The 187,320-nt window shown below is 36.4% G+C and carries 165 protein-coding genes, 4 pseudogenes and 1 riboswitch (1 of these 170 running past the window's edge); of the genes and pseudogenes, 101 read left to right on the forward strand and 68 right to left on the reverse strand.

Annotation, left to right across the window (positions count from 1 at the left end):
• The 3 genes from PFY09_RS19970 to PFY09_RS19980 form a co-directional block, all read left to right on the forward strand.
• A protein-coding gene (locus PFY09_RS19970) for a fibronectin type III domain-containing protein (protein ID WP_271160858.1) crosses the window boundary here: on the forward strand, nt 1-1,478 show its 3' portion. It extends 1,411 nt beyond the left edge of the window; 1,478 of the gene's 2,889 nt are visible here — the last part of the coding sequence; the start codon falls outside the window, past its left edge; its stop codon occupies nt 1,476-1,478.
• Nucleotides 1,479-1,802: 324 nt separating this feature from the next.
• Nucleotides 1,803-5,039: a fibronectin type III domain-containing protein gene (locus PFY09_RS19975; RefSeq protein ID WP_271160859.1), complete on the forward strand. Its 3,237-nt coding sequence runs from the start codon at nt 1,803-1,805 to the stop codon at nt 5,037-5,039.
• Between the two features lie 137 nt (nt 5,040-5,176).
• Nucleotides 5,177-7,144: a T9SS type A sorting domain-containing protein gene (locus PFY09_RS19980; RefSeq protein ID WP_271160860.1), complete on the forward strand. Its 1,968-nt coding sequence runs from the start codon at nt 5,177-5,179 to the stop codon at nt 7,142-7,144.
• Between the two features lie 270 nt (nt 7,145-7,414).
• Here the strand turns inward: PFY09_RS19980 and PFY09_RS19985 are convergent, their stop codons facing one another.
• Nucleotides 7,415-8,242 carry an ion transporter gene (locus tag PFY09_RS19985; protein ID WP_271160861.1) on the reverse strand — a complete coding sequence of 276 codons (828 nt, stop codon included), beginning with the start codon at nt 8,240-8,242 and terminating at the stop codon, nt 7,415-7,417.
• Nucleotides 8,243-8,305: 63 nt separating this feature from the next.
• Here PFY09_RS19985 and PFY09_RS19990 point away from each other — a divergent pair, with 63 nt between their 5' ends.
• On the forward strand, nt 8,306-9,403 hold the full coding sequence (locus PFY09_RS19990) for a Nif3-like dinuclear metal center hexameric protein (RefSeq protein ID WP_271160862.1): 1,098 nt from the start codon (nt 8,306-8,308) through the stop codon (nt 9,401-9,403).
• A 3-nt stretch (nt 9,404-9,406) separates the two neighbouring features.
• Nucleotides 9,407-10,183, forward strand: coding sequence for a zinc ribbon domain-containing protein (locus PFY09_RS19995; RefSeq protein ID WP_076392508.1), 777 nt, complete (start codon nt 9,407-9,409; stop codon nt 10,181-10,183).
• A 245-nt stretch (nt 10,184-10,428) separates the two neighbouring features.
• Here the strand turns inward: PFY09_RS19995 and PFY09_RS20000 are convergent, their stop codons facing one another.
• Nucleotides 10,429-11,130, reverse strand: a complete 702-nt coding sequence (locus PFY09_RS20000; protein ID WP_271160863.1) for a hypothetical protein — start codon at nt 11,128-11,130, stop codon at nt 10,429-10,431.
• Complete coding sequence (locus PFY09_RS20005; protein ID WP_271160864.1) at nt 11,114-12,892, reverse strand: AMP-dependent synthetase/ligase; 1,779 nt, start codon at nt 12,890-12,892, stop codon at nt 11,114-11,116. Before PFY09_RS20005 ends, PFY09_RS20000 begins: the two co-directional genes overlap by 17 nt.
• 242 nt (nt 12,893-13,134) lie before the next feature.
• On the opposite strand from PFY09_RS20005, the gene PFY09_RS20010 reads away from it, so the two are divergent.
• On the forward strand, nt 13,135-14,274 hold the full coding sequence (locus PFY09_RS20010; protein ID WP_076392514.1) for an acyl-CoA dehydrogenase family protein: 1,140 nt from the start codon (nt 13,135-13,137) through the stop codon (nt 14,272-14,274).
• Between the two features lie 266 nt (nt 14,275-14,540).
• Here PFY09_RS20010 and PFY09_RS20015 read toward each other — a convergent pair whose 3' ends face one another.
• The 3 genes from PFY09_RS20015 to PFY09_RS20025 all read right to left on the reverse strand — a co-directional run bounded on the left by PFY09_RS20015 (nt 14,541) and on the right by PFY09_RS20025 (nt 19,343).
• Nucleotides 14,541-15,491, reverse strand: a complete 951-nt coding sequence (locus PFY09_RS20015; protein WP_271160865.1) for a DUF4349 domain-containing protein — start codon at nt 15,489-15,491, stop codon at nt 14,541-14,543.
• Between the two features lie 342 nt (nt 15,492-15,833).
• Nucleotides 15,834-17,429, reverse strand: coding sequence for a peptide chain release factor 3 (locus PFY09_RS20020; protein ID WP_271160866.1), 1,596 nt, complete (start codon nt 17,427-17,429; stop codon nt 15,834-15,836).
• Between the two features lie 735 nt (nt 17,430-18,164).
• On the reverse strand, nt 18,165-19,343 hold the full coding sequence (locus tag PFY09_RS20025) for an MFS transporter (RefSeq protein WP_271160867.1): 1,179 nt from the start codon (nt 19,341-19,343) through the stop codon (nt 18,165-18,167).
• 375 nt (nt 19,344-19,718) lie between these two features.
• Here PFY09_RS20025 and PFY09_RS20030 point away from each other — a divergent pair, with 375 nt between their 5' ends.
• The 10 genes and pseudogenes from PFY09_RS20030 (at nt 19,719) to PFY09_RS20075 (ending at nt 32,468) form a co-directional block, all read left to right on the forward strand.
• A complete protein-coding gene (locus tag PFY09_RS20030) occupies nt 19,719-20,549 on the forward strand; it encodes a CPBP family intramembrane glutamic endopeptidase (protein ID WP_271160868.1) in 831 nt (276 codons plus the stop codon).
• 117 nt (nt 20,550-20,666) lie between these two features.
• Nucleotides 20,667-21,242: an RdgB/HAM1 family non-canonical purine NTP pyrophosphatase gene (gene rdgB / locus PFY09_RS20035; protein WP_372487808.1), complete on the forward strand. Its 576-nt coding sequence runs from the start codon at nt 20,667-20,669 to the stop codon at nt 21,240-21,242.
• A gap of 145 nt (nt 21,243-21,387) precedes the next feature.
• Entirely contained in the window at nt 21,388-22,302 is a 915-nt protein-coding gene (locus PFY09_RS20040; protein ID WP_271160869.1) for a ribonuclease Z, read from the forward strand.
• A 6-nt stretch (nt 22,303-22,308) separates the two neighbouring features.
• Nucleotides 22,309-23,079: a TIGR02757 family protein gene (locus PFY09_RS20045; protein ID WP_408640178.1), complete on the forward strand. Its 771-nt coding sequence runs from the start codon at nt 22,309-22,311 to the stop codon at nt 23,077-23,079.
• A gap of 13 nt (nt 23,080-23,092) precedes the next feature.
• Complete coding sequence (locus PFY09_RS20050) at nt 23,093-23,644, forward strand: DUF1003 domain-containing protein (protein WP_271160870.1); 552 nt, start codon at nt 23,093-23,095, stop codon at nt 23,642-23,644.
• 200 nt (nt 23,645-23,844) lie between these two features.
• Nucleotides 23,845-26,205, forward strand: coding sequence for a choice-of-anchor L domain-containing protein (locus PFY09_RS20055; protein WP_271160871.1), 2,361 nt, complete (start codon nt 23,845-23,847; stop codon nt 26,203-26,205).
• A gap of 293 nt (nt 26,206-26,498) precedes the next feature.
• Nucleotides 26,499-27,227 (forward strand): annotated as a pseudogene (locus PFY09_RS20060) (choice-of-anchor L domain-containing protein); the annotation flags it as partial.
• Between the two features lie 1,495 nt (nt 27,228-28,722).
• Nucleotides 28,723-28,995 (forward strand): annotated as a pseudogene (locus PFY09_RS20065) (hypothetical protein); the annotation flags it as partial.
• An 87-nt stretch (nt 28,996-29,082) separates the two neighbouring features.
• The gene (locus PFY09_RS20070; RefSeq protein WP_271162365.1) at nt 29,083-29,976 is read left to right on the forward strand and encodes a T9SS type B sorting domain-containing protein; all 894 of its coding nucleotides are present in this window, start codon (nt 29,083-29,085) and stop codon (nt 29,974-29,976) included.
• A 233-nt stretch (nt 29,977-30,209) separates the two neighbouring features.
• A complete protein-coding gene (locus tag PFY09_RS20075; RefSeq protein ID WP_271160872.1) occupies nt 30,210-32,468 on the forward strand; it encodes a choice-of-anchor L domain-containing protein in 2,259 nt (752 codons plus the stop codon).
• 94 nt (nt 32,469-32,562) lie between these two features.
• On the opposite strand, the gene rsmA is transcribed toward PFY09_RS20075, so the two are convergent.
• A complete protein-coding gene (rsmA, locus tag PFY09_RS20080) occupies nt 32,563-33,333 on the reverse strand; it encodes a 16S rRNA (adenine(1518)-N(6)/adenine(1519)-N(6))-dimethyltransferase RsmA (protein WP_271160873.1) in 771 nt (256 codons plus the stop codon).
• Nucleotides 33,334-33,425: 92 nt separating this feature from the next.
• Here rsmA and PFY09_RS20085 point away from each other — a divergent pair, with 92 nt between their 5' ends.
• The 7 genes from PFY09_RS20085 to PFY09_RS20115 all read left to right on the forward strand — a co-directional run bounded on the left by PFY09_RS20085 (nt 33,426) and on the right by PFY09_RS20115 (nt 38,606).
• Nucleotides 33,426-34,325 carry a cell division protein FtsX gene (locus PFY09_RS20085; RefSeq protein WP_271160874.1) on the forward strand — a complete coding sequence of 300 codons (900 nt, stop codon included), beginning with the start codon at nt 33,426-33,428 and terminating at the stop codon, nt 34,323-34,325.
• A 2-nt stretch (nt 34,326-34,327) separates the two neighbouring features.
• Nucleotides 34,328-34,627 (forward strand): DUF3098 domain-containing protein, encoded by a 300-nt coding sequence (locus PFY09_RS20090; RefSeq protein WP_076392542.1) that lies wholly within the window; start codon nt 34,328-34,330, stop codon nt 34,625-34,627.
• An 89-nt stretch (nt 34,628-34,716) separates the two neighbouring features.
• On the forward strand, nt 34,717-35,535 hold the full coding sequence (locus PFY09_RS20095) for an undecaprenyl-diphosphate phosphatase (RefSeq protein WP_076392544.1): 819 nt from the start codon (nt 34,717-34,719) through the stop codon (nt 35,533-35,535).
• A 69-nt stretch (nt 35,536-35,604) separates the two neighbouring features.
• Entirely contained in the window at nt 35,605-36,303 is a 699-nt protein-coding gene (truB, locus tag PFY09_RS20100) for a tRNA pseudouridine(55) synthase TruB (protein ID WP_271160875.1), read from the forward strand.
• The gene (locus tag PFY09_RS20105) at nt 36,300-36,893 is read left to right on the forward strand and encodes a hypothetical protein (protein ID WP_271160876.1); all 594 of its coding nucleotides are present in this window, start codon (nt 36,300-36,302) and stop codon (nt 36,891-36,893) included. Before truB ends, PFY09_RS20105 begins: the two co-directional genes overlap by 4 nt.
• The gene (gene rluF, locus PFY09_RS20110; RefSeq protein ID WP_271160877.1) at nt 36,893-37,615 is read left to right on the forward strand and encodes a 23S rRNA pseudouridine(2604) synthase RluF; all 723 of its coding nucleotides are present in this window, start codon (nt 36,893-36,895) and stop codon (nt 37,613-37,615) included. The genes PFY09_RS20105 and rluF overlap by 1 nt, the downstream gene beginning before the upstream one ends.
• A 184-nt stretch (nt 37,616-37,799) precedes the next feature.
• Complete coding sequence (locus PFY09_RS20115) at nt 37,800-38,606, forward strand: hypothetical protein (RefSeq protein ID WP_271160878.1); 807 nt, start codon at nt 37,800-37,802, stop codon at nt 38,604-38,606.
• Between the two features lie 135 nt (nt 38,607-38,741).
• Here PFY09_RS20115 and PFY09_RS20120 read toward each other — a convergent pair whose 3' ends face one another.
• Together PFY09_RS20120 and PFY09_RS20125 are read right to left on the reverse strand one after the other, a co-directional pair.
• On the reverse strand, nt 38,742-40,043 hold the full coding sequence (locus tag PFY09_RS20120) for a helix-hairpin-helix domain-containing protein (RefSeq protein ID WP_271160879.1): 1,302 nt from the start codon (nt 40,041-40,043) through the stop codon (nt 38,742-38,744).
• Nucleotides 40,044-40,173: 130 nt separating this feature from the next.
• The gene (locus PFY09_RS20125; protein ID WP_076392608.1) at nt 40,174-40,518 is read right to left on the reverse strand and encodes a MerR family transcriptional regulator; all 345 of its coding nucleotides are present in this window, start codon (nt 40,516-40,518) and stop codon (nt 40,174-40,176) included.
• Between the two features lie 167 nt (nt 40,519-40,685).
• Here PFY09_RS20125 and PFY09_RS20130 point away from each other — a divergent pair, with 167 nt between their 5' ends.
• Complete coding sequence (locus tag PFY09_RS20130; RefSeq protein ID WP_271160880.1) at nt 40,686-41,567, forward strand: AraC family transcriptional regulator; 882 nt, start codon at nt 40,686-40,688, stop codon at nt 41,565-41,567.
• Between the two features lie 70 nt (nt 41,568-41,637).
• On the opposite strand, the gene ccoG is transcribed toward PFY09_RS20130, so the two are convergent.
• Nucleotides 41,638-43,080, reverse strand: a complete 1,443-nt coding sequence (gene ccoG / locus PFY09_RS20135) for a cytochrome c oxidase accessory protein CcoG (protein WP_271160881.1) — start codon at nt 43,078-43,080, stop codon at nt 41,638-41,640.
• A 261-nt stretch (nt 43,081-43,341) separates the two neighbouring features.
• On the opposite strand from ccoG, the gene PFY09_RS20140 reads away from it, so the two are divergent.
• Nucleotides 43,342-44,235 (forward strand): SMP-30/gluconolactonase/LRE family protein, encoded by an 894-nt coding sequence (locus tag PFY09_RS20140; RefSeq protein WP_076392558.1) that lies wholly within the window; start codon nt 43,342-43,344, stop codon nt 44,233-44,235.
• Nucleotides 44,236-44,327: 92 nt separating this feature from the next.
• Here PFY09_RS20140 and PFY09_RS20145 read toward each other — a convergent pair whose 3' ends face one another.
• The gene (locus PFY09_RS20145) at nt 44,328-45,635 is read right to left on the reverse strand and encodes a DEAD/DEAH box helicase (RefSeq protein ID WP_271160882.1); all 1,308 of its coding nucleotides are present in this window, start codon (nt 45,633-45,635) and stop codon (nt 44,328-44,330) included.
• Between the two features lie 291 nt (nt 45,636-45,926).
• Nucleotides 45,927-46,805, reverse strand: coding sequence for an IS982 family transposase (locus PFY09_RS20150; RefSeq protein ID WP_271160883.1), 879 nt, complete (start codon nt 46,803-46,805; stop codon nt 45,927-45,929).
• 300 nt (nt 46,806-47,105) lie between these two features.
• Between PFY09_RS20150 and rpsA the strand changes: the two genes are divergently transcribed.
• The 4 genes from rpsA (at nt 47,106) to PFY09_RS20170 (ending at nt 53,894) form a co-directional block, all read left to right on the forward strand.
• The gene (rpsA, locus tag PFY09_RS20155; RefSeq protein ID WP_087711103.1) at nt 47,106-48,902 is read left to right on the forward strand and encodes a 30S ribosomal protein S1; all 1,797 of its coding nucleotides are present in this window, start codon (nt 47,106-47,108) and stop codon (nt 48,900-48,902) included.
• Between the two features lie 222 nt (nt 48,903-49,124).
• Nucleotides 49,125-51,725 carry a T9SS-dependent M36 family metallopeptidase gene (locus PFY09_RS20160; RefSeq protein ID WP_271160884.1) on the forward strand — a complete coding sequence of 867 codons (2,601 nt, stop codon included), beginning with the start codon at nt 49,125-49,127 and terminating at the stop codon, nt 51,723-51,725.
• A gap of 123 nt (nt 51,726-51,848) precedes the next feature.
• Nucleotides 51,849-52,826 (forward strand): EamA family transporter, encoded by a 978-nt coding sequence (locus tag PFY09_RS20165; protein WP_108411012.1) that lies wholly within the window; start codon nt 51,849-51,851, stop codon nt 52,824-52,826.
• A gap of 72 nt (nt 52,827-52,898) precedes the next feature.
• The gene (locus tag PFY09_RS20170; protein WP_271160885.1) at nt 52,899-53,894 is read left to right on the forward strand and encodes an alpha/beta fold hydrolase; all 996 of its coding nucleotides are present in this window, start codon (nt 52,899-52,901) and stop codon (nt 53,892-53,894) included.
• 290 nt (nt 53,895-54,184) lie between these two features.
• Here the strand turns inward: PFY09_RS20170 and rplS are convergent, their stop codons facing one another.
• Nucleotides 54,185-54,541: a 50S ribosomal protein L19 gene (gene rplS / locus PFY09_RS20175; protein WP_007846341.1), complete on the reverse strand. Its 357-nt coding sequence runs from the start codon at nt 54,539-54,541 to the stop codon at nt 54,185-54,187.
• Nucleotides 54,542-54,839: 298 nt separating this feature from the next.
• Between rplS and PFY09_RS20180 the strand changes: the two genes are divergently transcribed.
• Nucleotides 54,840-57,578 (forward strand): fibronectin type III domain-containing protein, encoded by a 2,739-nt coding sequence (locus PFY09_RS20180; RefSeq protein ID WP_271160886.1) that lies wholly within the window; start codon nt 54,840-54,842, stop codon nt 57,576-57,578.
• Between the two features lie 280 nt (nt 57,579-57,858).
• Here PFY09_RS20180 and PFY09_RS20185 read toward each other — a convergent pair whose 3' ends face one another.
• The gene (locus PFY09_RS20185) at nt 57,859-58,236 is read right to left on the reverse strand and encodes a DoxX family protein (protein WP_076393154.1); all 378 of its coding nucleotides are present in this window, start codon (nt 58,234-58,236) and stop codon (nt 57,859-57,861) included.
• 129 nt (nt 58,237-58,365) lie between these two features.
• Between PFY09_RS20185 and PFY09_RS20190 the strand changes: the two are divergent.
• Together PFY09_RS20190 and PFY09_RS20195 are read left to right on the forward strand one after the other, a co-directional pair.
• Nucleotides 58,366-59,067, forward strand: a pseudogene (locus PFY09_RS20190) (CoA transferase subunit A).
• A gap of 111 nt (nt 59,068-59,178) precedes the next feature.
• On the forward strand, nt 59,179-59,700 hold the full coding sequence (locus tag PFY09_RS20195; RefSeq protein WP_271160887.1) for a hypothetical protein: 522 nt from the start codon (nt 59,179-59,181) through the stop codon (nt 59,698-59,700).
• A gap of 163 nt (nt 59,701-59,863) precedes the next feature.
• Here PFY09_RS20195 and PFY09_RS20200 read toward each other — a convergent pair whose 3' ends face one another.
• Nucleotides 59,864-61,657, reverse strand: coding sequence for an ABC transporter ATP-binding protein (locus tag PFY09_RS20200; protein ID WP_271160888.1), 1,794 nt, complete (start codon nt 61,655-61,657; stop codon nt 59,864-59,866).
• Nucleotides 61,658-61,778: 121 nt separating this feature from the next.
• On the opposite strand from PFY09_RS20200, the gene PFY09_RS20205 reads away from it, so the two are divergent.
• Nucleotides 61,779-62,432, forward strand: a complete 654-nt coding sequence (locus PFY09_RS20205) for a CoA transferase subunit B (protein ID WP_271160889.1) — start codon at nt 61,779-61,781, stop codon at nt 62,430-62,432.
• 273 nt (nt 62,433-62,705) lie between these two features.
• On the opposite strand, the gene PFY09_RS20210 is transcribed toward PFY09_RS20205, so the two are convergent.
• On the reverse strand, nt 62,706-63,515 hold the full coding sequence (locus PFY09_RS20210) for a DUF4197 domain-containing protein (RefSeq protein ID WP_271160890.1): 810 nt from the start codon (nt 63,513-63,515) through the stop codon (nt 62,706-62,708).
• A gap of 103 nt (nt 63,516-63,618) precedes the next feature.
• Between PFY09_RS20210 and PFY09_RS20215 the strand changes: the two genes are divergently transcribed.
• The 14 genes from PFY09_RS20215 (at nt 63,619) to PFY09_RS20280 (ending at nt 83,984) form a co-directional block, all read left to right on the forward strand.
• Nucleotides 63,619-65,889, forward strand: coding sequence for a glycoside hydrolase family 20 protein (locus tag PFY09_RS20215; RefSeq protein ID WP_271160891.1), 2,271 nt, complete (start codon nt 63,619-63,621; stop codon nt 65,887-65,889).
• 16 nt (nt 65,890-65,905) lie between these two features.
• Nucleotides 65,906-66,535 (forward strand): Crp/Fnr family transcriptional regulator, encoded by a 630-nt coding sequence (locus tag PFY09_RS20220; RefSeq protein WP_271160892.1) that lies wholly within the window; start codon nt 65,906-65,908, stop codon nt 66,533-66,535.
• A gap of 231 nt (nt 66,536-66,766) precedes the next feature.
• The gene (locus PFY09_RS20225) at nt 66,767-67,561 is read left to right on the forward strand and encodes a sulfite exporter TauE/SafE family protein (RefSeq protein WP_271160893.1); all 795 of its coding nucleotides are present in this window, start codon (nt 66,767-66,769) and stop codon (nt 67,559-67,561) included.
• An 813-nt stretch (nt 67,562-68,374) separates the two neighbouring features.
• On the forward strand, nt 68,375-69,787 hold the full coding sequence (locus tag PFY09_RS20230; protein WP_271160894.1) for an MBL fold metallo-hydrolase: 1,413 nt from the start codon (nt 68,375-68,377) through the stop codon (nt 69,785-69,787).
• Between the two features lie 262 nt (nt 69,788-70,049).
• Entirely contained in the window at nt 70,050-70,613 is a 564-nt protein-coding gene (locus tag PFY09_RS20235) for a YeeE/YedE family protein (RefSeq protein ID WP_271160895.1), read from the forward strand.
• Nucleotides 70,614-70,622: 9 nt separating this feature from the next.
• A complete protein-coding gene (locus PFY09_RS20240; RefSeq protein WP_271160896.1) occupies nt 70,623-71,105 on the forward strand; it encodes a DUF6691 family protein in 483 nt (160 codons plus the stop codon).
• A 97-nt stretch (nt 71,106-71,202) separates the two neighbouring features.
• Complete coding sequence (locus PFY09_RS20245; RefSeq protein ID WP_271160897.1) at nt 71,203-72,198, forward strand: isoaspartyl peptidase/L-asparaginase family protein; 996 nt, start codon at nt 71,203-71,205, stop codon at nt 72,196-72,198.
• A gap of 84 nt (nt 72,199-72,282) precedes the next feature.
• Nucleotides 72,283-72,945, forward strand: coding sequence for a copper homeostasis protein CutC (locus tag PFY09_RS20250; RefSeq protein WP_271160898.1), 663 nt, complete (start codon nt 72,283-72,285; stop codon nt 72,943-72,945).
• 146 nt (nt 72,946-73,091) lie between these two features.
• Complete coding sequence (locus PFY09_RS20255; RefSeq protein ID WP_271160899.1) at nt 73,092-75,575, forward strand: beta-mannosidase; 2,484 nt, start codon at nt 73,092-73,094, stop codon at nt 75,573-75,575.
• A gap of 5 nt (nt 75,576-75,580) precedes the next feature.
• A complete protein-coding gene (locus tag PFY09_RS20260; protein WP_271160900.1) occupies nt 75,581-76,183 on the forward strand; it encodes an NHL repeat-containing protein in 603 nt (200 codons plus the stop codon).
• A 38-nt stretch (nt 76,184-76,221) separates the two neighbouring features.
• Nucleotides 76,222-77,136: an AEC family transporter gene (locus PFY09_RS20265; RefSeq protein WP_271160901.1), complete on the forward strand. Its 915-nt coding sequence runs from the start codon at nt 76,222-76,224 to the stop codon at nt 77,134-77,136.
• A gap of 758 nt (nt 77,137-77,894) precedes the next feature.
• A complete protein-coding gene (gene priA / locus PFY09_RS20270) occupies nt 77,895-80,342 on the forward strand; it encodes a replication restart helicase PriA (RefSeq protein WP_271160902.1) in 2,448 nt (815 codons plus the stop codon).
• A gap of 159 nt (nt 80,343-80,501) precedes the next feature.
• Entirely contained in the window at nt 80,502-81,974 is a 1,473-nt protein-coding gene (gene dacB, locus PFY09_RS20275) for a D-alanyl-D-alanine carboxypeptidase/D-alanyl-D-alanine endopeptidase (protein WP_271160903.1), read from the forward strand.
• Nucleotides 81,975-82,061: 87 nt separating this feature from the next.
• Entirely contained in the window at nt 82,062-83,984 is a 1,923-nt protein-coding gene (locus tag PFY09_RS20280; protein ID WP_271160904.1) for a M1 family aminopeptidase, read from the forward strand.
• A 154-nt stretch (nt 83,985-84,138) separates the two neighbouring features.
• Here PFY09_RS20280 and PFY09_RS20285 read toward each other — a convergent pair whose 3' ends face one another.
• On the reverse strand, nt 84,139-85,017 hold the full coding sequence (locus PFY09_RS20285; RefSeq protein ID WP_271160905.1) for a cupin-like domain-containing protein: 879 nt from the start codon (nt 85,015-85,017) through the stop codon (nt 84,139-84,141).
• Nucleotides 85,018-85,176: 159 nt separating this feature from the next.
• On the opposite strand from PFY09_RS20285, the gene kbl reads away from it, so the two are divergent.
• On the forward strand, nt 85,177-86,373 hold the full coding sequence (gene kbl / locus PFY09_RS20290) for a glycine C-acetyltransferase (RefSeq protein ID WP_059136536.1): 1,197 nt from the start codon (nt 85,177-85,179) through the stop codon (nt 86,371-86,373).
• A gap of 65 nt (nt 86,374-86,438) precedes the next feature.
• On the opposite strand, the gene PFY09_RS20295 is transcribed toward kbl, so the two are convergent.
• The 3 genes from PFY09_RS20295 to PFY09_RS20305 are packed head-to-tail and all read right to left on the reverse strand — an operon-like array spanning nt 86,439 to nt 88,033.
• The gene (locus PFY09_RS20295) at nt 86,439-86,861 is read right to left on the reverse strand and encodes a DUF1573 domain-containing protein (RefSeq protein ID WP_271160906.1); all 423 of its coding nucleotides are present in this window, start codon (nt 86,859-86,861) and stop codon (nt 86,439-86,441) included.
• 7 nt (nt 86,862-86,868) lie between these two features.
• The gene (locus PFY09_RS20300; protein WP_076393196.1) at nt 86,869-87,687 is read right to left on the reverse strand and encodes a hypothetical protein; all 819 of its coding nucleotides are present in this window, start codon (nt 87,685-87,687) and stop codon (nt 86,869-86,871) included.
• The gene (locus PFY09_RS20305) at nt 87,659-88,033 is read right to left on the reverse strand and encodes a hypothetical protein (protein WP_076393198.1); all 375 of its coding nucleotides are present in this window, start codon (nt 88,031-88,033) and stop codon (nt 87,659-87,661) included. The genes PFY09_RS20300 and PFY09_RS20305 overlap by 29 nt, the downstream gene beginning before the upstream one ends.
• Before the next feature lie 108 nt (nt 88,034-88,141).
• On the opposite strand from PFY09_RS20305, the gene PFY09_RS20310 reads away from it, so the two are divergent.
• The 6 genes from PFY09_RS20310 to PFY09_RS20335 all read left to right on the forward strand — a co-directional run bounded on the left by PFY09_RS20310 (nt 88,142) and on the right by PFY09_RS20335 (nt 93,351).
• The gene (locus tag PFY09_RS20310) at nt 88,142-88,513 is read left to right on the forward strand and encodes a helix-turn-helix domain-containing protein (protein ID WP_076393200.1); all 372 of its coding nucleotides are present in this window, start codon (nt 88,142-88,144) and stop codon (nt 88,511-88,513) included.
• A gap of 90 nt (nt 88,514-88,603) precedes the next feature.
• The gene (locus PFY09_RS20315) at nt 88,604-89,044 is read left to right on the forward strand and encodes a hypothetical protein (protein WP_084196428.1); all 441 of its coding nucleotides are present in this window, start codon (nt 88,604-88,606) and stop codon (nt 89,042-89,044) included.
• Nucleotides 89,045-89,167: 123 nt separating this feature from the next.
• Nucleotides 89,168-89,716: a CopD family protein gene (locus PFY09_RS20320; protein WP_076393202.1), complete on the forward strand. Its 549-nt coding sequence runs from the start codon at nt 89,168-89,170 to the stop codon at nt 89,714-89,716.
• Nucleotides 89,717-89,800: 84 nt separating this feature from the next.
• Nucleotides 89,801-90,529 (forward strand): ABC transporter permease, encoded by a 729-nt coding sequence (locus PFY09_RS20325; protein ID WP_087711056.1) that lies wholly within the window; start codon nt 89,801-89,803, stop codon nt 90,527-90,529.
• 4 nt (nt 90,530-90,533) lie between these two features.
• Complete coding sequence (gldG, locus tag PFY09_RS20330) at nt 90,534-92,204, forward strand: gliding motility-associated ABC transporter substrate-binding protein GldG (RefSeq protein WP_108409053.1); 1,671 nt, start codon at nt 90,534-90,536, stop codon at nt 92,202-92,204.
• A gap of 217 nt (nt 92,205-92,421) precedes the next feature.
• Nucleotides 92,422-93,351, forward strand: coding sequence for an IS256 family transposase, variant Zn-binding type (locus tag PFY09_RS20335; protein ID WP_271160456.1), 930 nt, complete (start codon nt 92,422-92,424; stop codon nt 93,349-93,351).
• Between the two features lie 367 nt (nt 93,352-93,718).
• Here the strand turns inward: PFY09_RS20335 and PFY09_RS20340 are convergent, their stop codons facing one another.
• The 6 genes from PFY09_RS20340 to PFY09_RS20365 form a co-directional block, all read right to left on the reverse strand.
• The gene (locus PFY09_RS20340) at nt 93,719-94,381 is read right to left on the reverse strand and encodes a hypothetical protein (RefSeq protein WP_108409052.1); all 663 of its coding nucleotides are present in this window, start codon (nt 94,379-94,381) and stop codon (nt 93,719-93,721) included.
• 603 nt (nt 94,382-94,984) lie between these two features.
• Nucleotides 94,985-95,899, reverse strand: a complete 915-nt coding sequence (locus PFY09_RS20345; RefSeq protein WP_108410198.1) for a helix-turn-helix domain-containing protein — start codon at nt 95,897-95,899, stop codon at nt 94,985-94,987.
• A gap of 268 nt (nt 95,900-96,167) precedes the next feature.
• A complete protein-coding gene (locus PFY09_RS20350) occupies nt 96,168-97,007 on the reverse strand; it encodes an SDR family oxidoreductase (RefSeq protein WP_271160907.1) in 840 nt (279 codons plus the stop codon).
• Nucleotides 97,008-97,446: 439 nt separating this feature from the next.
• Entirely contained in the window at nt 97,447-98,268 is an 822-nt protein-coding gene (locus tag PFY09_RS20355) for a DUF2314 domain-containing protein (RefSeq protein ID WP_076393210.1), read from the reverse strand.
• A 499-nt stretch (nt 98,269-98,767) separates the two neighbouring features.
• Complete coding sequence (locus PFY09_RS20360) at nt 98,768-99,082, reverse strand: hypothetical protein (RefSeq protein ID WP_271160908.1); 315 nt, start codon at nt 99,080-99,082, stop codon at nt 98,768-98,770.
• 32 nt (nt 99,083-99,114) lie between these two features.
• The gene (locus tag PFY09_RS20365; RefSeq protein WP_076393214.1) at nt 99,115-99,543 is read right to left on the reverse strand and encodes a DUF4268 domain-containing protein; all 429 of its coding nucleotides are present in this window, start codon (nt 99,541-99,543) and stop codon (nt 99,115-99,117) included.
• A 140-nt stretch (nt 99,544-99,683) separates the two neighbouring features.
• On the opposite strand from PFY09_RS20365, the gene PFY09_RS20370 reads away from it, so the two are divergent.
• The 6 genes from PFY09_RS20370 (at nt 99,684) to PFY09_RS20395 (ending at nt 104,662) form a co-directional block, all read left to right on the forward strand.
• A complete protein-coding gene (locus PFY09_RS20370) occupies nt 99,684-100,091 on the forward strand; it encodes an RrF2 family transcriptional regulator (protein ID WP_076393217.1) in 408 nt (135 codons plus the stop codon).
• A gap of 89 nt (nt 100,092-100,180) precedes the next feature.
• On the forward strand, nt 100,181-100,873 hold the full coding sequence (locus PFY09_RS20375) for a phosphoadenylyl-sulfate reductase (RefSeq protein WP_087711042.1): 693 nt from the start codon (nt 100,181-100,183) through the stop codon (nt 100,871-100,873).
• Between the two features lie 17 nt (nt 100,874-100,890).
• Nucleotides 100,891-101,799, forward strand: a complete 909-nt coding sequence (cysD, locus tag PFY09_RS20380) for a sulfate adenylyltransferase subunit CysD (protein ID WP_271160909.1) — start codon at nt 100,891-100,893, stop codon at nt 101,797-101,799.
• A 237-nt stretch (nt 101,800-102,036) separates the two neighbouring features.
• Nucleotides 102,037-103,278, forward strand: coding sequence for a sulfate adenylyltransferase subunit 1 (locus PFY09_RS20385; protein ID WP_271160910.1), 1,242 nt, complete (start codon nt 102,037-102,039; stop codon nt 103,276-103,278).
• Nucleotides 103,279-103,394: 116 nt separating this feature from the next.
• Nucleotides 103,395-104,279 carry a sulfite exporter TauE/SafE family protein gene (locus PFY09_RS20390; RefSeq protein WP_268053666.1) on the forward strand — a complete coding sequence of 295 codons (885 nt, stop codon included), beginning with the start codon at nt 103,395-103,397 and terminating at the stop codon, nt 104,277-104,279.
• Nucleotides 104,280-104,371: 92 nt separating this feature from the next.
• The gene (locus PFY09_RS20395; RefSeq protein ID WP_087711034.1) at nt 104,372-104,662 is read left to right on the forward strand and encodes a putative quinol monooxygenase; all 291 of its coding nucleotides are present in this window, start codon (nt 104,372-104,374) and stop codon (nt 104,660-104,662) included.
• Between the two features lie 159 nt (nt 104,663-104,821).
• On the opposite strand, the gene PFY09_RS20400 is transcribed toward PFY09_RS20395, so the two are convergent.
• Nucleotides 104,822-105,622, reverse strand: a complete 801-nt coding sequence (locus PFY09_RS20400) for a T9SS type A sorting domain-containing protein (protein ID WP_271160911.1) — start codon at nt 105,620-105,622, stop codon at nt 104,822-104,824.
• Between the two features lie 96 nt (nt 105,623-105,718).
• Between PFY09_RS20400 and PFY09_RS20405 the strand changes: the two genes are divergently transcribed.
• The 9 genes from PFY09_RS20405 (at nt 105,719) to PFY09_RS20445 (ending at nt 116,520) form a co-directional block, all read left to right on the forward strand.
• On the forward strand, nt 105,719-107,836 hold the full coding sequence (locus PFY09_RS20405) for a TonB-dependent receptor plug domain-containing protein (protein WP_271160912.1): 2,118 nt from the start codon (nt 105,719-105,721) through the stop codon (nt 107,834-107,836).
• A gap of 15 nt (nt 107,837-107,851) precedes the next feature.
• Nucleotides 107,852-108,940 carry an HmuY family protein gene (locus tag PFY09_RS20410; protein ID WP_271160913.1) on the forward strand — a complete coding sequence of 363 codons (1,089 nt, stop codon included), beginning with the start codon at nt 107,852-107,854 and terminating at the stop codon, nt 108,938-108,940.
• 27 nt (nt 108,941-108,967) lie between these two features.
• Nucleotides 108,968-109,843 carry a heme/hemin ABC transporter substrate-binding protein gene (locus PFY09_RS20415; protein WP_271160914.1) on the forward strand — a complete coding sequence of 292 codons (876 nt, stop codon included), beginning with the start codon at nt 108,968-108,970 and terminating at the stop codon, nt 109,841-109,843.
• Nucleotides 109,827-110,870 carry a FecCD family ABC transporter permease gene (locus PFY09_RS20420; protein WP_271160915.1) on the forward strand — a complete coding sequence of 348 codons (1,044 nt, stop codon included), beginning with the start codon at nt 109,827-109,829 and terminating at the stop codon, nt 110,868-110,870. Before PFY09_RS20415 ends, PFY09_RS20420 begins: the two co-directional genes overlap by 17 nt.
• The gene (locus PFY09_RS20425; RefSeq protein WP_108410348.1) at nt 110,867-111,637 is read left to right on the forward strand and encodes a heme ABC transporter ATP-binding protein; all 771 of its coding nucleotides are present in this window, start codon (nt 110,867-110,869) and stop codon (nt 111,635-111,637) included. Before PFY09_RS20420 ends, PFY09_RS20425 begins: the two co-directional genes overlap by 4 nt.
• Nucleotide 111,638: 1 nt before the next feature.
• Complete coding sequence (locus PFY09_RS20430; RefSeq protein ID WP_271160916.1) at nt 111,639-112,289, forward strand: class I SAM-dependent methyltransferase; 651 nt, start codon at nt 111,639-111,641, stop codon at nt 112,287-112,289.
• Nucleotides 112,290-112,293: 4 nt separating this feature from the next.
• Nucleotides 112,294-113,322, forward strand: coding sequence for a hemin-degrading factor (locus PFY09_RS20435; protein ID WP_271160917.1), 1,029 nt, complete (start codon nt 112,294-112,296; stop codon nt 113,320-113,322).
• A gap of 1,473 nt (nt 113,323-114,795) precedes the next feature.
• The gene (locus PFY09_RS20440; RefSeq protein ID WP_271160918.1) at nt 114,796-115,668 is read left to right on the forward strand and encodes a ChaN family lipoprotein; all 873 of its coding nucleotides are present in this window, start codon (nt 114,796-114,798) and stop codon (nt 115,666-115,668) included.
• A gap of 222 nt (nt 115,669-115,890) precedes the next feature.
• Nucleotides 115,891-116,520 carry a peptide deformylase gene (locus tag PFY09_RS20445; RefSeq protein WP_271160919.1) on the forward strand — a complete coding sequence of 210 codons (630 nt, stop codon included), beginning with the start codon at nt 115,891-115,893 and terminating at the stop codon, nt 116,518-116,520.
• An 11-nt stretch (nt 116,521-116,531) separates the two neighbouring features.
• Here the strand turns inward: PFY09_RS20445 and PFY09_RS20450 are convergent, their stop codons facing one another.
• The 6 genes from PFY09_RS20450 to PFY09_RS20475 form a co-directional block, all read right to left on the reverse strand.
• Nucleotides 116,532-116,747 (reverse strand): HNH endonuclease, encoded by a 216-nt coding sequence (locus PFY09_RS20450; protein ID WP_271160920.1) that lies wholly within the window; start codon nt 116,745-116,747, stop codon nt 116,532-116,534.
• Between the two features lie 65 nt (nt 116,748-116,812).
• Nucleotides 116,813-117,289: a hypothetical protein gene (locus tag PFY09_RS20455; protein ID WP_271160921.1), complete on the reverse strand. Its 477-nt coding sequence runs from the start codon at nt 117,287-117,289 to the stop codon at nt 116,813-116,815.
• A gap of 410 nt (nt 117,290-117,699) precedes the next feature.
• The gene (locus PFY09_RS20460; RefSeq protein WP_271160922.1) at nt 117,700-118,821 is read right to left on the reverse strand and encodes a lactonase family protein; all 1,122 of its coding nucleotides are present in this window, start codon (nt 118,819-118,821) and stop codon (nt 117,700-117,702) included.
• Nucleotides 118,822-119,166: 345 nt separating this feature from the next.
• Complete coding sequence (locus PFY09_RS20465) at nt 119,167-119,589, reverse strand: organic hydroperoxide resistance protein (RefSeq protein WP_116097987.1); 423 nt, start codon at nt 119,587-119,589, stop codon at nt 119,167-119,169.
• A complete protein-coding gene (locus tag PFY09_RS20470; protein WP_076393251.1) occupies nt 119,590-120,024 on the reverse strand; it encodes a MarR family winged helix-turn-helix transcriptional regulator in 435 nt (144 codons plus the stop codon).
• A 23-nt stretch (nt 120,025-120,047) separates the two neighbouring features.
• Nucleotides 120,048-120,680: an NAD(P)H-dependent oxidoreductase gene (locus PFY09_RS20475; protein WP_087711009.1), complete on the reverse strand. Its 633-nt coding sequence runs from the start codon at nt 120,678-120,680 to the stop codon at nt 120,048-120,050.
• Between the two features lie 182 nt (nt 120,681-120,862).
• Between PFY09_RS20475 and PFY09_RS20480 the strand changes: the two genes are divergently transcribed.
• Nucleotides 120,863-121,615 carry an SDR family oxidoreductase gene (locus PFY09_RS20480; RefSeq protein ID WP_271160923.1) on the forward strand — a complete coding sequence of 251 codons (753 nt, stop codon included), beginning with the start codon at nt 120,863-120,865 and terminating at the stop codon, nt 121,613-121,615.
• 16 nt (nt 121,616-121,631) lie between these two features.
• Here PFY09_RS20480 and PFY09_RS20485 read toward each other — a convergent pair whose 3' ends face one another.
• The 11 genes from PFY09_RS20485 to PFY09_RS20535 all read right to left on the reverse strand — a co-directional run bounded on the left by PFY09_RS20485 (nt 121,632) and on the right by PFY09_RS20535 (nt 131,810).
• On the reverse strand, nt 121,632-121,943 hold the full coding sequence (locus PFY09_RS20485) for a hypothetical protein (protein ID WP_271160924.1): 312 nt from the start codon (nt 121,941-121,943) through the stop codon (nt 121,632-121,634).
• A 66-nt stretch (nt 121,944-122,009) separates the two neighbouring features.
• Complete coding sequence (locus PFY09_RS20490; RefSeq protein ID WP_271160925.1) at nt 122,010-122,969, reverse strand: protein-glutamine glutaminase; 960 nt, start codon at nt 122,967-122,969, stop codon at nt 122,010-122,012.
• 536 nt (nt 122,970-123,505) lie between these two features.
• Nucleotides 123,506-124,234 carry a lipoyl(octanoyl) transferase LipB gene (gene lipB, locus PFY09_RS20495; protein ID WP_271160926.1) on the reverse strand — a complete coding sequence of 243 codons (729 nt, stop codon included), beginning with the start codon at nt 124,232-124,234 and terminating at the stop codon, nt 123,506-123,508.
• Nucleotides 124,235-124,266: 32 nt separating this feature from the next.
• Nucleotides 124,267-125,001, reverse strand: coding sequence for a tryptophan synthase subunit alpha (gene trpA, locus PFY09_RS20500; protein WP_256039119.1), 735 nt, complete (start codon nt 124,999-125,001; stop codon nt 124,267-124,269).
• A gap of 353 nt (nt 125,002-125,354) precedes the next feature.
• A complete protein-coding gene (trpB, locus tag PFY09_RS20505) occupies nt 125,355-126,533 on the reverse strand; it encodes a tryptophan synthase subunit beta (protein ID WP_271160927.1) in 1,179 nt (392 codons plus the stop codon).
• Nucleotides 126,523-127,086, reverse strand: a complete 564-nt coding sequence (locus PFY09_RS20510) for a hypothetical protein (protein ID WP_214589218.1) — start codon at nt 127,084-127,086, stop codon at nt 126,523-126,525. Before PFY09_RS20510 ends, trpB begins: the two co-directional genes overlap by 11 nt.
• A gap of 193 nt (nt 127,087-127,279) precedes the next feature.
• Entirely contained in the window at nt 127,280-127,954 is a 675-nt protein-coding gene (locus tag PFY09_RS20515) for a phosphoribosylanthranilate isomerase (protein WP_271160928.1), read from the reverse strand.
• A gap of 10 nt (nt 127,955-127,964) precedes the next feature.
• Nucleotides 127,965-128,744: an indole-3-glycerol phosphate synthase TrpC gene (gene trpC / locus PFY09_RS20520; protein ID WP_271160929.1), complete on the reverse strand. Its 780-nt coding sequence runs from the start codon at nt 128,742-128,744 to the stop codon at nt 127,965-127,967.
• Between the two features lie 11 nt (nt 128,745-128,755).
• Nucleotides 128,756-129,742: an anthranilate phosphoribosyltransferase gene (gene trpD, locus PFY09_RS20525; protein WP_271160930.1), complete on the reverse strand. Its 987-nt coding sequence runs from the start codon at nt 129,740-129,742 to the stop codon at nt 128,756-128,758.
• Nucleotides 129,743-129,780: 38 nt separating this feature from the next.
• Nucleotides 129,781-130,371 (reverse strand): anthranilate synthase component II, encoded by a 591-nt coding sequence (locus PFY09_RS20530; protein WP_271160931.1) that lies wholly within the window; start codon nt 130,369-130,371, stop codon nt 129,781-129,783.
• An 11-nt stretch (nt 130,372-130,382) separates the two neighbouring features.
• Nucleotides 130,383-131,810: an anthranilate synthase component I family protein gene (locus tag PFY09_RS20535; protein WP_271160932.1), complete on the reverse strand. Its 1,428-nt coding sequence runs from the start codon at nt 131,808-131,810 to the stop codon at nt 130,383-130,385.
• A gap of 539 nt (nt 131,811-132,349) precedes the next feature.
• Here PFY09_RS20535 and PFY09_RS20540 point away from each other — a divergent pair.
• From PFY09_RS20540 to PFY09_RS20580, 9 genes and pseudogenes are all read left to right on the forward strand, one after another.
• Nucleotides 132,350-132,571 carry a hypothetical protein gene (locus PFY09_RS20540; RefSeq protein ID WP_076393272.1) on the forward strand — a complete coding sequence of 74 codons (222 nt, stop codon included), beginning with the start codon at nt 132,350-132,352 and terminating at the stop codon, nt 132,569-132,571.
• Complete coding sequence (locus tag PFY09_RS20545) at nt 132,571-132,945, forward strand: c-type cytochrome (RefSeq protein ID WP_076393273.1); 375 nt, start codon at nt 132,571-132,573, stop codon at nt 132,943-132,945. The genes PFY09_RS20540 and PFY09_RS20545 overlap by 1 nt, the downstream gene beginning before the upstream one ends.
• A gap of 3 nt (nt 132,946-132,948) precedes the next feature.
• Nucleotides 132,949-133,878: a 23S rRNA (adenine(1618)-N(6))-methyltransferase RlmF gene (gene rlmF, locus PFY09_RS20550; protein ID WP_271160933.1), complete on the forward strand. Its 930-nt coding sequence runs from the start codon at nt 132,949-132,951 to the stop codon at nt 133,876-133,878.
• A gap of 277 nt (nt 133,879-134,155) precedes the next feature.
• Nucleotides 134,156-135,847 (forward strand): lysine--tRNA ligase, encoded by a 1,692-nt coding sequence (gene lysS, locus PFY09_RS20555; RefSeq protein ID WP_271160934.1) that lies wholly within the window; start codon nt 134,156-134,158, stop codon nt 135,845-135,847.
• 252 nt (nt 135,848-136,099) lie between these two features.
• The gene (locus PFY09_RS20560; protein ID WP_271160071.1) at nt 136,100-137,014 is read left to right on the forward strand and encodes an IS256 family transposase, variant Zn-binding type; all 915 of its coding nucleotides are present in this window, start codon (nt 136,100-136,102) and stop codon (nt 137,012-137,014) included.
• A gap of 297 nt (nt 137,015-137,311) precedes the next feature.
• Nucleotides 137,312-137,581, forward strand: coding sequence for a hypothetical protein (locus PFY09_RS20565; RefSeq protein WP_271160935.1), 270 nt, complete (start codon nt 137,312-137,314; stop codon nt 137,579-137,581).
• Nucleotides 137,582-137,738: 157 nt separating this feature from the next.
• Complete coding sequence (locus PFY09_RS20570; protein WP_271160936.1) at nt 137,739-138,083, forward strand: hypothetical protein; 345 nt, start codon at nt 137,739-137,741, stop codon at nt 138,081-138,083.
• A 114-nt stretch (nt 138,084-138,197) separates the two neighbouring features.
• Nucleotides 138,198-138,434: pseudogene (locus PFY09_RS20575) on the forward strand (lysine--tRNA ligase); the annotation flags it as partial.
• A 114-nt stretch (nt 138,435-138,548) separates the two neighbouring features.
• Nucleotides 138,549-139,367, forward strand: a complete 819-nt coding sequence (locus PFY09_RS20580) for an OmpA family protein (RefSeq protein ID WP_271160937.1) — start codon at nt 138,549-138,551, stop codon at nt 139,365-139,367.
• 53 nt (nt 139,368-139,420) lie between these two features.
• Here the strand turns inward: PFY09_RS20580 and PFY09_RS20585 are convergent, their stop codons facing one another.
• Both PFY09_RS20585 and PFY09_RS20590 read right to left on the reverse strand, forming a co-directional pair.
• The gene (locus PFY09_RS20585) at nt 139,421-140,425 is read right to left on the reverse strand and encodes a cytochrome d ubiquinol oxidase subunit II (protein WP_087710978.1); all 1,005 of its coding nucleotides are present in this window, start codon (nt 140,423-140,425) and stop codon (nt 139,421-139,423) included.
• Nucleotides 140,422-141,765 (reverse strand): cytochrome ubiquinol oxidase subunit I, encoded by a 1,344-nt coding sequence (locus PFY09_RS20590; RefSeq protein WP_271160938.1) that lies wholly within the window; start codon nt 141,763-141,765, stop codon nt 140,422-140,424. Before PFY09_RS20590 ends, PFY09_RS20585 begins: the two co-directional genes overlap by 4 nt.
• Nucleotides 141,766-141,997: 232 nt before the next feature.
• On the opposite strand from PFY09_RS20590, the gene gyrB reads away from it, so the two are divergent.
• The 5 genes from gyrB to PFY09_RS20615 all read left to right on the forward strand — a co-directional run bounded on the left by gyrB (nt 141,998) and on the right by PFY09_RS20615 (nt 149,692).
• Nucleotides 141,998-143,932: a DNA topoisomerase (ATP-hydrolyzing) subunit B gene (gene gyrB, locus PFY09_RS20595; RefSeq protein WP_271160939.1), complete on the forward strand. Its 1,935-nt coding sequence runs from the start codon at nt 141,998-142,000 to the stop codon at nt 143,930-143,932.
• Nucleotides 143,933-144,068: 136 nt separating this feature from the next.
• On the forward strand, nt 144,069-145,961 hold the full coding sequence (locus PFY09_RS20600; RefSeq protein ID WP_271160940.1) for a DUF3857 domain-containing protein: 1,893 nt from the start codon (nt 144,069-144,071) through the stop codon (nt 145,959-145,961).
• Nucleotide 145,962: 1 nt separating this feature from the next.
• Nucleotides 145,963-147,897, forward strand: a complete 1,935-nt coding sequence (locus tag PFY09_RS20605; protein WP_271160941.1) for a transglutaminase-like domain-containing protein — start codon at nt 145,963-145,965, stop codon at nt 147,895-147,897.
• A 78-nt stretch (nt 147,898-147,975) separates the two neighbouring features.
• Nucleotides 147,976-148,797, forward strand: a complete 822-nt coding sequence (locus tag PFY09_RS20610) for an RsiV family protein (RefSeq protein WP_271160942.1) — start codon at nt 147,976-147,978, stop codon at nt 148,795-148,797.
• A gap of 43 nt (nt 148,798-148,840) precedes the next feature.
• Nucleotides 148,841-149,692, forward strand: a complete 852-nt coding sequence (locus PFY09_RS20615; protein WP_271160943.1) for a diacylglycerol/lipid kinase family protein — start codon at nt 148,841-148,843, stop codon at nt 149,690-149,692.
• Between the two features lie 202 nt (nt 149,693-149,894).
• Here the strand turns inward: PFY09_RS20615 and PFY09_RS20620 are convergent, their stop codons facing one another.
• Nucleotides 149,895-151,175 (reverse strand): dicarboxylate/amino acid:cation symporter, encoded by a 1,281-nt coding sequence (locus PFY09_RS20620; protein ID WP_108411698.1) that lies wholly within the window; start codon nt 151,173-151,175, stop codon nt 149,895-149,897.
• 269 nt (nt 151,176-151,444) lie between these two features.
• Entirely contained in the window at nt 151,445-153,130 is a 1,686-nt protein-coding gene (gene ggt / locus PFY09_RS20625) for a gamma-glutamyltransferase (RefSeq protein WP_271160944.1), read from the reverse strand.
• Nucleotides 153,131-153,221: 91 nt separating this feature from the next.
• On the opposite strand from ggt, the gene PFY09_RS20630 reads away from it, so the two are divergent.
• The 3 genes from PFY09_RS20630 to PFY09_RS20640 all read left to right on the forward strand — a co-directional run bounded on the left by PFY09_RS20630 (nt 153,222) and on the right by PFY09_RS20640 (nt 155,651).
• Nucleotides 153,222-154,187 (forward strand): NAD-dependent epimerase/dehydratase family protein, encoded by a 966-nt coding sequence (locus tag PFY09_RS20630; protein WP_116547990.1) that lies wholly within the window; start codon nt 153,222-153,224, stop codon nt 154,185-154,187.
• 85 nt (nt 154,188-154,272) lie between these two features.
• Nucleotides 154,273-155,025 carry a polysaccharide deacetylase family protein gene (locus PFY09_RS20635; RefSeq protein ID WP_271160945.1) on the forward strand — a complete coding sequence of 251 codons (753 nt, stop codon included), beginning with the start codon at nt 154,273-154,275 and terminating at the stop codon, nt 155,023-155,025.
• 2 nt (nt 155,026-155,027) lie between these two features.
• Nucleotides 155,028-155,651: a hypothetical protein gene (locus tag PFY09_RS20640; RefSeq protein ID WP_116547988.1), complete on the forward strand. Its 624-nt coding sequence runs from the start codon at nt 155,028-155,030 to the stop codon at nt 155,649-155,651.
• A gap of 25 nt (nt 155,652-155,676) precedes the next feature.
• On the opposite strand, the gene PFY09_RS20645 is transcribed toward PFY09_RS20640, so the two are convergent.
• Together PFY09_RS20645 and PFY09_RS20650 are read right to left on the reverse strand one after the other, a co-directional pair.
• Nucleotides 155,677-156,882 carry a metallophosphoesterase gene (locus PFY09_RS20645; RefSeq protein ID WP_076393302.1) on the reverse strand — a complete coding sequence of 402 codons (1,206 nt, stop codon included), beginning with the start codon at nt 156,880-156,882 and terminating at the stop codon, nt 155,677-155,679.
• A 67-nt stretch (nt 156,883-156,949) separates the two neighbouring features.
• Complete coding sequence (locus PFY09_RS20650; protein WP_076393304.1) at nt 156,950-158,017, reverse strand: 3-oxoacyl-ACP synthase III family protein; 1,068 nt, start codon at nt 158,015-158,017, stop codon at nt 156,950-156,952.
• 103 nt (nt 158,018-158,120) lie between these two features.
• On the opposite strand from PFY09_RS20650, the gene PFY09_RS20655 reads away from it, so the two are divergent.
• The 8 genes from PFY09_RS20655 to PFY09_RS20690 all read left to right on the forward strand — a co-directional run bounded on the left by PFY09_RS20655 (nt 158,121) and on the right by PFY09_RS20690 (nt 164,644).
• Entirely contained in the window at nt 158,121-158,690 is a 570-nt protein-coding gene (locus tag PFY09_RS20655) for a hypothetical protein (protein WP_087710953.1), read from the forward strand.
• A 72-nt stretch (nt 158,691-158,762) separates the two neighbouring features.
• Complete coding sequence (ubiE, locus tag PFY09_RS20660) at nt 158,763-159,425, forward strand: bifunctional demethylmenaquinone methyltransferase/2-methoxy-6-polyprenyl-1,4-benzoquinol methylase UbiE (RefSeq protein ID WP_235131927.1); 663 nt, start codon at nt 158,763-158,765, stop codon at nt 159,423-159,425.
• A gap of 3 nt (nt 159,426-159,428) precedes the next feature.
• On the forward strand, nt 159,429-160,211 hold the full coding sequence (gene porT / locus PFY09_RS20665) for a type IX secretion/gliding motility protein PorT/SprT (protein WP_087710951.1): 783 nt from the start codon (nt 159,429-159,431) through the stop codon (nt 160,209-160,211).
• A 138-nt stretch (nt 160,212-160,349) separates the two neighbouring features.
• Nucleotides 160,350-160,652, forward strand: coding sequence for a hypothetical protein (locus PFY09_RS20670; protein WP_108409882.1), 303 nt, complete (start codon nt 160,350-160,352; stop codon nt 160,650-160,652).
• Complete coding sequence (locus PFY09_RS20675) at nt 160,652-160,942, forward strand: cell division protein ZapA (protein ID WP_076393322.1); 291 nt, start codon at nt 160,652-160,654, stop codon at nt 160,940-160,942. Before PFY09_RS20670 ends, PFY09_RS20675 begins: the two co-directional genes overlap by 1 nt.
• A 239-nt stretch (nt 160,943-161,181) precedes the next feature.
• Nucleotides 161,182-162,747, forward strand: a complete 1,566-nt coding sequence (rny, locus tag PFY09_RS20680; protein ID WP_076393324.1) for a ribonuclease Y — start codon at nt 161,182-161,184, stop codon at nt 162,745-162,747.
• Nucleotides 162,748-163,045: 298 nt separating this feature from the next.
• A complete protein-coding gene (locus PFY09_RS20685; RefSeq protein WP_271160946.1) occupies nt 163,046-164,287 on the forward strand; it encodes an MFS transporter in 1,242 nt (413 codons plus the stop codon).
• Nucleotides 164,288-164,455: 168 nt separating this feature from the next.
• The gene (locus PFY09_RS20690; protein WP_076393328.1) at nt 164,456-164,644 is read left to right on the forward strand and encodes a hypothetical protein; all 189 of its coding nucleotides are present in this window, start codon (nt 164,456-164,458) and stop codon (nt 164,642-164,644) included.
• Nucleotides 164,645-164,894: 250 nt separating this feature from the next.
• On the opposite strand, the gene PFY09_RS20695 is transcribed toward PFY09_RS20690, so the two are convergent.
• The 5 genes from PFY09_RS20695 to PFY09_RS20715 form a co-directional block, all read right to left on the reverse strand.
• The gene (locus tag PFY09_RS20695) at nt 164,895-165,836 is read right to left on the reverse strand and encodes a YeiH family protein (protein ID WP_271160947.1); all 942 of its coding nucleotides are present in this window, start codon (nt 165,834-165,836) and stop codon (nt 164,895-164,897) included.
• Between the two features lie 303 nt (nt 165,837-166,139).
• Entirely contained in the window at nt 166,140-167,021 is an 882-nt protein-coding gene (locus PFY09_RS20700) for a LysR family transcriptional regulator (RefSeq protein ID WP_271160948.1), read from the reverse strand.
• Between the two features lie 92 nt (nt 167,022-167,113).
• Entirely contained in the window at nt 167,114-168,418 is a 1,305-nt protein-coding gene (locus PFY09_RS20705; RefSeq protein ID WP_271160949.1) for a voltage-gated chloride channel family protein, read from the reverse strand.
• Between the two features lie 30 nt (nt 168,419-168,448).
• A riboswitch (Fluoride riboswitch) is annotated at nt 168,449-168,516 on the reverse strand.
• Between the two features lie 13 nt (nt 168,517-168,529).
• A complete protein-coding gene (locus tag PFY09_RS20710) occupies nt 168,530-169,402 on the reverse strand; it encodes a sugar phosphate isomerase/epimerase family protein (RefSeq protein ID WP_271160950.1) in 873 nt (290 codons plus the stop codon).
• Nucleotide 169,403: 1 nt separating this feature from the next.
• Nucleotides 169,404-169,871 carry an acyl-CoA thioesterase gene (locus tag PFY09_RS20715; RefSeq protein ID WP_256041204.1) on the reverse strand — a complete coding sequence of 156 codons (468 nt, stop codon included), beginning with the start codon at nt 169,869-169,871 and terminating at the stop codon, nt 169,404-169,406.
• A 120-nt stretch (nt 169,872-169,991) separates the two neighbouring features.
• Between PFY09_RS20715 and PFY09_RS20720 the strand changes: the two genes are divergently transcribed.
• Both PFY09_RS20720 and PFY09_RS20725 read left to right on the forward strand, forming a co-directional pair.
• On the forward strand, nt 169,992-170,339 hold the full coding sequence (locus tag PFY09_RS20720) for an arsenate reductase family protein (RefSeq protein ID WP_076393338.1): 348 nt from the start codon (nt 169,992-169,994) through the stop codon (nt 170,337-170,339).
• Between the two features lie 49 nt (nt 170,340-170,388).
• On the forward strand, nt 170,389-170,790 hold the full coding sequence (locus PFY09_RS20725) for a hypothetical protein (protein ID WP_271160951.1): 402 nt from the start codon (nt 170,389-170,391) through the stop codon (nt 170,788-170,790).
• A 110-nt stretch (nt 170,791-170,900) separates the two neighbouring features.
• Here PFY09_RS20725 and PFY09_RS20730 read toward each other — a convergent pair whose 3' ends face one another.
• From PFY09_RS20730 to PFY09_RS20750, 5 genes are all read right to left on the reverse strand, one after another.
• A complete protein-coding gene (locus PFY09_RS20730; protein WP_268053712.1) occupies nt 170,901-171,410 on the reverse strand; it encodes a hypothetical protein in 510 nt (169 codons plus the stop codon).
• A gap of 203 nt (nt 171,411-171,613) precedes the next feature.
• A complete protein-coding gene (gene gcvT / locus PFY09_RS20735; RefSeq protein ID WP_271160952.1) occupies nt 171,614-172,690 on the reverse strand; it encodes a glycine cleavage system aminomethyltransferase GcvT in 1,077 nt (358 codons plus the stop codon).
• Nucleotides 172,691-172,705: 15 nt separating this feature from the next.
• Entirely contained in the window at nt 172,706-173,182 is a 477-nt protein-coding gene (locus PFY09_RS20740) for a hypothetical protein (protein ID WP_271160953.1), read from the reverse strand.
• Nucleotides 173,179-173,694 (reverse strand): isopentenyl-diphosphate Delta-isomerase, encoded by a 516-nt coding sequence (gene idi / locus PFY09_RS20745; protein WP_271160954.1) that lies wholly within the window; start codon nt 173,692-173,694, stop codon nt 173,179-173,181. The genes PFY09_RS20740 and idi overlap by 4 nt, the downstream gene beginning before the upstream one ends.
• 179 nt (nt 173,695-173,873) lie before the next feature.
• On the reverse strand, nt 173,874-174,473 hold the full coding sequence (locus PFY09_RS20750; RefSeq protein WP_271160955.1) for a Pr6Pr family membrane protein: 600 nt from the start codon (nt 174,471-174,473) through the stop codon (nt 173,874-173,876).
• A 245-nt stretch (nt 174,474-174,718) separates the two neighbouring features.
• On the opposite strand from PFY09_RS20750, the gene PFY09_RS20755 reads away from it, so the two are divergent.
• Complete coding sequence (locus PFY09_RS20755; RefSeq protein ID WP_076393358.1) at nt 174,719-175,126, forward strand: LNS2 domain-containing protein; 408 nt, start codon at nt 174,719-174,721, stop codon at nt 175,124-175,126.
• Between the two features lie 92 nt (nt 175,127-175,218).
• On the forward strand, nt 175,219-176,178 hold the full coding sequence (locus tag PFY09_RS20760; protein WP_271160956.1) for a D-2-hydroxyacid dehydrogenase: 960 nt from the start codon (nt 175,219-175,221) through the stop codon (nt 176,176-176,178).
• A gap of 71 nt (nt 176,179-176,249) precedes the next feature.
• Here PFY09_RS20760 and mscL read toward each other — a convergent pair whose 3' ends face one another.
• Nucleotides 176,250-176,696, reverse strand: a complete 447-nt coding sequence (gene mscL / locus PFY09_RS20765; protein WP_076393362.1) for a large conductance mechanosensitive channel protein MscL — start codon at nt 176,694-176,696, stop codon at nt 176,250-176,252.
• 205 nt (nt 176,697-176,901) lie between these two features.
• Between mscL and PFY09_RS20770 the strand changes: the two genes are divergently transcribed.
• Complete coding sequence (locus PFY09_RS20770; protein WP_271160957.1) at nt 176,902-178,416, forward strand: NAD(P)H-hydrate dehydratase; 1,515 nt, start codon at nt 176,902-176,904, stop codon at nt 178,414-178,416.
• A gap of 283 nt (nt 178,417-178,699) precedes the next feature.
• Here PFY09_RS20770 and lgt read toward each other — a convergent pair whose 3' ends face one another.
• Together lgt and yidD are read right to left on the reverse strand one after the other, a co-directional pair.
• Nucleotides 178,700-179,488: a prolipoprotein diacylglyceryl transferase gene (gene lgt / locus PFY09_RS20775; protein WP_241277886.1), complete on the reverse strand. Its 789-nt coding sequence runs from the start codon at nt 179,486-179,488 to the stop codon at nt 178,700-178,702.
• 513 nt (nt 179,489-180,001) lie between these two features.
• Nucleotides 180,002-180,244: a membrane protein insertion efficiency factor YidD gene (yidD, locus tag PFY09_RS20780; protein ID WP_076393366.1), complete on the reverse strand. Its 243-nt coding sequence runs from the start codon at nt 180,242-180,244 to the stop codon at nt 180,002-180,004.
• Nucleotides 180,245-180,433: 189 nt separating this feature from the next.
• Between yidD and PFY09_RS20785 the strand changes: the two genes are divergently transcribed.
• Nucleotides 180,434-181,711, forward strand: coding sequence for a replication-associated recombination protein A (locus tag PFY09_RS20785; RefSeq protein ID WP_076393382.1), 1,278 nt, complete (start codon nt 180,434-180,436; stop codon nt 181,709-181,711).
• A 149-nt stretch (nt 181,712-181,860) separates the two neighbouring features.
• Here PFY09_RS20785 and PFY09_RS20790 read toward each other — a convergent pair whose 3' ends face one another.
• The 5 genes from PFY09_RS20790 to PFY09_RS20810 form a co-directional block, all read right to left on the reverse strand.
• Nucleotides 181,861-182,304 (reverse strand): hypothetical protein, encoded by a 444-nt coding sequence (locus PFY09_RS20790; protein WP_108411679.1) that lies wholly within the window; start codon nt 182,302-182,304, stop codon nt 181,861-181,863.
• A 117-nt stretch (nt 182,305-182,421) separates the two neighbouring features.
• The gene (locus tag PFY09_RS20795) at nt 182,422-184,635 is read right to left on the reverse strand and encodes a DUF2339 domain-containing protein (protein WP_271160958.1); all 2,214 of its coding nucleotides are present in this window, start codon (nt 184,633-184,635) and stop codon (nt 182,422-182,424) included.
• Between the two features lie 114 nt (nt 184,636-184,749).
• Nucleotides 184,750-185,484 (reverse strand): hypothetical protein, encoded by a 735-nt coding sequence (locus PFY09_RS20800; RefSeq protein ID WP_076393388.1) that lies wholly within the window; start codon nt 185,482-185,484, stop codon nt 184,750-184,752.
• A 326-nt stretch (nt 185,485-185,810) separates the two neighbouring features.
• Nucleotides 185,811-186,659: a prephenate dehydratase gene (gene pheA, locus PFY09_RS20805; RefSeq protein WP_271160959.1), complete on the reverse strand. Its 849-nt coding sequence runs from the start codon at nt 186,657-186,659 to the stop codon at nt 185,811-185,813.
• Between the two features lie 112 nt (nt 186,660-186,771).
• A complete protein-coding gene (locus PFY09_RS20810; RefSeq protein WP_076393392.1) occupies nt 186,772-187,182 on the reverse strand; it encodes an acyl-CoA thioesterase in 411 nt (136 codons plus the stop codon).
• Nucleotides 187,183-187,320: the final 138 nt, after the last annotated feature.

Consider the following 187,320-nt stretch of genomic DNA (forward strand, 5'->3'; position numbering starts at 1 on the left):
GAATAAATCTGTATTCAACTGCTAGAAATGGTTGGTTGATTTCTCCGGCGTTTAATTTGTCTGCAGGGGGGTATAGAGTTAAATTTGATTATGGTTTAACAGCATATGGTGTTACGACTTCAAGTGCTATGGGGTCTGACGATGTTATACAGTTTGTAGTATCAACTGACGGTGGAACTACATGGACGGTTCTTCAGACTTGGAATGCTTCTAATGCTCCTGGTAACACTTTAAATACATATACTCTTAATTTAACAGCCTATAATGGGAATAATGTAATTTTTGCAATGTATGGAAGTGATGGAACAGTAGATGATGCTCCTGATTATGATTTCTTTGTAGATAATTTTATCGTAGAATCTATTCCTACATGTGATGTTCCTACAGGTTTAAGTACATCTGCAATTACAAGTTCAGGAGCAACATTGGCATGGACTTCTCCTGCGACAGCACCAGCTAATGGATATGAAATATACTATAGTACGTCAAACACTGCTCCTACTGGTGCAACAGTTCCTACTATTACTGGGGTTATGACAACGTCTCAGAATTTAGGAAGTCTTTCTGCAGCTACAACCTACTATGTATGGGTAAGATCAAAATGTAGTGCTTCAGATTTAAGTCAGTGGTCAAGCTCTGCAGTATTCACAACTTTATGTAGCTCTTTCTCAGCACCGTTTACTGAAAACTTTAATTCAGGAGCTGCTCCGAATTGTTGGTCTACATCAAGCACAAATAACACAAGTTATGCACTTTGGCAATTTGGTAGTTCTACTCAGGACTATGGTACAACTTATAGTGCTGCGGGGCAGAATAATACTGCAGGACAGTTTGCTTATGTGGATGCGTCCAGCCCATACACAGGAGTTCATGATGTGACATTAATGACACCAATGGTTAATTTAACTGGATTAACAAATCCTGCGTTGGAGTTCAGATGGTTTAAGAATCATGGGACGGGAGTAAACCCTACCAGCCAGCCGGCTTATGACAATAATAAACTTACGGTTGATATCAAGGATGTTAATTCTTCTACTTGGGAAACTATTTTTGCAGACACGTCCAATGCACCGACTTGGAGAACAGTATCTTTAGTCTTGCCAGCTGCATATATTGGTAAGACTGTACAGGTAAGATTTGTGGTAGATAAAGATGTAGCGGGTAATGGATACTTCTATGATAATCTATTATTGGATGATATCAGCTTAAAAGAATCTACAATACTTGCAACAAATGAATTAAAAGATACCAAGAATTACATCAAAGTATATCCTAATCCATTTGCAGATGTATTAAACATTTCAAATATAGCGAATGTTAAAAATGTATTGGTTACAGATATCGCGGGAAGATTGGTGAAAACTATTGCAAATCCTATTTCAGAACTTCATTTGGGAGAGTTGAAACAAGGAATGTATTTAGTGACGCTTGAAATGAAGGATGGTTCTAAACAAACTATTAAAGCAATTAAAAAATAAATTTAATTATTTATAATTAATAGAGAATAATAGCGGCTAATTTATTAGTCGCTATTTTTTATTAAAAATTTATAAGTTATTCGAAAATAAATTATTATGTTAATTGTTGTAAATTAATTATTGTTACTAATTATTAACTTTTTGATAAACAGTTCATTATGTTTAGTTTTAAAATTATTATTTATTTAACTATTCAAATGATTGTTTAATAATTAGTTTGATAATGATTTGTTTTAGTATTAAATATGAATTATTTATAAAGTTTTGGTTAATTAAATTAAAATTTATTTTTACATTTACATCACCTAATTTTATTTTTTACGCATGAAAAAACTTTTACTGATGTGTTTGATGTTCCTCTATGCAGGCATCATGGCGCAAACCACAGTAACAATAGGTTCGGGAGCCAGTACAGCATCGGCTGGTACAAATGGCGATCCTATCTATCGTTCCAGTGGTACGAGTTCATTTCATCATTCAAAATCTATACAGTTGCTTACGGCAGCGGATTTGAGTGGTGCATCTGTTGTTCCCGGAGCAACCATTAACAGTATCGCCTATTATAAGAGTACGGCGTTTAATGTGTCGGGCAGTAATGCATGGACATTGAATGTCTATCTTAAAAATAGCTCTGCTACTGCTTTAGCCAGTGGTACTGCCTGGAGTACTATGGTTGGAGGGGCAACTTTATTTTATAGTGCTACGATAAATAGTACTACTAATTTTCCTGCAGCCGCAGGTTGGGTAACTTTCAATAATAATACATCAAACACTTTCAATTATTCAGGAGGTGCTATTGAAGTATATATTGACTGGGTTCCATCAGGTACTCCGGTAACTCCATTTACGGGAGGTGCCTTCCAATGGCTGTATGATACTACTACTTCTGCTCAGGCGATGGGAACGAGTGCTTCAACTGCAATTGCAGGAACGAATACTAGTTATACCACTCAAACCAGAAGATATCAGACACAGTTAACTTATACTGCTACAGCTTGCTCTGGTGCTCCTAATCCTGGGAATACATTAGCAACGGCAACAAGTACACCGTGTTCTTCCCCGTATTCTACGACGCTGAGTCTGCAGAATTCTACGGTTGGATCAGGGGTTAGTTATCAATGGTACGATAGTGCAGGAGCAATTGCAGGAGCAACAACATCTACATATACAACAACTGTAAGTGCAGCTAATTCCTTTTATTGTGCTGTTACATGTTCAGGTTCCGGAATAACGACCAATTCAACTCCTATTGCTGTATCTGCTCCTGCGGCAGCGATATCAACTTTCCCATGGACTGAAAATTTTGATAGCATGGCAGCAGTTGGAAACGGAATTACACCAAGCTGTTGGGCAACAAGTGGAGGTTTAAGTTCTTCTTATCTGTTTACGAGTCAAACGGCATCTGGAAATACTTATAATGATCCTAGATCTGCTCCTAACTATATGACTATTTATTATCCTACTACGGCAGCATATTTATGGACACCTTCATTTAATCTAACCGCTGGTCAATCATACGATTTTTCATTCTATTGGGTTGGAGATGGATTGACGGGATGGCAGAATGAGGTATTGGTAAATAATGCTCAATCTTCTACAGGAGCAACTAGTCTTAACACATTCCTTACTTCAACACAAACAGCAACGGGTGGTTCAAATAGTACCAATTATACCAAAGTAACCGTAACATATGTGCCAACTACTTCAGGCGTTTATACATTTGGTATCAAGGCATTTGTAACATCTACTGCACCATATTATATGGGGTTTGATGATTTTAAATTAGAATTAACTCCTGCATGTACTGAGCCAACAGTGCTTACTTCATCCGCAATTACAGCTTCAGGTGCTACCGTTTCATGGACAGCTCCAAATCCTGCTCCTGCAAACGGATATAACATTTATTACAGCACAACCAACACAGCGCCTACCGCTACTACTACGCCAACCGCTAATGTTGCAGCCGGAGTTACAACTTACAATTTGTCTGGTCTTACGGCTAACACAACTTATTATGTATGGGTTCGTTCTAATTGTGGTTCAGGTTCTACAAGTTCTTGGGCAGGTCCTGTAAGTTTCACAACGGCATGTACAGCTACAAACGTTCCTTATACTCAGGATTTTGAAAGTGTAACAACACCTGCATTACCTTCTTGTACTTCTTTAGAAAATGCGGGTACTGGTAATAACTGGACTACAAGTTCTCCTGGTGCTTATGGATTTACTACTAAAGCGCTTACTTATCTGTATAATTTTAGTAACGATGCAAATGCATGGTTCTATACTCAGGGGATCAACTTAACTGCGGGTGTTTCTTACAGAATTAAGTATACATATGGAAATAACAGTACAACTTATGCTGAAAAACTAAAGGTTGCGTATGGTACATCGGCAAATAATGCTAGTATGACAAATGCTTTGGCTGATCATCCAAATATTAATACCGCAACATCCGCAAGTAACTTTGTAGATTTTACTCCGACGGCTTCAGGTGTTTATTATTTTGGTTTCAATGCTTATTCGGCTGCTAACCAATATAACCTGTATGTAGATGATATTAGTATTGTGGTTACTCCTACATGTTCTGAACCTTCAGCTGTTACAGTGCCTTCAGCAACTTTAACTTACAATTCAGCAGTTGTCAATTGGACGGCACCAAATCCTGTACCTGCGAATGGTTATGATGTGTATTACAGTACAACCAATACAGCTCCAACCAGTTCTACAACTCCTACAGCTTCTGGTTTAACTGCTGCAACAACTACATTACCTAACTTAACACCTTCTACAACTTATTATTTCTGGGTAAGATCTAATTGTAGTGCTGCAGATCAGTCTATTTGGGTTCCTGTAACATTTACAACTTTAGCTGTACCTCCTGCAAATGATGACTGTTCTGGTGCAGTTGCTTTAACAGCTGGTGGTACTTTTGCACAGAATGCTTTAACAGCAACTAACGCTGGTGCTACAGAAACCTCTGATGCTACGGCTACGCATTCTTGCCAGACTACTGGTTACAGAGATGTGTGGTATTCTGTAGTAGTTCCTGCAAGTGGAAATATTACAATTGAAACTCAGTCTGTTTCTGGTTCTAATGTTACGGATACTGTTTTAGGAGTGTACAGTGGAAGCTGTGGAGCACTTACGCAAATTGGTTGTGATGATGACAGCTCAACAGACGGTAACTTCTCTTTAGTATCTCTTACAGGATTAACTCCGGGATCTACATTAAAGATTGGTATTTGGAATTATTCTTCATCAACAGTTGGTCAATTCAAGGTATCTGCTTATGATGCATCATTGGTTTTAGCAACAAATGAAGTGAAAGATGCTAAAAACAATATCAAAGTTTATCCTAATCCATTCTCAGATGTATTGAATATTTCCGATGTAGCGAATGTTAAAAATGTATTGGTTACAGATATCGCGGGAAGATTGGTAAAAACTATTGCAAATCCTACTTCAGAACTTCATTTAGGAGAATTGAAACAAGGAATGTATTTAGTTACTCTGGAAATGAAAGATGGTTCTAAGCAAACGATAAAAACGATTAAGAAATAATTTTTAATACGTTTCATAAATGATAATAGCGACTAATCTTTAGTCGCTATTTTTTTTGTTAATTAAATTTAAATTTAATATTAAAATTGAAATATTATTGTTAAATTAGTATCTAATCAACAAAATATAGATAGTTTATGACAAAATTTTTACTTTCATGCTTATTGTTTTTAAGTATGACTTTTTCCGCTCAGATTACTTTGGGTTCAGGAAGCACTGATGTTGGAGTAGCTCCAATCAGTACCTACTACGGTTATTCGTACGTGCAGCAGATTTTCACAAAGCAGGAAATTAACGCCAGCGCAGCAGGAAACATTACAGGACTGAAGTTCTACATAGATCCTGCAATGTCCATTTCAAGCTCTTCACAATGGGTGGTGTATTTGGGACTTACCAATAAAACATCCTTCAGTACAGACTCAGACTGGATTCCAGCAGCTCAGTTAACGCAGGTTTTTTCAGGAACAGTGAGTAATAACAATGGAGTGATCGAAATTGTTTTTCCAACGCCTTTCGCTTATAACAATACATCCAATCTGGTTATTGCAGCAGAGGAAAACTCTGCGGGTTACGATAATAATGACTATGATGAGGCAATGTATGTGTACAGCGGAGCACAAAATTCTACTCTTTATTATAAAAATGATTACACAGATCCGGATCCGGCTTCACCGCCTGCAGGAAATCTTGTAAATTATAAATCCGTTGTTACCATTCAGGGACTGGCTCCTAATCCTATTCCTGCGTGTCCGGTAGTTACCTATCCGGGAAATAATTCTACTTTTATCCCTTTAACTCCTACCATCACATGGAACAATACAGCAGGAGCAACAAGCTATAAAGTTTCGATCGGAACTTCTTCAGGAGGAACAAATGTGGCGAATCAGGTTTCTGTAGCAACCAATAGTTATACGCCTTCAGCTGCATTGGCTCCGAATACTACCCATTACGTTAAAATCGTGGCAGTAGGTTCGGGAGGAGAATCTTCAGGATGTACAGAGCAGATGTTTACTACCTCACCGCCGCCGCCGGCTAATGATGAATGTGTAACAGCGATTACATTGCCTGTAAACCCAGATTTGAACTGCGGAACAGTAACTGCAGGATATACAATAGGAGCAACAGATTCAGGAACTGCTCCAAGTCCATGCTATGGAGAAGCAGATGATGATGTTTGGTTTAAATTTGTAGCCACGGCGGCGACTCATAAAATTTCTCTTCTTAATATTGCCTCAGTAGGAAGTACGGCAGGAGACACGGATACTTATTTTCAGGTATTCAGCGGAGGTTGTGGAGCATTATCAAGCATTCTGTGTTCAGATCCGCCTTCAGGAGTTGTATCAGGTCTTACGGTAGGAGAAACATATCTGGTGAGAGTGTACAGTTATTATGGGGCAGGAAGCAACCAAAGCTTTAATATTTGTGTAGGAACTTTCCCTCCGCCACCGGCAAATGATGCTTGTTCTGGAGCATTATCTGCTGCTGCTTTCCCTTATACTTACGCGCAAAACGACGGAGCGGGAGCTACCAATAACTCGGGAATTGTAAGCGTATGTTCTAATGAAATGAATGATGGTACCTGGTTTACTTTTGTAGGAGACGGAAGTACATTTAATATTAATGTAACGATGCCTGCAGGAAGTGATTTTGATCCTCAGATCGGGGTGTATAGTGGAAATTGTTCTGCATTGAACTGTGAAAATACAGTGGATAATGGAGGACAGGGTGGTGCTGAAACAGTTTCTATTCCTACACTTTCAGGAAACACCTATTACGTAAATGTCGGTCATTACAGTGGATGGTCGGATGAGCCGGAAGGAGCATTTACCATTAATATTTCAAAAAACAGTTTAGGAACTTCCGAAGTGGCATCCAATAAAAATACCTTGAAAGTATTCCCAAATCCTTTCAGCGATGTTATTAATATTTCTGATGCTGCTCAGGTAAGATCGGTTTCTGTAACAGACGTTTCCGGAAGACTGATAAGAGTTATCGAAAATCCTAATTCAGAGATTCATTTGGGAGAACTGAAACAGGGAATGTATCTGCTGATGCTGGATATGAAAGACGGCTCTAAGCAGGTATTAAAAACAATTAAAAAATAAAGTGAATTTTTAAACATCATAAAAGGCGGTCTGTAAAGATCGCCTTTGTTATTTTAAATGAAAAAAACTTTATTTATTGGGAACAGGTTGAATTTCACCTGTGGTCATGCTATCAAAAATAGCAGGGAAAAACATGACAAGGATAAAGTAAATCACTATCATAAGTGCGATCATCGAGAAAAGGATAATAACTAAGCTGTTTGGTTTATTTTTCTTTTTAGGTTCCATGATTGTTGTGGTGTTTCGTTAATAGATTGAGTATGTATATTACTAAGCTAATTTCTTGCCACACTGTTTGCAGTATCTTGCATCATCATCAATATCTTCATTTCCGCATCTGTCGCATACTTTTTCCAGATTCTGTCTTTTGTTTCTCATTTCGGCAGTTACAATTCCGGTAGGAACAGCAATAATGGAATAATAAGCAAGCATTAAAACAACAGCAAAAAATTTTCCCATCGGAGTAATCGGGGAAACGTCGCCATAACCAACCGTTGTAACAGTAACAACCGCCCAGTAAATCGCCTGTGGAATAGTTTCAAACCCCTGTCTTCCGCCTTCCACCATAAACATCAGTGAGCCGACAATTACGGAGAAAATAATTAAAAATAAAAGGAAAATATAAATTTTTCTTGAGCTGTTTTTTAATGCCCTCACAATTACAGAACCGTCATTCATGAAGTCCATTAAATTGAAAACCCTGAAAACTCTCAGCATTCTCAGCATTCTGAAAATCAGGAAATATTTGGTGACAGGAAAAATAAAGCTCAGATAAAAAGGAATTAATGCCAGAAAATCGATAATTCCGAAAAAACTGAAAATATAATTTCGTTTATTTTTTATAACGGCAATCCTCGAAAAATATTCCGCAGAAAAGAATATGGAAATAATCCATTCCATAATAATGAACGTGTAATGAAACCTTTTATCGAGCTTCGGAACACTTTCCATCATAATAATAGCAGTACTGATGAGAATCAACGACAGCAGAATTATGTCAAAAAGCTTTCCGAGCTTTGTGTCAGAGCGGTATATGATGCGATAAAGGTGTCTTTTCCAGAGAGCATCTTCGGGAATAAGATTGTGCTCTTTTTCCATTTTTCGATGTTTTTTTAAAATTAACAAATTATCCCTATTTTCGTACCAAACATAGATCATAAAATGACAATAAGTAAGGTAATTGCCAAAATAGAAGAAAGAATTCCTTTGCAACAGGCAGAAGATTTTGATAATGTAGGTTTGCTGTGTGGTGTTCTCGACAGAAATGTCTCCGGAATTCTGGTATGCCATGACGCGCTGGAAAATATTGTGGATGAAGCCATTGAAAAAAACTGTAATTTGATTGTATGTTTTCATCCCATCATTTTTTCTGGACTGAAATCTTTAACAGGGAAAAACTATGTGGAAAGAGCCGTTTTAAAAGCTATTGAGAATAAAATTGCCATCTACGCCATTCATACCGCTTTCGATAATGATTTTTTTGGGGTAAACCGCGGAATCTGCGATCAGTTGGGATTAAAAAACATAAAAATTCTTCAGCCTAAAAAAAATAATCTGAAACAGCTTACGGTTTTCGTTCCGAAAGATTATTCTGAAAAAGTAAAGGAAGCTTTATTTTCGGCAGGTGCAGGAAATATCGGGTTTTATGACGAATGCAGTTTCAAAATCAACGGGAATGGAACGTTCCGGCCGATTGAGGGTTCAAATCCGTTTTCGGGACAGCAAAATATTCGTGAAAATGCAGACGAAGACATGATTTCTGTGATTTTTGAGGATTATAAGCAGGGACAGATCGTTAATGCAATGAAAACGGCACATCCGTATGAGGAAGTTGCCCACCAGATTTACAGCCTTGAAAATACCAACCATTATTCAGGATTGGGAATGTATGGTGATCTTGATGAGCCGATGGATGAAAAAGATTTTCTGAAATTTGTAAAGGATAAATTCAGTCTGGAGATGATCCGTCATTCGGATTTCAATAATAAAAAAATTAAAAGAGTAGGAGTTCTGGGTGGTTCCGGAGCAAGCGGCATCCGGTCTGCAATTTCCAAAAAATGTGATGCTTATCTTACGGGAGATGTAAAATATCACGATTTTTTCCTTGCCGATTCGAAAATGATGATTTGTGATATCGGGCATTTTGAATCAGAACAATTTGTAACTCAACAATTATTTGAAATATTGTCACAAAAATTTAGTACATTTGCAATCTCAAAATCTATTGAGAAAACAAACCCGGTAAATTATTTCATTTAAAATATGGCAAAAACCAACGATATTTCAGTTGAAGAGAAGTTAAGAGCTTTATACGATTTGCAGATCATTGATTCTAGATTGGACGAAATCCGAAATACAAGAGGAGAATTGCCAATCGAAGTAGAGGATCTTGAGATTGAAATCGAAGGTCTTGAAAAAAGAGCTGAAAAATTTCATGCAGAAATCAAAGATCAGGACGACCAGATCAAAACAAAGCATGAAGTAATAAACCATGCAAAAACTTTAATTGAAAAATACAAATCTCAGCAGGATAATGTAAGAAACAATAAAGAGTTTGAAGCATTAGGTAAGGAGATTGAATATCAGGAGCTTGAAATCCAGCTTGCAGAGAAGAGAATTAAAGAATTCGGTGCTAAAATAGGTCACAAAAACGAAACGTTAAGCGAATTGAACTCAAAAATTGATGAGCTTAAAAATCACCTGAAATTCAAGAAAGAAGAATTGGAAGGTCTTATCTCTGAAACTCAGAAAGAAGAAGAATATCTTATCGAGAAATCAAAAGAATTCTCTGAAAAAATTGATGAGAGATTATTGGCTTCATACAACAGAATCAGAACAAACTCTCCAAACGGTCTTGCTGTTGTAGGATTGGAAAGAGGCGCTCCAAAAGGATCATTCTTCACCATTCCGCCGCAAAAGCAGATGGAAATTGCTCAGAGAAAGAAAATTATCATCGATGAGCATTCAGGAAAAATCCTTGTTGACGACGAGTTGGTAATGGAAGAAAACGAAAGAATGAAATCTGTAATTAAATTTTAATTACTTACGATTTTAAAGATATAAAGCTGTTTCAAATTTGGAACAGCTTTTTTTTGGCTTTAAACACTAATTGCGCAAATGTTTCGCAGATAGCACAATTTTACTAATATATATTAATGTGTATTCAATATAAGAAAACCAGAAAATATTAATAGAAATAAACTTAATAATTAAGAAAATAATAGAGCCATTCGTGAAAATATTCGAGCAATTTGTGTTAAAAAATAAAATATAATTTTTCTGCCTTATTTTTTTGTCTCAGTATTTGTTTCAGATTTATAATAAAATTTAAGTTCCTTACAAAGCGCAATAATGGCTGCTTTTCCTTTGGGCGTAAAACCGGTAAAAGAATATTCGTCATCAGTTCCTTTGTTGAAAACCCTGTGACGTCGAGCCGGAATATCAATTTCTGAAATGGAGCCGTTGCAATCCAGACAAATACTCATCTGGTTGATTTTTTTATTGTCCTTAAAAAACACTAAGCCTAGATGCGGATTAAAACACGCTGCGGAAGCTTCTCCATAACTGGATTTTTTCGCTAAAGCCTTTAAAATTTTATCAGCCTGTTCCTGTGACAGAAATTGCTGTTTTTCTATGATGGGAATGAAGTTTCCCTGTTTATCAATCGGTGCATCGTACATTTCTTCATCACCTCTGAAATCGTATGCTATAATTTTGTCATAATCAAGCGTACTGAAAGGAATTCCGTTGTTCTGGTTTGGCTTGATGATTGGTGAAGATTTCACATAATCCATAAGTTCCGTTCCGCTGATTCCCTTAATTTTTGGTATATCAGAAACAATTTGAGCAGAATCTTTTTTGGAAGATATCTTTGTGTTGTCGGTATGTTTTTCACAGGATGAAAATAAAATTACCGATCCAAAAATAATGAATCGGTTAATTTTGTTTTTCTTTATTTTCGATGAGAATTTATTCCTTATGCTCATACATCTTATTGTAAAGATCGATGAATTTCTCTTTAATCGCTTTTCTTTTAAGCTTTAAAGTCGGCGTTAAAAGACCGGCATCAATGCTCCAGATTTCCGGGGTAAGCTCAATTTTTTTGATCTGTTCCCAGTTTCCTAAATGTTGGTTGATATCGTCAATCTCTTTTTTAATTCTTTCTTTTAATTCCGGACTTTTGGCAATTTCCTGTGGAGTGGAACCTACATTCAGATTGTTTCTGGATGCCCAGCTTTTTGCAAATTCAAAATCTGGCTGTACCAATGCGCAAGGCATTTTTTCGCCGTCTCCGACAACCATGATCTGCTCGATAAACTTTGAAGCTTTTGCTAAATTTTCTATGGTCTGCGGCGCAATATATTTTCCTCCCGAAGTCTTGAACATCTCCTTTTTACGGTCGGTGATCTGTAAAAATCCGTCACTGTCGATATGTCCGATGTCTCCTGTTCTGAAATATCCGTCTTCTGTGAAAACTTCTTTCGTCATTTCTTCATTTTTAAAATAGCCTTTAAAAATAGAAGGACCTTTTACCGTAATTTCTCCATCTGCCTGAATTTTAACACTCAGATTGTCAAGAGGTAAACCTACGGTTCCGATTTTCATTTTGCTGAAAGAATTTACCGAAATTACAGGCGAAGTTTCCGTTAATCCGTATCCTTCCAGAATAGGAATTCCTGCATTCTGGAACATTAAATTCAGTCTTGTAGATAAAGCTGCAGAACCGGAAACCAAGGTAATGATTTCACCGCCTAAACCTTCTCTCCACTTTTTAAACACCAGTTTGTCGGCAATAATTTCCTTTAATCCGGATGGTTTTGAAACACTTTTCTTTTTAGAAATCAGATCCAGTGCCCAGAAAAAGATTTTCTGTTTCAGTCCTCCCGCGGAAGAACCTGTGGCGTAGATTTTATCATACACTTTTTCCACAAGTCTCGGTACCACGCTCATGTAATGAGGTTTTACTTCTTTTACGTTTTCTCCCATCTTTTCGATGCTTTCCGCGAAATAAATCGAAAAACCGTTGTACTGGAAAAGATAGAAAAGCATTCTTTCAAAAATATGACAGATCGGAAGGAAACTCAGAACCCTTGTATCTTTATAATCCAGACTTTTCTTTTTAGGAATTCTCGGGATCGAACCCAACACGTTGGAAACGATATTATGATGAGTCAGCATTACTCCTTTCGGTTTTCCTGTTGTTCCCGAAGTGTAAATAATCGTTGCCAGATCTTCTGAATTAATGGCATTTGAAAGATCTTCCACTTCAATCTGCGTAGAATCATCTTCGCCAAGATCCAGAATTTCTTTCCAGTTGGCAGCGCCTGTAATATTATCGAAAGTAAAAACGCCCTGTAATGAAGGAATGTTATGTTTTACTTTTACTACCTTGTTCAAAAGATCCTTATCAGACACAAAACAGTACTTAATTTCTGCATTGGTAAAGATAAATTCATAATCTTCGGGAGAAATACTCGGATAAACGGGAACAGAAACCACCCCGATCTGCGAAAGTCCGAGATCCATAATCGCCCATTCTGTTCGGGAATTAGTGGTGATTAAAGCGATTTTGTCACCGGGTTTAATGCCAAGTTTTAAAAGTCCTCTTGATATCTTATTGGCTTCATTGATAAACTCTTGCGTGGAAGTTTTCTTCCATTCACCATGGTATTTGGTTACAAACATATCCGACTTCGGATACATTTTCAATGCATATTGAGGAATATCAAATAATCTTTTGATTGTCATGATTTTTTAAGTAATTGTTAAAGGATTTTAAATATAAGCATTTTTTTTAATTGTGGAAATTGGAAGTGATTATTTAGAAATTAATAAAATGTATGCCATAATATATTTAATAATTCAAACTTAATATATATATGATGAAAATTTAAAAATTGAGATATTTCGTTGTTTTTATCTAATTTATGATTCTATTTTCAGATTTGCCCAAAAAGTGTAAATTAGCGACCATCTAATTATTCAATGTTATGGACTTTAATTTATCAGAAGAACAGCTGATGATTCAGCAGGCAGCAAGAGATTTTGCGCAAAGCGAGCTTTTACCGGAAGTAATCGAAAGAGACCGCGACCAGAAGTTTCCTGCAGAACAGGTAAAGAAAATGGGGGAAATGGGACTTATGGGGATGATGGTGGATCCTAAATACGGCGGTGCCGGAATGGACAGCGTTTCTTACGTTCTTGCAATGGAAGAAATTGCAAAAATAGATGCTTCTGCGGCTGTGGTAATGTCTGTAAACAACTCATTGGTTTGTGCAGGTCTTGAGAAATTTGCTTCTGAAGAGCAGAAAGTAAAATATCTTACACCTTTGGCAAGCGGACAGGTAATCGGAGCTTTTGCTTTGTCTGAGCCTGAAGCAGGTTCTGATGCAACTTCCCAGAAAACAACTGCGGAAGATAAAGGAGATTATTACCTTTTAAACGGGATCAAAAACTGGATCACAAACGGTGGAACAGCATCTTACTATATTGTAATTGCACAGACAGATCCTGAGAAAAAACATAAAGGAATCAACGCTTTCATCGTAGAAAGAGGTTGGGAAGGTTTCGAGATCGGTCCGAAAGAAGATAAACTGGGAATCAGAGGAAGCGATACGCATTCTTTGATCTTCAATAACGTAAAAGTACCGAAGGAAAACAGAATCGGGGAAGACGGTTTCGGATTCAATTTCGCGATGGCTGTTCTGAACGGTGGTAGAATCGGGATTGCTTCTCAGGCTTTAGGAATTGCTTCCGGAGCGTACGAACTGGCTTTGAAATATGCCAAAACAAGAAAAGCGTTTAAAACAGAAATCATCAATCATCAGGCGATTGCATTTAAACTGGCAGATATGGCAACTCAGATCACAGCGGCAAGAATGCTTTGCTTCAAGGCGGCTGTAGAAAAAGATGCTGGAAAAGATATTTCTGAAAGCGGAGCAATGGCAAAATTATACGCTTCTCAGGTGGCAATGGATACTACGATTGAAGCTGTACAGATCCACGGTGGATACGGATATGTGAAAGAATATCACGTAGAAAGAATGATGAGAGATGCCAAAATCACTCAGATCTACGAAGGAACTTCTGAAATCCAGAAGATCGTTATTTCAAGAAGCATTGCAAAGTAATTGCTTAATTATACATGAAATAGTAAAAGGCTTCCGCATTTGGAAGCCTTTTTACATTCACACGAACCACAAAATATAATATATAAAATTTTTTGTCTGCTTTATTTATCTTTTTGATGGAAATTTGAGGCTAAAGTTAAATTTTACAAGCTTTTTTCCTTTCTTAAAGACTTATCAAAAATATCAATAACATCGGTTAAAAATCAATTTATCCCATTAAAATAATATTAAAATAAAAATCCATCACAAAGGATGGACTTTCGAAATTAATGGGCATCATGATTGGTTGTGTTTTTACCCCTCTTTTTATAAAAATAATATCCGATTCCGGCAATTAAAAGCAACGGCCAAAGCGGCAGAATAAACAGGAAAATAGAAGTAATGACACTCCATCCTGAGGAAACGGCGGCTAACGATTTCTCACCAAAAGTTTCCGGAGCTTTATGAGCGTTATCCAAAAGAGAGATCCTGATCTCACAAAGCGTATTGTTATAATAGTCATTTCCTTTTACTTCTATGTTTTTACTTTCAATATTGCCGATATTGCTGCTTAAATCATCCATCAGTTGATCAAAATTTTGCAGAGGAACTTTAATCTGAAGATAATATGCTTTTTGATCCGCCATTTCCGAAGATCTGTCATCGGAAGGTTCTGCTGCAACATAAGTGAGCTCTTCTTTTGTCACAGCACCGTTGTTTCTAACCGTTTCCTGTCTTATAACTTCCCTTACAGTTTCCGCATTGTCTGCATTCATGGTTAAATAACCCGATTTTACCATTTTATTTTTCAGAACATTCAGTTCGTAATTTTCATTCTTCGGTTTGTCTTTATAAACGATTTTGGTTTCTTTAATCACTTTCGGAGCCGGAACATTCACCACAATTTTTTCTTCTTTTTTAGCCGAATCCTTTTTCTCGTTTTTCGATTCCAGTTTTACGGAAGAAATTTTCTCAGATAAAGAATCTACCATTTTGGAAGTATTTTCAATTTTGTCTTTCACTTCATTTTTAGCATTTTCAAAATCTTTGATTTTTACATTGGCAGAATCCAGTGCAGCATTGGCTTTTTCGCTTACGTCATTAATTTTTTCAGAGGTCGCAGAAATCGTACTGTCTGCTGATTGCACTGCATCTTCAATTTTAGATGTTGCCGCTTCTCCTTTTTTACACATGATAAACGTGCTTGATACAGCAACGAGTAAGATGAACTTTTTCATAACATTAATTTTTTCGATGAGGTAAAATTAGGAGGGAAGTTTTTGTAAAGATTGTAAAGGAATTGTTTTGCTTATGTAAATTGATAAGGGGTTGAATTTTAGCATTTTGTAAAATAAAAAAAACCTGTTTTACAAAGTTTTTTTTAATCTTTGGTTTTTTTTTCTTAATTAAATCTTATCTGAATTTAATTTTCAGCACTGTCATTTTGAACGAAACAAAGTAAAGTCGAAAAATCTCAGATACCCTCAAGATACTTCACGTATAAAAGTTTCATTTAATTCCATAAAAAAATCCGCAGAAAAACTTCCGCGGATTATCTATTTAAAGCTGATTTATTTCAATTAAGCATTCTTAAACTCACTGATGAAATGCAGTTTCACATTCGGGAACTTCTCCTGCGTCATATGAATCGTGAAAGAAGAATCGGCAAGGAAAACCAACTGGTTGTATTTATCTCTCGCCAAAAATCTCTGTTTCAGTCTTGCAAATTCCTTGAATTCGTCTGACTTTTCATCCGCTTCCACCCAACACGCTTTGTGCATAGAAAGAGGTTCGTAAGTACATTTTGCCCCATATTCATGCTCCAGACGATACTGGATAACCTCATACTGAAGCGCACCCACTGTTCCGATGATCTTTCTGCCGTTCATTTCAAGGGTAAATAACTGTGCAACCCCTTCATCCATCAACTGATCGATCCCTTTTGCCAGTTGTTTTGCTTTCAACGGATCGTTGTTGTTAATATATCTGAAATGTTCAGGAGAGAAGCTCGGAATTCCTTTGAAATTCAGTTTTTCGCCGCCTGTTAAGGTATCTCCGATTCTGAAACTTCCCGTATCATGAAGACCTACAATATCTCCCGGGAAACTTTCATCAACCACCTCTTTTTTATCCGCGAAGAAAGCATTTGGTGAAGAGAACTTCATTTTTTTGCCCTCTCTTACCAAAAGATAATTTTCATTTCTCTTGAAAGTTCCCGAAACAATTTTCACGAAAGCCAGTCTGTCCCTGTGCTTCGGATCCATGTTCGCGTGGATCTTGAAAACGAATCCTGTAAAACCATTTTCTTCCGGCTTTACAATACGCGTATCACTTTCCTTCGGTTGTGGCATCGGTGCAATATCAATAAAAGCATCCAGCAACTCACGAACCCCGAAATTATTCAAAGCCGAACCAAAGAAAACAGGCTGCAAATCCCCCTTCATATAATCTTCACGGTTGAATTCAGGATAAACCGACTGAACCAGATCCAGTTCCTCTCTTAAAGTAGCGGCAGCTTTTTCGCCAATCACTTCATCAATTGAAGGATCATTAATATTGTCAAACTTTATCGCTTCACCCACCTTCTGTTTCTTCTCTTCCAAAAACAACTGGATATTGTTTTCCCAGATATTGTAAATTCCCTGAAAGTCAGCTCCCATCCCGATTGGCAAAGAAAGCGGACAAACCGTTAATCCTAACTTCTGTTCCACCTCATCCAGCAAATCGAAAGCATCCTTACCTTCACGGTCAAGCTTATTAATGAAAACCAGCATCGGAATATTTCTCATTCTACAAACCTGAACAAGCTTTTCCGTCTGTTCCTCAACCCCTTTTGCAACGTCGATTACTACGATTACAGAATCAACCGCCGTTAAAGTTCTGTACGTATCTTCTGCAAAATCCTTGTGACCGGGAGTATCCAGAATGTTGATTTTGTGGTTTCTGTATTCAAAAGCCAGTACCGAAGTTGCCACGGAGATTCCTCTCTGTCTTTCAATTTCCATGAAATCGGAGGTCGCTCCCTTTTTTATTTTGTTGGATTTTACCGCACCCGCTTCCTGAATTGCACCCCCGAAAAGCAAAAGCTTTTCCGTAAGAGTGGTTTTTCCGGCATCGGGGTGAGAGATAATTCCGAAGGTTTTTCTTTTTTCTATTTCTTTGATTAAGTATGACATATCGTATTTTGAAGTTGCAAAAATCGGGAATTTTGTCGAATCCTGAAAATTTTGTTTAAACACAAATTTTTACACGAAAAAGCATGAATTTTATTTAACCACAAAGTCACAAAAGATTATAACATATTCGCAGCTTAAGATTAAATTCTTTATACGTAAAAGAACCCATTAGTTTAAAAATCTTTGATTTTTTATTTTGAAGTTGTTTGAAGTAAGAGAGTTTGCTCCTTTAGGAGCAGAATCTGTGTAGAAATAATAATAAATCCGCAAATCAATCCGTAGGATTGATATCTATAAATATGATAAATTTTTTAAAGATAGCGTTCCTACGGAACGCAAAATGCATTGTGAATAAGGTGTCTACACAGATAAAACTCGATAGAGTTTTCTACCGTTTTACTTTAAACAACTTTTTTTGTTTGCTTTTGCCAAACTAAAAATAGGCTAAAAAAAAAAATCAAATTCGTGGAATTTGTGAAAGCCATTGGTGTTATTCGTGTTTAAAAGATGTACAATGAATTTAAATTTATTGGAAAAACGCTAAGGCGCAAGATTTAGATAAGAATTTTCCAGTCTTAAGACGCAAGGATAAAATCAAAGATTTTATTTTATAATTCTGATGATCAATTTTATCAGAGATAAAATCCTTGCGCCTTAAAAATTTTGAGAATAGTAAAAATCCTGCGTCTTTGCGAATACCAACCTGAGTCCTGTTAATTCTTGTAAAAATTAGTGCTATTTGTGTTTAAGCTTAAGTAAATACGCCAGTCCCAATCCCACAAAAACCATCGCCGCACTGAAAGGGAAAATATAGCTCATTCCGTAAAGATCGGCAATTCCGCCGATCAGCGGTCCTGCAACACCTAGAGAAAGATCAATAAAAAGACCATATCCCGCCAAAGCGGAACCCTGATTGGAAGAAGGCACACTTTTAATCGCAACCACACCCAAAGCCGGAAAAATTAATGAAAAACCAAGTCCTGTAACGCCGGCTCCTACAAGAGCCATTTGTGAATTCGTGGCAAATGAAATAATTAAAAGTCCAATGGTTTCTACCAAAAGACAGACAATGGCGACTTTAATTCCTCCGTAATTATTGATTACATTATTGAAAACGAGTCTTCCTGCAACAAACAGTCCACCGAAAACACTCAGACATAAAGCGCCGTTATTCCAGTGAAAATAGTTGTAATATAAAGTGATAAAAGTAGAAATACTCGCAAAACCAAGTCCTCCTAAAGCCAGGCAAACGCCGAAAGGAGCCACTTTTCCCAAAATTTTCCAGAACGGCTGTGATTCTTTTATATCCGTGTTGGTTTTATTGTCTTTGGTTTTTGCAAAAAGAAACCCTAAAATTCCAAGAATAATCGAAAGAATTCCGATTCCGTATAAGCTGAATTCATGCTCAATCGTTACGCCCAGAGAAGCTCCGATTGCTAAAGCGCCGTAACAGGCAACGCCGTTGTAGGAAATAATTTTTGCCGTATGTTTTTCTCCGACCGCCATAATTGCCCAGTTAATCGGACTTGCACCGATCATTCCTTCCGCACAGCCTGTAAGAAGACGCGTGATGACTAAAAATGTTAAACTTAACCAAGGAGAAAACTTGAAATAATAAGCAATGATCAGGAAAATTCCGGTCAGCGAAAAACTGATCATGCTGAATAAAACGGCTGGTTTCGGACCTTTTCCGTCAATGATTTTTCCGGAATAAGCTCTCAGAAAAAATGTAGAAACATACTGCAGACTGATGACCAAACCTGCAATCACCAGACTGAACCCAAGACTTTTATTAATGAAAATAGGAAGCACCGAAAGCGATAATCCAATAACGAAATACCCTATAAAGGTAAAACTTACATAACTGATTAAAGACAGATTAACATTCTCCGACTTTTTTACCAAACCCTGCATGTGAAAATATTAAGCTGCAAAGTTACTTCATTAAAACAGTCTGACAGAGAAATTTAACTTAAAATCTGTTTAACTTTTTTTATTTAACCGCAAAAGTTATAAAAGATAAGCTGAAATTTTATTCAAATTAAATAACGAAAAATGAAAAAGCAACAGCAGCTTTAAAAATCTTCGATTTTTAGTCTTTTGAGAACTTTGATTATTCTAATTATTGCGGAATAATGGTCTTTTGCAACTTTTGCGGTTAATTTTGAAATTAGTTTAAACATTTTAAAGAACATAAATGTAACAATGTATTTTAAGGTTAAACTTCTCTGCAATTCTCTTTTCTCATAATTTGAATTATCTTTGTTTCTCAATAAATTCTTAGATTCTATGGAAAAAAGTAAATATCCGAATTTCAAGTTTACATGGATTGGCGGTCTTGTTTTACTGGCAGGATTGTTTTTCGGAACAATGGTTGTTTCATCCTTTAATGTTTTCTGGGTGTTTACTTTCAAAGAAAATCTACAGTACAGAGACTGGTTTTTTATGATTACCAATGCCGCAGGATTTCTTACGGCGATTGCTTTCTTTGATTTTTTCATTGTGAGAAGAACAACAGGAATGAAGCTGAATTTCAATTTTTCTCCCACTAATTTTTCTACTTATCTCCTGATTTTTCCAATGATGATCGGGATGATGTTTATTGCAGAATTTATTACCGCCCAGATTCCTACAACGGGACCTTTTTTCGGAAAGTATTACGATTTTTTTACTCAGATGATGGAAAAACTTACCGATGATCCGGTTGTGATGATCATTACTGCCGTTATCTGTGCGCCTATTTTTGAAGAAATTATTTTCAGGGGAATTATCCAGAAAGGATTGATGAATAAAGGCGTTGAACCAAAAATGGCAATTGTTTTTGCTTCCGTAATCTTTGGAGCTATTCACGGAAATCCGTGGCAGTTTGTGGGAGCTGTTCTGTTAGGATGCGTTCTGGGATTGGTCTATTACAAAACAAAATCTCTGCTTTTACCGATGCTTTTGCATGGTTTTAATAATTTATGTTCCACCTTATTAATCACTTATGTAAAAACGGAAAGCTTCGCAGATGCTTTCAAAGTTTCAGAATGGATCATACTGACGATAGGAATGGCACTTTTCTCCTTGTTTTATTTTCTTTTTATGAAAAAATATAAAGTGCATTATTCTGAAATTTAAATCTAAACACGAATGACACTAAATTTTTAAACACGAATTTCACTAATATCATTGGTGTTATTTGTGATGATGATTTAAGGTTTAAACAAAATAGAAATTAAATAAATGAAATTGAATATGGAATTACTGGTAGCAACGCACAACATACATAAGAAAGAAGAAATTCAGCAGATTTTAGGCGATGAATTTGTCGTTAAAAGTCTTGCCGATTACGATCTTCATGAAGAAATTGTAGAAGACGGAGACTCTTTCAATGCCAATGCGTTAATTAAGGCGAAATACTGCTTCGAAAAAACAGGAATTCCAAGTTTGGGTGACGACAGCGGACTGGTTGTAGAATCTCTGGACGGAAGACCTGGAATTTTTTCCGCGCGTTATGCAGGAAATCATGATTTTGCCAAAAATATCGAAAAAGTTTTGGGCGAAATGGAAGGTATTGAAAACAGAAAAGCGTATTTCATTACTGTTTTATGCTATTATGACGAAAACGGAGCCAAATATTTCGACGGAAGGGTTCACGGAAATTTACTGAAGGAAAATAAAGGTTTCAAAGGGTTTGGCTACGATCCGATCTTTGTTCCGGAAGGGTACGAAATGACTTTTGCTGAAATGGAACCGCAGGATAAAAATAAAATCAGTCACAGAAAACAGGCTTTGGATCTATTTTTGGATTTCCTGAAAGGGAAAGAATAGTTTGAGGTTGAGGCTAAGATGTATGGTAAAAAAAGAAACCGGAATTTAGATATTTAAATTGGTTTCCACTACGTAATTTTAATCTCAGCCTAAATCTTAGTCTTAACCTAAATCCGTACATTTGTCACCTTAATAAACCATCGATTTGAGTACTTATTTAACGATATTAGGCTTTAATTCAGCAATTCCTACGGTGAATTCTTCTCCTACCGCGCAGTTTCTGGAGATGGAAGAACGGTCTTTCCTCATCGATTGCGGGGAAGGAACGCAGGTACAGTTGAGAAAAGCCAAAGCGAAATTTTCGAAGATCAATCATATTTTTATTTCTCATCTTCACGGAGATCACTGTTTTGGTTTACCGGGGCTTATTGCTTCCTTCAGGCTTTTGGGAAGAGAAATGCCGCTTCATGTTTACGGTCCGAAAGGAATTAAGAAAATGCTGGATACTATTTTCACGATTACAGAAACGCACCGTGGTTTTGAAGTGGTTTATCATGAACTGGATAAAGATTATTCAGAGAAAATTTACGAAGACAGCAGGGTAGAAGTGTACACCATTCCTCTGGATCACAGAATATACTGCAACGGTTATCTGTTTAAAGAAAAACCGAAAGACAGGCATCTGAACATGAAGGAAATCGCGAAATACAGCGAAATAGAAACCTGTGATTATCACAATATAAAAGCCGGAAAAGATTTTGTTTTAAGCGATGGATATGTTCTTAAAAATGAAATCCTTACGATAGAGCCTGCTCCTTCTGTTTCTTATGCATTTTGCAGCGATACGAGATATCTGGAAAGTGTGATCCCGATCATTAAAAATGTAACCGTGCTTTATCATGAATCTACATTTCTTCATGATTTGAAGGAAATGGCAGATTATACGGGACATACAACTGCTCTGGAAGCCGCAACGGTAGCCAGAAAAGCAGAAGTAGGAAAACTGATCTTAGGACATTTTTCCAACCGTTATGGAGATCTTACCGTATTTACCGATGAAGCAAGAACTGTTTTTCCCAATACTTTCTTACCGAAAGCACTGGAACCTGTAAAAATTTAAAAAATAATGTTGAAGTTTGAAGAACTGAAAATCTTCTTAGATGAAAAGGCAGACCAGTACAATGATCCTGAATTTATAGAAAATGATCCGATCCAGATTCCGCATCGTTTTTCTCTGAAACAGGATATTGAAATTGCAGGATTTCTGGCGGCGACAATTTCCTGGGGAAACAGAAAGGCGATCATTAAATCGGCAGAGAAAATGCTCGATATTATGGGAAATTCGCCTTATGATTTTGTTTTGAATCATTCGGAAAAGGATTTGAAATTGATGGAGGGCAAAAGTGTTCACAGAACGTTTAACGGAGAAGATTTTGCTTATTTTATTAAGCAGTTTAACAGAATTTATTTGGAAAATGAGAGTCTGGAGGATTTATTCAGGGTAAATGATTCTGAAATTAATTTTTCTCATGCCATTGAACGTTTCAGAGCACAGTTTCTGGGAACGGAAAAGCACAGAACGCACAAACACGTAAGTTCGCCGTATAAAAATTCTTCCACCAAAAGAATTATCATGTTTCTGCGCTGGATGGTGCGTAACGACAGGCGTGGCGTAGATTTTGGTCTTTGGGAAAATACAGATCCGAAATATCTTTCGATTCCGTTGGATGTACATACCGGAAATATTTCAAGGAAACTGGGGCTGATTACGAGAACGCAGAACGACTGGAAAACCGTGGAAGAACTGGATATTGTGATCCGGAAATTTGATGAAAAAGATCCTGCAAAATACGATTTTGCATTGTTTGGACTGGGAGTTACGAAAGAATTACTATAAAAATTGAAACGCAATGAAAAAGAACGAAGAAAAAATTGAAATGCTGGAAAAAATTGCCAACGGAATCACATGGTGGATCGGCTCTATTCCGTCGCTCATTGCACATACCCTGTTTTTTTTGATTTCTTTTCTTCTGCCGATTCTCCATCTTGTGGAATTTGATAAAATGCTGCTGATTCTTACAACGGTCGTTTCTTTGGAAGCAATTTATCTTGCCATTTTCATCCAGATGTCGGTGAATAAAAGCCATGAAAAAATTGAGGTTATTCAGGAAGATATTGAGGAAATTAGTGAGGATATTGAAGATATTCAGGAAGATATTGAAGAGATCAGCGAAGACATTGAAGAAATCAGCGAGGATATCGAAGAAATTAATGAAGATATTGAGGATATTCAGGAAGATATCGAAGAAATTAATGAGGAAGAAGATGAAGAAGATCACATTGAACGCGCCAAAAATGTGATGCTGAAAAGCAATGTAAGTTCCAATAAAAATGAAATTAAAGCACTGAAAGATAAGATCTCAGAATTGCAGAATATGATTGACGAACTGAAAAAAGATTAGTTAATCAACAGATAAAAGTGATGAAATAGTAAAAATTCATACAAAAAGGCTGATAATTTTATCAATCTTTTTTATTAATTCAGATAGAATATCTGTTATTTCTGTAATTTTAAAATATTTTAGGTTATTTGTAGCATAACGCTTATTTTTTGTTCTGATTTTAGCTAATAATTTAGTATTTTTGAACAAACAACAACAAAATGTTAAATTATAGATTAAAAAACTACTATTTCTTTTTAGTGTTGCTTCTGGTTTCGGGATCTATGTTTGCCCAAAAAACATCAAGAAAACCGATCAAAGAAAAGCATACTAATTCGAGTTTAAAGTCAGGTGCATTTATAGATGTTAATGTCGCTTCCTATGCGCCATCATCTTATAATATAGAACAGCTTGTTAAAAATATCCTTATTACAGGCGGTTCAAGTTGTGCTGTTGCCAATGTTACCAACGTCACTGTTTCTCCCAATCAGCCCGCAACAGACACCGAAAGAGCTTGGGGATATTTTCATAAAGGAACTACTGCCTTTCCGTTTACGGATGGTGTTGTATTGGTAACAGGGAAAGCCCGAAGAGCAGGAAATGTGTTGGAAAGCGGATTGAGCGATCCTGTTCCCGGATCTACCGTTAGTGATCCGGATCTTGTAACGGCAATTAATCCTTTGGCTCCGTTAAAAGATGCCGTTTTTATTGAGTTCGACTTTGTTCCTAACAGTACTCAGGTAAAATTTAATTATATTTTTGCTTCAGAAGAATATACCTCAGATTTCCCTTGTGGAGTTTATTCCGATGGTTTTGCTTTATTACTGAAAAAAGTAGGGGATCCTACTTATACCAATATGGCAATTTTACCGGGAACAGCGGGACCTGTAAGCGTTACCAATATCGTTCCTTCCGGTAACGGGTTCTCATGCGGACCTATTAACGAAGCTTATTTCGGAGGAATGAACACTTCAAATATCGAAACGAATTTCAATGGAAGAACAATTCCTTTAACGGCAACTGCAACGGTAATTCCGGGGCAGACGTATCATTTTAAAATGGTTTTGGCAGATGCTTCCGACAGCAGTTTTGACTCTGCGGTTTTCCTTCAGGGAGGATCTTTTGACATAGGAATGACCATTGTAGACGGCAGCGGAAATCCATTAACCAATGTTAACATGTGTGATAACACGCCGCAAACTCTAACAGCGCAAATTGCTTCTGTTCCGGGAATGACCTTCCAATGGTACAAAGACGGTGTTGCAATTGCAGGGGCAACCAATGCGACCTATATCGCTACATCACCCGGTGTGTATGTGGTAAGAACATTTGTGGGCGGAACCAACTGCCAGACAGCTACTGTTACCATTGTAGGCGGTACAACGCCACCTGCACAGAATGCTACTTTAAAACTTTGTACAACACCATCTTTGGCAACATTTAATTTAAATGATGCAACGCCGCAGATTACAACTTCCACTACGGCTATTGTTCGTTATTATGTGAATCAGGCAGATGCTGTTGCTCAAAATGCAAATTATCTTACGGCAGCGCAAATGGCAAGTTATAACGGAACAGACGGACAGGTTTTGTATGTCGTGGTTTCTAATGGAGCTTTCTGTAGCAAAACGGTAACTTTAACTTTAAGAAAAGAAGCAACGCCTGTTGCGCAGCTTACGGCAACAAAAGTAAGAATCTGCTTAGGCGAATCTACAACTTTAACAGCTTCGAACGGAGCAACCTATCAATGGACGAATTTATCGGGAACCGGAGCTACACAAACGGTTTCTCCAACCCAGACTACAACATATTCTGTTTATGCCATCGGAACACAGGGATGTAAATCTCTACAGCCTGCATCCGTTACTGTAGAAGTTGTTCCGGCTATTAAATCAACACTTTCCGGTGGTATGATCTGTCAGGGAGATGTTATTAATTTAGATGCAGGAGCAGGCCCGAACTACAGTTATCTTTGGAGTAATGGAGCAACATCTCAGACGATTTCTGTAGGAACGCCGGGAACATACAGTGTAACCATTACCAATGGAGTTTGTTCAAAAATTTTTACAACACAGGTTATCCAGGCGGTTATTCCGGAAGTTATTAATGTTAACTATAACGAAAACGGAACCATGATTATTACGGCAAGTAATCCAAGCAACGGTGTTTTGGAATATTCTGTTGATAATGGTTTAACATGGCAAAATTCAAATACATTCACCAATGTGCCGAGAAATACAGTTATTGCCATTAGAGTAAGAGTGAAGAATACAAGCTGTGTAGGCTTCCTTGAGTATTTTACATTCGTAATGCAGAATGTTATTACGCCAAACGGAGATAACATTAATGACATCATTGATTTCCGAATCGTGAATAAAAACAAAGACTTTAAAGCTTCTATTTTCGACCGTTACGGAAAAGAAGTCTACAGGGAAAGCAGCTTACAGCCTTATTGGGACGGATATTTCCAAGGTAAACGACTGAATACCTCATCATACTGGTATCAGGTAAGTTTTGAAGATCCTGCAAGTAAAAAGCCGGTCGTAAAGACAGGATGGATCTTATTGAAAAATTTTGAATAAATTTTGAATCACAATAGAAAAGACCAACAAATTGTTGGTCTTTTTTACGTTTTAGAGATAATTGAAATTACTCTTTTTATAATATCTTTAATTGTATTAGTGATAATGTAATTAGCATTGAATTGAAATTCAATTGAAAAAAATAGTATTTTTGTTTAAAATAATATAAAATGTTAAATAGGAGGACAAAAAATTTATTTTTGGCTTTGCTTTTGGTTTTTGTAGGGAGTTTCGTTAATGCACAGAAAGGCAGGGACGGAAAAGGTGTAACGAGCAGACAAACCCCTGAAAATATGAAAGCCGGAGCCTTTATAGATGTAAATACTGCGGCTTATCCGGAGTCTGCATACAGCATAACACAACTGGTAAAAGATGTGCTCATCAGTGGAGGGTCTACATGTTCCGCAGCTAATGTAACCAATGTATCTGTTTCTCCTAATTTAGCAGTGACAGACCAAAACAGAAGCTGGGGATATTTTAATAAAGCAACCACTAATTTTCCTTTTGCCAAAGGAATTGTCCTTACAACAGGATATGCGAGAAAAGCAGGAAATGATCTTCAGGGAACTTTAAGTGATGGTTTAGGCTCTGGAGGAGATGCAGATTTGGCGGCGGCTCTTGGAGTTCCTAACAATCAGCTGAATGATGCGACTTATATAGAATTCGATTTTGTTCCGGCTTCTACGAAAGTTACTTTCAGATATTTATTTGCTTCAAAAGAATATCAGACTAATTTCCCTTGTACCATCAGCGATGGTTTTGCACTTTTATTAAGAAAAGTAGGGGATCCTTATACCAATCTTGCCGTTTTACCGGGAGGAGCAGGTCCTGTAAGTGTTACCAATATTCACCCTTCCACACAATATCAGACGGGTGCTCCATTGGCTTGCGGAGCTGCAAACGTATCGTATTTCGGAGGATATAATATTCCTCAGATCGAAACGAACTTTAACGGACGTACTGTTCCGTTAACGGCAACAGCAACAGTAATTCCGGGTCAGACTTATCATTTCAAAATGGTTTTGGCAGATTATCAGGATGCTAATTTCGATTCTGCGGTATTTCTTGAAGCAGGATCTTTTGATATTGGTGTACAGTTATTGGATCCTGCAGGAGTTACACTTCCTTCCTCCATCAACGTCTGTGATAATACTCCGCAGACATTCACTGCGTCAGTTCAGGGAGGTGGAGCTACTTATCAATGGTATTTGGGAACAAACCCGATTCCGGGAGCAACTAATGCTTCTTATACAGCTACACAGCCGGGAGTATATTCAGTTCAGGTATTTTTACCCGGAAATACCTGTCCGGGAACGGCTTCCATCACTATTGTCGGGGGAACTTCGCCCACGGTTCAGAATGCAACACTCACATCCTGTTACACACAGGGTAATGCCACTTTTAACTTAACATCAGCACAACCTTCAATCAGTACAACACCGGGAGCAACATTTGCTTATTATGTGAATCAGGCAGATGCGGTTGCAGGAAACGGAAATACGATTGCGAATCCGACCGCCTTTTCAAGTCCGGGACAGACGGTGTATGTTTCAGTTAAAAACGGATTTTGTTCCAAAGTTGCTGAATTACAACTGATAAAAGCGCCTCAGATTACGGCAACTATTGCTACACCGGGAGTTTTAACATGTACAAATTCACAGGTTACTTTAAATGCTTCGTCTTCAGTATATCCTACAGGTTCTACCTTTAGCTGGACAACAACAAACGGAAATATTGTTTCAGGCGCCAATACTTTAAATCCGGTGGTAAATACAGCGGGAACTTATACTTTAACCATATCTAATGTTTATCAGCCGGGAAATCTTACCTGTACAGCAACAGCGAATGTAACCGTTACGGGAGACAGTGCACCGCCAACTACAGGATTAACGGCTTCAAAAGTTTTAATCTGTTCAGGAGAATCGGTAACTTTAACGGCTTCCGGCGGGGCTACTTACAATTGGGTTGGTCTTCCGGGAAATGGAGCGACACAAACTGTTTCTCCTACGACAACAACAACGTATACGGTTACTGCTGTGGGAGCGAACGGATGCGTTTCTGCTACTCCAGCAACGGTTACGATACAGGTGACTCAGCCTATTACCGTGCAGAATGCAACTTTACTGAAATGTTATCAGACCGGAGGAATTAATTATAATTTAACAGAGGCACAGCCTCAGATCACAACAGCACCAGGAGTTACTTTTGCCTATTATCTGAATATTGCGGATGCCAATACCGGAAATACGAATACAATTGCTAATCCGGCATCTTTCAACAGTGCGGGAGGACAGACGATATATGTTTTAGTAACAAACGGAGGATGTAAAAATGTGGTCACATTACAGCTTTTGTCTACTCCTCAAACAACTTTAACCATTAATCCGCCTCAGCAGATTACCTGTACCACTCCTCAGATTACATTGAATGCTTCTGCTTCTGTAATTCCTGCAGGATCTACCATTACATGGACCGCAAGGTGGAAATATTGTTTCTGGAGCCAATACATTAACTCCGGTGGTAAACGCGGGTGGAGTATATACTTTAACGGTAACCAATATCAACCAGCCCGGAAATTTAAACTGTACGTATACTTCAAACGTTACGGTAACACAAAATACAACTGCTCCGACAGCGACTGTAACTTCTACGGCATTACAGATATGTTCAGGAGAATCTGTTACTTTAACGGCTTCCGGAGGTGCAACCTACAATTGGACAGGTCTTACAGGAAATGGAAATACACAGGTAGTTTCGCCTACTTCTACAACTACTTACACCGTTTTTGCTGTGGGTGCCAATGGATGTGTTTCAGCGACTCCTGCTACCATTACAATAATCGTGGCTCCTCCTGTAGCAGTTTTAACTGCTTCTCAAATGAAAATATGTGCAGGTGAATCTGTAACTTTAACAGCAACCGGCGGAGTTACTTACGAATGGGTAGGTTTACCGGGCAACGGAAGTACACAGATTGTATCTCCAACATCCACGACTACTTATTCTGTTTTTGCTTTAGGTGGAAACGGATGTAAAGTGGCTAATCCTACTTCAATTACCATTCAGGTTGTCCCTGCAATTGTTTCTACTCTGAAAGATGTTAATGTTTGTGCGGGAGATTCAGGAATTTTAGATGCAGGTTCAGGAACAAATTATACGTATGTATGGAATACAGGAGCAACAACACAAACGATCTCTGTAAGTACACCGGGAACTTATACGGTAACGATAAGTAATGGAGTGTGCTCTAAAGTATTTTCTGCACAGCTTATCAATCCTACATTGCCTCAATTTACCAATATTTCGTACGAGAACCATATTTTAACACTGTCTACGACAAATCCGACAGGCGGAACTCTGGAATATTCTGCTGATAATGGTTTTAGCTGGCAGACGTCCAATGTATTTACTAATATTTTGGATAATACGAATTATAACCTTCAGGTAAGGGTGAAAGATGCGAAATGCAGCACTTCAATATCTTTCTTTACTTTCGTTGTTATCAATGCCATTACTCCGAATTCTGACGGTAAAAACGATATTGTAGATTTTACGGGAATCAGCAGTTACAACAATTTTGCAGCCTCTATTTTCGACAGATACGGACAGGAAGTATTTAAAGCTTCCAAAAACCAGACCTTCTGGAACGGAATGTTGAGAGGAAGTCTGGTGCTTCCGACTGCTACTTATTGGTACAGAGTACAATGGGAAAATCCTGCCAGTAAGAAACTTGAGCAGAGAAGCGGATGGATTTTACTGAAAAACAGAAATTAAAAGATATTAAAATTGAAAACCTTTCTTATGAAAGGTTTTTTTGCTTTTTTAGCATAAAAATGCCAAATAAATGTGTGGTATATTCAAAAAAAAATTAAATTTGTTAAAACAAAAATATTATGAAGAGATATCTACTATTGTTTTCTTTATTCGCGGTCTCCTCATCGAGTCTCTTTTATTCACAAAAAAATACAAATAGAAAGCCTCAGCAAGAAAAGGCTTCCTCTCTTACAATGAAAGCAGGTGCTTTTATTGATGTGAATGTGCCTACATATCCTGCATCAGCTTATGCCCCTTTGCAGCTGGTAAAAGATGTGTTGATTTCATCAGGAACCAATTCCTGTGTTACACCAAACGTATCCAACGTTCAGGTGAGCCCGAATCTTCCGGCAACAAATGCAAACAGATCCTGGGGATATTTCAACAGAGGAACAACCAGTTTTCCTTTCAAGGATGGGATTGTTCTTTCTACAGGATATGTTCAAAAAGCCGGAAACAGCTATATTAGCTCTACTTTAGGAGATGATTTGCCGACGGGTAGTGATCCGGATCTTGTTGCAGCAACGAATCCTTCTGCAACACTTAATGATGCCGTTATTTTAGAGTTTGACTTTGTACCTACTTCCAGTCAGGTAAAGTTTAATTACCTTTTTGCTTCCGAAGAATATACAGGGACTTTCCCTTGTAGTTTCTCAGATGCATTTGCTTTATTATTAAAACCTGTAGTAAGCGGACCTTATGTTAACATGGCTGTATTACCAGCTCCGGGAACAGGGCTTATGAGTGTAACCAATATTCACCCACAAAACAGTTTTGCGGGAACCAATATGGGGTGCGGCGCGCCAAACGTTGCATTTTTTGGAGGATATAACACGGCTAATATAGAAACTAACTTTAACGGAAGAACGGTTCCTTTACAGGCGACCGCTACAGTGGTTCCTGGACAGGCGTACCACTTTAAAATGGTTTTGGCAGATGCTATTGACAGCAGCTATGATTCTGCTGTATTTTTAGATGGTGGATCTTTCAACATTGGAGTAGAATTATTAGATCCTTCCGGAGCAACATTGCCGGAGGAAATTAATGTATGCGACAATGTTCCTCAGGTTATCACAGCATCGGTTAGTGATCCGAACATGACGTATCAGTGGTTCTTCAACGGAGTTGCTATTGCTGGAGCTACATCTCCTACCATTACAGCAACGCAGCCGGGTAATTACGAAATTCAGGTTTCATTCCCTGGAAGTCCTTGTCCGGGTAAAGCCAACATCAAAATAAACGGAGGAACAACACCAGCCGCAGTAGATGCGACATTGCTGCTCTGTACAACTCCGGATGTCACCTGGTTTGATCTTACCAACTCTATGGCATCAATCAGTACAACGCCAGGCGCGGTATTTCATTTTTATGTAAATCAGGCAGACGCAATTGCCCAGAACAATAATTACATTCAGGATATTCTTCACTACAATGGTAATGATGGACAAATTCTTTATGTTGTCGTATCGAATGGAGGTTTCTGTAGTAAAATGGTAAAATTAACATTATCAAAAGAAGCGACTCCTGTTGCAAGTGTAGTGGCATCCAAAATTAAAGTATGTCCGGGAACCGTAGTAGATCTTACTGCAACCGGCGGGGTAACTTATCAATGGGCAAACTTCTCAGGAACAGGCAATACCCAAAGTGCAACAGTTTACAATACAACAACTTTCTCTGTATACGCATTGGGAACAAAAGGATGTAAATCTTTACAGCCTGCAAAAATCACCGTTGAGGTAGTTCCGGAAATCACTTCGACATTAATGGATGTAGAAATGTGTCAGGGAGACAGAGTAACTTTGGACGCAGGAGCAGGACCTAATTATACTTACCTTTGGAGTACAGGTGCAACGACCAGAACGATAGAAGTAGATCAGTTGGGTATTTATTCCGTAACCATTAAGAATGGATTTTGCCAGGAAACTTTCACTGCAAAAGTGATGGCAGCAGCTTCTCCATTTGTTTCAAATATAGATTATAGCAACAATACGTTAACAATTACTGCTCAGGTTCCGATGATCAATAATATTCCTCAGACAGCAGAATATTCTGTGGACGGTGGTATTTCATGGCAGCAGTCTAATGTATTTACAGGACTTTCCAATAATACCCACTACGATATTCAGGTAAGAACTGTAGGAACACATTGTGTAGGAGCTTTAGAATTCTTCACACTGAATATTGCAAATATGATTACTCCAAATCAGGATGGTGTTAATGATACATTGGATCTTACAGCTCTTGGAAACTTTAATAACTTCACCGGTTCTGTTTATGACAGATATGGTTCAGAATTATTCAGATTCTCGAAAGAACGCCCAATCTGGAACGGAACTTTAGGAGGTAAAAAGCTGCCAACTGCAACATACTGGTATAAATTTAACTTCCAGTATCCGAAATCAAAAACAAGCATGAGCCAGTCTGGCTGGATTATGTTGAAAAACAGAGAATAAAAAAATCAATCGATAATGCAAAATGAAAGCCCTTCAAGAAATTGAGGGGCTTTTTTTAGGATAAATTAAGTTATAGCTCTTCTTAACTTTTTTACTAAACACTTTCTTTCCAGATCTGTGTAAATGAGATGAAATCTGCCACGCTGAGTTCTTCTGCTCTTTTATCCATAAATTCATGGGTTTTTAAGGCTTCCGGAATATTTAAAATTTTTAAGGCATTCGACAGCTTTTTTCTTCTCTGGTTAAAACCTGCCTTTACGATTTGTTTAAACAATACCTCATTTCCTGCCAAACCTTCTTTAGGATTTCTGATGATTCTGATAACGCCGGATTTTACTTTTGGCGGCGGATTGAAGACGTTTTCATGAACGGTAAACAAATACGAAGTATCATAATAAGCCTGAATCAGGACAGAGAGAATTCCGTAATCTTTCGTTCTTGGAACGGCGGCTGTTCTTTCCGCTACTTCTTTCTGAAACATTCCCACCATTTCCGGAATCAGCTCATAATGATCGATAATCTGGAACAAGATCTGGGAAGAAATGTTGTAAGGAAAATTTCCGATGATAGCAATCTGCTCTCCGTTGGTAAACTGAAAATCCTGTTTCAGAAAATCTCCCACAAAAGTTTCTTCGGTTACTTTAGAATAGTTTTCCTTTAAATATTCTATGGATTCTTTATCGATTTCTGCAAGGTAAATCTGCTGTTCTTTTTCCAGCAGATATTTGGTAAGAACTCCCATTCCGGGACCCACTTCCATTACCTTATTGTAGCCCTCAAAACTCAGACCTTCCACGATTTTTCTTGCGATGTTTTCATCCGTCAGAAAGTGCTGACCAAGATGCTTTTTTGCTTTTACACTCAATGTTTTTTATGATTTTATTAACAGTGATTTTCTCTTTTTCGTTCCCAAATTTCGGAAGATTTTTTCTATTTTAGCCAAAAATTTTAATATTAATGGCTAAATCTGTAGATGAATTTAATAAGAAAAGGCTTAGGTCTAGCAATATTACAGTAGTAATAAGTATTGCCTTAGTGTTATTTTTGTTGGGATTAATGGGACTTATTTTAATCAATGCCCAGAAATATTCTGACTATATCAAGGAGCAACTTGTGGTAAATGCTTACTTTGATGAAAACTATGAGGCAAAAGATTCTGTAAAGATTGCGAAAATGGAGGCTGAGGTTTTCAAAGAAATTCAGACACTGGCTCCGGTAAAGAAAGCAACGTATATTACCAGAGAAATGGCTTCCAAGGAAGCTAAAAAAGCAATGGGAATTGATACGGATGCGCTTTTCGAAGAAAATATTTTCCCTTCATCTGTAGAAATTGCCTTAAAACCGGAATATGTAGATCCGGCAAAGATCGATCAGGCCATTAAAGCCATTAAAGCTGTTCCCGGAATTATCGATGTAAAGAACGACAGTACTTTAATGGTCGATGTATACAACAACCTGAGCAGAATTCTGAAATGGATCTTAGGATTTTCCATTCTGTTTTTAATTCTGGCGGTTGTATTAATTAACAACTCCATCCGTCTGAAAATATTCTCCAAGAGATTTATTATTAAAACCATGCAGCTTGTAGGAGCGAAGAGAAGATTCATCCTGAAACCTTTCATCATCGAAGCGGTAGTTTTAGGGGCAATTGGTTCTGCAATCGGACTTCTGGTTCTTTTCGGAGCATGGTATTACTTTACAAGCCAGATCGGATCTGCCTTTGTACAGGACAACAACCAATACTTCTGGCTGGTTCTGCTGGTATTCGGAGTAGGGATTTTTATTACGGTTTTAAGTACGATTGTAGCTACCTGGAGATTCTTAAGATCAAACGTTGACGACTTATATTACTCTTAAAAATGAGCAAAAAAACAAATAAATTTTCCGCAGATAACTTCGGGAAAGAAACAACCGAAGTTCCAAAGGAGAACACTTTTTACTTCGGAAAAGAAAACTTTAAATGGATGTTGATCGGCTTGGCATTCATCGTAGTGGGGTTTCTTCTGATGATGGGAGCCGATGCCAATACCGTAGACGGAAAATACGATCCGAACTCATGGAATGAAGGTATTTTTTCTATCCGAAGAATCAGGATTGCGCCATTATTTGTGGTGATTGGTTTCGGAATCGAAGTTTACGCGATTTTAAAAAGAAAGTAGAAATAAATTTTATTTGAAGATTAAGAAATTCGGAAATTTAGATTAGTCTAAATCTCTTGGTTTCTTAATCTTTTAATTTTGGATAAATTATGGATTTAATCAAAGCAATTATTATTGCGATCATTGAAGGCTTAACAGAGTATCTGCCCATTTCGTCAACTGCACATATGGGCTTCACGGCAAATTTGCTGGGACTTGAAGAAACCGAATTTTTAAAAATGTTTCAGGTTTCCATACAGTTTGGGGCAATCCTTTCTGTGGTTGTGGCATACTGGAAAAAGTTTTTTGATCTTAAAAATTTGCAGTTTTACTTTAAACTGGCTTTTGCAGTGGTTCCGGCTTTGGTTTTAGGATATTTATTTGATGATAAAATTGAAGCGGTTTTAGGAAATCAGATCGCTATTTCTTCAGTTCTGGTTCTTGGAGGTGTTGTTTTACTGTTTGCCGATACATGGTTCAAAAATCCAAAGATTGATGATGAAAAAGGCATTACCATAAAAAAAGCAGTAACCATTGGTTTTTGGCAGTGTCTTGCAATGATGCCGGGAACGAGTAGGAGTGCAGCTTCCATCATCGGTGGAATGACACAGGGATTGACCAGAAAAGCAGCGGCAGAATTTTCATTCTTTTTGGCGGTTCCTACCATGTTGGCGGTAACGGTATATTCGGTTTTTGTAAAAACATGGGGGAAAGAAACGCCTAATCCGCAGAAAGGCTATGAAATGATTATGGAATCTCAGGATCACATCATGATTTTTATCGTAGGAAATGTGGTGGCATTTATCGTTGCGTTAATTGCCATTAAAGCATTCATCGGAGTTTTAAATAAATATGGTTTCAGACCTTGGGGTTGGTATCGTATTTTCGTAGGAATTGCCTTGCTGATATATTTTTATTTCTTTAAATAATTTAAGCTAAAAAATATAAACAGTAATACTAAAAAATTACTCATTACCAATTACTCATTACTCATATCCATGACTGCCGAAGATTTACAATCTGGACATATATTTTTATTAGACAAACCCTTGGACTGGACTTCTTTTCAGGCGGTCAATAAAATGAAATACAAACTCAAAAGAGAGTTTGATTTACCCAAAAAATTCAAAATTGGTCACGCGGGAACTTTAGATCCGCGTGCAACGGGATTATTGATTGTCTGCTGTGGTAAATTCACCAAGAAAATTCCTGAAATTCAGGATGCCCCAAAAGAATACTGGACCGAAATAAAAATCGGCGTTCAGACAGAATCATACGATACTGAGAAACCCGAAATTTTACATCAGGACATTTCGCAGATTACGGAGGAGCAGATAAAAACGGCATTGGAAAAATTTGTTGGAGAAATCGATCAGACTCCGCCTGTTTTTTCGGCAATAAAAATTGAGGGAAAAAGAGCGTATGATCTTGCCAGAGCAGGAGAGGAGGTGGAAATGAAATCCCGTAAAACCACGATTTTTTATATTGATGATGTAAAGATTGATCTTCCACTCGTAAGCTTTACGGTGGGTTGCTCGAAAGGGACTTACATTCGCAGTTTAGCTCACGATATCGGACAGGAGTTGGGTGTTGGAGCGTATTTAACGCAATTAAGACGGACAAAGATCGGAGAATACAAAATTGAAGATGCCACGTCAGACTTTTTGGAAAATGATTTTAGATTTAACGAATCATGAAGAAAATCTTATTCTTAGTACTTACGCTGTTTTCTTTTTACAAAGCTTTTTCTCAGGAAGCAAAACCCATGAAATCTACAATGGGATTTTATGTTAATCCTGCCCTTAATTTAGGATATAATTTAGGAAATAGTATTAAAGATAGTCAGAATAAAGATTCCCAATACTATCAGCAAAATATTTCTCCCTATTTACCGAATAAAATTACGTACGGAATTACGGCTGTCGCAGGATATCATTTTATTCCTAATCTGGCTTTAGGATCTGGTTTGAAATACAGTTTTATTGATGATAATTTTCATTTAATCTATTGGGTAATTCAGCCAAAAGTAATTTTTAATGTTGATGATGAGTCGGTATTTATTGATCTCAATTATGGAAAACAGATTAATCATTCCGCTGTTTCGGATTCAAAATTTTATGGTTTAAAGATTGGATTACAGGTTTCTTATTCCAAAAGATTAAGTCAGGAAGGAGGGATTATTTTAGAAAGTCATAAATTTGCAAACTCAAGTGCAGTTTTTGTTGGATTGAGTTATGGAATTACGATTTTCAGCAATAAAAATTATACAGGTTACGGAGAAGATTAATGGAAAAAACAAGAATTAATAAATATTTATCAGAAGTAGGGTACTGCTCGAGAAGAGCAGCAGACAAACTTTTGGAGGAAGGAAGAATCACCATTAACGGCAAAGTTCCGGAAATGGGAACAAAAGTTTCCGATGAGGACGTAATTGAAGTAGACGGAAAACCAATCCGCGAGCCGGAAGAAAACCATGTTTATATTGCCTTTAATAAACCTGTAGGAATCGTTTGTACCACTGATACAAAACGTGAGAAAAATAATATCATCGATTATATTAATCATCCCAAAAGAATTTTTCCAATCGGAAGACTCGATAAGCCGAGCGAAGGATTGATTCTTTTAACCAGCGATGGCGATATAGTAAATAAAATTCTAAGATCCCGAAACAACCACGGAAAAGAATATATTGTAAGAGTTGATAAACCAATTACGCCCAAATTTCTGGATAAAATGAGAAACGGAGTTCCGATTTTAGATACCGTCACTAAAAAATGTGAGGTCGAAAAGATTGATGAAATGAATTTCCGCATCGTTCTCACGCAGGGACTGAACCGACAGATCCGCAGAATGTGCGAATATTTAGGTTATGAAGTAAAGAAGCTGAAACGGATCAGGGTTTTAAATATCAAACTCGATCTTCCTATCGGGAAATGGAGAGATCTTACGGATGAGGAACTTTCTGCCTTACAAAAACTGGTTGAAGGTTCTAGTAAAACATACGATTAAAGATATTAGAGATGCCGGATTGGACATCTCTTTTTTTATAAAATACGGTATACTGTTTTGTCTTTGGTATTTTGTTTATTTACACACTTGTTTTTATTGTTGATAAGTATTTGATGAATTCTATTTACGCCTTTCCGTAAATTCCATATTAAAATAATCCTTTACTTTGTGGAAAATTAAAATCATGAAGAAATATTTCTTAATTGTGTTTTTATTAATACACAGTTTATTGCTATGTCAAAAAGATAATAAAGGATTTGATGAGCGTTATTTCGTTGGTGAAAAAATAGAAATTTTAAAAGGAAAGACTCTTATTGCATTACCTAAAAATGAAGAGGAGAAGGAGTTTGGTTATAGTGATTTTTATGAAGAAATAGAATTAAAAAATGTATATAAAAAGTCCCCTAAATACTATTCATCAAATTATGAAGATATTGCTAATAAGCAATTTTTATTAAGCGATTATAGAAAGGTAGAAAATTTAATTTCCCCAATTTATGTTCTTACTCTAATAGATGAAGAAGATGACTATGTATACTTCAAATATGATTATAAAAACCCAACAACTTTCCCTTTCAAAACCGAACAATTGATTGAAAATAAAATTGATTATTGTTCAAAGATTGATGTAAGAAAAGATAAATTCACAAATCATATTACAAAATATTCACCATTATTGGATCCTGTTTCGTTTGCAAAAGATGGAGGATATTATTTGTCTCTAAAAACATATGGATCTACATCTGTTTTTGATGGAACTGGTGCTATAATACTGCTATCTAATGGTAAAAAAATAATTAAAAATACCCAAATTGATGTTGAGATGGAAGATGGAAAATATGAGTATAGTGCATTTATACGTCTTAATAAAACAGATATAGATCTATTGACAAAATTTGCTATTGACGATTTTAAATTATATATTTTTGAAAATACTCAAAAATTAAGTGGAGAAATATACAAGGAATATTTAAAATGTTTAATTAAATAGATATTTTCATTATCTACTTAGCAATTTAAACTGTTATGCGTTTGATTACGTTGATTCTTGCATTTTATTTAACAAAAATACCTTAAAAATTTTTTCATTAGTGCAAATGATGGACGAACGTTAAAAATATTTATCCTACTTCAAATACCATTTCATTCTCAACTCATACTCTGGTTTCAGTTTCAGCATCTTCCAGATTTTCTTTTCATCTTTTTCGGAGATTCGGTAAAAAATAATTTTCTCTGCAGAATATTTAAAATAAGGATGGTTTTTCAGCCATTCTTCCGGAGCATCCTGCAACGTATATTTCTGAACATTCGAAGTTGTAAGCGATGCGGTTGAAAGTAATTTTTTCGTCAGTTCCGGATCAATATTGTACGTAGAAAGAATCTGTTCTTTATTCACGAATCCGCCCAGTTTATTTCTAAAACCGATCATCGAACCGGCTGCTTTTCCGTCAAATCCAAACTCTATAAGCTGTTTGAAGGTTATTGCGTTTAAATCTACCTTGGTAAAATCCGTTTTTTCCTGCTGCTTAGTTTCAGATTTGTCATTTTTACTCACCGCAATTGTTTCTGTATTCAATTTAATGAACGGCTTCATTTCTTCAAATTTCTCAGAAGAAATAACAAAACACTTCTGAATGTCTTCAAGGTTTTTAAAGCTTCCTTTTAAATTCCGGTCACGGTAATTGATGATGATCTGTGCCTGTTTATCGGAGAAGCCAAAAGACTTCCATCCTTCAAAATCCAATGCATTCGGATCGAAAGAATGATATTGAATTTTCTTTTTATCGACATTGAAATTTTTAGCAGCTCTGTAATTTTCCGGCGTTTTCTCCGGCAGAATAAGATAGGGATCAATTTTCTGAAAATTCTCTTCACTGATGATAAAGCACTCCCTGAATTTTTCTTTACTCAAAAAGCTTCCGCCCAGATAACTTTTGTATTTTAAAATGGCTTCTGCCTGTTTTTCACTGAATCCCATTTCCATCCAGTCGGCGGCGGAGTAAAGATCGGGGTTAAATTTTCCTCTAACCGTAATCGATTTCTTTTCAAAACTTTTGAATGCAACTGATTTGGCTTCTTTGCCGGTTTCCGGAAGTAAAATATAATGGTTCAGCTCAGAAAATTTTTTCTCAGAAATAGCAAAGCATTCTTTAAGCTGTTCCTTTGATACAAATCTTCCTCCAACCACTTTCTTATAGTTGAGAATCGTTGCCGTTTGTTTTTCTGTAAACCCTAAATTCTGCCATTGTTTTTCATCCAGTTCATTAGGATCAAACTCTGTGAGATGGAGCACAGCGGATGGTTGTGTTATAAACTGAACATCAGGAAACTCTTCCTCTTTGTCCCTACTTGTATATTTTTGAAAAGCGAATAAAATGATCAGCAATATTCCCATGACTGCCAATCTCTGGTAATAGTTTTTTTTCATCGCTGTAAACTTAATCATTCTGTTAAGTATTCGCAATGAGCGGATTGCAATTGGATTATTTTAGGATATAAATTCTGTTATTCGGCTTCAAAAAATAAATTCAAAAAAGATTATGGAAGAAATATTTAAACTATTCCTCATCCCTCTCCGCCAAAGACTCCTTCAGTTTCAGCAGTTCAGCCTTCACAAATTCCAGCCTGTCGATGATGGTAATGGTTTCGGATATCTTGCTGTTGGTGGTTAATGCGATTTTGGCACCGTCCAAAGTGTAGCCCTTTTCTTTTACGAGATGATAAATAATCTGAAGATTTTTAATGTCTTCCGGAGTGAAATACCGGTTGCCTTTTTTATTCTTTTTAGGCTTAATGATAGGGAATTCCTGTTCCCAATAACGTATTAATGAAGTGTTTACATCAAAAGCTTTCGCTACTTCTCCTATTGAATAATACAGTTTATCAGGTAAATTTATCTTCATTTTTAGAATCGTAATGGTCAAAGATAAAAATTTTTTAAATCCCACAGCAAATTCAGAAGGCAAAAGTTCTTTTTTTACTTTGTAAATCAGGGGATAAAAGTCATTTTTATAGTACAGGAAGTTTTATTGTTTTTGTTATTTTTGAAGGGTAAAAAATTTCTAAAAAATTGAACTCTATCTCTGTCCTGCATATCAATCTTTTTCAGCCGGGTAAAAATACCTCAGATTTTTATTTTAACCGAATGAAAGAGCATCTGGTTTTGGGACACAGACATATTGAAAAACCGCACCGTCATGATTTTTATGCCACGATTCTCTTTACAAAAGGAAGCGGAACACATGAAATCGATTTTCAGAAATATGACGTTTCGGCGGGAAGCTTATTTTTTATGTCTCCGGGACAGATTCACAGCTGGGAACTTTCTGAGGATATCGACGGATATATTTTTTTCTGCTCACAGGATTTTTACGAAATGCATTACGTTAATCAGAAGCTCAGAAGTTTCCCGTTTTTCGGATCGGTTAATTTCCCCAGAAAATTACAGCTTACTGCAACGGAACTAAGGGAAAATAATCACCTTTTTGCAGCACTGAAAAAAGAATATCAGCTTCAGAATGTGATGAAAGATGGTTTTATTCTTTCACTGATGTCACAGATTTTCATTCAGGCAACAAGAGCTTTTTCAAAAGAGCTGGGAAAAGAAAATTCTGAGGTTAACATTTCTTACTTTAAACATTATCAGCAGTTTGAAAATCTTATTGAAGAGCATTTTGCAAAAGAAAAATCCGTTGCCTTCTATGCTTCTTTATTGGAAATTTCATCCAAACATTTAAACAGAATTACCAGAACTGTCGTTCAGAAAACAGCGACTGACGTTATTACAGAAAGGATCATTCTGGAAGCCAAAAGAATGCTTATGTATCTTGATGAAAGCCTTACGGAAATTGCGTTCCGTCTTGGTTTCGAAGAATATTCCTATTTTGTGAGAGTCTTCCGTAAAACTTCCGGCATGACTCCCACGCAATTTATTAAAAAATATAAGGCTTAATTTTTGTTGATGGTTGTCTGTTTTTAGTTGATGGTGTGAAGTTTAACTCCAAACTCTTCAAACTCAATATCTACAATACCAATTGAAAAGGTCCTTCAAATACCGTTTCGAAAGAATCTACCAGATTTCCCTTTTCATCAAACACGCCGATCGTCATATTCTGCTTAGAGAACCGGATCTCTTTTTCGGGGAACGAAATGTTGATATTTCCTTTTAAAATCTGATCTCCTTTCAATATGATTTTTTCATTGCCGAAGAAATTGATTTCCGCATTCTTAGGATTCAAGACTTTTATCGTGAGTGTTTTCTTTTCGTTGGATTTGTTTAAAAGCGTATAAATAAAAGTATTCGTAATTTTTCCGTTTTTAATGAAAAATGTTGATCCTGCCGGTTTTATGAATTTCGCTTCCATGGAACCTCTGTCATACATCAGAAATCCTAAAAACCCGATCAGTAAAGTTAAAATTACCGTTGTTGCTTTCATTCTTCCAGTAAATTTGAATTTCTCCTGATTTTCAATTTCCGCTTCTGTGGCATAACGGATCAGCCCTTTCGGAAGACCTACTTTTACCATAATTTCGTCACACGCATCAATACAGGCGGTACAGTTTACACATTCCAGTTGCTGTCCGTTTCGGATGTCAATTCCTGTAGGACAGACCACAACACATTGATTACAGTCTATACAATCTCCTTTTCCGACGGCTTTTCGGTCTTCGTCTTTTTTCCATTTGGAGCGGTTTTCACCTCTTTTAAAATCATAATAAACGTTGATGGTCTGTTTGTCGATTAAAACGCCCTGCAATCTTCCGTACGGACAAACCAAAGTACAAACCTGCTCTCTCAGCCATGAAAAAACAAAATAGAAAGCAGAAGTGAAACAGATCATCGCAAGAAACTTCAAAGGATTTTCTGCGGGACCTTCGGTAATGATTCTGAAAACTTCTTCATAACCGACAATATACATGAACATGAAATTCGTAATCACCACAGAAATAACGGCATAAACAGACCATTTGGTGAGCCTTTTTCTTATTTTTTCGCTGTTCCATTCCTGTCGGTCGAGCTTCATCTGTTTATTACGGTCGCCCTCGATCCAGTATTCTATTTTCCGGAAGACCCCTTCCATAAAAATGGTTTGCGGACAAAGCCAGCCACAGAAAATCCTTCCGAAAACAACGGTGAAAAGCATCACAAAAATAACGGAAGTGACGGCTCCAAGTGCTAAAATGAAAAAATCCTGCAGATAAAACGGTTGTCCGAAAATAAAAAATTTCCTGTCGATAACATTAAATAAAAGAAAAGGATTATGATTGATTTTCACAAAAGGTAAAGTGAAAAATATCACCAAAAGCAAATAGGTTACATAATCTCTGTAGTTGGTAAATTTTCCTTTGGGTTTTCTGGGATAGACCCATTTTCTTTTTCCGGTTTCGTCCATTGTTCCTACGGAATTCCGGAAGCTTTCCTCATAAAGTTCCGGAGCCTGAAAATTGCTGTTCTGTGTGTTCATCGTTTCGGTATTATCTGAAAATTCGGGTGAGAAACATTTAAACCCTGTTAAATGCTCATTTCAAATATTTTTTACTTGAATTCTGTAGTGTTTTTCACTGATGCAAAGCTCTGCAATAATTGTTTCCGGAACTAATATGATCTGCTTCTGAAATAGTACAATTCGGACATTTTAGTTTTCGTTTTTATTTGATCAAAAAGAGAAAATAAACTTTGAATCTTGTTCTGCATATCGTAAATTGCTGACTTTAAATTGTGCGGAATGAAAAATATTTTAAAAACTGGCTCGCTTGGTTTGATTTTAGCAGTATACAGCTGTCAATCAGTAAATACCACTAAAATGTTTTATGAAGATGTAAAGCCCGAGAAAGTTTCGGACCAGTTCAGTTTTACCGAAGGTCCTTCCTCGGATAAAGAAGGGAATGTGTACTTCACGGATCAGCCAAATGATAAGATTTATTATTGGGACTGGAAAACCAATAAAGTGATTGAGTTCATGAATAAAACAGGAAGAGCGAACGGAACACATTTCGACAAAGACGATAATTTAATCACCTGTTCCGATGATCAGGGCGAAATCTGGAAGATTTCAAAAGATAAAAAAGTACAGGTTCTGCTGAAAGGCTTTGAAGGCAAAAGACTGAACGGACCGAATGATGTCTGGAATGACGAGTTTGGCGGAATGTATTTTACCGATCCTCTGTATGTAAGAGATTACTGGGTGAATTTTAAGCAGGAAACTCCGCATAAAAGTTTATACTACAGAAATAAAGACGGACAGATTTCCAAACTTGAAACCTTTACACAGCCGAATGGAGTGGTAGGAAGCGAAAAATTCAGAAAACTGTATGTTTCGGATATTGATGCCGGAAAAACGTATGTTTATGATATTTTGGGCGAAGGAAAATTATCCGAGAAAAAACTTTTCTGCGAAATGGGTTCCGACGGAATGACGTTAGACAAGCACGGAAATCTTTATTTGACAGGAAAAGGAGTTCATGTATTCAACAGAGAAGGAAAGAAAATTTATCATATTCCCATCGAAGAGGACTGGACTTCTAACGTGACTTTCGGAGGGAAAAATAACGAAGTTCTGTTCATCACCGCTTCAAAATCTGTTTATACTTTACCGACACGGGTAAGAGGAGTGAGATAAATTTAAGGTTGAGGTTAAGATTTAGATTAAGGCTGAGATTAAACACAACGCTTATCTAAATCTTAACCTCAACCTTAACCTCAACCTCAATCTTAATACGCTACCTCCATTTTCACTTTCTTGCCCTTCAGTTTTTCATTGGCAAGTTTTTTCAGAAGTGCATTCACTTTATTTCTCGATACGGCAACATAAGAAGTCGTGTCTTTTACTTCGATCAAGCCGACATCTTCTTTCTGGAGTTCTCCTTTTTTCAGCAGATAGCCAACAATGTCCACTTTATTCACTTTGTCTTTTTTTCCGGCGCTGATGTACACGGTCTGGAAAGGCGTTTTTTCCGGAACTTTGGTAAATCCCGCAACGCTGTCTTCCGGTGTATTGTTTTTAATGAAAGGGAAATTTTCATCTTCCGTCATAATAAGATACGCAAAACCTTTCGCGTTCATTCTTGCTGTACGTCCGTTTCTGTGGATAAAAGCATCCTCTTTCGGCGGTAACTGATAATGAACGATCGATTCTACTTCCGGAACATCTAACCCTCTTGCGGCAAGATCAGTGGTAATTAAAATTCTTGCGGAATCGTTTCTGAATTTCAGCAGGGCGCGTTCTCTTTCATCCTGTTCCATTCCTCCGTGGAAGGTTTCTCTGTCGATTCCTTTCTGGCGGAGAAGCTCGGAAATCCGGTCAACCGCTTCTCTGTGATTGCAGAAAATTAAAGTTCTTTTGTTCCCGATTTTACAGATTAAATTAAATAACGTGTCCAGTTTTTCTTCAGGTGTAGTCATTACCTTTTTAAACTGAATGTCGGGTTTTGCTTCGCTTAATTTTAGAAAGTTAATGATTTTCTCGTCTTTTAATCCGGTAAATGCAGGAATTTCCTCCATTGCCGTTGCGGAAGTTAAAATTCTCTGAGACAATCCTTTCAATGAATTGGAAATAAATTCCATATCATCATGAAAACCAAGCTCAAGAGCTTTGTCAAACTCATCCAGAACCAGCGTTTGGATGGTTTTCGGATCAAAATTATTATTTCTTAAATGATAAACCACTCTTCCCGGTGTTCCGATTAATACAGCCGGAGCTTCAATCAGGTTGTTTACCTCAATTTTTTTGTCGTGACCGCCATAACACACGGAAACTTTAAAATCGGTTCCCATTGCTTTAAAAACCTGCTCGATCTGTAAAGCCAGTTCTCGCGCCGGAACCAGAATAAGAGCCTGAATTCCAGAATTGTTTTTCTTTAAATTTCGCAGTACAGGAAACAAAAAAGCCAGTGTTTTTCCCGAACCGGTAGGAGAGAGCAGAACAACATCCTGATTGTTTTCTGTCGCTTTGTATGTAGATTTCTGCATCTGATTCATGTCCTGAATCTGCAGTTTTTCGTAGATAGATTCTAATTCCATGGTGCAAAGATACAGAATTCGTTATGGTTGTTGGGTAGTTGTTTTTTCCAGTTCAAAGTTTAATATTTGTATTGACTAAAAGCTGTCAATAAAAATTATGAGGAGCTTTTTCCGGCTTTCCGCTATATCTTTGGGTTACGGACTCCGCTTCGCTCCGTCCGCAACCCAAAAGGATGCCGCTGCAATCCGAGTTAAATTAATGATTGGATTAGAATGATGATTTAGCCGTCTTAGGTAGCTTCATTTAATTAAAACAATATTTCAGGGATGAATATTTAACTCGTAGTGCATTTAGGCAATATTGATTTTTAAATTATTGATATTCCTATTTGCATTTCTGTTTATTGTTTGAATAATAGTGAGCGTTACTATTTTTGAAAGTATCCTTGTTTTAAAACCTAAAAAACTTTTGGCGTAATTCCTTCTAATCATAAACTGGTCACAAAGTTGAGAGAATAAAGTTTCTATCCTCTTTCTGGACTTCCGTATTATGTAAGGCTGAATTTTATAATTTTTTTGGTTCTTTCTCATTGGAACTTCCAGTTTTATATTATGCGATGTAAACAAGTCTAATTGGTACTCTGCAGACAAATATCCTTTATCACCCAAGATTGTACAGTTTTCAATTTGTTGCTTTATATCTTTCAGATAATGAATATCATGCACTGAAGCAGGACTAATATCCAGACTTTGAAATACCCCTTCTGCTGAGCAAACCGCATGAAGTTTATAACCATAGTAATGCATTTTCTGTGAAGCACAATACCCTCTGTTTGGAAGCGCATAATCCGTTTCTTTACATATTCTACTGCGTGAACTTCTTGATAATTTGCAAACTTCTAATGGCATACTGTCTACTACAAAATACTTTTCAGAGCCATTAAACCTTTCCGCTAATAATTTTTTAATCCTTTCCATATGGTTAAACAGTTTCCTTTTTCTTCTATTGTAAACGCTTCGTTCGATAAGAGATTTAATTTCAACAGGTAAGATTCTAAAAAGCTGATGCTCACTATCAATACTCATATATTCAGAAGTCAGATTTATGGCGATTATCCTTAAATCTGTTAACTTGGGTTTTCGTATCTGAAATAAAAAATTCTCACTATCTAATTCTAATTTCTTTAATACTTCTAAAATTTTCTCGTAATTTGCTCTAAAGTTGTGCATTCAATTGTTTGTGTGGTAACTACAATTTACTGCTTTTTAGCAGCTTGCACAACTTTTACTCAATATAACACAAATGCACTACGGGTATATTTATAAAGTATGCATTGTCTGATAAGGATATGCAGTATTTTGATGCTCAGAATATTATTGTTTGTTTCAAATAAATTTCATATCTTTGCACCCACTTTTGTGGCGAAAAGGTTTGAAGAGTAAATAACTAAAAATTAATTACTTCCGTATTTTTCAATTCACATTTATTCAGACCGTTGAAAGAGAAGGAATACAAATTTAATTAGAATTATGTCAAAAGAGACAAATTCAGCTGAATTATTATTAAATCAAAACGTAGCACCTGAACAATTTGACTGGGATTCTTTCGAATCTGGTCTTGATGCTGATGCTAGAAAAGAGAAAAGCGATTTAGAAGAAATCTACAACGGATCTTTAAACAACTTAGACGATAACGACGTTCTAATTGGTAAAGTGGTAAGATTAACTGATAAAGAAGCTATCGTAGACATCAACTTCAAGTCTGAAGGTGTTATTTCTCTTAACGAATTCCGTTACAACCAAGGTCTTAAAGTAGGAGACGAGGTAGAAGTAATGGTAGACAGAAGAGAGGACAAAACAGGACAGTTACAGTTATCTCACAGAAAAGCAAGAACGCTTAAAGCTTGGGATAAAGTAAACGAACTTCACGAAACAGGTGAAATCGTTAACGGTTTTGTTAAGTCTAGAACTAAAGGAGGTATGATCGTGGACGTACACGGAATCGAAGCATTCTTACCTGGTTCTCAGATCGACGTTAAGCCAATTAAAGATTACGATCAGTTCGTAGGAAAAACTATGGAGTTCAAAGTTGTGAAAATCAACCCTGAGTTCAAAAACGTAGTAGTATCTCACAAAGCATTGATCGAAGCAGATATCGAAGGTCAGAAAAAAGAAATCATCGCTCAGTTAGAAAAAGGACAGGTTCTTGAAGGTACTGTTAAGAATATTACTTCTTACGGTGTGTTCATCGACTTAGGAGGTGTAGATGGATTGATCCACATTACAGACCTTTCTTGGTCTAGAGTGAACCACCCATCTGAAATCCTTGAGGACGGACAGACTGTAAAAGTGGTTATCCTTGATTTTGATGATGAGAAAACAAGAATCCAGTTAGGTATGAAGCAATTAGAAGCTCATCCTTGGGATGCTCTTTCTGCTGACTTAAAAGTTGGAGATAAAGTAAAAGGAAAAGTAGTAGTTCTTGCTGATTATGGTGCATTCGTAGAAATCGCTCCGGGAGTAGAAGGATTAATCCACGTTTCTGAAATGTCTTGGTCTACTCACTTGAGATCTGCAGGAGACTTCGTAAAAGTAGGTGATGAGGTAGAAGCTGAAGTACTTACTTTAGACAGAGAAGACAGAAAAATTTCTCTTGGTATCAAGCAATTAAGCAAAGATCCATGGGAAAATATAGAAGCTAAGTATCCTGTAGGATCTAAGCACGTAGGAACTGTAAGAAACTTCACTAACTTTGGTGTATTCGTAGAGTTAGAAGAAGGTATCGACGGTTTAATCTACATTTCTGATCTTTCTTGGACTAAGAAAATCAAGCACCCATCTGAATTCTGTGCAGTTGGTGATAAATTAGATGTTGTAGTTCTTGAACTAGACATCCAGGCTAGAAGATTATCTCTAGGTCACAAACAATTAACTGAAAACCCTTGGGATGCATTCGAAACTAAATATGCTGAAGGAACAATCCACGCTGGTAAAGCGGTAGAAGTACACGATAAAGGTGCTTCTGTACAGTTCGAAGATGCTGAAGTTGAAGCATTCTGTCCATCAAGATTATTAGAGAAGGAAGACGGATCTAAAATCAAGAAAGGTGAAGAGGCTGATTTCAAAGTAATTGAATTCAACAAAGAATTCAAGAGAGTAGTAGTTTCTCACACAGGAATCTTCAGAGACGAAGAGAAGAAAAACGTAAGAGAAAACTCTAACAACAGATCTAATAATGTTTCATCATCTTCAAACGAAGAGAGATCTACTCTTGGAGACATCGATGCATTAGCAGAATTAAAAAGAAAAATGGAAGAAGGGAAATAATACCTGATTCATTTTAAATATTAAGCCACTCGTTTGAGTGGCTTTTTTGCTTTTAAACAATAGATAATATTACCTCTATAATGAGGGAATTTGAATTTGATTTATTCACAAAATAAAGAGAATTTATTTACTGTTATCAAATTAAATATCTATTTAAATAATTTTAAATATAATATTGTTTTATTATTAATTATATGTAAATTAGCGGCTTTATTAGTGTATATGAAAAAAGTAGCTTTACCCCTTTTATTTGTAGTTTCTGCAATGTTTCCTTCTGTTCTTTTCGGACAGGATAATGAGAAGTTAATTAAGGATTATATTTCTCAAAATAAGATCAGAGAATATAAAAAATCAGATCTTGCGAATTTTAAGATTGATAATGTTGATGAGTCAAAGTCATTAAATGGAAATGTAATTAAATTCCAACAGACTTATAACGGACTTCCTGTTTACAATGCGGAAGGTACTGTTTTGGTAAGAGATAGTAAGGTAATTTATTATTCTGATACTTTTTTGAAAGATTATACTTCTTCTGTATCAAATACCGCTTCTATTACGAAGGCTACTGCTCTTCAGAAAATAGCTGAAAATTTACAGAAAGATATAATTCAGAATTATCCTATTTTAGGGTATAATGATGCAGATTTAAATAATGGACCTGCCGCGAAACAGAGATTGGTATATGTACAAGATAATGGTGCTTTAAAATTAGCTTACCAGTTTTCTTTTCCGGAACCCAATTCTCCAAGCTATTGGGATATTTTAGTGGATGCAAACACAGGAAATATTATCAGCAAACTTGACTTGAATTTATCATGTAACTTCCATCATGATGCCTATTCTCATGATTACAGTCATGTTCATAATGAGGCTATTGTGGGACCACTAAACCAAGAAGAAAGTAAAAATAGTTTTTCACTTTTAGCACCCGATAATGCTTCTTATAATGTTTTTGCATTACCGATAGAGGCTCCTACTTTTGGCTCCCGATCCATTGTAAGTAATCCATGGATTTTGACAGCTTCTCCGGAAGGTTGGCATTATGACGGAACAACTCGTTATACAATTACCAGAGGTAATAATGTACATGCTTATGAAGACACGGCAGGAACTAATGCAGTTGGATTGTCACCAGATGGAGGTAGTACGAGAAACTTTAATTATCCTTTTAACATTAATGATGATCCATTTAATAATCAGAATGCTTCAATTACCAATTTATTTTATATCAATAATAAAATTCATGATATTTTCTATATGTTTGGTTTTACGCCAGCCGCAAGAAACTTTCAGAATACTAATTTTGGTTTAGGTGGTTCAGGGAATGATTATGTGCAGGCTGAAGCTCAAGATGGAGGAGGAACAAATAACGCCAACTTTGCGAGCCCCAGTGATGGAAATAAACCAAGAATGCAGATGTATCTTTGGTCAGCTGTGAACAGAATATTTTATTATAATGCACCGACTTCGGCAGTGCCTCGTCAACCCATTGCAGGAACAGCTTTATTTGGAAATGCTTTAGATGCGACTGGTGTTACAGGAAATGTACAGTTATCCTCAGTTCTTGATGGCTGTACAGCAATGCCTGCAGGATCTTTAACGGGTAAGATTGGTTTAGTAGAAAGAGGAACTTGTAATTTTACAGTTAAGGTGAAAAATGCACAAAACGCAGGAGCTACAGCAGTAATTATTTATAATAACACTACAAATGGTGATACGGTCGGAAATATGTCTGGAACTGATGCAACGATTACTATCCCATCAGTTCTAATTTCAAATACTGAAGGTGAATATATTAAAGGGCAGCTTTCAGCTAATACAACTGTAAATGTAACTTTAAAAAATGATCCTGCCAGCAGTATTACGCCAGATGGAAGTTTTGATAATGGAATAGTAGTTCATGAATATGGTCACGGAATTTCTAATAGACTTACCGGAACTGGTTCTGGATGTTTGAATTCTTCTTTAGATAAAGAGCAGATGGGTGAAGGATGGTCGGATTTCTTTGCTTTAATGCTTACTAATAAGGCGGGAGATAACGCCTCTGTTCCAAGAGGTATGGCAACATATGCAGCAGGACAAGGGATTTTTGGAAGCGGTATAAGACCAGCTCAATATTCACCGGATTTTGCCATTAATGATTATACTTACGGCGATACGAATGGAATGGAGTATACAAATACTAATTTGCAGATTGTACCTGACGTACATTCAATAGGATTTGTTTGGGCTACAATGCTTTGGGATCTTCATTGGCAATATGTTGCTAAATATGGTTATTCTTCTGATGTAATGGCAAACACGACAAATGGTAGTTCAAGAGTATTACAATTAGTAACTGATGCATTGAAGCTTCAGGTTTGTAACCCTACATTTATCAATGGTAGAGATGCTATTATAGCAGCGGATCAAGCCAAAGGAGGTGCAGACAGATGTATGATCTGGAGAACTTTTGCAAAAAGAGGTCTAGGAGTAAATGCTAGTGCAGGAAGTTTAACAAATATTAATGATCAGGTTCAGGATTTCAGTGTTCCTGCAGACTGTGTGTTAGCTACAGACGAAGTAAAAGTTGTTAAGAATAACATTTCAATTTATCCGAATCCTGCGAAGAATGAGTTCTTCATCAATTTCCCAAGCAATACATTAGGTAAAGTAAGTGTCGAAATTTATGATATGTCAGGGAAATTAGTTTCTTCTGAGGATAAAATTTCTCCGGATGCTAAGAAATCAATTTCGACAGACAAGTTGATTAACGGAACGTATATGGTGAAAGTAAAAGGCATCGGTATTGATGCGGCATCAAAAGTTATTGTTAAAAAATAATCTGAACATTTATAAATTTTAGTTACGGCGCGAGCGAAGCTCGCGCCGTAACTTTTTTACATCAATCCTATCTCATTAATTTAATAATATATCCGTACCTTTGCAGGCTGTAAAAAATGAATTATGCAGAAGAGAAATATATTAAAGGGAGTTTTATTTGTAGGGATTGGAGCCAGTATATACGGAATGTTGGCAACGTTTGTTAAACTCGCTTATCAGGATGGGTACACCACTTCAGAAGTTACAACATCACAGTTTTTATTGGGAATCGTTGGTCTTTTAGTCTTAAATTTTATTCAGACAATCACCTCTAAAAAAGCATTACCGTCACCAACATCAAAAGAAGTAAGAAACTTAATGTTGGCTGGAACTTCATTAGGCTGCACCAGCTTGTTTTATTACATTGCCGTACAGTACATTAATGTTTCCATTGCGATTGTTTTGCTGATGCAGTCTGTCTGGTTCAGTGTAGTGGTGGAAAGTTTTCTGACAAAAAAAATACCCAATGCAAGAAAAATCGTTTCTGTAATTATTGTTTTGGTGGGAACTATTTTAGCAACCAATTTAATCAACGAAAGCTTGGATTTGGATTGGAAAGGCATTTTCTGGGGATTATTGGCAGCAGCTTCCTATACACTTACTATGTTTACTTCCAATACATTAGCGACACATTTGCCTGTTTTCAGAAAAAGTATTATAATGCTTTTGGGTGGTTCAGTTGTTGTTTTTGCATTCTTGTTTTTTGCACAGATCGGGCCGTTGCATTTCGAAGGATTAAAATCTTTTTACCTTACTTTTACAGACAATACAGAACATATCCATTCCTTTAATTATTCAATTTTATGGAAATATGGTTTAATTTTATCACTTTTCGGAACCATAATTCCACCGATTTTATTTAATGTCGGATTTCCGAATGCAGGACTCGGATTGGGAAGTATCGTTTCTTCTTTGGAACTGCCGGTTTCCGTAACAATGGCATTTGTTTTATTGGGAGAAAAAGTTATTTTTATTCAGTGGGTGGGAATTATATTGATTCTTTTTGCCATTGTTTTAATGAATCTTCCCAAAAAAGACAAACAACTAGCCGAAATATCTTAAATAAATCATCATTAATACTTGAAAACCGTTTCTTTTGGAACGGTTTTTTAATTTCAGTAAATAAAATATCTTATGAAATACTGCAAAAACATATTTATAGCGTTAATTCTTATCATAAGCACAAGTCTTCTATTTTCTCAGGTGAAACCATTGGATGCTGAATTAACGAATTATCAATATCCTTTCGAAGTTCAGTTTTTAAATTTTACATCTCAGAAAAACGATTTGAGAATGGCTTACATGGATGTTCAGCCAACAAAGTCAAACGGAAAAGTTATAATGCTTCTTCATGGTAAGAATTTTAACGGAGCTTATTGGGAAAGAACTGCAAAAGATCTTTCAGATAAAGGGTTCAGAGTAATAATTCCGGATCAGATAGGATTTGGAAAATCTTCAAAACCTCAAAGTTATCAGTTTTCATTTTCGCAGCTGGCAGAAAATACAAAAGCCATTTTGGCCAAATTAAAAATCGATAAAATTATTGTTTTAGGACATTCGATGGGAGGGATGATTGCGACAAGATTTACTTTACAATACCCCGAAAAAGTTGAAAAATTAATCTTGGAAAATCCAATCGGATTGGAAGATTATAAAACATTTGCTGCTTATCAAAGCATTGATCAGGCATATCAGTCAGAATTAAAAAATACCGCAGAAACTTATAAAAATTATCAGCTGAAATTTTATTACGATAATAAATGGAAAGCAGAATATCAACCCTGGTTAGACTTAATTGCAGGATGGACTTTGCATCCTGATTACCCGAAAGTTGCATGGAATGCAGCCTTAACTTCGGATATGATTTACAATCAGCCGGTTTGCTATGAATTTAAAAACATAAAAGTTCCCACTTTACTCATTATCGGTACAAGAGACAGAACCGCAATCGGGAAAGACCGCGCTCCAAAAGAACTGCAGCCCAAAATGGGGCAATATCAGGAATTAGGAAAGAAAACACAACAACAGATTGTTGGTTCTAAACTCGTGGAAATCGAAAACGTAGGACACCTTCCGCATATCGAAGTCTATGATAAATTCTGGAATGCGCTGTATGAATTTATTAAGTAGAAAAGCAAAAGGTTTGATGATTGAAAATTTAAATGATTGAGAGAATATATAAATTTATTTTTAATGAATGAATTCCCCTCCTCTGGAGGGGTGGCAAAAATTTCCTGAAATTTTTGACGGGGTGGTTTTAAAATGCATCCTTTTCTTAGCCCCGATTGTAGTAAAAATCCTTTTTTGAAAAAAAAAGATTGCAGCGGAAAGCGGGAAAAAGCTCCAAATAAATATGTACTTCAAATAAAAAGAGACCGCTAAAAATTAGCAGTCTCTTTTCGTATGTATTGTTGTCTGAATTATTTCTTCTTGTAAGCAGCGTCTTTAATTCTCGCTTTTTTACCTCTAAGGTCTCTGAAGTAGTAGATTCTAGATCTTCTAACTTTACCTCTTCTGTCAACTTCGATTTTTTGAAGAGCCGGCATGTTGATTGGGAATACTCTTTCTACACCTACATCACCAGACATTTTTCTGATCGTGAAAGTTTTTGTAGAACCAGTACCTCTCAATTGGATAACTGTTCCTTTGAAGAACTGAGTTCTTGTTTTTTGTCCTTCTTTAATTTCGTAGTAAACAGTGATCGTATCACCAGCTTTGAATTCAGGGAATTCTTTTTTTGTAATGTACTTGTCTTGTACGTACTTTAATAAATCCATTATTAATAAATAAAATGTTAAAGCTAAGCAACTTACACGGACTTCGTCAGAGGTTGAATAACAGGTTGCAAATGTACAAAACATTTTTGAAATTTTCCAAACAATTTTATATTAAATATGATGAAATTTTCTACCCGTTTTTCGGCTCAGATTTAATATTTCCTTCAACTTCCCATCAGACACAGTTTACATGTGAATTCTACTTTTGCACGAATATAAAATCAGACAATAAAAATTTCGATAATTCATTGATATACAATTTTTAATCTCAATAAATCTAATAAAAAGTAAACTAAAAATGAAACATTATTTTTTCTTTTTCCTTTTCGTCGTCCAGATGGCTTTTGGGCAGGCTTTGTATCCTTACTTGCAAAATCCTACACCAACTTCCATGATCATCAACTGGAAAACCTCTTCCAATAATGAAACCACCGTTTTTTACGGAACCAGCCCCAATAATCTGAATGTTACTTTCACAGGAACGACAAACATTTTTTCAGATACAGGGTATAACAACAATTATTTTTATCACACCGCAAAAATTGCCAATCTTCAGCCCAACACAAAATATTATTATAAAATTAAAACAGGAACCAGCGAATCTGCGGTTTATAATTTCCGAACACTTCCTTTACCGGGACAGGCGGCAACAGCCAACGGAAAAATCCGTTTTCTCATCATGGGAGACAACCAGATTAAAGCAGAACCAAGATACGATACCTTAACTTTAAATGCGTATAAAAAATTAAAGGAAAAATTCGGCGCAGCTTCAGATCCTTCAGATAATATTGCTTTAACCTTCATGGTTGGAGATCAGGTAGATGTGGGAACTCTGGATCATTACGAAAATGTTCATTTCAAGAAAAATATTAATTTATCGCCTTATCTTCCGATTCAGACCACGGTGGGAAACCATGAAACGTACGGAAGTCTGGGAATGAATTCCTATTATGCACATTTTTACATCGATGAAATTCAGTATAAAAACATTAGCTCAGGAAACGAAAATTACTATGCGCAACAGGCTGGAAATGTTTTGTTTATAAGTTTGAGTTCCGAACATACCGGTTCTGCGCAAATGACTTGGCTGCAACAGGTATTAAATGCTGCAAACGGCGATTCTACGGTCGACTGGATCATTTCTCTTAGCCACAGACCGTATCAGGCGGAACAATATGTAGGAGATATTTCTACGTGGGTAAGAAACAGTGCCGTTCCGCTTTTAACCTCTTCTTCAAAGTATTTAATGCACGTCGGAGCGCATCACCATTTATACCACAGAGGTCAGTTGAAAAATACACCCAATTACCAGATTATTTCCGGTGGAGTTGCATGGGATCAGTACTGGGGAATGTCGACCGAACAGGATTTTGATGATGTTCAGAAAACATTAACAGACTGGACGTATCAAATCGTGGAAGTAGATGTAAACACAGGAAAAGTAGATGTGGAATCTTATTCCATCGGAGGGGTTTATCATAAAAAATCTAATGAACTTATTGATACATTCCACCGCTATAAAAACCAGCCAAAACCTGCAAAACCGTCTATTTCCAATACATTTACGGCGCCAGTTACTTTACCGTTAACTTTAAACGGAAGTACATTTTCAAGCTCAAACGGAGAATTACTGAACACCACTCAGTTCTTAATTAGTAAAGCTGCCGATTTTTCCATCATCGAAAAAGAATTTTACAGAGATTACGAAAACTGGTTCGGAAAAGACGGAAACGGAACTCCCGATATCACGAAAAACCTGAATGCAGGAGTAGACATTACCAAAGCGACCATTGCTGCCAACTCAATAACCAACGGAAACTATTATGTAAAAGTGCGTTACAGAGACAGAAATATGGAATGGAGCGAATGGAGCGATGTAAAACAGTTTACAGTAACCGGAAGTGTGGTTTCCAACCCTACATTTACTTTGAACAAAACAGAATATCTTCAAAACGAGCCCATTATTGCCAATTTTACAGACGGTCCCGGAAATAATCAGGACTGGGTAGGAATTTATAAAAAAGAACAGAATCCTTCTGCCGTCACTTCTCAGGCTTTTATGTACACTAACGGACAAACCGCAGGAACAGCCACTTTCCCGAACGGAATTGCTGTCAAAGGTCAGTATTTCGCAGGATTTTTTGCCAATAATGGTTACACGGAAATTACGCCGAGAAAAAATTTCTACGTGGGTCCGAAAGTTAATTTAAGCACAACTTCAGATGTTTATCCTGTAGGAGGAACTGTAACCGTAAATTTCTCCAACGGACCGAATCTAAACAAAGACTGGATCGGAATTTATAAAATGGGACACACGCCCGGAACCATAAATTCTACACAGTGGAGTTATGTAACAACCGCTTCGGGAACGCTTAATTTTACAGGACTTGCCAAAGGATATTATTATGCACAGTACTTTTTGGAAGACGGTTATACAACGGTTGGTGAGAAAGTTTTCTTTAAAGTAGGGGATGTGGTAACCGAACTTTGGATCAACAAGCCGGTTTACAGTTTAGGAGAAAATATCACCGCTTCATGGACGGATTCTCCGGGAATCATCAAAGACTGGCTCGGAATTTATCCTCAGAATATTTCGGTTCCCGATGATCAGTTTGTTTCGTATACCTATTTTGACGGAATTACACAGGGAACCAAAACAATCACCGGAACAGCAGTTCCTGCAACGCCGGGAAATTATTATATGGTGATGTTTACCAACGATTCTTACACGGAAGTTTCAAACAGAGTTCAGTTTCAGGTAACCGGAACAACTTTAGGAACAGAAGAAACAAAAAGTACAGAAAAAAATGTGGTGCTTTATCCGAATCCTACAAAACCGGGTGAACCGACTTTCATTAAAAGTGATTATCCGATCGAAAAAATAGAACTTCTTTCTGCCAACGGAGACCTTTTATATCAGTCGAGAAATGTTAATAACCAGCGTTTTTCTCTGGTCAACGAAAATCTTCCGAAAGGAGTGTATTTTGTAAAAGTATACACAAGAAAATTATTTACCTTAAAATTAGTCATTCAGTAAAACACTTCATTTTTCATATAAAACAACAAAACGGGCTTAGAAAAGTCCGTTTTTGTTATTTTGGTAATTTTCACATCAATGATATATTGACCCATTGCTCATCAATTATCAATCATCAATTATCAATCATTCAAATTGGAGCTGTTTCCAGCTTTCGCTACTCGCTTTTTCTTAGTTTCGGCGGCTGCGAAGCAGCCGCCGAAACTAAGAAAAGAGCTCAGACATGCCGCTCAATCTGGGCTAAAATATTCTCCGTGGCTCAATATTTGACATTCAAAAATCAATCATCAGTAGATTTCAGTGCCCATGCAATCAGCGGAGCCTGCATAAAAAGTCTTCCCAATCTCTGATTATCCGTGTTCAGTCCAAAAGAATCCCTTCTGTTCTTGTATTGGGCAATATTCCCGGGAAAAACAGCCGCGAAAAATCCAGCAACAATTCTTCCCATATTTTTTCTGTATTTTTTAGGTGTTGCGATCATTGCCGTTCCTAAAGCGATTTCGGCAACTCCCGAATAAACAACAGTATCATCTTTATCCAGAGGAACCCATTCCGGAACCTGTGCCTGAAACTCTTTCCTTGCGAAAGTAAGATGTCCTATTCCTGCGGTAATTAAAAATGCACCGAGTGCAATTCTTGAAATATTTTTTGCTTCCATAATATAGATATTTGTGGGGTGATGATGTAGACTATCCAAATTTCAGACCATGAAAAAATCAAAAAATCCTGAACACCGGATATATGAGAAAAATTATTAAATTTAGCCAACAGAAAAATCTAATATTTCATGATAGATAAAAGAGTAAAAAATGCAAAGGAAGCCATCGAAGGCATTAAAGACGGAATGACATTAATGTTAGGAGGATTCGGACTTTGCGGAATTCCTGAAAACTCAATTAATGCCTTGGTAGAGAGTGATGTAAAAGACTTAACCTGTATTTCAAACAACGCCGGAGTAGACGATTTCGGTTTGGGATTGCTGCTTCACAAAAGACAGATCAAAAAAATGATTTCCTCTTATGTGGGAGAAAATGCAGAATTCGAAAGACAGATGCTTTCAGGAGAACTGGAAGTGGAACTTACTCCACAGGGAACTTTGGCAGAAAAATGCAGAGCGGCACAGGCTGGAATTCCCGCTTTCTACACATAAGCTGGTTTCGGAACGGAAGTAGCGGAAGGAAAAGAAGTAAAAGATTTCAAAGGGAAACCCCACATTCTGGAATATGCTTATGAAGCAGACTTCTCAATTGTAAAAGCATGGAAAGGAGATCACGCCGGAAACCTTATCTTCAAAGGATCGGCAAGAAACTTCAATCATCCGATGGCGGGAGCAGGAAAAATTACGATTGCAGAAGTAGAGGAATTGGTAGAGCCGGGAGAATTGGATCCCAACCAGATTCATATTCCGGGAATCATGATTCAGAGAATTTTTCAGGGTGAGAAATTCGAAAAAAGAATCGAGCAGAGAACCGTTAGAAAAAGAGATTAATTATAAGAAAATTATAAACGTTTATAATTTGTTCATGCATATTGCTCAATAATGATACGGCTTATTTCAATCATTATTTTTCTGTTCATGTTTTCCTGTAAAGAAAACAAGATGGTAAAAGATAAGAAAGTGGAAACTTCATTAAACGGCATAAAAAAGGAATCTCAACATCAAATCAAAGAATTTGCAACTTTAGAATTTCGGAGATCATACGTTGGGCACGAAAATTTATCCGAGAGACAGCTTAAAGAATTATACAATTCAAATCCAACTTTGCTGATTGAAAGTACTACAGAAATGGTAAGCAATTTAAATCGAGCCGGATTAATGGATAAACAGGATTTAGTTATTTCAAAATTTGAGAATAAAAAAGTAAAGAAATCATTTTTAGATAAAGAAAACAAATTAGAAATAAATTTTGACTATTATCCGGATCATAATTCTGAAATAAAAATTGTAGTAAAAGATCATGCAAAAAAGATTTATAAAACAATTGAGTTATCAGTAAGCTATCTTATTGGAGTCATTTTAAAAGATATTGATGGAGATAATTTAAAAGAAATTCTGATAGTAAAAGTAGGATATGTAGTAAACGGAGATAATTTTGATCTACAAATTTTAAAATATCAGTAAAGACTTCGTTCAATTTTCATAAAGGACGAGCTGAAGTAATACTCTGGATTACAAAATAATACCCCGAAATCAACATTCGGGGTAATTTATTTTAGTTATAAAAGCCTAATTGTCATTCTGAACAAAGTGAAGAATCTCACAATCATATCAACTTCCATCTCATCTACACCAAAGTTTTTCTCTCCCCGATCTGTTGTCTCCACATGGCATAATACAGTCCTTTTTCTTCAATAAGATTAAGATGAGAGCCGGTTTCTACAATTTGTCCGCGTTCTAAAACATAAATTCTGTCTGCATGCATAATCGTACTTAAACGATGCGCAATAAGTACGGTAATCTGTTCTTTCTCCTTAGAAATTTCTTTTATGGTTGTGGTAATTTCTTCTTCGGTAATGCTGTCCAGTGCAGAAGTAGCTTCATCAAAGATCAGCAAATGCGGTTTTCTCAATAATGCTCTTGCAATGGCAATTCTCTGCTTTTCACCGCCGCTTAATTTTAATCCGCCTTCTCCGATCACCGTTTCGATTCCGTTTTCAGCGCGCTCCAAAAGAGCGGTACAGCTTGCTTTCTTCAAAGCCAGTTGAAGGTCTTCTTCCGTTGCAGATGGGTTTACAAACAGCAGATTTTCTTTAATGGTTCCCGCAAAAAGCTGAGTATCCTGCGTTACAAACCCGATCTGATTTCTCAATTCATCAAAATCAAATTCTTTCCCGTCAATATTGTTATATAATATAGAACCTTCCTGTGGTCTGTATAATCCCACCAATAGCTTTACCAAAGTACTTTTCCCCGAACCGCTTGGTCCTACAAAAGCAATGGTCTCTCCGTTTTTTACATTAAATGAAATAGAATTTAAAGCTTTATAATGAGCGGTTTGATGCTGAAAAGATACTTTTTCAAATTCAAGTTCTTCGATGGCTCCTATCTTTTTGGGTGTTAAAGGTTTGGGTTCAACATCTTTCTTCATTACCCGGTCGAAATTATTCAGCGAAGCCTGTGCTTCACGGTAAGAAATGATGATATTTCCGATTTCCTGCATCGGACCGAAAATGAAAAATCCATAAAACATGAGCGATAAATACTGTCCCGGAGTAACAACATTTTTAAAAATCAATAACAATAACGTGAATGTAATCGTCTGTTGTAAAAAATTAACCAGAGTTCCCTGTACAAAACTCAGAGAACGGATACTTTTAACTTTTCTCAGTTCCAGATTCAGAATTTTATAGGTATTGTTGTTCAGACGTTCCACTTCCTGATTGGTCAGTCCCAGACTTTTTACAATCTCAATATTTCGGAGACTTTCTGTAGTACTTCCGGCAAGATTGGTTGTTTCGGTAACAATATTTTTCTGAATGGTTTTTATTCTCTTGCTTAATAAATTCGTTACCACCGCAATAAAAACTATTCCCACTACATAAACCGGCATAATAGACCAGTGAAGACGGATCGCATACACAGAAACGAAAATAATACTCACCAGAATTCCGAAAAATACATTGATAAAATTATTGATAAACTTTACAGAATCTTCACGTACTTTCGTTAAAATGGAAAGCGTTTCACCGCTTCTCTGGTCTTCAAATTCCTGAAAAGGAAGCCTCATCGAATGTTTCAGACCGTCCGTAAAGATTTTAGCACCAAATTTCTGAATAATCACGTTGACAACATAATCCTGAAATGCTTTCGCGATTCGGCTGATCATGGCAGTACCGATTAACAGTCCTAAAAAATAGAAAACGCCATGATAGATATCAGTTCCGTAGAGATATTCAGCCATATTTCTGGGAAGAGTTTTCTCTTTATCGAAAAAATTGGGGTGGGTAACAAGTTTGTCTAATATATTTCCTGTAATGGCAGGTGCAAAAAGTGAAAAAACCTGATTTACAGCAGCTAAAAAAAGCGAAATAATAATCAGCCACTTATAGGGTTTAAGGTAATGTAATAAAATTTTCATCGTTTAAATTAAAGCGTACAAATTTACAACAAATTAAGATTCAAAATTTATCATGGGATAAGAAAGAAAATTATTTCGTAATTCTGAAAAAATGGCTAATTTGGCAGGATAAGATTATGCTATGCTAACGAAAGAACAAATTGCACAAAGAATTTCCAGAGAAGTAAAAGACGGGTATTATGTAAATTTAGGAATCGGAATTCCTACACTGGTTGCCAACTACGTTCCGGATAATCTGTCTGTAGAATTTCAGAGTGAAAACGGAGTATTGGGAATGGGACCGTTTCCTTTCGAAGGAGAAGAAGATGCAGATATTATCAATGCCGGCAAACAGACGATCACCATCTTGGATGGAGGTTCATTCTTCGATTCAGCTTTCAGTTTCGGGATGATCCGGGCGCAGAAAGTAGATCTTACGATTCTTGGAGCAATGGAAGTTTCAGAAAACGGAGATATCGCCAACTGGAAAATTCCGGGGAAAATGGTGAAAGGAATGGGAGGCGCAATGGATCTGGTAGCTTCTGCGGAAAACATTATCGTAGCCATGATGCACGTGAATAAAGCAGGAGAAAGTAAAATCCTGAAAAAATGTACACTTCCTTTAACAGGAGTAAACTGTGTAAAAAGAGTCGTTACCGAATTAGCAGTGTTAGACGTTACTCCGGATGGTTTCAAGCTTGTTGAAAGAGCTCCGGGAGTTTCCGTAGAACACATCATTCAGTCAACAGAAGCCGATCTGATCATCGAAGGAGAAATTCCTGAAATGCAGTTTTAAATAAAATGAAAACCTTGTCAGCGACAAGGTTTTTTATTGAAAAATATTTACGTTTAGTAGTAAAAGAATCGATATCGGAAATCGTAGCGTTAAGAAAATTAAAAATTAATCCGTTAAAAAATTCCCACTGTTCGAAGCGCGAGATAATATTGAGCCGAAGAACAAATTTAGATTATCGCAAGTTTTGGGAATTTTAGGATTAATTTTTAGCGAAGGGTTCCAAGTCTTGAATTTTTGTTTCTTTTGTTTCACGACAAAAGAAATTAATTAAATTTATTTACCGTCCTGCGCCCCAAAAACTTTCTGCAAAATGCTTGTTGTTCTCATGGCAGGTGTATTTCGGATTCCGCTTTCTTTATCTGCCACCATTTTAAAAACTCCGTTAATGGTTTCGGTCGTTACGTATTCATTGAGATCTGTGGTTATAGACTGTCCGGTAAAGGTATTGTATTTGGAAATCAGATTGCTCCAGACTTTATCGGCTCCCACTTTTCCCAAAGAGGCTTTTACTTTGGGTTGAAAAGCGGTGAAAAGCTGAGACTGCGTTTTGCTCTGCAGATAATTGGTCGCTGCGTTATTGCTTCCAAGTAAAATATTTTTAGCATCCGTAATGGTCATTGAAGTTATGGCTTTCGTAAAGATAGGAGCGGCTTCCACTACGGCATCTTCTGCAGCTCTGTTCAATAATTTTACACCCTGATCTGCAAGACTTCCCATTCCTAAGGAGCGTAAAGTTGCGTCGATTTTTCTCAGTTTTTCGGGCATTAAGATTTTTACGGCTTCATTTTTCAGGAAACCGTCTGTAACGCCCAGTTTTTTTACGCCTTCATTTACACCGAGACTCAGAGCTTCCTTTAGTCCAGAAGAAATCTGGGTTGATGTAAGACTTCCGAGATTGATTGGAGATGTGGTCGTGGTTGTTTTTGGCGTGGTTGCCGTTCCGTTGGTTTGAGCCGGAACTTTAGGATTGTTAAGATCAATTCCTGTCTGATCTTTTACGGATGATTTTATGATATCTAAAATTTGTGCCTCTGCAGAAACTGAAAATAGAAGTCCGCCAATCAATAGAAATATTTTTCTCATCGTTTATTTTTTGCAAAATTAGATGTTTTGTTTCTTAATAAGTTAAATCATCTTTAAAATTTTCAGAAAATAAGTATATTCGCTTAAATCTTAAATCCACAAAATGCAGCATTTTTTACTGATACTTTCTGTGCTTTTTTCAAGTCTCTTTTTTACTCAAACCAGATTAAATTTAATTCCCTATCCGCAAAAGGTTGAATTAAAAACAGGGAATTTCGAGGTAAGCGTGAATACACTTTTCGTGGGAGACAAAAAATCTAATGAATACAAATATTTTATTGATAATTTTAAAAAAATCTATCCAAAAAATTCATCTGAAAACATAAAAAAAACAAAACCAAATTTTATTTCGCTACTGTTAAATAAAGATTTAAAAATTGATAATAAACGAGAGTTTAATTCAAATTACATTATAAATATCAGCAACGAAATGATGATGGTTATTGGAAAGAACCCTGAAGGTCTTTTTCAAGGCATTCAAACTCTTTTACAATTAATAAAAACCTCAGAAGACGGAAAAATTCCCGCTCTCGAAATCCAGGATTCCCCAAAATTTCAATGGAGAGGAATGCATTTGGACGTTTCCAGACATTTTTTCACCGTTGAAGAAGTGAAACAATACATCGATTATCTCGCCATGTATAAACTGAATACGTTTCACTGGCATTTAACGGACGATCAGGGCTGGAGAATTGAGATCAAGAAATATCCGAAATTAACGCAGATCGGTTCAAAACGTAAAGAATCGATGATTGGAGCGTATGTTGACAATACCTTCGACGGAAAACCTTACGGACCGTATTTTTATACGCAGGATCAGATTAAAGAAGTCGTAAAATACGCTCAGGAAAGACATGTTACTATAGTTCCCGAAATTGAAATGCCGGGTCACGCTTTAGCTGCATTGTCCGCTTATCCGGATTTAGCCTGTACAAAAGGATCTTTTGAACCGGCTACAAAATGGGGCGTTTTTGATGATGTTTTCTGTCCGAAAGAGGAAACTTTTACATTTTTGGAAAATGTTTTAGATGAGGTAATCGCTCTTTTTCCTTCGCAATACATGCACATCGGAGGCGATGAATGCCCGAAAACGAGATGGAAAGAATGCCCTCATTGTCAGGAATTAATCAAAAAAAATAACCTGAAAGATGAACATGGTCTGCAAAGCTATTTTATCCAACGAATTGAAAAATACTTGAATTCAAAAGGCAGAAAAATTATCGGTTGGGATGAAATTCTTGAAGGCGGACTGGCTCCGAATGCTGCAGTTATGAGCTGGACAGGAATTAAAGGCGGGGTTGAAGCTGCCAAATCCGGTCATTTTGCCGTTATGACTCCCGGTTCTTACTGTTATTTTGATCATTATCAGGGAGATCCGGCGACGGAACCCAATGCTTTCGGAGGATTTACGCCTTTGGATAAAGTCTATTCTTACAATCCGATTCCCGAAGAACTGAATGCTGAACAGGCAAAATATATTTTAGGAGTTCAGGCAAATTTATGGACGGAGTATATTCTCGATTTCAAACACGTTCAGTATATGATTTTCCCGAGATTACTGGCGCTTTCGGAAGTAGGTTGGGGAACTGCTGATCCTAAAAATTATAAGGAATTTGAAGGAAGAGTAGTAAATGAATTCAAAAATCTGGATAAAATGGGAGTGAATTACGCCAAAAGCATTTACAATGTTTCAGGGAAAGTAATTTCTTCTGAAAATGGAGTAGCTTACGAACTTTCAACCTCTCAGAATCCGGGTGGAATACGATATACAGTGGATGGAACGGATCCTTCTGCCAATTCTCAGAACTATAAAAATCCTGTTCAGATTTCAAAATCAATGACGGTAAAATCGGCTTATTTCGAAAACGGAAAACTGAAAAGTGCCATATCTTCACAAAGTTTCACGATATCCAAAACAACAGGTAAAAAAATCACTTTGGAAGAGCAACCGAGCGAAAATTATTCTTTCGGCGGAGCTTTTACTTTAATCGACGGAATTACTGGAAACCAAAAACAATTGGGAAAAACATGGCTCGGTTTTAATGGAAAAGATATGGTCGCAACCATTGATTTCGGACAGAAAACTCAGTTTTCGGAAGTCTATTTCAATACTTTAGACAACAAAGGAAGCTGGATTCATTTCGCAAAATCGGCTCAGATTTTTGTGTCAGACAATGGAACAGATTTTAAGTTAATCAAAGAAGTCGGAAAAGAAGAAATCCTTTCAGCAAAAGGAAAAATTAAAGTGAATGTAGGAAATCAAAATTCAAAATACATTAAGGTTAAAATAGAAAATGCAGGGATTATTCCTGCGGGAAATCCGGGTGCAGATTCTAAAGCATGGCTTTTTGTTGACGAAATTGGCGTAAATTAGCCTTAGAAATTTTATTATGCAGGATTCAGTGCTTTCTTCAGAATTTACTTCTTCGCCGGAACTGGTGGAAAAGCTTTACAGATACGGAGTAACGAAAACTTATCAGGAAGGCGATATTATTCTCGATGAAAATTCGTCCATCCGTTCAATTCCGATTGTGATGAAAGGGATGATGAAAGTGATCCGCACCGAAGAAGACGATCGGGAAATTCTTCTCTACTACATCAAAGCAGGAGAAAGCTGCATCATGTCCTTTCTGGGCGGAATGCACAACGAAAAAAGCATCGTAAAAGCGGAAGTAGAAGAAGATACCGAAATCCTGTTTCTTCCTGTTGACAAGGTTTCATTGTTTATTAAAGAATATCCTGAATGGCTCGATTATATCTTCAGGCTGTATCACAAACGTTTTGAAGAACTCTTGGATATCATCAATGCCATCGCTTTCAAAAAAGTAGATGAAAGACTGCTGAATCTTCTCCATAAAAAATCCGAAATTCTGAATTCCAAAACCATCGTAATCACCCACGAACAGCTTGCCAACGAACTTGGAACAGCCAGAGTCGTTGTTTCCCGGCTCCTGAAACAGCTCGAAGACTCCGGAAAACTCCAGCTCGGACGAAATAAAATTACGATTTTGAAAGATTAGACAAAATTCTTCGAAATCTTATCTAAGTGAATAGTTTATGCTGAACTTGTCGAAGTAACTTCGAGAACTTAAAAGCATTAATTAGTCAAGAAAGCTTCGTGAACTTCGCGATCAAAAAAAATCTTACGAGTTCGCAAACTTAAAAAAACACGTTATAAAAAATCCTTCTGTAACAAAAGTAGCGGTACACCTTTCCCAATATCTTCAATTTTGCATTGTAAAGTTGAAAACATGGAAATTTTTGGATATCTCGCTTCTGTTTTAATAGGAGTTTCGTTAGGGTTAATCGGTGGTGGCGGAAGCATTCTTACCGTTCCCGTTTTGGTTTACCTTTTCGGATTAGACGCTTTTCTGGCAACAGAATATTCCCTTTTTATTGTCGGAATCAGCAGTGTGGTCGGTTCAGTTTCCTATTTCAAAAAAGGATTGGTGAATTTTAAAACCGCACTTGTTTTCGGAATACCGTCTATTATTTCCATTTTCCTGACGCGAAATTATATTGTACCCTTAATTCCCGATGAAGTTGTTACGGTCAGCAATTTTGTGGTAACCAAAGATATTCTGTTGCTTTTGATTTTTGCAGGATTAATGATTTTGGCATCCTACAAAATGATTCAGAAAACTACAGATTGTGTTACTGAAACATCAGATTTACAGAAAAACAGTACCCTTTTGGCAGCAGGAGAAGGATCTGTTGTCGGAATTTTAACAGGTTTAGTCGGAGCAGGAGGCGGATTTATGATCATTCCCGCACTCGTTAATCTGCTCAAAACTCCAATGAAAGCAGCCATCGGAACTTCGCTGGTTATCATTTCGCTCAATTCCCTCATCGGATTTTTCTCATCAATGGATGCTGTGAAAATCGATTGGAAATTACTAACCACCATTTCATCAATTGCCATTGTAGGCATCATCATCGGTTCGCAGTTATCCAAAAAAATCGACGGAAAAAAACTCAAACCTGCATTCGGATGGTTCATTCTTGTGATGGGAATGTACATCGTCGTTAAAGAACTTTTTTTGTAGTTTTTTCTTTATTAAGGCAGCTGTTTCCGCCTGTAGTTTATCCTGAGTTTATCGAAGGGCTCCCAGTCTTTTTGTTTTGTAAAAAACAAAAAGAGCTCCACTCAGGTCGGGCTGCGAAAGATTCGGGGAAAAAATGTCAAAGTTTAAATTTCTGAATTTAGAAAATAAAATACCATAAAGTCCAATCATTTAAAAGTGTTAGCATCATTGTGATATTCAAAAAAGCGTAGTAGTTAAAAAATCTTTGGGTATATAGTGTTTTAACGTGAGTTTGATGTAAAAACAGTACAAAAGTATCAATAGGAATGGGCTTCAGCCCATTTTAATAATCAAGAAAATAATAGGCTTTAGCCAAAACTTATACTAAATTTCGGTTAAAGTTAATTTTAATTAAAAAAAACATGAAATCCAATCTCTTATAAGCGTTAGCGGCTTTGTGAAACGCAAAAAAACATAGTAGTTAAAAAATCTTTGGGGACATAGTGTTTTAACGTGAGTTTGATGTAAAAACAGTACAAAAATATCAATAGGAATGGGCTTCAGCCCATTTTAATAATCAAGAAAATAATAGGCTTTAGCCAAAACTTATACTAAATTTCGGTTAAAGTTAATTTTAATTAAAAAAAACATGAAATCCAATCTCTTATAAGAGTTAGTGGCTTTGTGAACCCCCAAAAGCATAATAGTTAAAAAATCTTATTGGACTTTGCGTTCAAAAAATAAAATCCTTCTGTAACAAAAGTAGCGGTACAGAAAATCTTAAACCCGGAAATTTGTATCAGAAAAAATAAGTAAAATTTAAAATCATAAAAAATGAAAATAGAACAGATTTATACAGGATGTCTTGCACAGGGAGCTTATTATATTGTTTCCAACGGTGAGGCGGCAATTATAGACCCGCTAAGAGAAACCCAGCCTTATATTGAGCGTCTTGAAAAAGATAACGTTACGCTGAAATACATTTTTGAAACCCACTTTCACGCAGATTTTGTAAGCGGACATTTAGATGTAAGCAAAAAAACAAATGCATCAATTGTTTACGGACCAACTGCAAAACCTGAATTTGAAGCCATTATTGCAGAAGATAATCAGACCTTTCAAGTAGGAAGTATCACCATAAAAGTCCTTCATACACCCGGTCATACCATGGAAAGCTCATGTTTTCTACTGATTGACGAAAACGGAAAAGAAACGGCACTTTTCAGCGGAGATACCTTGTTTTTAGGCGATGTAGGCCGTCCCGATCTGGCGCAGAAAGCAGCAAACATGACGCAGGAAGAATTGGCGGGTTTGCTTTATGAAAGTCTTTACAACAAAATTTTACCTTTGGATGATGACATTACCGTTTATCCGGCACACGGAGCGGGTTCTGCGTGTGGAAAAAATATGCAGAAAGAAACAGTAGATTCACTAGGAAACCAGAAGAAAACCAATTACGCACTGAATCAGAAAGATAAGGAAAGTTTCATCAAAGCAGTAACAGACGGACTTCTTCCGCCTCCGGCTTATTTTGGAATGAATGTGGCGATGAATAAAAAAGGCTACGACAGTTTCGATGAGGTATTGTCAAAAGGTTTACAGGCATTTTACACTGATGAATTTGAAGAAATGGCAGAACATTCAGGTGCTTTGATTTTGGATGTAAGAAATAACGAAGACTTCGCGAAAGGATTTGTTCCGCAATCCATCAATATTGGACTGAATGGCGATTTTGCACCTTGGGTAGGAGCTTTGATTGTGGATGTAAAACAGCCGATTCTGCTCATTACCAACGAAAATGAAGAGGAAGAAACCGTGACCCGATTAAGCCGTGTAGGATTTGACAATGTTCTCGGATTTTTAAAAGGCAGTTTCGAAGCATGGAAAGACAGCGAGAAAGAAATAGATTCCGTTAACAGAATTTCAGCACAGCAATTTGAACAGGAAATTAAAGAAAAAGAAGCGAAAATTATTGATGTCCGCAAAGAAAGTGAATACCATGCAGAACACGTAGATGAAGCTTTCAACAAACCTTTAGCCTACATCAACGATTGGACAAGCTCAATCGATCCGGCGGAACATTTTTATCTGCACTGTGCAGGAGGTTACAGAAGCATGATGGCAGCAAGTATTCTTCAGGCAAGAGGCTACCGTAATTTTAGTGAAATTGAAGGCGGTTTCAGTGCCATTTCACAGACTGAAGTTCCGGTAAGTAATTTTGTTTGCCAGAGTAAAATTTTAAAATAGATTTAACAACGAAAGAGACAAAAGATCTTTGAAGATCCAAAATCAGTCAGAATAAAAATCTTTGTGGTCTTCAATAAGTGTTAACGCCTTTGCGAACTTAAAAATCAACAGAGTTATTTTAAAAAGAAAGCTTAGCGTTCTTGGCGTTTAAATCCAAAAAGTAGGTCAATTTCTGCTGAAGTCGATTTTATTTGCAATCTTTACATAGAACTCACGTTAAAATAATTAATCAGAATAAAAACAGTTTTAATACAAATACTTAATGTTAGAAATCATAAAAGAACCTTGGCCGTGGTACGTCGCAGGACCGTTAATCGGGCTTACTGTTCCTACTTTGCTGATTTTGGGAAACAAATCTTTCGGGATCAGTTCATCACTCAGACATATCTGTGCGGCCTGTATTCCTGCAAATATCAGCTTTTTTAAATACGACTGGAAAAAAGAACTCTGGAATTTATTTTTCGTTTTCGGAATTTTTTTAGGCGGAATGATTTCAGCCCAATTTTTAATGAACCCAGAAGAAATTACCGTTAACCATAATCTCAAAACAGAATTAGCAACCTACGGAATTACAGATTACAGCAATCTCGTTCCGACACAACTCATGAATTTTACCAGTCTTTTTACAGTAAGAGGATTTATTATGATGGTGGTCGGTGGCTTTTTGGTAGGTTTCGGGACGCGTTACGCGGGAGGATGTACAAGCGGACACGCCATCATGGGACTTTCCAACCTTCAGGGTGCTTCCTTGATTGCAACAATCTGCTTTATGGCAGGCGGTTTTTTAATGGCAAATGTTATTCTGCCCATTATTCTTTCACTTTAAAATTTAAAAATGAAACAGGAAAAAGAGATAAGACATCAGGACAGCATTTGTACCAACGAAAGTCAGCTTCATCACAAATGGTATCACAATTTAAAATACATGATCATTGGAATATTTTTTGGGATTGTATTTGTAAAGGCAGAAATTATCAGCTGGTTCAGGATTCAGGAAATGTTCCGGTTACAGTCTTTTCACATGTACGGCGTTATCGGAAGTGCCGTTTTAACGGGAATGATCTCCGTATTGATCATTAAAAAATTTAATATCAAAACCATTTATGGCGAAAAAATTTCCATTGCTCCGAAGAAATTTAATAAAGGACAAATTTACGGAGGACTGATCTTCGGATTTGGATGGGCCATAACAGGAGCATGTCCCGGACCGCTTTTCGCACAGATCGGAACCGGAGCTTTTGCCGTTATCATCACTTTGCTGAGTGCCATTTTCGGAACTTGGGTTTACGGATATTTCAGGGAAAAATTACCTCATTAATTTCAATAAAATCATTTGGGCGGTAGGAAATCTACCGCTTTTTTTTATTTCATGTTCATGCGAAAAATCCTTAATTTGGAGCCAAATAAATCTGAGTATGCAAAGTAGAAGAAAGTTTCTGAAAAAATCTGCCGTCGCTTCACTGGCTTTAGCGGTAAATCCGTTGGATCTGTTAGCTAAAAATCAGACTGAAAACAACAATACAATCATTAATAAACCGATCGTTCTTTCCACATGGAATTTCGGTTTAAAAGCCAATGAAGAAGCCTGGACGATTCTCGGAAAAGGAGGAAGAGCTTTGGATGCAGTGGAAAAAGGAGTCCGCCTTGTGGAAAATGATCCGGAAGAGAGAAGTGTAGGTTATGGCGGTCGTCCCGACAGAGACGGAAGAGTTACTTTGGATGCCTGTATTATGGACGAAAATTACAATATCGGTTCTGTTGCCTGTCTTGAAAATATTAAAAATCCGATTTCCGTAGCAAGGGCAGTAATGGAAAAAACACCTCACGTAATGCTGGTTGGAGATGGAGCCTTGCAATTTGCCGTTTCACAAGGATTCAAAAAAGAAAATATTCTCACTCCCGAATCCGAAAAAGAATGGAAAGAATGGCTGAAAGACAGCAAATATCAACCGATCGTCAATATTGAAAATCACGACACGATTGGAATGATCGCTTTAGACGCGAACGGAAATCTTTCCGGAGCCTGTACAACAAGCGGAATGGCTTTCAAAATGCACGGAAGAGTGGGAGATTCACCGATTATTGGGGCAGGTTTGTTTGTGGACAATGAGGTGGGTGCAGCAACGGCAACCGGACATGGTGAAGAAGTGATCCGAACCGTAGGAACGCATTTGGTGGTAGAATTAATGAGACAGGGAAGAACGCCGCAACAGGCTTGTAAAGAAGCTGTTGAAAGAATTGTAAAAATTACACAGCGTAGAAATAAAAATCTGAAGGATATTCAGGTGGGTTTTATTGCCCTCAATAAAAAAGGGGAATATGGCTCTTACTGCATTCAGGATGGGTTTAATTTTGCGGTGTACGACCAGAAAGGAAACCGTCTGGAAAAACCAGGTTTTGCATTAAAATAGATGTAATCATCAATAGGAACGGGCTTTAGCCCGTTTTTCAAAATAAAAAATCCATTGGCTTTAGCCAAAACTTAAATTAAAAAAATGTCAAAAATAGAAATAGCGTGCTTCAATCCGGAATCTGCATTAATCGCTTTTGAAAACGGTGCAGACCGAATAGAATTGTGTGACGGATTAAGCGAAGGCGGAACCACGCCTGATTTTGAAACCGTACAACAGCTTAGAGAAAAAATCAATGTTCCGATCTTTGTAATGGTTCGTCCTCGTGGCGGAGATTTCACTTACACTGATGAAGAATTTGAGCAGATGAAATCAGATCTCGTTCAATTAAAATCTTTAAACGTAGACGGTTTCGTGTTCGGAATTTTAGATGAAAATGATGATGTGAATATTGAACAGAATAAAACTTTGGTTGAACTGGCAAAACCTCTTCCGTGTACTTTTCACCGTGCCTTTGACCGTGCGAAAGATTTGGAAAAATCATTGGAAAAAGTCATTGATTGCGGCTTTACAACCATCCTTACTTCTGGACAGAAACCCAATGTTTCGGAAGGAAAGGAACATCTTAAAAAATTAGTAGAGTTATCCAATGGCAGAATAGAAATTCTTGTCGGTGGCGGACTTCGGTCATCCAATATCGAAGAAATCAGGGAGTTTACAAAAGCCGGATATTTTCATTCTTCTGCGATTACGGACGGTGGAGCTTTTGCGAATTCTGAGGAGATTGTTGCTTTGAAGAATAAGTAGTAATATGAAATTTTAACTAAAAATATACGTCGAGTTTGTCATTCTGAATGAAACGGAGTGGAGTGAAGAATCTAAATATAAATGTTGAGATTCTTCCTTCGTCAGAATGACAAAGCGTTTGAATTTTACTAATAATCAATCTCTTAATGAAAAAATCCATACTTTTTACTTTCCTTTTCCTACAAATCTTGACCAACGCACAATTCTTTGAGCACAATTTATCCTCTGAAAAATGGAAATTTAAAAATGCTAAAGAGAATAATTGGTTGACTGCTTCAGTTCCGGGAACCGTTCATTTGGATTTGATGAATAACAAGATCATTCCCGATCCGTATAAGGACGAAAACGAAAAAAAAGTACAATGGATAGAAAATGAAGACTGGGATTATCAGACATCATTTAACATTTCCTCAAAGGATTTAGAAAATCAAAATATTGAATTGATTTTTAATGGATTGGATACTTTTTCTGAAATTTATTTAAATGGAAAATTGATTCAATCGACAGATAATATGTTCAGAAAATGGATAATTCCGGTTAAACAAAGTTTAAAAAAAGGTGAAAATATTTTACAGGTAAAATTCAGATCTGCGGTAAATGTCGGAAAAGAATTAGCCCAAAAAGTTCCTTTCACCATGCCGGAATCTCCGAGAAGTTTTGTGAGAAAAGCGCAATATCAATTCGGTTGGGATTGGGGACCAAGATTAGTGACGGCAGGAATCTGGAAAGACGTTAAATTGAATTTCTGGAACATTGCTAGGCTTGATCATATAAAAATTGAACAAAAAATTTTAACAAAGCAAAAAGCGGATTTAAATATTCATGCTAAAATTTTCACTACAGAAGAAGGGAAATACAGTTTTTCAATTAACGGAAAATCTCAAAATATTTCTTTGAAATCCGGATTGAATTTAATTTCAATTCCTTACCAGATTCAAAATCCGAAATTATGGCAACCCAATGGTTGGGGCGATCCGAACTTATACGATATCAAAGTTTCTTTACAAAAAGATTCAAAAATGATTGCTGAAAAATCTGAAAAAATCGGACTGAGAACAGTTGAATTAATCCAGGAAAAAGATGCAAAAGGAAAATCGTTTTATTTCAAAGTAAACGGAAAACCAATGTATGCCAAAGGAACCAACTGGATTCCGGGCAACAGTTTTTCTCCGAGAATAACGAAAGAAAAATATCAGCAGCTTATCAAAGCCTGTAAAGATGCGAATATGAATATGATCCGTGTTTGGGGAGGCGGAATTTACGAAGATGATGAATTCTACAAAGCCTGTGACGAAAATGGAATTCTGGTGTGGCAGGATTTTATGTTTGCAGGAAGTTTTTATCCGTCTTATGAGAAATTTCAGAAAAATGTAGAATTGGAAGTGAAAGATCAGATCGAAAGGATTCAGAATCATCCTTCTCTGGCTTTATGGTGCGGAAACAATGAAATTGATGAAGCGATTGTCAATTGGGGGTATCAGAAACAATTTAAATATTCAAAAGAAGATTCTTTACAGGTTTGGAAGGATTACAAGAAAATTTTTCATGAAGTAATTCCGAACGCTGCTAAAAAATATGCAACAAGTGATAAGCAAATCTATTGGGAAAGCTCGCCGTCCATCGGATGGGGACATCAAGAAAGCCTTACGGAAGGCGATTCCCATTATTGGGGCGTTTGGTGGGGAGAACAGCCGTTTGAAATTTACAATGAAAAAGTTTCGCGTTTTGCTTCGGAATACGGTTTTCAGGGAATGCCGACGTTGGAAACCACAAAATCCATGTTTTCAGGAAATCCTGATTTAAGCTTACAAAATGGAACCATAAAAGCTCATGAAAAGCATTCCAGAGGCTGGGAAATTATTGAAAATTACATGAAGCGTGATTATAAAGTTCCGACAGATTTTGTGAAATATAACTATGTTTCGCAGTTGCTTCAGGCTCGCGGAATGCAGATTGCCATTGAAGCGCACCGCAGAGCGAAACCTTACAATATGGGAACTTTATACTGGCAATTGAACGATTGTTGGCCTGTGGTTTCGTGGTCTTCCATAGATTATTTAGGAAACTGGAAAGCATTGCATTATCAGGTGAAAAGGAGCTTTGAAAATCAGGTGATTTTGGTGGAAGAAAAAGATGGAATACTTACTTTTTATGCCATTAATGATCAGGCACGAAAATTTGATGATGTTTTTGTGGAAATAGAGGTTATTAATTTTCAAGGGAAAGTTTTAGACGAAATAACAACAGTTCCCAATGGAAAAACACTGGAAGAAATTATACCATTCGATCCGATCGAAATTCAAAATCTGGTTCCTGATTCCAATAAAAATGAAACGTTTTTAAAATTGACTTTAAAAGATACCAACGGAAAGGTAATTGCCGAAAGCAACTATTTCTTCGCAAAACCCAAAGATTTAAAATTAACAAAACCTGCCCTTAAAATCAGGAAAATATCTGCGACTGAAATTGAAATTTCCACAGATGTTTTGGCAAAAGACGTTTATCTGATGGGAGATACCCATTTCAGCGATAATTTTTTCGATTTGCTTCCAAAAACATCCAAAAGAATTACCCTTTCAAAACCATTGGAGAAAATAGAGGTGATGAGCTTATTTGATACGATGAATTGATTTTTATGAAATTGATAAAAAAGTTTTCTGATTGGTTGTTTTTAGTATTCTGTACTGTTTTACTTTCCGGAATATGTGTCACACAGACAAACTTTAAGATTAATACAGAATTGCCATTCAGTGATTTTAACGGTTTTGTGGTGGATAGTCATGAAAACGTATACATTGGAGATAGTTTTTATTCTGTAATTCAAAAGTTTGATCGTGAAGGCAACTTTATACAATCTATAAAAGTCAATAATTATGGAAAATCTTTCAGGATAGGTATTGATAAAATGGACAATATTATTGTGAAATCTAATATTACCAGAAGTTTTACTATTTATTCTCATAATAATTACGATAAGAAATTTGTGGTATATGACAGGAAATATGACGAAACAAAAAATCCAAATAGATTTTTCTTCACCCCAAAAGCTAAATTTGAAAATTTAGGCAGTTTTTATCCATCAATCTGGAAACTGTCGGATAAAAAACAAAAAATAATAGAACAAAACTTTATTTTAAAACTTCTGAGTTTGTCTACAATGTTTATTATTATACCCATCTTTTTATTTTTGAAATTTTTACCTTTTATTTTAAAAAAAATATTTCGAAACGATTATTAATCATTATCAACCGTAAATTTGCACAATAATTCAAAACTATGGTAAATTTTGTTCTGATTGCAGTGTGTATTATCGCGGGAATGGTTTTCAAGGCAACAAAATCCATCCATCCCGATGCGCATAAAGGAATCAACACATGGATTCTTTATCTTGCACTTCCGGCGGTTTCATTCAAATATTTACCGAAAGTTCACTGGTCAGCAGAAATGCTGTTTCCGGTGGTGGCAACTTTTCTTACAGCGGTTTTCTGCTTTTTCTTTATGATGTTTTACAGCAAAAGCAAAGGCTATTCACGGCGTTCCCGAAGCACTCTGGAACTCGTAAGCGGCTACAGCAATACTTCGTTTATCGGTTTTCCGCTCATTTCGGCTTTTTACGGAGAAAGTTTACTGAGTATTGCCATTATCTGTGATCAGACCATGTTTTTTGCACTTTCAACATTAGGAATTATTGCGGCTTTAAAAGGCGGAAGCAAATCAGGAAAGATCAGCGCAGCATTTATTCTGAAAAGACTCGTTACCTTTCCGCCTTTAATTGGCTGTGTCGCTGCTTTGGTTTTGTCTCAATTCGTTGATTTCACTCCTGCAGAACCTTTTTTCGATAAACTGGCAGCTACAGTTAGTCCGTTGGCTTTATTTTCAGTCGGATTACAACTGAAATTCAATGGCTGGAAAAAACTGATTCCCCAAATGTCGGTTTCCATGTTTTACAAACTTATTCTGGCTCCGGCAATAACGCTCGGATTAGCACTTTTACTCGGAATAAAAGGAAATATTGCCAGAATTACCATCTTCGAATCGGCAATGCCTACAGTCGTTACCTCAAGCATTATTGCGGAACAGTACCGATTAAATACAAAACTTACCAATTTAACGATCGGCTTCAGTATTATTGCGGCTTTTTTTACTTCCGCAGTCTGGTTTTACATTATCGATTACTTTTTTAGTGGGTAAAAGAAGGTTATTATTTTAACGTGAGTTCGATGTAAAAACAATACAAAAACATCAATAGGGATTTATCCTATTTTAATGATTAAGATAACAATTGGCTTTAGCCAAAACGTATGCTAAATTTCGGTTAAAATCAATTTTGATTATGAATTTTCACATTGGACTAAAACTTAACTCTCTTAAACTCTCAAACGCTTCAACATTTTTTTTGGAGCTTTTCCGGCTTTCCACTGTATCTTTTGGGTTACGGGCTAAATAAAAACTCATGGCGACGAGCAACACGACGAAATAATCTCCAATTGAACCGATAAACTTTGAAACTTTTGTATGGTTTAGATTCTTTCAGAACGACAAACTTGATGTTCATTTTTATAAAAATTGTTTAAAGTAAAATGGTAGAAAACTCTATAGAGTTTTATCTGTGTAGACATCATATTCGAAGGCGTTTGGCGTTCCGTAGGAACGCTATCTTTAGACAATTTATCGTATTTGCAGATATCAATCCTACGGATTGATGGATAGATTTATTCTTATTTCTACACAGATTCTGCTCCCAAAGAATCAAAACTGCTTTTGATAATAAGCTTTAAATATATCATCTCATTTGCTGAGTGAAACGCCTTAGCGAACGAAAAATATACATAATCATTTAAAGAAAATCTTAGCGGTCATTGCGTTTAAAAGTATCCCATAAAAACACACCATCAAAAAAATTGCAGTTCACAAAAGAAAAAATTAATTTTACACTTTAAATTTTTCCCTTGAATTACGCCCAGATTGTTTTACCGTTAAATCTAAAAGGATCTTTCACCTATAAAGTTCCCGAAGAACTGCAAACAGGAATTCAGACAGGAATGAGGGTTTTGGTTCCTTTTGGCGGCAAAAAAATCTATACGGGAATCGTTTTTGAACTTCACAACAATGCACCTGAAACTTTTGTGGCAAAAGAAGTTATCAGTCTTCTCGACGATCAGCCGATTGTTCCGCAGGAGCAGATTAACTTCTGGAACTGGCTTTCCGACTATTACTTGTGCGGTTTGGGAGAAATTTACCGTTTTGCATTTCCTTCTTCCCTGAAACTCGAAAGTGAAACATATTTAAAGTTAAAACCCAATGTAAAAGTTGACTTTGAAAACCTCGATGTCAATGAAATGTATCTCATACAGGCTTTGGAAGTACGGCAGTTAATTAATCTGACTGATATTGAAGCTTTTATTCCCAAGAAAGATATCATTAAAACTGTCAATTCTTTAATCGATTTGCAGTACATTGAAATCGACGAGAAAATTGCCGAAAAATACAGAGCGAAAGAAGTTGCCTACGTAAAAATCAATGATGAGGTTTTACAGCGGCAAAATCTTACGGAAATACTTTTATCCTTAAAAAGAGCGCAAAAGCAGAAAGACCTTTTTCTCCATATTTTAGAAAAACAGACCGAAAATCCTGATTTACCCATCAAAAAATCAGAACTTTTTGAAGACGGATATTTCGGAAGTTCGCATTTTAAGGCTTTGGCAGATAAAAATCTGGTCGAAGAATATTATATGCAGAAAGACCGTATCGAAAGTTATGAAGGTGAAATAGAAGAGATCGAAGAACTTTCGGAAGCCCAGAAAGAAGCGAAAAATGAAGTGGATGAAGCCTTTGAAGAAGGGAGAAATGTCCTGCTTCACGGAGTAACTTCTTCCGGAAAAACACATATTTATTTAGAAAAGATCGAAGAATGCATCAGCGAAGGAAAAAATGTACTGTTTTTACTTCCCGAAATTTCTTTAACCAAACAGATCACTCAACGATTAGAAAAAAAATACGGAAGACAACTTGGGTTTTACCATCAGAAACTTACAGATTTTGAGAGGGTGGAAGTCTGGAGAAGAATCAGACAGAATGATATTAAAATTTTAATCGGAACACGGAATTCTCTGTTTTTACCTTTTCAGAATGTCGGGTTGGTTATTGTGGATGAAGAACACGATTCTGCGTACCGTCCGAGAGAAGTTTCTCCTTATTTCAATGCAAAAGATGCGGCGTTGGTTTTTGGAAATTTTTATGGGGCAAAAGTCATTTTAGGCTCTGCAACACCTTCCGTAGAAAGCTATTACAACGCCAGAAAAGATAAAATGAAGTACGTTTTTCTGGAAGAACGTTTCGGAAATGTCAATCTTCCTGAGTATGAACTCATTAATTTTAAAGAAGCTCAGGAATCCAAAAAAGTATCCGGAAATTTTTCTTTGCAGTTGATTGACGAGATTAAAAAAGTGGTGGAAGAAAAAAATCAGGCAATTGTTCTTCACAACCGCCGTGGTTACGCCAATGTTGTGGAATGCGAAACCTGCGGTTACGTAAACTACTGTTCCAACTGCGATGTGGTGATGACGTATCATAAAGCTGCTAATGAAATGAAATGCCATTACTGCGGACAGAGAGCATCAAAACCCAAAGTCTGCCCGAAATGTCATTCCGAAAACCTGAACGAAAGAGGAGTAGGAGTAGAGCAGATCCATGAAGAAGTTTCCAAACTATTTCCCGATCATGAAGTGGACCGAATGGATGTGGATTCCATGAGAAAGAAATTTGCCTACGAAAAATTATACGAAAAAATTGAAGACCGAGAGACAGACATTGTTGTCGGAACACAGATGATCTCAAAAGGTCTGGATTTTGATCACATCGAGCTGGTTGCTATTCCGAAAGCGGATTCCTTGCTATATGTTCAGGATTTCAGAGCCGAAGAAAGAGCTTATCAACTCATTACTCAGGTTTCCGGAAGAGCGGGAAGAGTTTCCGGAAAAGGAAAAGTTTTAATACAGACTTTTAATCCGGATCATTCTGTTTTTCAGTTAATTAAAATGAATAGCCCGGCGAAAATTTACAAATATATTTTAACGGAACGCCAGAAATTCCATTATCCGCCTTTTACAAAGCTGATTATGATAGAACTGAAGCACAGGAGAGAGGATAAAGCTAACCGCGCTTCCCAATTTTTAGGATCCATCCTTAGAAAATATCTTCCCGAAGATTGTGTTCTGGGTCCGGAAAAAGCTCAGATTGCGAGACTTAACAATCTCTATCAGTTCCAGATCATGCTGAAACTTCCTAAAGGAAAAAAGTATGAAGAGTATAAAAAAAGGGTTTTAGCAAGTCTGAAAGAATTCGATGAAATTACAGCGTACCACAGCATCAGAAAAGATGTTTTTGTAGATTTTTAACAATTTTTAACAAACTTTATACTCTTTTTATAATAGTCTACTGAACTGCCATACAACAATATTTTCTACATTTGATCGTTGATTATATGTTTGGTGTTTTACTTTTCAATTTAACCCGTTGATTTTTAAACCATCCAAACTATAGCAAAAGAAAAATAGATGGTAAATTTCAGAAAGTATATTTCAGGTGTTGCGGTACTGGCTTCAGGATTTTTTCTTGCACAATCTACCGTTTCTACAGTTCTGTATTCTCCGGCTTACGACAATCAGAAGAGCAGTTTAAACTTACCTTCTCCCATCACTTCCATGGTGGAAAAAACTATTTTGTCGCCGAAAGAACTTGTAGACATTAATGTAAACACTATGATGACCGATCCTGTGCTGAAAAATGCAACTTGGGGATTCGTAGTGTACGATCCGAAAACGAAGAAAGTAATTTCTTCGTATAACGAAAATACTCCTTTGGTTCCAGCTTCTACAACGAAATTATTAACTACCGAAACGGCAATGAATATGCTGGGCGAAAGTTATCGTTGGAATACCCAATTAGAATATTCAGGAACAGTGGACGAAAACGGAGTGTTAAACGGAAATCTTTACATCGTCGGAAGCGGAGATCCTTCTTTAGGAACCAATAAAGGCGGAGCTTGGGCTTACAGAGACATTATTACAGATTTCAAAGAAGGACTTTCTCGTGAGGGAATCAAAAAGGTAAATGGGGATATTATTATACAGACAGCGCTTTTCAAAGGCAATATTTCGAAGCTTCCGGAAAATGTTGTGTGGTTGGAAAACAATAATTACTATTTGCTTATTGGTACAACGAAAGAGATCAATCCTGCCAATGAAAAACTGATTGTAAAGAAAGGAAACAACTTTTCAACCGATAAGAAATTTTTCTACGTTTCTCCGTACAACAACCAGATGGTGTATGCAGATAAATACGAAGGCGACGGAATTTTAACAACAAAATTACCCGATGCTCCGGCTTATCTTGCAAACTCTTTCAAAACAACTCTCGTAAAAAGCGGAATTTCTGTAACAGGGAAAGTAACTCCTAAAATGACGGATGCGAATCCTGAAGCCAGAAAATTAGTTTCCGTGTATAAATCACCTACTTTAGCGGATATTATTTATTATACCAATCAGCACAGCGATAACGGTCTTGCTGAAGCATTGTTAAAAACGGTTGGTTTTCAGAGTCTTGGAGACCAGACCACAGAATCCGGAAGAAAAGTAGTAACGGAACATCTTAAAAATGAAGGTTTCGATATGCTTGGTTTAAATTATATCGACGGAAGCGGACTTTCGAGAAGCAATAACGTAACGCCGATTGCTCAGGCAAAATTCTTAACCTCTTTAATGGATGAAAAATATTACAAAACATATTTAAATTCATTACCGATTGGGGGACAGTCCGGAACGTTGAAAAGAATGTTCAACGGACTTGGAAACGGACAGGTTTTTGCAAAAACAGGAACACTGAATAAAGTAAAAACATTAGCAGGATACATGAAAACGAATACAGGAAAAACGCTGGTTTTCTCTTTAATGGTGAACAATTACGCAGGTTCTGTAGACATGGTAAAGAAAAGAATGGAAAAAATTCTTGAACCTGCTTTAGATTTATAGAATTGTTAAAATTTAACGAATAATAAAACCTTTTAATCATCGATTGGAAGGTTTTTTAATATCTTTGATATATTTTTTAAATTGAATATGAAAAAGTTTTACTTTTTAGTTTTGGGTATGCTTACTTTTCAGCAACTAAACGCTCAGAATGAAAATATCGAAAGAAAAGCGATGATGGCGAAGGAAATGAAATCTTTCGCTCACAAAATGGCGGTCGGAAACGTCAACCCGAATACCCTGAATTACGATCTCCAGTATCAGAGGCTGGATCTTACTATTAATCCGGCGGTGTATAATGTTTCGGGTTCCGTAACTTCTCATTTCAAACCCAATCAGAGTTTAAGCTCTATTTATTTTGATCTGGATAATCAGATGACGGTTTCGGGAGTGCAGTATCACGGAACGCCGCTTACTTTTCAGCAGTTGTCTACCAAAGAACTGAAAATCAACTTTCAGTCTGCTCTTGCGGCAAATGTTCTGGATTCTTTAACAGTTACGTATTCAGGAGCTCCGGCAACAACCAATAATGCCTTTTTTAACGGAACACAGGGCGGAACCGCAGTTTTATCTACTTTAAATGAACCTTACGGAGCGCAGGACTGGTTTCCTACAAAACAGAGTCTGAACGACAAAATTGAAAGAGTAGATATAAAAGTAACCACCCCTTCACAATACAGCGTTGCTTCCAACGGAAAGCCCATGTCTGAAACCATTTTAGGCAATGGTCAGAAACTGACGTTCTGGAGAACTCAGTATCCGACTGCAGCTTATCTGATCGCTCTTTCCATCACCAACTTCGTAAAATTAACGGATACAATGGGAAATCCTCCTTTTCCGTTCATTAATTATATATTTCCTGCAACGTCCACGAATACGACAAGTATGAATAACATCGACTGGACAAAAACCGTGATGAATACTTTTGAAACCTACTTCGGACCTTATCCTTTCCGAAATGAAAAATACGGACATATGGAATTTCAGGCGGGTGGCGGAATGGAACATCAGACCATGTCTTCCATGGCGGGATGGAGCAGAAGTCTCATTGCTCATGAGTTGGCTCACCAGTGGTTTGGCGACAAAGTAACCTGCGGAGCGTGGAACGACATCTGGCTGAATGAAGGTTTTGCCACGTTTGGAGAACATGTTGCGAATGAAAAATTGCTGATGACGAGCACAGACTTTTTAAATTATCTGTTGACTCAGAAAAACTTTGTTACAGGTTCGCCAACAGGAAGTGTTTATGTTGCTGATGCCAATCTTAACAGTGTAGGAACCATTTTCAACAGCAGATTGTCTTATTCAAAAGGAGCGTATGTGCTGAGAATGCTGAAATGGATTTTGGGAGATGCTGCATTTTATCAGGCAATTCAGGAATACCATTCCAGACCAAATTTGGCTTATAATTATGTGAAAACTCAGGATTTTAATGCGTCTTTATTAACGTCTACCGGAAAAGATTTTACAGAATTCTTCAACGACTGGATTTACGGACAGGGTTATCCTACGTATGACATCCGTTGGAAGCAGGTAGGAAATACCGTTACTTTCAGAGCATCTCAGACGCAAAGCAGTTCAACGGTAAGTTTCTTCGAAATGCCTTTACCGATCAAAGTAAACGGAACAGGAGGACAGGTTGCTTATTTTGCGTTGAATAATACGACCAACAACCAGTATTTTACGCAGTCGGTAACATTTCCGGTGGCAAGTGTAGAATTTAATTATGAATATCAGATTCTGGACAGAAATTCTACGGTAACTCAGGATAACACACTGGGAACCGCAGATTTAGTTAAAGAAGAATTTGCTTTATATCCGAATCCTGCTAAAAATGAACTGAATTTAAAAGGCATTACAAAGCCTACAGATTTTACGATTTATTTCACAGACGGTAAATTGGTAAGACAGGGAACGTATCAGCCTGAGAAATCAATCAATATTTCAGAATTGGTTCCGGGAACGTATATTTTTAAAATTAACGATAAGAACGTGAAGTTTTTAAAGAAATAATTTTTACAGCATAAAGTAAAAACCTTCAGATTTTCTGAAGGTTTTTTGTTTAAAAATGGTTAAATGAAATTGGATAATAGGTATATAAAGATCTTTCTGAGGAAAATATTAAATAAAGTAGTTCCATTTTAATATATTTAAAGTTAATAATTCACTAAATCTGAAAGCTTTTTTGTCTTTTAATGGCGCGATTGGCTTTTCTTCTGGCTTTTCTTACCTTAAAATCGAACCATTTTTCTTTGAATAAATTTCGCATCACATTATCAAAATTCCGGATCAGGACTAAGTTTTTAAAGACCCGCCATTTTTCCAGCCAGCTAGAAGGCAGAGCTCTTACAGAAACAGAATATCCTTCCGTTTCATACTGAATGTAATGCCACCATCCGGAAGGAATGTAAAGCGTTTCGCCGGGTTGTATAACAGCTTCATAACCGTTTATGTATTTCAGTCCCGGAAATTCTTTGAAATCAGGCTCTTTAATATTGGTGATGGAATGAAAATTATAAGGAAGTTTATACAGCAGATCCGACTGTTCCCATGGAAAAAGCCAGATTCGTTTAATGCCTTGAAACTGAGTGATGAAAACGTGGGACATATCAATATCCACATGATTTCGGGTAACCGAACCTTCACCTCCGAAAAACATAAAAGGAAGCCATTTTATAATTTTTCCTTTTGTAACATCGTTGTAAATGATATCATTTTTTAATTCAGGTTTAATGCTTAATAAATTGAATAAAAAAAGACGATGTTCGGTAGGAGAGGAAGTTATAAGATCCAGATATTCTGAGAAAGTACTCTGTCCGATTGGTTTACTGGCGATTCTGTCCAGAGATTCAATTTCACTTCCATAGATATTTACTTTATGTTCTCCTGCAATTTCTTTAAAATATTCGTAATTCCATTTTTCAAAAGCAGGACTTTCAGGAGCCGCAAAATCTTTTAAGATTACTGGCTTTGAGGGTTTTAGATAGTTTTTGATAAAATCCTCTGATGATATATTTTCAATTCTTTGTACTGGTGATAGTCGCATTTTCTGATTTTATTCAGCAAATATAGTAATTAGTCTACCAAAATTATAGACTATTAACAAAAGTATTATGATTTTGTACAGACATTTACAATAAAAAGCAGAAATCCTGTTACTTTACCGCGATTTTATTAAATTAGCGCATCTTAAAAATTATTAGAAATGATCTCTAAAAAGTATCTTGAAAATTTACAGAACGAACTTCAGAATATTGAAAACGACGGACTTTACAAAAGAGAAAGAATCATCACTTCTCAGCAGAGTGCCGAAATAGAAGCCAACGGAAAAAAACTGCTGAACTTCTGTGCGAACAATTATCTGGGATTATCCAACCATCCGGAAGTGATGAAAGCTTCACAGGAAATGATAGAATCTCACGGTTACGGAATGTCTTCGGTTCGTTTTATCTGCGGAACTCAGGATATCCATAAACAACTGGAGCAGAAAATTGCAGACTTTTTAGGTCTTGAAGATACTATTTTATATGCTGCCTGTTTTGATGCGAACGGAGGAGTTTTTGAACCTTTATTTACGGAAGAGGACGCGATTATTTCAGATGAACTGAACCACGCTTCCATTATCGATGGTGTTCGTCTGTGTAAAGCAGCGAGATACCGTTACAAAAACAACAATATGGAAGATCTGGAAGCTCAGTTAATTGCAGCTTCCGAAAAAAATCACCGTTTTAAAATCATTGTTACAGACGGCGTTTTCTCAATGGACGGAATCGTTGCAGATCTGAAAGGAGTTTGTGATCTTGCCGATAAATACGATGCTTTGGTAATGGTAGATGATTCTCATGCAACAGGTTTCATCGGAAAAACAGGTCGCGGAACGCACGAAGCCAACGAAGTGATGGGTAGAGTAGACATCATTACTTCTACGCTTGGAAAAGCTTTAGGAGGTGCTTTAGGCGGATTTACTTCCGGTAAAAAAGAAATCATTGATATGCTGAGACAGCGTTCAAGACCGTATTTGTTTTCAAATTCATTGGCTCCGGGAATCGTGGGAGCAGCTTTGAAGGTTTTGGACATGATTTCTGAAGATACTTCTCTTCGCGATAAAGTAATGGAAAATGCAGAATATTTCAGAGCGGAAATGAAATCTAAAGGTTTCGATATTCCGGATGGTGATGCTGCCATTGTTCCGGTAATGCTGTACGATGCGCCTTTGGCTCAGAAAATGGCTGAAAAGTTAATGGACGAAGGAATTTATGTCATCGGATTCTTCTATCCGGTGGTTCCGAAAGGAAAAGCGAGAATCAGAGTTCAGCTTTCAGCAGCACATACAAGAGAACATCTTGATAAAGCGATTGCTGCGTTTGAAAAAGTTGGAAAAGAATTAGGCGTAATTTCTTAAAAGTAGGCATAATACTGAAAAATACAGTTGGCAAAAACAAATTTCAGTTTTTGCCAACTTAAATTTTAACTTTTTCTGTATCCTTCTACATAGAAAACTCTTTTAAAAGGGTAAAATGTACCATAAACCGTTACAGGTAAATAAAAATTTCCAATTTCATTAATAGACATATTTACAGAAATTTTTTGTTCCTTTTTCGGTTGTAAAATACTGTCGTATTCCGGCATTTGTATGCAAGAGCATGGAGGTTTTATAAATAATGATTTTAGGATTTTGTTCCCTGTATTTTTAATTGTAAAATTTATTGTCTTATGATTTCCTTCTATTGTGTCTAAATCTATATTTGAAGGAAGTTCTATCTTCGTAAGTTCACTTGTTGGAGTCTTCCAAACTTTTGTAAAGTGAAGATCCGGGATTATGTTCTTATTTTCAGAAGTTTTATTGCAGGAAACTAAATAAAATAAAAACAAAGCGATTATTTTTTTCATTTTTGTGTTATTGTAAAATTTTTAATTCATAATAATATCCATTAAGATTAAGACTTTTCCAGCCTTCATTCGGATAATATTCCAGCAGATCACTGTCTTTATTTATTTGGAAAAAAGTACTGTCTTCCAAGGATTTTTGAAAAAATACCACAAAAAAACCTTCTTTAGGATATTTTATTGTCTTGGGCAAAACAAATTCCCACCGAACGACTTTATCTTTTTTCTTTATTTTAAGATCTGATATTTTACTTTCGAAAGCTATCAGTTCTTTATTATTGTCTGGCAATCCGTTCTTGTTACCCAAAAGTTTTATTTTTACAGTAACATTATCATTATGAGTTCTTGGGATAAAATCTGTCACAGGAAAAATACTAAAAGACTTAATATAAGTTTTTTTCTTTGTATTAATTTGTACAAATGTTGCAATCTCGTTATTCGGGAAAATTACCGCATATTCATTTTTTTTAGTGCTTTTTAAAGATTTTTCTTTTTTATTAGATGAGTTTTCATAGTTAACCCTTACTTCTTCAATAGTTTTTGTATTATCAAAGAAAATCAAAGAGTCAGGATTAGAATAAAAGTCTAAAAGTTTATTATCATAGAAAATCTTATCATTTTTTTCAAATTTAAATGACTTAAGAGCATTTGATTTTAACGATGTATTTTTCCCATCTCTTGATATCGTAACAGAATCAAATTTTTTATAGTCAGAATTTCTAAGAATAATCTGTGCCTTTCCTGAAAAAAGGATAAAAAACATAACAGAGAAAAATAATTTCTCTGTCATTGCTTTTATTTTAGCAAAAATGGTTTGCTGATGTTTCATGGAATTCATGTTCTACAGTTCCTACACCTATCCAAAACACATGGTATTCATAAGTTCCTACACAATCACATTGAAAAGTACCGTCTGCTTGTTGTTGTCCTCTTGTACAGCTGTAGCTAATCAAATCTCCTGTTCCCCAAAATGGTCTTCTGTCCGTTTCAGATGAAGAATTATCTCCTGTGTTTTGCGCAAAAGCAAATACAGGTGCTAATGCCAATGCTCCGATAATCATTTTTTGTTTCATGATTTCTAAATTTAAAGTTAATAATTTTGTTTTAGAAAACATTTGTGCACTTGTGTTTTTCTGATGTAAATATGAAATGATTTTTTCAAATAGTAAAATCATATTTCGGGTTTTTTGTGAAAAAATATTTAATTGACTTTCAGTTGATTATGCATAAATGCTCTTTTTTTGAATAGAAAAACACTAATTTTGTTACAAACCACACATTTTATGAACCAGGAAATAACAGAGAAGATAAAAAAAATAAGAATTTCTAAAGGCTATAATCATCAGGAAATGGCTGATAAACTGAACATTACCAGATCTGCTTATCAAAGGTTAGAATCTGGTGAAACGTATTCTTGGGCTAAGTATTTTGAAGAAATAATGGGTATTCTGGAGACGAATCCAAAAGAGTTTTTTTCAGATATTGGAAAGAAAATTTTTAATCAGACGAATGAAAGTGGTTCTATCGGGTATGTAGAAACTTTGCATCAAGAAAATAAAGAAATTTCAGACAAATTGCTTCAAGCAAAAGATGAGCAGATTGCATTACTGAAAGAACAGGTTGAGTTCCTAAAAAATCAGCTTTTGAAGCAGTAATAAATTAGAATAAATTTCTTAAAAATAAAAAACCTCTACAATTGTAGAATAAAAACAGAATTTCTATATTTACGGAAATTCTGTTTTTTTATGCAAAAAATATCCCTCATTTTACTGATTGTTTTATTATTGGCTTCCTGCAACACCAAGATGAATCAGTACATCAAAGACGAAAAGAATGTCAGTAAACGACACGGCAAATGGAAGGAAGAATATTCTTCGGATGAAGGAACGCTGATTGCCGTCGGAAAATATAAAAACGGTGAAAAAGTCGGGATCTGGAAAACCACATTGAATAATCAGCTTTTTCAGAAAGATAAAATAAAAAAGAACATTACAAAGACCAAAATATACCATCAGAACGGGAAGCTGATGCAAAGCGGACAGTCTAAAATGGATGTCTCTAAAAATGAACGCCACTGGTATTACTTCGGAGACTGGAAATTTTACAACGAAAAAGGAAATCTCCAATACATAAAGAAGTACGAAGATGGTAAAAAAGTAGACAGTATTTCATTCGAAAAACACTAAGCCTGAAAATCCCTCAACTTTTTAATATAAAATAATGAACATAACAGAATAAAAGCAAGATTTATTCTGTTTTCTAGTAAATATTTTTGTCATTAACATTATATTTGCCATTAATTTTTCAGAATGCTTTACACCATAATAAAAGCACTTCATATTATCTTCATGGTAAGCTATTTTGCGGGAATTTTTTATCTCGTAAGAATTTTTGTGTACTATAAAGATACCGATGAATTTGCGGAAGAAAAGAAGAAAATCCTCAGAGAACAATATACGTTTATGGCCCGAAGGCTCTGGAACATCATCACCGTTCCTGCCGGAGTAATCATGACGGTTTGCGGACTGACGATGATTTTCCTGAATTCAGGATTGATGAAAATGCCATGGTTTCATTTAAAACTAACCTTCCTGATCGGTTTGGCGGTCTATCATTACTGGTGCTGGAAAAAAGTTTTAAAACTGAAAGAGCTCAACGGAAGTACTTTAGAAACCGCCAATATAAAACTGAGACAGGCAAACGAAATCGCTACTTTCATTTTGTTCCTTGTCGTTTTTACCGTGATTTTAAAAGCTCAGGTTATTGAATACTGGTGGCAATTAATCGCCGGATTTTTCGTTCTGGTATTTTTAATCATGATGACGGTGAAGCTGGTAAATAAGAATAAGAAAAAGTGAGATAATGGTGAATTGTGAATGGTAAGTTGTGAATTTTCCAACACCTAATTCCTGACACCTATTACCTAAACCCTAAATAAAACTATGATTGCAATTTTAAAAAAAGAACTTTGGAGCTACTTCGGAAACTGGAGCGCGTGGGTAATCATCGCGGCTTTCAGTCTGATCGCGACGCTGTTTCTGTTTTTTTTCGACAACGACTCCAACATTTTTGAGATCGGAATGGCTTCACTGCAAAGTTATTTCGTCCTGGTTCCTTGGTTACTGATGTTTATTATCCCCGCACTTTCCATGAAGACTTTTGCGGAAGAGCAGCAAACCGGAACCTTAAACTGGCTGTTTTCCCAACCGCTGAAAGTTTCAGATCTGGTTTTCGGTAAGTTTCTTTCGGTTTGGATCGTTGGAATTTTATGCCTGATTCCATCGTTAATTTACCTTTACACGGTTTATGTTTTGGGCGTTCCTGCCGGAAATGTAGATTTGGGAATGACTTTCGGAAGCTACATCGGCTTAATTATTTTAATTGCAGCATTTTCCGGAGTGGGAATTTTGGCTTCTTCGCTTTCCCAAAACCAGATTATGGCTTATCTGTTGGGCGTTTTCATGTGTTTCATCATGTATTTCGGGATCGAGCAACTGGCAAGTTACAAATTGTTGGGAGGTGCAGATTTTATTTTGCAGAATGTCGGTTTTTACCAGCATTTCTTAGGCTTTACAAGAGGGCTTATTGATTTTAAGGATGTGGCTTATTTTGCTTTAATCATCGGTGTTACATTAGTTTTGTCCAATCATTTCATTAATAAAAAGAAGTAGAATGATGAAGAAGATACAGTTCAAATCTCCGCTAGGAATTTTACTTTTCGTGGTTTTGCCATTGGTTGTTATTCTTGCTATTTCAGGAATAAGATTGGATTTAACCAAAGAAAAAAGATATACGCTTTCCGATAATACCGTTAAGGTTCTGGAATCGGTAAATAAACCTTTAGTCGTTGATGTTTATCTGGAAGGAGACTTTCCGGCAAGTTTCAAGCAGCTTCAGAGCGAAACGAAATTTATGCTGGAAGAATTCAGAAAAATAAATCCGAAGATCGATTTTAAATTCATCGATCCTATTAAAACCAAAATGTCTAAAGATACTCTGATGGCGATGGGAATGCAGCCTTCTATGCTTCCGGACATCAAAGACGGCAAAGTTTCTCAGATCATGCTGTTTCCTTATGCAGTCGTTAAATACGACAAAAGGGGAGTTTCCATTCCTTTGGTGGTTCAGCAGACAGGAATTGATGCCGATCAGCAGCTTACGAAATCCATTGAAAATTTAGAATACAATCTGGTTTCAAACATTAAAAATATTGCGGCGCACAAAAGAAAGAAAATCGGGATTCTGGTGAATCAGGATGAGCTGAATCCAAGAGAATTTCAGGGGTTCATGCAGCTGGCAACGGAAAGTTATGATGCAGGTCCTATTATTCCTAAAAATCAGACCGAACTTACCATCGCAGATATTCCGACCTTAAAACAAATGAATGCTTTGGTGATCGCAAAACCAAGAAAAGCTTTTACAGACGGTGAAAAAGTAATTCTTGACCAATACATCATGAATGGCGGAAAAACGTTGTGGATGATTGATGCCGTAAATGCGGAAATGGATACACTGATGAGGTCTCAAAAAGTGATGCCTTTTCCTGTAGACATCAATATGACGGACTTTTTCTTCAATTATGGAATCAGGATCAATCCGGCTTTGGTGAAAGATGTGAAGAAGTTTGCACTGTTGAGATTGGTAACGGGAGAAGTGAGCGGAAATCCGCAGTACACCAGTCTTCCGTGGCCGTATTTTCCTTTGGGAATCGCAGAAAGCAACAATCCGATTACGAAAAATATCAATCCTGTTAAGTTTGAATTCCCGACTTCCATCGATACATTGGGCGGAAGAAAAAATATCAAAACGAACGTTCTTTTTGAATCCAGCGAAAGAACTTTATTAAAGCAGGTTCCGAATTATGTGGATCTGAAAGAAATTTCGAGCGTCGACAGTCTCGGACAAATGGAAAAACCAAGCACACCAAAGATTTATGCAGTATCTTTAGAAGGAAAATTCAATTCTGCATATGCTTCAAGAATCGAAAGAAAATCCTATCCGAATTTTAAAAGTTCGAGCCCTGAAAATAAAATGATTGTGATCGCCGACGGAGACGTAGGAAGAAATAAAGTTCTGAAAGGCGAACCGCTTCCTTTAGGCGTAGATTTGCTTACCAACGAACAGTTTGGAAACGAACAGTTCCTGAGAAATGCATTAGATTATCTTCTGGACGACAGCAATCTTATGGATCTCAGAAATCGAAACATCGAAGAAAGGCTTCTTGACCGACAGAGAATCACGGAAGAGAAAAACAACTGGCAATGGTTTAATTTGCTGCTTCCTTTAGTCATTATCGGTATTTTGGGAGGTTTGTTCTTCTGGCTGAGAAAGAAGAAATTTGGATAAGATATAGAAAAAGAGAAGTTTTTGGCTTCTCTTTTTTATTTAGTGTTGTTTTTAAGGATGATTTATTTAGGTTTAATAGTCAAAAATAGTTGGTAAAATTCTTTGCATTGTCGATTGTTACTGATGATACATAAAGTTTATTGAACTTTGTTTCAATAAACTTTTTTATGGCTGGAAATTCAAAAAAAATCGTTGTTGGAGTTGCAAAAGTCTGGATGTGATTTCTTGGGGAAAGCAAAACGGAAAGCGTCGTTTTAAATGTAAAAACTGTGGCATTCATTTTACTTCGGAGAATAAATCTGTGGGCCTAAAAAACAAAGAAATTTGGTTCAAAAAATGGATTGTTGGGAAACAGACTTATGAGCAGATTTCAGCAGAATCTGGATATTCGGTAAGTACTCTTCAACGGTATTTTAACGTGATGCTTAGTAAAGCTCCAAAACTCAGTTACAACCAGAACAAGGAGGTTTATTTACTGATTGACGGCACTTATTTCTCCAATGAAATCTGTTTGGTGGTTTACAGAGATAATGTTTTTAAGCAAACCCAGCTTTACAGAATTACTGACGGTGAGCATTATGAAGAACTCAAAGAGGATTTGGAAAACATCTTGAATTTAGGAATAAAAATTGGCGGGATAACCTGTGATGGCGATAAATCTCTACTGAAAGCCATCCGAAAAGTTTGTCCTAAAGTTCCTGTTCAGAGATGTCTGGTTCATATTCAAAGGATGTGCAAAATATGGCTTTCCGCCTATCCGAAATCTGTAGCAGGTTTTGAGTTGCGTGAAATTGTCTGTAAAATTCATTTTATTGACAACGAAGTTAAAAAGCAGTATTGGATCAAAGAGTTTTTGGATTGGTCTGAAAAGCATAAAGAATTTTTGAATGAAAAATCATACAGCCAGGAAACCGGAAGATATTGGTACACGCACAAAATGGTGAGAAGATGTTTTTCGGTTATCAAAAAAGCTTTGCCAAATATGTTTTCGTTCCTGCAGGATCCTAAAATCCCGAAAACAACCAATGGAATAGAATCTTTTTTTGGTCATTTAAAAGGTCATCTAAATATTCATCGGGGGCTTACAAAAAGTCGGAGGAAAAAGTTTATCCAGTGGTATCTTTTTTATAGAAATCTAAAACCATAAAGGTTTTTTTAGCCATAGAGCTGTTCCAATAATTTACAAAAAAAGGATGGTAAAAACCATCCTCTAAACTATTGTTTACAGCGTTGATTGTATTGCTGGTAAGTTGCTCCTCAGCATTGCTCACTTCCTCTTCCAATCAACCGCAAAATATTACGAATTATTTCTGACAAAAACACCAACTATTTTTGACCACATTACCTTTATTTAATAGATATAAATTTTTTTCTGCTTCAGTTTAAGTGTTTTTCGCACCAACGCGAAGGAAAATGTATCAAGAACTTTTAGAATAAAATTTTCATTGTAAATCAAGAAAATGACCGGATTTCTCCGGTCAATTATAAGATTCTAAATTTTTCAAACCCTGAAATTAATTCAGCTTAATAACTCCGGAAGCAGGAGCGCCGCCGCCTGATGGAGGAGGGCCACCCGCTGAAGCACTGTCGGCTAACATTCGGTATTGTGCGGTTCCTTTTTCAGTTTTAATGGTTCCGGAAACAGTATATAAATAAAGATCCCCGGAAACGGAATAAGGATTCGCCGAATTGTTGATGTAAAAATTAATTTCCACGGTTGACATTTTCTTTGCCAGTTCCAGGAAAGCGTTCATCAATGTAGTGATCTGAGCTTCTGTAAGTCCTTTTGACAACATGCTCTCTTTTGTTTTCTCGTAGGAAGCAGAAGCGCCTCCACCACCGAAAAACCAGGTCCACACAGAAAGGTTGGCACTGGCTGCGGTTTTTTCAAATTCTTTCACTTGAGTCTGAGCGCTTGCATCCAGCATGCCCATCGCAAGGTTATTAAGTTTTTGTACGTCTTCGCTTGACATGGCAGAGATCTGAAGCTTAGCTTTGATTCTTCCTTCAGCGTGAGCCGGAACCGTGTAAGAAAGCCCGGTAAGCTGGCCCTGTCCGGATACTTCAATAGAGTAAGCTTCTGTAGCGCTGCCCGATGATCTTGCGGCATCAAAGATTACGCGTTCAAAAGGATCATTGATCCCGACTCCTGTTTTGGTGATTTCAATTGTTTCCATTTTTTTGTTTTTTGGTTATTGTTAGTTTTTACCCCTTAGAGGGCTAGATGATTTGATAAACCAAAGTAACAAAGAAAAAAACAGGAAGGGTAGCGTAGAAATTACTAAATGTTATATTGGGTATAAATACTTACTAGTGTGGTGTTTTTTAATTAATTGTTAGTTTGCTGTAAGTTTATTAATTATGATATTAGTTTATTGAACATTTGATATTAATCAAAATAATCAGGCTGGATTGCTACATAAAATGGTTTCTCAAAATTTTCAATTTTGAAATTTGCTGTATTTTTTATTTTATTTATATAATGAAAAAGCACTTCAATAAAATCATGTCCATTCATCGAATATTTAATATCGCAATTAATTGATTCCTCAATTTTTTTAATGAATTACTTTGTTTCTTATCCAATCAATTAGACGCTCTATTGTTGGTTCAAGTCCTAAACTCTTTTCATTTAAATACTTTTTGATAGTATTTCTTTCGTAATCTTTCGAATAAATTATATCAGAATGATTATATAAAACGGCTCTGGAATCTATAGTCCAAAAAGTTTTTCAACTTTAATTTGGGTCACATTCAAGTTATTGTTTTTATAAATCTTCTCAATTAAATAACCTCCTAAACTCTCCCGGAGACTGATTCGTCTTCTGCTTAAATAACTTACTAAACGACTGCGGATGTTCAAAACCCAGTTCATACGCAATTTCACTTACCGATAAATTCGTTGTACTCAGACGTTCCTTTGCGAGAGCAATCAGTTTATTCTGTATGTGTTGCTGCGTGTTCTGCTGCGTATGGATGCGTAATAAACTTCCCAGATAATTGGGTGAAATATTCAGTTGTTCGGCGATGGTTTTCACAGAAGGAATACCGTGTTCGAGAAGATTTCCGCTGTTAAAATACTGCGAAAGAACTTCCTCAAATTTATCCAGCAATTCGTGACTCGATTTTTTTCTGGTCAAAAACTGTCTTTCGTAAAAACGTTCAGAATAGATTAAAAATAATTCCAGTTGCGCTACAATAAGCTCCTGCGTGAATTTATCAATATTTGTCTGATACTCCTTTTCAATATTTTTAAACAGATCCACAATAATTTTTTCTTCCTTATCCGACAGAAAAAGCGCTTCATTGATCTGATAACTGAAAAATTCGTAGGATTTCATTTTTTTGATGAGCGAAGTTCCCCAAAGAAAATCAGGATGGATCAGCAAAAGATATCCGGTCGGTTCAAACTCAACATCTGGCTTCATCTCAATTCTTAGAAACTGCATCGGCGAAACAAAACACAACACGCCTGAATCAAAATCATATTCCTGCTGACCGTAATTAAACTTCGCGTTTACATTCCTTTTCAGCCCCACCGAATAAAAATTCTGGGTCCATTTCAGTTCCGTATCATTTACGGGATAGCGGACTTTGCTGTAATCAATCAAGCTGATCAGCGGATGATCCGGACTCGGCAGATTACAGAAAGCATGAAAATCGGAGATCGAATGAAAACGGAAGGTCTCTTTCATAATAACGAAGTTAATTGTTTTTAGTGATTTTTTATGAAATACATGTTCTTTTATTGCGACATAAGAGCCTGAAGCGTTAAGAAAATTAAAACGTAATCCGTTAAAAAATTTCCACTGTCTGAGCGCGAGTATAATCCATAACCGAAGAACAACTTTTGATTCGCGCGAGTTTTGGGAATTTTAGGATTACGTTTTAATTTTTAGCATTCAGGATCTAAGTCTTGAATTTTTGGTTCTTTTGTTTCAAGACAAAAGAAGTAAATCAATTCTAAATTGCTGTAGAATTTGCTAAAACCTCCCATTTCTTCGCTTCCCCTGTAATCGCATCTACTTTATTGGTAAGAAATTCCATGGTTCCTACGCCTAAAAGGAAATGTACCGGTGGATTTTGCTCTTTGCTCAACTGAATCAGAACGTCTGCTGCTTTTACAGGATCATTCGGCTGGTTTCCGTTGATTTCGTCAAGATGTGCCTGTTCCGAACTTCTTGCCGCTTCATACGCCTGAATAGGATTTGCCGGAGTTTTTACCGAATCTTTAGCCAAAAAATCTGTACGGAAATATCCCGGATAAACTACCGTTGCATGAATTCCGAAATCTTTCGCTTCTTCAGCCAAAGCTTCCGTAAATCCTGCCACAGCAAATTTAGTAGAGCAGTAAATTCCCCAACCCGGAAAATTTCCCGAAAAACCTCCGATGGACGAAATATTGAAAATATTTCCCGATTTCTGCTCACGAAGATAAGGCATTGCATTTCTGATGACGTTTAAAGTTCCGAAAACATTCACCGCATAATTTTCCCTTGCTTCCTCATCCGTAAGTTCTTCCAGCGTTCCGATCTGTCCGTATCCTGCATTATTAACCACAACGTTAATCTGTCCGAAATGCTCTGTGGTTTTTGCAATGGCAGATTTTACATCATTATTGTCCGTAATATTTACACTTAAGGGCAGAAAGTTTTCCGAAGCCTCTCCGAAAGCAGAAATTAAAGAATTTACAGTGCGGCTTGTTGCAGCCACCTGAAATCCTTCGGATAATAATTTTTTAACCAGCTCAAATCCTAAACCTTTTGAAGCTCCCGTTACGAACCATACTTTTTTTGTTTCCATTTTTAAATGTTTTATTGTTTTTAATTGATGGTACAAAGATGGAAAGTTGTGCAGTGGGAAATGTAGCCGAATCGGGAAAGAATGTATTCAGATCGTGAATGATATAAAAACAAAAAAGAGAAACGGGAAAGTTTCTCTTTAATATACTAATCTTGAGTTCAATTAAATACGGTCTCTTCCTAAGGCGCATAAATTTTATCTGCGATAAAATTAAGCATCAATCTTTATTGAAAATCTTTGATTTTCTTGCGCCTTAAAGATTTGAGATTAATAAAAATCTTGCGTCTTTGAGTTTTCCAACAAGAATATTTTATTTTTTAAAAGTTTAAACAAATTCAATTAAAAAAAACAATTAGCTTTAGCCAAAAACTTATACTAAATTTCGGTTAAAATTAATTTTCAATCTTCTAACATCAAACTTACTTTAATTAAGATAAAATCAATCTTCCAAAACAGGAATAATATGTTCCCAATTCAGTTGTCGGGCAAAGTCCAAAGCTGTTTTTCCGGATTTTGTCTTTAAATTTTTATCCCCTCCTGCTGCAAGAATCACTTCCACAGAACTTAGATTTCCGGCAATCGTTTCCGCATGAAGCATAGAATAGCCGTTTATATCCTGACCTGTAATCTCATCCGGATTTTCGCTGACGAATTTTACCAGCTCTTCCTTCATATTTCTGCTCATCGGATGCTCCACAAGATTTTCAGGATGCTCTTTCTGTTCATAAACGATTTCAATATCATTAAAATCTCCGAAATCCATTTGCCATGCATTGTCATGTGCTTTTCTTTCCGCCGGAGACATATCCGAACGCATTTTCTGGATCGTAAATCCGCCATAAGCTTTCGGAGGAAGAGACTCTGAAGAAGATGAAAACAGTTTTGAAAGTCCTTTCGTTTTTTTTGCGCGTTGCGGCATGGCAAAAAGCCAGTCGCTGATTTCGTTTACAGGAATTTCCACATAATCTCCGACTTCAACATTGGTGAGTTTATTCGGTTTGTTGATGAGGTAGCCTTTGATAAGATCGCCATCGAAATGGATGTCATTGATCCACATATGTTCTACAATAGGTGAGTCTGAAGAAGGATCTTCCTGAGAAAAAGCCACTTTCACGCATGAAACACTCAGTGCCGGAATAATTCTTCTGTATTCCCAAGATTGTTCTCTCCAGAAATATTTAAAAGTTTCCTGCGCTTTTTTATAAGCTTTAGACATTTCAGGATCTGCTGCGTCTGCGAAAAATATTTTATTTTCTGACATTTTATTTTAATTATTAGTTTTAATTTTGCTGAAAATTTATTCTGTTATTTTTATTTTGACCAAAATACAGAAAAATATAAGAACAGAAGGTTGAATTTTACATAAAAATCTGTTTAAACTTTTTATTTAACCGCAAAAGCCGCAAAAGATGAACTAAACGTCTATTTAAAGTTGTGATTATAAATAAGAAGATCACAATAGTTTTTAAAAATCTTTGATTTTTATTCTTTTAAGCGCTTTGATTATTCTTGAAATTCGCTTTATCATTATCTTTTGCATCTTTTGCGGTTAATTCTGAAATTAGTTTAATCACAAGTTTAAAAATATTTAAGCGGCTTCCGATCCTGATTTGGATTAAAAAGATTCATCTTCTTCACACAAAACTAGCCTTGAAATCTGTTTTCAGGCTTCGTGCAGCAAATTTCATTTGCTTTGCCTTCTCAAAATGGTATTGGTAAAAATAATCTTTGCGTTGAAAAAATCAAATTGAATAAAATCCTTAAACTTTTCTTTTGTTACCGCATTTCGGGCAGAATGTAGCGGTTTCCGTCCGGTAAGGTTTTCCGCAGTTTTCACAGTCAGGACCATACATATCGATGAAATGATGCATGATGGCATTAGGATTTGTTTCTTCAAAACCGGTTAAATTATTGTAATAATCCAGCAGTTTTTTGAAATTTTCATTTAAAGGCTTTTTTCTGGTTGTTTTAAATTCCTGAAATCCTTCAGCTAATAATTTCGAAGCGATTTTTCCCTCTTCTTCATCAAGCATGGGAACATCCATTCTGCACCTCCAGCAATATCTTATTTTCATGATATGTTTTTTTATCCTTTAAGAACTATTCACTAAACATCCTTTATAAAATCCTCATATTCATAATAAAACCGCTCGAAGCCATCCATTTTTTCAACAAAAAATTCAAAAGCTTCCCGCCATGTATTTTTATTGAAAACAGAAATGCCGTGCTTTTCAACCCAGATTCGGCTGATAACTTTTCCGTTTTCCAGCGTATAAAATTCTTCCTTGTGAAAATCGCCGATAAAATCCTTCAGAATATCTTCCAGTGACCATATTTTATTGTAGTACGCATCTCTGAAAACTTCATCCTTCATTTCGATATCCAGAGAAACTTCCGCTTTTTTCTTATCCGCATAAAATTTAAACGACATATCCTTGATTTTGGTATCGTACAAAATCCATTTTCTTGGAAAAGACTTTCCGAAAGCCGTCCAAAACTCTTTCTTTAACTGCTGTGCTTCCTGTTTACTGAACATGAGGCAAAAATAGGGATTTTGGCCGGAAGAAGGAAGCGAGAAGAGGGAAGTTATGCGGTCCCTGAAAACTTCCAGCATCCATCTTCTAACTTTCATTCTCAATATTATACATATCAAACAATTTTCTTATTTTTGTAGTAATGCTGTCTAAAAAATCTCAATACGCTTTCAAGGCACTGTCATATCTTGTAGAAAAGAGAAATGACGGACCGATTCTTATTTCCGAAATTGCCGAACACAAGAAAATTCCTTTAAAGTTTCTGGAAAATATCCTGCTTGAGCTTAAAAAAGCGGACATTCTAGATAGCAAAAAAGGAAAAGGAGGAGGCTATTTCTTCAAAGAAAATCCGGAAAATGTAAAGCTGGCGAAAATTATTCGTCTTGTGAACGGACCCATCGCACTGCTTCCTTGTGTAAGTTTAAATTTTTACGAAAAATGCGACGACTGCAGTGAAGATCATTGCGGTCTGCACGACGTTCTAATCGAGGTTCGCGACGCTTCTTTGAATATTCTGGAGAAGAGAACGTTAATGGATTTGGTGGATTAATCAGATCCTTTTTTTTAAAATAATTAGTCTACTTTTTTGGTAGGATAATAATTTTATCTGATATTTGCATTACTTCAAATGAACAAAGTATGATTTCAAAAGAAGATGCAGAGTTACTGAAACAGCTTTCCGCAGAAGAGGGACTGAAATTTATTTCTTCAAAGATTTCTGAAGGGGTTGTTTTTTCCACCTCACTCGGTCAGGAAGATCAGGTAATTACAGATATGATTTTCAAAAATCATCTGCCGGTAAAAGTGTTCACGCTTGATACAGGAAGACTTTTTTACGAGCACTACGAGTTGCTTTCCCAGAATAATTCCCGATATAAAACAAAAACCGAAGTCTATTTTCCGGAAAGCTCAGACGTAGAAAAATATGTGAATGAAAAAGGAATCAACGCGTTTTATCATTCTATAGAAAACAGAAAAGAATGCTGTTTTATCCGTAAGGTTAAACCTTTAAACCGTGCGTTGGAAAATGCAAAAGTCTGGATTACAGGATTGCGCTCCGAACAGTCTGAAAACAGAGAAAATATGCCGGTCATCGAATGGGACGAAGATCGTAAACTTTACAAATATAACCCCTTAATTCACTGGAATTACCAGAATGTTTTAGATTATCTGAAAGAAAATAAAGTTCAGGAATTGTCTTTACACAAAAAAGGATTCATTAGTGTCGGTTGTCAACCCTGTACAAGAGCAATCGAAGAAGGAGAAAATCCGCGCGCCGGACGATGGTGGTGGGAAAGTTCACAGAAAGAGTGCGGTCTGCATTCTCATTAATTCAAAAAAAATAAAAAATGACGACACATACGTTAGATTATCTGGAGCAGTTGGAAGCAGAAAGTATCTACATTATGAGGGAAATTGCCGCTCAGTTTGAAAAACCTGCGTTGCTTTTCAGTGGCGGAAAAGATTCTATCACTTTGGTTCATCTGGCAAAAAAAGCTTTTGCTCCGATGAAAATTCCTTTTCCGTTGGTGCATATTGATACAGGACATAATTTCCCTGAAGCATTGCAGTTCAGAGATTATTTAGCGGAAAATATCGGCGCGGAACTGATTGTAAGAAAAGTGGAAGATACTATTAAAGCTAAAAATTTAACCGAACCGAAAGGAAAATTTGCTTCCAGAAACTGGCTGCAAACCCACACTTTATTAGATACGATTGAAGAATTCGGATTCGATGCATGCATTGGCGGAGCGAGAAGAGACGAAGAAAAAGCCAGAGCCAAAGAACGTTTTTTCTCTGTGCGTGATGAATTCGGACAGTGGGATCCGAAGCTGCAGCGTCCGGAATTGTGGAACATCTACAACGGAAGAATCAACAAAGGTGAAAACGTAAGAGTTTTCCCAATTTCGAACTGGACGGAACTTGATGTCTGGAATTATATTAAAAAAGAAAATATCCAGTTGCCATCCATTTATTTTGCACATGACCGTGAGGTGATTGAATATGAAGGACAGTTAATTGCAGTATCGGATTTTATTCAGATTGATGAAAATGATACGATTGTAACTAAACAAGTCCGTTACAGAACCGTCGGAGACATGACCTGTACCGCCGCAGTAGAAAGCACTGCCGAAACTTTGGATGAGGTTGTGAATGAAATCACGGCATCCAGAATTTCCGAGCGCGGCGAAACCCGAATCGACGATAAAGTGACGGAAGCCGCGATGGAAGACCGGAAGAAAGGAGGTTATTTTTAGGATGGAAGATGGAGGCTGGAAGTTGGAGGTTGGAAGATGGAAGATGGAAGATGGACGTTTTGTAGTAAGTTTTCAGTCTTAGCCTGAATCTCAACCTTTATATTTAGGATGAAAGATGAAAGATGTAAGCCAGAAGTTTTGTAGTAAGCCTTTAGTCTTAGCCTAAACCTTAGCCTCAACCTAAGTCTTAACCTCACTCTCAACCTCACTCAATTACTCATTATTAATAAAACAAACGTGGACATATTAAGATTTATAACGGCAGGAAGCGTAGACGACGGGAAAAGTACCCTGATCGGAAGACTTCTGTACGACAGTAAAAATATATTGATCGATCAGCTTGAAGCACTCGAAAAACAGTCAAAAAATAAAAACGAAAACGGAGTAGACCTTGCTATTTTAACGGACGGCTTAAGAGCAGAAAGAGAGCAGGGAATTACCATTGATGTTGCGTACCGCTATTTTTCGACGCCGAAAAGAAAATTTATTATTGCCGATGCACCGGGACACATTCAGTATACAAGAAATATGATTACGGGAGCATCTAATTCGCAACTGATTGTTATTCTTATTGATGCAAGACAGGGCGTGATTGAACAGACAAGAAGACACTCCATTATTGCGTCTTTATTGAAGATGAAAAATGTGGTGGTTGCCATCAATAAAATGGATCTGGTAGAGTATTCTGAAGAAGTTTTTAAGGATATAAAAGCTCAGTATGAATTGGTTGCAGAAAAACTAGGGTTAAAAAATGTAAATTATTTCCCGATTTCGGCATTTCATGGCGACAATATTGTTGAAAGATCAGAAAATATGACTTGGTATGAAGGTGCAACGCTGTTGGATTTCCTCGAAACGGTTGAAATCAATTCAGATCAAAACTTTCAGAGTCCGAGATTTCAGGTTCAGTATGTCATTCGTCCGCAAACGGAGGATCTGCATGATTACAGAGGATACGCAGGAGAAGTTCTTTCGGGAATTTACAAAAAAGGTGACGAAATTACGGTGCTTCCTCAGAATATTCAGACTAAAATTTCAAAAATAGAAACAGGGGGAAAAGAAGTGGAATTCGTTTTTGCCAATCAGCCCGCAGTTCTGCATGTTGAAGATGATATTGATATCAGCAGAGGCGATTTTTTAGTAAAAACTGAAAGCCTTCCGAAAGTTGAAAATGAAATTGAAGCCGTTGTCTGCTGGCTGGATAAAAAGGAATTAAACGAAGGAAACAAATATTTCATTCAGCACAAAAGCAAACTTTTAAAAGCGATTATCAAAGAAATCGAATATAAAATAGACGTTAATACTTTAGAAAAAACGCCGATTTCTGAAAGCATAAAATTAAATGAAGTCGTAAAAGTCCGTTTAAAAACAGCTTCACCCCTGGTTTTCGACAGCTTTGAAGAAAGCAATGCAACAGGCAATGCCATATTGATCGACGAGACAGGCAATTCAACGGTGGGAGCCGTAATGATTTTATAAATTAAACATAATCTGAACCATTGAAGAAAGATTTAAAAAGGTAAGCTGATTTAAAGTGAGTTTTCTTAGCTGTATAATATTTCAGTAGTGGTTTAAAACGATAGAAAACAGAAAAAATGGTTATTTCAAGAAAAGTTCAGTTCAGGTTAAATGTATTTTTTGTGACGATCGCACTTCTGTCGGTTGTTGCCTTTACCATGTATGAACTGGGCTATCTGGATGAACTGTTCACTGTTTTAGCCAAAGACAATTACATTTTCTACTGGATGATGTTGGTGGGAGTTTTGGCAGAAATCGTTGCAGGATCAATGGGAATGGGATACGGCGTAATTTGTACGACCACACTTTTGTTCCTCGGAATTCCGCCTCATGCGGTGAGTGCGAGTATTCATTCTGCGGAAAGCTTTACAACAGCAGCCGGAAGCATCAGTCATATCAGACTGAAAAACGTAAGCAAAAGTCTGGTGAAAAGACTCGCCATTCCTGCGGTTTTCGGAGCCGTTATCGGGGCGGTTTCACTCACATATCTCGGAGAATATTATTCAAAAATCACCAAAACAATTATTTCCTTCTACACATTATATCTGGGGATTCAGATTTTATCCAATGCGTTTAAAAATAAGCAGGACAAAAAATTAAAACGGAAAACAAATTTAACGCGTTTGGGAGTGATCGGAGGTTTTATCGATTCCTTTGCCGGAGGAGGATGGGGACCGTTGGTAACGGGAACTTTAATTAAAAATTCCTTTACGCCGAGATTTGCGGTGGGAAGTTCTACGGTGGCAAAATTTATTTTAACCTTAACAGCAGCCATTACTTTTATTTTCACATTGGGAATTCAGCACTGGAATATCATTCTCGGTCTTCTGATCGGAGGAATTTTTACCGCTCCTTTTTCTGCGATGTTAACGGCAAAACTTCCTGTAAAAAGTATGTTTATCATCATCGGAACTCTGGTCATCGTGATGAGCTCAATTACCATTTATAAATCTGTTTTTTAGTGATAAAATCTGTTAAATGTGGAAAAATAAAAGCATGAAATATCTTTTCGGTTTTGAAAATATTCTACATTTACACCACTAAAAAAATAACAATGAACATAAACGTAGTTGCGCTTTTCAGATTTAATGAGAATTATCTGATGGAAGCAGTTGAACTTTTCCAGATTTTGGTAAGAGAAACCAGAAAAGAAGAGGGATGTCTGCAGTATGACCTTATTGAAGACAAAGATAACAAAGGAACTTTTTTCATGGTGGAATTGTGGGAAAGTGAAGAGCACCTGAACCGCCACAACGGGCAGGATCATTTGCTGAATTTCAGAAGAGACGTTTCTAAAATGCTGGAAAGTTCTACTCAGGTATTTAAAGGATTTAAAACTCTGTAAACTGTAAGAAGAAAGTTAGTCACTTAAAAATAACTTTACTCTTCCTGATGTAAGCATAAAACTAAAAGGCTGTTCACTATTGCGGACAGCCTTTTATTAGAAAAAATAGAAAGTATTATCAATAAAGCTCCTGTGAACTTTTGTGATCCTGTGAAAAGTTTATTTTTTAATGAATTTTGATTTCACGATTTCTCCTTCCGCCGTTTCAATCAAAATATAATAAACTCCGGTTTGAAGCGTACTGATGTCAAACGATCTTCCGGATAATTTTCCTTCGGCTGTTTTCTGACCTCCCGCTGAATAGATCTGAATTTTTTTCGGTTCTTTTTTAGCAACAAACTGCAATGCGGTATTGTCGGAATTTACGGCAAACTGTACACTTTCCTTTAATTTTGCCTGATCTGAAACTGCAAGTATCGAACTTACCGCATAAGAAATATCATCCAACTGAATCGCTGTGTGATTAAGACTTCCTACAATTCTGAAGGCAATATATTGTTTATTGGATGCAGGAATCGGTACGGAATACTGCGTATCTGTTGAAGTAAGCGTAATCGTATTTCCAATCTTTGTAAAACTTGCCATATCTGCTGTTGTAACGCCGTCCACAAATCCAACTTCAATAGTTCCGGTGCTTCCTGCGGAAGATCCTGCTGTAAGGGAAGATTTGAACGTAAGTGTCTGACTTCCATTGGGTGCAACGATTTGCGGGGCAATAGCATAACCCGGTGTATTCGTCGTAAAAAAGCTGTAATACTGGATATGTTTGTCAGCTGCATTCGAATTATCAACATATACCCACGGTCCGGAACCACTCTGTACACGGTTCCAGTTATTTTGCGGCCATGCTGCGCCTGTTCCTGCCGTGAAAGATTCAAAATTCTCATTAATCGCTGTTACCTGTGCATTTCCCGAAATCGCTGTAAGCAGTAAACCTCCAATAAGTAGTCCTAATTTCATAACATTATTTTTATTTAGAATTATTCTACAAAATTATATAATTATTTTTAATTGTTCTAAATAAAATATTATATTTGTCAAAAATTTTTTGATCCTATGAAGAAGAAATTGCTTTCTGTTCTTGCTTTAACGATGATTTTGTGGATGGACGCGCAGAAAAAAGATTCTGTAAAGCTGGAAAAAATTGAAGAAGTTGTCCTTACCGGACAGTATACTCAGCAATCCATTAATAAATCAATTTATAAAGTGGAGGTCATCGATGCGCAGCAGATCAAAAATATGGCAGCAACCAATGTGGCAGATGTTTTAAACCAAAGCTTGAATATTCTGATTACTTCAGACCGCAATTCAGGAAATTCAACGGCGAGTTTACTGGGACTGGGTGGAGAGTATACCAAAATCCTGATTGACAATATTCCTGTGGTAGGAGATGTGGGACTGGGAAACAATATAGATCTCACCAAACTCAATATCAATAATGTAGAACGTATTGAAGTGGTAAGAGGTTCAATGGGAGTGGATTACGGAAGCAATGCCGTTGCCGGAGTCATCAATATCATCACCAAAAAAAGCACTCAGAAAAAATTAACGTTAAATGCTTCCGTTCAGGAAGAAACCGTAGGAAAAGAATACAATTGGTACAAAAAAGGAGAAGGAAGACATATCCAAACCCTGAATGCAGGATATAACTTAAATGAAAACTGGTATATCGGAGCCAATATCAATCATAACGATTTTCAGGGATTCAAAGGAACGCAGGAAGGATATAAATATTTTGAACAGGACGGAAAAAGAGGATATCTTTGGCAGCCGAAAGATGTGCTGAATATCGACGGAGTGATCCGATACAGCAAAAATAAAACTTCTGTTTTCTATAAGTTCGGGTTCGTTAATGAACAACTCAATTTCTACAGCCCGATTGTTTCAGAACTTTATTTAGGAGAGGGAAACAGAACTTATACTTCTGCCGACAGAGATTACCTCACCACAAGATACGTCAATCAGTTAAATGTTCAGACCAAATTAGGCAACATCAATTATACAGGTGATTTTTCATATCAGACTCAGGACAGAAAATACAGAGATTTTACCTATGATATTCCGAACAGGAAAGTAATGGGAACGAAAGAAGTTTATCAATCCTATAATAAAGCAGATGTCATCTATTCGCGAGGTGTTTTCAGCAATTTTCTTGATGATAAAAAAATAGATTTCCAGTTGGGATATGAACTCGATCATACCAAAGGATACGCAGGTTTTATTGCAGGAGATTTTGCAGGAAATAATGTAGACCGAAAAATTTTCAATTACGCCAATTTTATTTCTGCAGAATGGAATCCTACAGACTGGCTTTCATTGAGACCCGGTTACCGTTTGGCGCTGAGTGATAAATTTGATACACAGCACAATTATTCCTTAACGGTAAGAGGAAAAATAGATGATTCCAGTAATATCCGACTCGTGGCAGGAAGCGCGAACCGATTTCCCAATTTTGATGAACTCTACACCTATTTTGTAGACAGCAATCACGACATCAGAGGAAATGAAGATTTAAAACCGGAAGAAGGAATCACGATCTCTTTAAACGGAGACAAAAAATTCACCACCAGTTCAGGATGGAATGTTCAGGTAGGAGCGAGCGCAACGTACATGGATCTCAAAAACAGAATAGAAGTTCTGCAGATCAATCAGAGTCCGTTGCAGTACAAATACATTAATATCAACAAATTCAGATCATTACTTTTTGAAGCCAATTTTAAAGTTCAGAAAAATCAGTTCAGCCTTGCTGCCAATGCCTCTTATTATGGCATCGGAAAAGAACTCTTTTCAGGGACTCTGGTTTCTCCAGATGATTTCTTTTATACATTCGAAGGAAAACTGGCTGCAAACTATACCCTCCCAAAAACAGGAACCAATGTTTCGTTGTTTTACAGACACGTCGGGAAACTTCAGATGTTTGTCTTAGACAGTCAGGATATTGCCCATCCTTTTTATTATGTGGGAGAGCGCGGCAACTTCAATATGATGGATTTCGTCGTAAGTCAGCCCTTTTTCAAAAATCATTTTGAACTCAGTGCAGGAATCAAGAACATTTTTGATGTTTCATCCGTAAGAGACACCACCGTTGCCGGAACCGCGCACGGAACCACCGATCCGAACTCGAATCTTTTCTACGGCAGAAGCTACTTCACCAGACTAACCTACAACTTTTAAAAAATAATCATTGAAATGAAAAAAATACTGCTTTACCTCTTCATCGGGACATCATTCATCACCCAGTCCTGTATTAATGATAATGAAGATCCCGTTACCATATCAAAAATTGAAGGTTCTATCGTGAATCCTACCGTTGGCGGAGCTACACAGCCTAATCAGGTCTGGTTTGATCTGGGAACGGATTCTGAAGTGCTGACCAAAAGAACCGATTGGGATCTCGCTTTGTATTCAGGAAGCAATTTTAAAGTCATTCTTAATTCTTCTCTGATGATGGCAGCAGGAAAAATCCCGAATGCTGCGAATATCGATCTGGTCACAGAAGCTGAGGTTTCCGGTTTACAGGATCTTGTACAGGTTGCGAATTTTAATCCTTCCAACACCATTTATATTGATGATGTGAAAGGAAACTTTCCTTCAGGCTATACCGCAATTGAAGAAATTAATCCCAATGAATCTGAAAATGCAGTATACCTTCTGAACATGGGGAAAGGAATTTACACAGGAAATGTTCCTGCTGGAAGCGTTACCACAGCCGGAGAAAATAGAGGATGGATGAAAATTCAGATCTCGAGAACTTCAAACGGAGGATATAAAATAAAATACGCCCCAATAAACTCAACCTCTCACAAGGAATTAACCATCAATAAAAACTCCGCGTACAACTATAATTTTGTCAGCCTGAAAAATGAAAAAGAACTCTTCATTCAGCCTGAAAAAAAGAAATGGGATCTTTGCTTTTCGGTTTTTACCAATACCATTACAGGAGCAGGAAGTTATGTGTATGCAGACTTTATCACCATCAATAATGTAGGTGGAGCAGGAGCTTATGAAGTAAAAGCTTCAGGAACCACGACCGGGGTTGAAGCCTACAATAATTTTAAAGTTTCGGATATCGATCAGTCGAAATTCATTTACAACGATCAGCGCGTTATCGGAGGAAACTGGCGGGAAGTCGGACCTTCCGGATATCAGGTAAAAGGGGATGTATTTTATGTCATCAAAGATCCGGATGGATATTATTTTAAGCTGAGATTCACCAGACTTACGAGCAGCAGCGGTGAAAGAGGCTATCCGCAGTTCGAATACAAACCCTTGTTCTAAAATTTTTAAATCAAATAAAAAGATATCATGAAAAAATTCATTCTTGCCGCATCTGTATTAATGGCAGTCTATTCCTGCAAAAAAGAAGGAGCTTCTACTGAAAATAAAACAGAACAAAGCTCTGAAGCTCCAAAATCTGCTCATAAAATCGTAACGCTGAATGGCGGAATCACCGAAATTGTAGCTGCTTTGGGTCACGAAAAAGAAATCGTGGGAACCGACGTGACAAGTACTTTTCCCGAATCTCTTAAATCGACGGCTAAAGATCTGGGACACGTAAGATCAATGACCATCGAACCGATTATGGCAGTTTCTCCCACCTTAATTTTGGCTTCCGATAAAGACATCAATCCTGAACTGATGGGGAAAATTAAATCTTCCGGCATCAAAACAGAAATTTTTAAGCAGGAATTTACCGTCGACGGAACTAAAAAACTGATCACAGAAGTGGCGAAAGCAGTCGGAAATACAGATTATCAGAAACTGAATGATAAAATTGATGCCGATCTGAAACAGATTCAGCCGATTGCCAAAAAACCGAAAGTCCTGTTCATCTACGCAAGAGGAAATATGCTTATGGTTTCAGGAAAAAATACACCGATGGCTTCTTTAATTGAAATTGCAGGCGGACAAAATGCCGTCAATGATTTTGAAGATTTCAAACCTTTAACGCCAGAAGCGGTTGTAAAAGCAAATCCCGATGTATTATTCTTCTTCACGAGCGGACTGCAGGGAGCGGGAGGAAACGAAGGAGCGTTAAAAATGCCGGGTGTTTCCCAAACCAATGCCGGAAAAAATAAAAAAATTATTGCCATGGACGGCGGTCTTGTTTCCGGTTTCGGACCAAGATTAGGACAGGCAGCAGTAGAATTAAACCAACTTCTGATTGAAAGCACCAGGTAAATTATCCGTTTACATCATCATAAGCACCGTACTGCTTTGCATCATTGCAGTATGGTCGCTTAACACCGGAGTTTACGATTTCGGAGGTCAGTCTGCATTCACTGTTTTACAAAAAATAATGAACGGAGATCAGTCACTCCCAATGAGCGATAAATATGTAGTCTGGGACGTAAGAGCAGCCAGAATTGTGATGGCAATCCTTATCGGCAGTATGTTGGCGGTTTCCGGAACAGGTTTGCAGGGATTGTTCAGAAATCCTCTGGCAACGGGAGATTTAATCGGGCTCACTTCCGGAGCAACCCTACTTGCAGCCATTACCATCGTTTTGGGAGGATATTTCAGAGAATTTCTTCCTGAAGCCGTACAGTTTTCATTGGTGGGAATTGCTGCTTTTATCGGTTCTTTTATTTCCATGCTTCTGGTGTACAGAATTTCAACCAGCGGCGGTAAAACCAATGTCGTGATGATGTTATTATCGGGAGTTGCCATTACAGCGATCGGATTTTCCATTACTGGGTTTCTGATTTATATCTCAAAAGACGATCAGTTAAGAGATTTAACGTTCTGGAATTTAGGGAGTTTAGCTGCTGCAACATGGACGAAGAATATTATTTTGGGAATCGTTCTGATTATTTCGTACACTGTTTTACTGCCAAAAGGCAAAGCGTTGAATGCAATGATGTTAGGCGAAAAAGATGCACAGCATTTGGGAATTAATGTCGAAAGATTAAAAAAGCAGATCATCCTTATTACGGCTTTAATGGTGGGAAGCTGTGTGGCATTTTCAGGAACCATTGGTTTTGTCGGGCTTATCGTTCCATATATTTTAAGATTTTTGTTTAAATCAGACTATGCTGTTATTTTACCGTTATCAGCGGTGTGCGGAAGCATTTTATTATTAACGGCAGATACTTTCAGCAGAAGTATTGTGGAACCTTCGGAACTTCCGATCGGGATTTTAACCGCCTTAATGGGAGGTCCTGTTTTCATTGCGATTTTAGTTAAATTTAAAAAATCACTGTTATGATAAAAGCGCATCAGATCAGTTATCAGCATAAAACCTTTCATATTCTGGATTCGGTGGACGTTCATCTGGAATATGGCGAATTTCTGGCAATTGTCGGTCCGAACGGAGCAGGAAAATCGAGCCTTCTGAGTATTCTTGCCAATGAAATTAAATCTGAACAGCAGATTGTATTTAAAAACAGGCATATCAACGACTGGAATGTGAAAGAGCTTTCGAAGCACAAAGCCAAATTTTCACAACACAACAGCAACGATATTCCGCTGGAAGTAAAAGAGGTCGTGATGATGGGTCGTTATCCGTATTTCGATGCACAGCCTAAAACAGAAGACCATGAATCGACAAACCGAATGATGAATGAAACGGATATTCTGCATTTAAAAGAAAGAGAATACAACACTTTATCGGGAGGCGAAAAACAGCGCGTTCATCTTTCGAGGGTTTTTGCGCAGCTTCAGAACGAAATTGCCCACAAACTTGTTTTTTTAGATGAACCTTTAAATAATTTAGACATTAAACATCAGTACAAAGCATTGGAAATCATTAAAAATTTCACCAAAAAAGCCAATTCTGCGATTGTTGTTCTTCATGATCTCAATCTTGCCGCACAATATGCCGATAAAGTTTTATTAATGAAATCAGGAAAAGTTGCCGCATACGGAACTCCGGAAGAGGTTTTCACCGCTGAAAATATCCGGGAAGCCTACAATTTTCCGTGTACGATCTGCAATCATCCGGTAACTTCGCACCCAATGATTATTTTTGGATAATATGGATACAGAAAAACTGAAAATATTAGCACAGAATCTCGCCCATCCTCAAGGAGAAAAAGGAATCGAGATCGGCGAAATGATGAATGAAACCAACATCGGAATGACGTTGGAAAGCATACAGACCCTTTTAATAGAAGACAACGAACACATTCTGGAAATCGGTCATGGAAATGCAGGGCATGTCAGAAATATTTTAAACAAAGCCATTGATGTAAAATATACCGGAATTGATATTTCGGAAACCATGCATCATGAAGCCATAAAACTAAATAAAAATTTTGAAAATCAGGCTGAATTTGTCCTGTACGAAGGAACAGAACTGCCTTTTGAAGACAAAAAATTCGATAAAATATTTACCGTAAACACCGTTTATTTCTGGGAAAAACCAACAGATTTCCTCAATGAAATTTACAGAGTTCTGAAAGACAACGGAACATTTGTTCTCACTTTCGGACAGCGCAATTTCATGGAAAAACTCCCTTTTACACAGTTCGGTTTTACGTTGTACAATACCGATGAAATGGAGGAAACTGTTTCCAAAAGTTATTTTAAAAGAATGAAAATTTCCGAACGGCAGGAAGAAGTAAAAAGCAAAACCGGAGAAGAAACCATCACAAGAAATTACACAATTTTAACCATTAAAAAATAAATAAATGAGCACATTAGTAAACGATCTGAAGGAAAAATGGGAAGCTCTTAAAGCTGAAAATCCGCATCTGAGAATCCGAAATGCCGCAGCAGAACTGGGAGTAAGCGAGGCGGAACTGTTGGCAACCAGAGTAGGAGAAGGCGTAACGGTTCTGAAGCCGGAATTTCAGAATATTTTAGCAGAAGTGGAGCAGTTAGGAAAAGTAATGGCGCTTACACGCAACGAAGAGTGCGTTCACGAAAGAAAAGGAGTGTATCTGAACGGCGATTTCAGCAGTCCTCATGCACAGCTTTTCGTGGGAGAAGATATTGATTTAAGAATTTTCCTGAATCACTGGAAATTAGCTTTCGCAGTGGTGGAAGGAGATAAAAAAAGCCTTCAGTTTTTCGGAAAAGACGGTTTGGCGCTGCATAAAATTTATCTTACCAAAGACAGTAACGAAGCTGCATTCGATGAAATGGCAGAAAAATATAAAGCAGAAGAGCAGAACGGATCTTTCAATTTTGAAAAAGCAGCTCCGAAAGCAGAAGAAAAACCGGACACCGAAATTGATGTAGAAGGCTTCCAGAAAGCATGGACAAATCTGAAAGATACTCACGATTTCTTTATGATGACCCGAAAATTCGGAGTGAGCAGAACGCAGGCGTTGAGATTGGCTCCTGAAGGTTTTGCAAAGAAAATTGAAAGCTCAAAAGTCGTAAATGTACTGGAAGACGCATCGGAAAAAGAACTTCCGATCATGATTTTTGTCGGAAACAGAGGAATCATCCAGATTCATACGGGAAATGTGAAAAAAACACTTTGGCATCAGCAATGGTTCAACGTAATGGATCCGGATTTCAATCTGCATTTGGACGTAACCAAAATTGCGGAAGCATGGATTGTGAAAAAACCGACAGAAGACGGAGAAGTGACCGCCATTGAAGTTTTCAATAAAGAGGGCGATTTTATCGTTCAGTTTTTCGGAAAAAGAAAACCCGGAATCCCGGAACTGCAGGAATGGAAAGACCTCGTTGCCGATCTTGAAAAATAAATTGAAATAGTTAGATAGTTTCTTTGGGCCGTTTTGTTTTTTACAGGCGGCTTTTTTTATCTAAACACAAATGGCACGAATGGTTTCACGAATGATACGATATTTAACGCGAAGAACGCAAAGTCTTTTTGACCTAATTGAGCATATTTTTTTGTTCGCAAGGGCACTTCGTTCAGCAAATGATAGAACTAGCCATAGCTGAGTGAATAGTTTATACTGAGCTTGTCGAAGTACCTCTGCGAACGAAAAAATATGCTCAATAAGCTAAAAACAAAACTTAGCGATCCTTGCGTTATAAAAATCAACAACATTACATTGTGTAATTTGTGAAACCATTTGTGTGATTTGTGTTTAAAAAAAACAACAGAAAATTAAATAAAATTTTTTCAATTGCATTCACTCTGAAAATTTTTACGCAAAGTAGATATTTTAAGGTAAATATTTTAAAGTAAGCAAAGTTATTCAGATTTCATCTGTTATTAAGCGAACGTTTTATGATTGCATTTGGCAATGTCTTAGCTAAGTGGCTCGTTCTATCATTTGCTGAACGAAGTGCCTTTGCGAACGAAAAATATCCTCAATAAGCTAAAAACAAAACTTAGCGACCATTGCGTGATAAAAATAAACAACATTACATTGTGTCATTCGTGAAACAATTTGTGTCATTCGTGTTTAAAAAAACAACAGAAAATTAAATAAAATTTTTTCAATTGCATTCACTCTGAAAATTTTACACAAAGTAGATATTTAAGGTAAATGTTTTAAAGTAAGCAAAGTTATTCAGATTTCATCTGTTATTAAGCGAACGTTTTGTGATTGCATTTGGCAATGTCTTAGCTGAGTGGCTTGTTCTATCATTTGCTGAACGAAGTGCCTTTGCGAACGAAAAATATCCTCAATAAACTAAAAACAAAACTTAACGATTCTTGCGTGATAAAAATAAATCAACGTTACATTGTGTCATTTGTGAAACCATTTGTGTGATTTGTATTTAAAAAAACAACAGAAATTAAATAAAATTTTTTCAATTGCATTCACTCTGAAAATTTTAACGCAAAGTAAATATTTTAAGGTAAATATTTTAAAGTAAGCAAAGTTATTCAGATTTCATCTGTTATTAAGCGAACGTTTTATGATTGCATTTGGCAATGTTTTAGCTGAGTGGCTCGTTCTATCATTTGCTGAACGAAGTGCCTTTGCGAACGAAATATAAAGAATTAGAAATCAAAAATAATTTGCGACCATTGCGTTATAAAAATAAACAACATTACATTGTGTCATTCGTGAAGCCATTTGTATCATTGGTGTTTAAAAAAGCTTCGCGTTAAAATAAACAATAGATCATTAAAAAAATAAATTTATCGTGATATTCGTGAAACCATTCGTGTCATTCGTGTTTGAAAAAAACAACAAGTAATTAAAATTATATCGTGATATTTGTAAAGCCATTCGTGTTTAAAAAACAAAATTAAAATGAAAAACCTTTTCACCGCTCTGTTTATTTCTATGTTCTGCTTATTTCAGGCACAGCAATTTAAAGCCTATCAGTTTTACGACAAAAAAGGAAAATCAATAAAGCCCGAAAAACTCATCAGACAACTGGCTGATTACGACGTGGTTTTCTTTGGTGAAAATCATAACAACTCCATCAACCATTGGTTACAGCTTAAAGTGACTGAAGGGTTATATGCTCAGAAAAACGGACAGCTCATTTTAGGTGCTGAAATGTTCGAAAGAGACAATCAGCCGCAACTTAATCAATACCTGAATGGTAAAATAGATGCGAAAACACTGAAAGATTCTGCAAGACTCTGGAATAATTTCACGACCGATTATAAACCTTTGGTGGATTTTGCCAAAGCAAAAAAACTGAATTTCATCGCAACCAATATTCCCAGGAAATACGCTTCCCAAACCGCCAAAGAAGGTCTGGAATCTCTGAATAATTTATCTGAAAAAGAAAAATCTTACATCGCACAACTTCCCATAAAAGTAACGCTCGAAACACCGGGTTACCCTGAAATGAAAGCGATGATGGGTGATCACGCAGACGGAACCAAAGTGATGAATTTTATTTCCGCTCAGGCAATAAAAGATGCGACTATGGCAGAATCTATCCTGAAAAATCTGCAATCCGGAAAAACATTCATCCATTACAACGGAAACTATCACAGCAAGGAATTTGGCGGAATTTACTGGTACATTCAACAAAAGAATCCGAACCTGAAAATGGCGGTCATTTCTGTTTTTGAATCGGATAATCCTGAATTAAAAGTTCCTGAGAAAGACTATATTCCCACAGATTTTAATCTGATCATTCCAAGTGATATGACGAAAACGTATTGAGAAAGAGCCAGGTAAAAAGTATAAAGAGCCAGATTTTATATTTAGACTAAAAGTTTGGAAGAATTTAAAAGATTCTTCCTTCGTCAGAATGACAATGAGTCGTTTAAAAGACAATGAGGTCTGCATATTTTTCATTGCTTGTTATCAAAAATTCAATTGGGCTTTAACCAAAACAGACGAAACTTAGCCTGCAATATTTATCTTTGCAAAACATTCAGAAAAATGAAAAAAATATCCCTTCTTTTCATCCTTTTTATCGGTTTGATGAGTGCTCAAAAACTGACACCAAACGAAATTTCCATGATCAATCAGGGAGATAAAAATTCTGCGTTGCCGATTTATCAGACAACAGACGAAAATCAGCACAAGACGTTATTAAGCCTTTCTGCAGAAATCGATCCGTTGGATAAAAACACGGCAGTTTTAGTCGGCAGAATGAAAGAATCTTTGCTTTCCACCGATGGCGGAGTGGGAATTGCTGCACCGCAGGTCGGAATCAACAGAAAAGTAATATGGGTTCAGCGTTTTGATAAAAAAGGTGAACCGTTGGAATATTTTATCAATCCTGTTATTGTCTGGAGGTCAGAATTACAGAATTTAGGTCCCGAAGGCGATCTTTCGATTCCCGATTTCAGAGATCAGTTTTACCGAAGCAAAGTCATTCAGCTTGAATATGTCGATTTAAAAGGTCAGAAATATTCAGAAATTGTGGAAGGTTTTACAGCCGTTATTTTCCAGCACGAAATCGATCATCTTTTCGGAATTTTAATTTCAGACAAAAAAGAAAAAGAGAAAAACGATTCTTATCAGAAAGTAGATGCTTTTAAGAAGAGCGATTCTGGGATGAGGTAATTTTACTGATATTATTCAACCTTATAAGTATAATTGTTATGTAAATCGATTTTAAAATTTTTACCATTTAAAATTCCTGAAATTGTTTCTGTATTATCCTCCAGAATTTCTTTTATTCCCAAATCAAATTCTTTGTGATGATTAGGACAAAAAACAATTAAGTTTCCTAAAATACTTTTCCCTCCTTTAAAAACCGGTTTTATATGAGCAACTTCAACATAATTCACGCCTTTTTCGGTAGGAATAGTTGAATTACATTCTGGAAATTGACACTTATAATCAACAAGTTTTTTTAATGATTCGGATTAGCTTGAGAAAAAATTTCTTTGTTGTCCTTGATGTATGAAAATAATTTTAGCGAGAAATCATTCTTAGTAATATTTTGAAATCCGATTCCAAAATTCCCGCAAAATTTTTTAAAGCTTATAAAATCAGGAAGATTATTGAGCAAAATTGGTTTTTTTAAATCTTGACCTGTTCCGATAACAATTATTTTGTCTAAATTTTCTTCATAATCTTCGATTTTAAAGCAACTCCATAGGTAATAATTTTTAATTTTATTTTCAGTTTTTCCTACAATTAGAAAACAAATTCCATTAGTTGCTTTTTTAGCTGTCTTCTTTTTGGTATAAATCCAAGAATCATGTTCTTTTATATCATCATTAAGAGTAATTTCTGAGATTAAAGAATTAAAATCTGTCTTTTCAGTTGGAAAACATCTCAGTTTATCAGCATTATGATATTGAATGTAAAAGTTATTCTGGTTCATTAGTTTTTAAATTTTGTTGTTATCTAAATTTACAGAGTTTTTTTGTTATGAAGTCTGTTTAAACTTTTATTTAACCGCAAAAGCAACAAAAGATGAACTAAACTTTTATTTAAAGCTTTGATTATTACTTTGTATTGATTCTTCGAAACAAAATACTGAAGTTTAAAAAGAACTTATCTGCAAAAGATTCTTCATTTCATAATGCTTCGCAAAATTTCATTCTGAATGACAGTTCTGAAACTAAAATTATAAGTTGGTTTAAACTAATTTTAAAATCCTGCAAAGAGAAAAAATCTTTGATTTTTTTAACTTATGTGCTCTTTTTTTTCATTTAAGTAGTAAACTTAAACAACTAAAGTGTTAAAATCTTTTGCATCTTTTGTGGTAAAAAAGATTAAACAAGTTTATGATCAATATCTTCTGATCTGCACATTCGAAACATTTCTGATCTTAATTTTTCTTCCGGCTTTTTTCAGCAAACCGGTTTCAGGATTTCTTTTAAAAACAGTGACATTATTTGTTGCCGTATTGGTGGTGATTAAAAATTGTCCGCTTGGATCGAGATTAAATGTTCTCGGATGTTTCCCTTTTACAGATTGGTAACCGATTGTTTTCAGGCTTCCATCGTCCTGAATCGAAAAAATAGCAATATTATTTTCTTTTCCGCGGTTGGAAGCGTACAAAAACTTTCCGTCCGGCGAAAGATGAACATCAGAACTTTCAAAATCTCCTTTACAGGTTTCAGGATGGGTAAAAATCCTCTGAAGCGGTTTCAGCTTTCCGTTTTTGTAAGCATAAACACTGACTGCACCGCCCATTTCTTCAATACAGTACGCGAATTTTCCATTCGGATGAAAGGTAAAATGCCTCGGTCCCGCTCCTAAAGTTGTTTTTATAAAAGGAATTTCAGCTTCCTGCAAAGGTGTATTTTTTTCATTGTTAAAACGATAGGCGCGAATTTTATCCGCTCCGAGATCAGGCAGAAATAGATAATCAGAATCCGGAGAAAAAACGGTGGAGTGGATGTGTGCACGATCCTGTCTGTCTGGATTTATACTTCCTTCCGAAAACTGTATATTCTGCACAAAAGGTTCAAGAGTTCCGTTACCTGAAATCGGGTAAACAGAAACGCTTCCTTCCGTATAATTTCCGTTAACAAGCCATTTTCCGCCTGGATGAACCGTAAGGTAAACCGGATTTTCACCACCGCTGCTTTGTTTACTAATGAACTGTAAAGATTTTTTATCAGGATTAAATTCAAAACTGCTTACACTTCCGCCGTTCTTTGTTTTGCTTTCCGTACACGCAAAAAGATATTTTCCGTCCGGTGACAAAGCGAGAAAAGAAGGATTTGAAATCCCCGAAACAGAAGTAATTTTCGATAATTTTCCGTTTTGCGTGTTCAATTCATACACATAAATTCCCTCCGTTTCTTTTTCCCAGTTAAAAGAACCGAAAAAAACATACGTATGTTGAGCATACAACTGAAGACAGCTAACAATTGTGATGAATAAGGTGAAAAGCTTTTTCAAATGATTATGGTTTTTAAAGAAATTATGTTTAAACTTTTTTACCGCAAAAGATGCAAAAGATTGTAACACTTTAGTTGTTTAAGTTTACTACTTAAATGGGAAAAAGATAACATAAGTTTAAAAAAATCAAAGATTTTTTCTCTTTGCAGACTTTTGAAATACCTTGAATAAATCCAATAAAGACTTTTGTGTACTTTTTGCGGTTAAATTTAAAATGAGTTTACAACAAACATATAAACGTTTTTCGGATGAAACAAATTTTTGTTTAAAGTTTCTTATCCTACTAAACAAAAAAATCTGCTTCCAAAGAAACAGATTCTGATATTTATACCGTAAAACGCTGAATTAGTTATTTGTAACCGAAAGTTTTACTTCTATATTATTTCTTGTCGCATTAGAGTACGGACAGATTTGGTGCGCTTTCTCTGTTAAAGCCTGTGCTTCCTCAATAGAAACTTCAGGAATATTCACATCAAGCTGAACAGCCAATCCGAAACCACCGTTTTCCAATTGTCCGATGCTTACTTCCGCCGTTACCGTAGTTTCTCCGGTTTTTGCTTTAGACAAAGAAATTACTCTGTTCAGTGCGCTGTCGAAACATGCAGAATATCCTGCTGCGAAAAGCATTTCCGGATTGGTGAAATCGTCATTGGCTCCGCCTAAAGCTTTAGGCATTTTCACGTCCAGATCAAGAACTCCGTTTTCGCTTTTTACGTGTCCGTTTCTTCCTCCTGTTGCAGTTACTTTTGTTGTATACAAAGTTTTCATTTATTTTTCTATTTTAGTTAATATTTTTTGAACATTTTCTTTCAGAGCTTTCCAGTCTTCTGGCGATGCTCCGATTTTCTGAAATAATTTTTCCGGAATTCCACAGGCTTTTTCCTGTAAATTTCTACCGGATTCTGTGATGAAAACTTCCACCACACGTTCATCTTCTTTTTTTCTTTTTCTTTCGATAAATCCTTTATTTTCAAGTCTTTTAAGAAGCGGTGTAAGCGTTCCGCTGTCCAGATAGAGCTTTTCGCCGATGCTGTTCACCGGAAGTCCGTCATGTTCCCAAAGCACCATCATCACAAGATACTGCGGATAAGTAATATCCAGCTCATCGAGAAAAGGACGGTAAAGCCCCGTAATTTCTTTCGCAATAACGTATAAAGGAAAGCAGAGCTGGTTTTCTAATTTTAAAAATTCGGGATTTTCCATGATTTCTGAAAAATGAAGAGGTTTTATTTTTTGATGATGAATTCTTCCATTGGAATTCTTACTTTTTTCATGTGCGACAGCCAGTCGTTTTTCTCGTCTCTGTATCCTAAATACAATAAACTCACACTTTTTAAGCCTAAATCTCTCAAGCCCAAAATTTCATCCACCACTTCATTGCTGAAACCTTCTGCAGGAGTGCTGTCTACTTTAAGTTCCGCAGCCTGAGCCATAGCAAGTCCTAAAGCAATATACGTTTGTCTTGCGGTATGCGCGAAATGTTCTTCTGGAGTCTGCGCACCGTAGATTTCTTTAATTTTATCGGTGTAGCTTGAAAATCTTCCTCTCGGCAAATCTCTTACATCGGTGTGATGATCGTACACTTTATCGATTTTCTCATCGGAGTAGCTGTCCCATGCCGCGAAAACCAAAACATGAGAAGAATCTCTCATCACTTCAGGATTCAACGCACCCTGAACCATTTTTTCTTTTAATTCCTGATTTTCCACTACGATCACACGGAAAGGCTGTAATCCTGAAGAAGTAGGAGCGAGTCTTGCGGCTTCTAAAATTTTATTTAAATCTTCTTCTGATACTTTTTTTGTTGGATCGTATGCTTTTACAGCATGTCTCCAGTTTAAATCTTCTATTAATGACATTTTGTTAATTTTTTAATTTGAATAGTATGATGCAAAAATATTGCCAAATTAAATTGTGTGCAATTTAATTTTGTTAAATTTAATTTAAAAAATTTTAAAACCTTCTTAAAACATCGCAGGAATCGGATTTTTTCTGAAGACTGAACTTTCCACTTTTGCTGAAGAATTTTAAACCAAAAACAATGCAGAGATTTAAAAACAAAACCGCTCTGATTACAGGCGGAACCAACGGAATGGGATTCGCAACAGCACAACAGTTTATACAGGAAGGCGGAAAGGCAATCATCACCGGAAGAAGTGAAGAAAATGTAAAAAATGCCGTAAATAAACTAGGCGAAAATGCGTTCGGAATTGTTTCGGATGCCGGAAAAATAAGCGATCTGATGAATCTTAGAAATGAAGCTGAAAAACTAACGGAACATATTGATCTGGTATTTGCAAATGCAGGATACGGAAGATTTGCTTCGATTGAAAATGTGGATGAACATCATTTTGATGAGCTTTTCAATATGCTGGTAAAAGGCAGTTTTTTTACTCTTCAGCAGATGCTTCCTTTAATGAAAGAGGGGAGTTCGGTTGTGTTTAATACTTCTTTTGTCACAGAATTCGGGATGTCCAATTTTTCAGTATATTCTGCGGCAAAAGCGGCAGTTCAGTCTTTTATTAAAACTTTCGCAACTGAATTGACGACTAAAGGAATCCGAGTGAATGGAATTAGTCCGGGACATATCAAAACCAATATTTTTAATAATACGGGTTTAAATTCAGAACAGATTGATGAAGCGGTACAGCATATTATTCCTACCATTCCTTTTAAAAGACAGGGAGAACCTTCGGAAATTGCAAAAGCGGTACTTTTTCTTGCTTCCGATGAAGCATCTTACATTCACGGAGCGGAACTGAGAATTGATGCCGGAATATCTGTAATCAAATGATAATGTGATGAAAAGATTATTTTACGTCTTTGATCTGTCTGATAATATTGGTTTTATTTTCAATGCCAATATCATATTTTTTGTTTGTCTTAAGACTTAAAGTTGCCTTTTCGATAAGATGGGTATAATCCTGAGATTTTTTTGAAAGATGGAAAACCTGCGCGCTGATTCCTATGGAAACACGGGCAAATTCCTGTGGCCGATCCGGATCATCTGTAATATCACTAATCACCGAATTGTTGTACCATGTAAGGTTTTGTGAACTCTGATTGCCGGAGCAGGAAATGACCATCATTATTATTAAGAGAATATAGGTTAAGATTTTCATGAAAGTAAAATTTAAAAAAGCTCCTGCAAAATAACAAATAATTGCAGGAGCTATATAAAAGATTTGTTAGAATCCGCAGCTTGCTACACTTGGAGCCGGAACAGGAGAGCATCCGGACAATGTTGAAAATGTTGTCAGTACACAATTTGTGTTTATATAATTGTTATCATAAAGCAGCGAACCGGACGGACTTCTGTAATATACATTTCCTGCCGTATTGGCATAAGACGAAACAGAGGCTGAACCACAGCTTGTATTTATGCATGCATTTCTCCATGTAACATCGGTTACCGGACCAGATGTGAAAAGGGAAGGATCTATAATTCTTTTCTCCACTACACCGGAAGCATTTTTAAAGCTTACCAAGATGGCTACGTGATATCCCCACGAAACACAGCATGTTCCTGTAGAAGCTTTCAGGTTTCCGTAGACGAATTGTTTTTCGCAATCATAACCTGCATTCAGAAGTATCTGTCTCATTTTATGAGCTCTTGCATAACATCCATCTACTGCATATCTGAACGTGATACATGGTGAAGAAGCTGTAGAAGTTCCACACGACTGATTTTTGATTTGTGTGAAAAGATTGTTCAGAGTCGCCTGATTCGGAATTACACTTACTGCTTTGCTCGTTTCGCTTTGAGTTTCTTTGGTGAAGATGGATTTGAAGTAAGTAACATCTTCATCGGTTGCTTTTTCAACTTTGACAATTTCGTTGGAATTTTTTTTCAGGAAAACATGAACCGGAGTTTCATTCTCGACCGCTGATTGAATCATTGAGATGAAGGCTTCATTTTCTTTGCTGTCTTTAATTTCATAGAACTGCGCAGAAATGATGAAAGAAACTTTCAGTACATTGCCTTCTTTTTGAATCCCTACCGGAATAATGCTGCCAAAGTCTCTCATGGCATTTTCATTGGTTTCTTTTACAACAAGATTCGGATCCTGATTGGCACTGGAATCTGAACAGGCATTAGAGGAAAGTACCATCACAAATGCCATTGCGGATAGCAGAAATTTTTTCATAGTTTTAATTTTTGTGGTTAATGAGGTGCAGTTTTTATCGATAGTTCACTGCGTTGTGATTTTAAAAGTAATAAAAAATTGAATATAAATTCAAATTTTTTAAGAAATTTTATCATGCATTCAGATTGCCGATGAATACTGGAAAAATTAAATTGGGCAAATGTATTTAACGTGAGTTCGATGAAATTAATGGGTCATAAATTGATCTTGTTTTATCACTCTTACCGAACTTCAGTCTGATGCGAAGATTACAATCAAGGTTAGGTTGGGCAAAATTGATGATAAGCTTTGGCTGAAGCCTGTTTGTTTTTCTGATTAAGTTGTTTATAGTAAAAATCTTTGCTCCTTTAGGAGCAGAATCTGTGTAGAAATAATAATCAGTTCATCAATCAATCCGTAGGATTGATATCTGTAATTCTCAATGAATTTTCTAAAGATAGCGTTCCTACGGAACACCGAACGTACGTCTAATATTGATTTTTTAATTAAAAATCCCTGCACATCGCAATATGCAGGGAAATGTTATTTAGTAAAAATTACTTAGCAATAAGTTCCGCTTCGAAAACCTCTGTAAAATGCTTTCTTATTTTCGCTTTAATATCTTCCATTTCTTCAGAAGTGAGTTCTCTTTCCAGTTCTCTTTTTAAGGAAGTTACCTGTTTGTCTTTAATGCCGCACGGAATGATGTATTCAAAATAACGCATATCCGTATTTACATTTAAAGCAAATCCGTGTAAAGTTACCCAGCGTGAAGCTTTTACACCCATTGCACAGATCTTTCTTGCATAAGGTTTTCCCACATCCAGCCAGACTCCTGTTTCTCCGGGAGAACGTTCGCCTTTCAATCCGTATTCGGCAATGGTTCTGATGATGACTTCTTCCAGATTTCTCATGTATTTATGAATGTCTGTGAAGAAATTTTCAAGGTCTAAAATAGGATAGCCTACAATCTGTCCGTAACCGTGATACGTAATATCTCCTCCGCGGTTTACCTTTACGAAAGTGGCATCAATCTCTTTCAGTTTATCAATTCCGGCAAGCATATTTTCTTCATGTCCGCTTTTTCCCAGCGTATACACATGAGGATGTTCCACGAGAAGAAAATGATTGGGCGTTTTGCTGTGCTGTTCCGCAGGAAGATCGCGGTTTTTAATTTTCAGATCTATGATGTTTTTCATCAGAGATTCCTGATAATCCCACGCCGACTGATATTCCCGCGTTCCTAAGTCTTCAAATTCTACTACTTTATTCTGAATTGTATTCATATCATTTTTTGAATACACAAATTTAGTGATTTTTAGGCTTTAATGGAATGGATGAAATCTATAGCTTTGGTCTTCCAGTCTCTATTTTGAAGTAAAATGTTGACGAAAGCAGTTCCGATGATTCCGCCATCCGCTTTTTCGGTTACATTTTCGAAGTCTTCTTTTGATTTGATTCCAAAACCGATCATCACCGGATTTTTCAAAGGAAGTGAAGCTAATCTTGAAAGATATTCCTCGTTTTTGAGAACAGCCTGATCGTTTCCGGTGGTTGATGAGGAACTTACCGCATACAAAAATCCGGAACTTAAGGAATCGAGGTATAAAATTCTTTCGTCCGAAGTTTCGGGAGTCACCAGAAAGGTGAAATTCAGATGGTATTTTGCTAAAATTTTCTGGTAATTTTTCTCAAATTCAATGGGAGGGAGATCGGGAATAATTAATCCTGAAACTCCGCTTTCCGAACATGCTGCACAGAATTCTTCAAATCCGAAACGCAGCACCGGATTGATATAGCCCATTAAAATTAAAGGAATTTTTATTTCGTTTTTAATGGATTTCAATTGTGAGAACAGTTTTTCGATCGTCATTCCGTTTTTCAGGGCTAATTCATGAGCCTGTTGAATAACGGGGCCGTCTGCAACGGGATCTGAATACGGCATCCCGATTTCGATCATCTCTGCGCCGGAATCCTGAATTACCTGTATGATTTCAGCAGTATTTTCCAGTTCGGGAATTCCTGCGGTGAAGTATATGTTTAGTTTTTTCATTTAAAAATGCTTTTTAATGGTGTCATTTTGTAAAGATCTGCTTAAAATGGTTTTTATTTTAACCGCAAAAGGTGCAAAAGATATTTATAAAGATAAGGTTGATAACATTCGCTTTCAAAAAATCTTTGATTTTTTGAAAGCTGTTGTGATCTTTTTATTGATAAACACTAATCATTTAGTTTATCTTTTATGACTTTTATGGTTAAATAAAGTGTAAGTTCATCAGTTCTTTGTAATGACAAAAATTATTTTTTATGTTGACGATGCGATCCGGCTTGAACGGAGCTCTTTTTGTGCAGCAAAGCGGAACAAAAAAGCGGGAGTGGAAGACGGAAATTATCGCCCGAATTATTTTACAAATGTTTCAGATAGGTTTCCATGTCTTTATCTCCGCGACCGCTGAGACAAATGACCACAATATCGTCTTCGTTGAATTTCTTTTTGTCGAAAACCGCGAGCGCGTGAGAGCTTTCTAGAGCGGGAATGATGCCTTCGAGTTTGGTGAGCTCAAATGCTGATTTCAGGGCTTCATCGTCGTTGATGCTGAAAAATTCTGCTCTTTGTTCCCTGAACAAATTTGCGTGAAAAGGTCCGATTCCGGGATAATCCAGCCCTGCGGAAATGGAGTGGGGCTCGATAACCTGTCCGTCATTGGTCTGCATCACAAGGCTTTTGCTTCCGTGAAGAATGCCTAAAGTTCCCAGAAAAGTCGTTGCGGCAGATTTTCCGGATTCTACACCGAAACCTCCTGCTTCAGCAGCAATAATTTTCACGTGTTTTTCGTTTACAAAATGGTAAAAAGCGCCTGCTGCATTGCTTCCGCCGCCAACACAGGCAATAATATAATCAGGATTTTCTCTTCCTGTCTGTTCCAGAAGCTGTTCTTTTATCTCTTTTGAAATCACACTCTGAAATCTCGCCACAAGATCCGGAAAAGGATGCGGACCGACCACACTTCCGATCACGTAATGAGTGGTCACGGGGTTGTTAATCCAGTCTCTTAAGGCTTCATTTACAGCATCTTTTAGTGTTTTGGAACCTGAAGTTGCGGGAACGACTTTTGCGCCGAGCATTTTCATTCTTGCGACATTGGGAGCCTGCCTCTGGATATCGACTTCGCCCATGTAAACAATGCATTCCAGTCCTAAAAGCGCGCAGGCTGTAGCGGTGGCAACGCCGTGTTGTCCGGCTCCGGTTTCGGCAATAATTCTGTTTTTTCCGAGACGTTTTGCCAACAAAACCTGTCCTAAAGCGTTATTGATTTTATGCGCTCCGGTGTGGTTGAGATCTTCTCTCTTTAAGTAAATTTTGGTATTGTATTTCCGGCTTAAATTTTTCGCAAAATACAGTGGCGTTGCACGTCCTACGTAATTTTTTAACAAATCCTGATATTCCTGTTGAAAATCTTCTGATTTAATGATGTCAAGATAGTTTTTTTGAAGTTCCTCTACGTTCGGGTAGAGCATTTCCGGGATGAAAGCGCCTCCGAATTCTCCATAATATCCGTGTTCGTCGGGGTTTCTATAATTCATTTTGTAATGTATTTATCAGTGAAAGGTTATAATCAAACTGCTGTTTGCTGATCTGTTTGTTCTGATGCAGCAGATGCAGTTTTGCAGTTAAATCTATTAAAATATCTAAATCTAATTTCGAGTTGTACATGGTAATCGCAATTTCAAGATTATCAACAAGATAATAAGAATCGAATTTCTCATACAAGCAGAAAATTTTACAGTAAACGATTCCGAAATCATATTTCACACTGGCTTTTACGTTGCTGTCTAGCAATTTGTCGGCAATCACTACCAAATGATAGCTGTCCCAGAAATGAATGGTTTTAAAGAAATATTCGACATCTTCTTTGTGAAAATTTTTAATGATTTCGATGAAATCACTTAATAATCCTCCGATGTACCAATATTCTGTATTGCTGTCATTTTCAGAGACAAAATCATGCAGTCTTTCTACTTTTTCATTTTCAAATTTTTGAGAAAACAGGACTCTGTGAACGGATTTTCCGATCTCTTCAAGATTTAATTTCTTAAATTTCAAAAGCTTCAGTTTTCTCGAATAATATTTTTTCAATGTTTTTTGTTTTTTTATTATTGATATCCGTTATTGATCATAATGCTTAATTTTAACGCAAAGAATCGCTAAGATTCTTTTATATACCAACTGTTTTTAAGTTCGCAAAGGCGTTTCACTCAGCAAAGAACTCAAAGGTTTTCTAATTATGACAAATTACGGACAATCATTTTTATTGTGTTTTAATTTATGATCAGATCAGTTTTTCTTTAAATATTTTTATCCGGCTGATGTTTTTAACTCCGGGTTCTGTTTCAAACCTCGAATTGATGTCCAGAGCAAAAGGCTTTTGTTTTAAAATGCCGATGTTTTCTGTATTTTCTTCTGAAATTCCGCCACTTAAAAAATAGGGAAGGGGAATTTCAATGTCGTTTAACAGATTCCAGTCGAAGGTCTTTCCTGTTCCTCCAAATGATTTTGAATCGGTATCGAAAAGAATATAATCGTTTGTTTGCGCATATTGATTGATTGTTTTTTGAAGTTCCTCAAAGTTTTGGTTTCCAATTCGGATGACTTTGATGATTTTGATTTCAGAATTTAATTTTTTTCTTAATTCTGTAATAAAATTTTCATCTTCATCGCCGTGAAGCTGTATGAAATTCAGTTTTGCTTTTTCTGCTGTTTCAACTATTTTTTCTAAGTTTTCATTCACAAAAACGCCGACTTTTCCGGAATGTTCAATTGCTGAAATCTGTTCTGGATTCAAATGTTTCAAAACATACCTGAGCGATTTTTCATAAAAGATAAAACCCAGAAAGTCTGTCTGTAAAGATATTAACTTCTGAATCTGATCAGATTGTGTTAATCCGCAAACTTTTAGCTTCGGAGCATTTTTATTCGTCAATAGATTGTTGTCTGGTGATTTCATACCTGATTTTTTAAATTCCTGTATTGGAAATAAATTCAGCTAATTTTTTTCCGGGATCTTCATGTTTCATAAAATATTCGCCCATCAGAAATCCGTCGAAACCTTCATTTTTTAAATATCTGAAATCTTCTTCGTTGTAGATTCCGCTTTCGGCAACAGACAGAATGTCTTTCGGAAGCTGGTTTTTCAAAGTAACCGAATGTTGCAGATCCACTTTGAAATCTTTCAAGTTCCTGTTGTTAATTCCCACAAGATCAATGTTTTTATGGATGTGTTTCAGCTCTTCTTCGGTATGGATTTCCAGTAAAACTTCCAATCCCAACTCGTGAGAAAGTTCTGTAAATTCTGAAACCTGTTGTGGTGAAAGATAGGCTGCAATCAATAAAATAACATCTGCACCGATGCTTTTGGCTTCATAAAACTGATATTCATCGATCATGAAATCTTTTCGCAGAATCGGAATATTTACAGAATTTCTTACATTCAGAATATCCTCAGAATTTCCTCCGAAAAAATCACGATCCGTTAAAACAGAGATGCCACTCGCTCCAAATTTTTCATATGCGGAAACCACTTCTAAAGGTGAAACTGTATCATTAATAATTCCTTTTGAGGGTGACTGTCTTTTGAATTCAGCAATGATTCCGCTTCTCTTTTTTAAGCTTTCTTTCAGTGAAAAATTTTCTCTTCCGAAAAATTCAGATTCCTTCAATGCTGAGACTGAAGTATCCGATTTCGAGAAGGAAACCTCTTCTTTTTTTCTTTGTATGATTTTATCTAAAATATTCATAATCAATTTCATTATTCTAAAAGAAGTTCCAGACTTCTTAATGCTTTTCCTCCATGTAAACTTTCTTTCGCCATCAAAAGGCAATCTTCATAGCTTCCGAATTTATCAGTGTGATAAAGGGCAACCGCTGCATTTGCCAATACAACGGCATTCTGTTGTTCCGTTCCTTTTCCCTGAAGAATATTTCTGAAAATTTTTGCCGTTTCCTGAGGCGTTTCGCCCGCTTTTATGCTTTCATGGGTAATAGAATCAAAACCTAGATCTTCCGTAGAATAGACTTCTTCTCCTTTTTTGGTAATAATTTTACTGTCGTGGGTAAGACTGATCTCGTCGTAGCCGTCCATTCCGTGAACAAGGATAAAATCACGGTTGTCCTTCTGCAAAAGATACTGGTAAATTCTTGCGATTTCCGGATTGTAAACGCCGATCATGGAAAACTGAGGTTTTGCAGGATTCACAAGCGGACCGAGAAGGTTGAAAAAAGTTCTGAGACCTAAAGCTCTTCGCAGCGCACCAACCGATTGCAGTGCCGGATGAAAATAGGGGGCATGTAAAAAGCAGATGTTGGCTTTTTCAAGATCTTCCTGAAGTCTTTCCGAACTGTTTTTGAATTCATAGCCCAGTTCTTCCAGTACATTGGAAGATCCGGTGATGGTAGAAGCTCCGTAATTTCCATGTTTCGTTACTTTCTGTCCCGCTCCTGCAACTACAAAACTTGCTAAAGTTGAGATATTGATAGTGTTTTTTCCGTCACCGCCCGTTCCTACAATATCAATGGCATCTCCGGAATCTATGTTTACGGGAACTGCCATTTGCAGAAGGGCTTCACGAAAGCCTTCGAGCTCTTTAAGCGTGATATTTCGCATGAGGAAAACACTTATAAAAGCCGTAACTTCGGTTGCATTGAATTTATTTTGGGCAATCTCAATCATAATCGCCTTTGCCTCAGATTTGGACAAGGTATGATGATTAAAAAGGTATTGCAGGATCTCTTTCATTTGTGGAGGTTTTATGGTTGAGGGAATTTGTGCTGTTTTCAATTGAGTAGAAAGTTTTTGATGATAATTTCTCCCTGCGGAGTAAGAATGCTTTCCGGATGAAACTGTACGCCGTGAACATCATATTTTTTGTGCTGTAACGCCATAATCATTCCATCTTTGTCTACTGCGGTAATTTCCAGTTCTTCCGGTAAATCTTCGCGGTTAACAACCCAACTGTGGTATCTTCCGACTTCAATTCCGCTGGATAGATTTTTAAAAATTTTGGTATCTTCTTTTACGAAATCTGCGGAAGTTGCCACTCCATGAAAAATTTCGGAAAGATTGGTTAAACTTCCTCCAAAAGCTTCTGCAATTGCCTGCTGACCGAGACATACGCCTAAAATGCTTTTTTTCGGAGCGTATTCTTTGATCAGATCCAGTAAAATTCCGGCTTCTTCCGGAATTCCGGGACCGGGTGAAAGTACTATTTTATCGTACTGATCGATTTCTTCCAGACTGATCTGGTCATTCTTTACCACATCCACTTTGGTATCCAAAACTCTCTCGATAATCTGAACCAGATTGTAGGTAAAGCTGTCGTAATTATCGAATACGAGAACTTTGGTTTGTTTTATAGTATTGCTCATTTTTTTTGATTTTAATAATTTTCGACTAATTTCTCCGCTTTTTCCACTGCTTTTTTCAGGGCATTCAGTTTATTGTTTACTTCCTGAAGCTCACTTTCGGGGTTGGATTTTGCCACAAGTCCGGCTCCTGCCTGATAATACAGCGTATTGTTTTTACTTAAAAAAGTACGGATCATAATTGCCTGATTGCAGTCTCTGTTCAAGCCAATCATTCCGATGCATCCGCCATAATAGCCTCTGGAATCTTTTTCATACTGGTTAATTAACTGCAACGCTCTGTGTTTCGGGGCTCCGCTTAAAGTTCCCTGCGGAAAAGTTGTTGCCACCATTTCGAAAGGATTTACATTTTCCTGCAGATCCGCTGTCACTTCGCTTACCATGTGGATAACGTGAGAGAAAAGCTGTATTTCCTTTAATTTGGTTACCGTTACGTTTTTTCCGAGTTTTCCAAGATCATTTCTTGCGAGATCCACAAGCATCGTGTGTTCTGCATTTTCTTTTTCATCATTTTTTAAAGTTTCAATAGACTGGAGATCGGTTTCAAAATGTCCTGTTCTTTTGAATGTTCCGGCAATCGGATGAATAACGGCTTTGTTGTTTTTGATGATTAACTGGCTTTCAGGGCTTGAACCGAAGAGTTTGTAGTTGCCATAATCGAAGAAAAATAAATAAGGGGAAGGATTGATGTTTCTTAATGCACGGTAGACATTGAATTCATCTCCTTTAAATTTCTGCTGAAATCTTCTGCTTAAAACCAATTGAAAGACATCGCCTCTCATGCAGTGTTTCTGGGCTGTTTTTACGAGTTCAATATATTCTTCGTCCGTGATATTAGAAGTTTCTGCTCCTTCTTTTTCGAAAGGATAAATTACGGAATTCAGATTCTTGATTAGGCTTTCAAGAAGGTAAAATTCAGATTTTACACCTTCCATCTGATTTTCAATAATATGCATTTCATCATTGTAATGATTGATGGCAATAACATATTGATATAATCGGTACCGAAGAATCGGGATTTCAACTTCGGGACTCTGTGCTTTGAACTGAATATTTTCAAAAAACTGAACCGCCTCGAAACTGGTATATCCGAAAAGGCTTTGTGCCGTTTGTTCTATAGGATCTGCCGTTTTTTCGCATTCGAAAAGATCTGAGAAATTCTGAAAAACATCTTCAATTTTATTTTCAATGATAAATTGTTTTACAGGTTCCTGTCCCGGAAGCTTTATTTCAAAATCATTTAAATTTTTAATTTCGATTCCGGCAATCGCATTGATGGCAATGAAAGAGAAGTTGTTATCGATATTTTTAGAATCTGAACTTTCCAGAAGAATAGTATCCCTGAATTTGTCGCGAATCTGCAGATAGATATTCATCGGAGTCTGAAGATCTCCGAGTGTTTTTTTGGAAACGGTTTTTATTTTTATCTTTTTACTGAACATTGCAGTTGAATTTTAAAATGGATGAAACAAAAAAAGACTTCAACGGATTACGTCAAAGTCTTTATTATTTGTTATAAATTATTTCTGTTGGTTGTTTAGCATTAACAACATGACAATAACATCAGACCCGACGAAGAGTTTGAATGCCACCACCACATATTTCTGTTGTTAACCATAGTACAAATGTATATAATTTTTTTAATATGAAAACAAAAAAATTATGAAATTAAAAAAAAAATTTTATGGTTGTCCGCAATTTGTCATCATTAAAAAACCTTTGAGTTCTTTGCTGAGTGAAACGCCTTTGCGAACCCAAAAACAGTTGGCATATAAAAGAATCTTAGCGAACCCTTTGCGTTAAAAAGCAATATGATTAATAACAGATCATCAAAAAACTTAATCTGAAAACTGATGGCTTTCACTAATCAGAAAAATCTTTTAGCAGAAAAAATTTAATGAAATATCTTTAAAGTGGAGGTTTATCATAAGTTTGAAACTTTATTTTTTATATTTTTGTCTAAATTTTTATAGGAAAAATAATGAAAAAAGTATTAGCAATCGCGTTTATCGGTGGTTTATTGGCAGCTAGCTGCTCTAAAAAGCCAAATCATGACTTACAGGACAGCAACACGATGTTGCCAGAGCCGGATGCTCCAACTGTGGTGGATTCTACTGCCAAAAAAACTGAAGCAGCAAAAGTAAATGCCGCAGAATCTCTTCCTGCAGCTGAAGCTAAAGCAGATACTCTTACAAAAAAATAATGAAAAATCTGTTTTTGACAGGATGTCTGGCAATGCTGATGTTTTCCTGTTCCAAAAAAGAAAATACACCTGTTGATGCGGCTTCTCCTGAAGCTACATCAATGAATGAACCGGCGAAAAGTAATCTTTCCGGCGACAAAATTATTGAAACGCTGGACTGTTCCGGATGTCATGCGGTGAATGAAAGAATGATAGGACCTTCTTATCAGGAAATAGCGGATAAGTATTCTGAAAAGGATGCAGAAATGCTCGCTTCCAAGATTATAGAAGGCGGAAGCGGAGTTTGGGGAGGCGTTCCGATGTCTCCACATCCACAGGTATCGAAAGAAGATGCCAAAAAAATGGTACAGTATATTTTAAGTCTGAAAAAATAATTGATGACTGAAAAGTCTGCTTTACATCCAAGAAATCTGCATCGTGATCCTTATGATTTCGAACAACTGATTTCCTGTGTACCGGAACTAAAACATTATGTTTTTGTGAACGCTTATCAAAGTGTAACAATAAATTTCAGTCTTCCGAAGGCTGTAAAATTGCTCAATAAAGCTTTGTTGTTACACTTTTATAAGGTTCAGGATTGGGATATTCCCGAGGGTAATCTCTGTCCTCCGATTCCCGGAAGAGCAGATTACATTCATTATATTGCCGATTTAATCGGTGAAAAAGATCCTCAGAATTCTGATATTAAAGGACTGGATATCGGTACAGGAGCAAATCTTGTCTATCCTTTAATTGCCCATCGTTCTTACGGGTGGAAAATGCTTGGAACTGATATTAACGACATTTCCCTGAAAAACGCGGAATATATTTTAAGTCAGAATCCGGATTTATTACCTTTTATACATCTGAAAAAACAGCCGGAAACTCAACGTATTTTCAAAAATATTATTTATAAAGAAGATCGTTTTGCATTTTCGATGTGCAATCCGCCTTTTCATGATTCCGAAGAATCTGCCATGAAAGGGAATTTCAGAAAGACAAAAAATCTCAAAAAATCTACGGTTAAAAAGCCATTACTGAACTTTGGAGGACAACAGTCGGAATTATGGTGTGAAGGCGGAGAACTGGCTTTCATTACAAATATGATTCGTGAAAGTACTCTGTATTCATCTCAGGTTTTATGGTTTACCTGTCTTGTTTCCAAAAAAGAGAACCTCAGTAAATTAACATTCCTTTTAAAGAAAATAAAAGCAGTCGATTTCAGGATTATCGAAATGTCTCAGGGACAGAAAATTAGCCGTATACTGGCTTGGACTTTTATTGATCCTAACAAGCATAAAGACTGTTTGTTACAGTCAAAAATGTAAATGTCCTACATTATATTGGTAAGGCGTTTTAATATTGTATTTTTATAACAATTTTCTTTACGATATCTGCGTCTGAGTATTCGTCCATGCAAAATATTAAGCCTGTTGTTTTCGGTAGATAAACTTGGTATCGGTTTGACGCTGTCTGCTAATTTAGCAGCCGAATTGATCTGTGACTGTATATAATAATGTATTACAGTATAAAATATTTGCTTCAACTTTAAAGCAGAATTTTATAAATAATCACTAAATTTGTACGCTTTTAGAAAAATAAGAAATGCAATTATCAGAACAAGAAATCATTAGAAGAGAAAAGCTGAATAAGCTTGTTGAAATGGGGATTAATGCATTCCCGGCGGATGAATACATCATTACAGATACTACAGAATCTATAAAACAGGATTTCGCAGAAAGTAAACAGGTGAAGATCGCGGGAAGACTGATGTCGCGAAGAATTCAGGGAAAAGCTTCTTTTGCTGAGTTGCAGGATTCTACAGGAAGAATTCAGGTGTATTTTAATAGGGATGAGATCTGTACAGGAGAAGATAAAACGTTATACAATGAAGTGTACAAACATCTTTTGGATATCGGAGACATTATCGGAATTGAAGGTGAGCTGTTTACAACACAGGTAGGAGAGAAGACGGTTTTGGTGAAAAATTTCACGCTGTTAACGAAATCTTTAAGACCTCTTCCACAGGCAAAAACGGATGAAAACGGTATTGTTCACGATGCGTTCAATGATCCGGAGCTAAGATACAGACAGCGTTATGTAGATTTAACGGTAAATCCTCAGATTAAGGAAGTTTTCGTAAAAAGAACAAAACTGTTCAATGCAATGAGAACATTCTTTAATGATGCAGGATATTTTGAGGTGGAAACTCCGATCTTACAGGCGATTCCGGGAGGAGCTGCGGCAAGACCTTTCATTACACATCACAATGCTTTGGATATTCCTTTATATTTAAGAATTGCCAACGAACTGTATCTTAAAAGATTAATCGTAGGTGGTTTTGACGGGGTTTATGAATTCTCCAAAAACTTCAGAAATGAAGGAATGGACAGAACCCACAATCCGGAATTTACCGCAATGGAAATTTATGTTGCCTACAAAGACTACAACTGGATGATGGATTTCACGGAGAAGTTATTAGAGTTCTGTGCCATTCAGGTGAACGGAACAACAAAAGCTACTTTCGGGGAATATGAAGTGGATTTCAAAGCACCTTACCAAAGAATTTCCATGACGGATGCGATCCTGAAATTTACAGGATTCGATATCACTGGAAAAACTGAGCAGGAATTATTCGATTTTGCAAAATCTATCGGAATTGATGTGAATGAAACGATGGGGAAAGGAAAATTAATTGATGAGATTTTTGGCGAAAAATGTGAAGGAAACTTTATTCAGCCAACTTTCATTACGGATTATCCGATCGAAATGTCACCGCTTACGAAAAAACACAGAAGCAAAGAAGGTTTAACCGAGCGTTTTGAACTGATGGTTTGCGGAAAAGAAATCGCTAACGCATATTCTGAGCTTAATGATCCGATTGACCAAAGAGAACGTTTTGAGGAGCAGCTAAAATTATCAGAAAAAGGAGACGACGAAGCAGGGCAGTTTATTGATGAAGATTTCTTAAGAGCGCTGGAATACGGAATGCCGCCAACTTCCGGTTTAGGAATCGGAATGGACAGATTGATTATGTTCCTGACGAATAACGCATCTATTCAGGAAGTTTTATTCTTCCCTCAGATGAAACCTGAGAAAAAGAAACCAGAAATGTCAGTTGACGAATTAGATATTTATTCTAATATTAATGATGCTGGAAAAGTTTTATTAACTGATGTAAAGAATAATTTAGGATGGAGTAATAAAAAATGGGATAGTACTCTTAAGTCATTGACTTCTAAAGGTTTTGTTAAAGTCGTAAAAACAGATGAAGGTCTATATTTAGAACATAAATAAAGTTTTTAAATTTAAGAGTTAATAAAATTAGTACTCAATAAATACTTATAATAGGTTGCCGTTTGGTGACCTATTTTTGTTGCAGATAGTCGCAGATAAATTAGGTTTAATAGTCAAAAATAGTTGGTAAAATTCTTTGCATTGTCGACTGTTACTGATGATACATAAAGTTTATTGAACTTTGTTTCAATAAACTTTTTTTATGGCTGGAAATTCAAAAAAAATCGTTGTTGGAGTTGCAAAAGTCTGGATGTGATTTCTTGGGGAAAGCAAAACGGAAAGCGTCGTTTTAAATGTAAAAACTGTGGCATTCATTTTACTTCGGAGAATAAATCTGTGGGCCTAAAAAACAAAGAAATTTGGTTCAAAAAATGGATTGTTGGGAAACAGACTTATGAGCAGATTTCAGCAGAATCTGGATATTCGGTAAGTACTCTTCAACGGTATTTTAACGTGATGCTTAGTAAAGCTCCAAAACTCAGTTACAACCAGAACAAGGAGGTTTATTTACTGATTGACGGCACTTATTTCTCCAATGAAATCTGTTTGGTGGTTTACAGAGATAATGTTTTTAAGCAAACCCAGCTTTACAGAATTACTGACGGTGAGCATTATGAAGAACTCAAAGAGGATTTGGAAAACATCTTGAATTTAGGAATAAAAATTGGCGGGATAACCTGTGATGGCGATAAATCTCTACTGAAAGCCATCCGAAAAGTTTGTCCTAAAGTTCCTGTTCAGAGATGTCTGGTTCATATTCAAAGGATGTGCAAAATATGGCTTTCCGCCTATCCGAAATCTGTAGCAGGTTTTGAGTTGCGTGAAATTGTCTGTAAAATTCATTTTATTGACAACGAAGTTAAAAAGCAGTATTGGATCAAAGAGTTTTTGGATTGGTCTGAAAAGCATAAAGAATTTTTGAATGAAAAATCATACAGCCAGGAAACCGGAAGATATTGGTACACGCACAAAATGGTGAGAAGATGTTTTTCGGTTATCAAAAAAGCTTTGCCAAATATGTTTTCGTTCCTGCAGGATCCTAAAATCCCGAAAACAACCAATGGAATAGAATCTTTTTTTTGGTCATTTAAAAGGTCATCTAAATATTCATCGGGGGCTTACAAAAAGTCGGAGGAAAAAGTTTATCCAGTGGTATCTTTTTTATAGAAATCTAAAACCATAAAGGTTTTTTTAGCCATAGAGCTGTTCCAATAATTTACAAAAAAAGGATGGTAAAAACCATCCTCTAAACTATTGTTTACAGCGTTGATTGTATTGCTGGTAAGTTGCTCCTCAGCATTGCTCACTTCCTCTTCCAATCAACCGCAAAATATTACGAATTATTTCTGACAAAAACACCAACTATTTTTGACCACATTACCATAAATTAAAAAAATTGTCACGGGATTGTCACGAGTGTTCAAAAATCTATTAATTTTAGAAAACTAAACAAACGTTTAATCTATGTCTGTAAATATAAGAAAGAAATATATAGGGAATTTAAAATCAGAAACCAAATCTCCAGAACAATGGAAAAAAGAAGCTGAACTTTATTTAAAAATGCAAGAAGGTGACACGATGACATTATATAATACAGAACCTCAACAAAACATTCGGCAAAAAAATTTAAATGAACGAGGTTATAAACCTTTTGTAGATGTAGAAGCTATTAAAGAATCTGAAAGATTAAAACAACAGAATCGAAAGATAGTCAGAACAAAATATTATATATAAAATAAAAACCATACTTGGAGAAGAGTTTCAAAGAGAGAATATTATGGATACTAATCGGGGTTACAATTAGCATTGATTATTTTCTGCAATGGAGGGACTAAGTAAATTAAAGATTGCTGTATATATGTAATATTTGTAGATTTGCAAAAAATAATAAATGATAAATGTAATTGTTGTCCCTGAGACGGATGAATTTAAAGAACATGTTTCTCATAGTAGTGTGGTTTGGATAAATAAGAATATTGCTCCAAACTTAGTTGATAATAATGCAAAATATTTAGCTCCTTATTGGATAACAGATAATTTTCGTGGTGTAAATAGAATTTTTCATATTTTATCACATTATAAGTGTAATGATGGAACTTATGAAATTATTTTGGGGAATTCATTTGTTTTAAATGAAACTTGGGATAATATAGGAAATCCAAGAAAATATGAATATCACAAGTTAAGTGAATTTGGATTTGCTGAAATAACGGACGGATTATTATTAAGGCTATAAATTGCAGATTATATCATTTAAAAGCAGATAAAACATAGAAATATGTCACACATTTGTCAGAGTAACATAAATTTCAATTATAACTAACTTGTTTTCAGTTGAATATTTCGGTTTGTTTTATTCTTCCCTCAGATGAGACCTGAAAAAGCGGTTCCTCAAATTAAACTGGGTGAAGATGAAAAAGTAATTCTTGAAATTTTAAAATCAGGAGAACAGATTGCTTTGGCAGAAGTGAAAGAGCAATCTCAACTTTCAGGAAAGAAATGGGACAAAGCCTCTAAAACGTTAACGAAAAATAACCTCGTGAAAGTAGAGAAAATTGATGAGGTTCTTTTGATAAAACTGGTTTAAGATTTTATATCATATAATTTAGTTCCGGCGGAAGCGAAGCTTCCGCCGGAATTTTTTATAAAGCACAAAAAACTATTTTTGCATAATTTACGTTATTCATAAAAACTAAATGAGATGAGAATTCTGATCGTCCTTATTTTTCTGTTCATTAATACGAAAGCTCAGATGCTTAGTTCGGTTTATTTTGAGTACAATAGTTCTAAACTGACGAAAGAATCGCAGAAAAAGCTTGACAGTCTGGCGCAGTTGAGAAGCAATCTGAAATTCAGAATTTTTGGAAATTGTGATATTTCCGGAACTTCGGAATACAATAAAAAGCTGTCTGAAAATCGTGCTAATGCGGTTAATCAATATTTACAGTCAAAAGTCGGAAATAATATCAAACTGGAAAGTGTAGTAGGATTGGGAAAAGAAAAACCCATCAATGACAACAGTACCGAAGAATTGCGCGGTAAAAACAGAAGGGTAGATGTATTTATTGATCGGGTGATGATTGCCGGAGAAATACATTCGGGGAAAACCTTTGAGAGCTTTTTCAGCAAAAAAGTTTCAGAAATGAAAATCGGAGAAACTTTTTCTTTGCCGAATGTTAATTTTATCGGAGGTCGCCACGTATGGCTGCCAAAAGGAAATAGTGTATTGATGCAGTTAGCGGAAATTTTAAAAAATAATCCGACAATCGAAGTAGAATTGCAGGGACATATCTGCTGTGATTATGACAATTTCGATGGTGAAGATTTAGATTTGAAAACATTTAACCTATCTTGGACGAGAGCCAATGCCATCAAAGAATTTCTGGAAAAGCAGGGAATTAGTTCAACTCGCATCAAAGCAACCGGAATGGGACATCTCAATCCTGTTGTTTATCCCGAAAGAAAGGAAGAGGATTTCATGAAGAACAGGAGAGTGGAAATTGTTTTGCTTAAAAAATAGATTACAAGGTTTCGGCGCAGCAAAGCTGCGCCGAAACTATTATACTTATAAAATTATCTTCTCAGTTTACTGAATGATGCCATCAGATAAAACAAAAACGGAAGGATGAAAACGGAGCCGAGCATTAATGCCCATCCCAAAGCCGAAATTGTTTTTGGCGCTGCAACGTTGTCTAATAAAGAAAGATGTTCTCCGTTTGCAAACAAAATAATATTCGGATTGTGCTGATATGTGGCGGCAACCAGAATCATAATCACCTGAAATCCTGCTAAAGCTCTTACAGGTAAAAGTTTACGGCGATTCATTGCTCTCAGAATTAAAAAGAGACAAATCGTGGCAAAAACCGTTGCCATAATTCCCAAAGGCTTTGAGAAAACCCACATCAGTAAAGGAATATCGGAAAAATAAGCCGTGATGAAAACCAGAAGTCCTGCGATAACAACAAAGATCATGGTCTGTTTGGATTTTCTGATCATCATACCCAGTTCAAAACGGTCGGATGTTTCTCTCAAAGCAAAAACGGAAGCAAGATAAGCACAGATGGAAACGGTAAATAACCCGACTGCAACACCAAACCAGTTCAGCCAACTGAAAATATATAAATCTAAAAAATTGGTCGCCTCCGGATTAATAGAATGGGAGATCGTTGCTGCTGCCGTTAATCCCAGAAAAAAAGGAGTCAGTAAACTCGCAAAGTAAAAAATCTGTGTGTAAATGCGTTGCCAACTGTCTTCCACCGCATCATAATGCCGGAACGTAAAAGCTGTCCCGCGTGCAATAATTCCCACCAGCATTAAAACCAAAGGAATATGAAGGTACGTGGAAAGCGTGGTGTAAACCTCCGGAAAACCGACAAAAAGAATAACAATGGCAATAATCAGCCACATATGATTGGCTTCCCAAACCGGAGCAATAGAAGTATACATCAAAGTCTGCGTTTTGGGTCTGTTCTTTTTTCTGGTGAACTGTTCCACGATTCCCGCTCCGAAATCGGCTCCGCCTAAAATAACATACAGGCAGATCGATAGCCAGAGAAATCCTATAACAACGTAAATCATGACTTCTTATTTTTAGAGTTAAACTGAGGATCGGTAGGATCGTATAATTTGGGAACCATTTTAATCTGTCTTGTTAAAAGGAAAATAATAACCAAAGAGAGTGACGCGAAAATCGCGGTAAAAAAGTAAAAAGAATACTGAATTCCCGGCATTGGTGTCACGGCATCGGCTGTTTTCATAATTCCGTAAATAATCCACGGCTGTCTTCCCACTTCAGTTACTGTCCATCCCGCTTCCAGAGCAATATATCCGAAAGGAGTTGCATATAAAAATGTTTTCAGAAGCCAGTTTTTGGAAAACCATTCTTTCCTGAAAAATGTTGCATACAGAAAAACACTTCCAATAATAATCATCACAACTCCAAAAAAAATCATGATCTGAAAAGCATAATGTACCACGGCAATTGGAGGCCATTCGTCTTTTGGAAAATCTTTCAGTCCTTTTACTTCCGCATTAAAATCATTAGCTACTAAAAAACTCAGAACTTTCGGGATTTTTACGGCATATTTTATCTCTTCTTTTTTCTCATCCGGAATTCCGCCGATCACAAATGAAGCCCCTTTTTCCGTTTCAAAATGGGCTTCCATGGCAGCTAATTTTATCGGCTGTCTTTCTGCAACAGATTTTGCGGCAACATCACCACTTAAGGGAGCTCCGAATGCTCCGATCAAAGCAAATCCTGCTGCAATTCTGAAGGCTTTGGTATGAAATTCAACATTTTTTTTCTTTAGAATTAAAAAAGCATGAACTCCGGCAACGGCAAATCCAGTCGCACAAAACGCTGCAACTGTCATGTGTAACGCCTGAGGAAACCACGCGTCATTGAGCATGGCTTTAATAGGATCTATATTTAAATATTGTCCGTTCACATAATCGAATCCTGCCGGAGAATTCATCCATGCGTTTGCGGCAACCACTAAAATTCCCGAAGCCAAACCGCTTAATCCTACCAAAAATCCGCAGAACCAATGAAACCATTTATTAAATCTGTCCCATCCGTACAGAAAAAATCCGATTGCGATGGCTTCAATAAAAAATGCAGTTCCTTCCAGAGAGAAAGGCATTCCGAAAATCGGTCCGGCATGTTTCATAAATTCCGGCCATAGAAGTCCCAGTTCAAAGGAAAGCATCGTTCCGGAAACGGCACCGGTTGCAAAAAGGATTGCCACACCCTTGCTCCAGGCTTTCGTAAGACCTTTATAAACTTCGTTTTTTGTTTTTAAGTATTTCCAGTGTGCAAAAGCCATAAGAAAAGGCATAACCATACCCACACAGGAAAAAATAATGTGGAAGCCGAGTGACATTGCCATCTGTGCACGAGCTGCAAGAAAGTCGTCCATAAACCATTCATTTTGAGTAAATAAATTTACGTATAAATTAAAGATATACATTATGATTTACAACAGCATTTGTTTGAGAAATAGGTTTTAACTTTGATATTTTTTAAGAGAAAACAATCTTTGCTTTTTGTGGAAAAATCAATACTTTTTTGACACTTTTTAACTTTCATACCTCGAAAAAAATCACGATATTTGTAAGTCTTTGCATTTAGCAGGATTTTTTAATATTTATATGAGTCAGAAACAATATACAGCGAGTAGTATTCAGGCATTGGAAGGAATGGAACACGTACGTATGCGTCCTTCAATGTACATTGGTGATGTGGGAGTAAGAGGTCTCCATCATTTGGTTTATGAAGTAGTAGATAACTCTATCGACGAAGCGTTGGCAGGATACTGTGACACGATCTTTGTCTGCATTAAAGAAGGAAACGGGATCGAGGTTAGCGATAACGGTAGAGGTATTCCTGTGGATTTCCACGAAAAAGAACAAAAATCCGCTCTTGAGGTTGTAATGACGAAAATCGGGGCAGGAGGTAAGTTTGATAAAGATTCTTATAAAGTTTCCGGAGGTCTTCACGGAGTTGGGGTATCGTGTGTAAACGCACTTTCCAACGAAATGGTAACGACAGTTTACAGAGACGGAAACGTTTATCAGCAGATATATTCAAGAGGTAAAGCTCAGACCGGAGTAGAGGAAATAGGACACAGCGATCAGAGAGGAACAAAACAGTTCTTCCAGCCGGATGATTCTATCTTTACAGAACTGGTATATAATTATGATACATTAGCAAGCCGTTTAAGAGAGCTTTCTTATTTAAATAAAGGAATTACCATTACCCTTACAGACGAAAGAGAAAAACTGGAAGACGGTTCTTTCAGATCGGAAGTTTTCCATTCTGAAGGTGGTTTAAAGGAATTCGTTGCTTTCATCGACGGAAACCGTGAGTCGATCATGGAAAATGTTATTTTTATGGAAGGTGAAAGAGACGATATTCCTGTGGAAGTGGCAATGCGTTACAATACTTCATTTAATGAGAATCTTCACTCATACGTTAATAATATCAATACTCACGAAGGAGGTACTCACTTGGCAGGTTTCAGACGTGCTTTAACGAGAACTTTAAAGAAATATGCAGACGATTTAGGGATTCCTCAGAAAGAAAAAGTAGAAATTACAGGAGATGATTTCCGTGAAGGACTTACCGCTGTAATTTCCGTAAAAGTAATGGAACCTCAGTTTGAAGGACAGACCAAAACGAAATTAGGAAACTCCGAAGTTTCGGGTGCTGTTGATAAAATTGTTGGGGAAATGCTGACTAACTTTTTGGAAGAAAATCCTAACGAAGCAAAAATTATCGTTCAGAAAGTGGTGTTGGCTGCAAAAGCAAGACAGGCTGCGAAAAAAGCCCGTGAAATGGTTCAGAGAAAATCTCCGATGGGAGGTTCCGGGCTTCCCGGGAAATTATCCGACTGTTCTTCAAAAGATCCGGCAGAATCAGAAATTTTCTTAGTTGAGGGAGATTCCGCGGGTGGAACTGCAAAGCAGGGACGTGACAGATTCTTTCAGGCAATTCTTCCGTTAAGAGGTAAGATTTTGAATGTTGAGAAATCAATGCTTCATAAAGTATATGATAATGAAGAGATTAAGAATATTTATACCGCTTTAGGAGTTTCCGTAGGTACGGAAGAAGACAGTAAAGCGTTGAATATGGCGAAGTTAAGATATCATAAAATCGTAATCATGACCGATGCCGATATCGATGGTTCTCACATCTCAACCTTAATCTTAACGTTCTTCTTCAGATATATGAAGGAATTGATTGAGAACGGATATATTTATATTGCTCAGCCGCCTTTGTATTTATTGAAAAAAGGAAATAAAAAAGTATATGCTTACAACGAAAAAGAGCGTGAAGAATTTACTTTGGAAATGTCTCCGGATGGAAAAGGTGTTGAAGTTCAGCGTTATAAAGGTCTTGGAGAGATGAATCCTGAACAGCTTTGGGAAACCACTCTGAATCCTGAACACAGAATTCTGAAGCAGGTAACCATCGACAATGCGGTGGAAGCAGACAGTGTTTTTTCTATGTTGATGGGAGACGAGGTTCCGCCAAGAAGAGAATTTATAGAGAAGAATGCTAAATATGCGAAAATTGATGCATAATTGAATTCAAAAAATACGATTATAAAAGACTTCAGCAATGGAGTCTTTTTTCTTTTTCAATATTAACCATTCAATACAATAAAAAATAATTTTGTCAGTTATAAGATTTCATTATTTTTGCTAAATTTAAATAACCATGATGAAAATACTTTGTATTGGAGCGCTTTCGATGGCTTCTTTTTATTACACACAAAATTTTCCGGTTTCAGCTATTCCTGAGAATCTGAAGAAAAACGCAGATGCAGTGATCAGGAAAGATCTTACAACCATTCAGATCAATAAAATTGATGATATAAGATATCAGTATTATACGGTTACTACAGTTTTGAACAAAGATGGTGACTCCGATGCACAGATTTATATCCCTTATGAAAAAGGCAATAGTATTTCAGACATCAAGGTAAATATTTACGATGAATCTGGAAAGAAAATAAAGTCATTTTCCAAGTCAGATTTTGGAGATTTTGCCAATAACAATCAGGGAACTTTCTATTCGGATAACCGAGTGATGGCTATGTCATATACTCCGACTCAATATCCTTACACCGTTGAATTTTCTTATCAGATTGGTGATGAAAATACAGTTTTCCTACCGGATTTTATTCCTTTCAGATCAACCAATATCTCACTGGAAGAAGCTCAGATGAAGATCATCAACAAATCAGGCATCGAGCTTAAAACAAAAACATATCCTTCGGCTTATAACTATACTTCAGTTACAGAAAGCGATAATGCAGGAGAAAAAATATATTCTTATAAAAATGTTCCGGCTATTGATGATGCTTTTTTGCTTCCCCAACCGATAAAAATTTTGCCAAAAGTAAGTTTTGCGTTAACGAAATTCAATCTTGAAGGAAAACAGGGGAGTATAAACAACTGGGGTGAGTTCGGATCTTGGTATTACAACAGCATTTTACAGCCGGTTTCTTTATCAACGCCTGCAATTAAAGCGGAAGTCGCAGCATTGAATTTACAGGGAACAACCGAAGAAAAGGTAAAAAAACTGTATCAGTATATGCAGAGCAAGACAAGGTATATTTTTGTAGCCTTGGGAATCGGCGGTTGGCAGCCGATGCTTCCGGATGAGGTTCAGAAAAAAGGATATGGTGACTGCAAAGGATTAACGAATTACATGAAAACTTTACTGGATGAAGCCGGAATTCCGGCTTATTATTCGGTGATCAATTCAGGTTCCTCTCCGGTTTCGTTTGATAAAGATTTTCCCAAAATGGGAGGAAACCATGTTATTCTGATGGTTCCTGCAGAAAAAGGAAATATCTGGCTTGAAAATACATCTCAGCAAATAGCTTTTAATCATCTAAGTTACGGAACCACAGAAAGAAATGTGCTTTCCATCAGGAAAAACGGAATTGAATTAATTGATACTCCGGTTTATGCAGCAGACCAAAGCAAAGAAAAACAGCTTTTAAAAATAAAGCTTAATGAAGACAACAGTATTTCCGGCGAAGGTAATTTTGCGTACACGGGAATTCAGTATGATAACAATCTCGTTCTGGCAACAATGTCACCAAAAGAAAGAAACGAAGCCATAAAAAATCTTCTGGATGTTCTTCATTTTGAAAAGATTGAAATGAAAAATTTCCTGAACGATAAAGACAATGCCGTTGCAAAATTTGATCTTGATTTTAAAGCCAATAATTATTCTAAAAACGCAGGAAGCAGCATCATTTTCAGAGCAGTACCTATTTATTCAAACAATGTTTACAAAACAGACGAAAACAGGGAATTGCCTTTTGAATTAAGACAGTCTTTTCAGGATGAATACGAAATCAACTTTGCGCTTCCTAAAAACTATAAAATAGAGGAACTTCCCGAGAATGTGACGTTAAATTCAGAATTCGGAACCTATCAGTTAAGTTTTGTAAAAAATGGCGAAGAACTGAAAGTCAGCCGAACCATAAGAATCAATAAAGGACTTTATCCTAAAGAAAAATATAACGATTACGTTAATTTCAGAAAAAAAACCATTAACATCGACAACTCAAAAATTTTAATTTCTAAAATTTAACATGAAAAAAATATTTCTAGTGGCTTTCTGTTCAATGAATTTCATATTTGTTGAAGCTCAGAAGCATGAATTTCTTAACTATCCTAAATTTAATGATGCAGATCTTTCAAAGCAGAAATCAGCGTTGGATGAAAATGCACCTGCCGAAATTTTATTCAAATCTCTGCATTTCAGCATTGATAACAATACCGGAAATCTTGTGAAAAAAGCTTTTTACAGGGTGAAAATTTATGATAAAGACAAAGCAGAAGACTGGTTGAATCTTGAAATTCCGTTATACCAAAGCGGAAGCGATCAGGAGACCATTTCGAGGGTAAAAGCTTTCACGTACAATCTGGAAAACGGTACTTCCGTAGCTACAAAAGTTGATAAAAGTTCGAAATATAAAAGTAAAGAGAGCAAATATGTTTCCATCACAAAATTTGCATTCCCGAATGTAAAAAACGGCTCTGTTATCGAATACCAGTATGAAGTGACTTCTCCATTTCTCTATGTGGTTCCGGAAATTATGATCGAAACAGATACACCGTCGTTATACACGGAATATGTTTTAGACAGCCCTTCAAACATTGCCTATAATGTGAATTACACAGGTTTTCTTACTCCTAAATATAGAGAAGTTGATGAAAGAATGATGTACGGAATGAATTACAGAACATACCGCTTCGGATTTGAAAACGTAAAAGGTTTTAAGACAGAAAAATTTGTAAATAACGACCGAAATTACAGAACCAAAATTGGTGCAGAGCTTCATTCAACAAACTTCAGAGAACTTAAATTGTATTCTTCATCGTGGGAACAGATTAAGCAGAGGTTGTATGAAAATGAAGATTTCGGAGGAGAATTAAAGAAGACAAGACTGGCAAAAGACAATATGCCTGCAAATATTTCAGGAATTTCAGGAGAGATAGAAAAAGCCAATGCTGTTTTTGATTATGTAAAAAATACCTTTACATGGAATAAAGACAGAGGAATTTATACAGAAGACGGTATCAAAAAAATGCTGGAAACAAAAACCGGAAATGCGGCAGAAATCAATCTTTTTCTGGTCATGATGCTTCGTGAAGCCGGAATTAAAGCAGATCCGCTTACGATTTCTACGGTGAGCAACGGTTTTATTAATATCGCTTCACCCAATGTTTCCAATATGAATTTTGTAATTGCTGCCGTTCAGACAAAAGATGGCTTTCATTTGTATGATGCCACTTCAAAGCAGTCTTCGATCGATCAGTTACCGCCAAGAGACTGGAACCAGTTCGGAATTTTGATGAATAAAGACAAAGTTCAGCAATTATCCATGATCAATGCAAAAACAAGTTTTACCTATCTTACGGCGGCGGCAAAAATTAATGCAGACGGAAGCATTTCGGGAACCTATTCCGATAAAGACACAGGAACGTATGCTATTTTTGCGAAAGAAAGCTATGACGATAATGCAGAGAAATACAAAAAGCAGTATAAAGATAATTTTGCGATAGACTTTACCAATATCGATTCAAAAGTACATGAAAACGGTGATTTTGAAAGCACCATGAAGTTTTCTTCCGAAAATTTAATCGACAGGATCGGAAAGAAAATGATTATCAATCCGATGTTGTTTTTAAATAAAAACTCAAATGAATTCGATCAGACAGAAGAAAGAAAATACCTAATCGATTTTACTTCGCCGTTCACAAGAATTAAGAAAATAGTTTTGGAAATTCCGGAAGGATATACCATTGAAGAAATGCCGAAAAACAAAAAAATCGTAACCGACGATAAAGAAATCGAATACAGTTATATTGCTGAACAAAAAGGAAACAGGATCGAAGTAATTTCCACCACCAAAGTTAAGAGTCCCACTTATGAGAAAGAATATTATCCGGCTTTTAAACAGATTTGGGGAGTTGCTTCCAAACAGGAAAACCAAGTCATCAGTCTTGTAAAAAAACAGTAATTAAATTTTTTTTCAAAAATAATCTCAAACCATTCATTTTTTGAATGGTTTTTGCATTGAAGAAGGAAAATCAGAATTATGAAAAATACCATTGCTGTCTTGGCACTTTCTTCTTTCTTTGTTTTTTCTGCCTGTAAAAAGACGGAAAGCAATAATATAAATGAAACAGAAGCTGCAGCTCCCGAAAAGTTTACAGTAGATTCCGTGAAAATCAGCGATTCAACTAAGCTTAGCGATTCTTTAACCGTTAAATATACTTCCAAAATGTTGCTGTTCCCGACAGTAAAGGATAAAAAATTATTAGACAGCATTTATTTTACAGAAAAAAATATTGGCGATTTTTCCAGAGAAGGATTGCTGAATTACCTTCAGAAAAGCAAAAACGAATATTTTAATAACATCAGAAAAGATTCAAAAGACTGGATTTCAGATATTTCATTCTCTCAGGAATGGTATTCGGATACAGCAATGAAAGTAAAATCCAATACCAATGATTATCTCCAGATAGAATACTTTTGGGCTTCTTATGAAGGAGGTGCACACGATAATTATGGTTATTCCGAAAGAGTTTTTGATTTAAAAAACAACAAAAAGCTTGAATTAAAAGACATTACTTCCATGCCGAAAGAAAAACTGGAAGCCCTTTTAATGAAAAATATCAACAAAACCAACAGCGGAACAACAGATGATAAAGGAGAAGTTAATAATTCTGAAATGCTTTTGGTAGACAAAATTCCGGCAACAGAAAACTTCTATTTTGATGACAAAAACCTATATTTCCATTACAGTCCGTATGAAATTACAGCTTTTGCAGCAGGAGACATTACGATTCCGGTTTCGTGGACGGAACTGAAAGGCACACTTACTCCCGAATTGATGAAAAGAATGAAAATTAAATAATAATAATGCTTCCAGATCGGGAGCATTTTTTATTTTTGCACTAATGGAAAAAGTCGCTTTCATCATCAATCCTTTTTCGGCGAAAAAAAATTATCAGCCGTTTCTCAACGAACTGAAAGCAAAGGTAAAAGATCCTTTGTATTACATCTCGGAATCCATTCCCGGAACCGATCAGTTTATTCAGGATCATTTTAATACCGTTGATATTTTTGTAGCCATAGGAGGCGACGGAACCATTTCTACCGTAGCCAGAAATCTCATCAACACAGAAAAAATTCTGGCGATTTTTCCGGCAGGTTCCGGAAACGGATTTTCCAACGAAACCCAGTTCAGTAAAAATCTGGACGAACTGCTGGAAAAGATCAAAACCAAAAATTCCAGAAAAATTGATACGTTCACAGTAAACGACAGACTTTCCATCAATGTTTCCGGAACCGGATTCGACGGTAAAGTCGTAAAGGAATTTGAAAAAACCACAAGAGGATTTAAAAACTACATCAAAGTTTCCTTTAAAACCTTTTTCAGCTACAAGCCAATCAAACTGAAGTTTTTTGACGAAAAATACAAGCAGTACAACGGGAAATATTTAATGGTGAACATCGCCAACACAAGACAGTTTGGAAACAACGCCTACATCGCACCTCATGCAAGTAAAAGTGACGGTTTGGTAGATATGGTTCTCGTCAAAAAATTCCCTTTCTTCTATTCCATGCTTTTTGCGTTCAGAATGTTTACCAAAAAACTGAAACAGGACGATTATGTTACCTATTTGCCTGTTTCCGAAATAGAATTTAAGGTGAATACCAAAAACTGGCATCTCGACGGAGAGTTCAACAAAATAAAATCTCCGGTTCATGTAAAAGTTCAGCCTTCGAGTTTAAGAATTTTAATCTAAAAACGGTCATTCCGGTAAAAAAGAAATTGTTATCTATTTAATTTTAGGAGCTTTTTCCCGCTTTCGCTACTCGTTTTTTTTGTATTCGGCGGCTGCGAAGCAGCCGCCGAATACAAAAAAGAGCTCAGACACGTCGCTCAATCGCGGCTAAAATAGCAGTCATTATAAAAACTAAATCTGTTTCAGATTAAACAATGTCAGGCTAAACCTCCAGTTTTTTTTCCACTTCATTCGGATGATCCAGACAATAGTGCAGTTGCTCTTTATCCAGTTGCTTTTCCCAGTTGGCAACCACCACCGTTGCTACAGAATTTCCGATAACGTTGGTTAAAGCACGGCATTCACTCATAAACTTATCGATTCCTAAAATCAGCGTCATTCCGGCAATCGGAATTTCAGGAACAACCGCTAATGTTGCTGCTAAAGTCACAAATCCCGCTCCCGTAACTCCGGCTGCGCCTTTAGAACTCAGCATGGCAACCAAAAGAAGAATAATTTGTTTCTCGATCGGAAGATGAATATTTAAAGCCTGGGCAATAAAAAGTGAAGCCAGCGTCATATAAATATTGGTTCCGTCGAGATTGAAAGAATATCCAGTCGGAACCACCAAACCGACAATCGCTCTTGAACAGCCTGCTTTTTCAAGCTTTTCCATAATTCCGGGAAGTGCAGATTCTGAAGAACTCGTTCCTAAAACCAGCAAAAGCTCCTCCTTCAGATAATACATCAGCTTAAAAATATTAAAACCGTTGTACCAGGCGACAGCGCCTAAAACCAAAACCACAAACAATGCAGAAGTTATATAAAACGTTCCCACCAAAAAAATCAGATTCAAAACCGAATGAAGTCCGTATTTTCCAATGGTAAAAGCCATCGCTCCAAAAGCTCCGATCGGCGCCAGTTTCATCAGCATATGCACAATTTTAAAGACCGGAGTGGAAAGATCCTGTAAAAAATCCGTTACTTTCTGGCTTTTTTCTTTCGTTAAAACCAAAGCTACGCCCATTAAAATAGCAACAAGAAGAACCTGCAGAATATTATCTCCAACCAACGGACTGAACAGCGTTTCCGGAATAATATTCATGATGAAACCCGTTAAAGTCGTTTCATGAGCTTTTTGCTGATACTGAGAAACATCGCCCGAAAGGGTAGAAGGATCAATATTAAGACCATGACCCGGCTGTAAGATATTTCCTACCACCAAACCGATAACCAATGCCAACGTTGAAAACGTAAAGAAATAAATCATTGCTTTAACCGCAATTCTGCCCACTCTCTTCAAATCAGTCATGTGCGCGATTCCTAAGGTGAGGGTAATGAAAATCACCGGAGCAATAATCATTTTCACGAGTTTGATAAATCCGTCGCCCAAAGGTTTCATTTTTTCACCAAGTTCAGGATAAAATCTTCCTAAAAGAATTCCTGCAACAATCGCAATAATAACCTGAAAATAAAGCTGGTGGTAAATTTTTTTTGCTTTCAAAAGAATATTGATTTTAAAAGCCGAAAATTAGTGAAATTTGCTTTAAAATAATGACAAATGTCATGAATAGTTTCGGCTCGGGCGAAGCCCGAGCCGAAACCAATTACTTTAAATCTTTATATAATTTTAATGAAGCAAGAATCTCAAAAAACGGTCTCAAAATCCAGATTATTTTACTCTTGCCATTTTGACGAATAAAAACATTTGATAATCAATTAATTAATATACTTTTGAGTCAGTTTTTTTTTAATTAACTACAAAAACGTCAACTATTCCACTGCAACAGAATCGTCACCACGACCATCTGCAACCGCATGAATATTTCCGTTGTCATCAATCAGAATCATTTCTGTTCTTCCGATCTGGTTCCATTTTTCAGACTTATATCCTAATTTTTCCAGATCCTTAATCGTGGTTTCAGGGAAATTCTTTTCAAAAGCAACCGTTTCAGGAAGCCACTGATGATGAAATTTCGGAGCATTGACAGAAATATTAGCATTCTGCTTAAAATCGATCACATCAACAATAGCCTGATAAACAGAAGTAGGAATCGTCGTTCCTCCCGGAGTTCCGACTACCATGTAAGGTTTTCCGTTTTTCAGAACAATCGTTGGAGTCATCGAAGAAAGCATTCTTTTATTCGGCTGAATGGAATTGGCTTCTCCGCCAACCGCTCCAAACATATTCGGAACACCCGGTTTTATGGAAAAATCGTCCATTTCATTATTTAAGAAAAATCCCGCACCCGAAACAACAACTTTACTTCCGTATAAACCGTTTAAAGTAGTCGTAACAGCCGCTGCGTTTCCATCCTTATCAATCACAGAAATATGAGTAGTTTCTGTAGATTCTTTGGGTTGTTTGGTTATTTTCCCGACTTCCGCACTTGGAGTCGCTTTACTGAAACTGAAACTTTTCCATCGGTTTTTCAGATATTCGTCAGAAATCAGATAAGACGTTTTATCCTGAATAAAATCCGGATCGCCCATATATTCCGCTCTGTCCGCATACGCTCTTCTTTCGGCTTCCACCATCACCTGAACAGCCTGTGTAGAATTTTGCTGATATTTCTCAAGATTTTCATAACCTGCCATTTTCAGCATTTGCGCAAGAAGAAGTCCGCCGCTCGAAGGCAAAGGCATAGAAACTACCTGATTTCCTTTGTAATCAAATTCAAGTGCTTTTCTTTCGGCAACTTTATAATTTTTAAGATCTTCAGAAGTAACAATTCCGTTTCCTTTTTTCATTTCAGAAACCAGAAGTTCCGCCGTTTTTCCTTCGTAAAAACCCTTTAAACCTTGTTTCTGAATCAACTTTAACGTTTCAGCCAGATCTTTTTGAACTAGAAGGTCTCCGGCTTTCCACGGAATATCTTTAACAAAAACAATGGAAGACTGATTGTGCTTCTGGAAATTTTGTTTGTTGTTATTCAGTAAGTTAGCTTCCTGTTCGGTAATCGAAAAGCCTTTTTCAGCAAGATCTATGGCGGGCTGAATTAGTTTCTCCATCGGAAGCTTACAGTATTTTAAAGTAGCAAAAAAACCTGCCACACTTCCTGGAACACCAACTGCTAATCTCCCGTTTTGGGAAAGATCCGTGTTCGCTTTTCCGTTTTTGTCAACGTACATATCGCGGCTTGCTTTTTTAGGTGCCGTTTCACGATAATCGATTGTAAATTTTTCACCATTATTTTTTACACCAACCAAAAATCCGCCTCCACCGATATTTCCCGCCTGCGGATAAACAACGGCAAGTGCATATTGCGTAGCAACAATAGCATCATACGCATTTCCTCCCATTTTCATAACTTTTGCTCCTGCTTCGCTTGCTAACGGATGTGCAGAAACAACCACTCCTTTATTTTTAACTTTCACCTCCTTCACAATAGTAATATCTGTGTATTGTGCTGAAATTGTGGTAGAAAATAAAATAAGTGAAATAATAATCTTTTTCATTTACAAAATTTATATTCGAATTTACAATTTTGTTTTAAGATAGGGGGTAAAATATTTACTTTTGCTTTCGATCAACAAATAAAAGTTAAAAATGAAATCCCACACGGAAAGAATACTTATTACAGGTGCTTTAGGACAGATCGGCACCGAGCTTACAAACAGACTTGTTGAAATTCACGGAGCTGAAAATGTTGTGGCTTCGGGGCTCGACAGATGGCAAAAGGGAATTACCGCGGCAGGTCATTACGAAAGAATGGATGTTACCAATACCCAATTGGTAAGACAGGTGATCAAAGACTACGATATTACTACCGTTTATCATTTGGCTTCATTATTGTCGGGTACATCAGAAAAGCAGCCGGTTTTCGCATGGAAATTAAATCTGGAGCCCCTGCTTCATTTTTGTGAAATGGCTAAAGAAGGACTTATTCAAAAGATTTTCTGGCCGAGTTCCATTGCGGTTTTTGGAAAAGGAATTCCTAAAGAAAATGTGGAGCAGGATGTGGTTTTAAATCCAACCACGGTTTACGGAATTTCTAAAATGGCGGGTGAGAAATGGTGCGAGTATTATTTTGACAAGCATGGAGTAGATGTAAGAAGCATCCGTTATCCGGGATTGATTTCATGGAAAACTCCTGCAGGTGGTGGAACTACAGATTATGCTGTTGAGATTTTTTATGAAGCCATCGAAGAAGGAAAATACACAAGTTTTATTTCCGAAAACACAGGAATGCCGATGTTGTATATGGATGATGCCATCAACGCAACCCTGAAATTAATGGATGCTCCAAAAGAAAATCTTACCGTAAGATCTTCTTATAATTTAGGCGGAATGTCTTTCACGCCAAAAGAACTGGCTGAAGAAATTAAGAAAGAAATTCCGGAATTCGAGATCGATTATAAACCGGATTTCAGACAGGCGATTGCAGATTCATGGCCAGCTTCAATTGATGACTCTGTAGCTAAAAAAGACTGGGGATTAAGCTATGATTTCGGGATTTCTGAGATGACTAAAGACATGATTAAAAATTTGAAAATCAAATTAGCTAAAAATTAATTTACTTCAAGTTTTAATTTAAATAAGAATTATTTTAACATCTGATTTTTAATTTATTATAAAAATTATCTAAAATTTAATTTAAATGATATTGTTTACTTTTAACATCCTGAATATTGAAGCTGACTGTAAAAAAGAGCAGTTTATTTCTGATGAGGAGAGGCTGAAAATTTCAGAGGATAATACGAAAGCAATTCTTAGAATTTTAGATATTCATGATGTTAAAGCAAGTTTTTTTGTAGAGATTTCGCTCGCTCAGAAGCTTCAGAATTTAATAAAAGCAATTTCATCCAAAGGGCATGAAATTGCTTTTTATAATAAAAATTCTACCATTCAGGAAATTGAAAATGCTAAAAAATTTACTCAGGAATTTTTAGAAAAACAGATTCGCGGAATTCGTCAGAAAGACATCAAAGTTCCTCAGGAAGATTTAAAGTTGCTGGAATTTAATTATGTTTCCAATATTGATAATGCTGATATTCTTTTCCCTTTCAAACGTCTGAAAAGAGACACGCAGATTAATGAAGAAGACGGATTGAGCATTGTTCCGGAAAGTATTTCTCCTTACAGCCAGTTGCCGTATAACGATTTTGTATTCCAGATTGTGCCTACGAATTATTACCAGAGTATGGTTTTTGAAACCCTGAAAAAAGACGATTTCGTTTTGATCTATCTTAATTCATGGCAGTTTACAGATTTTAAAAAGTATAGATTCGATATCCCTTTTTACAGAAAACTGAACTCCGGGAAAAAGATGGAGGACAAATTAGATGCCCTCCTGAGTTGGATCAATGAGAAAGAAATGGCTACTTCCCGTATGAAAGATTATATTTTTTAATTATGAAAAAAACTTTGGAATTCCCCAAAACGATAAGATTTTTAAATGAAGATGAGATTCCCAACAATCCTTCAATCTTAAAAAGATGGGAAGAGAGTAAAACTGCAAATATTGTTCAGGGATATACTTTTAAGCTTAAAGAAAATAATTCTGAGAATGAATCGATAGGATTTGATTTTTTTGCTGAAATAAATATTGATAATTCTAACCTCTGGAATTTAATTGTTGCGCTTTCAAAAACATTACCCGAAGTTGCGGCTGTTCTATTTGGGCATATTGATTTTGACTTAAATTATGGCAATTATGAGGAAAAAGACAGTATTTTGAAATTTATTAATCAATATAAAAAAGAACTCACTCAGGATGCTTTTATAAATTTTGGGCTAATCTACAATGATGATGAAAGTTTAGTTGAAATATTTATTGATGAAAGTAAATATATAAAATATTGGGGAGTAGATGAAGAATTGTTCCGGGAAATCATGAATGACTTTAAATTAGAAGAAATCGAAAATCTTGAATTCATAGACGAATATCCTAAGGTTCGTGAAGTTTTAACAAGATTTGATGAGAATGCGATTGATTCAAATTTACTTATCGAAAAACTGAGTGAAAAATATCTTTGAATCAAACGCAATAAGTGTTTGTGATTTAAGCCAGTTCAAAAAGTGTAATTTCCGGTAAAACGCCGACTCTTCCGGGATATCCCAAAACTCCGAAACCTCTGTTTACATACAGCATTTTTCCTTCGCTTTCATATAAATCTGCCCATTTCGGGTATTTGTACTGAACAGGAGACCATTTTACGTTTTTAAGATCCAAGCCAAACTGCATTCCGTGGGTATGTCCTGAAAGCGTTAAATGAACATTTGCAGGGTGTTTTTTCACCACATAATCAAAATGGGTAGGATCGTGGCTCATTAAGATTTTAACGGCAGATTCCGGAACACCTTTTAAGGCATCATCTAATCTTCCAAATTGCGGAAAAGGTTTCAGTCCCCAGTTTTCAACTCCTAAAATGTATATTTTTTCTCCGTTTTTTTCAATAATTCTGTGTTCGTTACGAAGCATATCAAAACCTGCCTGTCTTTCGTAATCAATTAAGGTGTCAAGATTTTTCTTTTTGGCTTCCGGAGAATCCCAGCTTACATAATCTGCATAATCATGGTTTCCAAGAACGGCAAACTTCCCATCTTTTGCTTTGATTTTTGAAAACAGGGGAATGAAGGGTTTGAATTCTTCGGCTACATTATTCACCATGTCTCCCGTAAAAAGAACCAGATCGGGATTCTGTTCGTTGATTAAGTCAATCGCATGCTGAAGCTTTCCCGGATCCGCAAAACTTCCACTGTGAACATCTGAAATCTGTACGATTTTATATCCTTTAAAGCTTTTGGGAAGATTCGCAAAATTCATTCTTACCCTTCTTACTTTATGGCGGTATTTTCCAAATGTAATTCCATCGATAAAAAGAGCTGAAAGAACGCCTCCCAAACCTAATCCCATGATGCTTAAAAACTTTCTTCTTTCCGGGAAAAAGTTCTCCGATGGTCGGGTAAGTCCGATAAGATAACTTCCGGTTCTGAAAATATCATCGATTAATAAAAACAAAACAATGAAAATTTTAGGCAGGATAAAAACGAGAAACAGGGAGATCATGATCTGCGCACGCATCATGCTTCGGTCGGCTCTGCTGAAGTGAGAAACCTCGTAAGCGAAAAAGCCGTAAACAGCCAGAGAAATGATACAATAGCCTATTTTGATCCAGTTATTGTCTGTTAAGGTTCTGATGGCCTGGTAAATGTAAATTTCCAGAAAAAGAAAAACTGCCGCAATGATAAAAAAGTTTCTTTGCATAACTAAGTTTAAAAAAAGCACAAAGAATTATTTCCCTGTGCTTTATTATATTTTAAATTAAATATTGTTAAGGAAATCTGTAAACTATAGCATTGATGTTCATTCCGGCACCTACCGAAGTCATTACAATGTTACCTTTTTCTTTAAACGATTGACCCTCCATTTTTCCTTTAATTATTAAATCAAACATGGTAGGAATTGTAGCCACAGAAGAATTTCCGAAATCCTGGATCGTCATTGGAGAGATAGAATGATCGTAATCTTTCACATTATAAAGCTTGTGAAGTCTTTCGATCATCGCATAATCCATTTTTGCATTTGCCTGATGGATTAATATTTTGTTGATATCTTCAATAGACAGACCTGCGTCTTCAATGGTTTCTTTTATTGCAGCAGGAACGTTTTTCAACGCATATTCGTAGATTTTTCTACCCTGCATTCTTACGAAAATACGGGTCTGGTCAGAATCTTTGTTGATGGATGGTCCGTTGGCAAGATAATCCAGTTCCACACCGTTATCACAAATTGTATTGTGAGCAATGATTCCTACATTTTCCTGATCTGTAGCCTGTACCACGACAGCACCGGCTCCGTCTGCGAAGATCATTCTGTTTCTGTCATGCGGATCTGTTACTCTGCTTAACGTTTCAGCGCCGATTACCAAAATAGTTTTAGCCACTTTAGCTTTAATTAAATTATCTGCTAAAATCATTGCTTCCACCCAACCAGGACATCCGAAAAGCATGTCGTAAGTAACACATTTTCTGTTCTTAATGCCCAGTTTGTTTTTTACTCTCGCTGCCATTGTCGGCATGAAATCTGCGTATCCGTTTACGGTAACCTCACCGAAATTGCTCGCATAAATGATATAATCCAGTTCCTCCTGATCTATTTTTGCATCTGCAATAGCAATTTTTGCAGCTTCGTAACCGATTTTTGAGTTGGAAAGATCATCTTCTATGAATCTTCTGTTTTCTATCTCTGTAATTTCTACAAATTTTGAGATCGTTTCCTCAGCAGGCTTGTCAATCTTCACCCCGTCTTCTGAATAAAACTCTGAATCTAGAAAAAAGTCTCTTCCGATAATTCTGCTGGGAAGGTAAGATCCAGAACCAATAATGATCGTATTCGGCATTCGTTTATATGATTTTTTTTAAAGATGCAAAGTTAATAATTAATATTAATAACAGAGAATTAAAAATATTACTAAATTTGCAAAAATTGTACTTTACAATCTTATGAAAAACAATCCTTCCTTAAAAGGCTTACTTATTGCAGTTGTGGCGTTTATCGTAGCCTTTGGGATTTATTTCCTTTTTTTAGCCAAAAAAAATTACTACGTAGTAGACAATCCTACGCCAGATACATTTTACTACAAAATCAATAACGGTTCGGAAGGTGTAATTGCCGGAGGACAGACGGTTTCTGTAGATCTCAATCAGGGAAAAAATTCTATAAAAGTTTTCGACAGAAATAAAAAACTGTTGTTTGATTCAGCTTTTGAAGTAAAAAAAATAAGAGGTCTTATTAATATTGCTCATCAGGATTATTATATTAATGATCAGTATTATGGGTATAATCTTAAAAAAGATTCATTACTTTTGGCATTGGATAAAACGATCATCGACGGAAAACCTTACTTTGGAGGCGCAAGACGTTTCAGTAAGCTGTTTACCGATGATTTTTATTATAATGTAGACGAAGATTATGATAAAATTATCAAAAATATCCAGAAGGTAGAATCGAGATCGAAGATCTTCAGAAAGCAGGATTACCTTAATTATTATAACGAATATTACAAGTTTTAAGTTTTGACAAAAGATATTACCAAAATTACGCCTTACAATACCGACGCTACTAAAAAGAGTCAGGTAGAAGATATGTTCGACAATATTGCACCGAAGTATGATCTTCTGAATCGGGTTTTATCCATGAAAATCGATGTGATGTGGAGAAATACGCTGGTGAAATGGATGAAAAAAGATAATCCGCAGGAAGTGCTGGATGTGGCTACAGGAACGGGAGATCTGGCGATTGCTGTGGAAAAAGGAACCGGCTCTAAAGTAATTGGTTTAGATTTATCGCAACAAATGTTAAATGTTGGCGTTATTAAAATAAAAAAACTTAAATTAGACGGCAAAATTTCCATGCAAAAAGGAGATGCGGAGAAGTTACTGTATGAAGATAACAGATTTGATGCGGTTTCCGTTGCATTTGGAGTTAGGAATTTTGAAAACCTTACCAAAGGTTTGGCAGAATTAAGAAGAGTAGTTAAAGATAACAAGAGTGTTTATATACTGGAGTTTTCAAAGGTTGAAGGGTTTATGGGACCATTGTATATGTTTTACTTTAAAAACATTTTACCTGCGATCGGCAGACTGGTTTCCAAAGATAACAGGGCGTATACATACCTTCCGGATTCTGTAAATGCTTTTCCTTATGGGGAAAAGATGAGACAAATTCTTTTAGATACAGGATTTAAAAAAGTTGAATATAAAAAACTAAGTTTAGGTATAGCCACAATTTATAAAGCAACAAAGTAACCTATGAATAAATTTTTATTAAGAGCACTGGTTTTAGCCTCAGTAAATGTTGCAGTTTTAGCAAACGCGCAATTCAGAACCCGAAACAGAATGGATAAGTTGGAAGACTTTGACGAGCAGAAATTCAGTTGGGGTTTTTATCTAAGTGGTAATAGACTAGACTACCGTATTGTTCTCAATCCAAGATATGGGATGTATAACAATCAGAATCTTGTTACATCTAAAGAAAGCTACAGTTTCGGTGCAGGTTTAATCGCAAAATGGAGGCTGAATGACTTTCTGGATGTAAGATTGGAACCGGGGTTACAATTTGGGCAGAGACAGCTTACTTTTAATACGCAGACCAACGACCAGTATGCTGCAGGTACTTTGACGAACGATCCTTTCATCCCGATGAAATTAACGGATAAAGACAGAATAAGAGATATTAAAACGACTTTAATAGACATTCCTGTATTATTGGAGTTCCACGGAAACAGATGGTACAATTCCAGACCTTACGTTGCAACCGGGGTAAACTATATTGTAAACCTTCAGTCTAATGCAACTTCTACAGACGACAATATGCAGCAGGTTTTCAGATCTACTACTCATAACTTTGCTTGGTCTGCAGAAATGGGAATTCAGTTTTATTTCAATAAATTTAAACTGACTCCTGCCGTAAGAGGTACTTTCATTATGAACAACGAGATTGTAGCAGATAACGCAACTACGCCTCCTTACTGGACTTCTGCAATGTCTACATTACAGACAAGAGCGATTTTCTTTGTATTGAAATTTGAATAAAAATTTACTATAAAATAGATAAAGGAGATGCATTTTGTGTCTCCTTTTTTGTTTCCGGGCAAAATATAGACCGTTTTATTTTTGTTAGTATTAATATTTTGTTATTTTTGCTAATAGTTAGAATATACAAAACCTGAAATGCTTCAAGATTTAGAAAACAATTTTTCAGAATTAGAAAAAAAGATTTTGCAGTTACAGAAAAATTACAAAAATCTTAGTGAAAGATTCTCGGAATTAAATGTTGAGCATGAAGAACTGAAGAAGAAATATGATGAGGAAAGAAGAAAAAATCAGGTATTAGCAGAAGAACAAAAAAATATAAAACTTTATTCAGCAATATCAGGAAATCCTGAACATAACCGACTGATGAAAAACCACATCAACAGGTTGGTAAAAGAAATAGATTTCTGCATTGCGCAGCTTCAAAACAGTGGATTATAATGGAGGTAAGAAGAATAACCATTAATATAGCCGGAAGAGTATATCCGCTGAACGTACCGGCAGCAGAAGAAGAAACTCTGCGTAAAGTCGGGAAGCAGATAGAGAATATGATTAAAGATTTTGAACAGAATTTCGATGTGAGAGACAAACAGGATGCTTTGGCGATGTGCGCCCTGAAACTGGGGACCAATGCCGAAGTAGTGTCTGCGAACTACGATAAAACAATACAATCTACCAACGAAAGATTAGCAAAAATTAATCAGTCGTTGAACAATGAAACAGGGAAATAGATTTTTTTTCCCGAAAAAGCTGCCTACAATAATTCTAACACATTAAAGGTAAACTCAACGCTAAACAATTACCGAACAAATGTCCATTGAATGGCGTGCCGGTTCTCCGGATTACAGACAGTGGAAATCAGTTCAAATCGTGTTGATTAGGAGTTTACTCTCAATCTCTGGATTATTGTGGGCTTTTTTATGTAAAATAATTAAAAGAATATGAATACAATTAAAACTCAATATAAATTATGATAGAAGTTATAATCGGCGTTGTTTGTTTATTAATCGGTGCGGTTGCAGGGATATTTTTCTCCAAAAGCTCATTGAATACCAAAGCAAAATTTATTATAGATGATGCACAGAAAAATGCCGAAAACCTTATAGAAAAAGCCAATGTACAGGCTGAATCCATAAAGAAAGAAAAGAACCTTCAGGCTAAAGAAAAATTTCTTGAACTGAAATCTCAGCACGATGCAGACATTCAGGCAAGAGAAAAGAAAATGCAGGAAGTTGAAAAAAGAATCAAGGATAAGGAGCACAAGCTGAATGATGAGCTTAGCAAAACCGGAAAACTTGAGAAAGATTTGGATAAGCAAATCGCTGATTATGCTAAAAAAACAGAAATCTTAGAAAGAAAACAGCATGAACTGGACGTTGCAACCGCTAAAAAAGTTGAAATTTTAGAAAAAATTGCCAATTACACCGCTGAAGAAGCAAAAGCAGAATTGGTGGAAACCATGAAAGCGGAAGCGAAAACTAGAGCTCAGGCGCACGTTCAGAGCATCATGGAAGAAGCGCAGCTTAATGCAAAAAGCGAAGCAAGAAAAATCGTTATCCAGACCATTCAGAGAATCGGAACAGAACAGGCAATCGAAAATTCAGTTTCTGTATTCAACATCGAATCGGATGAGGTAAAAGGAAGAATCATCGGTAGAGAAGGTAGAAATATCCGTGCTCTGGAAGCCGTTACAGGAGTGGAAATTATTGTTGACGATACTCCGGAAGCAATCCTTCTTTCATGTTTCGATCCGGTAAGAAGAGAAATCGCAAGATTATCCCTTCACAGATTGGTAACAGACGGAAGAATTCACCCGGCAAGAATCGAAGAAGTTGTAGAAAAAACAAGAAAGCAGATCGAAGAAGAGATCATTGAAGTAGGAAAAAGAACGATCATCGATTTAGGAATCCACGGATTACACCCTGAATTAATTAAAATCGTAGGTAGAATGAAATACCGTTCTTCTTACGGACAAAATCTATTACAGCACTCAAGAGAAGTGGCAAATATCGCGGCGACCATGGCGGCTGAATTAGGCTTAAATGTAAAATTAGCAAAAAGAGCAGGTCTGTTACACGATATCGGTAAAGTTCCGGAGCAGGAATCTGAACTTCCTCACGCTTTATTAGGTATGCAGTGGGCAGAAAAATACGGTGAAAATGCAGAAGTTGTAAATGCCATCGGAGCACACCACGACGAAGTGGAAATGACTTCACTATTGTCTCCGATCATTCAGGTTGCCGATGCAATCTCAGGAGCAAGACCGGGAGCAAGAAGACAGGTTCTTGAATCATATATCCAAAGACTGAAAGACCTTGAATCTGCAGCATTAAGTTTCGACGGAGTTTCTTCGGCTTATGCAATTCAGGCAGGGAGAGAGTTAAGAGTAATGGTAGAAAGCGGAAAAGTAAATGATGAAGTAGCTTCTCAGTTATCGTACGACATCTCAGAAAAAATTCAGAACGAACTTACTTATCCGGGACAGGTAAAAGTAACGGTAATCAGAGAAACGAGAGCTGTGAATATTGCGAGATAAGAATCAGAAAAAGATAATTCATAAAAACCTTTCAAGAAATTGGAAGGTTTTTTATTTTTAGCAAAAAACTTTTTTAAACTAATTACAGAATAAACCACAAAAGGGACAAAAGATAATGATAAAGCGAATTTCCAAAATGATCAAAGTGCTCAAAAGAATAAAAATCAAAGATTTTTAAAAACTATTGTGAGCTTTTTCATTTATAATGATCAGCTTTAAATAAAAGTTTAGTTCATCTTTTGCTACTTTTGCGGTTAAATAAAAAAGTTTAAACAGACTTAAAATTTAAAACTCCAAAATGCAAGAACTTTCCACATCTTCAAAACTGAAGTACATTTTTTCCATTCCTGTTATCATTTCCGCGTTAGGCTACTTTGTAGATATCTACGACTTACTTTTATTCGGGATCGTAAGAATTCCAAGTTTAAAAGCTTTAGGGCTGAATCCTGATGTCGACGGAACGTTTATTCTTAATGCACAGATGATTGGTTTACTGCTGGGCGGAATTTTCTGGGGAATTTTCGGAGACAAAAAAGGAAGGCTTTCTGTGCTATTCGGTTCTATTTTAGTCTATTCTTTGGCGAATATTGCGTGTGGATTTTTACCTTACTTCCCCAAAGAACATTTGGTGTATCAATATGCGGGATTAAGATTTATCGCAGGGATTGGATTAGCCGGAGAACTCGGAGCAGGAATTACCCTTGTTTCTGAAAGCCTGCCGAAGAATTTAAGAGCGATCGGAACGTCCGTTGTCGCCGGTTTTGGATTAATGGGAGCCGTTGTAGCCCAGTTAACAGTAGAATTGGCTGGAGGATGGAATATTTCCTACATTATCGGAGGAGTTTTAGGAATTTTGCTTTTATTTCTCAGAATCAGCGTTTCCGAATCCGGAATTTATAAAACCATGGAACACCAATCTGTCTCCAAAGGAAATTTCCTGTCGTTTTTCACCAATAAAGACCGTTTAATACGATATTTAAAATGCATTGCAATAGGATTACCCACCTGGTTTTGCATCGGCATTCTGGCGGTTTTAGCCAACCAGTTTGCTCCCGAACTGGGAATTGAAAATCTTAACCCCGGAAAAGCCATCATGTGGGCGTATGTCGGGATCTCTGCCGGAGATTTGGCGAGCGGATTCATCTCACACCTTTTAAAATCCAGAAAAAAGGCAATTTTTTATATGTTGGTTTTTACCGTCATTGGCGTTGCCATCATGCTTTTCGGAAATACGAATACCGAAACGAAATACTATATTTTCTGTGTCTGGCTCGGACTCGGAACAGGATATTGGGCAATGTTTGTCACTTTAGCCGCAGAACAGTTCGGAACCAACATCAGAAATACGGCAACCACCACCGTTCCGAATATGGTGCGCGGATTGGTTCCTGTAATGATCTTTGGTTTCGATTTTTTCAAGAAAGATTTTTCAGTTATTGTAAGTGCTGCAATAGTCGGAATCATTGTTTTTGGGCTGGCTTTCTATTCTTCATTAACGGTTTCGGAAACCCACGACAGAGATCTGGATTTCACAGAATAAATAATAGCTGTTTAAGAAATAATATAGACGTTTTTTCGTTACTAACTTTAATAAGGCTAACAAAATAAATAAATTATCAAAATTAGTATTAAATTATGCTTTGAATAATGAATATTTGTTTAACTTTGAAAAGTAACTAAAATTGTATAATCTCAAAACCAAATCACTATGCAAAATTTTTTGAAAAATGCAACAAAACTAAAAAAAGCCGATCTTAAAAACATCACTGGAGGCGTAAGCGGAAAACCAGATCTGTCAAAATGCGGATGCAGTTGTTCAGGATCTGTAACAGGACCGTTCTATTGCGTTCAGTACATCGCTTGTCCGCAGGTTTATACCTGCAACGAAGCTATATAAGAAATTATTTCAACTGAAATAAACATTTCCACATTTAATACGCAAAAGCCTTTTGGGATCTTCCAGAAGGTTTTTGTATTGATGGAAGTTATCAAAATTAAAAATAAAATTTCAGGAGCTTTTTCTCGCTTTCCGCACTCGCTATTTTTGAGATTTGGCTGCGGCAGCGAAGCTGCCGCAGCCAAATCTCAAAAATGAGCTCAGACAATTGCTACAATCGAGGCTAGGATATCAGGATTTCTTACACAGATCAGTCAAAATTCAAAATATACAGCAGACTTCCGGTACTGATGAAAATCCATAGAAAAACAGCCAAAGCAAGAGGCTTAAAACCAATGGTCTTCAAAGTTTGTACAGACAGCGTAGAACCGATAAAAAACAACGTTAAGTTTAATCCAGCCTTCGCTCCAACTGTAATTCCGGAACTTAGCTGACTGAAAAAAGGAAAATACGTATTCAGCAAAATAGCCACAATAAAATAACCGATAAACCATGGAACTTTCACTTTAGATTCCTTGCTTTTAAAAATAAACATCGTGATAACAGAAACCGGAATAATCCACAATGCTCTGGCTAACTTTACCGTAGTAGCGATTTTAAGCGCTTCATTTCCGTATTTTCCTGCCGCTCCTACTACAGAACTCGTATCGTGAATTCCGATGGCGCACCATAACCCGAATTGTTCCTGTGTAAGATTCAGCAAATGACCGATGGGCGGATAAACAAACAGAGCAACAGAATTCAGCGTAAAAACAATAGCCAGAGCCAGTGAAATCTGCTTCGTGCTGGGTTTAATGATGGGAGAAGTTGCAGCAATGGCACTTCCGCCACAAATGGCGGTTCCCACAGAAATAAGATACGACAAAGGTCTTTCAAGCTTAAGGAATTTTCCGGCAAAATACCCCAGAATCATCACTGTAAAAATACTGATTACCGTTAGAATCAACCCCGATTTTCCCGCTTCAAGAGCTTCATCAAGCTTTAACCCAAATCCAAGACCTACAATAGAAATCTGCAACAATAGATGAATATACCGGTGCAGAGTCTTTTCAAAAGGATTTCCGAGAAAAACCGCCAGTACAAATCCCAAAAGCAATGCAACAGGCGAAGAAACAATAGGAGTGAGGCATACAACTGCCAGTAATATGAAGATTATTTTCTTTGATCTTTCATTGGAGATAAAGCTTTTCATTGATAGGAATTTTAAATTGATGGTTCAAAATTCCGACAATTATCATTACAAAGTAAATTGTATTTTGTTATAGCGCATAACTTTAAGTTATAATTTTTGTTCAAACTAATTTTGAATTTAACCGCAAAAGATACAAAAGGCTGTAGGGGGATATTTTAAGTATTTCAAAATCTGCAAAGAAAAAAATCAAAGATTTTTTTAACTTATGTTATCTTTTTTTCATTAGGTATTAAACTTAAATAACTGAAGTGTTAAAATCTTTTGCGGTAAAAAAGTGTAAACAGTTTTATAATTGGAAGCCGTTTAAATCTGATGGATGAATTTTAAAAACAGGCGGATCACTTCAGATTGTTCACCTTTGGGAAGAATAAAATGAAAATTTCTTTCAATACTGAAATTTTTAATATCAATAATCGTTAACTTATTGTTTTTCAATTCATTTAAAACCGTGCTGACTGAAAGAAATGCTAAAGCATCTGAATGCAAAAGATAATTTTTAATACTTTCGCTGCTTCCCAGTTGCATGACAACATTCAGATTTTCAATAACAATCCCTTTTTCCTTCAATCTGTTTTGAATAAACTCCAGAGAACCGGAACCCTGTTCTCTTAAAATCAATTCTATTTCGTACAAATCCTTAATATTAAGAGTTTTATTGGCTAAAGGATGATTCGTTTTTGCAACCAGAACAATTTCATCCGCTTTAAATTTCTGATAATCAAAATAGGCAGATTGAGATTCCCCTTCAATAATCCCGAGATCGATTTTCCCTTCCTTCAGCAATTCGGAAATCATTTCCGTATTGTGCGTAATCAATTCAATCTTAAGATCTTTGTAATAAGATTTGAATTTAGCTAAAATTTCCGGTAAAATATACTGAGCAACCGTGGTACTCGCTCCGATAATCAGTTTTCCCTGATGTTTTTGATTAATCTGATGAATCTCAAATTCAAGATCGCGATAAATATTCCTGATCTTTTCAGCATATTCAAACAAAATTTTTCCGCTTTGCGTCAGTTGAATAGAAGTTCCTTTTCTGTCAAATAGTTTAGTATTTAATTGATTTTCAGTTTCTTTGATATGCTTTGTGACGGCAGGCTGCGAAATATTCAGCTCTTCCGAAGCTTTGGTAAAACTCAATCTGGAAGCGACGGTATGAAAAACTTTTAATCTGTAATCAAACATTGTGGTTGTTGGTTTTTAGTTGACGGTTGATGGTTTTTAATTAGAGTAAAATTACAGCGTTAATTGCTGACAAATATCAACCATCAACAACTCTACAAATCCGAGAAATTTTTATCGTGAAGATGTTCAAATCTACGGTTTTTTGCTTCACCGATTTTTTGTTTTGTATAAATGCTGTTATTTCCTGAAAACAAATACGATACGATACAAGCAATTGCCACATAGATTCCGCATTCTGCTCCAAACAATTCAATTCCCATGAGCATACACGCAAGCGGAGTGTTGGTTGCGCCCGCAAAAACAGCCACAAATCCCATTCCGGCAAGTAAACCGAACGGAAGCGGAATAAATAATGACAATGCACTTCCCAAAGTTGCCCCGATAAAGAAAAGTGGAGTAACTTCACCGCCTTTAAATCCTGCCGAAAGGGTAACAACGGTAAAAATCATTTTAAAGGCAAAATCATAAAGCGGAAGCTGTTTTTCGAAAGATTCTACAATGGTTGGAATTCCAAGACCGATGTATCTTGTGGTTCCCATTGCGAAAACGGCAACAGCAACAAGAATTCCACCGACAACAGGACGAAGCGGAGGATATTTTATTTTAGATTTAAAAGCAGCACCTGTAAAATGAATCATTCTGCTGAAAGCTGCCGCACAGATTCCAAAAATGATTCCTGCCAAAACACTATACAAAACAGGCAGAAACTCAATTTTTGGAGTAAGATCGATATGATAATGCGTATGTTTTGCTTTCCACAAATTGGTGACAAGATCAGCCAAAACAGCCGAAGTGAAAGCCGGAAAAATAGCATTGTATCGAATTCTCCCGATCAGGAAAACTTCTAGCCCAAAAACCGCTCCGGCTAAAGGCGTGCCGAAAACAGAACCAAAACCCGCCGCAATAGCTGAGATCAGCAGAATTTTTCTGTCGTTTTTATCAAGTTTCAGGATTTTTGTTAATTGATCGGAAATCGCTCCCGCCATTTGAAGAGCAGTTCCTTCACGACCTGCAGAACCTCCGAAAAAATGCGTGACCATTGTTCCTAAATAGACAAAAGGCGCCATTTTAAAAGGAATGATTTCTTTTGGCTCCTGAATATTTTCGAGCAGCAAATTGTTTCCCGCTTCCACATCTTTTCCGAAATAATGATACAAAAGTCCCGTTAAAAATCCTCCAACAGGTAAAAATGCAATCAGCCAGAGATGATTTTCCCGGAAATCGGTTGCCCATTGCAGAGATTTTAAAAAGTAAGCGGAAGCACTTCCGACTAAAATCCCGATAATAAGGCTGATGAAAAGCCATTTCAGAATGTAAGGAAGAGCCGGATATTTTCTGAAGAAAAAACCTGTGTATAATTTTATTGTACGGCTTAAAGTTCGTTGATGTTGAGACATAATTTTCCTGATCAATTACTGTTAATAATCTTTTAATCAGGCGTCATCAGCTTTTGAAAAGCGGTTGGGTAAGGAAGAACACCATTTCCTTTTGTAATGCAAAGATAAAAATTATTTTAAAAAGAAATCATTTTTCAGCATGTAATTTCGGCTTATCGTGATGCTTTCAAACATATTTTTATCGCTGGAATCCTGTTCCAGAAACCAGTGTTGAAGTCCTGCTTTTTCTCGGGCACCGAAAATTCTATTAAAATCAATAATTCCGTTTCCGATTTCTGCAAAATCCTTTGTTCCTGCTTTCATATCTTTTACGTGCCACAATGGAAATCTTTTGGGATACTTTTCAAAATAAAGTAACGGATCGATGCCTGCTTTTGAAATCCAGTATAGATCCAGCTCCATTTTTACCAGATCGGATGAAGAATTTTCCAGAATAAAATCGTAAACAGTTCCGGTTTCATCAAACTTTTCAAATTCAAAATCATGATTGTGATAAGCAAACTGGATTCCTGCTTTTTTTGTTATTTCTCCTGATTTGTTCAGCAGTTCCGGCAGTTTTTTATAGTTTTCCAGGGTTCTTTCTTCAGGAAAGAGATAAGAACAGACCATATATTCTGAACCAATAAGATGTAAATCTTCAACGGTCTGTTCCCAATTGTTGGTTAATGTTCCTTTCTCATGATGAAGAATTCCCGTTGTGTGATGTGAACTGATTACTTTTAAACCGACATTTTTTAAGATGCTCTGAAATTCATTCCTGCTTTTTCCGAAAAAAGTTCCGTTGTAGCCGTAGATTTCAAGCTCTTTAAAGCCTAATATTGCCAGTTTTTCCAAAGCTTTTTCGAGGTTTTCTGAAATAGCATCACGAATTGTATAAAGCTGAATTGCCAAAGGTTTTCTGTTGCTTTTAAAGTTAGAAATTCCGCAGGAATATAATCCTAAAAATCCCAGCGAGGAAATCTTTATAAAATCTTTTCTCTGCATTTTACAGGAAAGGTTTCATTTCGTCTTCTATCTGTGTTCTCAGTTCCATGAGACGCTTTGCATACTGTTCCTGCTGTTTTTCCTCTTCCGTTTCGGGAATCCATTTGGGAACCGGAAGTTTTTTTCCGTTTTCGTCTACGGCAACAAATACAATGATGCAGTGTGTTTTCTTATCAAAATTTGGCTGTTTCAGGTTTCTTGAGAAGACATTGATGGAAATATGCATACTCGATGAACCCGTGTAAATTACCTGAGCTTCCACTTTTACGATTTCCCCGATTTTAATAGGATCATAGAAACGGATTCCTCCTACATATACCGTTACTGAATAATTTCCGCTCCACGTTGTTGCGCAGGCGTACCCTGCCTGATCGATCCATTTCATCACGCTTCCTCCATGTACATTTCCGCCGTAGTTGACATCTGAAGGTTCTGAAATAAACTGAAAAGTGATCGGTTTGTTGTCCATTTTGATAAAATTTCAATAAAGGTATTCAATAATTTTCAAAACGGTAGATTAAATGCTACTTTTGATAACGGTAAACTTATAAAGTTTCCATTTAACATTAGAAAAAACTTAGAACTCTAAATGAAAAAAGTATTTTATCTTAATACATGCGATACGTGCAGAAAAATTTTAGGACAATTCAATCTTAAGGACTGGGAACTTCGCGAAATTAAAAAACAACCGATTACCCAGGATGAATTGGAAGAAATGCACAAACATGCAGGATCTTACGAAGCTTTGTTCAGCAAAAAATCTACTCAGATCAAATTAAGGGAACTGGATCTGAAATCTTTGGGAGAAGAAGAGTTCAAAGAACTATTGCTGGATCATTACACCTTTTTGAAACGTCCGGTTTTTCTTACGGACAAAGAAATTTTTATAGGAAACGATAAAAAGAATTTGGAAGCATTAAGGGGATTTTTTAATTAAAATAAGTCTCCTTAAATCAAAGTTTTTAAGAAAAGGGAGATCATTTTACATGAAAAAGCTGAATTTTCCGGTAATTACAACGGCTATTTTAAATGCTTTTATATTAATCGGGGCAGGACATGGCTTAGGGATTCTGCTCATTTATGAAATTTTAAGTCCGCAATTTATTTTGTCGGATGCGAATGCTTTTAATTTAGATCATTACGATGGAAGATTAGTACCTGTAGCATTTTTGTCTCTCATTTTTCAGGTATTACTTTTAATGAGTTTAAAGATTAAAAGATGGCGATTACAGAAAATCCTGATTAATACTTTTTGTATAATTCTGATGTTGGTATTTTTTGTATTGGTTAAAGACTTTTCAAAGTCTAATGTCGACCAGTTGTCTTTAATAAGTGGAATTCCATTTTTAATATCCTCTCTGTTTCTATTATTGAAAGTTAATTTCTAATAAAGTTTCAAATCTATAAACAAATAGGCTCAAACCTAACAGGTTTTCAAAACCTGTTAGGTTTTTATAATAACCAAAAAGTTTTTGACGGAGGTCCCAAGCAATTTATATCATTTTAGAAATAAATTCCTTTTTTTCAGGCCATGATTGTTCGTTATTTGTAATTCAGAGTTTTGATGAAACGGAAGTTTGTCGGAAAGCTGTTCCGTAAATTTTTCAATTCCTTTACAGTATTCGTCTAGAAATTCATACTTTTTATCGACTGTAATTAATTCAATGCCGGATTGAGTTTCTCTATACAAAAAACGAATGGTGAAGGAATTAACTTCCAAAATGTCTGAATATTTAATGTATTGCTTCGGTTCTGATTCTTTTTTGAAATAAAAACCTTCTGCGTTATAACTGAAAATTCCGTCTTCTGAATAAAGTCTGTTCATCTCTTTTTCTGTTGATTCATAATCTGTTGGAAAATTTCCCGTCATTATTTTTGCAATGGTAAAACAGAGCGTTGCAAAACAGCAGAAAATAATGAGATAAGAAATTCCTTCACTTTCAAAAACAGGATAGAAAATGTAAACTGTAATAAGTATGATGATACAGAGGAATACCATTTTTTTCATCAGGAAAAATTTTTGTAATAGTACGAAAAAATGTATTGCAATATATTATTTTAGCCCGGATAGAAACGGCATCCTTTAGTTTTTTGCCGGAGCGAAGCTCCGGCAAAAAACTAAAGATAGAGTGGATAGCCGGAAACAGCTCCAAAAAATAACCGCCTCACAAATTCTGCAAGGCGATTTTATATTCGTTAAAAAACAATCAGTTATACAAAAGGAGCTTTCACCACTTTTGCAGGAATGTTTTTATTTCTTACCTGAATGAAGATTTCAGAACCTAATTTGAAGTGAGGTTTGTCGACATAAGCAAGACCTAAACCTACTTTTTTCATCGGAGACTGCGTTCCGGAAGTTACTTTTCCGATTACGTTTCCATCTGCGTCTACAACAGGGTAGTCGTGTCTTGGAACTCCTTTGTCAGTTAATTCAAAACCTACTAATTTTCTAGTAACACCTTCTTCTTTTTGCTTGGCAAATGTCTCTTTAGACACAAAATCTTTATCAAATTTGGTAATCCATCCCAAACCTGCCTCAATAGGAGAAGTGGTATCATCGATATCGTTTCCGTACAGGCAGAACCCTTTTTCAAGACGAAGTGTATCTCTTGCAGCCAGTCCGCAAGGAACAATTCCTTCTTCTGCACCTGCTTCAATAATAGCATCCCAAAGTTTTTCGGCAGATTCGTTTTTAAAATAAATCTCAAAACCTCCGCTTCCGGTGTAGCCTGTGTTGGAGATGATCACCTCACTTACTCCTGCAACAGAACCTACCATAAAATGATAGTAAGGAATTTCTGAAAGGTTGGTTTCTGTTAGTTTCTGAAGAATTTCAGTCGCTTTCGGTCCCTGAACTGCCAATAAAGACATTTCATCCGAAGCGTTCGTCATTTGAGCTCCGAAAGTATTGTATTTCGAGATATGATCCCAGTCTTTATCAATGTTTGAAGCATTAACAACCACGAAATATTTGTCGTCTTCCATTTTGTAAACGATAAGATCATCTACAATTCCTCCGTTTTCGTTAGGAAGACAAGAGTACTGTGCTTTTCCATTTTCCAGAGCGTCTACATTGTTGGTGGTTACATACTGCAAAAGTTCTTTGGAACCCGCCCCTTCAATGAAAAACTGTCCCATGTGAGACACATCGAACAAACCTGCCTTTTCTCTTACGGCAAAATGTTCTTCAGTAACTCCCGAATATTGTACAGGCATTTCAAAACCTGCGAAAGGTACGATTTTAGCTCCCAAAGAAACGTGTTTATCGTACAATGCTGTTTTCTTCATAGTTAATTTTTATTTCTATTTCTTTATTTTAAAACTGTCGAAAGCCTCGTTGAAAAGCTTCATATAATTTCCGTTCCAGTACTTTTGTGTACAGTTGATGGTCACCAGAAACAAATCTTTGTCTTTCTGAAAAACTTTGGTGATCCAGTGCAGTTTTTCATGGTCATCATCATATTCGTAAAAATATTCTGTGTATCCTTTTTTTCCACTTTTGCTTTTTATTTTCTTCTCGTCATCCGAAGACTTGTAAAGTGCGAGAATAAATTTTTTGGTTTCCGTTTTTGGAAGATTAAGATCGTGATATTCTGAAATCGTAATAGCTCCAATCTCATTGCCCGGAAAAATATTGATGATATCGCTATCGTTGGTTACTTTCCAGCCTTCCGGAATCGTGATGGAATAATTGTCGTTTTCGTACACTTTCGTCGGGACAGACTGTGCGAAAAGTAAAGATCCGGTTACCAATGAGATGATAAGAAGAAACTTTTTCATGAATGTAGATGATGTTTATATTCTTCAAGAATGATTTTAAACCACTCTGTGAAATGGTCTGGACTTTCAGAAATTTCGTTATTGAGATTTTCAAGAGAAATATAGCGTACTTCTTCCACTTCATCTTTATTTAAATAGAATTCGCCTTCGAAAGTTCCTGTAAAAACGTGATCAAGTTCGTGTTCCCAAAGTCCGTTTCCGACATCGGCTTTATAAATGAAATTAAATTTTTCTGAAAGCTCAACATCAATTCCCAATTCTTCCTTTACTCTTCTTTTGGCTCCTTCAAGATATGTTTCTTCACTTCTTGGGTGCGAACAGACTGCATTGGTCCATTTCAGAGGAGAATGATATTTTCCGGAAGCCCTTTTCTGCAGAAGCATTTCGCCGCTGCTGTTGAATAAAAAAACTGAAAAAGCACGATGCAGTAAGCCGTTGATGTGTGCCTGCTGCTTTTCCATCAAGCCAAGAACTTTGTCTTCAGGATTTACTAAAACTACGAATTCTTCCATTTCTACAAATGTAAGTGTAATAAATGTATTTTGGAAATTTTTGGTGAAACATCATATTTTTTGAGATATAAGCCGAAACCGATAAGCCGAAACGCGTGTTTTTTCTGTAAAATCAAGGTTTCTTGCAGGTTTGACGGACATTCAGAAAGAGGGATCTGAAAAATTTTATGCCTTATCAATTAACTTTTGCCTGTCAATTTTCCGATTTTAATAAAGACAAGCGATAAAATGAAGAAGAAAGCAGTAATCCATAAAGAATTGATTAAAACGTTCGTTAAGCCAAAACTTGCCACATCCACAAACGGATAAGGATAAAATCCTGAAAAACTTCCCCGGATTAAAATATATCCTAAATAAAGGACAGGATAGATAGCCCACTTCAAAATAGAGCCGTATTTCAGATTATTCTTATTTTCATACCAATACCAGTAAATCAGAACCAAAAGTGGAATAACAGAATGGAGCAGCTCATCTACCAATTTCTGCATTCCGGAAGGATTCCATGTGGAACGAAGCAAAAACTGATAGATTAATCCTACAATTGAAATGTAAACCGTTATTGCCGTCAAAATCCCTGATTTTTCATTTGAGGATTTTTTGAAAGTCTGTACCGTAAAATAAACAGCGACAATTATATTGGTTAAAATAGTAAAATAGCTGAAAAAGCGGATTGTTGTTTCCCAAAAAGAAAATTCCGAATTCCGGATCATCAGAACATATTGAGTAATGATGGCAAACCATCCCGTAAGTGCGAACAGTAAGGATAAATTTTTTTTCATATTGTTGAGGTGTGTTTCAAATATAAGATAAAAAAGCCATTTTTAAACTGTAAAACAGAGGGATATAAAAGAGAAGTATTTAATTTCATAAAAGAGAAAAATTTTAATTAAAATTGTATAAAAAGCAAATTAATTATTAATATTATTCATTAAATAAATGTTTTTAACGTAAAAATTTAATATAAAGCAAGTTTAACAAGCCTTTTTGGTGCAAAAAATGTAACTTTGCATTTCAAATTTTTATGATGGAATTAGAGTACATAGAACACATTAGTCCGATTCTTAAGGACGGCGTAAAAAACTATTTAATTGATATTGACGGAACCATTACAGAAGACGTTCCGAACGAAGAGCCTGAGAGAATGGTTACCTGTGAGCCTTTCCCGGATGCTCTGGAAACCATCAACAAATGGTATGATGAAGGTCACCAGATTTGTTTTTTCACGTCAAGAACAGAAAATCTTAAGCAAATTACAATCGACTGGCTGGATAAGCACGGATTTAAATATCACAGTGTTTTATGCGGAAAACCAAGAGGCGGAAATTACCACTGGATCGACAATCATCTGGTAAGAGCAACAAGATATAAAGGAAGATTTACAGACTTGGTTGAAAAACAGGTTACGATTGAAGTTTTCAAAGAAGACGAGTAAAAAAATAAGAAAAAAGATTAAACGATTAAATATTATGATAAATAGTTTTTAATCGTATTGATTTTCTCAAATATTAAATCTATAAAAGTTTTATGAAAGTTTTAGCAAACGACGGTTTGGATCAATCCGGTATTGATGCATTGAAAGAAAAAGGTTTTGAAGTAATTACGACAAAAGTTCCGCAGGAACAGTTGGTGGATTACATTAATGAGCACCAGATCCGAACTATTTTGGTACGCAGTGCAACACAGGTGAGAAAAGATATTATCGATAACTGTCCTTCCATCGAAATCATCGGAAGAGGTGGAGTAGGAATGGATAATATTGATGTGGATTATGCAAGAGAAAAAGGAATTCATGTGATCAATACCCCTTCTGCATCTTCAGAATCGGTTGCTGAGCTGGTTTTTGCACACCTGTTTTCAGGAGCAAGATTTTTGCAGGATTCCAACAGAAAAATGCCTTTGGTGGGAGATACTGAGTTTGCCGGTCTTAAAAAAGCGTATGCTGCAGGGATTGAGCTGAAAGGTAAAACCATCGGGATTGTCGGAATGGGAAGAATAGGGCAGGAAGTTGCTAAAATCGCTTTAGGTCTTGGAATGAGAGTAATTGCCGCAGATAATAATGTAGGAAGAGCAAGTATTAAAGTTAAGTTTTACAACAACCAGTTCATTAACGTGGATATTGAAACAGAACCGCTTCAGGATGTTCTGAAACATTCAGATTTTATTACCCTTCACGTTCCGGCTCAGAAAGATGGTTATATGATCGGAAAAAATGAATTTGAAATGATGAAAGACGGAGTAGCCATTGTAAACTGTTCAAGAGGCGGAGTTATTGACGAAGCCGCTTTAATTGAAGCTTTGAATTCAGGAAAAGTGAAGTTTGCAGGTTTGGATGTATTCATTAACGAACCGACTCCTTCAAAAGAAATTTTAAATCACCCGAAAATCTCTATGACGCCGCATACCGGTGCGTCTACGCTGGAAGCACAGGACAGAATCGGGCTTTCTTTGGCAGAGCAGATTTCAAGTATTTTACAGATTCAGTAATTTTTTTGATAAGATATAAAAGCTCCGGCGCAACTTTGTTGCGCCGGAGTCTTGTTTTATAACGAATTTTTTTAATTCTTCTTTTTCAGCTCATCACGGATTTCCGCAAGCAATTGTTCTGTTGCAGTAGGTGCAGCAGGAGCTTCCGGAGCGGCAGCTTCTTCTTTCTTCATTTTGTTGATCGCTTTTACCATAATAAATACAACAAGTGCCAGTAAAAGGAAATTAATGGCAACCGTAATAAAATTGCCATACGCAAAAATAGCGGCGTCGGGTGCAATTTCTTTAGCTTTGGCAAGGGTTGCTCCCGCAGGAATATTTTCAGCACCTTTACCCATTGCATAATAAATACTGCTGAAATCCGGTTTCCCTACAAGTGCAGCAACAATTGGCATAATTAAGTCATCGATAACACTGGTTACAATTTTTCCGAAAGCTCCACCGATGATGACACCGACAGCAAGATCGAAAGCATTACCTTTAATTGCAAACTCTTTAAATTCTTTTACAAATCCCATAATTTATATTTTTTTAAGTATTATTTTAACAAAAGATGGGTTAAATTACAAAAAAAAATATAATTTTCGAGTTTTTATAACTAAATATTAATCAAATATGATAAAATGTGAAAGTTTCTTAATTAAGAGATCCACATAATTCTTTTCAGAGCATTTAAAAATTCTTTTTCGTAAATTGCTTTTAATACAAAATACAATATTAAATATGAAAATTTTTACAGCGGAACAGATTCGCAATGGGGATGAATATACAATAAAAAATGAACCGGTCTCTTCTGTTCAGCTTATGGAAAGAGCTGCGCAGGCTTGTGTTGACTGGATTTTTGAAAATTGTAAAAACCATAGAAACTTTGCGGTTTTTTGCGGTAAAGGAAACAATGGAGGCGATGGTTTTGCCATTGCGAGAATGCTTCATCTGAAAGGTTTTGATGTAGATGTTTTTACCAATACCAAAGCTAAATTTTCTTCGGATGCAGGAAATAATTTCAGGGAACTAAAAGAATTTTCGGGTGTTTTCATCAGAGAATTTAAAGAAGCAAAAGAATATAGGTTTGATAACCGGACAGTTATTATCGATGCCCTTTTCGGAACCGGCTTATCAAAAAACATTGAAGGAGAATTTAAAGAACTGATCGATTTTCTGAACCTGAAAAGTAATCTTAAAATTTCTGTTGATATGCCTTCCGGACTTTTTGCCGATACTGTTTCTGCTGAAAATGCCACTATTTTTAAGGCAGATTATACATTGAGTTTTCAGTTCTGGAAAAAAACTTTTCTTCATCCCGAAACCGGAAAATATGCAGGAAAAGTGAAAGTTTTGGATATTAATATAAATGAAGACTATATTGCTGAAACGAAAACGGAGGACTTTGTGATTCATGAAGATATGATCAAAGATATTTTCAGACCGAGACAAGATTTTTCGCATAAAGGAACCTATGGCAAAGCCATTATTGCAGGTGGAAGCTACGGGAAAATGGGAGCCGCGGTTCTTGCAACGAAATCGGCACTCAGAACCGGAGCAGGACTTACTTTTACGCTGGCTCCGAAATGCGGATATGAAATTTTACAGACTTCGAATCCTGAAGCCATGTTTATCGAAGGCGGAAATGATTTCATAGATCATTTTGAAACGGATGAACATGCAGTCTGCGGAATAGGTCCCGGTTTGGGAACCATTAATGAGACTGCGAAAAGTTTTCTTACCTTCTTAAAAAACTACTCCAAACCTCTGATTTTGGATGCCGATGCATTGAATATCATTTCACAGGATTCAAAAAATGTAAAGATAATTCCGAAAAACTCCATTATAACACCTCATCCAAAAGAGTTTGAAAGGCTGTTCGGCGCCACTGAAAATTCTTTTGAACGATTAAAACTGGCGAAAAATAAAGCTAAAGAATTGGAAATTTATATTGTTTTAAAAGATCATCATACTCAGGTTGTAACGCCTGAAGGAGATGCTTTTTACAATATCACTGGAAATTCAGGACTGGCAAAAGGAGGAAGCGGAGATATCTTAACCGGAATTTTAACCTCTTTTTCAGCGCAGCATTACTCAAAAAAAGAAGCTGCAGTTTTAGGAGTCTGGTTTCACGGCAGAGCGGCAGAATTGGCATCAGAAAAGCATTCTAAAGAATCTGTACTCCCGACGGACATCATTGATGAATTTGGAAGCGTTTTCAAAGAGCTGAATGCAAAAATAGAAAGAGCATTATAATTTTAACATCAAATGTAGATAAAAACAAAGGCAAGTCTGATTACAAACTTGCCTTTTTATATTAGATCTGTTTAAAGTTTTTATTAACCGCAAAAGATGCACTAAACGTTTATTTAAAGTTGGTGATTATAAGTAAGAAGATCACAACAGTTTTTAAAAATCTTTGATTTTTATTCATTTGAGCGCTTTGATTATTCTGGAAATTCGCATTAACATTTTCTTTTGTGCCTTTTGTGGTTAATTCTGAAATTAGTTTAAACAAATTTATTTTTAAATTTTTCGCTTATTCAGGTTTTTCATTTTCAGCCTGAGTAATTTTGAATTTTTTCGAAACGATCATAATAATTACTCCTGCAATCATGAACGGAATAGATAAAACCTGACCGGTGTTTAATCCTCCAAACTGGATGAATTCGTCACCTTGCGGCTCTTTCAGGAATTCTACAAAGAATCTGATTGCCCAAAGAATAATGAAAAACAATCCGAATAACCATCCCTGCTGATATTTTTTGTTGGTTTTTCTGTACAGAATCCACAGTAAGACGAAAAGGCAAACATATCCGAAAGCTTCAAATAGCTGTGAAGGATACCGCGGAACTGTTACACCATATTCACTGCTCTGCTGTGGGAAAAGCAATGCAAAAGGAGAGTTGGGATCAACAGGTTTTCCGATGATTTCAGAGTTGAAAAAATTTCCCATTCTTACAAAAGCACCGCCCAAAGCAACCACAATTCCTAATCTGTCGTACACCCAGAAAGGATTTTTTCTGATGATTTTAAATGAATAATATAGAGTGGTGAAAATTAGCGCGATCGTTGCACCGTGACTCGCCAGTCCTGAAAATCCTGTAAATTTCAAACCGTTTTTAGTACTGATTGGTAAAAATACACTCCAGAAATCTTCTTTGAAAAGTTCAGGCTGATAAAAAATAACGTGCCCCATTCTTGCTCCCAAAATGGTTCCCAGTAAAGTCCATGTGAAAAGCGGTTCTAAATATTTCTGGTTTACATTATCGATTTTAAAGATTCTGTTCATTAAAATATATCCGAAACCGAATGCAAAAATGAACATCAGACTGTAAAAATGAAGTGTAACAGGTCCCAACTGAATTCCCTTTGTGGGATCCCAGATCTTAAAAGGAGTTTCCAGACTGATGTTGTCTGATTCTGTAAGAGGTTTTGCTGTTTTAACAGCGTACTTAAAGGTATTGATGTTTTCCTTCGTTGCCGCCGCATCAATCACTTTAAAATCTTTGTCTAAAAGCTGATAATGAACAAGCTTGTATTTCGCCAGTGTCGCAATGCTGTAATTTACATAAACAGGCTCGAAATTAGACTCATTCAGAATAACAAGCACATTTTCTTTGATAGGTTTGTCGGCAAATTCATTCAGATCCTGAACTTCAGTGGTTGAATAAATTTTTACCGGAACATCCGTAGAGTTTACTTTTAAAGTTCCGTCGGACATTCCGTCCGGATAATTCTGCGCAACAAGACACTGGGTAATGAACGCAAAAATGACGAGATACATTCTGAAAAAAATATTACTCATTGTTATTTTTTTAGTAGTTGTTTATTTTAAATTTTACTTTTTTGGCGGTACAGGATCATATCCGCTTCCTCCCCACGGATGACATCTTGAAATTCTTTTTGCACCCAGCCAGAATCCTTTAAAAATACCATGCACCTGAAGTGCTTTCACCATGTAATGCGAACAGGTAGGCTCATAACGGCAGTTTTTGGGAAGCAGGGGCGAAATAAACCACTGGTAAAATCTGATGAGAATTACCAAAGGAAAAGTGATGATTTTATTGAATGTAAGTTTCAAAACAATGCAAAAATAGGGTAAAAAATTGAAAATTAGTTTAAATTTGTTAGAAGTTTCGGGACGGTAAAAGTCTGTTCGGAGGATTGTTTTTTCATCTTTGCCGAATTTCTGTTCTTTGATCATTATATTAAAAATGATTATTGATCCGGACGATTTGCATTAATATTTTACTTTTTTAAATCTGAAATTTTGAACCAAAATATTCCATTAGCTGAAAAATTAAGACCCAAAACACTGGACGATGTTCTCGGGCAGGAACATTTAACCGGAGAGAAAGGCACGATCCGGAAAATGCTGGAAAACAATTCCCTGAATTCTCTGATTTTCTGGGGACCTCCCGGAACGGGAAAAACCACTCTGGCGGAAATTATTTCTGAAAAGTCGGGAAGGAAATTCTATAAGCTTTCTGCGGTTTCTTCGGGAGTGAAAGATGTAAGAGATGTAATTGAAGACGCCAAAAAGCAGAATCTTTTTTCCGGAAAATCGCCGATTTTGTTTATCGATGAAATTCACCGTTTCAATAAATCGCAGCAGGATTCTCTTCTTCATGCCGTAGAAAAAGGCTGGATTGTTTTGATTGGTGCGACAACCGAAAACCCGAGCTTTGAAGTGGTTTCGGCTTTGCTTTCCAGAAGTCAGGTCTACGTTTTAAAAGCATTAACCTATGAAAAACTGGAAGAACTGATTGATACGGCTTCCGAAAAATTCAATCAGGATGAAAAAACATCGTTCAAAATCATTGAAAAAGAAGCTTTTATCCAATATTCGGGAGGCGATGCAAGAAAGCTGATTAATTCTGTGGAGTTGGTTTTAAATCAATATAAAAATTCCAAGAAAACAGAAATTAAAAATGAAGATGTGCTGGAAGTTTTGCAGGAAACCATGGCGCTTTATGATAAAAACGGAGAACAGCATTATGATATTATTTCGGCTTTCATTAAATCTATGCGCGGAAGCGATCCGAACGGAACCGTCTATTGGCTGGCTCGAATGATCGCGGGGGGAGAAGACATTAAGTTTATTGCAAGAAGGATGTTAATTTTGGCTTCCGAAGATATCGGTCTTGCCAATCCGAATGCTTTGGTGATTGCCAACAACTGTTTTCAGGCAGTGAACGTGATCGGAAATCCGGAAGCACGAATTATCCTGAGTGAGACGGCGGTTTATCTTGCGGTTTCACCAAAAAGCAATTCAACGTACATGGCGATTAATGAAGCATTGGCATTGGTTAAAAGAACAGGAAATCTGCCGGTTCCTTTACATTTAAGAAATGCGCCTACGAAATTGATGAAAGATCTGGATTACGGAAAGGAGTATAAATATGCCCATTCTTACGACGGCAATTTTGTAGATCAGGATTTTCTTCCGGAAGAAATTAAAGATATAAAATTGTACGAACCGGGAAACAACGCCACCGAAAAGAAGATCTACGAAGAATTAAAGAAAAAATGGAACAATAAATACTGAAACTCTTCATTAACTGTAAAAGTTCCAAAAGACAAACATCATAAATAATAAGAATACTTAAAGTTCTCAAAAGAAAAGCTTTAAGCAATATTACTGAAAAAAGGATGCTCAAACGGGCATCCTTTTCATTTAAAATATGATCTGAGAAATTACTTTCTAGAAGTTGTTACCGATACCATTTTCTTACCATTGCTGGTAATAACCTGAGCATTGTTGATGATATCTCCGTACACTAAGGTTTTTGTATTGGTAAATTCGTACCCGTCAATAAGTACTGGTGTATCTGCAGGAAGCCCGAACTGAGCGTTCAGTTCGTTTACAGGCATTCTGTCGATAACGGCCTGATTGCTTTTCAGTTTATATTCTACCAATCCGTTATCCGCCAGATAATCGAATTTTTTAAGATTCTGCGGAAGTTCCGTTGCAGATTTATATGCTTTTGAGCTTTGTACAGAGCCTTTATAATTATTATTATTAAACATATCTACCGTTCCTACAATATCATTTGCCACTGCAAATTTTGTAGCTGTATTCTTCTGAGCAAACAGCGTAGCAGAAGATAATAATAAAAAAGAGTAGAGAATTTTTTTCATAATGTTTCTGGAATAAATGACTATTAAAAACGTGATAAATATAGGTATTTTTTATAAAATGTAAATAAAAATTCATAATATTTTAACAATCGTTTATCAATAAAAGCTTTTATGAAATTATAAATTCTCAGTTTCCGGCTTGTCTTCTTTATTTTCCACTAAATTTTTAATGATTTTTTTGAGTCTCTGAAACAGAAACGAGCTTAGCAATAAAATGATTCCCAGAATGATAAAAGCAATAATCCGCGATACATTATCCATTTCCCAGACATCATACAGATAAAGTTTCAGGATCGTAACGGCAACCAGCGCAAAGCCGATTTTGCTGTATTCTGAAACATTGTTTTTCAGCCCTCTGTAAATAAAAATGCAGGCAAGAACCGCCCATATAATCGGAAGATACAGAAGACCAAAATGCTTGCTTAAAACTTTGATGTCTGATATTTTTTCGGCATTCAGCAAAATATAAATGTCGTACAGTTCGAAGCTTAATGCAGTTACAAAGGCAATAGAAATCAGCCAGTATGATAATTTTAGCCTAAGAAAATGGGAACCGGGTAAAACCTTCAGGATGATGTAAATGAATGGAATCCAATACAGAAGATAAAGCCCGTAAAAACCGAAGGGTACTTTATGCAGCAGAAAATTGGAGACAATTCCCGGACCTGAAATTACCGTATTCAATATAATCAGTACACAAAACAGATAAATAAGATTGGTTTCCGCAGGTTTTGGGATTTCCAGTTTTTTCCTGAACAGTAGAATTGCAAAAATATAATACAGCGTAAAAATCATTCCGACACTGAAGATTACAATCCACGGCTGTGCTGAAATATGATACATGATTTCCAGCAGAATCGCAAAATAGATCACGCTGTAGCTTAATATCGAAAATAAATATTCAAATAAATCATTAATTTTTTCGTCGTGATCGGGATGTTTTCTCAGTAGAAATAAATTAAAAAATGTAGTAACTAAAGTCACGGAGCTTGTAAGAAATACAGGATTGAAAACAATATTCAGGCTTTTTGCATCGATATATTCTGTCCAGGTGATGATTTGTGCAATAATGACCAAAGGAAACAGGACGTAGAAACATTTTCTGAAGATCTGAAGACCGGTTTTCTTCCAGATATACAAAAGGAGCGTTGCTTCGATCGCCCAGACACTCGTAATGAGATGTGTTTTAAACTGCAATGCAACGGCTAATGTTAAAAGACTTACCGTAACTGCGGCAAATACAGAATAATTTATGCCGAAGTTCTTTTGGGAATATTCTCTGAACAGTAAGGCAGAATTTACCAAAGCAAAGCCAATCGGGAAAATAATCACTGGTTCATAGCCAAGCTGATCAAAAATATAAGCGAGTCCGATGATGTTTGTAAAATTAATTAAAACAAGCATCAGAATATCCGATGAAGACATAACTTCTTTCCTGAAGTAATTTTTTAAGGCAAAAAAATAGAAAATAAGGTATCCGGAAATATAAAAATAAATGCTTAAAAGCTGTGTGGCCTCAAAAGTCCAATACAAAAGATAAACATAGGTGAAGATAAATGCAATCCATCCGATACTTTTCCAGTTTTTAAGAAAGGCAACCGCGAGCATCCCCAGATTCAGAACTGTAATGTAGGTAAACAGAAACGGATAATTGCTGTGTCCGGAGCTTACCATCAACGGCGCTAAAAATCCTCCGAATAAAGAGAAAATAATAAGAATTTCACTTTTATAATAATAGGAGAGTGCGATGCAGATTAAAGTAATAAGGCAGGTAACGGAAAAAGCAATATTCTGCGAAAACAAATGATATTCCCTAAAAGCAATGGTTGCAGTAAAGTATAAAACGGCAATTCCGCCTCCGGTAATGATGGAAGCAAATACAGAATAGTTTTTCCTCAAAAAATGACCAAGCGAAATGATAACAGCTCCTAAAAAGAATCCGATTCCCACTCTGGGTGTTTCTCCGATCCAGTTTTTATCAATCGCATATTTTACGAAATAGCCGATTCCTAAAACCAGCGTAAAGATCCCGATAATGGTTAAAGCATTTTGTTTCAGAAATTCGAAAATGATATTCATCCAGTCTTTTCCTTCTTTTTCAGAAGTCTGCTGAATAGTTTCTCTCTCTGCATGAAGAACCGGTTCATCATTCTGTACGGGTAAAGGAATGTTCTGCCATTCTTTTTCCTCCTGTATTTCAGAAACTTTATTGTCATCTAATTTTGAACTCAGTTCCGAAACCTTTTTTTCTAACCTGCTGATTTTGCTGTTCAGATGATTAAAGAGGATCAGAATACATAAAATAAGGAGAATAACGATCGAATAAATCATTTTTGCACTTTTGGTTATCAAATATAACAATAAACTTAATACCATATAATTAATCCGCCATCAACAGATGATATGGCGGATTAATTCTAAAGTAATATTTGAACTATAAAAAAATTAATTTGATACTTTATAAATATAGAATGAGCCTGTGCTTGAACCTAATAATCCTGCATCCAGCACAGAATAATTAGTAAGTCCGAAAGATATTTTGTCTCCGGCTTGAAGAGGATATAAAGAATTGATACTTCCTTCGGAAATGGTGAGACTTACCAGTCCCAGATTCACTCCGCTGAATTCGCGTACGTCGATAATACTGAAAGTTCCTGTTCTGTTTCTTAAAATCGCAATGCTTGGAGGAGTTGTTAATACTCCGGATTGTAATCCTGTTCCGTACCTGAATGTAAAACCAATGGCATAAATACCGGAAGAAGGCGCTGTGTAAGTATTGTCGGAATCCGAGAACAGGGAAGAAGTTCCCGTGGTTCTTTCTGTTGTTAAAAAGTTGACCGGTCTGAAACTGTTAGGTAAAATTCCGGCATTGATCAGAGTGATGCCAGACGATTTTCTAGCCGAGTACACAGAACTGTTTATTCCGTTATTTATTACATAATCTGCAATCATCTGTGGTGATACCTGTGCTACCTGAAAATCTCCACCTGTATTTTGGTTAACCGCCAAAATCTGATATCCCGGAAGGGCAGGAGCGGAAGGTGTTTGTCGGATTTTCATGGTACCATTTACATCCAGATTTGCCTGAGGGTTCGGAGTGTTAATGCCAACCCATCCACTTTGTGCAAAAGCAGAAGCTGACATCATCGCTAAAAGTAAGCTGTAAATTCTAGTTTTCATGCTGCAAAATTTAAATTAGTTAATGGTTTTAGTCTCAGTCAGTTATTTAAAATCATATCAAATATCGTGCAACGAAAACATTAATTTTTATTTTTTTTCAACATTTGATGAAAAATTATAACAAAAATATAGCTGTAATCAAATTATGTTGTTTTATTACAAATTGATTTTTCCGCCTTAAATACTTGAAAAATTCTGTTAATCATTGGGTTATAAATAATATACAGGTAAAAATAGATTATTTTATCTTCAAAACCAAGAAAATAACTAATTAAATCTCTTTTGTATGAAATATATTTCTTTTTTAGTTTTTAACTGTTTGTAATTTAGCTTTTTAAAAAGAATTCCTTATAATTTCCAAGAAAATCTACCTCTACATTCAGCGCTTTCAGCTCTTCCAAAGCATTCTGATAAAGGGCTGAATCCCAGTTTCCGGATACATTAATGTAAAAGAAGTAATTTCCAAGACCTGTTTTCAGTGTTCTGGATTCTATTTTGCTGAGGTTCATTTTTCTCCATGCAAAAACAGATAAAACCTGATGAAGTCCTCCCGCATGATCTTCAGGAAGCGTAATCAGCAGTCCGGATTTTTCTCCTAAAATTTCCAAATCTTTATTATCATAAGCCTCCTGCTTTTTTGAAATAACAATAAATCTCGTATGGTTTTGTTCAAAATCCTGTATGTTCCGGTGAATGATCTTCAGACCATATAAATTTGCAGCAAACTGATTGGCAACTGCAGCGAGGTTTCTGTCCGGATGTTCAGAAACGTGTTTTGCAGCGGCAGCAGTGGAAGAAAATTCCTGTTTCGGGATCTCCTTACATGTTTTATCCAGAAAATGAAAGCTCTGCGCTAAAGCCTGCGGATGAGAATATATTTTTTCGATATTTGTTTCATCACATGTTGGATGAATCATCAGATGATGCGCAATCGGCATTACAGCTTCAGCCTGTATTTTTATATCCGGTGTTTTATACAGGTAATCCAGCGTCATGGAAACCGTTCCTTCTATGGAGTTTTCCAGCGGAACAACGGCTTTATCAACCTCTCCGGTTTCTACAGCGGTAAAACAGTCTAAAATATTGGTTTGTGGTAAAAGTTCTTCATTGGGAAAAAGCTGGGTTGCAGCAAGCTGTGTAAAACTTGCCTGTGGTCCCAAAAATGCAATCTTCATGATGTCTCTGTTATAATTTATTTAAATATAGCGAAATTTATATGGTCCGCTAAAATTGGTATTCTAAAATTAGCCTTATAAACTAATGTTTTGTGTATTCTTTTGGTCTGAATTATTCCTTCCAGTTCTCCTCAATCAGTTTCATGAGATAATCCGGACACTTCACCACTTTGTTGGTTTTGGCATCCAAAAAGAAAAGAGTAGTGGAAGCTTCTGTGATTTTATTATTTTCTTCATTGAAGATTTCATATTCAAATTCAATTCTCACTCCCGGAATTTTTTTTACGTAGGTATGAATTTCTAATTTTTCATCATAAAAAGCAGGTCGCAGATACTTAATTTTATACTCCGAAACAGGCAGCCAAATTCCTTGATTCTCAATCTCATTATACGACATTCCTATGCTTCGGAAAAGCTCCACTCTTCCAATTTCCAGATACTCGGCGTAGTTGCCGTAATAAACGTATTTCATAGGGTCTGTCTCTCCGTAACGTACTCTTAATGAGTGTGTTGTATGTATCATCTTAAGCTTCTTTATATACATACAAATATATTTTTAAATAATCAATATCCACAAAATTTTTTTTTAAGATAAAAAAATTAGACCTTTGTCGTCCTTCCAAAAATTACTAACAACTAAGAATTAATCGGGGCATCAATT

Origin of the sequence: Chryseobacterium gambrini (assembly GCF_027920505.1) — a bacterium.
In the GTDB taxonomy this organism is placed as follows: Bacteria; Bacteroidota; Bacteroidia; order Flavobacteriales; family Weeksellaceae; genus Chryseobacterium; species Chryseobacterium gambrini.

Excerpts from the sequence above, each read along its gene's own strand:
- PFY09_RS20675 (WP_076393322.1), top strand. The coding sequence starts at position 160,652 with ATGGAGGTAAGAAGAATAACCATTAATATAGCCGGAAGAGTATATCCG.
- PFY09_RS20005 (WP_271160864.1), bottom strand. The coding sequence starts at position 12,892 with ATGACAATCAAAAGATTATTTGATATTCCTCAATATGCATTGAAAATG.
- PFY09_RS20475 (WP_087711009.1), bottom strand. The coding sequence starts at position 120,680 with ATGTCATTAATAGAAGATTTAAACTGGAGACATGCTGTAAAAGCATAC.
- ggt (WP_271160944.1), bottom strand. The coding sequence starts at position 153,130 with ATGAAAAAGATTATTATTTCACTTATTTTATTTTCTACCACAATTTCA.
- PFY09_RS20215 (WP_271160891.1), top strand. The coding sequence starts at position 63,619 with ATGCAGCATTTTTTACTGATACTTTCTGTGCTTTTTTCAAGTCTCTTT.
- PFY09_RS19985 (WP_271160861.1), bottom strand. The coding sequence starts at position 8,242 with ATGGAAAAAGAGCACAATCTTATTCCCGAAGATGCTCTCTGGAAAAGA.
- PFY09_RS20105 (WP_271160876.1), top strand. The coding sequence starts at position 36,300 with ATGAAGAAAATCTTATTCTTAGTACTTACGCTGTTTTCTTTTTACAAA.
- PFY09_RS20440 (WP_271160918.1), top strand. The coding sequence starts at position 114,796 with ATGAAAAACCTTTTCACCGCTCTGTTTATTTCTATGTTCTGCTTATTT.
- PFY09_RS20635 (WP_271160945.1), top strand. The coding sequence starts at position 154,273 with ATGATATTGTTTACTTTTAACATCCTGAATATTGAAGCTGACTGTAAA.
- PFY09_RS20370 (WP_076393217.1), top strand. The coding sequence starts at position 99,684 with ATGCTGTCTAAAAAATCTCAATACGCTTTCAAGGCACTGTCATATCTT.
- PFY09_RS20800 (WP_076393388.1), bottom strand. The coding sequence starts at position 185,484 with ATGAAAACTAGAATTTACAGCTTACTTTTAGCGATGATGTCAGCTTCT.
- PFY09_RS20515 (WP_271160928.1), bottom strand. The coding sequence starts at position 127,954 with ATGAAATCACCAGACAACAATCTATTGACGAATAAAAATGCTCCGAAG.
- PFY09_RS20610 (WP_271160942.1), top strand. The coding sequence starts at position 147,976 with ATGAAAAATACCATTGCTGTCTTGGCACTTTCTTCTTTCTTTGTTTTT.
- PFY09_RS20580 (WP_271160937.1), top strand. The coding sequence starts at position 138,549 with ATGAGAATTCTGATCGTCCTTATTTTTCTGTTCATTAATACGAAAGCT.
- PFY09_RS20210 (WP_271160890.1), bottom strand. The coding sequence starts at position 63,515 with ATGAGAAAAATATTTCTATTGATTGGCGGACTTCTATTTTCAGTTTCT.
- PFY09_RS20325 (WP_087711056.1), top strand. The coding sequence starts at position 89,801 with ATGATTGCAATTTTAAAAAAAGAACTTTGGAGCTACTTCGGAAACTGG.
- trpB (WP_271160927.1), bottom strand. The coding sequence starts at position 126,533 with ATGAATTATAGAAACCCCGACGAACACGGATATTATGGAGAATTCGGA.
- PFY09_RS20000 (WP_271160863.1), bottom strand. The coding sequence starts at position 11,130 with ATGAGCATAAGGAATAAATTCTCATCGAAAATAAAGAAAAACAAAATT.
- gyrB (WP_271160939.1), top strand. The coding sequence starts at position 141,998 with ATGAGTCAGAAACAATATACAGCGAGTAGTATTCAGGCATTGGAAGGA.
- PFY09_RS20480 (WP_271160923.1), top strand. The coding sequence starts at position 120,863 with ATGCAGAGATTTAAAAACAAAACCGCTCTGATTACAGGCGGAACCAAC.
- PFY09_RS20230 (WP_271160894.1), top strand. The coding sequence starts at position 68,375 with ATGAAAATAGAACAGATTTATACAGGATGTCTTGCACAGGGAGCTTAT.
- PFY09_RS20205 (WP_271160889.1), top strand. The coding sequence starts at position 61,779 with ATGCTAACGAAAGAACAAATTGCACAAAGAATTTCCAGAGAAGTAAAA.
- PFY09_RS20320 (WP_076393202.1), top strand. The coding sequence starts at position 89,168 with ATGCTTTACACCATAATAAAAGCACTTCATATTATCTTCATGGTAAGC.
- PFY09_RS20020 (WP_271160866.1), bottom strand. The coding sequence starts at position 17,429 with ATGTCATACTTAATCAAAGAAATAGAAAAAAGAAAAACCTTCGGAATT.
- porT (WP_087710951.1), top strand. The coding sequence starts at position 159,429 with ATGAATAAATTTTTATTAAGAGCACTGGTTTTAGCCTCAGTAAATGTT.
- PFY09_RS20280 (WP_271160904.1), top strand. The coding sequence starts at position 82,062 with ATGAAAAAGTTTTACTTTTTAGTTTTGGGTATGCTTACTTTTCAGCAA.
- PFY09_RS20410 (WP_271160913.1), top strand. The coding sequence starts at position 107,852 with ATGAAAAAAATACTGCTTTACCTCTTCATCGGGACATCATTCATCACC.
- PFY09_RS20465 (WP_116097987.1), bottom strand. The coding sequence starts at position 119,589 with ATGAAAACTTTGTATACAACAAAAGTAACTGCAACAGGAGGAAGAAAC.
- PFY09_RS20705 (WP_271160949.1), bottom strand. The coding sequence starts at position 168,418 with ATGTCTCAACATCAACGAACTTTAAGCCGTACAATAAAATTATACACA.
- PFY09_RS20585 (WP_087710978.1), bottom strand. The coding sequence starts at position 140,425 with ATGATTTACGTTGTTATAGGATTTCTCTGGCTATCGATCTGCCTGTAT.
- PFY09_RS20645 (WP_076393302.1), bottom strand. The coding sequence starts at position 156,882 with ATGCAAAGAAACTTTTTTATCATTGCGGCAGTTTTTCTTTTTCTGGAA.
- PFY09_RS20220 (WP_271160892.1), top strand. The coding sequence starts at position 65,906 with ATGCAGGATTCAGTGCTTTCTTCAGAATTTACTTCTTCGCCGGAACTG.
- PFY09_RS20095 (WP_076392544.1), top strand. The coding sequence starts at position 34,717 with ATGGATTTAATCAAAGCAATTATTATTGCGATCATTGAAGGCTTAACA.
- PFY09_RS20545 (WP_076393273.1), top strand. The coding sequence starts at position 132,571 with ATGAAAAATCTGTTTTTGACAGGATGTCTGGCAATGCTGATGTTTTCC.
- PFY09_RS20750 (WP_271160955.1), bottom strand. The coding sequence starts at position 174,473 with ATGAAAAAAAATTTATCCTTACTGTTCGCACTTACGGGATGGTTTGCC.
- PFY09_RS20430 (WP_271160916.1), top strand. The coding sequence starts at position 111,639 with ATGGATACAGAAAAACTGAAAATATTAGCACAGAATCTCGCCCATCCT.
- PFY09_RS20145 (WP_271160882.1), bottom strand. The coding sequence starts at position 45,635 with ATGGAATTAGAATCTATCTACGAAAAACTGCAGATTCAGGACATGAAT.
- PFY09_RS20455 (WP_271160921.1), bottom strand. The coding sequence starts at position 117,289 with ATGAACCAGAATAACTTTTACATTCAATATCATAATGCTGATAAACTG.
- PFY09_RS20695 (WP_271160947.1), bottom strand. The coding sequence starts at position 165,836 with ATGAAAAGCTTTATCTCCAATGAAAGATCAAAGAAAATAATCTTCATA.
- PFY09_RS19995 (WP_076392508.1), top strand. The coding sequence starts at position 9,407 with ATGGCAAAAACCAACGATATTTCAGTTGAAGAGAAGTTAAGAGCTTTA.
- kbl (WP_059136536.1), top strand. The coding sequence starts at position 85,177 with ATGATCTCTAAAAAGTATCTTGAAAATTTACAGAACGAACTTCAGAAT.
- PFY09_RS20255 (WP_271160899.1), top strand. The coding sequence starts at position 73,092 with ATGAAAAAATCCATACTTTTTACTTTCCTTTTCCTACAAATCTTGACC.
- PFY09_RS20185 (WP_076393154.1), bottom strand. The coding sequence starts at position 58,236 with ATGGAAGCAAAAAATATTTCAAGAATTGCACTCGGTGCATTTTTAATT.
- rluF (WP_271160877.1), top strand. The coding sequence starts at position 36,893 with ATGGAAAAAACAAGAATTAATAAATATTTATCAGAAGTAGGGTACTGC.
- PFY09_RS20390 (WP_268053666.1), top strand. The coding sequence starts at position 103,395 with ATGGTTATTTCAAGAAAAGTTCAGTTCAGGTTAAATGTATTTTTTGTG.
- PFY09_RS20760 (WP_271160956.1), top strand. The coding sequence starts at position 175,219 with ATGAAAGTTTTAGCAAACGACGGTTTGGATCAATCCGGTATTGATGCA.
- PFY09_RS20070 (WP_271162365.1), top strand. The coding sequence starts at position 29,083 with ATGAAAATATGTGCAGGTGAATCTGTAACTTTAACAGCAACCGGCGGA.
- PFY09_RS20540 (WP_076393272.1), top strand. The coding sequence starts at position 132,350 with ATGAAAAAAGTATTAGCAATCGCGTTTATCGGTGGTTTATTGGCAGCT.
- rlmF (WP_271160933.1), top strand. The coding sequence starts at position 132,949 with ATGACTGAAAAGTCTGCTTTACATCCAAGAAATCTGCATCGTGATCCT.
- PFY09_RS20490 (WP_271160925.1), bottom strand. The coding sequence starts at position 122,969 with ATGAAAAAATTTCTGCTATCCGCAATGGCATTTGTGATGGTACTTTCC.
- PFY09_RS20260 (WP_271160900.1), top strand. The coding sequence starts at position 75,581 with ATGAAATTGATAAAAAAGTTTTCTGATTGGTTGTTTTTAGTATTCTGT.
- lipB (WP_271160926.1), bottom strand. The coding sequence starts at position 124,234 with ATGAATACAATTCAGAATAAAGTAGTAGAATTTGAAGACTTAGGAACG.
- PFY09_RS20445 (WP_271160919.1), top strand. The coding sequence starts at position 115,891 with ATGAAAAAAATATCCCTTCTTTTCATCCTTTTTATCGGTTTGATGAGT.
- PFY09_RS20730 (WP_268053712.1), bottom strand. The coding sequence starts at position 171,410 with ATGAAAAAAATGGTATTCCTCTGTATCATCATACTTATTACAGTTTAC.
- PFY09_RS20180 (WP_271160886.1), top strand. The coding sequence starts at position 54,840 with ATGAAACATTATTTTTTCTTTTTCCTTTTCGTCGTCCAGATGGCTTTT.
- PFY09_RS20120 (WP_271160879.1), bottom strand. The coding sequence starts at position 40,043 with ATGAAAAAAAACTATTACCAGAGATTGGCAGTCATGGGAATATTGCTG.
- ccoG (WP_271160881.1), bottom strand. The coding sequence starts at position 43,080 with ATGAACACACAGAACAGCAATTTTCAGGCTCCGGAACTTTATGAGGAA.
- gldG (WP_108409053.1), top strand. The coding sequence starts at position 90,534 with ATGAAGAAGATACAGTTCAAATCTCCGCTAGGAATTTTACTTTTCGTG.
- PFY09_RS20590 (WP_271160938.1), bottom strand. The coding sequence starts at position 141,765 with ATGGACGACTTTCTTGCAGCTCGTGCACAGATGGCAATGTCACTCGGC.
- PFY09_RS20650 (WP_076393304.1), bottom strand. The coding sequence starts at position 158,017 with ATGCCGAATACGATCATTATTGGTTCTGGATCTTACCTTCCCAGCAGA.
- PFY09_RS20810 (WP_076393392.1), bottom strand. The coding sequence starts at position 187,182 with ATGATACATACAACACACTCATTAAGAGTACGTTACGGAGAGACAGAC.
- PFY09_RS20165 (WP_108411012.1), top strand. The coding sequence starts at position 51,849 with ATGCAGAAGAGAAATATATTAAAGGGAGTTTTATTTGTAGGGATTGGA.
- PFY09_RS20710 (WP_271160950.1), bottom strand. The coding sequence starts at position 169,402 with ATGCAGAGAAAAGATTTTATAAAGATTTCCTCGCTGGGATTTTTAGGA.
- PFY09_RS20245 (WP_271160897.1), top strand. The coding sequence starts at position 71,203 with ATGCAAAGTAGAAGAAAGTTTCTGAAAAAATCTGCCGTCGCTTCACTG.
- PFY09_RS20425 (WP_108410348.1), top strand. The coding sequence starts at position 110,867 with ATGATAAAAGCGCATCAGATCAGTTATCAGCATAAAACCTTTCATATT.
- PFY09_RS20140 (WP_076392558.1), top strand. The coding sequence starts at position 43,342 with ATGAAAAATATTTTAAAAACTGGCTCGCTTGGTTTGATTTTAGCAGTA.
- PFY09_RS20050 (WP_271160870.1), top strand. The coding sequence starts at position 23,093 with ATGAAAAAGAACGAAGAAAAAATTGAAATGCTGGAAAAAATTGCCAAC.
- PFY09_RS20570 (WP_271160936.1), top strand. The coding sequence starts at position 137,739 with ATGATAAATGTAATTGTTGTCCCTGAGACGGATGAATTTAAAGAACAT.
- PFY09_RS20225 (WP_271160893.1), top strand. The coding sequence starts at position 66,767 with ATGGAAATTTTTGGATATCTCGCTTCTGTTTTAATAGGAGTTTCGTTA.
- PFY09_RS20565 (WP_271160935.1), top strand. The coding sequence starts at position 137,312 with ATGTCTGTAAATATAAGAAAGAAATATATAGGGAATTTAAAATCAGAA.
- rny (WP_076393324.1), top strand. The coding sequence starts at position 161,182 with ATGATAGAAGTTATAATCGGCGTTGTTTGTTTATTAATCGGTGCGGTT.
- PFY09_RS20090 (WP_076392542.1), top strand. The coding sequence starts at position 34,328 with ATGAGCAAAAAAACAAATAAATTTTCCGCAGATAACTTCGGGAAAGAA.
- trpA (WP_256039119.1), bottom strand. The coding sequence starts at position 125,001 with ATGAAAAAACTAAACATATACTTCACCGCAGGAATTCCCGAACTGGAA.
- PFY09_RS20305 (WP_076393198.1), bottom strand. The coding sequence starts at position 88,033 with ATGATTTTACTATTTGAAAAAATCATTTCATATTTACATCAGAAAAAC.
- PFY09_RS20740 (WP_271160953.1), bottom strand. The coding sequence starts at position 173,182 with ATGAAAAAGTTTCTTCTTATCATCTCATTGGTAACCGGATCTTTACTT.
- PFY09_RS20350 (WP_271160907.1), bottom strand. The coding sequence starts at position 97,007 with ATGGAAACAAAAAAAGTATGGTTCGTAACGGGAGCTTCAAAAGGTTTA.
- trpD (WP_271160930.1), bottom strand. The coding sequence starts at position 129,742 with ATGAAAGAGATCCTGCAATACCTTTTTAATCATCATACCTTGTCCAAA.
- PFY09_RS19975 (WP_271160859.1), top strand. The coding sequence starts at position 1,803 with ATGAAAAAACTTTTACTGATGTGTTTGATGTTCCTCTATGCAGGCATC.
- PFY09_RS20075 (WP_271160872.1), top strand. The coding sequence starts at position 30,210 with ATGAAAGCAGGTGCTTTTATTGATGTGAATGTGCCTACATATCCTGCA.
- rdgB (WP_372487808.1), top strand. The coding sequence starts at position 20,667 with ATGGAATTACTGGTAGCAACGCACAACATACATAAGAAAGAAGAAATT.
- PFY09_RS20010 (WP_076392514.1), top strand. The coding sequence starts at position 13,135 with ATGGACTTTAATTTATCAGAAGAACAGCTGATGATTCAGCAGGCAGCA.
- PFY09_RS20395 (WP_087711034.1), top strand. The coding sequence starts at position 104,372 with ATGAACATAAACGTAGTTGCGCTTTTCAGATTTAATGAGAATTATCTG.
- PFY09_RS20355 (WP_076393210.1), bottom strand. The coding sequence starts at position 98,268 with ATGTCAGAAAATAAAATATTTTTCGCAGACGCAGCAGATCCTGAAATG.
- PFY09_RS20250 (WP_271160898.1), top strand. The coding sequence starts at position 72,283 with ATGTCAAAAATAGAAATAGCGTGCTTCAATCCGGAATCTGCATTAATC.
- PFY09_RS20300 (WP_076393196.1), bottom strand. The coding sequence starts at position 87,687 with ATGAAACATCAGCAAACCATTTTTGCTAAAATAAAAGCAATGACAGAG.
- PFY09_RS20470 (WP_076393251.1), bottom strand. The coding sequence starts at position 120,024 with ATGGAAAATCCCGAATTTTTAAAATTAGAAAACCAGCTCTGCTTTCCT.
- PFY09_RS20160 (WP_271160884.1), top strand. The coding sequence starts at position 49,125 with ATGAAAAAAGTAGCTTTACCCCTTTTATTTGTAGTTTCTGCAATGTTT.
- PFY09_RS20795 (WP_271160958.1), bottom strand. The coding sequence starts at position 184,635 with ATGATTTATTCGATCGTTATTCTCCTTATTTTATGTATTCTGATCCTC.
- mscL (WP_076393362.1), bottom strand. The coding sequence starts at position 176,696 with ATGGGATTTGTAAAAGAATTTAAAGAGTTTGCAATTAAAGGTAATGCT.
- PFY09_RS20630 (WP_116547990.1), top strand. The coding sequence starts at position 153,222 with ATGAAATCCCACACGGAAAGAATACTTATTACAGGTGCTTTAGGACAG.
- PFY09_RS20530 (WP_271160931.1), bottom strand. The coding sequence starts at position 130,371 with ATGAGCAATACTATAAAACAAACCAAAGTTCTCGTATTCGATAATTAC.
- PFY09_RS20670 (WP_108409882.1), top strand. The coding sequence starts at position 160,350 with ATGCTTCAAGATTTAGAAAACAATTTTTCAGAATTAGAAAAAAAGATT.
- PFY09_RS20600 (WP_271160940.1), top strand. The coding sequence starts at position 144,069 with ATGATGAAAATACTTTGTATTGGAGCGCTTTCGATGGCTTCTTTTTAT.
- PFY09_RS20700 (WP_271160948.1), bottom strand. The coding sequence starts at position 167,021 with ATGTTTGATTACAGATTAAAAGTTTTTCATACCGTCGCTTCCAGATTG.
- lysS (WP_271160934.1), top strand. The coding sequence starts at position 134,156 with ATGCAATTATCAGAACAAGAAATCATTAGAAGAGAAAAGCTGAATAAG.
- PFY09_RS20405 (WP_271160912.1), top strand. The coding sequence starts at position 105,719 with ATGAAGAAGAAATTGCTTTCTGTTCTTGCTTTAACGATGATTTTGTGG.
- PFY09_RS20115 (WP_271160878.1), top strand. The coding sequence starts at position 37,800 with ATGAAGAAATATTTCTTAATTGTGTTTTTATTAATACACAGTTTATTG.
- PFY09_RS20295 (WP_271160906.1), bottom strand. The coding sequence starts at position 86,861 with ATGAAAAAAATAATCGCTTTGTTTTTATTTTATTTAGTTTCCTGCAAT.
- PFY09_RS20715 (WP_256041204.1), bottom strand. The coding sequence starts at position 169,871 with ATGGACAACAAACCGATCACTTTTCAGTTTATTTCAGAACCTTCAGAT.
- lgt (WP_241277886.1), bottom strand. The coding sequence starts at position 179,488 with ATGTTCATTTTTGCATTCGGTTTCGGATATATTTTAATGAACAGAATC.
- PFY09_RS20085 (WP_271160874.1), top strand. The coding sequence starts at position 33,426 with ATGGCTAAATCTGTAGATGAATTTAATAAGAAAAGGCTTAGGTCTAGC.
- idi (WP_271160954.1), bottom strand. The coding sequence starts at position 173,694 with ATGGAAGAATTCGTAGTTTTAGTAAATCCTGAAGACAAAGTTCTTGGC.
- PFY09_RS20265 (WP_271160901.1), top strand. The coding sequence starts at position 76,222 with ATGGTAAATTTTGTTCTGATTGCAGTGTGTATTATCGCGGGAATGGTT.
- PFY09_RS20125 (WP_076392608.1), bottom strand. The coding sequence starts at position 40,518 with ATGAAGATAAATTTACCTGATAAACTGTATTATTCAATAGGAGAAGTA.
- dacB (WP_271160903.1), top strand. The coding sequence starts at position 80,502 with ATGGTAAATTTCAGAAAGTATATTTCAGGTGTTGCGGTACTGGCTTCA.
- PFY09_RS20310 (WP_076393200.1), top strand. The coding sequence starts at position 88,142 with ATGAACCAGGAAATAACAGAGAAGATAAAAAAAATAAGAATTTCTAAA.
- PFY09_RS20435 (WP_271160917.1), top strand. The coding sequence starts at position 112,294 with ATGAGCACATTAGTAAACGATCTGAAGGAAAAATGGGAAGCTCTTAAA.
- PFY09_RS20770 (WP_271160957.1), top strand. The coding sequence starts at position 176,902 with ATGAAAATTTTTACAGCGGAACAGATTCGCAATGGGGATGAATATACA.
- PFY09_RS20375 (WP_087711042.1), top strand. The coding sequence starts at position 100,181 with ATGATTTCAAAAGAAGATGCAGAGTTACTGAAACAGCTTTCCGCAGAA.
- PFY09_RS19990 (WP_271160862.1), top strand. The coding sequence starts at position 8,306 with ATGACAATAAGTAAGGTAATTGCCAAAATAGAAGAAAGAATTCCTTTG.
- ubiE (WP_235131927.1), top strand. The coding sequence starts at position 158,763 with ATGTTCGACAATATTGCACCGAAGTATGATCTTCTGAATCGGGTTTTA.
- PFY09_RS20150 (WP_271160883.1), bottom strand. The coding sequence starts at position 46,805 with ATGCACAACTTTAGAGCAAATTACGAGAAAATTTTAGAAGTATTAAAG.
- gcvT (WP_271160952.1), bottom strand. The coding sequence starts at position 172,690 with ATGAAGAAAACAGCATTGTACGATAAACACGTTTCTTTGGGAGCTAAA.
- PFY09_RS20195 (WP_271160887.1), top strand. The coding sequence starts at position 59,179 with ATGGTAAAAGATAAGAAAGTGGAAACTTCATTAAACGGCATAAAAAAG.
- PFY09_RS20345 (WP_108410198.1), bottom strand. The coding sequence starts at position 95,899 with ATGAAAGAGACCTTCCGTTTTCATTCGATCTCCGATTTTCATGCTTTC.
- PFY09_RS20315 (WP_084196428.1), top strand. The coding sequence starts at position 88,604 with ATGCAAAAAATATCCCTCATTTTACTGATTGTTTTATTATTGGCTTCC.
- PFY09_RS20655 (WP_087710953.1), top strand. The coding sequence starts at position 158,121 with ATGAAAAACAATCCTTCCTTAAAAGGCTTACTTATTGCAGTTGTGGCG.
- PFY09_RS20720 (WP_076393338.1), top strand. The coding sequence starts at position 169,992 with ATGAAAAAAGTATTTTATCTTAATACATGCGATACGTGCAGAAAAATT.
- PFY09_RS20170 (WP_271160885.1), top strand. The coding sequence starts at position 52,899 with ATGAAATACTGCAAAAACATATTTATAGCGTTAATTCTTATCATAAGC.
- PFY09_RS20015 (WP_271160865.1), bottom strand. The coding sequence starts at position 15,491 with ATGAAAAAGTTCATCTTACTCGTTGCTGTATCAAGCACGTTTATCATG.
- cysD (WP_271160909.1), top strand. The coding sequence starts at position 100,891 with ATGACGACACATACGTTAGATTATCTGGAGCAGTTGGAAGCAGAAAGT.
- rpsA (WP_087711103.1), top strand. The coding sequence starts at position 47,106 with ATGTCAAAAGAGACAAATTCAGCTGAATTATTATTAAATCAAAACGTA.
- PFY09_RS20685 (WP_271160946.1), top strand. The coding sequence starts at position 163,046 with ATGCAAGAACTTTCCACATCTTCAAAACTGAAGTACATTTTTTCCATT.
- pheA (WP_271160959.1), bottom strand. The coding sequence starts at position 186,659 with ATGAAGATTGCATTTTTGGGACCACAGGCAAGTTTTACACAGCTTGCT.
- PFY09_RS20640 (WP_116547988.1), top strand. The coding sequence starts at position 155,028 with ATGAAAAAAACTTTGGAATTCCCCAAAACGATAAGATTTTTAAATGAA.
- PFY09_RS19980 (WP_271160860.1), top strand. The coding sequence starts at position 5,177 with ATGACAAAATTTTTACTTTCATGCTTATTGTTTTTAAGTATGACTTTT.
- truB (WP_271160875.1), top strand. The coding sequence starts at position 35,605 with ATGACTGCCGAAGATTTACAATCTGGACATATATTTTTATTAGACAAA.
- PFY09_RS20615 (WP_271160943.1), top strand. The coding sequence starts at position 148,841 with ATGGAAAAAGTCGCTTTCATCATCAATCCTTTTTCGGCGAAAAAAAAT.
- PFY09_RS20285 (WP_271160905.1), bottom strand. The coding sequence starts at position 85,017 with ATGCGACTATCACCAGTACAAAGAATTGAAAATATATCATCAGAGGAT.
- PFY09_RS20240 (WP_271160896.1), top strand. The coding sequence starts at position 70,623 with ATGAAACAGGAAAAAGAGATAAGACATCAGGACAGCATTTGTACCAAC.
- PFY09_RS20535 (WP_271160932.1), bottom strand. The coding sequence starts at position 131,810 with ATGTTCAGTAAAAAGATAAAAATAAAAACCGTTTCCAAAAAAACACTC.
- PFY09_RS20235 (WP_271160895.1), top strand. The coding sequence starts at position 70,050 with ATGTTAGAAATCATAAAAGAACCTTGGCCGTGGTACGTCGCAGGACCG.
- PFY09_RS20340 (WP_108409052.1), bottom strand. The coding sequence starts at position 94,381 with ATGGAAACAATTGAAATCACCAAAACAGGAGTCGGGATCAATGATCCT.
- PFY09_RS20045 (WP_408640178.1), top strand. The coding sequence starts at position 22,309 with ATGTTGAAGTTTGAAGAACTGAAAATCTTCTTAGATGAAAAGGCAGAC.
- PFY09_RS20790 (WP_108411679.1), bottom strand. The coding sequence starts at position 182,304 with ATGAAAAAAATTCTCTACTCTTTTTTATTATTATCTTCTGCTACGCTG.
- PFY09_RS20055 (WP_271160871.1), top strand. The coding sequence starts at position 23,845 with ATGTTAAATTATAGATTAAAAAACTACTATTTCTTTTTAGTGTTGCTT.
- PFY09_RS20485 (WP_271160924.1), bottom strand. The coding sequence starts at position 121,943 with ATGAAAATCTTAACCTATATTCTCTTAATAATAATGATGGTCATTTCC.
- PFY09_RS20725 (WP_271160951.1), top strand. The coding sequence starts at position 170,389 with ATGAAAAAGCTGAATTTTCCGGTAATTACAACGGCTATTTTAAATGCT.
- rplS (WP_007846341.1), bottom strand. The coding sequence starts at position 54,541 with ATGGATTTATTAAAGTACGTACAAGACAAGTACATTACAAAAAAAGAA.
- PFY09_RS20360 (WP_271160908.1), bottom strand. The coding sequence starts at position 99,082 with ATGAAAATAAGATATTGCTGGAGGTGCAGAATGGATGTTCCCATGCTT.
- PFY09_RS20200 (WP_271160888.1), bottom strand. The coding sequence starts at position 61,657 with ATGAAAATTTTATTACATTACCTTAAACCCTATAAGTGGCTGATTATT.
- PFY09_RS20755 (WP_076393358.1), top strand. The coding sequence starts at position 174,719 with ATGGAATTAGAGTACATAGAACACATTAGTCCGATTCTTAAGGACGGC.
- trpC (WP_271160929.1), bottom strand. The coding sequence starts at position 128,744 with ATGAATATTTTAGATAAAATCATACAAAGAAAAAAAGAAGAGGTTTCC.
- PFY09_RS20400 (WP_271160911.1), bottom strand. The coding sequence starts at position 105,622 with ATGAAATTAGGACTACTTATTGGAGGTTTACTGCTTACAGCGATTTCG.
- PFY09_RS20605 (WP_271160941.1), top strand. The coding sequence starts at position 145,963 with ATGAAAAAAATATTTCTAGTGGCTTTCTGTTCAATGAATTTCATATTT.
- PFY09_RS20365 (WP_076393214.1), bottom strand. The coding sequence starts at position 99,543 with ATGTTCAGTAAACAGGAAGCACAGCAGTTAAAGAAAGAGTTTTGGACG.
- PFY09_RS20030 (WP_271160868.1), top strand. The coding sequence starts at position 19,719 with ATGGAAAAAAGTAAATATCCGAATTTCAAGTTTACATGGATTGGCGGT.
- PFY09_RS20025 (WP_271160867.1), bottom strand. The coding sequence starts at position 19,343 with ATGCAGGGTTTGGTAAAAAAGTCGGAGAATGTTAATCTGTCTTTAATC.
- PFY09_RS20415 (WP_271160914.1), top strand. The coding sequence starts at position 108,968 with ATGAAAAAATTCATTCTTGCCGCATCTGTATTAATGGCAGTCTATTCC.
- PFY09_RS20690 (WP_076393328.1), top strand. The coding sequence starts at position 164,456 with ATGCAAAATTTTTTGAAAAATGCAACAAAACTAAAAAAAGCCGATCTT.